The 172,523-nt window shown below is 44.1% G+C and carries 152 protein-coding genes, 2 tRNA genes and 1 pseudogene (1 of these 155 running past the window's edge); 76 read left to right on the top strand and 79 right to left on the bottom strand.

Annotated features, from left to right (window positions below):
- The first annotated feature begins 268 nt into the window (after positions 1–268).
- Positions 269–1,315 (top strand): hypothetical protein, encoded by a 1,047-nt coding sequence (locus DPF93_RS02060; RefSeq protein ID WP_114764542.1) that lies wholly within the window; start codon positions 269–271, stop codon positions 1,313–1,315.
- Positions 1,316–1,655: 340 nt separating this feature from the next.
- Here DPF93_RS02060 and DPF93_RS02050 read toward each other — a convergent pair whose 3' ends face one another.
- The gene (locus tag DPF93_RS02050; RefSeq protein ID WP_114764540.1) at positions 1,656–2,666 is read right to left on the bottom strand and encodes an IS110 family RNA-guided transposase; all 1,011 of its coding nucleotides are present in this window, start codon (positions 2,664–2,666) and stop codon (positions 1,656–1,658) included.
- Between the two features lie 129 nt (positions 2,667–2,795).
- Between DPF93_RS02050 and DPF93_RS02045 the strand changes: the two genes are divergently transcribed.
- The 3 genes from DPF93_RS02045 to DPF93_RS02035 all read left to right on the top strand — a co-directional run bounded on the left by DPF93_RS02045 (position 2,796) and on the right by DPF93_RS02035 (position 4,096).
- Entirely contained in the window at positions 2,796–3,284 is a 489-nt protein-coding gene (locus DPF93_RS02045; protein WP_244204657.1) for an SDR family NAD(P)-dependent oxidoreductase, read from the top strand.
- A 30-nt stretch (positions 3,285–3,314) separates the two neighbouring features.
- A complete protein-coding gene (locus DPF93_RS21440; protein WP_244204656.1) occupies positions 3,315–3,479 on the top strand; it encodes a Rossmann-fold NAD(P)-binding domain-containing protein in 165 nt (54 codons plus the stop codon).
- Positions 3,480–3,634: 155 nt separating this feature from the next.
- Positions 3,635–4,096: a RidA family protein gene (locus tag DPF93_RS02035; protein ID WP_114764538.1), complete on the top strand. Its 462-nt coding sequence runs from the start codon at positions 3,635–3,637 to the stop codon at positions 4,094–4,096.
- Between the two features lie 249 nt (positions 4,097–4,345).
- Here DPF93_RS02035 and DPF93_RS02030 read toward each other — a convergent pair.
- A pseudogene (locus DPF93_RS02030) lies at positions 4,346–4,549 on the bottom strand (IS110 family transposase); the annotation flags it as partial.
- A 765-nt stretch (positions 4,550–5,314) separates the two neighbouring features.
- Between DPF93_RS02030 and DPF93_RS02025 the strand changes: the two are divergent.
- The 3 genes from DPF93_RS02025 to DPF93_RS02015 all read left to right on the top strand — a co-directional run bounded on the left by DPF93_RS02025 (position 5,315) and on the right by DPF93_RS02015 (position 7,259).
- Positions 5,315–6,100: a nuclease-related domain-containing protein gene (locus DPF93_RS02025; RefSeq protein WP_114764537.1), complete on the top strand. Its 786-nt coding sequence runs from the start codon at positions 5,315–5,317 to the stop codon at positions 6,098–6,100.
- 120 nt (positions 6,101–6,220) lie between these two features.
- Complete coding sequence (locus DPF93_RS02020) at positions 6,221–6,667, top strand: GNAT family N-acetyltransferase (RefSeq protein WP_114764536.1); 447 nt, start codon at positions 6,221–6,223, stop codon at positions 6,665–6,667.
- Between the two features lie 139 nt (positions 6,668–6,806).
- Complete coding sequence (locus DPF93_RS02015) at positions 6,807–7,259, top strand: GNAT family N-acetyltransferase (protein ID WP_114764535.1); 453 nt, start codon at positions 6,807–6,809, stop codon at positions 7,257–7,259.
- Positions 7,260–7,475: 216 nt separating this feature from the next.
- Here DPF93_RS02015 and DPF93_RS02010 read toward each other — a convergent pair whose 3' ends face one another.
- Positions 7,476–7,922 (bottom strand): DUF417 family protein, encoded by a 447-nt coding sequence (locus DPF93_RS02010; RefSeq protein WP_114764534.1) that lies wholly within the window; start codon positions 7,920–7,922, stop codon positions 7,476–7,478.
- Positions 7,923–8,032: 110 nt separating this feature from the next.
- Between DPF93_RS02010 and DPF93_RS02005 the strand changes: the two genes are divergently transcribed.
- The 3 genes from DPF93_RS02005 to DPF93_RS01995 all read left to right on the top strand — a co-directional run bounded on the left by DPF93_RS02005 (position 8,033) and on the right by DPF93_RS01995 (position 9,663).
- On the top strand, positions 8,033–8,668 hold the full coding sequence (locus DPF93_RS02005) for an HAD family hydrolase (RefSeq protein WP_114764533.1): 636 nt from the start codon (positions 8,033–8,035) through the stop codon (positions 8,666–8,668).
- Between the two features lie 90 nt (positions 8,669–8,758).
- Positions 8,759–9,163 carry a GNAT family N-acetyltransferase gene (locus DPF93_RS02000; protein WP_114764532.1) on the top strand — a complete coding sequence of 135 codons (405 nt, stop codon included), beginning with the start codon at positions 8,759–8,761 and terminating at the stop codon, positions 9,161–9,163.
- Positions 9,164–9,291: 128 nt separating this feature from the next.
- Entirely contained in the window at positions 9,292–9,663 is a 372-nt protein-coding gene (locus DPF93_RS01995; RefSeq protein ID WP_114764531.1) for a RidA family protein, read from the top strand.
- A 121-nt stretch (positions 9,664–9,784) separates the two neighbouring features.
- On the opposite strand, the gene DPF93_RS01990 is transcribed toward DPF93_RS01995, so the two are convergent.
- The 3 genes from DPF93_RS01990 to DPF93_RS01980 form a co-directional block, all read right to left on the bottom strand.
- Positions 9,785–11,899 carry a TonB-dependent siderophore receptor gene (locus DPF93_RS01990; protein ID WP_114764530.1) on the bottom strand — a complete coding sequence of 705 codons (2,115 nt, stop codon included), beginning with the start codon at positions 11,897–11,899 and terminating at the stop codon, positions 9,785–9,787.
- A 331-nt stretch (positions 11,900–12,230) separates the two neighbouring features.
- Entirely contained in the window at positions 12,231–13,271 is a 1,041-nt protein-coding gene (locus DPF93_RS01985; protein WP_341866780.1) for a GGDEF domain-containing protein, read from the bottom strand.
- Between the two features lie 268 nt (positions 13,272–13,539).
- The gene (locus tag DPF93_RS01980; protein ID WP_164675283.1) at positions 13,540–15,933 is read right to left on the bottom strand and encodes a bifunctional diguanylate cyclase/phosphodiesterase; all 2,394 of its coding nucleotides are present in this window, start codon (positions 15,931–15,933) and stop codon (positions 13,540–13,542) included.
- Positions 15,934–16,407: 474 nt separating this feature from the next.
- Between DPF93_RS01980 and DPF93_RS01975 the strand changes: the two genes are divergently transcribed.
- On the top strand, positions 16,408–17,319 hold the full coding sequence (locus DPF93_RS01975) for an ROK family protein (protein ID WP_114764528.1): 912 nt from the start codon (positions 16,408–16,410) through the stop codon (positions 17,317–17,319).
- A 207-nt stretch (positions 17,320–17,526) separates the two neighbouring features.
- Entirely contained in the window at positions 17,527–18,393 is an 867-nt protein-coding gene (locus DPF93_RS01970; protein ID WP_114764527.1) for a pirin family protein, read from the top strand.
- 94 nt (positions 18,394–18,487) lie between these two features.
- Here the strand turns inward: DPF93_RS01970 and DPF93_RS01965 are convergent, their stop codons facing one another.
- Positions 18,488–18,742 carry a DUF3297 family protein gene (locus tag DPF93_RS01965; RefSeq protein ID WP_114764526.1) on the bottom strand — a complete coding sequence of 85 codons (255 nt, stop codon included), beginning with the start codon at positions 18,740–18,742 and terminating at the stop codon, positions 18,488–18,490.
- Between the two features lie 241 nt (positions 18,743–18,983).
- Between DPF93_RS01965 and DPF93_RS21500 the strand changes: the two genes are divergently transcribed.
- Complete coding sequence (locus DPF93_RS21500) at positions 18,984–19,115, top strand: hypothetical protein (RefSeq protein ID WP_279628038.1); 132 nt, start codon at positions 18,984–18,986, stop codon at positions 19,113–19,115.
- Positions 19,116–19,195: 80 nt separating this feature from the next.
- On the opposite strand, the gene DPF93_RS01960 is transcribed toward DPF93_RS21500, so the two are convergent.
- The 18 genes from DPF93_RS01960 to xylB form a co-directional block, all read right to left on the bottom strand.
- A complete protein-coding gene (locus DPF93_RS01960) occupies positions 19,196–19,834 on the bottom strand; it encodes a sugar transferase (RefSeq protein WP_114764525.1) in 639 nt (212 codons plus the stop codon).
- A gap of 11 nt (positions 19,835–19,845) precedes the next feature.
- Complete coding sequence (locus tag DPF93_RS01955) at positions 19,846–21,027, bottom strand: glycosyltransferase family 2 protein (RefSeq protein ID WP_114764524.1); 1,182 nt, start codon at positions 21,025–21,027, stop codon at positions 19,846–19,848.
- A gap of 2 nt (positions 21,028–21,029) precedes the next feature.
- Positions 21,030–22,190 (bottom strand): glycosyltransferase, encoded by a 1,161-nt coding sequence (locus DPF93_RS01950; protein ID WP_114764523.1) that lies wholly within the window; start codon positions 22,188–22,190, stop codon positions 21,030–21,032.
- Between the two features lie 102 nt (positions 22,191–22,292).
- Positions 22,293–23,732 (bottom strand): GumC family protein, encoded by a 1,440-nt coding sequence (locus DPF93_RS01945; protein ID WP_114764522.1) that lies wholly within the window; start codon positions 23,730–23,732, stop codon positions 22,293–22,295.
- Positions 23,729–24,856 (bottom strand): glycosyltransferase family protein, encoded by a 1,128-nt coding sequence (locus DPF93_RS01940; RefSeq protein ID WP_114764521.1) that lies wholly within the window; start codon positions 24,854–24,856, stop codon positions 23,729–23,731. The genes DPF93_RS01945 and DPF93_RS01940 overlap by 4 nt, the downstream gene beginning before the upstream one ends.
- 1 nt (position 24,857) lies before the next feature.
- Positions 24,858–25,565 (bottom strand): acyltransferase, encoded by a 708-nt coding sequence (locus tag DPF93_RS01935; protein ID WP_114764520.1) that lies wholly within the window; start codon positions 25,563–25,565, stop codon positions 24,858–24,860.
- An 85-nt stretch (positions 25,566–25,650) separates the two neighbouring features.
- Positions 25,651–27,051 (bottom strand): O-antigen ligase family protein, encoded by a 1,401-nt coding sequence (locus tag DPF93_RS01930; RefSeq protein ID WP_114764519.1) that lies wholly within the window; start codon positions 27,049–27,051, stop codon positions 25,651–25,653.
- Positions 27,048–28,499, bottom strand: a complete 1,452-nt coding sequence (locus tag DPF93_RS01925) for a lipopolysaccharide biosynthesis protein (RefSeq protein ID WP_208638744.1) — start codon at positions 28,497–28,499, stop codon at positions 27,048–27,050. The genes DPF93_RS01930 and DPF93_RS01925 overlap by 4 nt, the downstream gene beginning before the upstream one ends.
- Entirely contained in the window at positions 28,496–29,695 is a 1,200-nt protein-coding gene (locus DPF93_RS01920) for a glycosyltransferase family 4 protein (protein WP_114764518.1), read from the bottom strand. The genes DPF93_RS01925 and DPF93_RS01920 overlap by 4 nt, the downstream gene beginning before the upstream one ends.
- On the bottom strand, positions 29,667–30,899 hold the full coding sequence (locus DPF93_RS01915) for a glycosyltransferase (RefSeq protein ID WP_114764517.1): 1,233 nt from the start codon (positions 30,897–30,899) through the stop codon (positions 29,667–29,669). Before DPF93_RS01915 ends, DPF93_RS01920 begins: the two co-directional genes overlap by 29 nt.
- 140 nt (positions 30,900–31,039) lie before the next feature.
- Complete coding sequence (locus DPF93_RS01910) at positions 31,040–32,062, bottom strand: glycosyltransferase family 4 protein (protein ID WP_114764516.1); 1,023 nt, start codon at positions 32,060–32,062, stop codon at positions 31,040–31,042.
- Entirely contained in the window at positions 32,040–33,590 is a 1,551-nt protein-coding gene (locus tag DPF93_RS01905) for a sigma-54-dependent transcriptional regulator (protein ID WP_114764515.1), read from the bottom strand. Before DPF93_RS01905 ends, DPF93_RS01910 begins: the two co-directional genes overlap by 23 nt.
- A 41-nt stretch (positions 33,591–33,631) precedes the next feature.
- On the bottom strand, positions 33,632–33,988 hold the full coding sequence (locus DPF93_RS01900; protein ID WP_244204655.1) for an Hpt domain-containing protein: 357 nt from the start codon (positions 33,986–33,988) through the stop codon (positions 33,632–33,634).
- 130 nt (positions 33,989–34,118) lie between these two features.
- Positions 34,119–34,823 (bottom strand): P-loop NTPase family protein, encoded by a 705-nt coding sequence (locus DPF93_RS01895; protein WP_114764514.1) that lies wholly within the window; start codon positions 34,821–34,823, stop codon positions 34,119–34,121.
- Positions 34,823–36,901: an SLBB domain-containing protein gene (locus DPF93_RS01890; protein ID WP_425275271.1), complete on the bottom strand. Its 2,079-nt coding sequence runs from the start codon at positions 36,899–36,901 to the stop codon at positions 34,823–34,825. The genes DPF93_RS01895 and DPF93_RS01890 overlap by 1 nt, the downstream gene beginning before the upstream one ends.
- Before the next feature lie 16 nt (positions 36,902–36,917).
- Positions 36,918–37,745: an OmpA family protein gene (locus tag DPF93_RS01885; RefSeq protein ID WP_114764563.1), complete on the bottom strand. Its 828-nt coding sequence runs from the start codon at positions 37,743–37,745 to the stop codon at positions 36,918–36,920.
- Between the two features lie 102 nt (positions 37,746–37,847).
- Positions 37,848–38,168, bottom strand: coding sequence for an STAS domain-containing protein (locus tag DPF93_RS01880; protein WP_114764512.1), 321 nt, complete (start codon positions 38,166–38,168; stop codon positions 37,848–37,850).
- 250 nt (positions 38,169–38,418) lie between these two features.
- Positions 38,419–39,870, bottom strand: coding sequence for a xylulokinase (gene xylB / locus DPF93_RS01875; protein WP_114764511.1), 1,452 nt, complete (start codon positions 39,868–39,870; stop codon positions 38,419–38,421).
- 181 nt (positions 39,871–40,051) lie between these two features.
- On the opposite strand from xylB, the gene DPF93_RS01870 reads away from it, so the two are divergent.
- A complete protein-coding gene (locus tag DPF93_RS01870) occupies positions 40,052–41,245 on the top strand; it encodes a XylR family transcriptional regulator (protein WP_114764510.1) in 1,194 nt (397 codons plus the stop codon).
- Positions 41,246–41,330: 85 nt separating this feature from the next.
- Here DPF93_RS01870 and DPF93_RS01865 read toward each other — a convergent pair whose 3' ends face one another.
- Complete coding sequence (locus DPF93_RS01865; RefSeq protein WP_114764509.1) at positions 41,331–42,506, bottom strand: MalY/PatB family protein; 1,176 nt, start codon at positions 42,504–42,506, stop codon at positions 41,331–41,333.
- 176 nt (positions 42,507–42,682) lie between these two features.
- On the opposite strand from DPF93_RS01865, the gene xylA reads away from it, so the two are divergent.
- The 6 genes from xylA to DPF93_RS01835 all read left to right on the top strand — a co-directional run bounded on the left by xylA (position 42,683) and on the right by DPF93_RS01835 (position 50,317).
- Positions 42,683–44,002, top strand: a complete 1,320-nt coding sequence (gene xylA, locus DPF93_RS01860) for a xylose isomerase (RefSeq protein WP_114764508.1) — start codon at positions 42,683–42,685, stop codon at positions 44,000–44,002.
- Between the two features lie 194 nt (positions 44,003–44,196).
- Positions 44,197–46,200: a glycoside hydrolase family 31 protein gene (locus DPF93_RS01855; RefSeq protein WP_114764507.1), complete on the top strand. Its 2,004-nt coding sequence runs from the start codon at positions 44,197–44,199 to the stop codon at positions 46,198–46,200.
- 20 nt (positions 46,201–46,220) lie between these two features.
- Positions 46,221–47,438, top strand: coding sequence for an ABC transporter substrate-binding protein (locus tag DPF93_RS01850; protein ID WP_114764506.1), 1,218 nt, complete (start codon positions 46,221–46,223; stop codon positions 47,436–47,438).
- Positions 47,439–47,491: 53 nt separating this feature from the next.
- Entirely contained in the window at positions 47,492–48,391 is a 900-nt protein-coding gene (locus DPF93_RS01845; RefSeq protein WP_114764505.1) for a carbohydrate ABC transporter permease, read from the top strand.
- A gap of 7 nt (positions 48,392–48,398) precedes the next feature.
- Positions 48,399–49,217 (top strand): carbohydrate ABC transporter permease, encoded by an 819-nt coding sequence (locus DPF93_RS01840; protein WP_114764504.1) that lies wholly within the window; start codon positions 48,399–48,401, stop codon positions 49,215–49,217.
- 8 nt (positions 49,218–49,225) lie between these two features.
- The gene (locus DPF93_RS01835) at positions 49,226–50,317 is read left to right on the top strand and encodes an ABC transporter ATP-binding protein (RefSeq protein WP_114764503.1); all 1,092 of its coding nucleotides are present in this window, start codon (positions 49,226–49,228) and stop codon (positions 50,315–50,317) included.
- Between the two features lie 106 nt (positions 50,318–50,423).
- Here DPF93_RS01835 and DPF93_RS01830 read toward each other — a convergent pair.
- From DPF93_RS01830 to DPF93_RS01815, 4 genes are all read right to left on the bottom strand, one after another.
- A tRNA-Val gene (locus DPF93_RS01830) sits at positions 50,424–50,500 on the bottom strand.
- A gap of 41 nt (positions 50,501–50,541) precedes the next feature.
- A tRNA-Val gene (locus tag DPF93_RS01825) sits at positions 50,542–50,618 on the bottom strand.
- Positions 50,619–50,762: 144 nt separating this feature from the next.
- On the bottom strand, positions 50,763–51,878 hold the full coding sequence (locus tag DPF93_RS01820; protein ID WP_114764502.1) for a glycosyltransferase family protein: 1,116 nt from the start codon (positions 51,876–51,878) through the stop codon (positions 50,763–50,765).
- Complete coding sequence (locus DPF93_RS01815; protein WP_114764501.1) at positions 51,871–52,095, bottom strand: hypothetical protein; 225 nt, start codon at positions 52,093–52,095, stop codon at positions 51,871–51,873. Before DPF93_RS01815 ends, DPF93_RS01820 begins: the two co-directional genes overlap by 8 nt.
- A 270-nt stretch (positions 52,096–52,365) precedes the next feature.
- On the opposite strand from DPF93_RS01815, the gene DPF93_RS01810 reads away from it, so the two are divergent.
- Entirely contained in the window at positions 52,366–53,217 is an 852-nt protein-coding gene (locus DPF93_RS01810; protein ID WP_114764500.1) for a DNA ligase, read from the top strand.
- Between the two features lie 2 nt (positions 53,218–53,219).
- On the opposite strand, the gene DPF93_RS01805 is transcribed toward DPF93_RS01810, so the two are convergent.
- Positions 53,220–54,197: a DUF3080 domain-containing protein gene (locus DPF93_RS01805; protein ID WP_114764499.1), complete on the bottom strand. Its 978-nt coding sequence runs from the start codon at positions 54,195–54,197 to the stop codon at positions 53,220–53,222.
- A gap of 88 nt (positions 54,198–54,285) precedes the next feature.
- The gene (locus tag DPF93_RS01800; protein ID WP_114764498.1) at positions 54,286–55,656 is read right to left on the bottom strand and encodes an MATE family efflux transporter; all 1,371 of its coding nucleotides are present in this window, start codon (positions 55,654–55,656) and stop codon (positions 54,286–54,288) included.
- Between the two features lie 156 nt (positions 55,657–55,812).
- On the opposite strand from DPF93_RS01800, the gene DPF93_RS01795 reads away from it, so the two are divergent.
- A complete protein-coding gene (locus DPF93_RS01795) occupies positions 55,813–56,424 on the top strand; it encodes a riboflavin synthase subunit alpha (protein WP_114764497.1) in 612 nt (203 codons plus the stop codon).
- A gap of 71 nt (positions 56,425–56,495) precedes the next feature.
- On the opposite strand, the gene DPF93_RS01790 is transcribed toward DPF93_RS01795, so the two are convergent.
- From DPF93_RS01790 to DPF93_RS01780, 3 genes are all read right to left on the bottom strand, one after another.
- Complete coding sequence (locus tag DPF93_RS01790; RefSeq protein WP_114764496.1) at positions 56,496–58,028, bottom strand: tripartite tricarboxylate transporter permease; 1,533 nt, start codon at positions 58,026–58,028, stop codon at positions 56,496–56,498.
- A gap of 17 nt (positions 58,029–58,045) precedes the next feature.
- Positions 58,046–58,558, bottom strand: a complete 513-nt coding sequence (locus DPF93_RS01785) for a tripartite tricarboxylate transporter TctB family protein (RefSeq protein WP_114764495.1) — start codon at positions 58,556–58,558, stop codon at positions 58,046–58,048.
- A 144-nt stretch (positions 58,559–58,702) separates the two neighbouring features.
- A complete protein-coding gene (locus DPF93_RS01780; protein ID WP_114764494.1) occupies positions 58,703–59,674 on the bottom strand; it encodes a tripartite tricarboxylate transporter substrate binding protein in 972 nt (323 codons plus the stop codon).
- Positions 59,675–60,110: 436 nt separating this feature from the next.
- On the opposite strand from DPF93_RS01780, the gene DPF93_RS01775 reads away from it, so the two are divergent.
- Both DPF93_RS01775 and DPF93_RS01770 read left to right on the top strand, forming a co-directional pair.
- Complete coding sequence (locus DPF93_RS01775; protein WP_279628037.1) at positions 60,111–60,596, top strand: GNAT family N-acetyltransferase; 486 nt, start codon at positions 60,111–60,113, stop codon at positions 60,594–60,596.
- A gap of 4 nt (positions 60,597–60,600) precedes the next feature.
- The gene (locus DPF93_RS01770) at positions 60,601–62,016 is read left to right on the top strand and encodes a bifunctional NUDIX hydrolase/phosphatase PAP2 family protein (RefSeq protein WP_244204654.1); all 1,416 of its coding nucleotides are present in this window, start codon (positions 60,601–60,603) and stop codon (positions 62,014–62,016) included.
- A 112-nt stretch (positions 62,017–62,128) separates the two neighbouring features.
- Here the strand turns inward: DPF93_RS01770 and DPF93_RS01765 are convergent, their stop codons facing one another.
- Positions 62,129–63,769, bottom strand: a complete 1,641-nt coding sequence (locus tag DPF93_RS01765; protein ID WP_114764493.1) for a methyl-accepting chemotaxis protein — start codon at positions 63,767–63,769, stop codon at positions 62,129–62,131.
- Positions 63,770–64,063: 294 nt separating this feature from the next.
- Here DPF93_RS01765 and queE point away from each other — a divergent pair, with 294 nt between their 5' ends.
- Together queE and queC are read left to right on the top strand one after the other, a co-directional pair.
- The gene (gene queE, locus DPF93_RS01760; protein WP_114764560.1) at positions 64,064–64,729 is read left to right on the top strand and encodes a 7-carboxy-7-deazaguanine synthase QueE; all 666 of its coding nucleotides are present in this window, start codon (positions 64,064–64,066) and stop codon (positions 64,727–64,729) included.
- A gap of 10 nt (positions 64,730–64,739) precedes the next feature.
- A complete protein-coding gene (gene queC, locus DPF93_RS01755) occupies positions 64,740–65,435 on the top strand; it encodes a 7-cyano-7-deazaguanine synthase QueC (protein ID WP_114764492.1) in 696 nt (231 codons plus the stop codon).
- Here queC and DPF93_RS01750 read toward each other — a convergent pair.
- The 6 genes from DPF93_RS01750 to DPF93_RS01725 form a co-directional block, all read right to left on the bottom strand.
- Positions 65,395–67,362 carry a GGDEF domain-containing protein gene (locus DPF93_RS01750; RefSeq protein ID WP_114764491.1) on the bottom strand — a complete coding sequence of 656 codons (1,968 nt, stop codon included), beginning with the start codon at positions 67,360–67,362 and terminating at the stop codon, positions 65,395–65,397. The two genes, queC and DPF93_RS01750, sit on opposite strands and share 41 nt — an antisense overlap.
- Positions 67,363–67,551: 189 nt before the next feature.
- Positions 67,552–67,902 carry a DUF2750 domain-containing protein gene (locus DPF93_RS01745; RefSeq protein WP_114764490.1) on the bottom strand — a complete coding sequence of 117 codons (351 nt, stop codon included), beginning with the start codon at positions 67,900–67,902 and terminating at the stop codon, positions 67,552–67,554.
- Between the two features lie 102 nt (positions 67,903–68,004).
- Positions 68,005–68,616, bottom strand: coding sequence for an OmpA family protein (locus DPF93_RS01740; protein ID WP_114764489.1), 612 nt, complete (start codon positions 68,614–68,616; stop codon positions 68,005–68,007).
- Positions 68,617–69,933 (bottom strand): TolC family outer membrane protein, encoded by a 1,317-nt coding sequence (locus DPF93_RS01735; protein ID WP_208638742.1) that lies wholly within the window; start codon positions 69,931–69,933, stop codon positions 68,617–68,619.
- Positions 69,934–70,371: 438 nt separating this feature from the next.
- Entirely contained in the window at positions 70,372–71,565 is a 1,194-nt protein-coding gene (locus DPF93_RS01730) for a class I SAM-dependent methyltransferase (RefSeq protein ID WP_164675282.1), read from the bottom strand.
- A gap of 123 nt (positions 71,566–71,688) precedes the next feature.
- The gene (locus tag DPF93_RS01725; protein ID WP_114764486.1) at positions 71,689–73,092 is read right to left on the bottom strand and encodes a methyl-accepting chemotaxis protein; all 1,404 of its coding nucleotides are present in this window, start codon (positions 73,090–73,092) and stop codon (positions 71,689–71,691) included.
- 89 nt (positions 73,093–73,181) lie between these two features.
- Between DPF93_RS01725 and yccX the strand changes: the two genes are divergently transcribed.
- A complete protein-coding gene (gene yccX / locus DPF93_RS01720; protein ID WP_114764485.1) occupies positions 73,182–73,454 on the top strand; it encodes an acylphosphatase in 273 nt (90 codons plus the stop codon).
- Positions 73,455–73,483: 29 nt separating this feature from the next.
- Here yccX and DPF93_RS01715 read toward each other — a convergent pair whose 3' ends face one another.
- The 6 genes from DPF93_RS01715 to DPF93_RS01690 form a co-directional block, all read right to left on the bottom strand.
- Positions 73,484–73,813 carry a TusE/DsrC/DsvC family sulfur relay protein gene (locus tag DPF93_RS01715; protein ID WP_114764484.1) on the bottom strand — a complete coding sequence of 110 codons (330 nt, stop codon included), beginning with the start codon at positions 73,811–73,813 and terminating at the stop codon, positions 73,484–73,486.
- 113 nt (positions 73,814–73,926) lie between these two features.
- Positions 73,927–74,595, bottom strand: coding sequence for a Bax inhibitor-1 family protein (locus DPF93_RS01710; RefSeq protein WP_114764483.1), 669 nt, complete (start codon positions 74,593–74,595; stop codon positions 73,927–73,929).
- 279 nt (positions 74,596–74,874) lie between these two features.
- Complete coding sequence (locus DPF93_RS01705; protein ID WP_114764482.1) at positions 74,875–75,624, bottom strand: amino acid ABC transporter ATP-binding protein; 750 nt, start codon at positions 75,622–75,624, stop codon at positions 74,875–74,877.
- Positions 75,625–75,646: 22 nt separating this feature from the next.
- Complete coding sequence (locus tag DPF93_RS01700) at positions 75,647–76,744, bottom strand: amino acid ABC transporter permease (RefSeq protein ID WP_114764481.1); 1,098 nt, start codon at positions 76,742–76,744, stop codon at positions 75,647–75,649.
- Position 76,745: 1 nt separating this feature from the next.
- Entirely contained in the window at positions 76,746–77,942 is a 1,197-nt protein-coding gene (locus tag DPF93_RS01695; RefSeq protein WP_114764480.1) for an amino acid ABC transporter permease, read from the bottom strand.
- A gap of 79 nt (positions 77,943–78,021) precedes the next feature.
- Complete coding sequence (locus DPF93_RS01690) at positions 78,022–79,164, bottom strand: amino acid ABC transporter substrate-binding protein (RefSeq protein ID WP_164675281.1); 1,143 nt, start codon at positions 79,162–79,164, stop codon at positions 78,022–78,024.
- Positions 79,165–79,569: 405 nt separating this feature from the next.
- On the opposite strand from DPF93_RS01690, the gene DPF93_RS01685 reads away from it, so the two are divergent.
- Positions 79,570–80,502 (top strand): precorrin-2 dehydrogenase/sirohydrochlorin ferrochelatase family protein, encoded by a 933-nt coding sequence (locus DPF93_RS01685; protein ID WP_114764479.1) that lies wholly within the window; start codon positions 79,570–79,572, stop codon positions 80,500–80,502.
- A 45-nt stretch (positions 80,503–80,547) separates the two neighbouring features.
- Here DPF93_RS01685 and DPF93_RS01680 read toward each other — a convergent pair whose 3' ends face one another.
- On the bottom strand, positions 80,548–81,033 hold the full coding sequence (locus DPF93_RS01680) for a YajQ family cyclic di-GMP-binding protein (protein WP_114764478.1): 486 nt from the start codon (positions 81,031–81,033) through the stop codon (positions 80,548–80,550).
- Positions 81,034–81,049: 16 nt separating this feature from the next.
- Positions 81,050–82,102 (bottom strand): 3-deoxy-7-phosphoheptulonate synthase, encoded by a 1,053-nt coding sequence (locus DPF93_RS01675; RefSeq protein ID WP_114764477.1) that lies wholly within the window; start codon positions 82,100–82,102, stop codon positions 81,050–81,052.
- A gap of 246 nt (positions 82,103–82,348) precedes the next feature.
- Here DPF93_RS01675 and DPF93_RS01670 point away from each other — a divergent pair, with 246 nt between their 5' ends.
- Positions 82,349–82,828, top strand: coding sequence for a PaaI family thioesterase (locus DPF93_RS01670; RefSeq protein ID WP_114764476.1), 480 nt, complete (start codon positions 82,349–82,351; stop codon positions 82,826–82,828).
- A gap of 21 nt (positions 82,829–82,849) precedes the next feature.
- Here the strand turns inward: DPF93_RS01670 and DPF93_RS01665 are convergent, their stop codons facing one another.
- A complete protein-coding gene (locus DPF93_RS01665) occupies positions 82,850–84,220 on the bottom strand; it encodes a hypothetical protein (RefSeq protein ID WP_114764475.1) in 1,371 nt (456 codons plus the stop codon).
- A gap of 100 nt (positions 84,221–84,320) precedes the next feature.
- On the opposite strand from DPF93_RS01665, the gene DPF93_RS01660 reads away from it, so the two are divergent.
- Positions 84,321–85,154 (top strand): CvfB family protein, encoded by an 834-nt coding sequence (locus tag DPF93_RS01660; RefSeq protein ID WP_114764474.1) that lies wholly within the window; start codon positions 84,321–84,323, stop codon positions 85,152–85,154.
- Positions 85,155–85,375: 221 nt separating this feature from the next.
- Here the strand turns inward: DPF93_RS01660 and rsmF are convergent, their stop codons facing one another.
- The 4 genes from rsmF to DPF93_RS01640 form a co-directional block, all read right to left on the bottom strand.
- The gene (rsmF, locus tag DPF93_RS01655) at positions 85,376–86,809 is read right to left on the bottom strand and encodes a 16S rRNA (cytosine(1407)-C(5))-methyltransferase RsmF (RefSeq protein ID WP_114764473.1); all 1,434 of its coding nucleotides are present in this window, start codon (positions 86,807–86,809) and stop codon (positions 85,376–85,378) included.
- Positions 86,810–86,951: 142 nt separating this feature from the next.
- Positions 86,952–89,588, bottom strand: coding sequence for a PqiB family protein (locus DPF93_RS01650; RefSeq protein WP_114764472.1), 2,637 nt, complete (start codon positions 89,586–89,588; stop codon positions 86,952–86,954).
- On the bottom strand, positions 89,581–90,849 hold the full coding sequence (locus DPF93_RS01645) for a PqiA/YebS family transporter subunit (protein ID WP_425275270.1): 1,269 nt from the start codon (positions 90,847–90,849) through the stop codon (positions 89,581–89,583). The genes DPF93_RS01650 and DPF93_RS01645 overlap by 8 nt, the downstream gene beginning before the upstream one ends.
- A 27-nt stretch (positions 90,850–90,876) precedes the next feature.
- Complete coding sequence (locus DPF93_RS01640) at positions 90,877–92,673, bottom strand: ABC transporter ATP-binding protein (protein ID WP_114764470.1); 1,797 nt, start codon at positions 92,671–92,673, stop codon at positions 90,877–90,879.
- A gap of 109 nt (positions 92,674–92,782) precedes the next feature.
- Here DPF93_RS01640 and DPF93_RS01635 point away from each other — a divergent pair, with 109 nt between their 5' ends.
- From DPF93_RS01635 to rmf, 16 genes are all read left to right on the top strand, one after another.
- Positions 92,783–93,256 (top strand): GAF domain-containing protein, encoded by a 474-nt coding sequence (locus DPF93_RS01635; protein ID WP_114764469.1) that lies wholly within the window; start codon positions 92,783–92,785, stop codon positions 93,254–93,256.
- Between the two features lie 98 nt (positions 93,257–93,354).
- Entirely contained in the window at positions 93,355–93,990 is a 636-nt protein-coding gene (gene proQ / locus DPF93_RS01630; protein ID WP_114764468.1) for an RNA chaperone ProQ, read from the top strand.
- A gap of 17 nt (positions 93,991–94,007) precedes the next feature.
- Positions 94,008–96,002, top strand: a complete 1,995-nt coding sequence (gene prc / locus DPF93_RS01625) for a carboxy terminal-processing peptidase (protein WP_114764467.1) — start codon at positions 94,008–94,010, stop codon at positions 96,000–96,002.
- A gap of 134 nt (positions 96,003–96,136) precedes the next feature.
- Positions 96,137–96,808 carry a M14 family metallopeptidase gene (locus DPF93_RS01620; RefSeq protein WP_114764466.1) on the top strand — a complete coding sequence of 224 codons (672 nt, stop codon included), beginning with the start codon at positions 96,137–96,139 and terminating at the stop codon, positions 96,806–96,808.
- A 195-nt stretch (positions 96,809–97,003) separates the two neighbouring features.
- A complete protein-coding gene (gene pepN / locus DPF93_RS01615; RefSeq protein WP_114764465.1) occupies positions 97,004–99,610 on the top strand; it encodes an aminopeptidase N in 2,607 nt (868 codons plus the stop codon).
- 348 nt (positions 99,611–99,958) lie between these two features.
- Positions 99,959–100,270: an antibiotic biosynthesis monooxygenase family protein gene (locus DPF93_RS01610; protein ID WP_114764464.1), complete on the top strand. Its 312-nt coding sequence runs from the start codon at positions 99,959–99,961 to the stop codon at positions 100,268–100,270.
- 236 nt (positions 100,271–100,506) lie between these two features.
- Positions 100,507–101,787: a D-amino acid dehydrogenase gene (locus DPF93_RS01605; protein WP_114764463.1), complete on the top strand. Its 1,281-nt coding sequence runs from the start codon at positions 100,507–100,509 to the stop codon at positions 101,785–101,787.
- A gap of 441 nt (positions 101,788–102,228) precedes the next feature.
- Positions 102,229–102,447 (top strand): DUF2835 domain-containing protein, encoded by a 219-nt coding sequence (locus DPF93_RS01600; RefSeq protein ID WP_114764462.1) that lies wholly within the window; start codon positions 102,229–102,231, stop codon positions 102,445–102,447.
- A gap of 204 nt (positions 102,448–102,651) precedes the next feature.
- The gene (locus DPF93_RS01595) at positions 102,652–107,493 is read left to right on the top strand and encodes an NAD-glutamate dehydrogenase (RefSeq protein WP_114764461.1); all 4,842 of its coding nucleotides are present in this window, start codon (positions 102,652–102,654) and stop codon (positions 107,491–107,493) included.
- Between the two features lie 46 nt (positions 107,494–107,539).
- Positions 107,540–108,550 (top strand): quinone-dependent dihydroorotate dehydrogenase, encoded by a 1,011-nt coding sequence (gene pyrD / locus DPF93_RS01590; RefSeq protein ID WP_114764460.1) that lies wholly within the window; start codon positions 107,540–107,542, stop codon positions 108,548–108,550.
- A gap of 181 nt (positions 108,551–108,731) precedes the next feature.
- Positions 108,732–109,277, top strand: a complete 546-nt coding sequence (locus tag DPF93_RS01585; protein ID WP_114764459.1) for a cell division protein ZapC domain-containing protein — start codon at positions 108,732–108,734, stop codon at positions 109,275–109,277.
- Positions 109,278–109,736: 459 nt separating this feature from the next.
- On the top strand, positions 109,737–111,860 hold the full coding sequence (gene rlmKL, locus DPF93_RS01580) for a bifunctional 23S rRNA (guanine(2069)-N(7))-methyltransferase RlmK/23S rRNA (guanine(2445)-N(2))-methyltransferase RlmL (RefSeq protein WP_114764458.1): 2,124 nt from the start codon (positions 109,737–109,739) through the stop codon (positions 111,858–111,860).
- A gap of 11 nt (positions 111,861–111,871) precedes the next feature.
- Positions 111,872–112,114, top strand: coding sequence for a glutaredoxin family protein (locus DPF93_RS01575; RefSeq protein ID WP_114764457.1), 243 nt, complete (start codon positions 111,872–111,874; stop codon positions 112,112–112,114).
- Positions 112,092–114,008: an ABC transporter ATP-binding protein gene (locus tag DPF93_RS01570; protein WP_114764456.1), complete on the top strand. Its 1,917-nt coding sequence runs from the start codon at positions 112,092–112,094 to the stop codon at positions 114,006–114,008. Before DPF93_RS01575 ends, DPF93_RS01570 begins: the two co-directional genes overlap by 23 nt.
- A gap of 7 nt (positions 114,009–114,015) precedes the next feature.
- A complete protein-coding gene (locus DPF93_RS01565; protein WP_114764455.1) occupies positions 114,016–115,632 on the top strand; it encodes a DUF3466 family protein in 1,617 nt (538 codons plus the stop codon).
- 166 nt (positions 115,633–115,798) lie between these two features.
- On the top strand, positions 115,799–115,972 hold the full coding sequence (gene rmf, locus DPF93_RS01560) for a ribosome modulation factor (RefSeq protein WP_075651945.1): 174 nt from the start codon (positions 115,799–115,801) through the stop codon (positions 115,970–115,972).
- Positions 115,973–116,106: 134 nt separating this feature from the next.
- Here the strand turns inward: rmf and fabA are convergent, their stop codons facing one another.
- Positions 116,107–116,625 (bottom strand): bifunctional 3-hydroxydecanoyl-ACP dehydratase/trans-2-decenoyl-ACP isomerase, encoded by a 519-nt coding sequence (gene fabA / locus DPF93_RS01555; RefSeq protein WP_075651943.1) that lies wholly within the window; start codon positions 116,623–116,625, stop codon positions 116,107–116,109.
- Positions 116,626–116,695: 70 nt separating this feature from the next.
- Positions 116,696–118,339, bottom strand: coding sequence for a S16 family serine protease (locus DPF93_RS01550; RefSeq protein ID WP_164675287.1), 1,644 nt, complete (start codon positions 118,337–118,339; stop codon positions 116,696–116,698).
- Between the two features lie 192 nt (positions 118,340–118,531).
- On the opposite strand from DPF93_RS01550, the gene matP reads away from it, so the two are divergent.
- A complete protein-coding gene (matP, locus tag DPF93_RS01545) occupies positions 118,532–118,981 on the top strand; it encodes a macrodomain Ter protein MatP (RefSeq protein WP_114764453.1) in 450 nt (149 codons plus the stop codon).
- An 11-nt stretch (positions 118,982–118,992) separates the two neighbouring features.
- Entirely contained in the window at positions 118,993–119,304 is a 312-nt protein-coding gene (locus DPF93_RS01540; protein WP_114764452.1) for a DUF3634 family protein, read from the top strand.
- A 1,428-nt stretch (positions 119,305–120,732) separates the two neighbouring features.
- On the opposite strand, the gene DPF93_RS01535 is transcribed toward DPF93_RS01540, so the two are convergent.
- Entirely contained in the window at positions 120,733–121,083 is a 351-nt protein-coding gene (locus DPF93_RS01535; protein WP_114764451.1) for a hypothetical protein, read from the bottom strand.
- A 259-nt stretch (positions 121,084–121,342) separates the two neighbouring features.
- On the opposite strand from DPF93_RS01535, the gene ccoN reads away from it, so the two are divergent.
- The 11 genes from ccoN to ttcA all read left to right on the top strand — a co-directional run bounded on the left by ccoN (position 121,343) and on the right by ttcA (position 131,415).
- The gene (ccoN, locus tag DPF93_RS01530; protein WP_114764450.1) at positions 121,343–122,770 is read left to right on the top strand and encodes a cytochrome-c oxidase, cbb3-type subunit I; all 1,428 of its coding nucleotides are present in this window, start codon (positions 121,343–121,345) and stop codon (positions 122,768–122,770) included.
- Between the two features lie 12 nt (positions 122,771–122,782).
- Complete coding sequence (ccoO, locus tag DPF93_RS01525) at positions 122,783–123,403, top strand: cytochrome-c oxidase, cbb3-type subunit II (protein WP_114764449.1); 621 nt, start codon at positions 122,783–122,785, stop codon at positions 123,401–123,403.
- A gap of 10 nt (positions 123,404–123,413) precedes the next feature.
- Entirely contained in the window at positions 123,414–123,587 is a 174-nt protein-coding gene (locus DPF93_RS01520; RefSeq protein WP_114764448.1) for a cbb3-type cytochrome oxidase subunit 3, read from the top strand.
- Positions 123,587–124,564 carry a cytochrome-c oxidase, cbb3-type subunit III gene (ccoP, locus tag DPF93_RS01515; RefSeq protein WP_114764447.1) on the top strand — a complete coding sequence of 326 codons (978 nt, stop codon included), beginning with the start codon at positions 123,587–123,589 and terminating at the stop codon, positions 124,562–124,564. Before DPF93_RS01520 ends, ccoP begins: the two co-directional genes overlap by 1 nt.
- Positions 124,565–124,648: 84 nt before the next feature.
- Positions 124,649–125,128: a FixH family protein gene (locus tag DPF93_RS01510; RefSeq protein WP_114764446.1), complete on the top strand. Its 480-nt coding sequence runs from the start codon at positions 124,649–124,651 to the stop codon at positions 125,126–125,128.
- Positions 125,129–125,135: 7 nt separating this feature from the next.
- A complete protein-coding gene (locus DPF93_RS01505) occupies positions 125,136–127,508 on the top strand; it encodes a heavy metal translocating P-type ATPase (protein ID WP_114764445.1) in 2,373 nt (790 codons plus the stop codon).
- A gap of 3 nt (positions 127,509–127,511) precedes the next feature.
- Entirely contained in the window at positions 127,512–127,673 is a 162-nt protein-coding gene (ccoS, locus tag DPF93_RS01500) for a cbb3-type cytochrome oxidase assembly protein CcoS (protein ID WP_114764444.1), read from the top strand.
- Positions 127,670–128,341, top strand: coding sequence for a sulfite exporter TauE/SafE family protein (locus DPF93_RS01495; RefSeq protein ID WP_114764443.1), 672 nt, complete (start codon positions 127,670–127,672; stop codon positions 128,339–128,341). The genes ccoS and DPF93_RS01495 overlap by 4 nt, the downstream gene beginning before the upstream one ends.
- 91 nt (positions 128,342–128,432) lie before the next feature.
- Positions 128,433–129,179, top strand: coding sequence for an FNR family transcription factor (locus DPF93_RS01490; RefSeq protein ID WP_114764442.1), 747 nt, complete (start codon positions 128,433–128,435; stop codon positions 129,177–129,179).
- A gap of 181 nt (positions 129,180–129,360) precedes the next feature.
- Positions 129,361–130,308, top strand: coding sequence for a universal stress protein UspE (uspE, locus tag DPF93_RS01485; RefSeq protein ID WP_114764441.1), 948 nt, complete (start codon positions 129,361–129,363; stop codon positions 130,306–130,308).
- Between the two features lie 174 nt (positions 130,309–130,482).
- On the top strand, positions 130,483–131,415 hold the full coding sequence (ttcA, locus tag DPF93_RS01480; RefSeq protein WP_114764440.1) for a tRNA 2-thiocytidine(32) synthetase TtcA: 933 nt from the start codon (positions 130,483–130,485) through the stop codon (positions 131,413–131,415).
- Between the two features lie 76 nt (positions 131,416–131,491).
- Here the strand turns inward: ttcA and DPF93_RS01475 are convergent, their stop codons facing one another.
- Genes DPF93_RS01475 through DPF93_RS01465 form a run of 3 tightly spaced genes read right to left on the bottom strand, consistent with a single transcriptional unit; the run spans position 131,492 to position 133,768 of the window.
- Positions 131,492–132,151 carry a DUF2987 domain-containing protein gene (locus DPF93_RS01475; RefSeq protein ID WP_114764439.1) on the bottom strand — a complete coding sequence of 220 codons (660 nt, stop codon included), beginning with the start codon at positions 132,149–132,151 and terminating at the stop codon, positions 131,492–131,494.
- Positions 132,151–132,978 (bottom strand): glucosaminidase domain-containing protein, encoded by an 828-nt coding sequence (locus DPF93_RS01470; protein ID WP_114764438.1) that lies wholly within the window; start codon positions 132,976–132,978, stop codon positions 132,151–132,153. Before DPF93_RS01470 ends, DPF93_RS01475 begins: the two co-directional genes overlap by 1 nt.
- Positions 132,971–133,768 (bottom strand): DUF2189 domain-containing protein, encoded by a 798-nt coding sequence (locus DPF93_RS01465; protein WP_114764437.1) that lies wholly within the window; start codon positions 133,766–133,768, stop codon positions 132,971–132,973. The genes DPF93_RS01470 and DPF93_RS01465 overlap by 8 nt, the downstream gene beginning before the upstream one ends.
- Positions 133,769–134,198: 430 nt before the next feature.
- On the opposite strand from DPF93_RS01465, the gene potA reads away from it, so the two are divergent.
- The 5 genes from potA to DPF93_RS01440 all read left to right on the top strand — a co-directional run bounded on the left by potA (position 134,199) and on the right by DPF93_RS01440 (position 139,299).
- Positions 134,199–135,329 (top strand): spermidine/putrescine ABC transporter ATP-binding protein PotA, encoded by a 1,131-nt coding sequence (gene potA, locus DPF93_RS01460; protein WP_114764558.1) that lies wholly within the window; start codon positions 134,199–134,201, stop codon positions 135,327–135,329.
- Positions 135,313–136,170, top strand: a complete 858-nt coding sequence (potB, locus tag DPF93_RS01455; protein ID WP_208638748.1) for a spermidine/putrescine ABC transporter permease PotB — start codon at positions 135,313–135,315, stop codon at positions 136,168–136,170. The genes potA and potB overlap by 17 nt, the downstream gene beginning before the upstream one ends.
- Entirely contained in the window at positions 136,170–136,940 is a 771-nt protein-coding gene (potC, locus tag DPF93_RS01450) for a spermidine/putrescine ABC transporter permease PotC (protein ID WP_075647941.1), read from the top strand. The genes potB and potC overlap by 1 nt, the downstream gene beginning before the upstream one ends.
- Before the next feature lie 105 nt (positions 136,941–137,045).
- Positions 137,046–138,080: an extracellular solute-binding protein gene (locus tag DPF93_RS01445; protein WP_114764435.1), complete on the top strand. Its 1,035-nt coding sequence runs from the start codon at positions 137,046–137,048 to the stop codon at positions 138,078–138,080.
- A gap of 184 nt (positions 138,081–138,264) precedes the next feature.
- Positions 138,265–139,299: an extracellular solute-binding protein gene (locus DPF93_RS01440; protein ID WP_114764434.1), complete on the top strand. Its 1,035-nt coding sequence runs from the start codon at positions 138,265–138,267 to the stop codon at positions 139,297–139,299.
- A gap of 54 nt (positions 139,300–139,353) precedes the next feature.
- Here DPF93_RS01440 and cobB read toward each other — a convergent pair whose 3' ends face one another.
- Positions 139,354–140,085, bottom strand: a complete 732-nt coding sequence (cobB, locus tag DPF93_RS01435) for a Sir2 family NAD+-dependent deacetylase (protein WP_114764433.1) — start codon at positions 140,083–140,085, stop codon at positions 139,354–139,356.
- A 120-nt stretch (positions 140,086–140,205) separates the two neighbouring features.
- Between cobB and DPF93_RS01430 the strand changes: the two genes are divergently transcribed.
- Positions 140,206–140,385 carry a hypothetical protein gene (locus tag DPF93_RS01430; RefSeq protein WP_114764432.1) on the top strand — a complete coding sequence of 60 codons (180 nt, stop codon included), beginning with the start codon at positions 140,206–140,208 and terminating at the stop codon, positions 140,383–140,385.
- 69 nt (positions 140,386–140,454) lie between these two features.
- Here DPF93_RS01430 and DPF93_RS01425 read toward each other — a convergent pair whose 3' ends face one another.
- The 10 genes from DPF93_RS01425 to DPF93_RS01380 all read right to left on the bottom strand — a co-directional run bounded on the left by DPF93_RS01425 (position 140,455) and on the right by DPF93_RS01380 (position 150,762).
- Entirely contained in the window at positions 140,455–141,675 is a 1,221-nt protein-coding gene (locus DPF93_RS01425; RefSeq protein WP_114764431.1) for an ammonium transporter, read from the bottom strand.
- A 320-nt stretch (positions 141,676–141,995) separates the two neighbouring features.
- Entirely contained in the window at positions 141,996–142,412 is a 417-nt protein-coding gene (locus tag DPF93_RS01420) for a hypothetical protein (protein WP_114764430.1), read from the bottom strand.
- Positions 142,396–143,445 carry a formate dehydrogenase subunit gamma gene (locus tag DPF93_RS01415; RefSeq protein WP_075647935.1) on the bottom strand — a complete coding sequence of 350 codons (1,050 nt, stop codon included), beginning with the start codon at positions 143,443–143,445 and terminating at the stop codon, positions 142,396–142,398. Before DPF93_RS01415 ends, DPF93_RS01420 begins: the two co-directional genes overlap by 17 nt.
- 15 nt (positions 143,446–143,460) lie before the next feature.
- Positions 143,461–144,069 carry a formate dehydrogenase FDH3 subunit beta gene (gene fdh3B, locus DPF93_RS01410; protein WP_075647934.1) on the bottom strand — a complete coding sequence of 203 codons (609 nt, stop codon included), beginning with the start codon at positions 144,067–144,069 and terminating at the stop codon, positions 143,461–143,463.
- Positions 144,070–144,080: 11 nt separating this feature from the next.
- Entirely contained in the window at positions 144,081–146,936 is a 2,856-nt protein-coding gene (locus DPF93_RS01405) for a formate dehydrogenase subunit alpha (protein WP_075647933.1), read from the bottom strand.
- 15 nt (positions 146,937–146,951) lie between these two features.
- Entirely contained in the window at positions 146,952–147,149 is a 198-nt protein-coding gene (locus tag DPF93_RS01400; protein WP_075647932.1) for a twin-arginine translocation signal domain-containing protein, read from the bottom strand.
- Positions 147,150–147,212: 63 nt separating this feature from the next.
- Positions 147,213–147,839, bottom strand: a complete 627-nt coding sequence (locus DPF93_RS01395; protein ID WP_114764429.1) for a TorD/DmsD family molecular chaperone — start codon at positions 147,837–147,839, stop codon at positions 147,213–147,215.
- 9 nt (positions 147,840–147,848) lie between these two features.
- Positions 147,849–149,510, bottom strand: coding sequence for a 4Fe-4S dicluster domain-containing protein (locus DPF93_RS01390; protein ID WP_114764428.1), 1,662 nt, complete (start codon positions 149,508–149,510; stop codon positions 147,849–147,851).
- Positions 149,511–149,693: 183 nt separating this feature from the next.
- Positions 149,694–150,323, bottom strand: coding sequence for a DUF3306 domain-containing protein (locus DPF93_RS01385; RefSeq protein ID WP_114764427.1), 630 nt, complete (start codon positions 150,321–150,323; stop codon positions 149,694–149,696).
- Positions 150,313–150,762 carry a DUF3305 domain-containing protein gene (locus DPF93_RS01380; protein WP_114764426.1) on the bottom strand — a complete coding sequence of 150 codons (450 nt, stop codon included), beginning with the start codon at positions 150,760–150,762 and terminating at the stop codon, positions 150,313–150,315. Before DPF93_RS01380 ends, DPF93_RS01385 begins: the two co-directional genes overlap by 11 nt.
- Before the next feature lie 209 nt (positions 150,763–150,971).
- Here DPF93_RS01380 and DPF93_RS01375 point away from each other — a divergent pair, with 209 nt between their 5' ends.
- Complete coding sequence (locus tag DPF93_RS01375; protein WP_114764425.1) at positions 150,972–151,802, top strand: formate dehydrogenase accessory sulfurtransferase FdhD; 831 nt, start codon at positions 150,972–150,974, stop codon at positions 151,800–151,802.
- A gap of 140 nt (positions 151,803–151,942) precedes the next feature.
- A complete protein-coding gene (locus DPF93_RS01370; protein WP_114764424.1) occupies positions 151,943–153,853 on the top strand; it encodes a methyl-accepting chemotaxis protein in 1,911 nt (636 codons plus the stop codon).
- Positions 153,854–153,961: 108 nt separating this feature from the next.
- Here DPF93_RS01370 and DPF93_RS01365 read toward each other — a convergent pair whose 3' ends face one another.
- Positions 153,962–155,554 (bottom strand): ABC-F family ATPase, encoded by a 1,593-nt coding sequence (locus DPF93_RS01365; RefSeq protein ID WP_114764423.1) that lies wholly within the window; start codon positions 155,552–155,554, stop codon positions 153,962–153,964.
- 320 nt (positions 155,555–155,874) lie between these two features.
- On the opposite strand from DPF93_RS01365, the gene DPF93_RS01360 reads away from it, so the two are divergent.
- On the top strand, positions 155,875–158,232 hold the full coding sequence (locus DPF93_RS01360) for an ATP-binding protein (RefSeq protein ID WP_114764422.1): 2,358 nt from the start codon (positions 155,875–155,877) through the stop codon (positions 158,230–158,232).
- A gap of 1 nt (position 158,233) precedes the next feature.
- Positions 158,234–159,112, top strand: coding sequence for a mechanosensitive ion channel family protein (locus DPF93_RS01355; RefSeq protein ID WP_114764421.1), 879 nt, complete (start codon positions 158,234–158,236; stop codon positions 159,110–159,112).
- Between the two features lie 79 nt (positions 159,113–159,191).
- Here the strand turns inward: DPF93_RS01355 and DPF93_RS01350 are convergent, their stop codons facing one another.
- Complete coding sequence (locus tag DPF93_RS01350) at positions 159,192–161,171, bottom strand: sensor histidine kinase (protein ID WP_425275269.1); 1,980 nt, start codon at positions 161,169–161,171, stop codon at positions 159,192–159,194.
- A gap of 55 nt (positions 161,172–161,226) precedes the next feature.
- Positions 161,227–162,678 carry a sigma-54-dependent transcriptional regulator gene (locus DPF93_RS01345; protein ID WP_114764419.1) on the bottom strand — a complete coding sequence of 484 codons (1,452 nt, stop codon included), beginning with the start codon at positions 162,676–162,678 and terminating at the stop codon, positions 161,227–161,229.
- A 270-nt stretch (positions 162,679–162,948) separates the two neighbouring features.
- On the opposite strand from DPF93_RS01345, the gene DPF93_RS01340 reads away from it, so the two are divergent.
- The 6 genes from DPF93_RS01340 to DPF93_RS01315 are packed head-to-tail and all read left to right on the top strand — an operon-like array spanning position 162,949 to position 167,867.
- Entirely contained in the window at positions 162,949–163,770 is an 822-nt protein-coding gene (locus DPF93_RS01340; RefSeq protein WP_114764557.1) for an ABC transporter substrate-binding protein, read from the top strand.
- Positions 163,771–163,776: 6 nt separating this feature from the next.
- Entirely contained in the window at positions 163,777–164,475 is a 699-nt protein-coding gene (locus DPF93_RS01335; protein WP_114764418.1) for an ABC transporter permease, read from the top strand.
- Between the two features lie 9 nt (positions 164,476–164,484).
- Entirely contained in the window at positions 164,485–165,201 is a 717-nt protein-coding gene (locus tag DPF93_RS01330; RefSeq protein WP_114764417.1) for an energy-coupling factor ABC transporter ATP-binding protein, read from the top strand.
- Positions 165,179–165,766 carry a molybdenum cofactor guanylyltransferase MobA gene (mobA, locus tag DPF93_RS01325; protein ID WP_114764416.1) on the top strand — a complete coding sequence of 196 codons (588 nt, stop codon included), beginning with the start codon at positions 165,179–165,181 and terminating at the stop codon, positions 165,764–165,766. The genes DPF93_RS01330 and mobA overlap by 23 nt, the downstream gene beginning before the upstream one ends.
- Positions 165,763–167,541 carry a bifunctional molybdopterin-guanine dinucleotide biosynthesis adaptor protein MobB/molybdopterin molybdotransferase MoeA gene (locus DPF93_RS01320; protein ID WP_114764415.1) on the top strand — a complete coding sequence of 593 codons (1,779 nt, stop codon included), beginning with the start codon at positions 165,763–165,765 and terminating at the stop codon, positions 167,539–167,541. Before mobA ends, DPF93_RS01320 begins: the two co-directional genes overlap by 4 nt.
- 59 nt (positions 167,542–167,600) lie before the next feature.
- Positions 167,601–167,867 (top strand): DUF2960 domain-containing protein, encoded by a 267-nt coding sequence (locus tag DPF93_RS01315; RefSeq protein ID WP_075647917.1) that lies wholly within the window; start codon positions 167,601–167,603, stop codon positions 167,865–167,867.
- Between the two features lie 90 nt (positions 167,868–167,957).
- On the opposite strand, the gene nagK is transcribed toward DPF93_RS01315, so the two are convergent.
- Both nagK and DPF93_RS01305 read right to left on the bottom strand, forming a co-directional pair.
- Entirely contained in the window at positions 167,958–168,866 is a 909-nt protein-coding gene (nagK, locus tag DPF93_RS01310; RefSeq protein ID WP_114764414.1) for an N-acetylglucosamine kinase, read from the bottom strand.
- Positions 168,867–169,116: 250 nt separating this feature from the next.
- Entirely contained in the window at positions 169,117–169,863 is a 747-nt protein-coding gene (locus DPF93_RS01305) for a tRNA-uridine aminocarboxypropyltransferase (RefSeq protein ID WP_114764413.1), read from the bottom strand.
- Positions 169,864–169,947: 84 nt separating this feature from the next.
- Here DPF93_RS01305 and DPF93_RS01300 point away from each other — a divergent pair, with 84 nt between their 5' ends.
- Positions 169,948–170,736 (top strand): sterol desaturase family protein, encoded by a 789-nt coding sequence (locus DPF93_RS01300; protein ID WP_114764412.1) that lies wholly within the window; start codon positions 169,948–169,950, stop codon positions 170,734–170,736.
- 50 nt (positions 170,737–170,786) lie between these two features.
- On the opposite strand, the gene DPF93_RS01295 is transcribed toward DPF93_RS01300, so the two are convergent.
- The gene (locus DPF93_RS01295) at positions 170,787–171,998 is read right to left on the bottom strand and encodes an acetyl-CoA C-acetyltransferase (RefSeq protein ID WP_114764411.1); all 1,212 of its coding nucleotides are present in this window, start codon (positions 171,996–171,998) and stop codon (positions 170,787–170,789) included.
- A gap of 1 nt (position 171,999) precedes the next feature.
- Positions 172,000–172,523: the 3' portion of a beta-ketoacyl-ACP reductase gene (locus DPF93_RS01290; RefSeq protein WP_114764410.1), read on the bottom strand. Its footprint extends 211 nt past the window's final position; 524 of the gene's 735 nt are visible here — the last part of the coding sequence; its start codon lies beyond the right edge, outside the window — the gene reads right to left on this strand; it ends in the stop codon at positions 172,000–172,002.

The raw sequence follows: 172,523 nt of genomic DNA, 5'->3' as shown, positions 1-172,523 counted from the left end.
ACCATCGAGTACCGTTTTAGTTGCAAGCATCAGAGATCTAAGTCGTTTTTTGTGAATGTTTGGGCACTGGTTTTCGATAGTTTGCTGTAGAATTTGAACATCGCGCATCGTTAGGAATTCCTATTAAATCCATTTAATCAGGTGTGTTTTTGGCGAAATTCATTAGATCAGAATGAGCGATGTGCGTCTACTCATTGTTTTATATGGAAATTATGAGGGGATTCTTAAGAACAGGGCGTTAGCCCTCTTTATTTAATAGGAAGCATAATTGGTAACAAAAATAACCAGAAATCCGGAAAAATTTGATTCATTTGAGTTGTACACTAAGTTGTGTGCTCAAAATGCCTTGGATATAAATGATACTAGTTCGGTTGAGCAAGTATTGGAAAGGATGAAAGCTGCTTTAACTGAAAATCATAAGAATCTAAACTTAGTTTTTGGTAAACGCGTTGAATCTATGTTTGCCGTTGTCGCTGTTTCGTTAGGCAAATGCTGCCTAATTAAGCAAGAAGATGGTGGTGAGGCATATTGTAATGAAAATATAACGATTCCTGATTATCGTATTGTTCTAGATAATGATAAGTCGTCTTTTCTAGTAGAGGTAAAAAATTATCATAGAGAACCCTTCCATCATAAGTTCTCGTTTACTAGAAAGTACTTTGAGTCGGTATTAAAGTACGCCTCGTTGGTAAACTGTCCTGTAAAGTTCGCAATCTATTATTCGAAAATGAATATGTGGGTTCTTCTATCACCTGATAGTTTTGAGCTGAATAAAGGGCGCTATATTATCGACTTACCAGAAGCTCTGAAGAAAAATGAAATGCTCGTACTAGGTGACGAGTGGCTATCTACTACACCACCGATTGATATTTACGTAGTAGCTGACCCATCTAAACCAGCTCATTACAATGAAAAAAATGGTGAGACCAACTTCACCATAAAAAATGTCTTGTGCTATTGCGCTGGTAATTTAGTGACGAGCAAAGAGGAGAAGAAGTTAGCAAATTTCTTTGCTATGCATAGTTTTTGGTCTGAGACAGAGGTGCTTCCAGTAGTCGTTGAGGAAGACAGACTCATTGGGATTAAGTATAGGTTTGAACCTGAAGGAGAATATTCCACAAATGGTTTTGATCCTTTGGGTTATGTCAGTTCTATGATTTCATCGATGTACAAAGCCGCTACGGAAGACAACGGAAAAGTCATTGGTGTAGAAACAAGTCGAGAAGCAAAAAGTTTCTCTATTTTTATCCCAGAAGATTATAAAAGTAGTGTGTTACCGCTTTGGCGCTTTAGAGTCGAAGCTAACAAGGGCTAACAATCTGTTTAAGAGTGATTCGCAACGCGTGGCATTTTTACTATGCGTTGTGTTTAATGTTTAAGGTGGTATGCGGGAGCTTAGGTATTGCGTTGCTCACATATATGGTCTCCCCCTGTTTTGCAAGTCAGCAGTGTGATTAAAAGTGCAGGTTAACTACCATATATACGGCCTGTTTTTGTGGCTATTGCCTTGACCAAGATGAGGCAGTCGAACACGAAGTCCTAATCACCTTATCGACTTTAAAAGCCAGCGTGAGCACAAGGTTTTCAACGTGTAGGATTTATCCTGTTATTCATCTCACTACGTACTTTGCAAAGGGTTGGTGGTGCATGGTGTTTTATACTGGTTGATACTCTTCGTTTTTGGCGATGACAGCCCAAGCGATCCGCATGAGTTTGTTTGCGAGTGCGACCGCAGCGCGGTTGGCACCTCGTCGCTCTTGCAACTCAAGCATCCATTTACTGAGTTTGTCGGACTTGAACTTGGCTCGTCTTAAAGCAGCTCTAGCACCATGAACCAGTAATGAGCGAATGTAAGTATAGCCTCGCTTGGAAATACCGAGAAGAATGACATTGCCCCCTGTGGTATCTTGCTTTGGAATGAGTCCCATCGCAGCAGAAGCATCTCGCCCAGTTTTAAATTGCTGTCCAGTGCCGAGCCATACGGCGACAGCTTGGCTAGTGAGTGGTCCAAAGCCAGGAATAGACATCAGTCTTTTGGCATTATCAAATTGTTTAACGGTTTGGCTGAGTTTCTCTTCAAACCATTGGATCTGTTCATCGATATATAAAGAGCGTTCATATTGACGTGATAGAAGTTCACGCAATATTGGCGAGAGTTGGTTTTCCACCTCTTCCAATATTTCGGGAATAGCTTGCCTAAAAGAGGCTTTTCCCTTGGGAACAATGATGCCGTACTCAGCAATCAATCCTCGAACTTGATTAATCAAACGGGTTCTTTCGGTAACACATAGTCTGCGCATTCGAATTAATGATTGAATGTCTTGTTGTTCGATGGACTTGTGTGGGACGGGGTGGGCGCGTTGATAGAGTGCAAGTTCAGCAATCGCTTCTGCATCGTTATAGTCATTTTTCTGCTTTCGGCGCTGATTTTTGACATGTTGAGGAGGGTATAGCAGAACATCATGCCCAAATTTTTCATACTCACGAGCCCAATAGTGCGCACCAGAACACGCTTCCATTGCGATGATACATGGAGTTTGATTTTCGACGTAGTTAAGCAGTTTACTTCGTTGAAGTTTTTTACGGCTGAGGTTCTTTCCTTTATGATTAATTTCAAAAAGAAAGAAGATATTTTTTGCTAAGTCGATGCCGATGATTTTATGCATGAGTCATGCTCTTCTCCTTTTGCTTTTGGACCTGAACACTCCAAGCATGGCTGATGGTCATGTGAAGTGGTAGGGGGAGACCATCTCATCACCTTAACAGGGCGTTATACGAATAAGGAAATTCAGCAAATGGAAACAGTCTTAATCACTGGAGCTTCAAGAGGTATTGGACTTGAACTAACTCGCCAGTTTTTAGCTTTAGGTTATAATGTCATCTCGACTTATCGTGGTCAGCCTTCAGTGCAGTTAAAAAGCATGCTTGTTAATAATTCGCTGACATTGCATGAACTAGAGGTCACTGATGAAGCGTCAGTAGCTAATTTAGCCTCTAAGCTATCTAATGTTCAGTTAGACATACTTATCAATAATGCGGGTGTTATTGGTTCAGACGAGCAATCCATGGAGGCTATCGACTCAAAAGAATGGCTCAACACCTTTGCCGTGAACTCAATCGCACCTCTTATGGTGAGCCGAGCTCTTTTAGGGCTTCTCGAAACTAGTACTAACCCTCGTATTATTACCATCTCAAGCCAAATGGGGGCATTAAACCGAGAAAGCTACGGTATGTATGCGTATCGTAGCTCAAAAGCAGCGGTTAATAAGGTAATGCAAGTGTAGGCATTGGAGCTGAAGCCAAAAGGAATTGTTGTGTGCCCGATTCATCCAGGCTGGGTTAAAACGGACATGGGTGGCAAAGATGCAGACATTACTGTTGAGGAAAGTGCGTCAGGTATTATTAAACTTGCTCGTAACCTTACTACAGAACAAAGCGGTAAGTTCTTAACATGGCAGGGTACGGAACACGTCTGGTAAAATTCGTATAACAAACTGCTCAAAAGGGATTCGCAACGCGTGGCATTTTTACTATACGCTGAATTTAGTGATTAAGGTGGTGTGCGAGAGCATCGGTATTGCGTTTCTCCCCCCTTTAGTAGAGCGTTGTATTTTTGTTCAATCATGGAGGATAAATGAACATCGAACAGAGACTATCAGAACTTGGATTAGAGTTACCTCAAGCAAGCGACCCTCAAGGTAGTTACTGTAATTGTGTGAGAACCGGCAACTTACTTTATGTTTCAGGTAAAGGACCAGTGGCTGGCTTAAGCAAAGTACCGAAAGGTAAGCTAGGTCAAGAATACACAACAGCAGAAGGTTACGTTTTTGCTAAAGCTACAGGCTTAGATATTTTGGCAGCGGTTAAACTCGAATTAGGTTCATTAGACAAAGTCGCCCGCGTTGTAAAGCTTCAAGGCTTCGTTAATGCTACGAGTGATTTTGAACAACATCCTAAAGTATTGGATGGGTGCTCTGATTTAATGGCGGACGTGTTTGGCGAAAAGGGCGTTCACGCACGCTCAGTTTTTGGAGCAATGTCCGTAAGGGGTAATTTACCTATCATCATTGACTCCATATTTGAAATCGCAGACTGAATATAACACATATGAGCCTTCTGCCTGTCAATAGGCAATAACATCCTGTTGGCTGCGAGAGCAGCCAATGCTTTTCGAACAACAAAGTTATCTACTTCGCTTTGTTATTTCGGTCATTGAGCATTGCTTACGACAAACACATACTGAGGATCCCTTATTGCGGTCTCGCCACTGCCTATGACTTCTCATAGGTTCACTAGACACTTATTGGTTAACCCCAGAAGGCGCTATTCAAAAAATGGTGAAACATTTGCGTAATGTTCTTGCCCAATAATGTGCAGCACCACACGCTTCAACACCTATTCGCATAGGTGGAATATTTGCTATTGTAGTCAGTAGTTTAGAGCGAGTGACTGATTTATGAAGTAAAACTTTGTCATACTGGTCAACAGCATGAATGCTGAAGTGGTTTTTAGCTAAATCAATCCCGCAGAAATAAGAGTAATCAGACATGGTGCCTCCGGTGCAAATGTGTACCACTTAAGTGTGGCAGTTCCTCGGGAGGGGGAATCCATGTCATTCGTTAACTGGCTTTGGGGTCTATGCGAAAAATAACAATTGATGGAATCGAAGTTACGATCGAGAACCATACATATAAGACGAGGTACTGTAGGCTCGTCATATTTGTAGTTTTTTTGCTTGTGTATGGGCGACTAATATATAGCGATGAGCCCACCTTAGGCTACGTTGTGGTTGTTCCTGTATTGTTGCTATTGTTCCAAGAGCTATATCGAATGATGTTTAATCCCATCTTGCTATCTATTCTTTATGAGGGTATTTATCATCATAAAGGAGGTTTTATACCATGGAGTGACGTTTGTACTATTGACTGTTATTCCAATCGAAACAAGGGGTTATGTATAACTACAACTAAGGCGAGATTAAGTTATAGACGTTTCTTACACTTAAAGTTCTTCGAGTCGACAAATAATTTAACTAGGTTCGACATGTCGTTTTCTGAATGCAATGTTAGAGAAGCATGCAACAGAGCAAGAATTATGCACGCATGGTATGAAGCGAATCATACAGCTAGCTAACAAGAGACTATGGCGTCAATTTAGTTGTAGCTAAAAGAGTTTCAATTTACCCGATTTGAATGCTGATTAGCCATATGAGCCATTTAAACGGACAAGCAACGATCAGCTTTTTCATTTCGTTCAACATGTTAGCGAACAATTTTTTGCCGATCAATGTAATGTATTTGAATAGGGAAAATCCGTGAATATTTTTGAAGTATTTTTTAATGCTCTTGAGCAAGTTTGGTATCTAGTGCCTCTATTGCTCATTGTGAGCGTTTTCAAAAGTAGGTGGTTCAAAGGGGTATTCGGTGAGTTTCTCGTTAATCGTCTTTTGTCCAAATTACCAGAGTCTGATTACACGCTAATAAAAGACGTAACGTTGCCGACTAGCGATGGCACAACTCAAGTCGACCATATTGTGGTCTCTAGATTTGGCATCTTTGTCGTTGAAACTAAAAATATGAAAGGTTGGATATTTGGATCGGCTCACCAGAAGCAGTGGACACAAAAGATATATCGTCATTCCTCTAAATTTCAAAACCCGCTGCATCAGAATTACAAGCATATAAAAACGTTGGAAACCTTGCTAGGCTGCAGTGAAGAACACTTACATTCAGTAATTGTTTTCATCGGTGATAGTACCTTTAAAACTGAAATGCCCCCAAACGTTACCTATGCGCGAGGATGTATTCAATATATCCAGCAATTTAACGAGGTCGTGTTCTCCGATAATGATTATGCTGGGCTAATTGAGTTAATAAACCAGATAAAGTTAAAGCGTGGAGTCATTACGGACTTAAAGCACCGTAAACATGTTAAAGAGATTGTCGAATCTAAAGCTAGCTCAAATCAGTGCCCCCGTTGCGGCTCAGAAATGGTGTTACGTGAAACCAAGCGTGGTGAAAATATCGGTAAACAGTTTTGGGGTTGCTCAAGCTTTCCAAAGTGTAGAGCGGTGAAACACTTCAACAAACAGACTGTTTAAGAGACTTATAACGTTCGGCATTTTTTATTTGAATTGGTTGAAGTGTTTACGGCACAATGCTTTAGGTAGGTGGTAGCGTTGCTAACCACTGAATAAGGTGTTATGGGCTAAGGAAGGAACATGGAAATCGAACAAGTAAATAATCAAGATATCAGTGCATTAGTGGAGCTTATCTCTAATGTGGCAAGCTCAAATATTCTTCCGAGTTTAAGTGAAGAGGGGCGTAAATCTTTCATTTCTAGCATACATCCTGATGTTGAAACGGCGCTTGATTTGACTCGTTTTCAAAGCTTTAAAGTAACGACTGATAACGAGATTATTGGCTTTGGTGCAATTCGAGACAGTGATTATATTACGCACTTATTCATTGATACTCGCTCTCAGAAAAGTGGTGTTGGGAAAAGATTGTTGCATCACCTTCTGTCCCGATCTTCAGCTAAAGAGGTTGGTTTGAAATCTTCGGTAAATGCAGTTGGCTTTTACGAATCACAAGGTTTTACCGTTACAGACACAGAGCAAAGTGTAAAAGGCATTAGGTATGTTCCGATGTCTTGGTTACGCACATAACAAACAATTGAAGCAGATTCGCAACGCTTGGCATTTTCGTTTGAATCTACATTAGTGTTAAAGCACAGTGGCTTAGGTAAGGTGGCAGCGTTGAACACTACTTAATTGTCTGTGATGTTTTCGGAGGGAAATTGTCAGAATGAGCATCGAGTTAAGAAGAATTGGTCATGATAATTTCTATGAAATCTGCCAATTACAAGTTGCTAAAAATCAATTAAATCATGTTGATAGCAATGCGATTTCATTGGCTGAAGCGAACTTTATGGATTTTCCTTGGTTTCGTGGCATCTATGTTGAAGATAAGCCAGTCGGTTTCATCTTAGTAAACGCAGATATTTCCGCAGATAAATTTTTCCTTTGGCGATTCATGCTAGGTGAGAGACTCCAATCAAAAGGTTATGGCCGTAAAGCCATTGAGTTGCTGAGTTCAGAGTTGATTGAGGAATTTGGGGCATCGACCCTTTATACAAGTGTTGTGGATAGCAATAAAGGTCCAAAAGGTTTCTACTTAAGTTGTGGTTTTATGCCTACAGGAAATTTAGTTGCAGGTAGGGAAGTAGAGTTAAGCAAAACTCTTGGACCGCAAACATAATAAGAGCCATTAGTATAAACAGTTAATGTTTTGCGCTATCTTTATCCCATATAACAGCGACTCTAGGCATTGAATTTAGTATAACAACCATATTTTTGTGCAGGCAATGATAGGCGCTATTTTAGGTATATCTACCGCAAGTAATCAATTATATATGGCTTGGTGATAGACCACAGGAGCCTACTTCAGAGAAGTTCTGTTTCGGCTCGATATTTGTTACGAAATAGGTTTATTTCGTTCGATAACGCTCACTGATATCGCGAGAAACAAAATGTCTTTGACTAAGAAGAAGTTAGTAACGGGCACTCCGTCAGAAATTTTCCATGTATTTGGCGTAGTAAGAAGAAAACTCAATGTAGTAACAAAAATAATTGCAGCGGCAATACCAGAAAGGTAGGCTATTTTTGTATTTTTAATGCCAACGAGAAGCCCAATAGCAACAACAATTTCTGTTGCACCAATAATGTTTGATACGGCTTGAACAGATATGAAATTATATAACCAACCCATGGCGAAATGATTTTCAACTAGTGGTTTAATGAGTAGGGCTTCAGTAGGTGTGAATTTGTAGATTCCAATCCAAGCTAGTACCAATGAAACGCCCACAACACCAATAAGATACCCAATGTTGTCATTTCTAGAGTGATTTTTTACAGCATGCATAAATTATATTCCTCATAGTTAGCATGCAGGAGAAGACCGAGAGACGAATACAAAAATTTCATCGAGAACAGTTACCTAACAAAGGATTGTTAAAGCTTAAAGGGAATTATATGAAACATGTCATGCTAGATGTTGATGGAACGCTGATTCAGTCGTACGAATTTGACGAACAGTGCTTTATTGATGCGGTATATGAAACAACGGGTCTAAAAATTTTAAATGATTGGCACAACTATCCAAATGTCACTGATAGAGGAATACTAAAAACTTTCATTGAGCGACAAGCTCCTCAATATTCAATTGAGGAGCTAGAAAACATAGTTAAACCCGTCTTTGTCAAAAATATTCAAAACTCGATAAATCGCGAACCGGCACAAGAGGTTCCTGGTGCCAAGGGCTTCGTATCGCACCTTTTAAGTAGCAATCTGCATCTTGTATCTATTGCTACGGGTGGCTGGGGGGAAACCGCAAAAATAAAACTGGCATCAGCGGGCTTTGAAATAGATCAGTTACCGATTGCTTCTTCAAATGATCATTACTCACGTATTGAAATCATGAATTTGGCGAAGTCTAAAGCCGATTTAACCCTGAAAATGCCAATTACATATTTTGGTGATGCAGAATGGGATGTTCGTGCATGTGAAGAACTTGGTGTGAATCTAGTGATAGTTGGTGAGCGTGTGGAACATCGTCAAAGTATTCCAAATTTTAACTCATTGGAGCAAGCGTTGTATTTTGTTAAATGAGTTCCATTTGTCGGTCGTATAACAAATGGTGTATAGCGATATTGGTTGCATTGCTTAGTGGGTAAATACGCACAATATTTTAAGGAAGACATGATACATATTAAGGACAGTTATAGGATCAGTGACAATCGTGATGAAGTTCAACTAGATCAAGTTGAATCTCTATTGCGCTCTTCTTACTGGGCTCGCGAAAGAAGTATTGAAACAATCAAAGTTTCAATATCCCATAGCGTTTGCTTTTCATTGTTTGTAGATGAGCATCAGATTGGTTTTGCTCGAGTGGTTACGGACTTTGCTTCTGTAGCCTATCTTGCAGATCTTATTATTCACCAAGATTATCGCGGTCAAGGGCTTGGTAAGTGGTTAGTGCAGACAATCGTTGATGATCCTCGTTGGGTATCAAAGTTCCAGTTTTTGGTCACCGACGATGCTCACAGCCTTTATGGAAAATTTGGTTTTTCTGGTAGTAGCAAGCTAATGGCTACCCAAGTTTAACGAATCGTTTAATAGAGAAGCGCAGCGCTTGGTGTCTATTCTGTTTTGCGTTTGTTTTGACAAGATATCTGCAGGATAAAGGCAGTGAATATGGTCTTATTAGCAGATGTCGTTTAGGGAGATATAAAATGGTTGAACGAATTACGTATGAAAGCCTACCTCAAATTGCTGGTCCTTACGTTCATGCGACAAAGCATAGCAACACGCTGTATCTTTCAGGGCTAACCGCATATGGGACAGCGTCGCAGGCGCTTGATTTGACAGAGCAGAGCAAAGAAATTCTTGAACAGATCTCAGAGGTGCTGAGGTTGGAGAGTCGTTCAAAAAGTGATTTGGTCAAACTCACCATTTTTGTGCGCGATATTTCAATGTTAGCTAGTATTCGAGAGCTGCTATTTGATTTCTATGACGGTCATCTACCAGCTTGTTCTTTAGTTGAAGTGTCTAAGCTCATCCATCCAGATTTACTCGTTGAAATCGAGGCAGTAGTAGCGTTGTAATCAAGGCATAACACGCGAGCGTATTCGCAAACAGCAACACGGAGTTACGCAACTACGCAGCAGATATAAAAAAACACCGCCCGAAGTAGGGCGGTGTTGGTATTTAGTGTTTCAACTGGTTTTAGAATGTTGCATTCACAGAGAACTTGAAGCGACGCTCATTACCGTAGTGAACATCAGTAAGAACACCTGTATTTCCAACTACGCTACCACCTGTACCTGCTACATATTCAGTATCGAATAGGTTTTCGATATTGAAACGGAAATCCCAATCAACATAGTCACTCTTGATTGAGTGCGATGCCCCAGTATCAACACGGATGTAGTCATCCAATTTAACTGTGTTAGCGTTGTCTGCCCAGCGCTCACCTTGGTAGAACAAGCCAATATTGAAAGCAGTCGATTCTGTCATAGAGTAGCGAGTCCATGCTGAACCAGACCACTCAGGAACGTTAGCTGGTGCTTTATCTTGGTAGTCATGATGCTTATCAAAGTTTGCATCCAAGTACATACCAGACATCATCACGAACCATTTATCAGAGATTTGACCTTGAGCACCAAACTCAGTACCGATATGACGTTGAATACCGCCCTGAGTAGTAATTTTTCCTTCAGTTATACTGATGTTGCGTTTTTCAATATCAAACACAGCGGCAGTTAGAAGTAGGCGGCTATCCATTAGCTCCCACTTAGTACCCAATTCGTATTGTGTACTTTCTTCTGGTTGGCGCTCGGTAATTGAACCATCACCATTTACGACATTGTTTACAGGGGTGAAGCTTTCAGAGTAGTTTGCATAGATACTACCGTTGTGGGCTGGATGATAAATGATGCCCGCTTTTGGTGAGAATGACTCACTATCATGCGCACCTTTATGAACAACACCAGTCTTAGTCACGTTATCTTTAAAGTACATATCATAGCGACCGCCGATTAGCGTTTGCCATTGTTCATTTAAAGTGATCAAATCTTGAACATAGAAACCATAGTAGTGGCTTTCACTCGTCGACGGTTTTGTCGCATTATTGTAGTCTAGCCCTGGGTTGTCTGGGTTTTCTCCTGGATTGACAGGAGTGAGTGTACCTGAAACACGAAGTTGTTTGTAATCGTAAAACTGACCATTTACGCCGAATAGTACTTGATGGTCAACATCAAGCGCCGTAAATTCACCATGCAAATCAGCGTGGAATGCTTGTGTCTTCCATGTATCGTGACGATCAAATGGTTCTATTGTATAACTACCATCAACCGTAGTTTGCGTGGTTGGCGCTGGTAGAGAGTCATAGCGATGACGTTCCATATGTTGTGAGTTGTAGCTTAGGTTTGCACGCCATTGGCTGTTTAGGTAGATATCTAAATCCGCACCCCAGTTTTCCACATCATTATCGATAAATGACCAATTTGCATCACGGATCATGTCGCGATTGCCAATTACATTGCCATTTTTATCTAGCCAAGCACCGGTATCAAGTGGTGCACGATCACTGGTCTTTTCGTAGTTTAAGGAAAGTAGACCCCAGTCCGAAAGATCTGCTTCGATTACACCGTAACCTAAGAAGCGGTCGCGCTCGCGCTCTTCACCTGTAGCGTATGTGCGGCTCTCAACAGAATCTTGTTTAACCAGCACGGTTCGACCACGCAACGTACCAGATTCATTTAACTTACCTGATACATCGATGTGGTGATGGGTGCTGCCCAAATCATCGAAGTTGGTACCGATGTTAACTTGAGGTGCTTCTGTTGGTTTTTTTGAAACCATGTTGATCAAGCCACCAGGAGCTGATTGACCGTAAAGTAGGCTAGACGGTCCTTTGATAACTTCAATACTCTCTAGGGTTTCGATCGGTAGCATGTAGTGAGTAAACAGAGAGTGACCGTTTCTCAAGTAACCGTTGGAAGAAGTTAGTTCAAAGCCACGTAGGTAAAACACTTCGCGGTTCCACTTTTGCGAACCCGCATTCACACTGGCATCATTTTGCAATGCTTCGCCTAAAGTGGTTGCTAGTTGCTCTTCAAGAACAATTTCAGGGATTACGTTAATGGATTGAGCAGTATCTAGCATACTAGTGTCAGTACGCATCGCACCTGTTGCGCTATCAACTTTATAATCATTGAAGCTTTGTGCATGGACAACGATGGTTTCATCTACCTGTGTATTTGCTTCCTGCGCATACACAGCGGAAGTGCTAAGGGCTAGTGCCACTGCACTACAAATGGTTGTGACTTTGAAATTCATTTTAATTTTCTTCCTACTCGGTCGATTCGAGTTACCACTGCTTTTTTCTATTCTAAGAAATGAGAATGTTTTTACGAGCGCAAATATAAATGATAATTGTTGTTATTTACAAGCTATATTTGTAACTATTTTTGTCGTAATTTTTTATCTTGTGGCTTGAGTGCTTGTTATTTAACCAGATGTAAATATTATTGGTAAATCAGACAGATAGTGTTTGGCATTGTTGGTTTATTGTAATTGCTTTATGTAGTGTTTTAGGGTGTTTATGCTGGAGGTGGCGAAGGAGAATTAGGAGAGTAAATGGGGGAGTGGAACGTATATAAGCCGATAATTAGCTAACAATCACTTCATTGTGCGGTGATACCATAACTTGATTTCGACCACTTTGTTTCGCTCTATAAAGCTCGACATCGGCTTTTTGCAACACACTTTCAAGAGAGCTGAAATGGTGGCATTGATAGACACCGATACTTGCCGTCAGACTGATTGCGTGCTCATCTACCACAAATTGATAGCTTTCAATACAACCGCGAATTAACTCAGCTTTGGTCATCGCTGCATGGATTGTGGTGTCATGTAGCGCTATGCAGAACTCTTCACCACCAATGCGGTAAACAAGATGTTCGCTGGTCAAAGAATCGAGCAGGGCAGCGGTTTGTGCTAGTACCTTATCGCCGACATCGTGCCCATATTTGTCGTTAACTTGCTTGAAATAGTCGAGATCAAGAATAAGTAAAGATAAGGGTAACTTCTTGCTTTCTTGTCGATAGCGCTCAAAGTTGTGGATCAGTGCATGACGGTTGTAGACACCAGTTAAGGCATCTCTTGAAGCAAGGTTAGACAGTGAACTCTCTGAGGCACTGCGTTTAACTTCCAGTATATGTAATGTGCTCCAGATCCCTAAATAAGAAAGAATCAAATTGAGCGCAAGTAGTGTTGACGCATCTGTTTGTATTACTGCCGTGGTAGTTAAAACGAGTAAACCAAATACTGAAACCCACTGTCCATGCTTTTTCCCCAAAGCCAAGTAACCAATGATGGGAAATAGGCTCATCCATACATAGACACCTTGAGCAACGGATTCGATGTGTCCCGCCCACGAAACCAATAACACAAAACACCATACATAGATTCTATCGAGCTTTGGGGGATTGCTATTGTGATAAACCTGAAAAGCAACAAACGCTGATAAGACGGTGAACGATATTAGTAGGTAGGAAAAAGGGGATGTGCCGACATCGCCAATAGAAAAGGCTGAAAAGATTAATCCGGCGATAAACAGCAAGGAGCTCAACCCTAAAAGGGTTGCGCGTCTTAGCTGTCTGGAGGGATTAAATATGTCGAACCTCAAATTGGAACCTCGGTATACCACTGATTTAAAAAGAATAGATTCCAATAGTATGTTTTTATGAAATAGGGTCAATAGCAATTGTTAGCGCGGTTCACATATTTGTTAATCAAATTGTACTGCAAATGTAATAAATATAATTAACACCAGTTTTATACGCGACTCTTTGATAGTTTTCCTGATATGGGTATGTGGCTAACGTGATTTCAATCGGATATTTTTGATAGATAAAAAGAAGCCAGTCGTCGATGGCGACTGGCTCGATAGGAAACGCTGTTGGGGGTATAAGTAACTATACAGTTTCCACCACTGCCTCTGACATCAGTTGTTCCATTGGAACGGGTTTAGAATAGAGATAACCCTGAATCGTAAAACAGCCCAATTTTTGCAAAAGCTCTTCTTGGCTACGCTCTTCAACGCCTTCAGCAACAACATGAAGATCGTTGGAGCGAGCGATAGCCACAATGGTTTTGACGATATTGAGGCTCGATTGACTGGTCAGCATATTCGTGATGAATGAACGATCGATTTTGATTTCACTGATTGGCATTGAGTTTAAATAACTCAGCGATGAAAAACCGGTACCAAAATCATCAAGTGAGATACCAAAACCAAGGCGATGAAGCTTCTCTAATGTAGGCTGAATCGCTTTTAAGTCTTCAATAAACACATTCTCTGTCAGTTCAAGAATCACGAGATGTGCGGGCATTTTATGTTTGTCCGCAGTATCGATAACTAACTGAGCAAAATCTGGATGCACCAGTTGTTTGGGAGAAATATTGATAGACACCGTTATAGGTTTTTCAAGCTGCTGGTTTAATTGCTTGGACTCTTTACAGGCGCGATCTAATACGTAGCCACCAAGCTCGATGATGGAATTGTTCTTTTCTGCAATATCGATAAACACGATAGGGGAAACAAAACCAAGCGTTGGGCTTATCCAGCGGCTGAGTGCCTCAATACCTTTTAACTCACCAGTTAGTGAATCAATTTGTGGTTGATAATGAACATCCAACTCTCCGCGCTCTAACGCGGATTTAAATTCATCTTCCAGCAAGAAGTTGTTTTGTAGCTCTTCGCTGATCTTCTGATCAAAGAAGGTTATTTTTCCTTTGCCTTGCTTTTTAGAGCGAGAGAGTACGATATCTGCCTTGGAGACCAAGCTGCGCGGGCTATCGCCATCGGTGGGGTAAAGCGCCACGCCGATAGAAGAGGTCAGCTCGACACTTACGCCTCTTGCATGAAATGGTTCAGATAGACACGCTTGAACACTATTAACTATTTGTTTAGCTTGGGATTCGTCGTCTAGCATTGGTAGACAGAAAACAAATTCATCACCGCCGAAGCGGGCGACGGTGCCTTTATCACCGACAAGACGCAAAAAGCGCTTCGCGACTTGAACCAATAGGTCGTCGCCAACCTCATGACCGTATTTGTCATTAATACGTTTAAATTTGTCGAGGTCAACAAACAGCACCGCAAGTAGTTTATCGTACTTTTTACTGCGATAAATGCCTTTCTTGGCTTCTTCTTCAAGTAACAAGCGGTTTGGCAGCTCAGTAAGTGGATCATGCTGAGCTAAGTAGCGCAGTTGCTCTTTACGTTTTTCTAGCTGAGAAAAGTCCTCTTCAATCCGATCTTGGAAGCGGTTAAAACGTCGCTCTAGATAATTACTCAGCAAAATAGACATGCAGGTCAAAATAAACGCCAATGCGCCGCACAAAATAAGCACTTTGTAGAGTTCAGATTGGTGTTGATCACGAAGCTTAGCGATTTGAGGGGCGATACTGCGCTGAATATCTTCAATATAAACTCCAGAGCCAATCATCCATCCCCATTCTTCATCGAATTTGATGTAGCTAACTTTTTCTGGTTTTTCTAATCCGTTAGGGTGATAAGGGGACTGGTAGGTGACATAGCCAGCGTTTTGATTTTCTTTTTCTAAATGGGTCGATGCCGCTTCTGCAATGCTTTTAAAGTTTGATCCAATAAATACAGAGTCTTTATGTGCCAAGACTTCGCCATTGGTATCGAGTACGAATAGGTAGCCGTTTTCACCATAACGATAATTTGAAATCCAGGCGAGGATATTACGCTGAATAGCTCGTTCGATATTTTCGACATACTCGCCAGAGCCAATCATCCAATCGTAAGGTTCGAAGTAGCGTCCGTAGCCAATTTTCTCAAATTCAGCTTTGCTATCGGGCTTTTGAAACCACCAACGATGGTAGGCGGAGCCATCTTCCGAGCGCTCGAGCATCTCGATGTATTCTTTTAAGAACTGCACACCGCGTGAGTCTGTCATCAGTAGAGCGTGTGCACCCTCATGCTGCGGGCGCGTCGCATGCATGATGCTTGTGCCATCCATAGAATAGATAAAGAAATAGCCGCGACCGTCGTTATAGCGAATGTTACGCAGCGCTTCGGCAATCAGCTTTTTAACTTCTTCTTCCGGCTTATCTTGGTTGGCATTATAGATAGCGGTCGCGACTTGATGAACGCTGTCCACTTGGTATTTAACGAGTGATTTGAGCTGGTCAATGGTTTGGCGACGCTCGTAGCTTATCTGGTTATAGGCACTCTTAACCCGTTGAGCCATGATCTCTTTTTGTCGCTCTAAATTGGTTGCAACCAGGTTTTGCTCGAGTTGCGCAGCGCGTTTATGGCTATCGCTAATAACCACCATTAAAAGCAAACCAACAAAAATAGCGATTAAAAAGAATGGTAAGGTTCTTATTATATTGAGCAGCTTCCGATCCGTCAGCGCGTTCATGACAAATGTTCACTCCTTTTGAACACTCGAATTCTCCCCAATGGAGATGTGTGTATTAAGCAAGTCGCAAAAATGATAAGTGAGATATAACAATTTCACATTGGTGAACGGTGTGCTACATCCTATTAGCAATAACGTTACATTCATCACGGGTATTTTTGATTTATTGCTTCTATATGTGAAATGCTAATAAAAGCAGTCGCTTATTACATATTGATTAATATGCTCATCCGACCAATTGATATTCCGCCCGCAGTTCAAAATGCATGAGCGATAACTCGATTCTCAAATGTAAGAAAGTGCATAAGCGTCATAACGGCTTGAAACTGTCTCGCTCATCACGCAGAGTTAAAAGCAGAATTTGCCCGAACGCCACAGGTTGTAAGCATGTATTTGGTTTTGGATTTTGGTGGAAGTGCCGTCAAAGGGGCGATTATTGATGCCTCTTGTTATCCATCAAAACTTAACATAATCGAGAAATTTTCTTTAAACAGTCAAGCGAGCAACTTATGCCAGTGGTTCTCACTTTTTGATCCCGTTTTCAGCGCTCTTAGCCGTCGACACATGATTGAAGGCATTGCCATTAGTGTATGTGCTGCGGTTGATGTAGAGAGCGGTGAGGTCTTTGGTAGTAGTTTGCTGCGCTACATCTTAGATCAAAATGTTAAACAGGTTTTTGAGCGTCGCTATCAGTTGCCCGTCGAAATTGAAAATGATGCCTGTTGCGCGGCGTTATGTGAGCAGCATTTAGGTGACAATCAACAAACACAGGATCTCTGCCTTGTCGTTATAGGTTCGGGAATTGGTGGTGCGGTGATTAGTGATGGTCAGCTAATCAAAGGACACAATCTATATGCTGGGGAATTTGGTTACGCGATTTTAGGCTTTGAGAATGGAAAGCCTTTGATTGTGTCAGAGCTTGCCTCTACTAGAGGTTTGGTCAAGCAAGTCACAAGTGCGCTAAACATGCCTAAGCATCAATTAGATGGGCTTAAGGTGTTTGATTTATATCATGCAGGTCAAGTGACTGTGGTCGAGACCGTCGAGCGCTGGGCGGGCTATTTAGCAACGGCGCTATTTAACTTGCAGTACACCCTTGATCCAGAGGTGATTGTGTTGGGAGGCGGAATAAGTCAGCAACCAGCGCTCCTGCCGCTAATCAACACTCATCTAGAGCAGTACCAATCATCATTGCCGTTTTGTCATATTATGCGCAATGTAACGGTGTCAAAGTTTGGCAATGACGCCAATCTATTTGGTGCTGTTATTCATTACATACAACGCAAGGACCGCGGGTGAACTCTGGAAAGTATTTGGATATCAAAACCTATACTGGCAAATGACTATGAAAGGCAGAACGTAAAAGATCTTGCTTCAAGCCTCTCATATCGAATGTGCTCAAAACTCTTGTTCGAAAATATTGAATGAGTAGGTCAGTTTGCGCTCGGTTTGTTTGTCGATATTCCTTTTAGACTATACCCATAGTAAAGAAAAAGGAGTGTTGATATGAACCAACAAAAGACATTATTGCAACAGCGCACAGTCGCTCAAGTCATGGAATCAAGAGCAACATCCGATGGTGATGGCGTTAAGATTCGCCGCGTGGCTGGTTTTAACCATAAGGCATTTTCACCTTTTCTTATGATTGACGAGCTGAAGTCTGATGAAAAAGCGGACTATGTTGGTGGCTTTCCTCCTCATCCACATCGCGGTATTGAAACGCTCACTTATATGATGCAAGGGCATTTTCAACACAAAGATCATATGGGTAATGTTGGTGAACTTCGTAGTGGCGGCGCGCAGTGGATGGCAGCCGGTCGAGGCGTAATTCATAGTGAAATGCCAATGATGGATGATGGGCAATTGCATGGCTTTCAGATTTGGATTAACCAACCTGCGCGCGACAAGATGAAGCCAGCGAAATATCAAGATTACCAACCCGAGACCATAACTGAGCTGGAAAGTGAAAATAGTGGTTTGCTTCGCGTCATTTCTGGAAAGCTGCTGGCGAACGAGCAAGCACTTGAAGGACCACTAATGGCGACGGGCGTTGCAACCAGTGTTGCCGATTGGCGAGCGCAAATAGGTGACAGTGTGACGATTAGTCTGCCACGCGAGTTTAACCAGCTGATCTATGTCTATCGTGGCGAGGTAGAAGTTCAAGGTAAGCGGGTAAGCCAAGGGCAAGTTGCACTTATGTCACAAGGCGAAGAAACAAAACTTACCGCACAGAAAGAGACTGGACTGCTGATTTTGTCAGGGCAACCCATTAATGAGCCGGTGGTACATTATGGTCCGTTTGTTATGAACAGCATTGAAGAGATAGAGCAAGCGATTCAGGATTATAACGCCGGACTTTTCTCGACTTACTAGTGGTAAATTTATTAGTCATCAAGTTATGGATGTAAAAAGGTATGGACGTAAAAAAGCTCGGCGTAAAAGCCGAGCTTTTCAATTTGGTCTATCGCTAAGCTTCAACGTAGTACGCTTCAACCGTGCCTTTTAGAGTGATCAGCATTGGTTGACCACGGCGGTCTAGTGCTTTAGGCGATGCAATTTTGATCCAGCCTTCGCTAACGCAGTACTCTTCAACATCAGTACGCTCTTTACCGTTGAAACGAATACCGATTTGGTGTTCAAAACATTCAGCCACGAAGAATGGGCTACGTGGGTTGCCTGATAGGTGATCTGGTAGCTCTGGTCTAGCTGTTGTATCGTTCATGTTTTTGACCTAGTGTCTTTAAAAAGTGCGTCATTGTAGTCAAAGGGCGCACTGTGCTCAAGAATGAATTTCATCAGAAAAACAATCAAGTGCTTGGTTAGTCGCTAGTTGTGCCTGCTTAAGTAGTGTTGAAGATTGCTTGTTTTTAAGTGTTTGGTAACCAAAACCAAATATTTTAGTTGTTAGAACTCAAGTTCAGTGGTATTTAATTCTATTAGATAAACAGTGAACTGGAAAATGAATGGACATAGTCTTTAGCTCTGATTGGGCAATCAATGTAGCTCAAATTGTATTGGTTAGCTGGGTAGTGCCATCTATCTTTGTGACGTTACTCTTCGCCATGATTATGGTGTATGTAAAACTGAAACGCTAAGCCAGTCAATATCCTGCTTCGCTGTCATTCAGCCAATTTGAAAGCCCGCATCTAGCGGGCTTTTGCTTTGGGAATCGCTGCTATTGACCTCGACCATTAAACATCACGACCACAGTTTGCGCGATGATGTTGAAATCCATCATGAGCCAAGATTTAGTCGAGCGAAGAGAGAGTGCGTAACAGTGGTCAAAACCGACTTTCTTGCGCACGTCGTCGATGCAAGTGTCATAGCCTTGGTTTACTTGCGCCAGCCCTGTAATACCTGGCATCACGCCATAGGTTCTGTCGGCAAAATATGGGATTTCATACTCTAGCTTGTTATAAAAAGAAGGGCGCTCAGGTCGAGGACCAATCAGCGACATCTCACCCTTTAAAACGTTAAACAGCTGCGGCAGTTCATCTAAACGCGTTTTTCGTAAAAAGCGACCGACAGGCGTAATTCTCGGGTCATTTTTACTCGCCCAGACAGCACCAGAGCGACTTTCTGCGTCTTGATACATAGTGCGAAACTTAATGATATCGAAGAATTCCATATGTTGAGGTGTCGATTTGCCCACTCGCTGCTGTTTATAGAAGACTGGACCTTTCGAGGTTAATTTGATGGCTAGTGCAATCAAAGGGAACACCGGCAAGAAAAGCAGCAAGGCAAAGCAAGCACCGAACAGGTCAAACAAGCGTTTTGCGAACCAAATAGGGTAGTTAGCAATAATGTGTGGCATGGTGATTCTCCTTAAACGCGTTCCCAGCGCCCATTTTCTAATCCAAATAAATATCTCAGACCGCCATATAAGTTGGCAAAGTGTCCTAAAACAAAGTAACTAATGACGCGAACCAAGCGCTGATTGAGCGTAGAAGGTGCAATCATTCCGGCTAATGCAATGGCGTAAAACATAATTTGACCGAGCGCTAAAGCCTGAAAAATTGGGTTAGACATTAGCGCAAGTGACGTGAACAAACAGATAAGCATTAAATAAGGGGTTAAAAGTCTGAGTGTTTTGCCTGACATAAAAGCGAAAGCGACAGCGCGATAACGTGGCAACAATAGTTTTGCGAGTATCACGATTTGCTGCATATTGCCGGCGGAAATTCGAATACGACGTTTAAAGTCAGCTCGTTGATTCGATGACTCAAGCTCAAGGGCAATAACCTTAGGCTCGTAGACCGCTGTGTGTCCGCGCTTGATAATTTGCATTGGCAAAACAAAATCATCATTAATGACATTACTTGCTAGCGGCTTAAATAGGTGGGTGCGAAAGAAATAGAGCGCGCCATGAGCACCGATGTTAGCGCCGATGTTGGCTTCGCCTTGTTGTAGCATGGTTTGGTAACGCCAGTAATCACGCTCACCTTGGTTGTTGGTATTGAGAATATGATATTGGCTATTTACTACGCCTACTTTTGGGTCGCTAAAGCGTTGCTCTGCCAGCAATAGCGCGTCAATCGAAATAAGTGCGGAAACGTCGCTAAGTGCGGTGATGTCACTATCAAGGGTTGTCATGATGTGGTTGATAAGCGCAACTTTGCCTCTGTTACTGTCAAATTTGATGATCTCAAAGTGGGTTTCACAACAGATTGCTTCTTGTATTGTTGCTTCTGCAATTTCGGCTGTGTCGTCGGCGCAACCGTCGCAAGCAATGATGACTTTAAACTTGTTTTTCGGGTAGTCGATGCAGGCAAGGTTACGAATTTTCTGCGCTATCCAATTCTGTTCATTGTACGCAGGTACCACAATGGTGACCGATGGTCGAAGCTTATCATCAGAGTTGGCTTGATAGGCGCGGTTTGCCTGTCTGTCTACCATCTTACTTGTTTTATTCGATGCGAACTTAAGCAGTAAGGGATAGCCCAAATGATGATAGATGATCAGCGCAGCCGAGACACAAAACATCGAGACCAATATTGGTTCTAGCATACTCATTCTCCTTTCTCTGCCAATTGACGGTAACGAGTGATCATGCAATCTAGCTCGTTATGAGTAAGAACAAATTGTCGAGGCTGAGGATAGTTAGGTAAGGATGTCAGTGTATGAATCGCATTTGCCAGAGCTTGCGGATTTTCCGCAGGAACAAGAAGGCTGCTGTGCGGGCACAGTGTTTCAGAGGTTGCGCCAACGTCCGTAGCGATGGTGGTGACGTTACAAGCCTGCGCTTCCAAAGTAGACAGCGGAAAGCCCTCGTTTCGTGATGGTAGACAAAACAGGTCGAGCGATTGATAAAAGCGTGGCATATCCTCAACTAAGCCAAGCCAGTGAACGCGTTTTTCAACACCAAGATTGTGCGCCAGTTCTTGCAGCTCTGTTAGTTGGCTACCGACGCCAGCAAAGGCGAGGTGAATATTGTCGTTTAATGCAGCCAAAGCATTAATAAGGACATCCTGTCCTTTGACGAACTCGAGACGACCCGCGCAGCCAATGAGGGTGGCGTCCGCAGGTAGCTTAAGTATTTGTCTAGCAAGAGTCTTGGATGCGGGTTTGAAGCGTTGGCAATCAATACCATTTTTGATAACAGTGAGATCTGCATAATCGAATCGACTAACGAGCTGCTTAGCGACAAAGTCTGCATCTGCCACAAGCCTTGGTTTAACAAGGTTAAGCGCAATGTTTTGAATGTTTGCGCGCTTGTTGTTATCGAGATGCCAACCATCATGTTCGGTGTGGATAATGGTATCGACCTTTGCAAGGCGTGCAGCGCTTCCTGCATAAAGTAAGGGACCAATATGATGAGTATGGACAACGGCTGGTTTTAAAATCGAAAACAGTCGCTTTAGTTGGCTAACCAAGCCCGGCGTGACGCCTTGTGCTTTGTTGAGAAACAACAGTTGATGGCTGTACTTGCTTAATCTGTCCCAGTGCTGTAGTGCTGGTAGTCTTTGCCCTTCAAGGCTAATAACCATACTTGGCTGGTCATCGGTCGCTTTTTCGAGCATTTCCAAAACCAAAGATTCAATGCCACCTGGTGCAAGATGCTGCACCACATGAATGGTCAGCTTTTTGTGCTTTGCTTGCTGATTCGCGCCAAACTCGTCGAAATGCGATGATGAAGAAGCATCATGTAGAATTTGATTATTTTGCTGCATAGAATTCTCCTGTTTAAAGCAGAATTGCATTTATGGTGCCAAAAAAATTATTATTTAAAATCAATGTTTTGTTGGTTGTTTATTGGTTTCTGGAGTCTTTTTTTATTTTGAGAATCGGTTTGAAATGCATGGGATTGCAGTGATCACTTGATACCCTGTTGAACGAGCTATTTGATCTGCGGTGCGTACCGCTGAGTTACTGAGTTCAAAGATAATGGCAAGACCAACGCCAAGCCCTAAGCCGCCAACTAATCCTGCAAGCACATAGATCATGGTAGGGAGGTTTGATGGCGTATTTGGTGTATAGGGTAAGTCAATGATTTTGACTCGCTTATTCTGTTCAAAGACACCGAGAGAGCCTGTTAGCTGCGCCATTTCGTAACGTTGTAACAACTCATCATAAAGTTGGCGCTTGAGTTTTGCATCGCGTTCTAAACGGCGCATGGTTTTAGCGGTATTACCAAAACTCTGTGCGTCCTGCTCTATCTGTTCAATCATACCGCGTAAGCTTTTGGTCTCTTCGCTTAACGATTCGTAGCGGCTTCTCACCAGCTGTAAGCTATGTAATTGTGTAACTAGCAGCGGCTGCACTTGGTTAAGGTCAGAAAAACTGCTGGTGCTGGCAATATCCCATAGTTGGTCGCTGCCGATATTAGGTTGCTCAACATCAAGAAGTAGATTACGTTCATTTTCAAGTCGATTTAATTCGCGCTTTTTCGCCTGAACGGCACTGTGGTTGTCGGTGTACTTGGCTTGCAACAGGGTTAACTGACTGCGAATTTCAATAATTTGATCTTCGATTTTGCCAATCACAGGGTTGGTTTTTGATAGCTGTTGATCAAGGGAACCAAGACTTTTCTCGACCCCAGCGAGTTCCGCTTCTTTCTCTGCGAGAGTTTGTTTGAGCATCGCTAGCTGCGTCAAACTTTGGCGCTGCATTTCCGGAGTGACCGCAAGATGCTTGTTACGAAAATCTGCTAACGCGTTTTCTGCTTGCTCCAGTTCTAGTCTGCGTTTGTTGATGTGGATATTGAGAAACTCACTTGAGTCTTTTATTGACGAGCGCTCTGGTGCCAAAAGCTGCTCGATAAAGTGTTCGCTAATTGAGGTGAGCAGTGCTTCGAGCCCTTCAGCTCGGGGAGCACGCAGTTCGATTTTTAGAAAGTCTTTGCCTTGTTGACTGACTGATAAGTTTTGAGAAAGTTGGTTTATTACCCACTCTTGCTCTTTACCTGACATTTGTTCGCTAATTAACCCTTGCTCTTTGGCGACTGAATGTAAGATATGCCGACTCTTCAACAAGGTAGTCAGATCGTTGAGGCGCTCTTTGAGCATGGTTGAAACTGCAATATCTTCCAAAAATGGATTCATTTTTGCGGTTTCTTGCACCAACATACTGGTGTGTGAAACGTAGACGGTCGGTGCCATTTTTGCGACTAAGATTCCCACAAAAGGAAAGATCAATGCAGGTAGCACAATGGCATAACGTTGTCGCCATGCTGCATTGAGAAGCTGAATTAGACGCATCGGCAGGCTATTCATAATAACTCCATGATCTGGCGAACCCATTCACTACGTGATCGCCAGCTTTCGTTATCAACAATGCCGCTCGGTAAACGCTGCTGTGTTTGCGGTAAATCGAGTGCCGAGCACATTTGCTCGCCGTCTTGCACCACCTTGATATAGCGACTGTAGGGCGTAAGTGCCGGAAAAGGAGTGGCGATGACCGATGCTCCCGCAGCTAAATATTCTCGCAATTTTAATGGGTTACACGCTTCAATTTGACGATTGAACTTAAATGGCAACAGGCTTGCCTGCCAGTGTTGGCTATAACTGGCCAGTTGGTGATGAGGTCTAGGTCCGAGATAGAAGACATTGTCACGCTTGGGTAGCGGATTATAGTTAAGCTCGTTTGGTCCGATAAAAACAAAGTCCCAATGTGGCATCTTGGCACAAACATAGTTAATTAAGTCGTAATCCAACCAATTAGACAAGCTGCCATAAAATCCTGCGATAGGTTTTGAGCGGCTAGGTAAGTCTTTGGCGCGTATCGTTGGGGTGGCGAAGAGATCAACGTCAACGCCATGAGGCAATAACATGGTTTTGCATCTTGGGAACATTTCTGCAATTTTTTCGCTGGCAGCAAACACGACATTCGCCTTGTCGACCAACTTTGCTTCGTGATCTCGAACCGTGTCGTGGTCGACGCCTGCAAGAGCAGAAAAATCATCGCCACAGTAATAGACAACTGCGCTTTCGTCTAAGTGCCCACACAGATCTGCCGCAGTCGGCAGTGAACTCCAAAGGATAGGCGATTCTACGCGATGTTTATGCAGAATTGGTTTGAGTTGCTTGAGCATCAAGTTACGCGCTAGTTTGCGGCTTAACTTGCTGCTAGGTGCTGGGATTGTGCGTAAATTGACGACCTCAATTGAACAGGTTTTCTCGCCACGTTTGCGAATGTTAGACAAATGAGGCTGCGCGATGTTGCTTGAAAACAACTTGCTAAATGCCCTAGCAACATCGTGTTTGCTCAAACGAGGTTGGCGCAGCCCAATAGAATTGACCCAGATGATTTTACCCATATTAGGCAAATTTTTAATTAAGTGCTGAGTACTTGAAGGAAGACCACCGAAGTCTTCGCCAAAAACGATCATATCACGCATGTTAAGACTCCTTTAGATGGCGCACGACTCGCGCAGGGTTGCCAACTGCAACGACAAAGTCGGGCAGATCATGAATCACGACACTACCCGTGCCAACGATGGTTCCGCGTCCTATGGTTACATTTGGGCACACAGTAACGTTGGTTCCGAGCCAAGCGTCTTGCTTGATATGTATATCGCCGACATCTTGATCAAGATCCGGCGCGCCTTGAGCGCGGGCAGTAGCGTCTAACGAGTGTCCTGAGTAGCCAAAAAGAAACACACCTCCGGCGAGACGTACGTTATCTTCGATGATGATTTGATTGCCAATCGCGAGCGTGTTTTGCCAACCAATATCTACATTGCGACCAATGGTTAAACGCGGTGAAGAGGATTGGCTTCGCCCTGTAAAGGTCGTTTGACCTGAGATGCGGCAATCATCCCCAATTGAGATGGTCAAAGGACCCGCCACAAAAGGCACACCACCATATAGATACAGTCGTTTACCACACTGGCTCAGGCGTCCTTTGAACGCTGGCGTGTGGATCAACAGACGCAGTAACGTCGTCAGCGTCGTTTGAACAAGCTGGTAGCTGTGGTGCATTAATAGATTAAACAATCGCGGAGTTGGAATTTCCTGTGCTCTTAATCGTTTGAGCCAATGGAATAAACGACGATATTTGGGATTAGGATGGTTTTGTAACCAAACTTTGAAAGTAGCAACTGACATAAGACCTCTCTTCAACATTCGATGTTGAAAGTTTTAATCAGTCTTACTGTTTCATATTGCGTGCCATATTATTTATCTTTAAAAATCAGATGCTTGAGTTTTCTTGAAATGGTTTCCTAGCGTGATTCTTGTTTTGAGAATCACTTTGAATCACTCGATGACAAGCAACAGTCAGCGCTGCAAGGATGTAGATTGGCCAATTGAATCCTTGAGTTAGGAAAGTTCCGGATACTATGGTGCCGACGATTCCAGAAAATACGGCGTAGGTGGTGGCATGAATATAAGGCGAGAAAGCTTCTGGTGTAGCGTCAATCAGTGCAATGCTCTTACGGCAGGTTTTCAATAAGCAAACGATAAAGCCAATAAAAATTATCAAACCGAGAAAGCCAGTTTCCGCAAGGACTCCAAACCAGGTGCTGTGAACGGCGTGATTGAGTCCGTCCCAATGAGGGCTATAGTAGAAGTAGTTAACGTAAAAGTTATCTAAGCCCACGCCGCTGATTGGACGCTCAAGAGCCATCTTAAACGCCGCTTCCCAGGCGTAGAGTCTACCCATAGCAGAGGCGTCCAAGCCTTCTTCGGCTGCACCGCCTGATTGTCGGTCAGAGATTCCCGCGACGGCAAACAGAGCCAAAGCGGCGACCACACCGATGCTGATCAACAAGGCTTTTGAGCGGATGTGTTTTAGCCCTAACATACCGAGTACGGCGACACAGCCTAATAACCCGCCGCGACTTTGTGTTGCGATAACGGCGATAAGTGCGGCTATTGAACAGATTATGCCAAGTACGCGCACAAAACCCAGAGACCTAGTCATACTCAGGCTGAGGGAGAATGCGAGTGGAAACATCAGCACTAGTGAGAGATCGTTTGGGTCGCCAAGCATAGAGCCAAAGTCTCGACCAATAGTTACGCGCGTTCCTTCAACCAAACCGATGCCGTTGACGGAATTACTAATCGCGACACCAGCAATCAAAAGCCCAGCAAACATGATAAGGATGGAAATTTTCTTCAGGCTGGAAACTGTGTTCACTAGCCAGCAGATCGCAAGTGACATCACCATGATTTTCCAATAGATATTTTTAAAGTATTCAATGGCAATGCCTCGATTGGCAGCAAAAACAATTCCTACAATCACAAGTAACCAAAAGGCACTCATCCAAGTGAGCACGGGATGCCAAAATGGTTTGAGTTGCTGACTAATGAGCATATGCCATCCCAGCGCAGCGAGCGAGCCTAATGACAGCAGTAACGGAATGCGCAGATTATAGAGTGAAGGAATCGCTTCGTGGATTCTGAAAAAAGAGAAAACGACAAATAGGCTTACCAGCCAAAACGTTTGGTTTACGACAAACAACGCACCCAACGGAAGCAAACAAAGTACCACCAAAAAGCGAGGGTCAGGCACAGTTAACCAACCAATCGCTAACAGCGCACAGGTGACTAAAATAACGGTAAGGTGTGAGTTCGGCGTGGCGTATCTCATAAGCTCAACCTTACTATCGCACGACGCAGATTTTGATATGGCAGTTTGAGTAAACCTAGGTGGTGAGCGGCGGCAACAAGCAATATAGTTTCCATTATGGCAATTAGAATTGAGGTTACGATCGTATCGCTCATCCAACTTGAAGCAATCAAAGTAAAGGTTAGCAAAAGATAGCAAGTAAGTTTGCCAAGTTGATAAGGTAGCGGACAGGATTTTTGGCTAAACGTTAATATGACCAAACAACGTGTTAGCTGCGCTAATGCCACTCCGCTACATACCGTCCAAAGCGCAAGGTTTGGAAATTGGAGTACCACTAGCCACACACAGCCAATCGCAATCGTAGTAGTGACCAGGTTTATTGAGAATAACTGAGAGGTTTTTTGCGCTTTGAGAATACCGATATTGACGATCTCTGCGAGCTCTTTGCACAGCATAGCAACCACAGCGAGCGCCAAAATGTCGCTAGCAAGTTGGTATTGGCTAGGAAGAAACAGCAGAATGAACAGCTTGCCTAGCCACGTTACCAGCAATGCCAACACACAGGCATAGACGATGCCGTATTGGCTGATGTAGCTGGTGGTCGTTTCTCCTTGATTTTGCCAATATTCAAAGCGCTTTGGCATCCACCACATATGAAAAGGCTGCAATAAAATTCCCATCGCGAGGGCAAACTTTATTGCGATTGCATATTGCGCTAACAGGGCTAAATCACCAGATTGTGCTAAAAGCCAACGTTCACCACCATTTAAACCAAATGCAACCAGCGCTGATAGCATAATCGGAAGGCAATAACGCAGGTAATGCTTCAACTGCTCCAAAGAAAGGGTTTGCCAGCTAAAGCGGTTATAGAAGTGGAGCAACCCCATCTGGACGAATGCGCAGAATACACCAACCGCGAGTACCGCAGTGACGCTGGGTATTATGCTGACCACAGCTAAAATCAAACCGACTTGCAGGCAAGTACAGATCAAGCTGATTTTAAAAAAGATGAGTGCTCTATTTTGTAGCCTCAACCACGCAAGACTTATTTCTAGTGAGCCTTGAATAGCGATTGCACTTGCCATCAGTACCAATTGGCTATCACTAAAGTTTTGCAGCTTAACTTCGCCGTTTGAAAATAGATTCATCGTCCAAAACAAGCCACTGACCATGATGATTAAACCACAAGAAAGCAGTAGGCTGGTGGTGTACAGCCGGCTTGTCATCGCTTTTTGCTCGTTTGCATCTTGAGTTGTCGCGATAAAGCGATAGAGATTTTCATGCATCGCCAGTGCGATAAGCAGCGAAAAGAAAATTTGCGTGACAGAGATAAGCTCCAATTGCCCAATTTGCTCGATGCTAAGAAAGTAGGTCATTACCGGCAAAGTGATTAAAGACGCGCCTCTTAGCAGCAGCAACGCGCTGCCGTAAAGTAGCATGTCGTGATATGGGCGACTGGTATGCTTCATAAGCTTTTCTTTACGTTATGCAGTGATGAACTATCGTTAGATAAAGTCGTCGCGGCGCAAGATACACTCTCTACAATGTGTTGGTAACAGTGTTCGGCGCAGTAGCGCTTGGCAACGTGGCTGGCGTGTCTTTGCATTGCTCTGCGCTCATTAGGGTTGAGCTGCAAAAATAGCAGTGTTTTGTAAAGCGCAGATTCATCTTTGGCGGTGTACTTCATGCAGTTTTTGCCGTGGACTAAGGTTTGATCCCAGTAGCTGCCATCTTGAGGAATCACCACGCACATGCCAGCGGCGAGCGCTTCTAGGATTGATAACCCAAACGGTTCATTTTCACTGGTTGAAACAAAAACACTGCAATCACTTCTTAATTGATCGAAATTGTAAGGGTCGTGAAACCAGTTGGTTAGTGGCAATGAAACTGGAGCTTTAGAAATACCAAGCTGAATATTTTTAGGTTCAATGTAGCAAATGTTACTTTTGATTGGATGATGGCGCTGAGCAAGTCGCACTGCGGTGATGTAACGCTCCAAACCTTTCCATTTAAGTAACGACGCTGCCCACAAAAACTTACCTTCACTCGTTTGGCTTTGTGTTGGCCAGTTCGCAGCGGAGATCCCGTTGACAAATGACGCAAAGCGGTCGGAATTTAGACATGTCTCTGAGACATATTCGTTATCTGTAATGTGGTAGCGTTTATCTAGGTAGCGGGCGAGAGCAAGCTTTAAACTCTGTTTGGTCGAGGGTAAGTAAAATACTTTGTGCGCGCGTGTTAAACACCAACCGATGGCAGCTGAAGCGGCGACATTGCCATGTATCAGTTGAATGATTGGTTTGTTGAATAAAAGATTGACCAAGTAAACTGGCATATCGATACCAGGACCTGAGGCGGCGATAAAACCGTGGGTTTGACGTCTAAACATCAAGCAAAGTAAGAGCATGATCGCGAAGTAAGCTTGGTTGAGCCAAAAGGCTAACCCATGTACTTGTCTGCTTAGCCATGGCAGCGAGTAAAGTCGAACAATATTCACACTTTGTTGTTTTGCCAGCTCACTCTCTTGCCAAAAATTAGCATCGACGGTCATTACCGTAAACCGAGTTGATTGTTTATCGCAAAGCGCAAGGATTTCACTGGTTGCGATTTTCGAGCCACCTTTAAACGGAATAGGATCAAAGATGATCTTGTGCTGTCGAACCATAGCGACCTCCCTTATTGCTTCTATCTGCTAGCGCAGTGCAAATAGGCTTTAAGCTGTCTCTAAGCGGCGGAAAATTCGTTTGCTCTTGTTCTTCTATGCGTTGGTAAAGTTGCTCGATTTCTTCCACGTAGCGCTCGACCGTAAAGCTGCGTTTCACATGGTCATGCGCCCGTTGGGCGATGGTTTGGCATTCCGAACGATGGCTTTGAATGCAGCGCATCATTTCAAGCATGGTGGCATAGCCGTTGTTAGCAAATAGAAGGGCGGTTTCACCATGTTGAACGATTTCTGGAATTCCCCCTTCAAAAGGAGCAATGATCGGGACATTGGCAACAGCCGCTTCTGTCACCACTAACCCAAAGGCTTCTTCTCGCGCGGCGCTGACAAAGGCGTCACATCCTTTTAACCAGCCGACGACGTTTGGCTGCTCACCGACAAAATGAACGTGCCCTTGGAGGTGAAGCTTGTCACAAGCGCGCAGTAAATTAGCTCTCTCTTCACCCTCGCCAATCACTACCAAGTGACTGTCTGGGTATTCCAATAATAAATGGCGTAAAGCCATCAAAATACGGTCGACGCCTTTACGGTGAATCAAAGAGCCGACGGTTGAATAGACAATCGCATTGTCATCAAGCTTAAGTCGTTGACGCACGTTAACCTGTGGTTGAGCTTCTAGCCTTGCGACATCAATGCCGTTATGCACGACCTTAATACGTGATTGTGGAAAGCCATCTCTTAGAATGTTTTGTGAGATTGCATTGCTCGCGGTAATGACATAAGGCGAGAGATGAATGCCTAGCGTTGCGCGGTCACGGCTAAGATAATCACTGTGCAAATGAGTGATCATTGGGCACTGGCACATGCGAGCAGCAAGCGACATCCATTGGCATGGGGCGGCACTGTTGACATGAACAAGGTCGATTTGGTTTAGCTGGATCAGGTTTTTGCCTTTGTTGACTAGATTAACCCAACTGTTGATATCGGCTTTGGGTGAGTGCCATCCAAGCAGAATTGGGAAGTTGTCGATGTGGTAGTCGACTTGCGCCTCCTCTAAGTGAGGGATGAGCATCGAGTTGTTTGTCCAGACGATGGGCTCGAACCGCTCACTATCAAGGTGGGTAATGAGGTCCAGCAAGCAACGTTCACTGCCACGAATCCAATCCTCGCCGTAATGCACGAATAGAATTTTTTTAACCTTGTTCATAAGCTAGCCTTTTGAGCGTTGGAGTATATGCATCAAGGTTTGCAAGCGTAGTGCCAGTTGTTGCTTGGTTTTAATTGTATGATTTTTATGAAGTAAATCTTGTTGTGAGTAATTTTCTCAAAATGAGAAGCACAATGAAGCTAAGAGACACCATATATCTTTAGCATTTTGGGAATAATCGCTTGTTGAGAATAGTGCTGGTGGATGGTTTGAGCGGCTTGTTGGCGGATTAAGCTCTGTTGCTCGATTGGAAGGTTTAACCAGTCGTCAAGGCAGGTCGCTAATTCAGATTCATTTTGCGCAATAAAGCCATTTTCTTGATGGCGAATAAGTTGTGGTAGTTCACCAACATTGGTGGCTATGACAACAATGCCTCTTGCCATAGCCTCCAAAGCGACCATGGGTAACCCTTCAAAATGAGAGCAAATAACCAAGACCGAAATTTTTGACCAACACCTATTCATCTCTTTTTGATGACCGTGAAACTGAACATTAGACGAACCCTCTTTGGCTAGGCTCTCTGCCAGAGGACCGGTGCCATAAAGATGAAAGCTTTGATGTGGAAATTTACTCGCGAGAGCTATAAATCGTTCGGGTGCTTTTTCCGGGCTTAAACGACCAACAAAAGCGAGTTGCTCGCCGCCTGATGAGGCGATATTGCGAGTGTCGATAAAGTTTTCCAGATAGATAGATGCGCTTGGCAATTTTTTACCAATCGCGTGACTGACCACAATGGCATGGTTTGCAACGGCGGCGGTTATTCTATCTAACCAGTCGTAAAGCTTTACCTTGCCCGTTGGTGTTTCGCCGGCATGAAAAGTGGAAATAAGCGGCACTCCCGTTGCTAACTTGGCACACTTACTTAACAGGTTCGCTTTATAACCGTGAGCATGAAGAGCGAGTGGCTTTTCACTTCTAATCAGCGAGATAAGCTTGCTAAGTGCTTGTGAGCTGTTTTCTGCGAGATATTGAAAGGGAATCGCGAGTTGATCGAGCTTTTCGCGTAGTGGTGTTTCTGGTTGGTAAGGAGTTATCAATAACACGCGGGTTGGTTGCTGGTGAACAAGCAAGCCAGTGGCGAGTTGGGCGACATACGTTTCTATGCCGCCAAACTGCCTGCTATCAATGATAAGCCAAATCTCATTGCACGAAGTTTTGCTCATCTTCGGCTTCCCAAGCCTGCTTTTTGCGGTACACGGTCGAAGGGCTAAGTTCTAGTAGTACTGCCGCGTTGATCACGTTGCCGTCACAGTATTCGATGGCTTGTTGAATGGCTTCTCTTTCGATTTGCCACATTGGGCGAATGACGACATCTTTACTGGTTGCAGCAGGGTTGGTAGCTAATGGAGTTGCTGCTAATTGACCAGTCTCAGTATGGTTTTCCTGATTGGTTGAAGCATTATTCACTTCATTGCTTGCTGCCAATTCACTACTTGCGGCTATCGAGGATTTCGATACGTGACCAACTGTTCCCATTGATGGCTGGGTTTGCTGTGCAGCTGTTGCTCTTTTAGCTGTTCGCTGCTGCGTTACTTGAGCAGGTAAATGTTCTGCTTTTAGTTTACTGTCTTCATTAAGGACCACGATGTTGCGAATGATATTTTGCAACTGACGAACATTACCGGGCCAGTTATAGCGTTTGAGTAAGCTCTCTGCATCTTTGGCGATGGTGCGGAATGACTTACCATCCTCCTTGGCATATTGCTGCAAGAAGTGTTTGGCCAAAACAGTGATGTCGTTGCCTCGTTCACGCAGTGGCGGCATTTCGATTGGAACAACATGAACGCGGTAGTAGAGATCTTCTCTAAAACGTCCTTCTTCGACTTCTTGTAGTGGGTCTCGGTTGGTGGCGCAAATGATACGAATATCAACCTTTTGTTCTTTGGATGCGCCAAGTGGTGTGAAGGTGCCTGTTTGCAAAAAACGCAGAAGCTTTTTCTGCATCTCTAAGTCCATCTCACACAGCTCATCAAGGAATAGGGTGCCGCCATCGGCTTGGCTTGCTGCACCTTTACGATCGGTGGTTGCGCCAGTAAATGCGCCTTTGACATGCCCAAAAATCTCACTTTCCATTAAATCTTTCGGGATTGCGCCACAGTTAATCGCGACAAAAGGTTTATCACCTCTGCGGCTCTCTTTATGAATGGCATTGGCACACACTTCTTTACCTGTACCACTCTCACCAATAATAAACACACTGGCTGAGGTAGGTGCCACCGAGTCGATAATTTTGTATAAACCTTGCATCGCAATGCTGCCGCCGATAAATCCACGGAAACGTTGGCGGTCAAACTTGTTCTGCATATCATCAACAAGGTTCTCAAGCTTGGTTCGCTGGAGGTGCAAATTGATCGAGGTTTTTAATCGGTCAGACTTGATGGGCTTTTCGAGAAAGTCTTTGGCACCTTTTTGCAGGAGTTGAACCGCAACATTGACTGAGCCATGCGCAGTCGCAACAATCACTGAAGTGCTCAATTGGTTTTCCACAATCCAATCGAGGATTTCTTCGCCATCCATATCGGGCAATTTTAGATCTAATATCACCAGTTCCGGCATGTTACGTTCGATAAACGCTTTTGCTTCCTGCCCGGTCTCAACATGAAAAAGATCATAAGGCTCATCTTTGACATACTGTTTGTACAGTATTGCCAGTGACGTTGAATCTTCTATCAGAAGCACTTTAGGTTTCATTAGATACATCCTTGTATGACGTTGTCGCGTTGTTTTTGTTTTTAGCTAAATCCCATTTCTTTGCGATGTTGTAATGCCTCAATTGAGTGTTTTACAACCTGCAAAAGTTCTTGGTGATAGGTCAATACTGTTTCTAGTTGTTCGGTGACGCATAAATGTTCGATCTTGCGCGCTAAACTTGATAACACACGGTTACCTAGGGCAAGCGAGGTACTGCCTAGAGTATGACTTTCAAATTTAATCACCTCGAAGTCTTTATCAGTAAATGCTTGATCAAGTAGATCGGTTCGGTGACGAGTTTCTTCAATGTAATGGTCAATTAACATTGGCATCACTTCGCTATCGGTGTCTTCAATCATTTGTTGGATAATCGCTTCATCAACAAGTTCAATGTCCACAGTGTCCTCCTTGATCTTTATCCCAACTCACTTTCGTCTTCGCTATGAATTAAGAATAGATTAGTTTATTCAGGTAGTTGTAGTCAAAAGCTCTAATTGTGTTGTTGATCGTTAGTTTAGTCTTACCAAGCTATGCGATATGAGATAGCCACTCATTGTTGAGTAAGCGTTTAGTGAGCTTGTGGCGCAGCTTACTGGGAATAAATTGGCAACGATTGAGCTCGCGCACTATTTCTTCACCCAGAGAACGCTGAGTCATATTATTGAGAACGACACCCAATACTTTGGCTTCTGCACGTTGTAAAAGCTCGTGAGAAGCGAGCAGGCTGCCTTGGCTGGTTTCTCCGCCGAGTACCACGAGCACCGTGTATTGGCAGGCACTAGCGACACTTTGAGCAGGGATGTTGCCTCGGTTATTTTGTAGCAATGGAGAGGTATCAATCACTACTCGGTCAAATTGCTCAAGCCAATTCTCAATCTGTTGTTTCAAGTAGTTTGGGTTACGAAAGTTAACCATCACTGTTGGGTGATTGGGTAAGGTGATGCCTGTAAAAAGTTGCTCGCCCAGCTTTGGCTGCAGCCATTGGATGCTTTTTGGCTCACTCTGTTTGTCTGTGTTATCAAACTGACTGATGACGTCGTATCCGGGCTTAAACAAATTAAGGTCAACGAGCAGAGTCGAGAATCCTGCCAATAAGAAACGCTCTGCTAGTGCGGTCGCTGTAGAGGTGACACCGTCACCTGAATGACTGCTGGTGACGCATAGTGAGCGCGCTTGTTTAGCTTCTGCGGCAAGGAATATTTGTTCGATTTCATTGAGAGTTGCAGGGATCATCACAAGGCTCCAATCAGAACAATCGTGGTTGTTAAGCGCAGGATATCTTCCAATCCGACGCGCGCTTTTTCTAAGAAGCTATCTCGGCGATCTGGGATGTAGATAGTATCTCCAGCTCTTAATACGGGCAGTTGATAGATGTTGGCCGACTTACTAAATTCAACCAAATCGAAGGTGCGAGCTTGCCCTTGGCAACAGGACATATTGACCACCGTGATTTTTTCTACATAAGCGTTGTCACTAGGACCGCCAGCTTCGGCCATGATATCTAAAATTGTCATGTTGTCGTTGAACACATAGCGGCCCGGCTTGTTAATCGCCCCCAAAATTCGCACCGTGGATTCTTTCGAGCGGTCTAACCAGATTTTATCTTTTTCTGGGATATAAATTGTGTCGCCCATCGTCACTTTTGGTAGCAAAGATTCATCGCCGGTTTCAAAGTAGAGTGAGAGATTAAGCTTGCTGACTTGCGCATAGCTCTTGTCGCGATGAGTCACTCGTATGTTATGAATATCGGCTTCTTTGGTTGGACCGTCAGCAGCAGAGAGAATGTCGAGAAAGTGCATGTCTTCAGTAAATCGATAGCGACCGGGTGCATTGACCTGACCAAACACGTAGATTGAGGCATCCGAGCTTTGACGAACCCATTGAGACTTGTTGTCTGACGGATCTTGCGGCAGATCATGGACGCGAATAATCGTGCCAGCGGCGACAGGGGGTAATTCGCTTGGCGGAGCACCGTTTCGGATAAACTCATCAAGATTGAAAGTGATGAGCTTGCCGCTGCCATTAACTACTTCAATTTTAGTTGTATCGGCGCGCAGACTTGGACCACCAACATGGGCAAGTAAATCCATAAAATCCATTTCATCTGACCATTCGACTCGTCCAGGGCGGATCACTTCGCCAATCACTTTTACCGCACGATCTGGAGCAATTTTCAGCCATGATTTTTCGTTAAAATCGGTTTTTTCTGGGACAAAGATGGCATCTCCCGAGGCGATGCGTGGTGGTTTTGTGCCGGTTAATCCTTCGGTGTACGCGGTTAAGTCAAACTTAACCACGGAGCCGTTGGCTTTGATTAAACGTATTTGGCGCGATTCTGCATAACGCGTCGGACCACCAGCATTAGCCAGAATATCCATGAATGAGGCGCCTTGGCTGCCTTCATAAGCGCCTGGGCTGGCTACTTCACCCATGATGTACACCACATTGCCACCGGCACGGATCTCTTCTTCTTGTTTGGGAACAAAAATCGTGGTGCCTTCGGAAAGAGGTGGCAGCAGGCTAACATCGCCAGAGTCTAAGTAGCGTTTTAGGTTAAACAGTTTAGGCATGTTATTACTGATCACGCGGATTTGCTCAACAGAAGCGTAACGAGTAACGCCGCCAGCGCGCATGATGATATCCACTAAGTTTGCATCAGGTTTGTAGGTAAATGAGCCGGGCGCGTTGACCTCACCAAACACTTTGATTGCGGTGCGACTGTCAGCACTATCACCAGCATTGGCTTGTTTTGCTGCGTCAAATTGCTGCTCGATATTGCCAACTAAAGGAGAGGCAGGAACAAAGATACTGTCGAGAGAGCGCAGCTCCGGTAACAAGGCTTCGTCACCACTGTCTAAAAATGCTTTGTAGTTAAATGGGATTTTTTCGTTGCCGCGCTTGACCATCATATTATTAAGCTGGGCACCAGAGCGTAAGCCTCCGGCGGCATGCAGCGCGGTTTGGATATTTGCACTTTTCGGCAGAGTATATTCACCGGGTGAGTCTACATAACCCTGTACTGAGATGAAAAGCTGCTGCTCGGCGATGTAAACCGAGGCTGATGAGAGATCGCGAAAAACGGCTTTAAGCGCTGCGAGTACAGCTTCGCTGAGCTGCTCTTCGGAGTAACCCGCAACGTAAATGGTGCCGACTTCGGGCAGTTCGATTCGTCCGCGTTTATCAACTTGAAAACCGCGGTTGAGGCTCTCTTCGCCGGGTAGGTTAATCTGAATCAGGTCGCCGATTTGCACACGTTCTGCCTCGATCGCTTCTTGAGTCGCAAAGGCGGACGATGAAAACGCGAGAAACATGATTAACAGCAAGCGTTTAATTATTGTCATGATAGCCTCCTTGCAGTCTTTGCTCGGCAAACTCTTCGGTTGCAATAACTTCAATGCTGACGCGGCGATTGGTTAGCCTAACGCCATCACTAACCCCCTCGTAAAGTGGCAGCGAATCACCCAAAGACTGGGTAGTCATGCGATTGGGCTCTAGACCGAAAATGATCAAATAGCGCTGCACTTGTTTGGCTCGTCCCATGGCGAGCTTTTGGTTGTATTGAGGGTCGCCTTGCGCATCAGCATGACCAGTTATCGACAGGTTTAGCGAAGGATTATCACGCAAGATATTAGCCGCTCGCGCTAAATGCCCCATATACTTTGGATTTACCTCAGTTGAGTTAAAGGCAAACTGATTATCAACATTGAGTAAGTCGAACAGTTGATCGACTACAGCGAGTTGCGCGCGGAAGGAGTTTTCGTTTAACGGCGGAACGCAATTGGCTTGCGAGGTAACATAATCAAGTTGACGTTCAAGCTCACCAAGTCGCTTACGCTGAATGACTAAATCGTTGGCGGCATCGAGCAGAAGACCACCATCTAGTTCGCGCGCAATGCGATTTTGTTTTTCCAAAGCTTGCACAACTGCAGCAGGGAAGCACCAGCGTGCACCCTCACGGATCAATGAATCTAAGTGAAGTTTGGTTAATTGCCAGTCAAAGCGCAATCCGTGTTCAGGACCGAGCGGCTCATCTGGCATCACGGGCGCGAAACTATTGTCAATATGCTGCTCGGCAAGACCACCACGACCTTCAGGCGGATAACTTGTACAACCTTGCAGTACAAAAACGAGAATCAATATGCTCAAAAACGACATTGAGCCAAATAATGGTGCTTGGGTAATGTTTAGTTTTTGAGCTTGTGTATGTCCATATTCCTGTAATTTGGGGTCACCAACCATGCTGACTGCCTTTTATAGTTATGAATCATGAGAGTTCACGGGAATCGCTTGATCAATACGTAGTAGGCTAATGATTTCTAAAGGTTGCCCAGTGACGTGTTCGATTCTCATGCTGCGTTGCTTTTCAACTAGTCTCTTATATAAATAAACTAGTGCACCAACACCGGATGGATCAAGAAATTGGACGTTTCTAAAGTCGACTTTCACTTCGTTATGGCTTTGATTTGCAATTACATCGTCGATTTGAGGTTGCGCGCTGCGGCTCCCTGCTGCATCCAGATCGCCATTGATGATGAGTGTTAGTGTCTCGCCATTGGTTTCGATTTTGTGTAGTTCCATGATCGTACTCCTCGGTTTTTCAAGGACAATTCATGTAACGTGCCAATATTTATTTTTCTTATAAAACAGTGGTTTAAGCTTGTATTTTTGCTAGTTCTTATAATGAAACAACCTCATTCTCAAAATGAGAATCAAATCTAGAGCTCTGAAATATAGGGATTTTTCATGCTTGATATTAGGCGGGAAGTGTTCACAGCCCGTCAAAATGGTTGCTGTGAACACTTTGGAGCAATGATTTAGAATCTAGCTATCACATTATGTCGTGAAGGCGCTGATAAAGTTGTTGATATAGTTGATATTTAGCTTGATACCTTGGGTAAGTTTTTTCATCAGGCTTATGAATTTGCAGCAGTTCCGGTTTTGGGCATATCTCATCTAAGCTGGCTTCGGGGTGAACGCCAACTTGTGCGAGCCTTGCTGCGCCTAAAGCCGGACCGACATCACCGCCTTCACGGTAGGTTAGGGTGGCTGCGGTGATATTGGCGAGCATTTGTCGCCAAAACACGCTTTTCGCGCCGCCGCCAATTAGAGTGATTTCGTCTGTATCTAGCTCGGCTTGATCCATCGCGGCAAAGCCATCTTTAAAGGCAAAGCTCACCCCCTCTAGTACCGCGAGCACCAAATCGGCACGTGACGTTTCATGGCTCATACCAAAGAACACCCCTTTAGCATTGGGGTTGTTGTGCGGCGTTCGCTCACCAGATAGGTAGGGCAAAAACACCAGCTTTTCGTTGAACTGACCGTGAGCTTCAACATCCTCCAGCATGACTGCGACGTTGTCGTAGTGAGTCAGTTTTGCCACCCAATCTAGGCACGATGCCGCACTCAAAATTACCGACATCAAATGCCAGCTATTTGGCAATGCATGGCAGAAACTGTGCAGCGCAGATTCGGGGTTGGCTGAGTATTGGTTGTTGACAGCAAAATAGACACCAGAAGTACCCAATGAGAGCATTGCCTGACCTGATTTGATGATCCCCATGCCGATTGCGCCTGCAGCGTTATCACCAGCACCGGCAACAACAGGAACTTGCGCCATTCCCAAATGTTTGGCGAGCTCTAGTGTTAAATAACCGGTAACTTGGTTGCCTTCATACAGTTTGGGCATGTTGACGCGAGATAACCCACATGCCGCAAGTATTTCGTCGCTCCAATCGCGTTTAGCAACGTCTAACCACATGGTGCCTGCAGAATCGGAAAGATCTGACGCATAGTCACCGGTTAAGCGAAAACGAAGGTAGTCTTTTGGCAGTAGTACCATGGCGATTTTGGCAAAGTTTTCTGGTTCGTGATGCTGCAGCCACTTTACTTTCGGTGCGGTAAAACCCGGCATCATAATATTGCCAGTGATACCGCGACTGGTAGGGACCATCTCCTCGAGCTCATGGCACTCTGCTTGGCAGCGACCGTCATTCCATAATATGGCTGGACGAATAATGTCGCCATTGCTTGTCAGAGTTACTGCGCCATGCATTTGCCCAGAGAGCCCAATCGCTTTTACTTCGCTCATCGTGTGCTGACTGGCAAGTTGTTCAATCACTTGTAAGGTGGCTTGCCACCACTCTTGCGGATCTTGTTCTGACCAAAGTTCTTTAGGGCGAGAAATGGTGAGAGAGGCAGTTTTACTCGCGATAATATGCCCTTGCTCCGTCATTAGGACGGCTTTAATACCGGAAGTGCCTAAGTCAATGCCGAGATACATAATTGTCCCCTAGATGTGCATACAGTACGTAACTCTGCTTATAGTCATACTCAAATATCGTAAGCACAATTATGTTTTTTCACACTCGGATTTGTGTATTTCATCATTGTGTGAAAGGTCACATAGCCTGAGAGAGTCAAATGATAGTATGCCAATTCATTGAATCTTATGTGGTTATTTGATGTTCCAGAATGTACCTAAGCGATACCGAATTACACTGTTGTTTAATGCGAACAAAGTCTATGACCGAGAGGTGATCAAAGGCATTGGCGAGTACCTTCAAGCCACGCAATGCGATTGGGACGTCTTTCTAGAGGAAGACTTTTTAACCCGTCTGGAAAACATTAAGCATTGGATGGGCGATGGCGTCATCGCTGACATGGATAATCCAGAAATTGAGGCTTTCCTCCGTGAGTTGAATATTCCTGTAGTTGGGGTGGGCGGATCTTATCGTAACACTGAGGATTATCCGCCGTTTCCTTATGTTGCAACAGATAACTACCAACTCGTCAACCAGGCATTTGAGCACTTGAGAGGCAAGGGGATTGAGAGTTTTGCCTTTTATGGTTTGCCACAATCGTCGGCAAAACGCTGGGCGCATGAGCGAGAAATGGCATTTTTAGATATTGTACAAAAAGCGGGCTACAAAGCGGTTGTTTATCGCGGTAATGAAACCTCGCCGATGTCTTGGCAGTACGACATGAACCGCTTGGCTGACTGGTTGCAAAAGTTACCCTCCGCAACCGGCGTAATTGCAGTGACCGATGCGCGTGCGAGGCACATATTGCAGGTGTGCGAGCACGTTAATTTGTTGGTGCCAGATAAGATTGCGGTAATTGGCATCGATAATGAAGAACTGACACAGTATTTTTCCCGCGTTTCGCTTAGCTCGGTTGGACAAGGATGCAAAAAAATGGGCTTTGAAGCGGCGAAGTTGCTACACAAGTGCCTTAAACAGCAAACGCCATCGGTCAGTCACATTGTTGTCGAGCCATCCGGTGTTTTTGCCAGGCAGAGTAGTGATTTCCACGCACTGCGCGATCCTTATGTTATTCAAGCAATGCATTACATTCGACAAAATGCTTGTCGCGGGATAAAGGTTGACCAAGTTTTGATGGCTGTTGGTATTTCACGTTCTAATATGGAACAGCGCTTTAAAGACGAGCGTGGACACTCTATCCATCAAGAGATCCACAACTCCAAGCTTAATCGGGCTTGTCAGTTGCTTGATTCGACCTCTCTACCGATTGCTGAAATTGCGGAATTGTGCGGCTACCCATCTCTACAATATATGTACACTGTGTTTAAGAAAAACTTCGATACGACGCCAAAGGAGTATCGTAACGGTAAGCTCGCCGAAAGCGTTATAGATTAGCTCTTCTACGAGAGTGTTTGAATTCGTGTAGAAAGCTTAGCCTAGAGCACTTCATCAAAGCTGAGAAGTGCCCTGCATGATGGTTTTACTTGATGCTTAAAGCATGAGTTAGGCGTTGACAGGCAACGTCGAGCGTGGCTTTTGGGCAGCCGAGATTGAGCCTGACAAAACCCGAGCCGCCTTCAATAAAGGTATTGCCCATGGATGGGACGATACCGCAGTCGATAAAGCGTTGCTGTAACTGCTCATCACTTAAGTTAAGCGCTCGGCAGTCGAGCCAAACAAGATAGCCAGCTTGCGGCGGGTGAAAATGGATGTGTGGTAGATACGTTGCTAAGTGCTGCTGCAAGTAGTCGATGTTTGCTTGTAAATATTCCATCAATTCAGCGAGCCAAGGTTCGCCAGTTTGATAAGCGGTGGTTGCGGCATGCATAGCCAGCGCATTGTAAACATCTAAACCAAGCGCGCTCATCTGACGGGTGAATTGCTCGCGGATTTGTGAGTTGGCGATAACGAAATTCGAAATACGCAGTGACGAGAGACCGAACGTTTTACTTGATGAGGTGGCGACGATAAGGCGCTGATGAAAACGTTCATCTAAGCTAAGCGCTGAGATATATTGCTGTCCCGGGAGGCAAAGGTCTCCCCAAATTTCATCGCTGATTAACCAGGCGTTAAAACGCTCACATAGGAGTGCAACACGCTCTAGTTCCTCTAGCTGCCAAATACGACCCAGCGGGTTGTGTGGGTTACACAAGATCACCGCTTTCGCGCCAGCGTGCAAGCAACTCTCCAGATGGTCAAAATCCATTTGATAACCCTTTTTAGTTTGCACTAAACGGTTACCGATCACTTGTCTTTGGTTGAGATTGACGATATTAGCAAACGCGCCATAGCCGGGAGTTTGTAGTACGACACCATCATCGACGTCAGTGATTGTTTGCAATATCAGCGCGATGCCCGGCAGTACGCCTTGTATCGTCGCGATGCTTTGCCTCTCAATCGCAATCTTGTGCTTGTTTTGGTACCAATTAATAAACGCATCATAATACTCTTGATTACGCTCAGAATAGCCAAAAATGCCATGTTCGACGCGTTCTTGTAGGGCGTGAAGAACCGTTGGTGGGGCACGAAAGTCATAATCGGAAACCCACATAGGGATCAAGTCATGCCCAGATACTGTTAAAAATTGCTCCATGCAATCCCATTTAATACTGCTTGTTCCCCGTCTTTGAATGACTTCATCGAAGTTAAAGTTCATCGGATATCCTCTGTTTGTTTTTATATAGAGAATAAATCAAAGATAAATTAAATATGAGATATAAATAACATAAAACAAATTAGTGAAAGTCACTTTTAAATATCGTAATTGCGAGGTTGTGGTAATAAGTTGAATAGTGTTGCTAAGGAAAATGACAACCTTAGGACAGTATAAAAATGAGTGAATATTTTAAAGGTATTAATAAGATCCAATATGAAGGTGTAGAGTCTGAAAATCCGCTTTCTTTTAAATTCTATAACCCAGAAAAAATGATTTTGGGCAAATCTATGAAAGACCATTTAAGGTTTGCTGCATGCTATTGGCATAACTTTAGATGGCCAGGTTCAGATGTGTTTGGCGAAGGCACTTTTGCTTATCCTTGGCTCCAAGAAGGCGACCAAATGGCAATGGCAAAACTCAAAGCCGACGCTGCATTTGAGTTCTTTAGCAAACTGAATGTCCCATTTTATTGTTTCCACGACACCGACATTGCTCCTGAAGGCAATTCGATTAAGGAATACAGCAATAACTTCGCCCAAATGGTTGATGTGTTTGAGCAAAAGCAAGCCGAAACTGGCATGAAGCTGCTCTGGGGTACGGCGAACGTATTTTCTAACCGACGTTACATGAGTGGTGCTGCGAGTAACCCAAATCCTGAAGTGTTTGCATATGCTGCAACCCAAGTTTTTCATGCAATGAATGCGACTAAACGATTAGGCGGTGAGAACTACGTACTTTGGGGCGGACGTGAAGGTTACGAAACTCTGCTTAACACCGACTTGCGTCAAGAGCGCGCGCAACTTGGTCGCTTTATGCAAATGGTGGTTGAATACAAGCATAAGATTGGTTTTAGAGGCGCAATCTTAATCGAGCCAAAACCACAAGAGCCAACCAAACACCAATACGATTATGACACGGCAACGGTTTATGGTTTCTTAAAACAATATGGTCTGGAAAATGAAATCAAGGTCAATATTGAAGCTAACCACGCCACCTTAGCCGGGCACAGTTTCCACCATGAAATCGCAACGGCCACCTCGCTCGGTATCTTTGGCTCTGTAGATGCGAACCGTGGTGATGCTCAGCTAGGCTGGGATACCGACCAATTCCCAAATAGCATCGAAGAAAACACCTTGGTGATGTACGAAATTCTTAAAGCTGGTGGCTTTACCACCGGTGGTTTGAACTTTGATGCGCGCTTGCGTCGTCCGTCGATTGCCGCAGAAGACTTCTTCCATGGTCATATTGGTGGAATGGATACCATGGCGTTAGCACTGGAGAAAGCAGCAGCAATGGTTGAGCAAGATGTGCTCGCTAAACACGTGGCGAAACGATATGAAGGCTGGAGCGGGCAACTTGGCAACCGCATTATGCAAGGTGAGTTTAATCTAGCGACGCTTGCTGACCATACATTAAGTGCCAACCTTGACCCTCAACCAGTGTCAGGTCAGCAGGAATATCTCGAGAACTTAGTTAACAAATATATTTTCAAATAAAAATATTTATTCGTTACTACAAGTAATTGTGATGTGGTTGACCATTTATTTTGATGAAGTTTATTAATTAATAATGTGATCGTCTTCTTGTCTGCTTGATTTCATGTCTAGGATAAGAAAAAACGTAAATGGTAAACCACTTATCTTTTGTTAATTTAAATATCAGTTAGTTCGTTTTAATACCGGAGATTGAAATGGGGATTATTTTTGATGACAAGGTTTCTTTGCTTTGGCGCGGTAACAAACAAGAATTAAAAATAGAGGCGTGGGGCGAGGATAGCTTTCGTGTTAGAACAGGATTTAATCAGGTTAAAGATGGCTTTCCTGGTGCGCTAGAAGCGGTATCTAATAATGGCGATTTAACGATTCATCATTATGACGATTATTCGGAAATTATTAATGGTGATATTAAAGCCACGGTAAATAAGGGTGGTCTTATTCACTTTTACCGCGTTTCTGATGGCAAATTGCTGGTAAAAGAGGTGGCTTACCTCGGGGTTGATTTGCCGGGTCTACATCGCGTTCTTCGCCCTGCACCGGGTGGATTGGTGACCCTCAATCAGTATTTTTCGACCGATGATGAAGAGAAAATTTTTGGTTTAGGACAGCATATGAATGGCTGTTTCGATCAAAAAGGTCTGGTGTTGGATCTTTCGCAAGAAAACAGTGCTGTTTCGATTCCATTTTACTACTCAACCAAAGGCTATGCGTTCTTATGGAATAACCCGGGGGTTGGGCGCGTGGAGCTTGCACGTGACCGAATTCGTTGGGTAGCAGATGCTTGTCATCAAGGCGATTACTGGATCTCTGCCTGTAAAGAGCCAGCGGTAGCGATGAAGCGTTATTTCGAAGTAACGGGTATACCACCTGCATTCCCTGATTGGGCAAGTGGTTTCTGGCAGTGTCGCCTGCGCTACACCTCACAAGAACAAGTGCTGAATGTTGCGCGTCGTTACCATGAAATGGGCGTGCCTCTGTCGGTTATCGTTATCGACTACTTTGCGTGGAATACGCAAGGTGATTGGCGTTTTGATAACAAATGCTTCCCAGATCCGACCGCAATGGTCAAAGAGCTCAATGGCATGGGAGTGAAAGTGATGGTATCTATTTGGCCATCGACACACCCAGGTAGTGAAAACTACAAAGAGATGCGTGATCGTGGCATGTTGCTGGAAAAAGTGAGTGGCTTACCAATCGGTATGACGTTTGAAGAAAACAACATGCGTGATGGAAAACCGATGCCGGTATTTGTGACTTACTACGATGCAACCAATCCGGAAGCGCGTCAGTTTGTTTGGGACAAAGCGAAGCAACATTACTACGATCACGGCATTGAGATTTTCTGGCTCGATGCTAATGAGCCTGAGTGCTATCCAAATGATAAGTCTGACATCGTGTTCCATCAGGGTATGGGCTCGGCAGTCGCCAACCTATATCCGCGTGAACATGAAAAAGCATTCTATGATGGCATGCGAGCGGCAGGTCAGGAGCAAGTGCTTAACTTATGTCGCTCTGCTTGGGCAGGGTCACAAAAGTATGGTGCAGCGGTTTGGTCTGGTGATGTACCTTCCACTTTCCAAGCCCTTAAGAACCATATTCCTGCTGGTCTTAACATGATCATGAGTGGTATTCCATGGTGGAGCCATGATATTGGCGGTTTCCACAGCGGTAATATCGACGATCCGAAATTCAGAGAGCTGATGGTGCGCTGGTTCCAATTTGGCGCGTTCTCACCAATCTTCCGTTTACATGGTTTCCGTCTATCCAACTCTATGGTGTCGCACGGCGTGACGGGCGGGGCAGAAAATGAAATTTGGTCTTTCGGTGAACAAGCGCAAACGATTTTGACGGATTACATCCAGCTGCGTGAGAAATTCCGTCCTTATATTCATCAGCATATGGAATTGACCGCAACAACCGGTAAGCCGCTAATGCGCCCTCTATTTATGGACTTCCCGCAAGATGAAACGACCTACGAGAGTGCTCTGAGCTACATGTTTGGTCCGGACTACTTAGTCTCGCCAGTTAGTGACTATCAAGCACGAGAGTGGAGCGTTTACCTGCCTCAAGGCACCACATGGCGCAATGCTTGGACTGAAGAAGTATTCGAAGGTGGTCAAACGGTACAAGTGGCAGCACCACTTGAGCAGGTACCACTGTTTGTTAAAGGTGATGCACCTAACTTACTTAACTCATAAGCAGAATAAGAGACATTACAATGAAAAAATCCAATAACGTGAAACAAAAATGTGTTCTTGCTACTTTGATTGCAGCCAGTACTTTTTCAGTCAATACCTACGCTGAAACTGAACTCAATGTTTGGTGGATTGAGCGAGAGCAACGCCCGTTACTAGAAAAGCTTGATGAAGCCAACCCAGATATTAAGTTAAACATTCGTCTGTTCTCGATTGATGAATTGAACAATGAACTACTCAAAGCGGCTTCAACTGGACGCAACATTCCAGATATCGTGCAAATTGACAACCCATACCATCAATATTTCGCCAGCTTAGGTGTACTTGCCAATCTAGACCCTTATATCGCGAAGTCTGAAAACATTAAGATGGATGAGTATTTCCCAGGTCCTAAAGCAACCGTCATGCTAGATGGTAAAGTGTACGGACTGCCAAGTACCACCAACTCTTTGTATCTGTACTACAACAAAGATGCATATAAAGAAGTGGGGCTAGATCCTGAGCAGCCACCAAAAACTTGGACTGAACTGCGCGAGCATGCAGAAAAGCTCACTGATCACAGTAAGATGCGCTATGGCTTACGCTTCTCGTTCCCGCAATCTGAAGAGGGCGTATTCCAGTCACTGCCTTGGCTACAAATGGTGGGTGCGGATTGGAACAACCTTGAGCCACAGAAAGTTGATGAGTCGCTGGGCTTCTTGAAGAGCATGATCGATGACCGCTTAGTTTCTAAAGACAGCCTATCTACCGGTCAAACCGCTGCGCCATTTATGTCGCAAACAACCGCAATTTTGGTTGGTGGTCCGTGGATGATTGGCGAAATTTCGCAAGTAGATTTTGAGTGGGGCGCAGCAGTTCTGCCTTACAACGAAAAGTACAACATTCGCTCTTCAGCTTTAGGTGGCATCAATACAGCGATTCCTGCCAAAGCGGAGAATATCGAAGCAGCCTTTGCTCTGCTGGAAGATATACGTGATCACCAAGACGAGCTATGGAACGAGTATGGCAACATGTCTCCTGTGGCTACCATCTCTTCTGAAAACAAAACACATCAAGTCCTATTTGAAGTGCTGAGCAATCAGCTTGAATCTGCCAAACCTCGTGGTCCTCACCCTGAGTGGAGCAAGATTTCACCAGTGCTATCTGATATGACGCAGCGCATCTTAACAGGGCGTACTGATGCTGAAAAAGCTGCGGAAAATGCAGAAAAACGCATCAACAAAATCATTGAGAAAAGCTAACTAGGTCAGCACTGGCACCTACAGGTGCCAGTGCATGACTCAAGGATAGAGTTATGAATGTTATCCGCAAAAAACTTTTAGATTCCAAGTATTTTGATGTCGCTCTGATATCAATCCCGGTGGTGTTCTTGTTGTGTTTTTCCGGTTTACCACTGCTTTACAACATCATTATCAGCTTCCAAGAAGTGAGCCCACTTTCACTGGCGGATGTCTCGCGTCCATTCGTGGGGTTAGACAACTTTTGGGTGGTGTTTGATGATCCTGATTTCTGGCTAATTCTACAAAACACCCTCGTATTTGTGCTGGTATCGGTGTTTTTCCAATTTGTGATTGCCTTTGCTATCGCGATGATCTTCTTCAAAGGTTTTCCTGGCAGCGATGCGATACGCGGTTTGTTCCTTGTGCCTTGGATTATGCCGCAATTAGTTATTGGCGCCGTATGGGGATGGATGTTCGCAGGTGATTCGGGAATCATCAACTATCTATTGATGAGCCTTAACATCATCGACCAACCGATATTCTGGTTGTCTGACTTTGATAAGTCACTGACCAGTGTGATTATCGCCAACATTTGGCTGGGTATCCCTTTTAATATGATCATGTTGAGTGTGGCATTAAATGACATATCAAAAGAGACATTGGAAGCCGCTCACGTTGATGGTGCCAATCCATTTCAGCAGTTCTTCTACATCATTGTTCCGCTGATTAAGGTGCCAATCATTTCGGTTATTTCACTCGGCATTATTTTCACTTTGCAACAGTTCGACTTGTTTATGGCGCTTACTCAAGGTGGTCCGTCAAACAGCAGTAATGTACTGCAGCTTTGGTCGTGGACTGCGTCATTTAATGAATTTGAGTTTGGCAAGGGTGCAGCAATCTCAGTGATCATCCTGCTGATCATGTTGGTCTCTTGTGTGACCTATGTTCTGTGTTCACGAAACGATATCGAGTAGGTGACTGATGAAAGCAAGTAAATACAACCTGACCATTATTGCGGTGCTGACACTGCTTGTGTATCTGTTCCCACTTTACTGGTTATACATTTCTTCTTTTAAAGGTATGGCGGAGCTATTTGCCTTTCCACCGACCTTTTTTCCAGAAGATCCGCAATTCAACTTTAAGAGTGTTTTCCTCGATAACGAGTTACATCGTCACTTTATCAACAGTGTCATCATCGCGTCTGGTATGACGGCAATCGTATTGGTTTTCAGTGTGGGACCGGCTTATGTGTTGTCGCGCTATAACAACATTGCGGTGGATATTGCATTGTTTGTGATACTGCTGATGCAGGTTCTGCCGCCGGCGATTATGTCGACTCCGATGTACATGATGTTTTTGCCACTTGGGCTTAACGATACCTATCTTGGCGTGATTATCGCCGGTGCGAGTAAAGGTATCCCTTACAGCATTATTTTGTTCCGCTTTGGTTTTATGAACATTCCTAAGGTATTGGAAGACGCCGGTAAAGTCGATGGCTGTACCCGAGCCGGGGTGTTTTTCCGCATTGTATTACCGCTATGTCGTAACCACATCTTGGTGATTTCAATGCTCAACTTCTTGCAAGGGATGGGGGAGTACGTCTACTCAAAATCTTTGTTGTCATCAACAGATACTCTGCCAGTAACGGTGATCATCAGTAACTTTGTTGGACCGAACAGTGTCGATTGGACATCAGCTCTTTCGATGTCTGTTATGTATGTCACCCCAATTATTATCGTATTTGTCTTTATGCAGAAGAAGATCGTGGCAGGTCTCACCTCTGGTAGTGTGAAAGGATAAGCAGAATCATGGCTAAATTAGAATTAAAACAGATCAACAAAAAGTTTGGGCAAGTGCATGTTCTGCATGATATCGATCTTGAGATTGATGATGGTGAGTTTGTCGTATTCGTAGGTCCCTCAGGTTGTGGTAAATCGACCTTGCTGCGCTCAATAGCGGGCTTAGAAGAGATCACTAGTGGCGATCTCTCGATTAACGGGTCAGTGGTAAACAAACTCTCACCTGCAGAACGTGGTATTGGCATGGTATTCCAAAGCTATGCGTTATACCCGCATATGAGTGTGCGTGACAATATGACTTTTAGCCTACGTTTAGCTGGCAAATCGAAAGCTGAACGTAATGAAGTTGCTGAGCGAATTGGTAAAATTCTTGAGCTTGACCATCTACTTGATCGTAAACCGAAAGCACTATCGGGCGGTCAACGACAACGCGTTGCGATAGGGCGAGCAATAGCAAAAGAGCCGCAAGTATTTTTGTTTGATGAACCACTATCAAACTTAGATGCCAAATTGCGTGTACAGATGCGCATGGAGATCTCCAAGCTGCATGAAAGACTGGGCTCAACCATGATTTATGTTACCCACGATCAAGTAGAGGCGATGACCTTGGCGGATAAAATTGTGGTGCTTAATCGTGGTCACATCGAGCAGATCGGTGCGCCGATGGAGCTGTACCATAATCCTGCTAACTTGTTTGTCGCTGGTTTTATCGGCTCACCTAAGATGAACTTTATTCCTTGTGAAGTGATAGAAACTCTCGACGATGGCTACACAGTAAAAACTGAGAGTGGATATCAGTTTAACGTTGGCATCACGCAAAGAGCTTTCAAATCAGGAGAGAAAATCACGGTCGGCATTCGTCCTGAACATGTGCAGCTTCGTGAAGAGCAAGGGCTAAAGGTCAAAGTGCAATTTGTTGAAGAGTTGGGTAATGAAAGCTTGCTTTATACCGAACTCGATAAATTGGACGAATGCTTGATTGTTCGTATGGACAACAGCCTAGGGCACAAGACCAAAGAAGTGAGTTTGTGGTTTGAAGGCAAAGATTGCTACGTGTTTGATGAGCAGGGTTTAAATTGCAGTCCACGCCGAGAGCTATAACAAGAAGCGCTTAGTGGTAACGGTAACCGATGTTACCGTTTTCCAAATGATAGAAACAACAAAGCCCGCGAAAGCGGGCTTTGTTGTTTGTTCCGAAGAACTAATTTGGTGGGTCTAGGCGAACTCGAATCGCCGACCCCTACCATGTCAAGGTAGTACTCTAACCAACTGAGCTATAGACCCAAATTTTTTGTTCTCGATAAATCTAGCCAAGCTAGAAGATATGGTGGGTCCGACCAGATTCGAACTGGTGACCCCTACCATGTCAAGGTAGTACTCTAACCAACTGAGCTACGGACCCATACCTTGAGAACGAGATGGATATTACCCAGAGTTTTGGGAGGGCGCAAGGGTAAATTCTTGGTTTTTTAATCGTTTGGCGGTCTTATGCTCGGTTTGTTTGAATTTTATTCTATGCGGACTGAAAAGTGTGCGGCTTGTCACGTCAAGCAATTCCCGAGCAATAGGTTTTCAAGATAGTTTCGACATACCTTCCTTTTGCTTGCCAGCTGTCGCTAAATACGATGTCAGCAGAACTTTTCTTTTCATAGGCAGCGTAGTTTAACGCTTCGCTCATTTCATGCGCAGATTCGACAAAGTTAATGTATTTTTGAAAGCGTACAGATGAGTGTTTATCTGAAGATATGATAGGTGCGCCAACAGCGAGATACTCCAATATTTTGCTTTCTACACTCGCTGAAGTTTTATAGCTTGCTTTTATAGGTAAAAGGCTCGCTTGCCAATGCTGACTATAGTGGGGTAATTGGTGGTGCTGTTTCGGCCCGAGATAGAACACGTTGTTAAGTCTTGGTAGTGGGTAATAGGCAAGGAGGTTTCTTCCAATGATAACGAAATCCCATTTAGGCGAGCTTAGAGCAGTGTAGAGTAATAGTTTGTAATCGAGCTCTGTGGTTAAATCTCCATAGAAACCTGCGATTGGGCGTGCGCGATCTGGTAAGTCGGTTGCTCTTGTGCTTGGAGTGCAAAACAGTTTTAAATCGACCCCTTGAGTTAGGAGAAATGTTTTGGACTTGGGTAAGGTCGGTGATAGCTGCTCATGTGAAGCAAAGACGACATCGGCTTGCTCTATCAGTTTTCGGTGCTGATCAAAAGCAATGCTTTGGCCGGTAGTGGTCGCAATGGGAAATTCTTGAGCACAGTAATAGATGAGATTGCGTTGCGTGAGTGCCGCGCATACATCCGCCATGCGATGATCAGAAGCCCAAATGATCGGATTTTCTATTGTCCAAAATGAGAGTGCTGGCGCAAGCTCTCGCATCAACGATTGTTGTACATGGCATCTCGCTCTTTCTGATTCAATCGTATTTGGTATGTGTAAATCTAAAGTGATATCGACACTTAATTTGCCAAACTTTTCACGACTTGAATGTGCGTTGGCTGCTGACATTAGGTTTCTTGTGCCATCAGATGCTGATGAAAAATGTGTTGTGTGCAGCTTTACCCAAATGATCCGCTCTACGTCGCGCAAGCTTTTCATCATGGCGATCAAACCATTAGTCGATGGGTTATTTGGGGCAGCAAACAGCAGCACATCACTCATCGTCAGCTCCTCCAAGCAATATCGAAAGCCCAGAGAAACTGTAAGCAACCGCGCTGTCTTCAATATTCTCGACTAGATGTCGTGGACGTTTAACTCTGACAATTCCCCTTTTTTGTATCGTAATACCTAACTGGCAATTGCCAACGACGCTGAGACGAGGGACTGATTGCTTGTTCGGTATAGCTTCGATATGGGCGTATTTTATCTGACTCGACATAGCAGACCTCCTTGGTCACTGCTGTCTAAAATAAATCTTTTCCATAAATCGTGCCAAATTTAGAATTAATTAAGATCAATGACTTAGCCTTGGTTTTTGGTTGTTTGCATTTTCCTAATCGTGAGTTCTTATTTTGAGAGTCAACTTGGGAGGCGGATATAACACGGAGATTGAACGCTAAACTGGGATCTGAGTAGTTCAGTTTCATACTTTTTAATTGGTTATTTTCGTTATGTTAGCTCTGTGTATAAAGAGGACTTGGAGTTAACCATGCATTGCAAATTGACGCTGCTCGCGACGAGTTTACTCATGTTTGAAGGTGCAAACGCCACTGATATCGATGAAATCACACTGCCGCCACAAGTCGTTTTAGCGGAAAGCTTTGAGCTAGGTATCGATATTACACAGTACTGGCAAAGTGAAAAACTGGATGGTATTCGAGCGTTTTGGGATGGAACGCAGCTGAAAACGCGTAGCGGTAAGTTGATCCATGCACCAACTTGGTTTACTCGCGCGTTGCCTAACATGAAAATGGAAGGCGAGTTATGGGCGGGCAGAGGTAACTTTCATGTTGTGCAACAAACGGTACTTGATCGCAAACCTATCGATGCTGCTTGGCGAGAAATAAAATTTATGTTGTTTGATTTGCCAGAGACTGCGGGGGATTTTAGACAGCGCTACTCTGTACTAAGCGATTGGGTCAATCGCGTCAGTGAGCCGCATATCGGTTATATAAAACATGTTGCGACAACGTCACAAGCACAGCTTTTTACCGATCTCGATGAGGTACATCAAAATGGCGGTGAAGGTCTGATGCTGAGAAAGTTTGACAGCGAATACACCGCTGGACGTAGCCATGATCTGTTAAAACTTAAACATCATCAAGATGATGAAGCGGTCGTAATTGGGTATAAAACAGGCAATGGCAAATATGCCGGCATGTTGGGTTCACTTTTAGTCCAGTGGCGAGACGGTAAACAATTCTATCTTGGTAGTGGACTGAGCGATAGCCAACGCATCCAACCACCGCCAATCGGAAGTGTGGTGACTTTTCGCTACAACGGTTTAACCAGTAGCGGCTTACCAAGGTTTGCGCGCTTTGAGCGCTTTCGAGTTGATTAACCTCAACGTGAGACTTTTTTACCGCAACGCTCAAAAAGCTGTTGCCAATATTGAACGTGCTCTAGGCTCGCACTGCGAAATGCATTATGAGCATCTCTTATCGGATAGCGATAGTTTGGATGAGCGTTTTCAAGCATCGCGATATAAGGCTCAAGCTTAAAGTAATGGGCATCGACACGCGCAATATAAGGTTGAATTTGTTCAATATAGATAAGGTTAAAGACATTATTCAGATAGCGAAATTTGGTGCTGTCTCGTCCCGCTTGGCAGACAATCTTGCTATCAAATTTATACAGCTGTTGCGTGATCAATTGCAGTTTTAAGTTCGCATTGTGCATCGAAAACCATAACTGACCCATGGCATTGTTTTTATCTAACACCTCTTGATGCGGCGTGATGGTGACAGCATCCGCTGTTTGTTCGAATTGTTGCGCCAAGAGTAAAGCGTGATAGCCGCGCAGAAGTTGATTACTGGTGATTTGATTTTCGATTGCGATCCATTCTTGGCTGCTCAGTTGATTGCGCATGGTGGCACTGGTGAAGAGCAGGTTGGCTCGGTAGTGTGCAAACTGGCTTTGTTTTTGTGAATAGATGCTTGCAAGGGTTTGTCTTAACTCAGGTGAGACTACTTCAACCGTGAGGCAGTGCTTTAGCCCTTTTAAAAGGGCAATTTGAAAGTCAAACTCGCGGAACTCATCTTGCACTTTTCCAAGTACTGAGTTTTTCTCTGCAATCAGGTTGAACAAACCGCATTTGCGTAGCTCATAGCTGTCTAGCAAACCCAAGGTTACCGGCTCGATATCTATTATGAGTTCTCTTTTGTCAGGTAGTGTGACGGTTTGATTTTCTGGCAAAACAAGAGGGCTTTCATCTTGCACATTGGCAATACGAGACAGGTAATCAGCAAATAAATTGTCAACGGGATGCTGGTACTGTCCACATCCGGTCAAAAGTAGCAATAAAAACGTTAGGTATCGCATAGGCGCAAGTTTTTGGGATTGATACCAATAGTTTACGCAACTGCTAGCAAAAAGGTCAGCATTGCTGACCTTTTGTTGGAAAATCTGACTAGCGCTCTAGTGAGCTAAGTTGAAACTCTTCCGGTTGTTTGTGCATCCAGCGAAGACGAGCACATAACATCACAGCCGCTGCTGATAAGCCAGTTAAGAAGCCATACCAAAAGCCGTGTACGCCTAAAGGCTCAACAATCCAATCTGTCATGCCAAGAATGTAACCGCTTGGTAGACCAATAACCCAATAGGCGATAAAGGTACGTTTAAATATCGCTGCCATATCTTTATAACCACGCAGAGCCGCGGCACCCACTACTTGCAGCGCATCAGTACATTGATAGATCGCAGCAAGCAGGAGTAATTGCAGAGCAATATTGATTACTTCAAGGTTATCGGTGTAAAGCTCGGCGATGTGCTGACGCATCACGATAGTAAATATCGCGGTGATAAGTGCCAGACCAAGTGCCACAAAGAGTCCGACGCGAGAAGCAACGCGCGCTTTGTCGACATCGTGCTCGCCCAAGCGATAGCCAACGCGAATACTAGTCGCAACGCCGATACTCATCGGTAGCATAAACACAAGCGATGAGAAGTTAATCGCGATCTGGTGCGCGGCAACAATCATTGGACCAAGCGGTGCAATAAGTAGTGCTACTACAGCAAAGAGCGTTACTTCAAAAAATAGTGCTGCCGCGACAGGGAAGCCCAACTTGAACAGGCGAATTTGCGCTTTTAGCTCAGGCTTGTGGAAAGTGGCAAACAGTTTTACGTAGGCAACACGTTTAGCAGTGAGCACATACAAAAGCATCATTGAGAACATTAACCAGTAAACAATAGCCGTTGCTACGCCACAGCCAACACCACCGAGCGCTGGAGCGCCAAACTTGCCGTAAACAAAAATCCAGTTAAGTGGAATGTTGCACAGCAAACCAATAAAGCCGATAAACATTGCCGGTTTAGTTAGTGATAAACCATCGGTAAAGCAACGTAGCGCTTGGAATAGCAGATAAGCAGGCACCGCGAACATAACAGCATTCATGTAGCCAATGGTTTTGTTACCCATGGTCGGCTCAACATCCATCATTTGCAGGATGTACTGAGTTTGGAAGAATACGCCAATAATGGGGATCGAAATTAGCAAAGCCATACAGATGCCTTGCTGCACTTCATAAGGGATATTTTGGTACTTTCCCGAGCCGTTTAATTGCGCAACGACAGGGACAAGAGCCATTAGCAAGCCAACACCAAACAGAATTGATGGTAACCAGATACTTGAAGCGATTGAAACGGCCGCCATGTCGGTAGCGCTTACGCCGCCAGCCATTACAGTATCGACAAAACTCATGCCCGTCTGAGCGACAGAGGCAATAAGTACCGGGGTTGCCAGCTTAATTAAAGTATGGGCTTCTTGTTTATAACGATGCACGAAAAGGAACTCCAAAAAGGGAAAAGTACAACTGTTTCTTTCATCAGTAGGAGCGAAAGACAGCGCATTATACAGAAACTATTCGAATCGTCTTTTGTTTTGAGCTAGTTTAGGCACAGTTGGGTATAAAACAAAAAATGTCGAATAGGAGAGACCATGTTTACGGGTATTGTCGCAGGGATGGCAAAAGTCGTTTCGATTGATAAGAAAGAGAATTTTCAAACTCACACGCTTGAGCTAAACGGTGCTCTTGGTGCGAATCTTGCGATTGGTGCGTCGGTTGCTCACAACGGTTGTTGTTTAACTGTCACCAGAATTGAAGGCAACCAGGTAAGCTTCGATTTAATGCAAGAAACATTGCGACTGACTAACCTAGGCGCGTTGCAAGTGAGCGATTTTGTCAATATTGAGCGAGCAGCAAAGTTTGGTGACGAGATTGGTGGACACAGCATGTCGGGTCACATTGCTATGTTGGCAAAAGTGCATGAGGTTGTGCGCAGCGAAAATAACCGCACGCTGTGGTTTGAATTACCAGATCAAGCAATGAAATACGTACTTGCCAAAGGCTATATTGGCTTAGATGGCTGTTCGCTAACAATTGGTGAAGTTAAGGGCAACTTGTTTAACGTCCATCTGATCCCAGAAACACTGGAACGCACCTTATTTGGTGAGCGAGTTGTGGGAGATTTGATCAACGTTGAGATAGACCCGCAAACACAAGCGATTGTTGATACGGTAGAGCGAGTACTGGCAACAAAACAGCTGTAATGAAAAAGTCCGATAGCCAAAAAAGGTTATCGGACTTGTCATTTCCGTCACGTAAAATTCAGGGTTAAGAATTAATCAGTAATCGATTTTGCACTTTGCTTTGGTAAGCAACGTTTTACTGCTTTAACTAGCACAGGGCTAAATAGAATCAATACCGCTAGAGAAGTAAATGCCAGAGTAATAGGGCGCTCCCATAAGAAGCTAAGTTCTCCATCACTTATCATAAGCGCTCGTCGCAAATTCTCTTCCATCAATCCACCTAAGATAAAGCCCAGCAGTAATGGGGCTAGCGGGAAATTCGCCAGTCTCAGAGCAATTGCCGCCATGGCAATCAACAACATGATGAAGACATCCATGGTATTGAATGACACCAAGTAAACGCCTGTGATAGAGAAGAACAGGATCATCGGCAATAGAACGGTTCTTGGCACAGCAAGCAGTTTCGAGATGTATGGGATTAGTGGTAGGTTAAGAATCACCAGCACAATATTGCCAATGTACATTGAGATGATCACTGACCAAAATACATCAGGGTGCTCAACAAATAGACGTGGTCCCGGTTGAATGCCATAGGCAATAAGTGCTCCAAGCATGATTGCTGTAGTACCAGAGCCAGGAATACCGAGAGTTAGCAGAGGAACAAATGAGCCACTCGATGCCGCATTGTTAGCTGATTCTGGAGCGACCAAACCTCGAATACTGCCTTTACCAAATTCTTCTTTCTTCTCTTTTGGCGCAAGGTTTCTTTCCATGCCATAGCTTAGGAAAGCGGCAATGGTCGCACCAGCACCTGGCAGCACGCCAGTGAAGAAGCCTAAAATAGAAGATCGGATCGAGACAGGCGCGACTTCTTTAATTTCTTCCTTGGTGACTTTCATACTGCCGATGTTTGAGAGTTTGTCTTGTTCTTCACCACGCGTATCATTACTTGGCTTAAGAATGCCCATTAGGGTCTCACCCAAGGCAAAAGTCGCCATGGCTAGCAGAAGGAAACTAAAGCCGTCCATAAGATCAGTCAAACCAAAGGTAAAGCGCTCAACACCCACACCTTTATCGATACCAACAGTAGAGAGCATTAAACCCAGAATCGTCATCATCCAAGCTTTTAGCACCTGTCCTTTACCTGCAAACGCTGCTACGGCAGAAAGACCCAACACCATCAATGCAAAGTAATCAGATGATTGAAAGCTCAGAGACACTTTTGCGAGCGCTGGGGCGGCGACAAGCAACATAATTGCCGATAGTGTACCGCCAGTGAATGATGAGTAAGCCGCCAGTGCTAAGGCTTTACCTGCCATCCCTTTTTGTGCCATCGGGTAACCATCAAACGCCGTGACTACGGTAGAAGAGCACCCCGGAGCGTTGATCAGAATAGAAGAGGTTGAACCTCCGAACACGGCGCCGTAATAAACGCCAGCCATCAGGATAAGACCAGAAGAAGGCTCAAGACCATAGGTGATAGGGATCATCAATGCGATCGCAGAAATCGGTCCGAGACCTGGTAACATGCCAATAAAGGTACCGACAAAACAACCGACGACAACCATCATAATGTTCATCGGCATTACCGCAGTCGATAATCCTTGTAAGATTCCATCCAACATAATTTAAATCCTATCGTCTATGACCACATTATAAACAGCAAACCCGGCTCAAGATAAATATCGAGCCCTTTAGTCAGCAGCAAATAGAACGCAATAACAAATGGGAATGATGCGCCAAACAGAATGCTTTTGCGGCGCTCTCCTAGTAGGTAAAAGCCTGCAAGCAAAAAAGCACTGGTTGCTAGCACAAACCCGAGGTATGTTAGCCCGATACCGTATAACGCCATCAAAATTAGAAAGCCACCTAGCAGTTTCCAATTGAAAGTGCCAACGTCGAGTTGCTCGTTGTCACTTTTGGCTGTGAGCAACAACAGCAGAGACAACGCAATCCCGATAAAAGTTAGAATGGTTGGTAAGGTACGAGCAGTGAAAGGTTCGTACTCATCACCAGGAAAAAGAGGGATCTGGGATGTTTGATAACCGTAACATAAGCAAACGACTAAAAAGATTAGAGCGCCAACTCGATCACGGCAAAGTAGATTCTTTTTGCTAAAAAAAGAGGCAGAGTTACGCGACGGTAGATCCGACATATCAAGCTCCATTTTTGTTCGGGATTTTCACTACACTTGAATCTAACGCGTTGAGACGCGATATGATTAGACCAGCACAGTGGTGGAAATTGGGCTAGAAGACTGCTAGCCCATACAACTTTCCAAATAGATAGCTAAGAGGGGTTATTTAAGAAAACCAAGTTCACGCATGAGGTTACCCATTTGGGTTTCTTGATCTTCTAGGAAGGCAAAGAACTCTTTGTCCGCTTTGTAGTTATCGATCCAACCATTGCGGTCACGAACTACTTGCCATTGTTCAGTGTTGTACATCTTGCTAAATGCTGCATTCCACTCATCGATTTTCTCTTGGCTTACCCCAGGAGCTGCAAAGAACCCGCGCCAGTTAGCAAATACCGTTTCATTGCCATATTCAGTCAGTGTTGGAATATCTGGCGCTGCATCAAGACGTTTTGGTGCCGTTACCGCAAGAACTTTTACCTGACCGGACTTTGACATCTCTAGCACTTCACCAAGCCCTGTCGAAAGTAGTGGCGTTTCACCTGAGAGTAGTGCTGCCATTGCTTTACCACCAGCGTCATAGGCAATGTAGCGTACTTTGCGCGCATCAAAACCTTCGCCTTTAAATGCCGCAGCGACAACAAGGTGGTCCATGCTGCCGCGAGCGGAACCGCCTGCAACTTTTACATCACGAGGGTTTTCACCAAAAGCTTTTACGACGTCTTCCCACGAGTTATATGGCGAATCTGGTGTCGTTACGATTGCACCATAATCGGCAATAGTTGCGGCAACAGGGGTTAAATCACGGAAAGATTGTGGGAAAACACCAGTAAGAGAGCGAACAACAATCGGTGTTGAGTTAACCATTAGCGTGTCTTCTTGACGCTTCGCTGTTTCAATCAGATGAGCAATGGCTTTACCACCGCCACCGCCAGAGAGGTTTTGAAATGAGACGTTGTTTACCAACTCTTCTTTAACCAGTACATCACCCGTACCGCGAGCAGTCATGTCCCAACCGCCGCCAGCGCCACCTGGAATAAGAAAGTGTATTTTCTCAATGTCTGCCGCTAAAGCACTAAACGAAAATGATGCAGCAATTACCGAAGCTGCTAGGGTGGTTTTCATTCCCTTAAACATGGTTCACGTTCCTTCTATTGACGCGCAAAGCGCGAGAGGTAATCTAAATGCAACATATTGAATAACATGTCCCAAGTTATCTTATGGTGAATTATTCATATGTCCAGATTGGCATGTAAGAATAAAATAATCGGTTTATGTTAATTGCCAATATTTACAAGGTTACGAAAGTGTTAATTTAATGTCTTTAAAGCATAGATAAAGGAATTATTACTCATTGTGGCTGTTATGTTCATATTGTTCACAGGTCGAAATGGCTTAGATAAGAATTAATAAAATGCGGTGATGTTCATTGAATCAGACGCTTTCCTTTCAGGCTTACATGAAATAATGAGAGTTAATCTTGACGTGGATGTTAGGTAAGAAGAGGGCTTTGAGACAATAATCGGTTGAAACCCTCTGCGCTTCCAAGCAAACTTGAGCAAATTTGTAAAACGTGAGTAAAACTGTGCTGGCTATTCGTTCCGCTAAAGCATCGGATTTAGAACAATTAAATGATCTAATGTATCAATTGCATGATGAACACCATCAGCAAGCACCTGATAGTTTCAAAACGGCTGAAGAGATTGAGCAAGAAAAAAGTATTGCTCGCTACTTAGATAATCCAGAATGCTTGGTTTTCGTGGCCATAAAAGACGAGACAGTTGTCGGTTTTATTACCGGGCATTTCTGCGAGCTTATTTCGACAGTGAGTAAACCTGTGCAGATGGGCAGTGTAGATGAGTTGTATGTTCTACCTGATTGCCGCAAACAAAAAGTAGCGCAGCGTCTATATCAAGCGCTAGAAACTCGTTTTGAAGAATATGGCGTGAAGCAGGTATTTGTTGAGGTTTGGAACTTTAACCAAAGCGCGTGTGAATTCTATTTTGATAGTGGCTTTAACCACCATATACATTGGCTAAGAAAAAACATAGAGCAGTAAATAAATGACAGGGATATGGCGTAATTACGTTTTATTAAGCAGTGTTGTGCTGCTGAGTGTTTTATTTTCGATAAAAACAGTACATGCCGCACCTAAAGGGGCAGTGTGTCTAGTTCGCGCCGATAACAGCTTGGTGATGGTTAAAGAAATACTTACTGAAAAGTGGTCGTTACCTGCAGGGACTATTGCCGTTGATGAACCGCCTCAACAAGCTGCTCAGCGTGAAGTATGGGAAGAAACGGGGTTGGTGGTGACCGTTGGTAAAGAACTTGGGCACAGCGAATCTGCGGTGTTTTTTGATTGTGTGGCTGATTCTGATCTGATTGCCTTTGGTCAGCAAGATAAAGATGGTGGGCATGTATTGCCAATTTGGTTTGCCCCTCATTATGGCATCGAGATTGCTCATGCACATTTAATCGACCCGTTTAGTATCGAAGCGGAAGTGTACCGTTATCCTGCCGAGTGGCATTTTATTCAGGATCTCTACCTTAAGGCGACGGAGCAGCCGGTGAGTTATGTCGAATCACTCGCCGAAGCGGCGCCGTCGTTTCATCAACTGGAATTGCCATGGATCGCTAAATTTCAGTCTTGGTTAAGGTTTAGTGACTCACCACCATTAACCCTTATTAGCTCATTGCTGTTAGGGGGCTTAATGCTTTCTTCTCCTTGGTGGTTATTGTTACTGCCTATTTGCTACTCGCAACTTGGGCGCGATTTTGCGTTTAAGCTGATTTTTACTTTGATCTTTGGAGCATTAGTGGTGCAGCTTGGTAAAGTGGGTTTTCAGCTTCCAAGACCATTTGTCTACCAGCCAAGTTTGAATTTGGCACAGCAAGTTGGCTATGGGTTACCAAGTTTGTCTGTGACCTTGTGGACTATCGGCTTTGCTATGGTCGGCAATCAACTTGGTCTAAAGGGTTGGAACCGATTCTCGTTTATCAATACCATCGTTCTACTTTGGCTAGTGGTCGCGCTATTTTACAGCGCCAGTACCTTTTTGATTGATAGCTTAACCGGGCTTTTATTTGGTTGGCTCTGTGCTTGGCACATGTCTCGTTTAGACACTAAAATCGGTGAGAAAAGCCAACAGCTTTTTGTGGGTAAAGGTGTGTGGTTAATGCTAAGTGTGCTTTCTGGCATCTTTGCCTTTTTATGGCAAACGCCACAGTTACTTGGCTTAGCCTTGGTATCGTGCGCATTTCTACTGAGTGTTTTTGCGTTTGAACTGCCAAAAATTATCAGCGCCAAGGCTGGAGTGATACTAAGTGCGGTTCTGGCGGCAGTCTGCTTTGCTTTTGTATTGCTTCATAGCATGGTGGATACCAGCAACTTTTACTCTTTGCTGGTTAAGGTTTTGCTTTTGCCATCACTAGTTATCGTCAGCACTGTCTACCTAAGAATGGTTAATATGTCCAAGTAACCGAGCTTGGTTTAGTGGTTCTGCTTTGAGCATCGCATATTGGGCTTATTCACAATAAATAGAAAGAAAAAGACCTAGCATTTGCTAGGTCTTCTTACTTACTGCTTATGTATTAGCATTTGAACTGAGATACTAATCGGTCTAGTTGTTCACATTGATGGTTCAAACCACTTACTCGTACTTCGGCTTGGCTGACACTTTCAACCACTTCAGCACTGTTGCTCGCGATACGAACAATATTACCAGATACTTCTTCACTTACTGCGCTTTGCTGTACTGCGGCAGAAGCAATATGAGTGTTCATGTCGTTCATGCTAGACATTGCATTAAGGATCACTTGCAGTGATTGGCTTGCTTGACCAGCTGATTCGATGGTGCCTTCGCTACTGTTGCGGCTTGATTTCATTACTTCAACCGCTTGATGTGCGCCTTGTTGTAACTTTTCAATCATCAACTGAATTTCACCTGTACTTTGCTGAGTGCGGCTTGCCAAAGAGCGCACCTCGTCAGCAACAACGGCGAAACCACGACCTTGCTCACCAGCGCGGGCTGCTTCAATGGCTGCATTAAGGGCAAGCAGGTTAGTTTGCTCTGCAATGCCTTTAATCACGTCAAGCACAGAGGCGATGTTACCCACGTCAGAAGATAGGTGGTTGATCACGCGGCTTGCTTCATCAATCTCTGACGCTAGCGTACGGATTGACTCTACGGTTTCAACCAGAACGGTATTGGCTGATTGAACCTCTAAGTCAGCACTCTGGCTTGCACTTGCCGCTTCACGAGCGTTGTCGCTCACAACTTGGCTAGTTGCTTGCATTTCATTAACCGCTGTTGAAACCAATTCACTCTCTTGACGTTGTTGAATGGTCTGCTCGCCGATACTTTGCGAGATCTCGACTAAGCCAACTAGCTCACTTTTCACGGCTTGGTTGGTGGCAACAACTTGCTGAATCGTTGCACGAATCTTGGCAACAAATTGGTTGAAGCTGTTCGCCAGTTTACCGATTTCATCGTTTGAGTTAGTCGTAATTGTTTGGTTTAAGTCACCATCGCCAAGAGCTATTTCTGCCATAGCATTTTGAATATCTTCCAAAGGCTTAACAATGGCACGAATTAATAACCAGCAGGTTAAGCAAGCCAATAGAATGACGACCAAAGTGCCGATTTCCAATGCCAGCTCAGCTTGAGCCGCCGCATCGCGGATTTCTTGCTGTAGCGTTTTGCTTTTTGCTTCTAATTGGTCTTTAACTACGTTGAGCTGTTTACGCACCGCAACGAACTGCTGATCGTAAAGATCTTTACTCGCTTGGTAATTTGAAACCCACTGATTTTGCGGAGTCGCCAACAATGACTCATAGCTTGCTAGCCACTGATTCGCGAGTGTTTCCAGCGCGCGAATGTCGTTTGCTAGAGAAAGAGGCATCACGCCACTGTCTACTGCTTGGTGAATCTTGTTCATACGTGGAATGGCTTTGTATGCATTGTCCTCGTATTCAAACTTGTTGTAATCAATGGAGTCTTGATCATTCTCTGCTAACGCAAGACCTTGAATAGCGGAAGTGGTCTGATAGAGATCGCGATAAGCATCTTCAATATTAAACAAGGTCGGAACTACCACTTGATTCAGTTGGTAGGTAAGTTCACTTTGCTTTTTCGATGCGATGACGTTCACAAACGAGCTGATCGCAAAAAAAGTGATGATGGTGATTAAAGGCAAAATGATTTTTTGTTTAACGGTTAGATTTCGAAACATCCTATGTTTCCTATTTAGCTGTTTTGAAGTAACGGTATGGTAACTGCTTTAGCGGCTACTGTGTTGTAGGAAAAGGGCGTATATAGCCATAAATTATTTATCGTTACGATAGATGTAATTAATTTAATTTATTAAGTTTTATATATGCCGCATAACAAAGAATATAACTTGATATTTGAATACATTCTTGGGTTTGAAACGGTAAAAAAGTAGTCGTTTACGCGTAGCATCATTTGACCTGTTACCCTTCCTCTTATATGGTTTGCAGCAAATTTCAAAAGATGGACTGTCATGTTGTACAAATTGAATGAGATGTTTGAAACCATTCAAGGTGAGGGAGTGTTTACCGGTGTGCCATCGGTATTTATTCGTCTTCAATATTGCCCTGTTGGCTGTGCTTGGTGTGATACGAAGCACACTTGGGAAGTGGATATAAAAGATGAGTGCGAAACTCAAGAAATCCTGACCAAAAGCCGAGAGTCTTCCAAGTGGGCAAATGTGACAGCACAAGAGCTGGTGGCGATTTATCAGCAAAGATTTAATGCTAAGCACATTGTTATCACTGGTGGTGAACCATGTGAGTATGATTTACGACCTTTGACGGCGGCATTTGAAGAAGTTGGTTGTCAGTGCCAAATTGAAACCAGTGGAACGTGCGATGTGCTAACCTCAGAAAATACGTGGGTGACGGTGTCACCTAAGATTGCAATGAAAGGTCAACGTGATGTCATTGCAAGTGCAATGGCACGTGCTAACGAAATCAAGCATCCAGTGGGGACTGGCAAAGATATCGAGCAACTGGATCAATTGCTTGAACAATGTCCAGTAGCGAAACAGACTATTATTGCCCTGCAGCCGATAAGTCAAAAAGCCCGCGCCACACAGCTGTGTATTGATACGTGTATTGAACGCAATTGGCGTCTTTCCATTCAGACACATAAATATTTAGATATCGCATAAAGGACAGAACGTGAATAAAGCAGTAGTAGTATTCAGCGGTGGTCAAGATTCGACGACATGCTTAGTGAAAGCGTTAACTGAGTATGACGAAGTGCATGCCATTACGTTTGACTACGGTCAAAGGCATAAACTCGAAATTGAAGTGGCGCAGCAATTGGCAATTGAGCTGGGCGTTAAAGCGCATAAGGTGATGGATGTTAGCCTACTAAATGAATTAGCAATCAGCTCCTTAACACGAGACGACATAGCAGTTTCACATGAACTCCAAGAAAACGGGCTACCAAACTCGTTTGTTCCGGGACGAAATATTTTGTTCCTAACTTTAGCGGGGATTTATGCCTATCAGATCGGTGCAACAGCGATTATCACCGGAGTATGTGAAACCGATTTTTCAGGCTACCCAGACTGTCGCGATCAGTTTGTAAAAGCGATGAATGGTGCACTAAATCAAGGGATGGATAAGCAATTTAGCATCGAAACTCCATTAATGTGGCTTAATAAAGCTCAAACGTGGGCTTTGGCTGATCACTATAATGCACTGTCGCTTGTAAGAGAGAAGACTCTAACTTGCTATAACGGCATTCTTGGCGATGGTTGTGGCGATTGCCCTTCGTGCGACTTACGCAAAAAGGGCTTAGACGAATACCTTAATAACCAGTCGGAAGTTAAAGCTGAATTGCTGACGAAGATGAGTGTAGATAAATAGGGTCATTGTAAGCATCGATAATGGTGTTTTTACCATTTTGCTTTGCTTGGTATAAAGCTTGATCCAAGATCGAATATAGCTCGTCAAAATCATTGAGCGCTTTTTTGGTTGCTAAAAACGCGATACTGGCGCTCAGTGATATTGGTTGCTGACATTGAGAGTAATATACCGTGTCAGATATGGTTTGCTGAAGTTGATTAATGCGGTCTTCAACATCCAATTCATCGACATCTTTCAATAACACAATAAATTCTTCACCACCAAAGCGGCCAAACACATCTCCCGGATTGGCGTGTGTGCTCATCAAACTAACGATCTCGGTTAGAATTACATCACCTGAACTATGACCAAATTTGTCATTAATCTGTTTAAAATTATCCAAATCAATCAAGGCCAACACGTTAACATTGTCACTATTTTTTAACGCTGGCTGCAGTTTGATATGTCGAATAGACGCCGAGCGATTATAAATACCGCATAAGCCATCAAGTTCTAATGAAGATGCACGTTTGCGCTGATGACGCATTTGTACAAGGATTAACAGCAAGAGTGCGACCATAACAAAACTAAACAGATTTTTATGGCGTTCTAGCGTTTGCAGTGTTTCTTTTAAGTTCTGATTTTCTTTAGTTAAATTTTCAGTTTTTATCTGGTTTATGTAGTCACGACGGGCTGCATCAAGGGCGATAAACGCGCTTTTATTTTCTTTATCTCGTTTGTTAAGCTCAGAGCGCGCGTATTGACGATAATGCTCAAGTGCGGTTTGGTAATCGCCTTTCTGCTCAGAGATATCTGCCAGTAGTTTTAAGGCTTGTCCGCTTAATCGCTCACTACGAATTGAAGTTGCGAGGTTTAGCGTTTGTTCTGCAAAGTTAGTGGCAGCAATATATTTATCCTGAAGTAGGTGAGCTTTCGCCAAGGCAAGATAAATTTCGCCTCGGATCTGGGCATTTTGCTGCTTTGTCGCACTATCTAATGCCTGCAGTAAGTAGTCGGTGCCGAGTTTAAAGTCTTTCGCTCCAATGTATGCTTGTCCCAAACCTAATTGAGCGAAGGTTAAACCATAGAGATAATTGAATTGCTCAGAGATAACTTTTGATTGCATAAAGTGCGAGATCGCTGATTCATAGGCATGCTCTTTAAGGTTCACTTTGCCCATGCTGTGGTGAGTTTGAGCCAATTCTAGCTGTTGATTGGCACTTTTGCGCATGGTTAAAGCTGTATCTAGATAGTTTTTAGATTGCTCAAAATTGCCTAACGTTGCCAATAGCAGCCCAGCGTCGTTGTAAACACCAGACGAATCAACATAGCTTGGAATGATACTCAGTAGTTCTTGATAGGTATCGAGCGCTTTTTGATAATAGCCAAGGAATTCTTGGTTGTTGGCTATCACTCGCAGTGCTTGGTGTTTGGGTAAAACCGACGCTTCACTATCTTGAATGTGAGTATGCAAAGATGAACAATACATGTCAGCTTGGTGGTAGAGAGCCTGGCGATTAAGCGCGCGGCACAGGTGGTATTCAAATAGGATTTTGCCATCAAGTGTTCCGCTGCGGTCCGCTTCTTTTAATAGGCTGACATAGGCGTTGCGTGCTGAAATAAAATCGAGCTGTTCTTCACTATTTAACCCGCCAACAAAGAGTTTTTCTTGGTCAGCAAATTGACTGTTAAGTACTTTTTGGTTGCCGTAGTATGGCTGTCCATGAAGAAGCATAAACCCATGTAGTTTGCTACTAATGTAAAGTTTTTCAATGCCAGGAGGCAGGGCGTTGTAGCGGTCTTGCAACAGCGACAAGGCGCGCTCTTTATTACTGTTTAGCGCTTGCGAATATGCTTGCTCCCAATCGGATTTGTCTGCCAAGGCGTTGACATTCAGTGATACCGACAAAGAAGCGAGGGCAAGTAATGGAGCCAAGAGATGTTTCATTTCCAACGTTCTTGAATTTATATTCTTATAATTAAGGACTTATCATAGGCGAGGGCGACTTATGTCACAATCGCTAGTGGGCAGAAACGTCGCAAATGTGAATAGCATCTCGCTTTAGCTGTGAAATTGAGGTAATAAAAAAACGCCCTAAGGCGTTTTTTTAATAATTAGGTAAGCGCGTTTAACGGCTTATAGGTACATCTTAGCTAGCGTTGAAGGCTCAACTTCTTTGCCGTCTAAGGTCGCGTTCCAGTTAGTTCCAACTAGTACACCATCTTCGTCAAGCGTTAGTAGCCAATCTTCTACAAAAATATCTAGTGGAATTTCAAGAACTTCAAAGTCAGCCCACTCTTCAACATTGTGTGCTTGTGCGTCTTCTTTTGAAGACCAGAATGGCATTACTTCGCTTTCTTCAAACTCAGTAGAATCGCAAGATAGCCAACCTTCTTCGTTGCGAAGACCCCAAACCAATTGGTTTTCTTTGGTTTCTTCAATAAATAGAGCTAGGTTAGCATCGATATCAGCGGTTAATTTGCTCATTATATATCTCTCATATTTACGATTGCCGTAAGGTTAGCACTGCGTTCACGAGATACCAAACAAAAAAGGAGCTTTCGCTCCTTTTGACGGCAATTTAATGGCTTATTTCGCTAGGCGGGTGAAAATTGTCCACTCTTTGACGATGTCTCCTTTGTGACCAACCACGCTGGCGGTCACTTTACGGTTGCGAGCATGACTTATCTCATCGTCACCGCCATCTTCCAACTGTGTCTCGCCATAACCAACGACGTTAACGCGGTCGGTATTTATGCCGTAAGACTCCAGTCGTCGTTCAACGGCTAACGCTCGTTGTTTTGAAAGCGCCAAGTTGTAATCGGCTTGGCCCACTTTACTGGCATAGCCTTGAATTTCGATTGAGGTATCAGGGTAGAGCTCAAGAAACTCCGCCATCTGTCGAATCTGCTCGTTATAAAGTGGTAATACGTCGCTTGAGTCATTTTCAAAAAGAATGTGCATTGCCAACGTATCGGATGATTGCACCATTCGCTCACAGCCTTCGTTACTGATTTCAGAGCCTTTTGGTGTGCTGCCACAAAGATCACGAGCGTTGATTACTCCGTCGCTATCATCATCCGTTAAATCCGCTACTTGATTGGGTACCGGCGTAGGGATGTAGTCGTATTGGTTATTGCCTACGGTGCATCCAGAGAGAACAAACAACGCAGTAGCTGTTAGGATCAGACGATTTTTCATTTAGTTATACTCCACTGCTTGATGCCATTCTTGTGGGCTATCGACTCGTAGCGCATCGAGAAGGGTACCTGTTGCGTTAAAGACACGATACTTAGCAAACTGCTCATCATATTTTGCGTCGATATAACCTTTGCGCGCCTCAAACAGTTCATTCTCGGTGTTTAACACATCAAGTAGGGTACGTTTACCTAGCTTGTACTGCTTCTGATAGGCAATGACAGTATCTGATGCAGAATCAACGTGGTCGGCAAGAAACTCTTTTTGCTGCAGTGTTAAATCTAGTGCGCTCCAAGACAGACGTAGTCCTTCTTCAACCGAACGATAGGTACGATCGCGGAAATCTTTCGCTTTATTGAGTTGATACGCTGCGCTTTCCGCTAAGTCTTGATCGCTGCCACCATTAAACAGGTTGTAACGCAGGCGAAGCATCGCACGGAACTCATCAGAGCTGCCTTCATCGCCATTGGCGTCATCACGCCAAGACTGAGAGGCTTCTAGTGAGATGGTAGGGTAGTAATTGCCTTTTCTCTGCTGGTATTGGTAGCGAGCCGAATCGATATCCACTTGGGATATTTTGATCACTGGGTGATGTTCGTTCGCAAGTTCAAGACCTTCTTCAAGGGTTAAAGGTAGTGCCTTTTCATCTGCCCTTGGGAAAATCAAACCTTGCGGAGATTGGCCGACTAAACGCTTAAATTGCGTATGGACATCGAACAAATTGTTTTGCGCAGCAATGAGGTTACCATGCGCTTTCGCAATTCGCGCTTCCACTTGCGACAGGTCAGCCGTTGAACCAATACCTGACTCTACACGGCGTTTAATATCTCGGTGGATTTCTTTGTGTATGGCTAAATTGGATTCAGAAAGCTTGAGAACTTCATACGCTTTTGTCGCATCAAGATAAATACGTGTGACTTCTAGCGCCATGTCGGATGCGTCAGCAAGTAGCTGGTAACGCACCGATTCTGCATCGGCAGCGGTACGCGACATATCGTTAATGGTGCTGTTGCCATCCCACAATAACTGCGTCAGGCTCAAGGTTGCTTCTTTTCTATATAAATCTGAGTCCAGCGCCCCTGACGATTCAGCAGGACTGATATCTTCGTAGCCAATTCCTGCGTCTAAATCTAATTTTGGCAAATAAGCGCCTTCCGACGCTTGTGCGTCGTAATACTTACTTTTGAACTCGTTATATGAGGCTTTAATTTCTGGGTTATTGGTTATGGCAAGTGAAACTGCTTGTTCCAGTGTTTGGCTGGCAGCGTTAAAACTGAAACCCACCAATAAAGCAACCGCACTTAGCTTTATTCCTTTCACTTTATTTCTCCTAGATATGCTCTGAGGCATGAGCGACTTATTTAACGAAAATAGTAGCGAACGCTTCTAACAAAAGCGTCTAATAGAAATTTCGTTGATAAGTTGTTACTCGAATAAACCAATCATACCGACTAAATGTCCGCTCAAACATATGAATAATATGAAAATTGTGACTTAGCTGTATTTGATTTGTTAACTGTATCAAAAGTGAGAATCAAATGTTAGGTGAAACTGAGAAGAACGAGAAATATAATTGATTGGAAAGGTAAGCAAACGTTTATTTGACTATTTATTGCGCGCGGTTGTTTAAGTGGTGGAAATTAGAATGGAGAAATCCTACCGGGGTTTCTATCTCTCTATGAGTCTATTGGAATAGAATTCGATATTGAGGTTATAAAAAAGGACCTTGCGGTCCTTCTTATAGAGTATATTGCTTACTTATAGAACTTTGCAGGCAAAGCCTTTGAGGTAGAAGCCTTCTGGGTAAGCAGTGTCGGTTGGGTGGTCTGCTGCTTGTTCGAAGCGTTCGACGAATTTCACCTGACGACCAGCATCAACCGCTGCATCAGCGATGATTTTTTGGAATAGTACTTGGTCCATCAAACCTGAGCATGAGTAAGTCAGCAAAGTGCCACCTGGTTTGAGGATCTGCATGGCAAGCATATTGATGTCTTTATAGCCACGACAAGCGCCATTAAGTTGTGCTTTGCTCTCAGCAAACTTAGGTGGGTCCATCACAACTACATCGAATTGCGTGCCTTGGTCACGGTATTCGCGCAGCAGTTTAAATACATCGGCGTTTAGGAATACGGCACGTTTCTTAGAAATATCGAATTGGTTCAGTTCTGCGTTAAACTTTGCGGTATCCAGTGCAGGTTGCGATACATCAGCGTTAATAACGCGCTTCGCGCCACCTTTAAGTGCGTACAGACCAAAACCACCTGTGTATGAGAAACAGTTAAGAACTTCTTTGTCTTTCACATATTTCATCGATTGCAGACGGCTATCTCGCTGGTCAAGATAGAAACCTGTTTTGTGTCCACCGACGATATCAACACTGATTTTTACGCCATTCTCTTCAATCACTACTGACTTCGGTGGCATTTCGCCATGCAGAACACCGGTGGTCTCCTCAAGACCTTCTTTTTTACGCACCGCGACATCCGAGCGCTCGTAAACATTGCAGCTTGGGAAAACTTCAATTAAGGCATCAACCAAGTTTTGTTTGTTGTACTCAGCGCCAGCGCTCAGTAGTTGGCAAACTAGATAATCTTGATATTTATCAATGGTAATACCTGGCAGACCGTCAGATTCTGCGGCAATTAGGCGATAGCCTGTTAGACCGTCACGCTCAATAATATCTTCGCGCAGCAGTTGTGCATCTTGAATGCGTTTAACGAAGAACGCTTTATCGATAGTTTGTTTCTCGAAGCTCCAAACACGCGCACGAATTTGTGAGTTTGGTGAGTAAGCCGCTTTGGCTAACCACTGACCGTCATTGCTGTAGACATCAACAGTTTCACCTAGTTGAGGTTCACCTTCAACGCGATGGATACCGCGTGAAAAGATCCATGGGTGCTTACGGCGAAGTGATTTGTCTCGACCTTTGGCTAGGTAAATTGATGGTGTCATTGTGATACTCAAATGCTTGTCTTGAAAGGGGGAGTATTGTCAGTGAAGCGCTGGGGAAAAGCAAATATAAAAGAGCTGCTAATTTAGCAGCTCTTGGTAGGTGGTTAAAAGTGTATCAGGAGCTTACGCTTTTAATCCGGTTAGCATATCTTCCATGGTGGTGCTTTGTGCACGGAGCTGATCTACATGAGAGCGCGTTTCCTCAAGCATTGAGCATACCATATTCGATTGGTTACGAATTTCATCAACACTTGCCGCAATATTGTCAGCTACCACGCCTTGTTGTTCTGCAGCAGTAGCGATTTGTGTTGAGCTGTCAGAAATACCTAGGTTTTTCGCAGCGAGTTCACCAATCTCACTGTCCACTTCTGCCATCAGGGTTTGACCTTCGCTGGCGCTTATCACAGTGGTTTCCATCAGTTGCGTCAATGATTGGCTATTGCGTTGCAATGATTCAATCATCGATTGGATCTCTACGGTCGCTTGCTGGGTTCTTGCGGCTAGTGCACGTACTTCATCTGCAACTACAGCAAAGCCACGACCTTGCTCGCCGGCGCGAGCCGCTTCAATTGCTGCGTTTAGCGCCAACAGGTTAGTTTGCTCAGAAATACCATTGATCGCTGTCACGACTTGGTCGATCTGAGCGGCGTTTGCATCGAGTTCTGCAACGGCTTGCGACGCAGATTGAACTTCGTTGGAAAGGTGAGAGATTGAACTTAGCGTATGTCCAACTTTGCTTTGACCTTGCTCGGCAATGCTGCGCGCTTCGATGGTTTGTGTGCTAGAGTCATGGGCAAGGGTCGCCACTTCGCGGATGGTACACGCCATTTGTTCAGTCGCACTGGCTAACGAGCTTAGGTGCTCTTGCTGCGTGGTTGAAACTTGGGCACTTTCTTGCGTGGCAAGATTGAGCTCAGAGCTGATTTGCTGCATTAGTGCGATCGACTCTTGAATAGATTTGACTAAGTTTTGCTCACGGTCGGCTACCTTGTCGATGGTAATCGCTATTTCACTAAACTCATCACGCACTTTAAAGAAATTCATACGCGAGGTGAGATCGCCATTTGCCAGAGTATTTAGCGCTTTATTCATGGTGAACATGGCACCACCAATAAAGGTCATAATGTAATAGACACACAGTGCAATAATAGAAAGTGTGGCAAAAATAACGATAACTTGCTGCGTTGAAAGCGCAGTCCACAGATTTTGATCATGAGTGGCAACAAGGCTGAATTGACCATTATTGACGGCAACGGCATCTGCTCCATAGCCGATACGGATGGTATCTGATGAACTAAGGATTGCAGCAACGTCTGATTGAGAGAGATTGCCAGCTTCGATGAGGTGTTTCATCAACAGCAATTCTTCTTGGTAAAGCGTGTGCGTCATCGCACTGGATGCGTTGTTGAAGATGAGGGTAAGGATAACCAAAGCGGTAAGGGGAAGTAAGAAGAGGAGGTAAAACTTCTCTTGAATCTTCAAATGAATGAGATACTTGTCAATCCAACGAAATGGGATTTCTTTCATAATTATATTTCCTTAAAAACAGCCCACTGAGTCCACAAGTGGGTAAAGCGGTGGCACTATATCACCGCGCTACAGCAAGGGGTACAGATATGAATCAACAATGTGTGAAATTTGTCGTAGAGGGCAGAGTTCAAGGAGTTGGCTTTCGCTATCACACCGCTTACTTTGGTCTAAAGGTTGGTGCTACTGGCTATGCTAAGAATTTGTATGACGGCAATGTTGAGGTTGTGGTTTGCGGTAATGAAGAGCAAATCGACAAAATGCATCAGTATTTGCGAAAAGGTCCGCCAAGTGCACGAGTTGATCAATTAAGTAAGGAAGAGGTGAGTTTCAAGCATTATCGTGGGTTTGATATCCTGTAGCGACTAGCTACAGGATAGGGGCGATCTAACTAGAGGCACTTCGCTGGCTTTGGAAGACCAGCAAGTTTGGTTGCCTGTTTCGCAGGACCTTCTTTAAATAGTTTAAAGAGGTATTTGCTATTACCTTTTTCAGGTCCGTGTGCTTTTTCCATTGCTTTGACTAGCATGCGAACCGCAGGTGAAGTATTAAACTCGTCGTAGAATTCACGAACGAACAGCACAACTTCTAGGTGCGCATCTGATAGCTCGATACCTTCTTGCTGTGCCAAAACTTCAATCATTCCTTCATCCCACTGAGTGTGGTCGAGAAGGTAACCCTGAGCGTCAGTTTCGATTTGTTTGCCTTTGTATTCAAACATCATGATTGTCCAACCGATTAGAATACCGTTAGGTTAGCTTAGCTCAATGTGACTCACAATAAAAAAGCCCGAAGGAAAGATTCCATCGGGCTTTTTTTAAACAATTTTGGCAATTAATCGTCGTTCATGATACCTAGAATGCTTAACAGGCTAGTAAATAGGTTAAGAATGTTTAGGTACATTGAGATAGTTGCGCTCACATAGTTAGTCTCTTCACCGCGAACAATACGGCTAGTATCGTAAAGAATGAAGCCAGAGAACACGAGTGCTGACATGCTGCTAATCGCAAGCTGACCTATTGTCGAGCCAACGAAGATATTAATGATTGCTGCTACGATAACAATGATCAGACCTGCCATTAGGAAATTACGCATGAAAGAGAAGTCTTTCTTGCTGGTAATTGTGTAAGCAGATAGACCCAAGAAAACCATGCCAGTTAAGCCTAAAGCTTGTGCAATGATTGATGGACCGTTAGCAATTGACGCGTAGTAAGTCAACATTGGACCAAGAGCACCGCCCATTAGAGTAGTGAAGACAAATGTCCATACGATACCCATAGATGAATTGATGCTTCTTGGCAGCGCGAAGAAAAGAATACCGATAGCTGCGATTTGCATCACTAGCGCCATGATAGGAGAGATACCGATAGCCATAGTAAACATTGCTGCGATAGCACTAGTTACTAGCGTCATCGATAGCAAGAAGTAAGTATTCTTTAGAGTTTTGTTGATCTCAAGTGTGTTAGAAACACTTGAAGAACGGGTAAACATCGGACTGTTCATAGTCTTCCTCATTGGAGTGTTATGCTCTATCTACATTTATGAGGTTGTTTGGTCAAAAGATCAAGCCTCTTGGAGTAGTTAGCAAAATAATAATAGAAATAGCGGTTTAAGTAACTGTGAAGATGTAACACAATTTAACCAACTTACTTTTTATAGTGACATCTTATGACAGATGGCGCTGACGTGCCACAGCTAATATTCTATAAAATACAGTATGTTATTATTTGGCATAACAAAGGGCACTAATTAGTGCCCTTGATTACTCAGCTTTAGTTAACTTTAGTGATGTAAGATCTGTGCTAAGAAGTTTTGTGTACGGTCAGATTGAGGATTCTCGAAGAAATCAACTGGGTTGTTTTCCTCAATAATCTCACCCGCATCCATAAATATCACGCGGTCTGCCACTTCTTTCGCAAAGCCCATCTCATGGGTCACACACAGCATCGTCATACCTTCATCCGCTAGCTCAACCATTACATCAAGTACTTCACGTACCATTTCTGGATCGAGCGCTGAGGTTGGTTCGTCAAACAACATAACTTGTGGGTTCATGCACAGAGAGCGAGCGATTGCCACACGCTGCTGCTGACCACCAGAAAGCTGACCTGGGTATTTATCGGCTTGATCTGGGATCTTAACGCGTTCTAAATACTGCATCGCAATCTTTTCGGCTTCCTCTTTTGGCATCTTCTTTACCCAAATAGGCGCCAAGGTACAGTTTTCGAGAACCGTAAGGTGAGGGAACAAATTAAAGTGCTGGAAACACATGCCGACTTCGCGGCGCACGGCTTCGATATTTTTCAGATCTTCTGTAAGTTCATTACCTGATACGAAGATATGACCTTTTTGGTGCTCCTCCAAGCGGTTAATACAGCGAATCATGGTTGATTTCCCTGAACCAGAAGGGCCACAAATAACGATTTTCTCGCCTTTTTTCACTTGTAGATTGATGTTCTTCAGTACGTGAAACTCGCCGTACCATTTATTCATGTCGTTAATTTCGATCATGTAATCTTGTTGTTGCGTCATAATACGTCCTTGAATACAAAAATTATCGTTTGTGGCCGGTATGGAGTTTGTTTTCTAGCCATATCGAATAACGCGACATGCCAAAACAAAATACCCAGAACACTAACGCGACAAAAACATAACTTTCGGTAGCAAAACCTAACCATTCAGGATCGGTGTTTGCTGATTGACCAATGCCTAATACATCGAACATACCGATGATCAATACCAAGCTGGTATCTTTAAATAAGCCGATAAAGGTGTTTACGATCGATGGGATGGTGATTTTCAGCGCTTGCGGCAAAATGATCAGTCCCATTTTTTTCCAATAGGTTAAGCCAAGTGCATCTGCGGCTTCATATTGCCCCTTAGGGATCGCTTGTAAACCGCCACGAATCACTTCCGCCATGTATGCAGAGGCGAACATCACCACACCAATAAGGGCGCGGATTAGCTTGTCGGTTTCAGAACCTTCAGCCATAAACAACGGCAACATAACAGAAGCCATAAACAGCACGGTGATAAGTGGAACGCCACGCCAAACCTCGATATAGACAGTACAAATACTGCGAATGATCGGCATTTCTGAACGTCGACCAAGTGCAAGTGCCACACCAATTGGTAGTGAGACGACGATACCGACTAATGCGATAATCAAGGTTACTAACAAACCACCCCATTTGTGGGTTTCGACGACTTCTAGACCAAATACACCACCGTAAAGCAAACCTGCTGCAATAAACGGGTAGATGTTAACAAAGAACAGCCAAATCCATGTGCGTTTCGGTGTTTTCTCATAGGCAAGAAGTACAGTGAAGATGGCGAGTGTCGCGTAAAATAGGCGTGGTCGCCACAACTCTGCTTGCGGGTAGAAACCATACATGAATTGTTCCCAACGCACGCTAATAAACACCCAACACGCACCATCACTGGTGCAGTCATTACGGGTTGAGCCAACCCAGTCGGCATTAATCAACGCCCATTGAGCTATCGACCACAAACCCGTGAAGGCAAAGTACCCCAATATTAAGGTAACGATTGAGTTGATTGGACCATTAAATAAGTTACGACGTAACCATCCGACCACTCCAACCGTGTTTGACGGTGGCGGAAGATCAGGTTGAAATTGATGGGTACTCATACTATCTCTCCACTAATGCTACTTTACGGTTGTACAAGTTCATCAGAGCAGAGGTCACTAGACTTAAGGTCAGATAAACACCCATGGTCATCGCGATGATTTCAATCGCTTGTCCGGTTTGGTTGAGGGTTGTACCAGCAAATACCGACACTAAGTCCGGATAGCCGATTGCCATGGCAAGAGAGGAGTTTTTGGTCAGGTTCAAATACTGACTGGTTAGCGGGGGAATGATAATTCGCAGCGCTTGAGGGATAACCACCAACTTCAATGTTTTGGAACGAGGCAAGCCCAAAGACATGGCAGCTTCGGTTTGTCCGTGGCTAACCGCGTTAATGCCTGAGCGTACGATTTCTGCAATAAATGATGCCGTGTAGATACTAAGCGCTAACAGCAGAGCGGCTAATTCAGGAATAATGCTTATCCCGCCGCGGAAGTTAAATCCTTTGAGTTCAGGGTACTGGGCAGAAATTGGCTGACCCATGATAAAGTAAACCACGACCGGTAAGACAACAATCAATCCAAGCCCAATACGGAACATTGGTGTTTGCTGACCGGTGAGTTTTTGACGATTTTTAGCCCAAATACTAATAATAACCGTCGCGACAATGCCTAAAATAAGCGCTGCAATCACAACCATCGCGCCTTGTTCTAGAACCGGAGCGGGGAAGAACAGACCGCGTACGTTAACGAAGATCGCTTCACCTAAGCTGATGCTTTGTCTTGGTGAAGGCAGGGCTTGAAGAACCGCAAAGTACCAAAAGAAAATTTGCAGTAGCAAAGGAATATTTCGGAATACTTCGATATAAACGGCAGCTAAACGGCTAACTAGCCAGTTTGACGAGAGTCTGGCAATACCGATCGCAAAGCCGAGCACGGTTGCAACGATAATACCCAAAACAGAGACTAACGCGGTGTTCAGTAGACCGACCCAGAAGGTTCGCCCATAAGAGAAGGTTTCATCATATTCAATAAGCGTTAGGCCAATCCCAAAGCCTGCTTCTTGATCAAGGAAACCAAAACCTGTGGCGATGCCACGGGAATCTAGATTGGTAAGTGCATTGTTAACAATAGTGTAGATAAAAAAGCCTAGTGCGCCTACAGCGATGATCTGAAACGCAACTGAGCGGAAAGTGGGATTATAAAGAAGGCTGGTTTTTGACGATGGCGCCTTTTCAGCCTCACTAATAGTAGGTTTCATACAGCAGTAACCTCTAATCCGTCGTTATTAGTAAAAGGGCGGATTACTCCGCCCATTTATTAGATTGTGAAAGTTGGAATTAGCGAATAGGTGGCGCGTATAGGAAGCCGCCTTGATTCCAAAGTGCGTTAACGCCGCGAGAGATCTCAAGAGGAGAGCCTTCACCGACCGTACGCTCGAAGCTTTCACCGTAGTTACCGACTTGTTTAATTACTTGGTAGCCCCAGTCATCTTGGATGCCTAGGCTCTTGCCTTTAGGACCATCAACACCAAGAATACGTTTGATGTTTGGATCGGTAGACTTAACCATCTCGTCAACGTTCTTCGAATCAACACCGTATTCTTCCGCATTGATCATTGTGTTTAGCGTCCACTTAGCAACGTTAAACCATTTGTCGTCACCTTGACGTACTACAGGACCTAGAGGCTCTTTAGAGATGATTTCTGGTAGAACAACCGCAGAGGTAGGATCGGCAAGGTTTAGGCGAAGTGCATAAAGACCAGATTGGTCAGTGGTTAGCACGTCACAACGACCTGCGTCGAAACCGCTAGATGTTTGCGCCGCAGTGTCGAATACAACAGGCTTGTAGCTCATGCCACTGTTACGGAAGTAGTCAGCAAGGTTAAGCTCAGTCGTTGTACCAGACTGAACACATACCGATGCGCCATCAAGCTCTTTCGCGCTCGAGATGCCAAGGTCTTTCTTGACCATAAAGCCCTGACCATCGTAGTAGTTTACGCCAACAAAGTTCAGACCTAGCGCAGTGTCACGGTGAAGAGTCCAAGTTGTGTTACGTGAAAGAACGTCAATCTCACCTGACTGAAGTGCGGTGAAACGCTCTTTTGCAGTAAGTGGTACGTATTTAACTTTAGTTTTGTCACCAAGAACTGCAGCGGCAAGAGCTTGGCAGTACTCAACGTCAATACCTTCCCATTCACCTTTTGAGTTCGGGTTAGAAAAGCCTGGCAGACCGGTACTAACACCACATGTTAGCTGTCCATCTGCAATCACTTTATCAAGCGTGCTACCTGAAGAAGCAGACGCTGGCGCAGCAGCAGGCGTGCTTCCTTTTTGAGACAGTTGAGTTTCTAGCTCAGCAATTTTGCTTTCTAAACTAGCAATCTTTGTTTGATCGCCAGAAGAGCTACCTTGTTCGCCACAGCCGGCAAGAAAAAGTGCTGCAATAACACTTGTGCTAAGAAGTGAGAGCTTATTTACCATGTGTATCCTTCCTGTAGAAATCCATGTTAAACCAGGTGACACCTGATACAACGAATCGAGTAATGTTGTGTTTACTGTTATTGTTGATTTTATAGATATGTAAAATTTGACACGCTATAAATCAACTAGTTATAAGACTAGGAAAGGATCTGCATATTCTCAAATATATAATTTAAAATGATTTTTGATTAGAATCACAATCCTAGACACAAATAGAATGACGAAGTGTTAATAAGTTGTAAATACCACCAAGTTCTCAATTCTATCAATGCAGGCTGGGATCTAAGAGAAGTGCAACGTTGCTAGCGTGATAGACTTTAATTATAGTTTTAACTCTAAATATTATGTCGATCTAGAGATTAAATTCAGAGCTATCTTTTGTGTGATTGACAGTCAAGGAGTGAAATGCAGTACTTTCCAATGTTTTTAGACCTCAAAGATAAAGAGGTTTTAGTCGTCGGTGGCGGTGAGGTTGCTTGTCGAAAAGTTGAGACTCTGATCAGGGCGGGGGCAATTGTGACGATTGTCTCACCGGCTATCGAGAATTTTCTGCATGCTCTGGTTGAAAAGGGTGAGTGCCGATGGGTACAAAATTTCTATTCAAAGGAAATGATGGATGCTCGCTTTATCCAAATTTGGGCAACCACTGATAATCCTGAACTCAATCATCAAGTATACAGAGACGCAAAAGCGCTCAATATTTTGGTCAATGTGGTTGATGACCAACCCTACTGTGACTTCATTACCCCTTCGATAGTTAATCGAGGGCGTTTTCAGATCGCAATATCCAGTGGCGGTGCTTCTCCGGTATTGGTACGTAATATTAGACAAAAGTTGGAGTATATCTTACCGCAGAACCTTGCTCTGCAAGGTGAGTTTGCTGCATCTAAACGTCGAGATATCAAAGAAAAATTACCAAGCGTTGATCTACGACGTAAATTTTGGGAAAGATTTTTCGAACAATCTGAGGTGGAGCATGCCACGCTGCGTAGTGAACTTGAGCAATGTTATCAACGACTACTGAGTGACAATGTCACCGAAAATGGTCAGGTAACGTGGCTAGAGTTTGGCGATGATATTGAACTGCTGTCACTTAAAGCCCTAAGGCTCATGCAGCAAGCTGAATTGGTGTTGCATCCTCATAACTGCCCATTTGTCTTTATCGATAGCGTGAGACGCGACGCAGAGCGTGTGGCTTATCAAGATGAAGGTCAACTGAGTGAGTTACTCGCTAAAGCAAAAGAGCAACACTTAAGAGTGGTAGTCTTTATCGAAAAAGGTTCTGCGCGATACGATCTGCTGATTGGCGCTGATTTAAGGCTCGCTCCCGCTGAATAACAAAAAGCCCGCCATAAAGGCGGGCTTGTCAATTGGGCGCGTTGATTAATCGCGGAAGTTCTCGTATTGGAATGGCTGACCCAGTTCAGCTTCACGAATAAGTGCGATTGCTGCTTGTAGATCATCACGCTTTTTACCCGTTACGCGTACCTTCTCGCCTTGAATAGACGCTTGAACTTTCATTTTTGCGTCTTTCAAAGTTTTCACAACTTTCTTAGCCATTGTAGTATCAATGCCTTGTTTGAAAACAAGTACTTGATGCCAATTTTTACCAGTTGCTTCAGGGTCTTTGGCTTCCATTGAGTTAGCGTCAACACCACGCTTAGCTAGGTGGCTGCGTAGAATGTCACGCATTTGTTTTAGCTGGAAGTCACCTTCCGCGCTGAGTTTTACAGATTCATCTTTTTGTAGCTCAATCTCTGCTGCTACATTTCTAAAGTCGAATCGAGTAGAAAGCTCACGCTGAGCGTTCTCAATTGCGTTACGAAGTTCAACGCTGTCGATTTCAGAAACAATATCAAAAGATGGCATGTAAATTTCCTCTAAATTATGGGCGAGCTTTAACAGCGTCCGCCAAAAGTTCCAACATGTACGCAGTGTCTTCCCAGCTTAGACAAGGGTCAGTGATAGATTGACCGTAGGTTAGGGAAGTAATGTCGTCCATTGGTTGATTGCCTTCAATTATGAAGCTCTCAGCCATTACGCCTGCTACATATGTGCTGCCAGATTTAATTTGTTCGCAAATGTCTTTCGCAACATCGATTTGTTTTCTATGTTGTTTCTGGCAATTAGCGTGACTGAAATCTACCACAAGTCGCTGTGGTAGGTCGAACTCTGCAAGCTGTTTACATGCTACTTCGATTGATTGTGCATCAAAGTTTGGACCTTGATCGCCGCCACGCAGAATCACGTGTCCGTATGGGTTACCAAATGTGCGGTAAACTGTCATACGACCGTTCTTGTCAGGCGAGTAGAAGTAGTGCTGTGCTTTCGCTGCGCGGATGGCATCAATCGCGATTTTGATATTGCCGTTAGTGCCGTTTTTAAAGCCTACCGGGCAAGATAGAGCAGAGGCCATTTCACGGTGGATTTGCGATTCTGTTGTTCGAGCGCCAATCGCACCCCAAGTGATCAGATCGGCAATGTATTGGCCAGTGATCATATCAAGAAACTCGGTAGCCGTTGCCAAACCAAGTTTATTGATATCAAGCAATAGCTCGCGTGCTTTATTCAAACCAGTTTCAAGCGCGTAAGAACCATCCAAGTTAGGGTCGGTAATCAAACCTTTCCAACCTACAACTGTACGTGGTTTCTCAAAGTAGGTACGCATGACTATGAAGAGTTCATCTTTATACTGTTCTTGAATCGCGGCTAGGCGCGTTGCATAGTCAAGAGCTGCGTCTGTGTCGTGCACAGAACATGGACCAACGATAACAAGAAGGCGTTGGTCGTCACCTACCAAAATACTCTCGATCTGACGGCGTGATTTCGCGATACGAGCGGCAACATCGTCAGTGATAGGGTAAGTGTGGCTCAACTCAGCAGGAGTTGGCATTGGACCCATCGGTTGGGTTCTTAGTTCGTCGGTTTTAAGTGGCATACTGCAGCCTATTCTTTAATTACGAAGCGCTAAAGATAACGGAAAGCCAATAAGGAATAAACTAAATATACAAAATCTTAAGCTTTAACTTATAACCAAGTAAATAAAGTAACCTTGTTGGAGTGACATTGTAACTGATTGGGCGCGCTCAACTCTCATTAATGTTAATGGATTGTTGACTTGTTATAAAAATCATATACAACTAGATTAATCAAACAGATAAGACCAGTTGAAATGGAAGTCACTATGCTCTCACCACTACGCCAAGCGAATTTTTATCTGAATTCTTTCGGTTTTTTTAAAGTGCCGCTGATTTGGCTGTGCCGTCCGAAGATTCTTACTTTAGATGAAGAAAAAGTGGAAGTGCTCATCCCGCTTAAGCGCCGCACCAAAAACCACCTCAATAGCATGTATTTTGGCGTTTTAGCCGTTGGGGCTGATGTTGCTGGTGGCTTTATGGCAATGAGTAAAGCTCAGCAGCGCGGAGAGAAAATTTCACTTGCATTTAAATCAGTGAAAGGTGACTTTCTTAAGCGACCTGAAGCCGATGTGATTTTTACCTGCCAAGATGGGCGGGTTATCGACCAAATGTTGGATGAGGCGATAGCCACTGGTGAAAGGATTAACCAGCCAGTCGTTATTACCGCCACTTGCCCATCTCTGCATGGCGATGATCCAATGGCGGTATTTGAACTGACATTGTCAGTTAAGTTATCCAAACGCTAAAGGCTTGGATAACTGCTAGGGTTATGGCAGAGGCGTATTAGGGTCGACTTCCACTTGTTCAATCGCGACGATTTTGGTTCGGTTGAGAATGATTTTCCAACGGAAGTAACGCGGCTTACCATCAAAGCGATTTTCTTTCGCTATCAGGTTAATAAGGTGGCGCTTTTCTACCGACTCTTTACTCACCTGACCATTGTTGAGCAGATAAACTCGGTTCGAACCTTTGTCCATCAAGCGGGTTAATGCTCTCATACTGACAAACATGGTCTCACGCGTTTCCTCGTAACCACTCATAAATCGTGAGGTCGCCATCTCGACTTCTGAGCGGTAGTGTAAGATTTGCTCTTCACGTTGCGCGGTGCGTTTTTTACGAATAAACATGATGCGGTCAGGCAATTTGCTGAGGCTTTCATAATCGAGCCATTCGGTTTTTTGTCCAACCACTTTATTGGTGGTTGGATCGCTATAGCGCTTGCGCCAACGCGGTTTGCCTTTCCTAAACCAGCGCCAGAGTACATCGCGTAAGTCGTCTTTGAAGATCTCTCGTAGAGCATAAACAAAGGACATTGCGATGATAAATGACGCGGTGATTTCACCCCAGTAATCGCGCGCAAGAATGGCAGTAATGGTTACAAAAACCATGACAAAACCGGTCGCCAAGCCTTTGACGATTCGCTTCATATTCTTACCCAGCGAAATCGTCTTTTCTTTAAGCACAATAGGGTGCTCAATCAAGCGGCGTAGCAAGCGCATTTTGTTACTCATTCGCGTTACATCGTCACGTGTGGCAGGTGAGTTGTAATTATTGAGCTTACGGTGCGCTTTCTCTTTTTCGACGATAATAATCAAACGCTCTTTAAGCGTTTTGTAGTCACCGTCTCGCGGCATGTGTGAAATCAGAGACAAAAACTTCTGTTCGGTATACCAAGACAGGTAGTTATCAATGTTTGCATAGTAACGCTTAAGGCTTTCCTCATATGGAATACCACGACGAAGCTTTTTCAAGATGTCGATAGAGAGTTCAATAACAGCATCGATTTCTTCATCTGTGACGACTTCGGTTTCGTAGCGATTGAGTTGATTTACTGCTTTATCAAGTGCAATAACGTATTGATAAGCAAACAAACTCAAACTGACACGGTACTGAGTGGAAGACAATCGCCCGCGTTTTGCTAAACGGCTATGGATCAGTGGCAAAAGGATTTTGTCACTGTAATAGGCTCGTTTTTGAACGATCGATTCGTAATAGAATTCAGTTTCTTTTAAAACATCGGGGCTAAGTCCGAGTTCGCCGGGAATGAAAAAATAGAGGTCAAGATTGGCCTTTTTGCTGGATGCCATTGAATGGGAAATCTTGAGCGTGATGCCGTCCTGCTTGTCAACGGTAATCAAGAGGAACTCCAGAAGGAAAAAAGTTCGAATTATCTGGCGCAAGCATAACAGAGTTTCGCTATAATCGCCCCAAATTAAGTGTTACAGAGATAAAAATACAATGATTAATGTTGGTCAAGTAAACCACCTAGAAGTAGTAAAACAAGCTGATTTCGGCGTTTTCCTTGATGCGGGCGAGTTTGGCACCACTCTTTTACCGAAACGTCACGTACCAGAAGGAGTGGAAGTAGGTCAGTTTATTGATGCATTCCTGTATTTTGATTCTGACAACCAATTGGTTGCGACGACAGAAACTCCAATTGCTCAAGTTGGCGAATGGGGCTTAATGAAAATCGAAGGCATCAGCAGCACCGGCGCGTTTGCGAACTGGGGTATTAAAGAGAAAGATCTGCTGGTTCCATTTAGTGAGCAGCGCGGGCGTTTAGCTGCGGGTCAAACAATCTTAGTTTATGTCTACACCGACCGCGCTTCTGGTCGTATTGTGGGTACAACTAAGTTTAACAAACTACTGGATAAGACTCCGGCAAACTACACGCGTAACCAACAAGTAGATCTACTTATCGCAGAGCGTAGTGATCTTGGTTATAAAGCGATTGTAAACGGTGAGCACTGGGGCGTGATCTTTAACTCTGACGTATTTGGTAAACTGTTCATCGGTAAAAAAATGAAGGGTTACATCAAAGCAGTTCGTGAAGATGGCAAGATTGACCTATCGCTACAAAAAGTGGGCGTAGCTAAAATGGATGACTTGAGCAGTAAAGTGATTGAACTGCTCGAGAAAAAAGGTGGCTTCTTACCACTTAATGACAAATCATCACCAGACGAGATTTTTGCTGCGTTCCGTACCAGTAAAGGTACGTTTAAAAAGACCATTGGTGGTTTGTACAAGCTAGGTAAAATCACCATTGAAAAAGACGGCATTCGTCTGAAGTAATCGTCACCATTCCTAAGGACATTATCTTGCCAGATAGCTTGCTTTGGTCAGTTAGAGGATGAGATAAAAGTCGGCCCAGATCGTCCTGATCCGGGCCTAGGGGAATGGCTCAATTATGAGCCTGCGCTAACCGTATAAATACGATTAATTACTTTTTATTGTAGTATATCGTTCGGCTTTTGCAGCGCTCATATAGGGTTTAGCACTAATCTCATCCCGGATTAAAATAGATTTTTATCTCGTACTAGTTCGCGCGGTAAGCCATTTTTTACGCGATTGCCGACCCATTTACCTAATCCAATCACATCGTTACCGAATTCACTGGCAAATTTAACGATCACTTCGCCTTTACCAGTTTGAGCTTCTGGTCGTACATCTCTTCCCATAAACCATTCGCGAGCTTCCTCAATAGAAAGTACTACGCTGTTTTTCTCATTACCATTCGATAGTGCTGTCGCGACTTGGTGTTGCCAGCGATAACCTTTTTTATGCGCTTCAGCAATCTTGATGCCCATACGAGAAAACTTAAATTCACTTAGCATTGGTTCCAGTGCGTGTGGGAATAACCAAACATCGTTGTCGCGTAGCCAGATGTCCATATCTGCGGGCAGATCGACATCAAGCGCTTGTTTGAGTTGTTTTGCGATATCAAGCGCTACTTTGTTGGATGCTTTAGCAAATGGGAATTTACCTAAACGCTTTTTCACTTCTGGCGCTGGCGCAGAACCGAGCTTGCGGATGCGAGCGACAAAGAAGCCTTCACAATCGTAAACTTGTGGGAAGATATGCAGGAAGCCTTCCTCAGTAATTGCTTTTTCCGCTTGAGGGAACAGATGGGTTAAATTATCGAACTCTACCAATTCACCAAATGTCTCTTTAAGATGCAGACAAACCTCTTGGTTTTCTTCGCGACTCAAGGTACAAGTTGAGTAGACCATGACGCCGCCGGGCTTTAGCGCATGAAAAGCACTTTCGATAAGGTCTTTTTGGGTCTCAGCAATGGAGATAACCGATTCTTTGCTCCAGTTTTTCATTGCATCGGCATCTTTACGCAGAGTACCTTCGCCTGAACAAGGCGCATCAATTAAAACTGCTTCAAACTGTTCTGGTAACCAACCGCCAAACACTCTACCATCGTAGTTACTTAGCGCGGCATTGCGCACACCACAGCGTTCGATGTTTGCGTGCAGGACTTTAACTCGGCTTGATGAGAACTCGTTTGCCACCAGCACGCCTTCGTTATGCATACGTGCAGCGATTTGCGTTGTTTTAGAACCAGGCGCAGCGGCCATGTCCAAAACGCTTTGGTATTGATCGTCAGCTTGGAACAGCGCTGAAACAGGCATCATTGAGCTTGCTTCTTGGATGTAGAAAAGACCACTCATGTGTTCAGCGGTATTACCAAGTGGGACGATAGATTCATCGGCTTCAATCCAGAAACCTTCCTCACACCATGGTACTGGCTCGAGTTGCCAGCCTTTTTTTTCTGCACGTTGTAAAAATTCAGCAATCGATATTTTCAGCGTGTTTACGCGAATACTCTTACGAAGTGGGCGTTGGCAAGCAGCGACAAAGTCTTCCATTGAAAGTGTACTTGGCATGATCTTAGCCATTTCGGATAGGAATGCTTCAGGGATAAATACGTTAGCGTGCAAAATAGAAACTCAGCGATAAAAATTTGCTGAGGATTATATACCCAAAGCATAGGGTGAAGCGAGAAGCGCACGAGTGTGATTTTAAAGATGAAAAAAACGCAGCGGAGTCAGCTGCGTTTTTAGGATAGGGGATATATTGTCTTTATTCCGGTTTAGGAATTGGTGTGCGCCATTTCTTCCAACTCTCTTCAGGCGCTTTGTGCAGAAGGAAAGATTGTCCGTTTTTGGCGATTGGCAGCAACTGCGAATCCTCAGGCGTCGCGAAAGTTATCCCACCACGCAATAGGCTATCGACGGTTCCCGCTTTAATGTCAGCACCGGTCAGACCAATCGAAACATCAACGCCTGAGCTATTCCAAAATACGCTGTTTTGACGCACAAGGTAGGCATAGTCGGAATCGATCGCGATTTCAGTCACTACTCTGTCAGCAAACTCACCAAGCTGCACGCTGATCACTTTGCCCACTTCCATTTCACGATAAAGAACCGGAGTGCCATTAGAGATTGAGCCGCGCACTTCACTTTGTAAGGTAAAATGTGTTGCTTTTGGCTGATATGGTTGGCTATGCAGTTTGAAGTCATCTTTCACATCACCAAAACCCACCTCCACGCTGATCGATTGACTGAGTAGGTTCTCTAAGTTCTTAACCCCAGAGAGACCAACTTCAGCTTGTGGTAGCCAGAAATAAGAGCCCTCTCGCGCGATATGCTGGGCATAATCAGGTAAAATACGCGCTTTTAGCTCAACGTCATCGCGGGCAAAGTCTGGCAGGACCGCGCTAATTTCACCCACTTTTATGCCGTTGTATTTGATTGCTGTGCCAACAGAGATTTTACTGCTGCCACTGGCAAGTAACGTGACTTCATAGCCGGCTTTTTTCGCCTGTTTGAAACTGTTGTAGAGCTTCCAATGATCACCTTGTTTGTTTTCCACTCCAACCATGGAGTCAAACGCGATTCCGCCTTTGATCAGCGTTTGCAGTGGAGCAGCTTTAACATTAATTCCAGCTAATGTCGCATCAACTTCAACACCAGAGCGATTCCAAAATACCGTTTGTTCGTTCAACAAGTGCTTATATTGATTTTCAATACTGATAGTCACCAACACTTGACCGCTTGAGAGCTGATAATCGGCAACGCTACCAACTTTGAGGTTACGGTAAAGTAGTGGGCTACCTTTAGAGATTGGCGGCAATTCATCTGCGGCTAGCACAATTCTTTGTGAACCAGACAGGTTGTATTTCGCTAACTCAGCCAAAGACTTACTTTGATAGAGTTGGTATTGCGCGCTAGCTTTGCTGTCTCCCTCGCTAACAAAACTGATTGAACCAGTAAGAAGTTGTTTCGCCGGCGGTACGGTGATGTTTAATCCCGATTCTGTTAGTTCAGCACTGGCACTACCAGTAACAAAGAAGCGGTTGTTGGAGCGAATCAAATCACGGTATTTTTGATCAACCAACAAGTCGAATTTTACCTTGTCTTGGCTTAGGGTTGTTTTGGTTACTTCACCAACACTGACACCACGATAGAGCACTTTAGCTCCGGCATCTAAACCAAAAGAGTTGTCAGCGACAAGCTCAACCGCAAAAGATTGTGCTTGTTGTTTTTTGAACTCATTCTTGCGAATAGCGGTAAATTGGCGAGCTTTATCGCCCTCGCCAGGCACCAAAGTGAGAAAATTGCCTTTAACTAAATTCGCCAGGTTCTCAACACCAGAGAGTGACACTTCCGCTTCTTCCAAAATAAAACGACTGCCATTAGTGAGCATATCGCTAAAAGCTGGCTGGATGGCGGCAGATGCGATGATCTGATTACGCTCTTGGTTGAGCTGTAAGTCTGTGACTTGCCCAACTTCAAGACCTCGGTAAATGATTGGCGCACCAGAGGGACTGATTTTGTTGTTATCAGGAAGAATGATCTTAATCGGAATACCGCGTCCGGCAGTTTTTAGATCTGGGTAGAGTTTAAACTGAGTGTTTTCTACTACTGGCTGTCCGCGATCTGGGGAATCCACGGCAATAGACCCACCAATTAGGGCGGTCAAACTTTCCAGACGAATATCGACACCTGAGAAACCCACATTAGCGCCAATACCGCTTACGTTCCAAAAACGGCTTTCATCGGTAATGATGTGGCGATATTCGTCTTGAATCGAGGCTTGGATGATGACGTTTTTACTCTCTTTATCCAATTGGTAGTTATACACTTCGCCGATTGGAATTTTGCGATAAAGAATTTGGGAGCCAATTGAAATTCCGCCTAAATCACGAGATTTAAGCGTAATGTTGAGTCCTTCATTGGCAAGCAGGTCCGCCGGCGCACGCTCCAATGCGACAAATTTTGTTTTTAGATCGCCTGGCTCACTACTCGGTTGTATCGCGATATAGTTGCCCGAAACAAGCGCATCTAAACCAGAGATGCCTGACAATGAAGCGGTCGGTTTAACCATCCAAAAGCGGGTTTTGTCTGTGAGCAGTTTCGTCGCTTCAGGGTAGATGTCGGCACTGACATAAATACTTTCTAGATCTTTAGAAAGATTAATCGCGCGAACCATCCCGACTTCTAAGCCTTGGTAGCGAATGGTGGTGCGTCCAGCTATCAAGCCTTGCGCATCTGAGAATTGAATTTCTACTCGCTGACCGGAATCATGGATTGCTTTAAAGACTAACCAACCTGCGAGTAGCATCGTGAGGATAGGAAGAATCCATAAAGGCGAGATGCCACGATTGCGTCTCACATCAGGAGAGTAGGAGTTTTGCGACGACGTTGAATTACTCATTGAAAGACTCTTGTTGTTTTATTTTTTTCTTAGGACCCTTATCTTCACGATAGTTGTCCCAGATAAAGCGCGGGTCAAAGCTTTCTGCAGCCAACATGGTTAATACCACAACAACACCAAAAGCAACAGCACCGTAGCCCGGCGTAAAATCAAGGATTTGACCTCTGTCAACCAAGGCCATCATGATAGAAATAACAAACAAATCCATCATTGACCATTTTCCAATCCACTTAACGACGAAATAGATCATCATTCGTTGTTTATGAAACACGCTGCGTTTAAATTTGATCGCCAGCAGGATATAAGCCAGCCCCAGTATTTTGGCTACTGGCACGACAATACTGGCAACAAAAATAATTACGGCGATGCCTGACATGCCATTTTTAATCAGCGCTGCTACACCAGAAAAAATGGTGTCCTCTAAGCGTTTGCCATTGGTGAGCAAGATTGAGATTGGAATAAGGTTTGCCGGGAATATCGCAATAGAAGCCGCGAGCAAATATGCCCATGTTTTTTGTATAGAGTTGGCTTTGCGATGTTCAAGCGGATTTTGGCAGCGAACGCAGCGATGACCATTGGGTTGTGACAGGTGGCAATGAGTGCAGTGAACATCTTTATGTTCAAAAGTGTAATCAGTCTCGTGTTGATAGGCTTCCCAATAGCGACGGGTACTGACTCGGCTAAGCAGCAAAACGGTAAATAGCTGCAGCAGGATCAAACCGTATAGCCCCACACCGACGAAAATATCAGAGTAGTCTTGTAGCTTGAAGCAAGAGATTGCCACGCTGATCAAAAAGACATCGATCATTACCCAGTGCTTTAGGTGTTGAATAACCCAAAGCGAGCTTTTGAGTAACTTGAACGCATTGAGTTTGAGTGCAATATGCGCAGAGACGACCGAAGCGCAGACCATAAGCGGCGCAATTGATGCACAAAAGGCGACAAGAAAAGCAAGGAAGATAAAGCCTTCATTAAATAGCGTGATGATGCCTGAGGGTAATGTAGCAGGGATCATTTGCCCAAATAGGCGAATGCTTAGAAAATTGAAAAAGTGCGAAGGAATGAAAAGCAAAAGGCAAGTTAGCGCAATGGCTAAGTTGCCTGAGAGTGAAGGCGTACCACCTTGATAAAGTTGGGTTCCGCAACGCGGGCAATAGGCGCTACGTCCTTGCTTAACATCAATGACATCGACAGGTAATTCGCAGCCTTGGCACAAACGCACTTTGGTTAGTTGCGATGGATGAGATTGCAAACTCACGATGCCTCCACAGTAACGAAGGCAGAGTGATTAACCGTGTGATTGAACAGCCCCATATAGGGTTTGATATAAGCCTTGTTGTTCAACTAATTCTCCATGTGTCCCTGTTTGGGTCACTTGACCATCTTCTAAAACGTAGATGAGGTCTGCTTGTCTTACTGCTGATAATCGATGCGCGACGATCAAAGTCGTACGCCCATTTAAAAATTGGGTGAGGGCACGGTGCAGTGCCGCTTCTGTGGCAGTATCGAGCGCGGAAGTCGCCTCGTCTAAAATGACAAACTTAGGGTCACTAAGCACCATTCGAGCGATTGCTAATCTTTGCCTCTGCCCACCGGACAGACGAATACCATTACGACCAATTTGAGTTTCAAGCCCTTGTCCCAATTGCGCGATAACGTCCTGCATTTGAGCAATTTCAAGTGCCTGCCACAATTGTTCGTCACTGTAATGGCTGCCAAGCGTGAGATTATGCCTTAAGCTGTCATTAAATAGTATAGGTTGTTGTAAAACCACGGCTATTTGATCACGAATTACATCAAAACTAATGTCGTCCGTCGTATGATGGTTAAACTTTATCACGCCAGAGTCTTGGCGATAGACGCCGATGAGCAATTGAATCAAAGTTGACTTGCCACCACCACTAGCCCCCACTAAGGCGACTTTTTTACCTGCCGGAATATGTAGGTTGAGGTGGTTGAGAACGCGCGTTTCTTCATTATAAGAAAAAGTCACATCTTCAATCAGCACATCGACTTCTTGATCTTGGCTAAAAGGATTGACTTTGCTAACGGGGCGATACTCTTCTTCAAGATCCAGTAAGGTGTTGATACGGGTCAGTGCGGCTTTGGCGCTATACCAAGAAAACTGAATCCCTAGCAGCTCTTGTACCGGAGATAACATAAACCATAGATAGCCAAACACCGCAAATATTTGACCAATGGTTAAATCACTAAAGAGAACCATTAACATCGCGACCGCGCGAAACAGCTCAAAGCCAAGTAAAAATAATAAAAACGACACGCGTCCAGCCGCTTCAGATTGCCAAGCGTACTTATCTGCATCAAGACGAACTTGGTTAGCGTTAATTTTCAGCTCATTGAGAAATTCGCGTTCGCGGTTAGCCGCGCGTAGCTGATAAATGCCATCGAGCGTTTCCACCAGACGGTTTTGAAAGCGTTCAAAGGATTGGTTTTCACGCTTTTTAAGGTGTTTTACTTTACTGCCTAACAAACGCGAGAAATAAATCACGATTGGGTTAACAAGTAGGATAAAAAGACCAAGTCGCCAATCGATCCACAGTAGCACGCCAGCAGTACCAATCACTGTCAGTAAACTGATGATGAATTTACTTAATGTAGAGCCAATGAACTGGTCAATGGTTTCAATGTCAGTAATTAAGTGCGCGTTGATGCCGCCGCTGCCGCGAGTCTCATATTGACGAATGCTGATTCGACCGAGCTTGTCGATCATCTTGCTGCGCATTTGATAGGTAATGGTCTTGGAGACCAGAGTAAACTGACGGCTTTGTAAAATGTTAAGTATTTGCCCAACCGTGCGCATTAAGATAACTAACAGAAGTGCGAAGAAGATGTAACCTGTTGGCGTATGGAGTGAGACAGGCAAAACATCATTCATTAGCTCAAGCCCAGTGCCGGGTTGATTGAGCAATACTTCATCGACCATTAAAGGCAGTAGGAGCGGGATAGGGACACTAACCAGCGTTGCGACAATAGCGATAGCATTTGCAGCAATCAGTTTGGATTTATGTGTTTTTACTTGTGAAATCAACCAAGAACGGCTAATAGTGTTATGGTTTTCGGTCATGCTGCTGATAATGCTTACTATTTATAGTTTTTCTAATTGTACGTAGATTAAGCATATAAGTCTCATCTTTTAACCGAAATAACGATTTGTCATTTAAATGGAAGTGATTATGAACCCAGAATTTTATCAAAGACTTACTAAGCAAGCTGTCGCTTTGATTGAGTCAGAACCAAATATGATCGCCAACTTATCCAACGTCAGTGCTTTGCTGAATATGGAACTAGAAGAGATCAATTGGGTTGGTTTCTATTTAATCGACCAAGAGCAATTGGTATTAGGTCCATTTCAAGGTAAACCAGCCTGCGTGCGCATTCCGTTAGGTAAAGGGGTGTGTGGCACGGCAGCGGCGACCAATCAAGTTCAACGCGTTTATGATGTTCACGAGTTTGAAGGGCATATTGCTTGTGATGCGGCAAGCAACTCAGAAATTGTGATTCCGTTTACTATCAATGGTAAGATCGCCGGAGTATTAGATATTGATAGCCCAAATATTGGTCGATTTAGCCAAGAAGACGAAAATGGGCTGACTAAATTAATGGCAGAAGTGGAAAAGCTGCTTAATTCACACGCTATCAAGGCATAAATTCGCGTTAGAGTGTGGTTTTTCCTATACAGGTCACTATAATGGCTGAAATATTTATCTTAACGCTCGCGGATAGTCCGCTTTAACCAGGAACCCCCATGGAAAACACTGAAAAGTTAAAAAACAGCAAAGAAGTTATCGCATATATTGCTGAATGTTTCCCTAAGTGCTTTACTTTAGAAGGTGAAGCAAAGCCACTTAAAATTGGTATTTTTCAAGATCTTGCGGATCGTCTAGCAGACGACCAAAAAGTAAGTAAAACTCAGCTTCGTGCAGCGTTAAGACAGTACACTTCATCATGGCGTTACCTTCACGGTGTTAAGCCTGGTGCAGAACGTGTAGATTTAGATGGCAACCCAGCGGGTGTGCTAGAAGAAGAACATGTTGAACACGCTAAAACAGCACTAGCTGAAAGCAAAGCGAAAGTGCAAGCTCGTCGCAAAGAACAAAGCAAGAAGACTCGTGAAGAAGGCAAAGCAAAAACTGCTAAGCCAGCTGGTAAAAAGCCACAACAAGCACGTCGTCCTCAAGCTAAATCTGCGCCGAAAGCAGCTAAGCCAGTCGAAACACGTCCACTAACTGCTGACGAAGTAAAAGTTGGTAACGCCGTAAACGTGAACATGGGCAAAGGAAACATGGCTGCAACTATCGTTGAAATCAATAAGGAAGATGTGCGAGTTCAACTGTCTAACGGCCTGCAAATGGTTGTGAAAGCGGAGCACTTACGCGCATAAAGGAGAATCTCCTACGCATGAAATGCCGTTTAAACTTTTCGCTGATTGCTGCTAGCGTTATGCTAGCGGCAACTCCAGTTCAAGCACTTGAAGCAAAAATCGAACTCACTGATTTACCGGCGCTTGAGCAAGAAGCTCAGCATAAAACCGCCAGTAAACGAGTAACGTCCCGCTTTACCCGTTCTCATTACAAACATTTCTCTTTAGACGACCAATTCTCGCAAGCGATTTTTGACCGTTATCTTGAAATGCTTGATTTCAATAAAAATATCTTTACTCAAGCTGACATCGATAATTTTTCGAAGTGGGCAAACTCGATTGATGATCAGTTAAAGTCAGGCGATAACCAAATCGCATTCGACATTTACAATCAGTCGATGAAGCGTCGTTACGAAAGATTTGATTACGCCTTATCTTTGCTCGATAAAGAGATGACGTTTGATGTCGATGAAAGTATTGAACTTGATAGAAGCGAAGCTGATTGGCCGAAAACTCAAGCCGAGTTGGATGAGCTTTGGCGTAAGCGAGTTAAGTACGATGCTTTAAACCTAAAACTCACCGGTAAAAACTGGGATGAGATTAAAGATATTCTCGGCAAACGTTATAACAATGCGTTGAAGCGTTTAAGCCAGACCAACAACGAAGATGCTTTCCAGCTTTATATGAATGCATTCTCGCGTGAAGTTGATCCTCACACTAGCTACCTATCGCCAAGAAATGCCGACCAGTTCCAGCAGGAGATGAACCTTTCTTTGGAAGGTATTGGTGCCGTTTTACAAATGACGGACGATTACACCGTTATTCGTTCTTTAGTGGCTGGTGGTCCAGCGGCGAAGAGCAAAAAACTTGGCGAAGGTGATCGCATCATCAGCGTTGGTCAAGAAGGCGAAGAGATGGTGGATGTCATCGGTTGGCGCCTTGATGATGTTGTGCAACTGATCAAAGGTCCAAAAGGGACGACCGTTAAGCTTGAAGTATTACCTGAAGGTAATGATGCTAAGAGTGAAGTCATCTCAATTGTTCGTGACAAAGTTCGTCTTGAAGATCGTGCAGTAAAATCGGAAATCATTGAGCAAGACGGTAAGAAAATTGGTGTATTAGAAGTACCAAGTTTCTACGTCGGTCTATCAAAAGATACAGACAAACTGATCACCGAACTTAAGCAGAAAAACGTTGATGGAATCATTGTTGACTTACGCAACAATGGTGGCGGTGCATTAACTGAAGCGACTGCGCTGTCGGGCTTGTTTATTACCAGTGGTCCAGTTGTTCAAGTACGTGACAGTTATGGACGTATCAATGTCAACGCCGACACGGATGATCAAATCAGCTACGACGGTCCATTGATGGTTTTGGTTAACCGTTACAGTGCTTCGGCGTCTGAAATTTTTGCTGCGGCGATGCAAGACTACGGTCGTGCGGTGATTGTCGGCGAGAACTCATTTGGTAAAGGCACGGTTCAGCAGCACCGTTCGCTAAATCATATCTACGATTTGTTTGATAAAGAACTGGGTTATGTACAGTACACGATTCAGAAATTCTATCGAATTGATGGTGGTAGTACGCAGAATAAAGGTGTTGTGCCAGACATCGCTTACCCAACGCCAATTGATCCGGCTGAAACAGGGGAAAGTGTAGAAGACAATGCCTTGCCTTGGGATAGCATCGAGAAAGCAGATTACAAACAGTTACAGCGTAACGATGAGCTAATCGCGCGACTTGATCAGCAGCACCAAGCGCGTATCAAGAGTGATTTAGAGTTCAACTTTATTGCGGAAGATATCGCGCGCTACAACTTAGAGAAAGAAGATAACTCTCTTTCTTTAAATGAGAAAGAGCGCAAACGTATTAGTGATGAAGCAGATCAGCGTCGCCTTGACCGTATCAATCAGCGTCAAAAAATTGCGGGTCAAAAGAGCTATAAATCGCTTGATGATTTACCTAAAGATTATGAAGCACCTGATGCCTATTTAGATGAATCAGTTGCTATCATGGTTGATATGATACGTTAAGCAATGAACTATTATGAAAGCGGGCTCGAGTAGCTCGCTTTTTTTTTGCTAAAAACTAATGTGATCTAAGTCAAAAAATTTCGCATTCTCGTACGTATGTGCCTACGCTTAAAGAAAAAGTGAGGGGAACAGATATGAGATGGATCGGGATTTTATTAGCCTGTTTTAGTTTTTCAGCTTGGAGTTCTAGCGCTACTGGCGCGAAGCAGTCAGACATTCTTAGTTACTTTGATCACCCTTTTTTGCTTGGCGATTGGTATTTAGTTAACCCTGATCCAGAAAATTCAAAAGAGAATTACATTGCCATAAAGTTGACGCTCGACTCGAAATTTAATTTCGCAATCGATATTCAAAAGAAAGATTATACGATCGATCGTTGGGAGGGTATGTACACCGCTAACGAAGATACGATAATTCTTGGTTTGAATACCGACCATCCTCAAGTGTATGGCTATGCCAGCAATCACAATATGCTTAACCTTAATGGTGTGATGTTTCGAAAAGCTCTGTCTAATTCTCTTGCGGGCATGTGGTCAAGCCAACATTTAGCGGGTGATGATCTGATGGCTAGCGAAGTAGATAGAATGGATTTAATTTTGCAGCCAGATTTCGTGTTTCTGTTTAAAGTGAGTAACCCTGACGGTGATGAGGCGGTAAGACGTGGAGTCTATTTTACGGAAGGCGAACACTTGGTACTTCTTTATGAAAATGGCGAACACAACACACGCTACAAACTTAACCGCGATACCCTAACTATTGAGTCCAACGAAGGCGGCATGTTTGCTGTTCTAAATCGAATAAGATAAAGGTCGGCGGCTTGTGTATAAAGTAGGCATATTGTTCTAACAGACAAAATTTATTGGTAAAAAAACGAGGTAATGTCTGACAATACCTCGTTTTTTTATTGTTAGAGATGTAAGCTAGTTAATATAAATGCCAGCCAATTTAGTTAAATGATCAGCCGGCAACTTTCGACACTATTCGTTTAGAAGGATTTAGAAATGGCTCAAGCTCCTCAAGCCAAATATCGCAAAGATTATCAGTCACCATCTCATACTATTACTGATATCGATCTGACATTTGAACTGCACGATAGCGCAACAATCGTTACTGCTGTCTCTCAAGTTAAGCAATTAAAATCAAGCTCGACGCTCGAGTTAGATGGTGATGGGTTGGGGCTAAAGAGTCTATTAGTCAACCAAGAATCATGGACAGATTATGAGTTGGTTGAAGATGGCATCAAGATCAACCAACTACCAGAAGAGTTTACTTTAACCATCGTGACTGAAATTAACCCAGAAGCGAATACCGCATTAGAGGGTTTATACAAATCTGATGGTGCTTACTGCACTCAATGTGAAGCGGAAGGTTTCCGTCGTATCACTTACTACCTTGATCGCCCAGATGTATTAGCGAAATACACCACAACCGTTATTGCCGACAGAGCACAATACCCATTCTTATTAAGTAATGGTAACCGAGTGGATCAAGGCGAAACTGAAAATGGTCGTCATTGGGTGAAGTGGTTTGACCCACATCCAAAACCATCGTACCTGTTTGCATTAGTTGCGGGTGACTTTGATGTTCTGCGTGATAACTACACCACTAAGTCTGGTCGTGCAGTAGAACTAGAAATCTTTGTCGATAAAGGCAACTTAGATCGCGCTAATCATGCGATGGTTTCACTGATCAATTCGATGAAGTGGGACGAAGAGCGTTTCGACTTAGAGTACGACTTGGACATCTACATGATTGTCGCGGTTGATTTCTTCAATATGGGCGCAATGGAAAACAAAGGCTTAAATGTCTTTAACTCTAAGTTTGTTCTCGCGAACGATCAAACGGCAACCGATACAGATTACTTAGGTATTGAAGCGGTAATCGGTCACGAGTACTTCCATAACTGGACCGGTAACCGCGTGACTTGTCGTGACTGGTTCCAACTTAGCTTAAAAGAAGGTTTGACTGTTTTCCGCGATCAAGAGTTTTCATCTGATCTTGGCTCACGTGCAGTAAATCGAATTAACAATGTTCGTATTATTCGTGGTCCGCAGTTTGCCGAAGATGCTAGCCCAATGTCTCATCCAATTCGTCCAGATAAAGTGATTGAGATGAATAACTTCTACACTTTGACCGTGTATGAAAAGGGTAGTGAAGTCATTCGTATGTACCACACCTTGTTGGGTGAAGAAGGATTCCAAAAAGGCATCAAGCTTTACATGGAGCGACACGATGGCACCGCAGCAACTTGTGAAGATTTCGTCAAAGCGATGGAAGATGCTAACGGTGTTGACTTAACTCAGTTCCGTTTATGGTACAGCCAATCGGGCACACCGACCGTAAAAGCAAGCAGCGAATACAATGCTGATGCTAAAACGTACACATTGACGCTAGAACAATCAACAGAGCCAACTCTCGATCAAAAAGAGAAGCAGCCTTTGCATATTCCGTTCGATATCGAGCTATATGATGAGAAGGGTGATGTTATTGAGTTACGCTGTAACGGTGAAAAAGTTTCAAATATTCTGAATCTAACTCAAGCTAAACAAAGCTTTGTGTTTGAAGGTGTGACAGAAAAACCCGTACCATCACTTTTAAGAGAATTCTCTGCACCGGTAAAACTTGAATATGATTACAGTGATGAAGAGCTAACGTTCTTAATGGTTCATGCTCGCAATGAATTTGCTCGTTGGGATGCGGGACAAATGCTGTTGGCGAAATATATTCGTCGCAACGTTGCTAACTTGCAAGCGGGTGGTGAGGTATTACTTCCAAATGAAGTTGTCGATGCATTCCGTGGTGTATTGTTAAGTGAAGAACTAGAACCAGCGTTTATTGCTGAAGTGCTTTCGTTGCCAAGTCACAATGAAGTATCAGGTTGGTATAAGACTGTTGATGTCGATGCTGTCGCTGCCGTACTAAAAGCAATCAAAGTTCAATTAGCATTTGAACTACAAGATGAGCTTTCTGCTATTTACCACAGCTTGAATCAAGCAGAGTACAGCATTGATCATGCTGCAATTGGTAAGCGTGCTCTACGTAATACCGCTTTGGCTTACCTTGCTCATACCGAACAAGGTAATGTTTTGGCTGAGCAACAATACCAGCAAGCCAACAACATGACCGATACGATTGCCGCAATGTCTGCTGCAAACCAAGCGCAACTTACCTGTCGCGAATCTTTGATGGCTGACTACAGCAACAAGTGGAAACACGATGGCTTGGTTATGGACAAATGGTTCGCCCTGCAAGGCAGCAACCCTGCAGATAATGTACTTGAAGTGATCAAACAAACCATGCAGCACGAAGCGTTTAGTTTGAAAAACCCAAACCGTACTCGTAGCTTAATTGGTTCATTCCTTAATATGAACCCGGTTCACTTCCACGCAGTCGATGGCTCCGGCTATAAGTTTGCTGGAGAGATCTTACGTGAGCTTAATAGCTCAAACCCGCAAGTTGCATCGCGTTTGATTGACCCACTGCTAAAATTGGGTAAGTACGATGAAACGCGCCAAGCGCTGATTAAAGCTGAACTTGAACAGCTTAAAGCGATGGATAATCTAGCGAAAGATCTATTCGAAAAAGTGACTAAGGCGTTAGAGTCTTAATCACTGTTTTGCTTAGGTTAGTATTAAATAGCGGCTTTTGAAGCCGCTTTTTTTGTGTGCGGATAGTGGGCTTTTTTCAAAAAATAGTAATAACTGTATAAATATACAGTTTAATTTGGTGTGCAGTAAAAGTGAGACTGTAGAAAATGAGGGTTATATTTAAGTGATTGATTATTAATGATTAATTTGATTTTTCTGCTTTTGGTTGTATGTCCCGCTTATTAGTGAGAAGATCCATTTGATCTCTAAAATAGTTCCAGCACTATTAAGCGGAACAAAAATCAATTTCGGTTTGGGTTACGGAGTGCCTAGCCACAGACATAAAATATAAAATGAAAAGGAAAATTCATGATAGCCAGAGAATGGAAAGCCACTTGCCCAAAACAGCATGCAGAAGGCTTTATTGCTTATCTTTATGAAACAGGAATCAAGGATACTTCATCAACGGCAGGTTTCGTTGGCGCGCAAATTCTCAATCGAGATTTAGATGAAGAAGTAGAAATTACCTTAATCACTTATTGGCAAGATCTTGAATGCATCAAAGCGTTTGCGGGGGAAGATATTGGCGTTGCTAAGTTGTACCCGGAAGATGACAAATACCATCTAAACCCAGATCGACATGTAAATCACTATGAAGTGCGTGAGAATATGTGGTTATAGCCGTTATAGAGTATTGTCTGTATCGAGCATTGCCACGGCGCTCACAATTCTATTAGCAGAACTATCAGCGACAGTTTCCTGTGTCCCAGTTTTTCCCGCATTGTTTGATCTTCGTAACGGTATGCTACACAGTTTATTTAGGTGATGGTGATAGACGCATTTATCGATTTCGTTAAACGCGTTACTGGCTAGGAGCTTTATATCAAGCATTGCTACAGGATAGACAAGGATGGGTTATGGCGGAAAAGACAGTTGCGATTGTAGGCGCCGGTATTATTGGGATGACGTCGGCGTATTTACTGAGAAGAGCAGGTTATCGGGTTATATTAATTGATGCTGAAGATGGTCCCGCATTAAAGAGTAGTTACGCCAATGGCTGCCAGCTGAGTTATTCCTATATTGATGCGATGTCCTCACCAAGTTTGATTAAAAAAGTACCAAAGATACTCTTGGGAAAAGATCCGGCGTTTCGCATCAAACTCTCACCTGACTTAAACCTCATCACCTGGGGTAGTAAATTCTTGTTAAACGGACAGGCAAAACAAGAGCAGTTGAATACGCGCTCTCTGTTGCGATTGGCACTTCATTCTAAACAGGTGCTTGATACACTTTTGTCTCAGTCCGATTTTGTATTTGATCATCGCGTTTCCGGCAAGCTGCTTATCTACACCAATCAAGTTGACTTAGACAAAGCCGCCACAAGAGTTGGGCAAAAACAGCAATGGGGTTGCAAACAAGAGATCCTTAGCCAGCCACAATGTATCGAGTTAGAACCGTCGCTACGGCATCTATCTAAACCTATTATTGGTGGAATTTATTCAGCCATTGATGCCGTTGGTGATCCATTTCAGTTTTCTCATCAGTTGCTCAAGTGTATGCAAAGCGAACAAGGCTTTACTGCACAGTTCAATTGTCAGGTGACTCGAATCATCAAGCATCAACATTCAATTACTTCGCTTGAAACCACTCGGGGAAAAATTGAGGCTGATGCTTATGTTTGGGCGACCGGATCGGAGAGCCTAAATCTTCTCAAGCAGGTTGGGGTTAAACTGCCCATTTATCCAATCAAAGGTTATAGCATTACTGTGACAGCCACTGAGTATGCGCCTCGAGTTTGTGTAACTGATGTGGATAATAAAGTGGTGGTCAGTCGCGTTGGTGACAAACTTCGGATTGCAGGTTGTGCGGATATTGTTGGTCACAGTCGAGATAAAGACCAAGCTCGGACTGAACACCTATTAAGTGTTGCACAGCAAAATTTTCCTAAAGCGGGACGTTATAGCGAGATCCTGCATACTTGGGCAGGCATGCGTCCGGTCACGCCAAGCAGTGTGCCGATAATTGGCAAAGCGGGCGCCGAAAACTTGTTTGTTAATATCGGGCATGGCATGTTGGGTTGGACATTGGCATTGGGTTCAGCATCTCTATTAACCTCACAGATCGAACAGCAACAACCTCCGATCGATAATCACGGCATGAGACCAACTGACCACGGAATTGGTAAATCTTACGAATAACTGTATAAGTATACAGTTATTTTGCAGTAGCAGGAAAATCGATACTTTGAGCCAGTGAAGCGGTTGTTTTGTCGCCAATTTTTACTCTGTATCACTCGTTTTCTCGGTTTTCTCGGTTTTCTTGGTGATTGATAGAGGTTTGCAGTTCTCTCTAATACCAATCAGGATAAGTAAGTGGTCAGAAAATTGCGCAAGGAAAATCGCTTAGAACTAGGCGCAGATTGCCGCTAACTAGTTATTCTAATTACAAAATCTGCAACAACGTTATCAGCGATTTTAATCAGCAAGAATGATCAAAGACTTATGCTGATTGGTATAATAGGACGTTAGTGCAACTGCTGATTGGTATAATAGGACGTTAGTGCAACTTGGTTGGTTTGCGGTATAGAATAGCTTCGCGACCAATATATTTGTGATTATTAGGACTAAACTCAATCGCTCATGAATCAATACTACTTTTCCCTCAACATTCCTTATCAAACCTTTCTTGCTCACTACAATGGCGCCGCGAGTAGTGTCATGGTGACGACCGATAATGGCTTGCGTATTCAATTGCCCGCGACACGCTTTCGTCCGTTCTTAAGCCAAATTGGTTTAAAAGGACGATTCAGGTTAACAACTGACCAGAATAACAAGTTTCTAAAGTTAGAAGTTCTGTGAGCGCTGTAATTTGCAGGACTTTAAATAGAACCTTAATCACATTATCAAACATTTCGTCTCAAGATTTATAAAAAGAGTTAACCGAGAGGTAACATAATCGATACAATGGTACGGCATTACTAAGATTAAGCACTATGCTTACAACAACCTATAGTGCTTAGACGACATCCCAACAATTTAGAATTCTAATAGTGGAGTGTGATTATGACCGTGCGTGAACCTCTAATGCCGGTTCTTCTTGAAAAGGTATACCAGCTGATTCAGGACAAACTCGAACTTGCTCAACAACCTTTAGTTAACCAGCTTGCTCAACATCTGTTTAGCAATATTGCTCAAGATGATTTATTGGAGCGTAACGAATCCGACTTATATGGTGCCGTGGTCAGTTTATGGCATCATCTCAACGACAAAAAACCGCAAGACATTTCTGTCCGAGTCTTTAATCCAACGGTCAGTAAACAGGGTTGGCAATCGACCCATACTATCGTCGAGATTGTTGTGCCAGACAGTCCTTTCCTTGTCGACTCGATTAAGATGGCATTAACACGCCTAGATCTTGCTTCCCATTTGATGCTACATGGTCCTACACAAATAAAACGCGATAAAAAAGACCAGATTGTTAGTATCGAACAAGGTGAAGGTGACTTACTTTCTATTTTCCATATTGAGGTAGATCGTTTAAGTGACAAGCAAGCGATGGCGTCACTGAAAGAAGAGCTGCTTGATATTCTATCGGATACCCAACTTGTGGTGACCGACTGGAGACAGATGGTTGATAGACTGCAGTTTGTGACAGATCAGGTCGAGAAGTTACAAGGTAAAGTGGAGATCGAACGTGATCATTATGATGAAACAATCCAGTTTTTACGTTGGTTGGGCGATCATAACTTTACCTTTATGGGGTATAAAGAATATGACCTGATCAACGATAACGGCGAGATGGAGCTAAAGCCGACTGAAGAGAAAGGCTTAGGTCTGTTCTCTTGTGAAAAGCGCGTGCGCAGCGTTAAGCTTTCTGAATTCCCCGATTCGGCGCGTTTAGAAGCGGAAAAACCGTTTTTACTGATTGTGACGAAAGGTAATACGCCTTCACGAATTCATAGACCCGCCTATACCGATTACATCGGGATTAAGAAGTTTGATAAAAATGGTAAAGTTGTCGGCGAGCATCGCTTTACCGGGCTTTATACCTCTGCGGTATATAACCAAAGCGTCGCAGGTATTCCTCTGATCCGTGAAAAAGTTCAGCGTATCCTAAAGGCGAGCAGTTACAGAGAAGGCTCATACTCCTACAAAGCACTCCATAATATATTAGAGAACTATCCGCGCGATGAGCTACTACAAGCAAGAGAAGAAGAATTGCTGGAAGTGGGTATGGGCGTGGTGCAGATGCAAGACCGTGATATGTTGCGTTTGTTTGTGCGCAAAGACCCATTTGGTCGCTTCTTTAGTTGTATGGTGTATGTCACTAAAGATCGTTATAACACCGAGCTACGTCGCCAAACACAACGGATCTTTAAACAGTATTTTGGTTGCGATCAAGAAGTGGAATTTACCACTTACTTCTCTGAGAGCCCACTCGCCAGAACTCACTATATCGTACGTGTAGATAACAATAATATGGATGTTGATGTGAAGACCATTGAGCGCAACCTTGTCGAAGCCTCGTCAAGTTGGGATGATCGTCTATCGGACGCGATCGTTGCCAACTTCGGTGAAAGCAAAGGTCTGCCACTATCGAAAGAGTACATGCGCTCTTTCCCTCGTTCATATAAAGAGGATGTATTGCCTGCCTCTGCTGTGGCAGATATTGAGCGTTTAGAATCTCTCAATGATGATAATAAGCTGGGTATGCTGTTTTACCGCCCGCAAGAGCTTGCTAGCGATTCAAAAGCGGTGCGCTTTAAACTCTATCATCGTGATGAACCAATCCATCTTTCTGATGTGATGCCAATGCTAGAAAACTTGGGTTTGCGAGTCATTGGTGAATCGCCATATGAGATCCACAAAGCCAATGGTCAGGTGTATTGGATCTTAGATTTCTCAATGCTGCATAAGAGTGACAATAGCGTTGATTTAAGAGAAGCACGTGATCGTTTCCAACAAGCATTTGCGGCGATTTGGCAAGGCGAGTTAGAGAGCGATGGCTTTAACCGTTTGGTGCTTGGTGCATCTTTAACCGGACGAGAGATTTCAATTCTTCGTGCTTATGCTCGCTATATGCGCCAAGTTGGCTTCCCATTTAGTCAACAATATATTGAAGATACGCTCAATCATCATCCAGAGTTAGCCGGGGATCTTGTTCAATTATTTAAGAAGCGTTTTGATCCAAAATCGAAAGGTAGCGAGAAAGGACAGACAACGCTAATCAATAAGATCACCGCGCAATTAGAGCAAGTAGAAAGTCTTGATGACGACCGTATTATTCGTCGTTATATGGAGATGATCACCGCGACACTGCGCACGAACTACTATCAACTGGATCAAGATAAGCAGCCTAAACCTTGGCTTGCGCTCAAACTGAAACCAAGTGATATTCCAGAAATTCCCCAGCCGGTGCCGGCTTTTGAAATTTTCGTTTACGCGCCAGATATTGAAGGTGTGCATTTACGCGGTGGTAAGGTTGCACGTGGCGGCTTACGTTGGTCAGATCGCCAAGAAGATTTCCGTACGGAAATACTCGGTCTGGTAAAAGCGCAACAAGTGAAAAATACTGTGATTGTTCCCGTTGGGGCAAAAGGCGGATTTGTTTGCAAACGTCAGGCTACGCTCAGTTCGCGAGATGAAATTTTTGCTGAAGGGCAACGCTGTTATAAGCGTTTTATCCGCGCATTATTGGATGTTTCAGATAACATTATTGATGGCGAAGTGGTGCCACCGAAAAATGTGATTCGTCATGATGAAGATGACCCATATTTGGTTGTTGCTGCGGATAAAGGCACGGCGACATTCTCTGATTTGGCAAACTCAGTTTCGGAGGAGTATAACTTCTGGCTAGGGGATGCGTTTGCTTCCGGTGGCTCGAATGGTTATGACCACAAAGCGATGGGTATTACCGCTAAAGGCGGCTGGGAATCAGTTAAACGTCATTTCCGTGAAATGGGCATTGATTGTCAAACTACAGATTTTACCGCAGTTGGTATTGGTGATATGGCGGGCGACGTGTTTGGTAATGGTATGTTACTGTCTAAGCATACTTGTCTTGTTGCGGCGTTTAACCACCTACATATCTTTATTGATCCAAATCCAGACTCCGCCAGCAGTTGGCAAGAACGAGAGCGTCTGTTTAATCTGCCGCGTTCAAGTTGGGAAGATTATAATGCTGACCTGATTTCTAAAGGTGGTGGCGTGTTCTCTCGCCGGGCGAAGTCAATCACGCTAACGCCGGAAATACAGAAATTACTCGGAACGAAGAAGAGCTCTCTTGCGCCAAACGATCTGATTAAAATGATCTTATCGATGCAAGTTGATCTGCTTTGGAACGGCGGGATCGGTACTTATGTTAAAGCATCAAGCGAAACCCATATGGACGTAGGCGATCGAGCTAACGACGTATTGCGAATTAATGGTAAAGATCTCAACGCTAAAGTTGTCGGTGAAGGCGGTAACCTTGGTATGACTCAGTTGGGACGTATCGAATATGCTTTAGCTGGGGGTCGAGTCAATACCGACTTTGTGGATAATGTTGGCGGGGTAGATTGTTCGGATAACGAAGTTAATATCAAGATCTTCCTTAATAGCCTGGTCGCCAATGGCGATCTAACGGTTAAGCAACGCAACGTTATTCTTGAATCGATGGAAGATGAAGTTGGTGAGATTGTACTGGATGACGCGTATTGCCAATCTGAATCAATTTCTGTGACCGACTATCAAGGTGTTTCTTTAGTTAAAGAACAAATCCGCTTTATTCATGCGATGGAAAAAGCAGGGCATCTTGATCGTGCACTGGAATATATTCCAGATGATGAAACTTTGCTTGAGCGTGAAAAACAAGGACTTGGTTTAACTCGTCCTGAGCTCGCTGTGCTGGTAGCGTATGGCAAAATGGTGTTGAAAGAAGAGTTGGTTCATGAGGATATTGCCAATGATGAGTTTCATGCCAAATTACTGCCTCAATACTTCCCATCTGAGTTACGCCGTAACTATTTGTCGCAAATGGAAAACCATCCACTACGTCGAGAAATCATAGCCACAGCCCTTGCTAATCAAATGGTTAATGAAATGGGTTGTAACTTCGTGACTCGTTTGCAAGAAGAGACTGGCGCGTCAGTGGTTGATATTGCAAATGCTTATGTGGCGTCACGCGAGATCTTTGGCTTAGGCAAGGTACTTGAACAAATTCGTGCGCTAGATAACACGGCAACGACGAGCGTTCAATATGACATGATGTTTGCGGTAAGAAGAACATTACGTCGAGTGAGTCGCTGGATTCTGCGCAATCGTAAGGGACGCCAATCAGTAACGGCATTGATTGATCTATATCGCGCAGATGTGGATAAAGTGAGACAGGATCTTGATACATTATTGGTTCCTCTGGAAGTAGAAGATCACAATCAAGAAGCGCAAGCTTGGGTTGAGCAGGGTATGACAGCTGATTTGGCGAATTATGTCGCACGTTTGTCTAGCCTCTATTCAGTACTGGATGTATCCACAGTGTCCACTGAAAAAGGCATTGCAGTTGATAAAGTAGCTCAACTTTACTTCAATCTGGGGGACAGACTGTCTATCCATTGGTTCTTAAACCAAATTAACAATCAAGCGGTGGATAACCATTGGCAAGCGCTTGCGAGAGCCGCGTTTAGAGAAGATCTCGATTGGCAACAACGATTGCTTACCGCACAAGTGTTAAGCTGTGGATGCCAGTCAGCGGATTTGGATGTGATTCAATCACTTGATGATTGGATTGCCAATAATCAGCTATCGCTAAATCGTTGGGAAAGCATCTTAAATGAGTTCAAAGTGGGATCTGTGCATGAATTTGCAAAATTCTCCGTCGCTTTACGCGAATTGATGCTTTTAAATTTGAATTGTTCTGCAAATGAGTAAATAATAACGCCCCGTTTATACGGGGCTTTTTTCTATCGGAGGCAGAATGCTTTACCGTCTAGCCAGGACTGGCTTTTTTCAACTTGATGCCGAAAAGGCACATGATTTAGCAATTCAAAACTTCAAGCGCTTTACCGGCACTCCTATTGATCTTTTCTACCGTCAACAACTTCCTCATCGTCCAGTTGAATGTATGGGTATTACATTCCGTAACCCAGTTGGTCTTGCAGCTGGCTTGGATAAAAACGGTGAGTGTATTGAAGCGTTTGACGCAATGGGATTCGGTTTCGTCGAAGTAGGTACAGTAACGCCACGCCCACAATCTGGAAATGATAAGCCACGTCTTTTCCGTTTGATCGAAGCTGAGGGCATTATCAACCGTATGGGTTTCAATAACCTAGGCGTTGATAATCTGATTGATAATATTAAGAAAGCAAAATACGACTGCGTTCTCGGTATCAATATTGGTAAGAACAAAGATACACCAATCGAAAAGGGTACCGAAGATTACTTGATCTGTATGGAGAAAGTATATGAGTACGCCGGTTACATCGCGGTAAACATTTCTTCGCCAAATACGCCGGGACTTCGCACGCTGCAATATGGTGAAGCGTTGGATGAACTGCTTGGCGCATTGAAAGAAAAACAAGCAGAGCTGCATGAAAAGCATGGTAAGTACGTACCGGTTGCACTGAAAATTGCCCCGGATCTTACTGATGATGAGATCAGCCAGATTTGCCAATCATTGATTAAGTTTAATATCGATGGCGTCATTGCAACCAACACAACTCTAGACCGTACGGTAGTGGAGGGCATGAAGCACTCGACAGAAGCTGGTGGTCTAAGTGGTCGCCCAGTTCAGTCACGTAGTACTGAAGTGGTTCGTCTTCTGCATAAAGAGCTCGGCGAGCAACTGCCAATTATTGGTGTTGGTGGTATTGACTCATTTGTTGCAGCAAAAGAGAAATTGATGGCAGGTGCGAAACTTGTTCAAGTTTACACTGGCTTCATCTACCACGGTCCTGGTCTTGTAAAAGACATCGTGAAGAATATCTAGTTACTACGCAACTTGGAGTGACGCCGTCACAAAGAAAGTAACAGAAAAATAGAGTGATTTAGAAGAGGAAATGAGATTTCATTTCCTCTTTTTTTTTGCATCTCAGTGCATAAACTTTCGCATAAAGAGGGGAAGGTAATTAGGCGGTATACCTCTATTCACTTAACTTGAGATTGGATTGATGCTTAAACCTAGCGACAAATGGACTTGGTACTATGACGATGCTAACCAGCATTTGATGCTGGATCTGGGCAACGAAATGGTTTTCAAGACAAATCTATGCCGAAAGTTGATTGTAGAATGTGCCATCGGGGTTAATGAATTTACCGTGGATGACGCATCCGCCTTTCAAACCTATAAAGAACAGATTTCCCACCTTGGATTCAGCGAGCCACGCCAAGCTGAACTTGCACTATATTGCGTGGCTGCAAAACGTTTTCACAAGCCCGTTCAGCCCAAGAGTTGGTTCTTTGATTGCCTATCTGATGGCTCGATATTACCGGAAGAAGGTGACTTCGTTCGTTTAGAAAACACTCACGGAGCAGGGGTGTTTATTGTCCTGGAAGTAGGTGACAGTGCCAGCTTGTGTGCGTCAATTAATTTGGACGAGTTTAGCCTCAACGGGATTAAAGCGCTCGCTTTTGGACAAGCGATTAAAGTTATGCATGACCGCATGCAGATCACCAATCACAGTTTCCTTACTCAGCCTATGCGATTAGTAGGCTAACTTATATTGTTTCGTTCCTTCAATTTTCATTTCCGGCCAGCTTTATAGCTGGCTTTTTTTTGCCTGTTAGCGAGCCCAAAAGCAGAAAATTTCATCGGGCTAGTGTGATTTCTCCTACAAAAATCTACTAGACTAGCTAGTTTTTGCACAGGAAATTCCCCAATAAAATCCACCGTTGGCAAGATTATTCCTCTATTAATGTCATTCAGTAACTAAATTACATCTATATTTAGTTACTGGTATAGACCAAAATGACGATGCATAAGCATTCACTATCGCTTTGGGCTCTATAAACCGGTGGATATTTGAAATGATGAGTTTTGTAATAAAACCAAAGCATCGCTTGATGAATTGCTAGGCGAACAGCAGTAACTTAATGAGAAAAGTGAGATTCAATTAACGAAAATGCTCTGTGGTCGGGTATAATGCGGGGTCATTTATTACGAACATTAGAAGACTATGCATCAATATCTTGCGGTAACTTCAAACGGGTTAGAGAACCTGTTAGTAGAAGAACTAACAAAACTAGGCATTGCCGACGCTAAGCCAGTGCAGGCTGGGGTAAGGTTTAAAGCGACCAACGAACAAATCTATCGCTGCTGTTTATGGAGCCGTTTGGCTTCACGTTTTGTCCGTATCTTGTCTGAATTTACTTGCCAAGATGACATGGATCTTTATCTAGCAGCGTCTTCGGTTAACTGGGTAAACCATTTCCATAGCTCGAAAAAGCTAGTGGTGGACTTTAACGGTACTAACCGTGAAATCCGCAATAGCCAATACGGCGCGATGAAAGTGAAAGATGCGATTGTTGATTGCTTCACCAAGAAGAATCTACCTCGTCCATCGATCAGTAAAGATCAAGCCGATCTTCGCATTCACGTTCGCCTGCACAAAGACAAAGCGATTCTTGGTATCGATATGGTTGGCGGCGGTTTACACCAACGTGGTTACCGTGAACAAGCGGGTAAGGCACCGCTGCGTGAAACACTCGCTGCAGCAATCATTCTGCGCAGTGGTTGGGATGCAACTAAGAACTTCCTAGATCCAATGTGTGGTTCAGGTACTTTGGTTATTGAAGCGGCAATGATGGCTGCCAACATGGCGCCAGGTGTTAAGCGTAAAGCATGGGGTTTTGAAGTACTGCAAGACTTTGATGCAGAGCTTTGGGCTGAGATTAAAGCGGAAGCTACCGTACAAGCGCGTCGTGGTGTCAATAAAATTGACATCAAATTCTACGGCTTTGATAACGATGAGCGAGTAATCAAAACCGCTCGCGATAATGCGCGTCGTGCAGGTGTAGAAGAGTTCGTATCGTTTGAAATTGGTGATGCGGCATTGGTTAAGCGCCCAGAGGGCTTTGGTAATGGTGCAGTTGTGTGTAACCCGCCATACGGTGAGCGTTTAGGCACCCATCCTGGTTTGATCGCGTTATACACGGCATTTGGTGCTCAGTTAAAATCACAGTTCGGTGGTTGCCAAGCTTCTATCTTCTCTAGTTCAGACGAGCTACTAAGCTGTTTGCGCATGCGGGCAGACAAGCAATTTAAGTTGAACAATGGTGCGTTACCGTGTCACCAAAAGAACTACCAAATATCTGAACGTTCAGGTGAGGTAGTGAGTGACAATGTCACTGAAACAGTGATTGCGCCTGATTTTGCCAACCGTTTGAAAAAGAACATTGGTAAGATTGGTAAGTGGGCACGTAAAGAAGAGCTAGATTGCTACCGTATTTATGATGCTGATCTGCCAGACTACAATGTTGCAATCGATGTTTACCTTGATCACCTTGTTATTCAAGAATACGCAGCGCCTAAGAGCATTCCAGAAGAGACCGCAAAACGCCGTCTAACCGATATTATTCGCGCGGCTATTCAAGTAACGGGCATTGAAGCAAACAAAGTGGTGCTAAAAACTCGTGAAAAGCAGAAAGGTCGTTCTCAATATCAAAAGCTATCTCAACAGTCTGAGACTATGCAGGTAAACGAATACGGTGTAGACCTTATCGTGAACTTACATGACTACCTTGATACCGGTTTGTTCTTGGACCACAAACTAACGCGTCGTCGTTTAGGTCAAATGGCACAGGGTAAAGATTTCTTGAACCTATTTGCTTATACGGGTTCAGCAACGGTACATGCTGCTTGTGGTGGTGCGCGTTCAACAACAACGGTTGATATGTCGAATACTTACCTTGAGTGGGCAAAAGAGAACATGCAGCTAAACGGTCAAGTGGGTCGCCAGCATCAATATGTTCAAGCTGACTGTCTGCAATGGCTTGAGAAAGCGACGGGTAGCTACGATCTTATCTTTATTGATCCACCAACGTTTTCTAACTCAAAACGCATGGAGCAGACGTTCGACGTGCAACGTGATCACATCCAATTGATGCGTAATCTTAAGCGTCTGTTGAAATCAGAAGGTACGATTGTATTCTCAAACAACAAACGCCACTTTAAGATGGATTTAGCAGCGCTAGCAGAACTTGGTTTAGAAGCGAAGAACATCTCTGCTCAAACCTTGCCTTTGGATTTCTCTAGAAATAAACATATCCATAACTGCTGGTTAGTGACTCACAAAGGTTAATAGGACGACCATTGATTACCTTATATAGCACGGAAGGGTGCCATCTCTGCGAGATGGCACTGGCTTTGACACAACAATTAGACATTTCACTCCCTATTGAAGTGGTCGATATCGCATTCGATGATGAATTATTTTCACGTTACGGGGTAACTATTCCCATCTTGTCTTATGGTGAAAATGAGCTCAATTGGCCATTTGAATTAGAACAATTACAGGTTTGGTTAGAAAACAATGGCATTACTTACCATAAATAACGGCCTTTTAGGTTTTGGCGATCGTCCACTATTAGACAACGTTGATTTTGCGCTACAAGAAAATGAACGTGTCTGTTTGGTAGGGCGTAATGGCGCGGGTAAGTCGACATTGATGAAAGTGTTGGCTGGTGAGGTAATCATGGATGACGGTAAGTTAACCGTAACCCAAGATGTTGTTATCTCGCGTTTAGAGCAAGATCCACCACGTAACCAAGAAGGTACAGTATTTGATTACGTATCGGCTGGCCTTGCAGAGATTGGGGAGCAGCTTAAGATCTATCAAGATCAACTCGATCTGATTGAAAAAGACCCAAGCGAAAAGAACATCAATAAGTTGGCCCGTGTTCAAGAGCAACTAGAACACTCTGGCGCATGGCGTTTTGAAGACCGTATTCAGAATGTAATGACCGCGCTTAAACTAGACGGTCACACTAAACTAACGGACCTTTCTGGTGGTTGGCAACGTAAAGCAGCTCTTGCTCGAGCGCTCGTGCGCGATCCTGATGTATTGCTACTAGACGAACCAACCAACCACTTGGATGTCACTACAATTGAGTGGTTAGAGAACTTCCTTAAAGACTTCCGCGGTTCAATCATTTTTATTTCCCACGACCGTGCGTTCATCAAATCAATGGCAACCCGTATTGTCGACCTAGATCGCGGCAAATTAGCCTCTTTCCCTGGCAATTACGATCAATACTTAGTTGATAAGGAAGAGTCATTGCGTGTTGAAGAGATGCAAAATGCAGAATTTGACAAGAAGCTTGCTCAAGAAGAAGTGTGGATTCGCCAAGGTATTAAAGCGCGTCGTACTCGTAACGAAGGTCGTGTTCGTGCGCTGAAAAAATTGCGTGAAGAGCGTTCTGAACGCCGTGAAGTGCAGGGCAAAGCCAATATTCAAATCGATGATGCTAACCGTTCAGGCAAGATCATTTTTGAAGCGCAAAATCTTAGCTATTTGATTGACGGGCAAAAAATCGTTTCAGATTTCACTTTCAATGTGATGCGTGGTGACCGTATTGCACTTATTGGTCCGAATGGCTGCGGTAAGAGTACGCTGCTTAAGTTACTGCTGGGCGATCTAGAAGCGAGCGAAGGTCGCTTGCACTGTGGTACCAAACTCGAAGTTGCATACTTTGACCAATACCGTGAAGTGCTAGACCCTGAGAAATCAGTGATTGATAACCTTGCTGATGGTAAGCAAGAGGTTACGGTTAATGGCCGCCAGCGCCACGCATTAAGCTATCTACAAGATTTCTTGTTTCCACCGCACCGCTCACGCACACCGGTGAAAGCGCTATCAGGTGGCGAGAAAAACCGTTTACTCCTCGCGCGAATCTTCCTGCGTCCAAACAACTTATTGGTGCTAGATGAACCAACCAACGATTTAGATATCGAAACTTTGGAACTTTTAGAAGATTTGCTTGCCAACTATCAAGGTACGTTATTACTTGTAAGCCACGATCGCCAATTTGTAGACAATACGGTTGCGACTAGCTGGATCTTCGAAGGTAATGGTGTCATTGAAGAGTTTGTCGGCGGTTATCATGATGCACAGCAGCAACGAGAGCAAGTGAAGCAGTCTCGAGCGGTGGAAAAACCAGCAAAAGAGAAAGAGGTAGTTGAGGTAAGTCTCAAATCCGCGCCAGTGAAAGGAAAGCCGAAGAAGTTATCCTATAAACTACAGCGCGAGCTAGAAGAGCTCCCAGCGAAACTCGAATCGCTTGAAGCAGAAATTGAATCGCTGCAAGAGTTGGTAAACAGTGCCGACTTCTTCACTCAGGCCGTTGATAAAACTCAACCCGTATTAGATAAGCTAGCTGCTGTCGAGCAGGAGCTAGAAGTTGCTTTCGAACGCTGGGAAGAGCTCGAAGCAATGCAACAGGAAAGTTAAGATTTTGATGAGAAGTAACGTATTTAAATTATCGGCTATCACAGCAACTATCGCTGCATCATTTGGCGCGCATGCAGCGGTTTATAATGTCTATCCGTATGAGCCGCAAGCCGCTGACGCAAAGACATTTGGTGTGGCGATTCAGCCTTCCGCTGACGGTATAAGTTGTTGGTCAACCAATAATTGTAATTTGAGCACTGATCCTGAGTTTCATGAGGATAAACAGAAAATTGCCTTCGAAGAACAAGTCTATAATCAAGGCTTTAGTTACCGTGATGAATCACCGTTTCGTCTGGCCAATGGCTACGAATACTTAAACCAAGGTGAACCAGGATTTGACGATTATTGCCGAGACCTCCTTAGATATGAAGATAGCGCTTGTGACGAATGGGCTGCTGAGCAATACTCGAGAGGTTATGGAAATGAAGGTGCAGGCAATAATTCGATCGCGTATATAGAAAGTTATTTAGATAAAGTCACTAATAAAGATAACGTTGTTGTTAATTCGTTTACCGACGGGGCGGATACTGCTCTTGGTAATTTCTATGGTGGAAGCCTAACAGATCGTTCTTACGGTTATATCAATGGTAGTGATACTCCAATCGATCGTGAACTCAGTGGTACAACTTACGTTCAAAGTAAAGTTTTTGCCAAGGATGATACGTATTTTGTTGGTAGTGTAACTAAACCACAAGGCTCAAATGGTGACTACATTTCTTATGCAGCGCTATGGAATAACTCGGGTGATTTAGTTGATATTTATGCCCACAGCAAAGAAACAAATAACCGCTGGATGGCACAGGGCAGCTTGCGTGACGTTGTGACGTTTTCCAGTGCGAAATATATTGTTGGCTATACAAGTGATAATGAACCAAGACCAGTAGCGTCGGTTTTTAAGATTGATACGCCAACAAATAGCCTGAGTTTAGTTGGGCAAGTATCTCGTTTTTCTGATAACTCGTATGCTAGCTCTATTTTAACCAGTGCAAATAAAAATGGTCTTGCGATTGGCGAAGTAAAATATGCGACGGGTTTAGAGCGCGCATATCCTAATGCGTTGTTCTATATCAGCGACCTTACCGACCCAAATGATAGCTATAACACTTTCAGTGGCTCAATATTTTTTAGTGGAGCCAATGGTAAAGCCGGTGCTATCAACAACAATAATGAGGTTGTAGGGCAAATCGATTATAGTCGTTTGGCGGAAATAGAAGGTACTGAGCGAGACAGACGAGCATTTGCTACGGTAATTGTTGATAAAACTAAATCTAACGCTCCATTTAAAAACGGCGCTTACTACCTAGACGACTTAACGAACGGTGATAATGCGTTGGCTAGTAATAATGATTTCAGAATTATCGATGCCACCGATATCAATGATGCTGGCGTTATATCAGGAACAGCCCAATATTGTGCTGGAGGTTATAGCTCTGAAGCGATTAATGCATCATGTAGCCAAGCGCTATCTTTAGTCGCAGTCAAGCTGGTTCCGATTCAAAATGCCGATAGCTCGAAAATTCAGCCACGTACTGTTGAATCAACATCAATCTCGCGCAGCGGCGGCTCTCTAGGCTGGTTAGCCCTTGGTCTGTTAACTATGTTAGGTTTCAGACGTAAGCAATAAACAAAATTGTAAACTAGAGCACGATCTCACATTTTTACGATCGTGCTTTTTTTATAGCTTGTGAAAGGCGAGGTTTTGTTCGATTCTTTAATAGTGGAGTAATAAAAGCGCCACACTATTTTAATAGTAGTACTTAGACACACCCGTATTGTATGAGGACGACACTATGAAGAGACAAAAGCGTGACCGCCTAGAACGTGCACAATCTCAAGGTTACAAAGCAGGCTTAAATGGTCGGTCGACTGAGGCTTGCCCATATCAACAGATGGACGCTCGTTCGTATTGGCTCGGTGGTTGGCGTGATGCCAGAGAAGATAAAACAGCTGGCTTATTTAAGTAGTTAACTCTCTTCACATACAACATAAGGACATGAGCCCCGAAAGGGGCTTTATACTAATCATCTAATGCACTATAACTAAACATATTAGATAAAAATAAACGACTCGATTGAGTCGCTTACCGTTAAAACTTGAATTAAAACGCAGATGTGTCTTGGAAGAGACCAACTTTGAGGTCTTTCGCAACATAGATTTCTTTTCCATCTACCAGTACGCGACCATCCGCTAAACCCATTACCAGTTTACGATTAACAACACGCTTCATATGAATTTCGTAAGTCACTTTTTTCGCAGTTGGTAGGATTTGACCAGTGAACTTAACTTCGCCAACACCAAGAGCACGACCTTTACCTTTGCCGCCAACCCAACCAAGGTAAAAACCAACTAGTTGCCACATTGCATCTAAGCCTAGACAACCAGGCATTACTGGATCACCAGGGAAGTGGCAATCAAAAAACCATAGGTCCGGAGTAATATCTAATTCAGCAAGGATTAACCCTTTGCCAAAATCACCCTCAGTTTCAGACATCTTAGTGATGCGATCCATCATCAGCATGTTAGGTGCTGGTAGTTGAGGGTAGCCTTCACCAAATAGTTCACCTTGGCTAGACGCTAATAGATCTTCGCGATTATATGATTCACGTTTATTTTGCATTATCAATTACTCCAATTTTTGATAGCTGCATATTAGAGAACACGTGTACGCTAAACAACTCCGATCAGTGCTAGTTAAACCAGTTCCTGATACGTTCAATCCATGATTCCGACTGCTCATGTCTCTCAAAGTTTTCAATACGTTGAGCGATTTTGCTGATCACGCTTTCATCATCATCACCGCGGAATGGTTTACCCATGATGATCGGGATTGCTTGGTCGACCGTTTCAACAGACCATATATGAAATTCATTGTTTTTAATGCTTTCGACCACATCTTTGTGAAGTGCTAGGTGTTTTAGGTTGGTTTTAGGTAGGATAACCCCTTGTTCGCCAGTAAAACCTTGGTATTTACAAACGTGGTAGAAGCCTTCGATTTTTTCATTTAAACCGCCAACTGCTTGCACACGACCAAACTGGTCAACTGCACCGGTGACCGCAATTTGCTGATTGATTGGGTATTCCGACAAAGCACTCACGAAAGAGCACAGCTCAGCTAATGTTGCGCTATCGCCATCAACTTCACAGTAAGATTGTTCAAAAACAACCGAAGCTGAGTAGGGTAATGGTTCATCCAATTTCAGCGCACTTGCCACAAATGCTTGCATGATCATCATACCTTTGGCGTGTAGGTTACCGCCGAGCTCGGCTTTACGTTCAACGTCAGAGATATCGCCATCACCAAAATGGATCACACACGAAATACGTGCTGGCTCACCATAAGATTGCGGATGACCAGAGACATCAATCACAGTCAGACCATTCACCTGACCGACGCATTCGCCTTGTGTTTCGATAATCACCTGACCATCGAGAATATCTGAACGAGCACGTTCTGGCAGGTATGCTTCACGGTAATATTTGGCATCGATTGCTGAATCAATATTGTGCTCGGTTAACTGAACGCCATCAGAAGTTGAAAGTGATTCAAAGAAAATAGCGAGGTACCACATGATATCGAGTGGCATGTAACGTTGATCTTCGGTTAGGCGTGCGCCAGCTACCATTAAGCGATGAATAGCGCTTGGAGTAAGGCTTGGTAGGTCATTGGTTTGCAGTATCCAATTTAGGTGACCTAAGAAAAGCTCAATTGTATTCTGAGACAAAGCAAGCTCAAGTTCTACCTCGCTGTATAAGGCAAAGCCATTGTATAGATCAGGCTCTAAATATTCGAGTTCAGCAATCTGGTCACGGTCACCAACCAAGATAATCTTACTTGAAACTGCATAAGAGAGTTCATCGGTAGCAAAGCGCGTGGGATTGACATTGATAGGAGAGCTTATGCCGCTAAGCAGTGCTGCTTTTAGAAGCAACCAGCTCGCAGGGTTTGCCAATAGGGTGTTGATTGGTAGAACAATAAAACCTTGTTGCGTTTTTTCCAGTAAACCATAGCTGCGTTGCAAAATTGTGCCATCTTTATCACAGCTATACGAACCAAACAGAGCCTTCATATCAATCGATTCAGTAGTTAATACTGGCTGCGCTGTTTTGTCTTTGACTACAGTTGCAATTTGCTTACGGTAAAATGCATTGTCAGGGGCGTTCAGAACTAAGAGTTGGTTAAACCCCTGTAGTAAAGTGAATGTATCGATCGTTTTACTTAGACGTGGCTGAGCTGAAGCAAAGTCAACGCAGGGCAAAGTATTGATAGTATTTATAAAGCTATCGTATTCATTATATTGCGGCGTGACGGCTTGCCATTGTTCTTGGATCATTTGAGACATTCATTTATGCAAAAAGGAGACAAATTATATAGGAAAACACTCTCACCATATAGCATCTATCTGAATTGAAACGTTGACTTGCACGTTTTATAGTCGATCTGTGTCGATATTTAGATAGTGGTGGATTGTGAAAAATTCCACTTTGGGTTACGCTGTCACCAGAATGCTAACGGGTCATATAAAATGAAATATCAACAACTTGAAAACTTAGAATGTGGTTGGAAGTGGAAGTACCTTATCAAGAAGTGGAAAGAGGGAGAAAAGATCACTCGCCATATTGATAGTAGTGAAGACAAAGTCGCGGTAGAAGGTCTTCTGAAGCTAGAGCATGAACCAACACGTGTACTCGAGTGGATCGAAGAAAACATGGCGCTTGAGTTAGACAACAAGCTAAAGCAAGCTATTCGTGCAAAGCGTAAGCGCCACTTTAACGCGGAACAGATTCATACCAAGAAGAAGTCTATCGACCTTGATTACCGGGTTTGGGAAAAGCTTTCATACCGTGCCGGTGAGTTGGGTTGCACTCTATCGGATGCGATCGAATATCTGCTTTCTGAAGCGTCCCGTAGTGAGAAAGCGTCAAAAACCGTGTCTAGTTTAAAGGAAGATTTAAGCAAGTTATTGGCTGATTAGGGAAGAGTAAAATGCTTTATGTCATTCTTATCGCAGCATTGGTGATCTTTTGGTTGGTTGCCGTTGATAGACCCGTCCTAAAAGTGACCTTTAAGCAAGGACATATAGAGAAAGTAAAAGGGCATTTTCCTAGTAAGTTCCAGCATAATGTCCAAGAGATTGGAGAAAGGAATCCTTTTGATGGTGAGCTTAAAGTCTATCAACAACGTACCGGTCCTAAGTTAGTATTCTCAAAACAAGTACCGAAAAAAGTGCAGCAACGCATCAGAAATGTGTTCCCACACCAAGGCTTTACCTCCAAATCGGGTAAGAAAGCAGGCTAAACAACCATCCTATACCCAAACAACTTGGAGATGCAGGTAGGCGACAAAGGAACAAAGCCTCTGAGCATAGATGTTCTATGTGATGAGGTTTGTGAGTTCCAGTCCCTTTTTAAACCAATAAAGCGCTGTAACTTCACGTAGGACGGGTATAATCAAGCATCATCGCGCAGCTTATACATAACATAGTTATGTTAAATAAGGGCGCGATTTTTTGTATCTGCTACTATGCTTTTAATCTCACACGATACAACAATAGGCGAGTTCCAGCATTGGCTGCATAAGAATAGCTAGAGTTACAGGGTAACAATAGCTAATGTCATTGCAATCAATACAATGCGCAGAATCGTTTGTCAGTTGATACTGTTAATTGACTGTTCGGTTAACAACCCAGTAGTCTTAGCGAAATAGCGAAAGGATTTTGTGTAGGTCTTAGAGTCATAGAATGCACCGCATTGATACCGCTAGGCGTTATAGATAATTCCGGTGAGATAGTCGGGTATGTATTTTATCTCCTCGAATACCATTAAGTGACGACGTAACACTTTCTCTAAATTAAGAAATGTCACGTGTCATCCGATTTAAAATAAACTCTTTCGTATTCATCGTTAGCAAATCAAGCAAGTCATACTTTCGTTGTGATTCAGTGGAGCCAGAAGCAAGTTGCTTTAGATAGTGCAAATAGCCAAAGGTTTTTTGGTCGTGAGGACGCGCAAATCTATCTTGATTGTGTAAGAAGCGTTTAGCATCGAGTAATTACACAGATAAACGACTAAGTTTTAAATCCAATGGCTATCACAGACGGTGCTCAGATAAAGGCGAACATCAAAAAGCAATCCTGATAGATACCACAGCACCCAGTTGAGAGCATAGAAACCAATTTGAAAGTCGACGTAGCAGTTATAGGTACAAACGATGGAGAATTTTTAGTAACTAGCTAATATCAGTGTTGGGTAAGTTTAAGATGAAGAACGTTAGATTAATTAACACTGAAGCTGATAACAATCTCAACGTACCGTTTTGGATTGGTATCGAGGAAACATCTATCAAGAGGAAGTGATACTGATTAGCGGGAACAATCACAGTTGACGCAGTCGCTAATAACTATGTTCAAAAAACACAGAATGCGAAGAACGGCGCATGACAGTAACACTTAACCGTATTTATAACGCAGAAACCGACAATTTAGCGCTAAAGCCATGGTCGTATTTCAATACACATTAGTGCGCATTATGTATATTATGTTAAATGTAGTATTTATGAGTTCAAGGTTACAGTGTAATGAACTCTCTTCTACTCTCTATGCTGGGATTTGTACTTAACATAATTGATTTACCATAAAATACTTAATAATCATATTTACTATCTATCGATATTAACTCTGATTATTAATAAGCCCTAAGCTTCTATATTTAGCTCAGGGCTTACTGATTATTTGTTTGTTATTTCCAATCGATATGTTTCTTCTTGAGCATTATTAGTCAAAGAAATCTGTTGTTTGTGTTTGAATGCTATTTGCCAAGTCATCGGCTTTTCTTGGGTTAAATTCGCTTCGTGAATCGTCCAACCTGAATTTTGAGTACTAATCGATAACATTTCTGCCTCAAATTTGGCTGTGAACTCGGTCTCATTAACCTTAAAGCTACATGTGTTTTTTCCTTCGCAATCGACCTTTATTACATCTTGATACGTTATTGTTCGCCAGAAAAACGCCACAATTAGTAGTGTTAACATGATGATTATTTGAACAAAACGTCCTTTCGTGAGCTTCTGAGCTGCCATTTCGGTGTGTTCTCCGTGTAACAAACTTCAAAGTTTTAAAATAAATAACAAAATCCAGACCAAGTGTAAGGTTACTTCCCTGTCATTGAATTGTTAATTGAAGTATTATTTGGCACTGAAAATGCCACTTTTATTAAAGATCGCTAAGATTATTTAACCTTACTTAGAGGTCAAGTATTTCAAAGCAATTTTGGGTGGCATTACGACATGTGTCGTGTTGGAAGTAAAGTGTAGTAATTAGAATTGGAAGCATGCAAATATGAGCCAAGAAAAGCAGCTTGAACAAAACTACAACTATACCGTCGTCCGTCAATTTACTTTGGTGACAATCCTTTGGGGTATTGTCGGGATGGCAGTTGGTGTTTTGATCGCCGCTCAATTAGTATGGCCACAGTTAAACTTTGATACGCCGTGGCTGACGTATAGTAGATTACGTCCACTGCATACTAATGCGGTTATTTTTGCGTTTGGTACCAGTGCTCTGTTCGCAACATCTTATTATGTTGTGCAGCGTACTTGTCAGACGCGTTTATTTGGTGGCCCTCTTGTTCCATTTACATTCTGGGGTTGGCAGGCAATTATCTTAGCCGCAGCCATCACTTTACCTTTGGGTTACACCTCAGGGAAAGAGTACGCAGAATTGGAATGGCCGATTGATATCGCAATCGCTGTAGTATGGGTGTCTTACGCTATTGTGTTCTTTGGAACGCTGATTAAACGTAATACCTCACATATCTATGTAGCAAACTGGTTCTTCGGTGCGTTTATTATCACCGTAGCAGTTCTTCATATCGTAAACAGCATGGCGATTCCTGTTGCCCTAGGTAAGTCTTACTCGATTTACTCTGGTGCCGTCGATGCCATGGTTCAATGGTGGTACGGTCACAATGCGGTAGGTTTCCTTTTGACAGCTGGTTTCCTAGGTATGATGTACTACTTTGTACCTAAGCAAGCTGAGCGCCCTGTTTATTCTTACCGTCTATCTATCGTTCACTTCTGGGCGTTAGTTTCTCTATATATCTGGGCTGGTCCTCACCACCTACATTACACAGCTCTACCTGACTGGACTCAGTCACTTGGTATGGTAATGTCGTTGGTACTATTCGCACCATCTTGGGGTGGCATGATCAACGGTATCATGACGCTATCTGGTGCATGGCATAAGCTACGTTACGACCCGATCCTACGTTTTCTAATCGTATCTCTATCTTTCTACGGCATGTCGACTTTTGAAGGTCCAATGATGTCGATTAAGACAGTTAACGCACTATCGCACTACACAGATTGGACGATCGGTCACGTTCACTCTGGTGCACTTGGTTGGGTTGCAATGGTTTCTATTGGTTCGGTTTACCACTTGATCCCTCGCCTATTTGGTCAAGAGCGCATGTACTCAGTGGGTATGATTAACGCGCACTTCTGGCTAGCAACTATCGGTACCGTTCTGTACATCGTTGCAATGTGGATCTCAGGTGTAATGCAAGGTCTGATGTGGCGCGCAGTTAACTCTGACGGCACGCTAACTTACAGCTTTGTTGAATCAGTTCAAGCGTCTTACCCGTTCTATACAGTACGTTTCATTGGTGGCTTTATTTTCCTAGCCGGTATGTTCCTAATGGCGTACAACGCGTACAAGACAATCACTGCACCAAAGCATAGCTTGAAAGCTATTGCTCAACCTGCATAAGGAGATTGAAGAATGAGTTCAAATTCTAATAATCGCCATGAAATTGTCGAACGTAATGTCGGGTTACTCGCGATTCTAATCGTGTTTGCGATCAGCTTGGGTGCATTAGTAGAGATCACTCCACTAATTTTCCAAAAGCAAACCACTGAGCCTGTAGAGAACTTACGTCCTTATACTGCGCTTGAAATGGAAGGTCGTGATATTTATATCCGTGAAGGTTGTAACACTTGTCACAGCCAAATGATTCGTCCTTTCCGTTCAGAAACAGAGCGTTACGGTCACTACTCTGTAGCTGGCGAAAGTGTTTGGGAACATCCATTCCTGTGGGGCTCTAAACGTACTGGTCCAGATCTAGCTCGCGTAGGTGGTCGTTATTCTGATGAATGGCACCGTATCCACCTGATTGATCCGCGTGAACTGGTTCCAGAATCAAACATGCCTGGTTTCCCATGGCTTGAAGAAAACGTTCTTGATGGCAAAGACACTCAGAAGAAACTCCAAGTGTTCCGCGATCAATTTGGCGTTCCTTATACCGATGAGCAAATCGCAAATGCGGCTAAAGACGTAGAAGGTAAAACAGAGATGGATGCAATCATCGCTTACCTACAGTCTCTTGGTCATTCAATGAAGTAAGGAGCTAATTATGGATATCGGTACTATTCACAGTATTTGGACCATAGTGCTATTTGTTAGCTTTATTGGTGTGGTTTGGTGGGCTTACGGTAAAGGCCGTAAAGCACGTTTTGACGAAGCCGCTAACCTTGTATTTGCCGACGAAGAGCAAACGCCCATGAAAGATCAAGGAGTGACCAAGTAATGACGACGTTTTGGAGTCTTTGGATAATCATCATCACGGTCGGCACTTTGCTTGGCTGTGCAGCCCTTCTCTATTGGTGCCTAAAAGATAAAATGGGTGTTGAAGAAGGCGCTGACATGGGGCATGAATACGATGGTATTCGTGAATTAAACAACCCATTACCTAAATGGTGGACTTACCTATTTGTTGGTACGTTCATTTTTGCTGCGATTTACCTTGCCCTGTACCCAGGTCTTGGTAACTTCAAAGGCTTTTTAGGCTGGCAAAGCTCGAACCAGACGGTTCGTTCGCTTGAAGAGTCTAAATTGGCGATTGAAAGCGCTCAGCAAAACAAACAGTTAAACCAGTATGCAAAAGAGTTAGACGATGCTGATGCTTATTTCGGCGAAGCATTCCGTCAACTGGCGTATGTTGAAGGGACAGAAGAGCTAAAATCTATTCCTGATATCGCGCAAGACCCTGAAGCAATTAAAGTAGGTCAACGTTTGTTCCTACAAAACTGTTCTCAGTGTCACGGTTCTGATGCTCGTGGTATGACTGGCTTCCCTAACCTAACGGATAACGCTTGGCTATACGGTGGCGAGCCAGAAGCTATCGTCAACACAGTCATGAATGGTCGTGTTGGTATGATGGCAGCTTGGAAAGATGCCCTAGGTGAAGAAGGCGTTCGTGAAGTAGTAAGCTACACATTAAGCTTATCAGGACGTTCAGTGAACGCTCGTGAAGCAGAAGCGGGTAAAGCTCGTTTCGTAGTGTGTGCTGCTTGTCACGGTACTGACGGTAAGGGTAACCCTGCTCTGGGTGCTCCAGATTTGACTGACCAATACTGGCTATTCGGTGGCAGCCGCGCTGCAGTAACCGAAACAGTAATGAACGGTCGTTCTGGTGTGATGCCGGCGTGGAAAGACATTCTGGGCGAAGATAAAGTTCAGCTTGTTTCTGCGTACGTGTGGAGCCTAAGTAACTCAGATAAATAGTAACATTTCTAAAACAGCCCCTTTCGTAGGGGCTGTCATTTCGCTAAATTATTCCTACTTTCATTTTCATTCGAGAACTTTTTTATGGTAAAGCCTTGGTATAAGCAGTTTTGGCCGTGGTTTCTAATCGCTCTTCCAGCAACGGTTGTAGTGGCGGCGTTCATAACCTTGTCTATTTCTATTAAAAACTCCCCATCTTTAGTGACCGAGGATTACTATAAAAAAGGTAAAGGGATCAACATTGATATTTCCAAAGTCAATGCCGCAAAAGCACTGGTGCTAAAAGCCAATGTGGTTTCTGATGGCTCAGATATCATTATTCAGTTTGATAAAGGCAGCATGGAGCATTTCCCTGCTCTTTCTGCAATGTTCGCTCACCGTACACTCGCGGATCAAGATTTCAGCCAACTAGTCACGTCGGATGCTTCAGGTAACTATCGCATTACACTTGAACAACCATTGGAAGGTCCTTGGTTTATTGAGCTTAGTCCGCACGATAAATCTTGGCTTATCCAAGGTCGTGTTAATTTCCCATCTGAGTCAGCTACTGTATTAATGGACTAGAAGTATTATGTGCAAAGCGTGTTATCACTGTGGTGAAGATGTACCAGTCAACACGGACTTTAACGTTGAAATCCTAGGCGAGATTCGTGAGATGTGCTGTCCTGGTTGCGAGACCGTAGCACAGACCATCGTCGATAGTGGTTTAGTCTCCTACTATCAATATCGCACCGCGCCAGCTGAAAAAGCTGAACTGGTACCTGAACAGCTGCAAGCCTTGATCCACTACGATAACCAAGAAGTACAAAACGAGTTCGTACGTAACAGCGATGACATTTCTGAAGTGACATTGTCACTGGATGGTATCTCTTGTGCTGCTTGTGCTTGGTTGATTGAGAAACAACTCTCCCACACTGATGGTGTTGTGCGTATTCGCGTCAATACTGCCACCAATCGCGCTTTGCTTTCTTGGAACAACACTAAAACCAAACTCAGTGAGTTGCTCTCGACTATTCATCGACTCGGCTACAAAGCAGCGCCATTTGAAGCTGATCAACAAGAAGCCGCCTACCATCAAGCGATGAAGCAATACCTTTATCGTTTAGGTATCGCCGGTCTTGCCACAATGCAAGTGATGATGCTGGCAGTTGCACTTTACCTTGAAGTGTTTGGTGACCTTGATGCCGAGTTCAAAAACTACTTCCGTTGGGTGAGCTTAATCTTTGCTACGCCAGTCATGCTCTACTCTGCACTTCCTTTCTATATTAATGCCTGGCGCAGTATAAAAAGCCGTACACTAGGTATGGATGTGCCTGTCTCCATCGCGATGATCTTTGCTTACGTTGCCAGTATGGTGGCAACGATTACCGAACAAGGGGAAGTATTCTTTGAATCGATTTCGATGTTCGCTTTCTTCCTCTTGGTTGGGCGCTTTCTTGAAATGCGAGCTAGACGTAAAGCTGCCGCGGCAAGTGGTAACTTGCTCAAATTGATCCCAGCAATGGCGACGACCATTGAGGGCGAACAGGTGCCAGTAAAGTCCTTAACCGTGGGTGACCAAGTCCGTGTACTCCCGGGTGAACATATCCCCGCAGATGGCGTGATTGTCGAGGGACGAATTCACATTGATGAATCGATGTTAACAGGCGAGTCTGTGCCGGTGGTAAAGCAATTAGGCGATACAGTCTATGCGGGTACATTAAATGGTGAAGAGTCGTTCGTGCTGGTAGTTCGCTCATCAAAAGCAGACTCCATGATCTCTAATATCGTTCGATTACAAGACGAGGCGCAGCTATCTAAACCAAAAATCGCAGAAATTGCAGATATTGTTGCTCGTTACTTTGTTGCGGCGATTCTTATTATTGCTGCCGCAACTTGGTTCTACTGGCAACAACATCAACCGGAAGACGCTTTTTGGATTATGCTGGCGGTGCTCGTGGCAACCTGTCCATGCGCCCTATCCTTGGCTACGCCAACTGCCTTGACGTGCGCTACATCTCGTATGGGTAACTTTGGTATTTTGCTGCGTAAGAGCCACGTGTTTGAAACACTGTGTAAAGTAAACCATCTTATCGTGGATAAAACCGGAACTTTAACCCACGGCGATATTGTAATTAGCGATGTTTCTCTGCACGGTGATCTAGATAAACAAGACGTGCTGAAACTCGCCGCAGCTTTAGAAGCGCATGCCAATCACCCATTAGCCCGCGCTTTTCGCCCTTACCACAATACTCAAGTGGTTGTTGATGAGATCGAAAACATCATCGGCTCTGGAATTGTTGGTCAATATAACGGTCAACCACTCAAAATCGGCAGTGCTGGTTTTGTTTTGGGTAATGCTAGTGCCGCTCAAGCCAACGCGATTTATTTATCACTCGCAGATAAACATATCGCAACGTTTATTTATCAAGACCCGATCCGTAAAGAGGCACAAACCTTCATTAAGCAATTTCAGCAAGCTGGCGTGAAAGTGACTCTACTAACGGGTGATTCGAAAACCAATGCAGAACTAGTAGCTAATGCGATAGGTATAGATGACGTTGTCGCCGAAGCGAAACCACAAGATAAGCTTGATTACCTTCAATCCGGTGATAAGCACGACATCACAATGATGATTGGGGATGGCATAAACGACGCACCAACCCTAGCAGGTGCTCATCTGTCGGTTGCGATGGGTGGTGGCACTGATGTGGCAAAAGCATCAGCCGACATGGTATTGCTTGGTGATAATTTAGACCGAATTCTAAAAGCTCGTGAGCTAGCTCTTAAAACGCGCAGAATAATTGCAGAAAACTTAGCTTGGTCGTTAGGCTATAACCTACTCATTTTGCCACTCGCCGTTGCTGGTTTAGTGGCACCTTATTTTGCGGTAGTTGGTATGTCAGCCAGCTCGATTATTGTGGTATCTAACTCGCTTAGATTGCTTAAGGAACAAGGTAAGTAATCCATGGAAAGCCTCTATATATTGATCCCTATTGCGATTGTGCTAGTTTGCGTTGCTGTAGGTATTTTCCTTTGGGCTGTTAAAAGTGAGCAGTTCGAGGACCTTGAGCGCCAAGGACACAACATTTTGTTCGATGAAGACGAGCAGGATAACAAGCGTAAATGAGTGCCGATTTTATTGCCGCCTTCTTTATCGGTCTGGTCGGTGCCGGTCATTGCGTTGGCATGTGTGGCGGAATCGCCTCTTTGCTTTCCATGGGGAAAACAAACCCATCAGCTTTGATCCCTATCTATTATAACCTTGGGCGTGTTTTAAGTTACGCCTTAATCGGGGCAATCGTTGGCGGTGCAGTTTCGACTGTCGCCGATGTCGCCAATTTAAATCATAGCTTTGCTTGGCTTAGATTGATTGCTGCTCTCTTTATGGTGTTACTCGCCTGCTATATCGCGCGTTGGTGGCAAGGCCTTCTCGCTGTCGAAAAACTTGGGCAGTCTCTATGGAAGTTTATCTCGCCACTTGGCAAAAAGTTGCTGCCGCTTAGAAATCCTCTCCACGCTATTCCATTTGGTTTTATCTGGGGTTGGCTTCCATGCGGTCTTGTTTATTCCACGCTAACTTGGGCGGTGGTTTCTGGCAGTAGCCTCAATGGTGCATTAATTATGGCAAGCTTTGGTCTAGGCACTTTGCCAGCGATGGTTGCCGTTGGTTATGGCTCGCAGTATTTACATAAGTTGCAACAATCTTCAGTTTTTCGAAACATCGCTGCGCTGCTAATCTTAGCTTATGGCATTTATACAGCCTATGGATCGCTCAATATACTCTTGGCTGGTTGATAGATTACTGTTTTAAAGCGCCTTTTTTCGCTACCTTTTATCTTTGAGGGGTGGTAAAATATTGATGTATATCAAATAGTGAAAGGTTGTTATGATTTCTGAAAAGCCTGCAAAACGCATTCAGTCGGGTGGTTGTGCTATACATTGTCAAGATTGCAGCATTAGCCAGCTTTGCATTCCATTTACTCTAAATGAATCTGAGCTGGATCAACTGGATCAAATCATTGAACGCAAGAAGCCAATCCAAAAAGGCCAAGAGCTATTTAAAGCTGGTGACGAATTGAAGTCACTCTATGCGATTCGTTCTGGAACCATTAAGAGCTACACAATTACCGAGCAAGGTGATGAGCAGATCACTGCATTCCACCTCGCTGGTGACCTAGTGGGCTTTGATGCGATCACTGACGACAGTCACCCTAGTTTTGCGCAAGCGCTAGAAACTTCGATGGTATGTGAAATCCCATATGAAATTCTTGATGACCTATCAGGTAAAATGCCAAAACTTCGTCAACAGATCATGCGCCTGATGAGTAATGAAATCAAAGGCGACCAAGAAATGATTCTGTTATTGTCGAAAAAGAACGCTGAAGAGCGTCTAGCTGCATTTCTATACAACCTTTCTACGCGTTTTTCTCAGCGAGGCTTTAGTCCGCGTGAGTTCCGTCTAACCATGACTCGTGGTGATATCGGTAACTACCTCGGTCTAACCGTTGAAACGATTAGCCGCTTACTGGGTCGTTTCCAAAAATCGGAAATCTTGAGCGTTAAAGGTAAATACATCACTATTATTGACCATGACGCACTAATGCAGCTAGCTGGTGTTTCAACAGAATCGTAATAACTTCAATGATGTAGCTCTTTAATGAGCTACATCATACTTTCCTCTTCTTTCCCGCATATTTTGCTAATAAATCTCATCGAACTACGCTAAAGTGAAATTATACCCAAGCATTTTAATTACATTTGGGTAAAGGCCGGTTGACTTAGCGATAAGTCTCCTCTTCACTAAGGAGTTAACAATGAGTATTTATAATAACATCCTAGTCGTTGCCAATATTAATAGCGATGAGCAGCCTGCACTTGCTCGCGCTATGCAATTAGCTGCCAAAAGCCGCTCTCGTAGCCACGTCACGTTTTTTCTTTCTATCTATGATTTCTCATACGATATGACATCTATGCTCTCGATCGACGAGAGAAACGCAATGCGCAAGGGTGTCATTCATCAACGTGAACAGTGGATGCGTTCTGTTGCGGAGCCCTATCTTAATGATTCAATTGACTTTGATGTGGTCGTTGTTTGGCATAATCGCCCATACGAAGCGGTGATTGCTCAAGTCTTCGCTGGTGAACATGATATTGTTATCAAAGGCACTCGTAAGCACGATGTTTTAGAGTCAGTTATCTTTACCCCAACAGATTGGCACTTGCTGCGTAAATGCCCTGCACCTGTTTTGTTGGTTAAAAATTCAGATTGGCCAGAGAACGCCAGTATTCTTGCCTCTGTCCATGTGGGCTCAGAAAACGAAACGCATCAAACTCTCAATGACTCAATGGTTGATCAGTTGAATAGCCTATCTGAGCGACTTGGTGCGCGTCCTTATTTGGTTAATGCCTACCCTGTTACGCCTGCGAATATTACTATTGAACTGCCAGAGTTTGACCCAACAACCTACACAGATGCTGTCCGTGGCCATCACCTTACAGCGATGAAAGCGCTGCGTCAGAAACATGGTTACGACGAAGAGCAAACAATTGTTGAGCAAGGTTTACCTGAAGATATTATTCCGGAAGCTGCGCAAAAACTTAACGCAGCCATGGTCATCATCGGTACAACGGGACGAACGGGTTTATCAGCAGTCTTTATTGGTAATACTGCGGAACACGTTATTGATAAGATTAACTGTGACGTAATGGCACTGAAACCTGATGGTTACATCAGTCCATTAGACCCAGCAACTGCAATTTAGTAAGTTTGAAGCTTTGTCCCCTCGATATCGAGGGGATTTTTCTATCCAGCCACCGAAAGCACTAGCATCTCAGAGATTTATCCGTATTATACGCCCTTCATACCTTTCTTAGGGCCGTTTTGCCCTTGTTAGAGTATCGATGTGTTTTAAGATTACAGATAAGACTGCGAACTAATGACCGAGCAAACTCAAGAGCTAACTAAAGCTCAACAATATAATTTCAACAAACTTCAAAAGCGCATCCGCCGTAACACTGGCCAAGCGATCCAAGACTTCAACATGATTGAAGATGGCGACCGCATCATGGTTTGTCTATCGGGCGGTAAAGACAGCTTTACCATGTTGGATATACTGATGAGCCTGCAAAAGAGCGCGCCTATCTCATTTTCGCTTGTGGCTGTAAACCTCGATCAGAAACAACCGGGCTTCCCTGGTCACATTCTGCCTGAATACCTTGAGTCTATCGGCGTTGAGTACAAGATTGTTGAAGAAGACACTTACTCTATCGTGCAAGATAAGATCCCTGAAGGTAAAACGACTTGCTCACTATGCTCTCGCTTGCGTCGTGGTATTTTGTACCGCACAGCAAAAGAGCTGGGTGCAACTAAGATTGCTTTAGGTCACCACCGTGACGATATCCTAGAAACATTGTTCCTGAACATGTTCCATGGCGGCAAGATGAAAGGCATGCCACCTAAGTTGGTGTCAGATAACGGTGAACACGTAGTTATTCGCCCACTCGCTTACTGCCGTGAGAAAGACATCATCAAGTATGCAGATATGCGTGAGTACCCGATCATCCCTTGTAACCTATGTGGTTCTCAGCCAAACCTACAGCGTCAAAACATTAAGCAAATGCTAAATGATTGGGACAAGCGTTTCCCTGGTCGTATTGAAAGCATGTTCCGTGCGATGCAAAACGTGGTACCTAGCCACCTAGCTGACTTCGAACTGTTTGATTTTAAATCGATCAACCGTGATTCAGGCGTGATCAATGGCGGCGATATCGGTTTTGATAAAGAAGAAATGCCAGTGCAAAACTTCGTAGATGAAGATGTGGTACAAGAGTTTGACCCTAGCCTTAAGCTAGACGTGACAAACTTATAAGCTGCAGTGCGCAACGCATTAACAAAGAAAAGGTCGCTTGAGCGACCTTTTTTACATTTGCTTATTATAACTGGCGTTATTTCGCTTTAGGCAAATACGGCAGTACTCGCGCTGTAGGCTCTGGCAGCATCATTGAACCGCCCTCACCAATTTCATTTAACGCGATTTGTACTTTGCCATTAACGATTGGCTTAGATGTACCGTTGGAGAAAGTTACTTTAGAATTTAGCTCGTTGGCAAACTCTAGCGTGACACCTTCAACATCTGGCGTAAACCAGCTCGCAAACATACCGCCGAGTTCGACTAGAATCGCCTGCATTTGAGGCAGTAACGTCTTCACTTGGTCGTAGTTCACTTGACCTGAAAATGGCTCTTTGGTCATCACAACCATTGAGAAATCGCAGCGCATATCCTGCGGCGTATCGACAAACACTAAAGGATTAGCAGACTTTAAGTTGTCATCAAGTGGTACCATAACCTCTTGATAATCCGATATCTTAAGCTCTTCGTAATGTTCTTCTTTTTCCATCCAAGCTTTCTCGATATTGCAGAGCTTCTTGGTATCGGCGTTAACAAAGAAGAAGCCAACTTTCACATCATCATGCCCTTCATTGGCATTCTTTTTCATATGCGAATAGAGCTTGGAATAAGTGAACATGTATTCTTGAGCTTGGCTAGGTAAAGCAACAGCGCCTAAAAGCGCTGTTGTTAAAAGTGTGAGCGTAACTTTTTTCATCAATTCGTTTGATCGTTATAATTTGTCCAGAACTTGTCATTATGTCTGATCATCGCCTGTAAGTCCTTGACGTACGCCTCACCTCGCTCAGAATACTTGAGTAATCCATTGGTTAGCGCGATTGCTGCTTGCGTATCAATCAGGCTTTGCTCACTGTTTTGACGATCAAATCGAATCGCTCTCAAATCAAAGTAAGCCTTGTTTCGGTTTACATTCATAAAGTAGCGATGAATGGATTCTTGTACCGAATCAAACTTAGCGACTTCATGAAAAGAACCTTGGTTACGCTGTAACGGAACAAGACCGCAACCTTCCGTGTAACACCATTGCCCAAAGTAGTTATTGCCTTTAGTTGCAAATCTCGAAGTGCCCCACGCTGATTCATTCGCAGCTTGAGTCATAACTAACGCTTCAGGTAACACGTTAACACGGTGCAGCATTTTATCTAACCATGCTTCTGTTACACCCTCCGTCGTAAGTTCAACGTCATAAAGTTTACCCAAACGCTTCGCATAGCTTGTGTCTTCACTCGTTAGCTTATTAGCGTGAAAGTTATTCTCAATGCGAACAAGACGAGCACGCTCTTTTTGTACTCGTTGATTCTCTAACTCAACCCCGGGTCTTAAATAGTCAAAAAATGCCTTCTTCTTGAGGTTCACATCCTCAAAGCTGGCAAAATCAGGCGCAGCGCCGACCGCCTGTCCAATAAAGACAATATTGTTAGTTGAAGACTGTTCTTCGTCTTTTGGTTGAAATTCAAAGCGGTACCAACCAAAAACAGCCACTACGAGAGTGGCTGCTAGGGCGAAAAAGTTACTCTTACGCATTAAACACCTGCGGGTTATGGTCATCGTCATCTTTTGATTTTTCCGACGCGACAATTTTTAGCTTAATACCGAACATATTTCGGTAAATAATGCCTTTTACATGGAAAAAGAATGGTAGAACAAAAATCAGTCCTAGCCCGTAGAACATCGCCCCGGCGATAAACATCAACATAACCATGATGTAGATACCCGACAGAACGAAAATTTTCTTGTTAACTGCACGAAGTGACAACAGCAGAGACTGCATCGGCGGCACTTGCTTTTCACAAATCAACAAAATTGAATTACTAAACGCCAGAGAAAGATACATCGACAGGAACGGCAACAGCATACCTGCAACGCCCTGCAACATCAGGCTAAACAAGGTCGCTAAAATAACCGGGATTGTGTATTGCAACCCTTTACCAATATGACGCGGCTTTGTAGTTAACCCAGCCGAGTGACTCATAGCCATTAAACAGATACCGGCATAAATCGGCGCACTGATCACTTCATAGCTGAAATTCGCTATATATATAGCTTGTACGATAGACGGATTAAAGGCTTCTGGGTCAGTAATCGCGTCGAAAATCATCGACGGGTCGCCAAGCTGAAGCTTAAGCGCAATATAGAACACCCCTACTTGGACAAACATCAAGATGATGATTGCCGGTGAGAAAGAGAGGAAGTTTTTGACCGTTTGCGACCAAGCTTCTCTAAACACATCCCCTGCTTTTAACTCATAGTTACCGGAAATCGCACGTTCGATGCTTCCGCCTAGGTTAAAGTCTTTTTCAATATCATTACTCATTATACAGTCCGGCTTGGTTTACTTTGATCGCTATTTCTTCGTTACATTAAAAGTACCGTGAATGACACTCACTAAGCAATCTTAACGCTGTAAGTAAAAATTGCGACATTGCGCATTATACTGAAAGCCCCGCAACACTCACACGGAAACTACATCACACTCTTGCTTTCTTGTTTATTTGGCTGATAATTAACCAACATAGTTAACAATCATCAAATGGTTACGGTAAAACAAGCGATTTCTTCTACACGCTTAGAAACTTGCAAGTCCCTTAAAAACAGTATGGTAAAGAATGTTTAGTTTTACCTGCGAAAAATTTTCTATGATGAAGAAAGAAAATGCTTTGAATTCACACTATTGGTGATTATCATGCGCGCCTCTATTTGTGTAACTGCGGGTCATTTCCAATTTTGAGCTAAGAATGACCAATGTGGGAGAAAAACAGACGTTGAATAAACAAACAGCAGAGCAACCAGTTATCCGTTTAACTGGGATTAGTAAGAGTTTCGATGGCAAGGAAATCATCGGTAATCTTAACCTTGATGTTAACCACGGTGAATTTTTAACAATTCTAGGTCCATCAGGTTGTGGTAAAACCACCGTTCTTAGGATGATTGCAGGTTTTGAAACCGCAGATAATGGTAGCATTATCCTTGACGGTCAAAACGTCACTCAGGTTCCTGCTGAGCAGCGCCATGTAAATACTGTATTCCAAAGTTACGCCCTATTCCCTCATATGACCGTGTTTGAAAACGTGGCATTTGGTCTGCGTATGCAGAAAGTAGCTGAAGCTGAGATTGAACCTCGCGTAATGGAAGCACTACGTATGGTTCGCCTTGAGAAAATGGCACAGCGTAAGCCGCACCAACTGTCAGGCGGTCAACAACAGCGTATCGCGATTGCGCGTGCCGTTGTTAACAAACCTAAAGTTCTACTATTAGACGAATCTCTGTCTGCTCTTGATTACAAGCTGCGTAAGCAGATGCAAATCGAGCTGAAACAGCTACAGCGTCAACTGGGTATTACCTTTATCTTCGTTACTCACGACCAAGAAGAAGCCCTTTCAATGTCTGACCGTATCATCGTTATGCGTGAAGGTGTGATTGAGCAAGATGGTTCACCACGTGAGATCTACGAAGAGCCGAAAAACCTGTTTGTTGCTCGCTTTATCGGCGAAATCAACGTATTCAACACGACAATGCTAGAGCGTCTAGACGAGAAGCGCATCCGTGCGTCAATCGAAGGTGTTGAATCAGTGGTTTACTACGATCAAGAAGCCAACCCAGGCGATAAACTTCAAGTACTACTTCGCCCTGAAGACTTACGCATCGAAGAGATCAAAGAGTCTGAACAACGCGGAATTGTAGGTCACGTTGTAGAACGTACTTACAAGGGTATGACTCTTGATTCAGTTATCGAACTTGAATCAGGCATGCGCGTAATGGTAAGTGAGTTCTTCAACGAAGACGATCCAGATGTGGATCACTCTCTTGGCCAAAAGGTTGCTATTACTTGGGTTGAAAGCTGGGAGGTTGTACTAAATGATGAGCAAGAAGTTTAATCTTCAGAACGCTATCATCGCTCTGATTGTCGGTTGGCTAACGCTATTTGTGTTAGTACCAAACCTGATGATCATCGGTACCAGCTTTCTGACACGCGACGAAGCAAACCTTATCGAAATGACCTTCACTTTCGATAACTACCTGCGCTTGATGGATCCGCTATACGCAAAAGTGCTGATGCACTCTTTCTACATGGCGATCGTGGCGACGGTTCTGTGTTTGATTATCGGTTACCCATTTGCTTACATCGTAGCGAAAATGCCCGAAAAATGGCGTCCGTTCATGCTGTTTCTAGTGATTGTTCCTTTCTGGACCAACTCACTAATCCGTACTTACGGTCTAAAGATTGTTTTAGGTACACAAGGCATTTTGAACAAATCGCTTATGGCGATGGAAATCATCGATAAGCCTTTGCGCCTTATGTACACCGAAACAGCGGTTATGATTGGCTTAGTATACATTCTGCTGCCATTTATGATTCTTCCGCTTTACAGCGCGATTGAGAAGCTTGACGGTACGTACATTGAAGCGGCGAAAGATCTTGGTGCGAACAAATTCCAAACGTTCACTAAAGTTATCCTGCCGCTAACTATGCCTGGCATCATTGGTGGCTGTTTATTAGTACTACTTCCAGCGCTTGGTATGTTCTACATTTCTGACCTTCTGGGCGGAGCGAAGAACCTACTGATTGGTAACGTGATTAAGAGCCAAGTATTGAACGCACGTGACTGGCCATTTGGTGCGGCAACCAGTATTGCCCTCACCTTTGCGATGGCTGTGATGCTTTATGCCTACTACAGAGCAGGTAAACTATTGAACAAGAAAGTGGAGCTAGACTAATGGGACGCACAGTTAGATTTAGCTTTATGACGCTAGTGTACGCGTTTCTATATCTTCCTATCATCGTTTTGATCGTTAACTCATTTAACGACAACCGCTTTGGTATGAAATGGGGTGGCTTCACCACCAAATGGTACGAAACGCTGATCAACAACGACAGCTTAATGCAAGCTGCGTGGCACTCATTGAACGTTGCAGTGTTTTCAGCAACAGCTGCTACACTTATTGGTAGCTTGACCGCTGTTGCCCTATTCCGTTACTCGTTTAAGGGTAAAGGTCTAGTAAACGGTATGCTTTTCGTAGTTATGATGTCACCAGATATCGTAATGGCGATTTCGCTACTGGCACTGTTCCTTGTAATGGGTGCACAGCTTGGATTTCTCACTCTTTTGGTAGCACATATTACATTCTGTCTACCTTTTGTAGTGGTATCTGTTTACAGCCGTTTGAATGGTTTCGATGTGAAAATGTTGGAAGCGGCAAAAGACCTAGGTGCAAGCGAATGGGTGATCCTAAAGCAGATCATTCTTCCTCTGGCTAAGCCAGCAGTTGCAGCAGGTTGGTTGCTAAGCTTTACGTTGTCACTGGATGACGTAATCATCAGTTCATTTGTAACTGGTCCAACTTACGAAATTTTGCCATTGAAGATTTACTCAATGGTTAAAGTGGGCATCTCACCTGAAGTAAATGCCCTAGCGACAGTCATGTTGATTATTTCTTTAGCTCTTGTTGTAACTTCACAGTTGCTTGCAAGAGAGAAAGTGAAGTAGAATCGCGGACTTTTCACGAAACAGAATGGTTATACCATTCTGTTTTTCTATAAATCGCTCAGTTATTTATGTTCTGAGCAACGTTTGGTTTGGAGACTAACGTCGATGAAAAAATGGGCTACTCTATTAGCTGGTAGTGCATGTGCGCTTTCTCTGTTCTCTGGTGCAGTGGCAGCGGACGAAAACAAAGAATTGGTATTTATGAACTGGGGTCCTTACATTAACAGTAACATCCTAGAGCAATTTACCGAAGAAACAGGCATTAAAGTAATTTACTCAACTTATGAGTCGAATGAAACTTTGTATGCAAAGCTAAAGACTCATAACCAAGGTTACGATCTAGTAGTTCCTTCAACGTACTTCGTTGCGAAGATGCGTGATGAAGGCATGCTACAAAAAATTGATAAGTCAAAACTGACTAACTTCAAAAATCTAGATCCTAACTACCTAGACAAGCCTTTTGATCCGAAGAACGACTACTCTATTCCACACGTAGTTGCGATCACAGGTCTAGCGGTTAACACTGACATGTACGATCCAAACGACTTCCAAAGCTGGGCTGACCTATGGAAACCTGAGCTTGAAGGTCAAGTAATGCTAATGGACGATACTCGTGAAGTATTCCATATTGCACTACGCAAACTAGGTTACTCTGGTAACTCTACGGATCCAAAACAAATCGACGAAGCGTACGCTGAGCTACAAAAGCTAATGCCAAACGTTCTACTATTTAACTCTGACAACCCAGGTGCTCCATACATGTCTGGCGAAGTTGGTGTTGGTATGCTTTGGAACGGTTCTGCAGCAGCTGCGCAAAAAGAAGGTCTACCTCTTAAACTTGTATTCCCTAAAGAAGGCGGTATCGGTTGGGTAGATAACTTTGCAATCTCTTCTGGTGCGAAAAACGTAGAAGCGGCTCACAAGATGATCGACTTCCTACTACGCCCTGAAATCGCAGAGCAAATTTCTGGGGACACTGGTTACCTAACTGCTGTTAAAGCGTCTAACGACAAATTCCAAGATGTGGCTCCACTATTCCCATCTCAAGAAGACCTAGACCGCGTTGAATGGCAAGACTCTGTTGGTGATCTAACCGTTAAATACGAAGATTACTTCCTAAAGCTTAAAGCAGGTCAATAATCCGCTTAATAGCATTGAAAAAAGGCAGCATTCGCTGCCTTTTTTATTTTCGGGCTGATATAATTGCGCGCTGCTAGATTGTTCACAATCTAGTAATAATCACTTTTATACTTTTATATGCTGACTCAGAGAATATTATCAGGATTGGTAATGTGCTGAATTGGTGAGATAAAACGGAAATATAATGAAAAGTAAATTCTATGCAGGCGCATTATGCGCAGCTGGCTTATTCGCGTCTTCAGCGATGGCTGCTGATCAAGAACTGTATTTCTACAACTGGTCGGAATACATCCCTAACGAAGTTCTTGAAGACTTTACAAAAGAAACTGGTATCAAAGTAATCTACTCAACGTACGAATCTAATGAGAGCATGTACGCGAAGTTGAAAACTCAAGGTACTGGTTACGACTTGGTAGTACCGTCTACTTACTTTGTATCTAAGATGCGCAAAGAAGGCATGCTCCAACAAATTGATAAGTCGAAATTGTCACACTTTGCCGATCTAGATCCAAACTACCTAAACAAGCCTTTTGATCCAAACAACAACTACTCTATCCCATACATTTGGGGTGCGACAGGTATTGGTATCAACTCGGAAATGCTGCCTAAAGACACTGTGAAAAACTGGTCTGATTTTTGGGATAGCAAGTGGGCTGGTCAGCTAATGCTAATGGATGATTCTCGCGAAGTATTCCACATTGCGCTGTCTAAACTAGGTTACTCACCTAACACGACAAACCCAGAAGAAATCGAAGCTGCTTATGAAGAGCTGAAAAAACTAATGCCAAACGTATTAGTCTTCAACTCAGATTTCCCAGCGAACCCATACCTAGCAGGTGAAGTATCACTTGGTATGCTATGGAACGGTTCTGCGTACATGGCTCGCCAAGAAGGTGCTCAAATCGACATCATCTGGCCAGAGAAAGGCGCAATTTTCTGGATGGATAGCTTATCAATCCCGGCGGGCGCGAAAAACGTAGAAGCGGCTCACGAGATGATCGACTTCCTACTACGCCCTGAGAACGCAGCTAAGATTGCACTAGAGATTGGTTACCCTACACCAGTGAAAACGGCTCTAGAGCTGCTACCGAAAGAATTTGCTAACGATCCAAATATCTTCCCACCACAAGAGATTATGGACAGCGGCGAATGGCAAGATGAAGTTGGTGAAGCAAGCGTGCTTTACGACGAATACTTCCAAAAGCTAAAAGTACGATAATTTATCTTACTTACTAGAATTGAAAAGCGGCTACCCAAGGGTAGCCGCTTTAGGTTAAGCAGATTTAGCCTTTTTTACCGCTAAGATCTCATCGACCAGTTTTGGCACTTCCACACTCGCCTTGCCGTAGCGTTTTTCTTTAAACTCACTTTCTACCGCGCTTGGCTCTAAATTGATTTCAATCGTGTGCGCTCCATGCATACGCGCATCATGGACAAATCCCGCTGCTGGATAGACAACGCCAGAAGTACCGATAGAGACAAACAAATCTGCTTTTTCAATCGCTGCATAAATATCACCCATACGCAGTGGCATTTCACCAAACCAAACAATATGCGGGCGCATTTGTGCGGGCATTTGGCAGCAATGGCAAAGTTCACCGGTTTGAATATCTTCGGTATGCTCTATCACTTGATTGGATTCACTACAACGCGCTTTAAGAAGTTCACCGTGCATGTGAATAACGTTTTCACTTCCGCCTCGCTCATGCAAATTATCAATGTTTTGAGTGATAATCGTGACCGTACCATCAAGCTCTTGCTCCAAGCGTCCTAACGCATTGTGAGCAGCATTCGGTTGGATAGAGTCTCCTTGCAGTTTACGACGACGTTGGTTGTAAAAATCTTGCACAAGATCAGGATCACGAGCAAAGCCTTCCGGTGTGGCAACATCTTCTATACGGTGATTTTCCCACAAACCATCTTGGGTTCGAAATGTCTGGATCCCCGACTCTGCCGAGATACCTGCACCTGTAAGTACTACAATATTTCTATAAGGGAATTCCATAACCTGTCCTTGTCATTCTTTTACTCAAGCTTAACACCGAAAGAATAACAACAGTAGTAATATGGATTAGACCATGGTCGTAATGATGGTCACGAGAATGAAAAATTGAGAGGAAAAGCAATGCTGAGATTGCCTCTAGTTGTTGTATTACTAACTACACTGGCAGGCTACCAACTAACGCGTGTTGAAGGTGAAATCGATGACGTGGAAGTGAAAGTGAGCACCAAAGATGGCGGCAGTAAAAACAACGAAGACTATAAATTTTGCCCTCCGGGACAAGCGAAAAAAGGCAATTGCTAGTCATCAGTCTTAATAAAAGCGGCTAGTGCCGCTTTTAATCGAACGCTTGATTAGCCAATCTACCTTAACTTAGTCGTCATTGGTCGAAGAAATACGGTGAATGGTTAAATCTGCGCCGTTGTATTCTTCTTCTTCAGAGAGCCTTAATCCCATCATAGCGTTAATTGCCCCGTACACAATCAAGGCGCCAATCAGCGCAACAGAAATACCAAGCAGAGTTCCCATAACCTGCACAGTAAGACTTACTCCACCGAGTCCACCTAACGCAGACTGACCAAAAATACCTGCCGCAATTCCGCCCCAAGCTCCGCAAACGCCATGCAATGGCCAAACGCCCAGTACATCATCAATTTTGGTTTTGTTTTGTAGATAGGTAAATAGATAAACAAACAGCACGCCAGCAATTGCACCGGTAATCAAAGCGCCAATTGGGTGCATTAAATCAGAGCCTGCGCAGATAGCGACAAGCCCAGCTAATGGTCCGTTATGGATAAAGCCCGGGTCATTTTTACCTGCAATAAGTGAGGCGACAATGCCTCCGACCATTGCCATCAATGAGTTCATCGCGACTAAGCCACTGATACCGTTTAGGCTTTGCGCTGACATCACGTTAAATCCAAACCAGCCGATACATAAAATCCATGCACCGAGCGCAAGAAATGGGATGTTTGACGGCACAAAGTTAGTGTGTTTTCCCGCGCGGATACGCCCTTTACGCATGCCTAAGAAAATCACCGCAACCAGTGCTATCCAGCCACCTACGCCATGTACTACAACTGAACCTGCAAAATCATGAAATCCCGCGCCAAACTGCGCTTCAAACCATGCTTGAACGCCAAAATTACCATTCCAGATCATGCCTTCAAATAACGGGTAAACAAGACCTACGGTAAAGAATGTCGCGATTAAGATTGGGTAGAAACGTGCGCGCTCAGCAATACCACCCGAAACAATAGCAGGTATCGCAGCGGCAAAAGTGAGTAGGAAGAAAAACTTCACTAATTCATAGCCATTACCTTGCGATAGCGTCTCGGCATCAGCAAAGAAGTTGGCGCCATAAGCAACCCAATAACCAATAAAGAAATATGCGAGGGCTGAAATACCGAAATCAGCAAGAATCTTAACCAAAGCGTTTACTTGGTTCTTTTGGCGCACCGTTCCTACTTCAAGAAACGCAAAACCCGCATGCATCAAAAAAACCATAATGGCGCCTAGTAATAAGAAAAGCGTATCAGAGCTTTGAGTTAGCGTTTGTACAGCTCCATGTACCTGACTAGCAGTTACACTCATGATTCATTGTCTCCGTGTGTTGTAGCGCACTTATCCTGTGCATCTAGTCGTTTATTTCACCATTATGGTGAATTCAATAATTAAGCGACTAACACAGCAAAGAGTGTTCCAAAATTAAGTCTTTTATCAGATTTATTGTAAGTAACTGAATTTATGAAATATATCTGTAAACTTTCCAGTTAGGTGAAATACCTGAACTACTATTGATTGCACTAGCATGGGGAATTTGCACTGCGCTGATGCACGTCGAGCATGCAGTACAGTTTGTGCATGATGATAAATGACGGGATCAAAAAAGGTCTCCGAAGAGACCTTTTAAATTATAGGTTTGGACCTGTTGAAGGTCGGTGCGGTTTATTTGCTTTAAGCTGTTGCATGCCTTGGAACATACGAACAAACCACACAAGGATTGCTAAAATCGCAAACACGCCACCAATTACTGGGATTGAGTAAGCGATTTTATCCAGCAGTGTATTGTGGAACCAGTAACGTTCGATACCCTCTAATACACCATTGGTCGTTGCTACCGTTACGATAAGCACGACAAAGAAAGTTAAGTACAAGAAAAATGTACGAATCAACCCGTAGTAATGCGAGTTAATTACTTCACCATCTTCACCTTTATCTAAGCGATAACCTGCGTAGATAATCGCAAGCACGCCAGAAATAAGGAACGTGAAAGGCGTAAAGCAGCTTAGGATGTACGCAACCCAAATACCATTATGAGGTTTGTTCATCAGCTTTTACTCCTTTTTGCACTGTTTCGCTCGGCTCAGCCTCGCCCATCGCTTCTTTTGCTTTAACTTCTTCATACCACAAGTCGTGGTGTTCTTTTGCCCAAGTCTCGTCAACTTCACCAGTTACCATACCTTCAAGTGCACCTTCCATACCGAATAGACCGATATAGATGTGGAAAATGAAACCACAGATCAGGATCAGTGCAGAGAACATGTGCACTAAGTTAGAGATTTCCATGTCGCGACGTGTTTGACCAAAGATTGGGAAGTCAAGGATCAAGCCACTTACCGCAGCGATAGCACCAAAACCGATTAGCAACCAATAAATCGCTTTTTCACCACCGTTAGAGAAACCTGCAGAAGGATGCGTACCCTTGTGCTTACCAACCATACCACCCATTTTCATAAACCAACGAACGTCAGTCATGTTAGGGATAGACTTGCGCCACCACTTCAGCAGAACAAAAGTAAGTAAAACAAAGAACAATGGACCTACGTAGTTGTGGTATTGCTTGGCTAGCATGATCACAAAACCCCAGAACTCACTTGGAACATAAGGCTTTAAGAAGTGCTTACCATAAACCAGCATCAGACCACTGAACGCAAGCGTCAGGAATGTAAACGCCATGCTCCAGTGCAACGCGCGGTCCCAGCGAGACCAACGCTTCATCTTCTTACCGGTACGTGGTTTGCTCAGCATTAGCGGGCCAACAAATACGTACGCCATGATAACCATCGCGATACTACCGAAGATCGCTACTGCACCAGCCGGAGACATCCATTTCTCTTTTAGTACAAACCAAGTCTCGCCTGGTGTACTAATAAGAACACCGTGCTCTGGGAACTTAGACGTTGTATAGCCAGACTCACCTTCACGTACTTCTTTCCAGAATTGTGTACCAGCAAGCTGCGCCATCTCTTTCTGTGCAGTTGGCACTGACTCTTGCGCTGCCGCTGGCAGTGAAAGAGCCATTGCCAGTGCTGCCAAAAATGGCAGCACTGCAAGAGAGAGACGTTTAAACAGATGTGTCATATCTCTCTCCAAACCTTAGCTTTTTGTTGCGTCGAAAGACAGATCTTCACCATTTGTCCAACCCGCGTTTTCAGCACCACGCTGAACCACACGTTGACGGAAGATGTCTGATACTTTCTCTGCATCACCAGCTAGTAGTGCTTTAGTTGAACATAGAGAAGCACACATAGGTAGTTTACCTTCTGCAATACGGTTAGCACCGTACTTCTCACGCTCTTCTACTGAGCCTGGTTCAGTGTTCGGACCACCTGCACAGAATGTACATTTGTCCATCTTACCGCGCTCACCAAACGAAGCTTGTTTAGGGAACTGAGGCGCACCGAACGGACACGCAAATAGACAGTAACCACAACCGATACATAGATCTTTGTTGTGTAGAACGATGCCATCTTCAGTGTGCTCGAAACAGTCTGCAGGACAAACCGCCATACAAGGCGCGTCTGTACAGTGCATACAAGCAACTGAGATTGAGTTTTCACCTGGTTCGCCATCGTTAAGTGTTACTACGCGGCGGCGTTGAATACCCCACTCTAGCGCGTCGTCGTTTTCGTTTTTACATGCAGTCACACAGCCGTTACATTCGATACAGCGTTTGGTGTCACATAGGAATTTCATTCGTGCCATTTCTTGACTCCTTACGCTTTACGAATGTTACATAGGGTTACTTTAGTTTCCTGCATCAAAGTAACAGGGTCGTAACCGTAAGTGGTTGCAGTGTTCGCTGCTTCACCAATCACGTATGGGTCAGTACCTTCTGGGTACTTGTGACGAAGATCTTCACCTTCGAACTTACCGCCAAAGTGGAATGGAATGAACGCAAGACCTGGTTTAACACGACGAGTAACCATCGCTTTAACCTTGATGCGACCTTTCTCTGCACCTTCAACCCAAACGTCATCACCATCTTTAAAGCCAAGATCATTAGCGTCTTTAGGGTTCACTTCTACAAACATCTCTTGTTGCAGTTCAGCAAGCCATGGGTTTGAACGTGTCTCTTCACCACCACCTTCGTATTCAACCAGACGACCAGAAGTTAGGATAATTGGGTATTCACCTGACTTATCTTCTTTCTGAATTGACTTGTACAAAGTTGGTACACGGAAGATCGCTTCTTTGTCATCCCAAGTTGGGTAATCAGCAACAAGATCGCGACGTGGTGTGTACAGTGGCTCACGGTGTAGTGGTACGCGGTCTGGGAAAGTCCAAACGATCGCGCGTGCTTTACCGTTACCAAATGGGATACAACCGTGTTTAATCGCAACACGTTGGATACCACCTGAAAGGTCAGTCTTCCAGTTTTTGCCTTCAGCTGCTGCTTTTTCTTCAGCCGTTAAGTCATCCCACCAACCAAGTTGTTTTAGCAGCTTGTCAGTGAACTCTGGGTAACCATCTTGGATCTCACAGCCTTTTGAGTAGCTGTCTTCAGCCAGTAGGCTTTGACCTTCAAATTCAACACCGAAACGAGTACGGAAGTTACCGCCACCCTCAGCAACCGTCTTAGACGTATCGTAAAGGATGTGAGTACCTGGGTGTTTCATCTCAGGCGTACCCCAACATGGCCAAGGCAGACCGTAAGTTTCACCGTTTGCAGGGCCACCTTCCGCTTCAAGCGTTGTCTTGTGGAATGTGTGCCAGTTTTGTTGGTGCTCTTTTAGACGCTCAGGGCTTTGACCTGTGTAACCGATTGTCCACATACCTTTGTTGAATTCGCGTGTAATGTCTTCGATTACAGGCTGGTTGTTTTCAACTTTGATGTTTTTGAACAGTTGATCAGCAATACCTAGTTTTTGTGAAAGTAGGTAGATGATTTCATGGTCAGGTTTTGAATCAAATAGCGGTTGGATAACCTGATCACGCCACTGAATTGAGCGGTTAGATGCGGTTACACTACCGTGAGTTTCAAACTGAGTGGTTGCTGGAAGCAGGTATACGCCGTCTGTACGGTCGTTCATTACCGCTGCAACTGTTGGGTATGGGTCAACGATAACCATCATATCCAGCTTTTGCATCGCTTTCTTCATCTCAGGACCACGAGTCTGAGAGTTTACTGCGTGACCCCAGTAGAACATTGCGCGAATGTTTTCACGCTGACGGATCTTGTCTTTGTCTTCAAGAACACCATCAACCCAGCGAGATACAGGAATACCTGCACTGTGCATTGGTTTTTGACCGCCGTATTCATTGTTGTCGAAACGGTTTTGAACCCAATCAAAATCTACGTCCCAAACTTTCGACCAGTGACGCCATGCACCTTCAGAAAGACCGTAGTAACCAGGTAGCGTATCAGATAGTACGCCAAGGTCAGTTGCACCTTGTACGTTATCGTGACCACGGAAAATGTTTGCACCGCCGCCAGATTTACCCATGTTACCTAGCGCAAGCTCAAGTACACAGTAAGCACGTGTGTTGTTGTTACCAGTAGTATGTTGAGTACCACCCATACACCATACAACACAGCCTGGGCGATGTTCAGAAAGAAGTTTAGCCGTGTGGTACACGTCTGCTTCGCTTACGCCAGTTACGCGTTCAACTTCTGCTGGGTTCCATTTCGCTACTTCTGCACGGATTTCATCCATACCGAATACGCGTTGTTGGATAAACTCTTTGTCTTCCCAGTTATTCGCGAATACGTGCCATAGTACACCCCAGATAAACGCAACGTCTGAACCTGGACGTAGTGATACGTAATGATCCGCTTTAGCCGCTGTACGAGTACGACGAGGGTCTGCTACTACGATCTTACAGTTGCTCTTCTCTTTCGCGATAAGGATATGCTGCATTGCTACAGGGTGAGCTTCTGCTGGGTTCGAGCCGATAAATAGCATCGATTTACAGTTGTGCATATCGTTGAAAGAGTTTGTCATCGCACCGTAACCCCAAGTGTTTGCTACACCGGCTACTGTGGTTGAGTGACAGATACGTGCTTGGTGGTCAACGTTGTTGGTACCCCATAGCGACGCCATTTTACGATACAGGTATGCCTGCTCGTTGTTGTGCTTAGCACTACCTAGGAAGTAAACCGCATCAGGACCCGATTGTTCACGGATCTCTAGTGTTTTCTTACTGATCTCTTCTAGCGCTTGATCCCAAGAAAGCTTCTTCCACTTACCGTTTTCAAGCTTCATTGGGTACTTAAGACGACGCTCACCGTGACCGTGTTCACGCAGTGCTGCACCTTTTGCACAGTGACCACCAGCATTGAACGGGTGATCGAATGCTGGCTCTTGACCAGTCCAAACACCTTGTTGCACTTCAGCGTAGATACCACAACCTACAGAACAGTGTGAACAGATAGTACGTTTTACTTCTGTCTTTGCATCTGGATCAACAGGTTTAGCTTGTGCTTTCTTCATCATGCCAGGAGCGAATAGGCTTGCACCTACAACCGCGCCACCAGCAGCTAGTGAAGAGTTTTTCATAAATGTACGACGAGAAACACCAAGTTGGTTTTGCTCTTTGCTCACTGAATCAGAGCGTTTCACTAATTTCATGCGTAATGCTCCTAGTTACAGTGTGTCGTAGTAATCGCGAATGTGCTGAGTTTCACGATAGCCAGTCTTCTTTACGTCAGGTTTAATTTCTGCAGTTTCTGCAGCGGTTGCCACTTTGCTTGTCCCAGCGACAACTGCACCAGCAACGGCAGCAGTTGTTAAGCCTTTCAGGAGATCCCTGCGGCTTGTGTTTATTTCATTATTATCTTTCATGGTTGCTTCCTTACCCTCTTAAGGTAGTGTTGTGGAGGCTTAACGCCCCTCTTATCGATGCTATTACTCGTACTCAGTTACGTTTTTCACATCAATTTTTAAATGGGTTTTACTCTTAATGTTTTGACTAAATTGCACCTGCTCTACCGTGCCAAAAGCACGTAACAACTGAGCAACTGCCAAATAAAACTTTGCGTGTTGTGCTTGTTCGATCTGCTTCGCTAGTGACTCGTACCAAGGTGCAATGTGTTTATTGAAAAACACTTGTTGGGTGCACTCTTGCTCGCTAGTTAGCATCGCCATCACTTCGCATAGCGCTGAAATATGATCTTCTGGCTCTTTAACGTTCTCTTCACGCTCGAAACCGAGGATCTCTAGATCGTTGCGGATCTCTGCCAGAGGTTTTTCCATCAGTGCACCAGCCATATGCCAAGAGCCAAATGGAACCACTTCACCACGACCAATACCAATAAATAAGTCTTGGAATTCATCTTCTAGCGCTTCTGGCTCACTTTCTTGAGCCGCGACTTTTAATGCTTGCCAAGCTTGTTGCATTGCGCTTTCTGCAGACTCAATTTCCAAGTCGGCAAGAAAAGCAACGAGGTCTTGTGAAGGCAATTGGCGAAACAGAGAAGCCAGAAGTAAATAGATATCTTGGCGCAGTGTCGCTTGTTCGTTATTGTTTTCCACACCTGACTCCTAGTATTTCAGTTGTTTCATTGGGTCATCAGCCATTGCTTCGAACATGTCGATAACACGGCAATCTTCACACATTGCAATACGGTTAATCGCGGCTTCATCAGAGAAGTGAGAGTGACCGCGTAACTTAGATTGCAACATATCAATCATAGACTGTGGTGCGAAAGGTTTGTGACAACGGATACATTCCGCTGCTTTTTCTTCATGAATTACGCGAGCGTTTTGACGAGAATCTTTATCCCAGTTCATGCGTGGTGTTAGCGTTAGAACCTTTTCCGGACACGCTTTCACACATAAACCACATTGAACACAATCTTGTTCAACAAACTTCAATGAAGGTGATTCACCATCGGTATGCAGTGCACGTGTTGGACAAACCGCCACACAACTCATACAAAGCGTACAATCATTCGATTGGCATTCCACATTACCGTATGGCGCGTTAGTCGCGAGTTCTACCGCGTTCTCAACCGGAATACGTGAAATAGCTAGTGCATCTAGAGCAGTAAACAAACGTTGACGTTTGTTACCTTCAAGATCACCAAGCGCAAGATCAAATGAATCTGTACATAGTGTTGGAGGACCTTCACGTAATGATTCTAGGTAAAGGATATCGATGCACTCTTTTTGGATACCAAGTTGACTTAATAGCTCTTGAGCAATCGCCACTTCGTTATTCAAAATGCGGATAATCGTTGCTGGCATAAAACGGCTAGCAGCAAAAAGCACTTGAGTCGCGCCATTAACCAGCGCTGCAAACCAAGTATCAATGCCTACTGATGGCAGCTCTTCCACCACCACAGGAATAACATTGTCTGGTAATGCTTTTAGTGCCATCACGTTGTAGCTTTCATGACGAGAGCTACAAATTAGAACGATAGGATCTAGACCGCCCGCTTTCTCATAGTTAGCTAGCGTACGCTCAATGAATTTTTGAGTATCTTGCGGATTTGGCAGTGCGTAATGAATCGCTTCTGTTGGACAAGCCGTTGCACAAGTACCGACACCTTGACATAGGTATGGGTTGATCTCGATACGGTGACCAGTTTTATCACTACCTTGACTTGATAGTGCGCCAGCAGGACATGCATCGACACAACGCTCACAGCCTTTAACGCCACGAGAGCTATGCGCACACAAATCTGTATTTAAACGGAAGAATTTTGGCTTATCAAATGTGCCCATCAGAGTCGGAATTTCTTCTAGAGCATCAGCCAATTTTGGATAACCGCGACCAACTGGGTAATAACCTGGTACAGGCACTTCTTCAGTCATGCAGCTGTTCAGACATAGATCGAGTACGACATCAAAACAATCATGACCAATTGCCACTTCTGCTAGGTTACTGCGAATTAAGTTATTGACTGTTTGAACTTCGAAAGCACCGAGAAAACCTGATACTTCAACTGCATTCGCAAAGTAAAGATTTGCGTGTGTCCCCTTCTCACCATCAGTTGATAGAAGAGTTAGGCTGTTCATCTGCTCTAGTTGTTGCGCCGCACTTTCAATAATCGCTGTAGGACCAACAATTAAGGTGTTACCGCCACTTTCATAGCTCACTGTTGGTGGAATTAGGTTAGTCAGCTCAACCGTGTTTTCAAACGCGTAAAGTCTTGCTTTACCATTGTTTGATGTTGCTTCTTGTAGTAGTTGTTTAAGCATTGCTCTATTCCGTTTGCAACCGGATAATTTATCTAGATGCCGTATTGCAAAAGGCGTACCAACTTTTATATTTTTACTTTTCAACAACTTAACTAAAAACAAAGCAAGCTAACGAGACAAAAAAGCCGACTGAGACAAATTGTCGCAATCGGCATCTTAATCATTTAGTCAAAATGTACCTAATTATTGTGTGGTATATTTTGTCTCACCTTCCCCATTTAGGTCGTCAGTATCAGCGTTGGCAGTCTCGACATTAAGCTCTTGGCTGTCGCTAATGGATTCTTCCATCGACTCGTCTGCCACAGAAGTATTTTCATCTGTGGCACTGTCCGTAACTTCAGCGTCTTCTGCTTCAGGCGCAGCGGCAATAGCTTGTTCTTTCTCTGACGCTTCTTCTGGCTGTTCTTTTACCCAATCACGCAAGGTTTCTGCCACGCTCTGAGATAGGGTCTTAAGATTGCTGTAGTCTTCGTCATAGTCATCTAAACCATCACGCACGTTAAACTCTTCTGATAGAAACAGTTTACGCAGTGCCGCTTTCTTAACACTTTGCTCTGCTTCTGAAACCAATAGATTCGCAATCGACATCTCTTCCGGCTTGTCAGCATCATTCGCTGCCATCGCTCCGGTCTCAGTTTCCGATGCAGCAATCGCTGGTTGCGATTCATCAATAGGCGTTGAAAGCTCAGCGTTTATCTCATCGCTATTTTCATTTGCTTTAACCGCAACTTGAGTCTCTTCTGTACTCAATAACTCTTTAGCTTTTTCGTCTAACTTTCGCTTAGACCAGCGGCTAATAAAACTAGTTACCATTTGATCGACCCGCTCCTGCGCGTTTTTTACGTCTTACTTCTAATAGCTCACCATGACGCCCTATAAAGGCTTCCATCCAAGCATGAATTGCTAACGGCATATCATTTGATAGTACGAGATAATCGCCATCCATATAACGCGATGCAACGCTCTGAGAAGCCGTTAATGTCACGATCTTTGGATTATCTTCACCGTCAAAGGTGTCCAGTACTAAGAAAAGCTTAGGCTGTTGTGAGCTTAAATTAAAGCGGTACTCGGTACGCTCGTCTTTATGCAGTTGCAGTAACACTAGACGATCACTTTGCTGCTCAGGTTTAAGATTGAAACCGGTTAGTTGCTGTTGAATCGTCGTCCATTTTCCCATAGACACTTCTTTTGCCGTCAGTTCACACTCTATCGGCCAATGCTGTTCTGTTTTTTCAAGCGTTATAGTAGACATAATTCACCATGCTCAGAATTTGATTCTCGTTTGAGTCGTTTCTTTTACGCTCTGTTAAGCAATTTTCATTCCCTAATTATAGGCATTTTATCTCTAAGCAGGATTTCTGTAACGATTAGGAACGGTTATTGCTAGTTTAATGTATTATGATGACAGTAACTTCATTCCCTCATCGCTTGTCTGATGAACGAACAACAATAGGAATAAACGTGGTTAAACCAAATATAATTAAAACCAGTGAGAATCCATTACAAACTATCGAAGTTGAGGTATACGACGAATACGGCGAAAAGCTTACCAAACAGATCGCGTGTGAGCGCCCTCTTACGGTAATGTTGAACTGGAAAGAAGTGGTTACGTTAATGACTTTGGGGTCACGCCCAGAGTCTTTGGTTTTAGGTTACTTGAAGAACCAAAGTTTCCTATCGGATCCAAACGCGATTGAGTCGGTGATTATCGATTGGGAAACCAGCAGCGCTGCAGTCATTACGAAAGAGAACACCGAGCATGTTGAAGGCGCGCTCAAAAAGAAAACCGTTACGTCCGGGTGTGGTCAAGGCACTATGTACGGTAATGTAATGAAGCAACTTGAAAATTATCAAGTCCCGCAAACACCACTTAAGCAATCAGAAATCTATACCGCGCTTGAAGCATTGACTCATTACAATGATACCTACAAAAAAGCCGGCGCTGTACATGGCTGTGCGGTGTGTAAAGGCGATCAAGTGCTGTCATTTGTCGAAGATGTCGGTCGTCACAACGCAGTTGATACTCTCGCCGGTGAAATGTGGATTAACGAAGAAAGCGGTGAAGATAAGATTTTCTACACCACTGGTCGCTTAACCTCTGAGATGGTGATCAAAGTCGCACAGATGGGGATTCCTGTATTGCTTTCTCGCTCTGGCGTAACACAAATGGGGCTAGATTTAGCGCGTAAGTTTGGTATTACCACCATTGCGCGCGCTAAAGGTTTACGCTTCCAAGTGTTTACTGGCGCAGAGAAAATCACTTTTGATGTCAAAGGTGAACAAGCAGAATAACCCCAAAGCCCCTAGTTATCTAGGGGCTTTTCATTTCACACTATCATTGCAAAAACGCGCCCTAATGCTATTAGTTTAATATCCGCGATCACAAAAATTTCCAAAGCGGTCATTAAACGTCAGACTCTAGGGGGATATCCATGTCTCAAGAACATCTTGCGCTACATAATCAATCCAGCAACACCAGTCTACTTAATCGACTCACGATAAAAGCAAAACTGCTTGCCATTAATATCATCCTTCTCATTGGTGTTGTCTGTTATGGTTTATTTGAACAGCAAAGTCTCGACAACATGCACGAGCTTGAACTTGCTTCGGTTGAAAATGCTGAAGCTGAAGTTGACTTGCTGACGCTAAGACGCCATGAAAAAGATTTCCTCGCTCGCCATGATACCAAGTACCAAGCACGATTCGAGCAAACCTATAGCAAGCTAACCAATCGCCTGACCGATTTAGACACGCGAATCAAACAGCATGGCTTAGAGCTTGATGGCAGGCTGAACGTAATTACCTCAACGCTACAACAATATGGGAATAAATTTGAACAACTCGTCGCACAAATTGAGCTTATCGACTCAAAAACCAGTGGTAGTTCACTGATTGATAATTTGAATACTTCACGCAGTGCACTACGTGAAGAAGTGGTCGCGCTCAATAGTCTTGAAGCCAAGATAGCGTTATCAGAACTGCTAGAAAAAGATTTCCACTATCTCGCCTATCCATCTAATCAAACTGAACTAGAATTGGCGCAGTCATTACAGACCTTTTACCAGCAATTTGGTTATGTCCATGTACTTCAGACTGGATTTAATCGCTACCAAGATTCACTGGTGGCGCTTTTTGAAGCCAACATCAAGCTCGGGCTGACACCTAATGAAGGTCTACGAGGTGAACTTCGTTCTGCTGTACACAAAACTGAGGAAGAGATCCTTGCTATGCAAGGTGATATAGAAGCTGCGATTCTGGTTGCGGCAGACAAAGTAAAGATGCAATTGCATATCTTTGGCGCGCTATTAGCTTTGGTGTTGTCTGGTCTACTGATGGTCATCGGTCGAAGCATCATCAAGCGCATTGCACATATCAACAATATGATGCGTGATATCGCCAGTGGCAATGGTGATCTTACCGTGCGTATGAATGCCTCTGGTAATGATGAATTGGCACAATTAGCAAACTCATTTGATACCTTTACATCCAAGCTGCATATATTGATTAAAGATGTTGCTTCAGCCAAAGAAGTGTTGAGTGAAAGCTCGCAACTCAGTACAGAAGCGGCATCGAAAAGTATGGATAACGCCGAGCAGCAAAAGCTAGAGTCCGAATCTGTTGCTACCGCAATCAATGAACTGGTGCAAACCAGCAATGAGATCACCTCTAACATTGAACACGCAGCTGTGAGTGCCTCACATATGAAAGACGCGTCAAGCTTAGCGAGAGATATCACTCAGCAAGCAAGCTCAAGTATGGAGACGCTGGCAAGCGATATAGCTAGTTCACAAACGTTAATAGAGCAATTGGAGGAGCAAAGCCGCGAGATAAATACCGTTATGGCGACGATCCAAGGTATTGCCGAGCAAACTAACCTATTAGCGCTTAACGCAGCGATTGAAGCGGCGCGCGCAGGTGAGCATGGCAGAGGATTTGCTGTCGTTGCTGATGAGGTGCGTGATCTCTCAATGAAGACCGATAATTCCACCAGACAAATTGAATCGACAATCAACAACCTGTCAAATCAAATTCAATCGACGGTGTCGCGTATGGCGGATAGCCAACAGCAGGCAGAGTCAACCATGCAAGATACGCAGCAAGTAGTCTCGGCGATTGATACGGTTAACCAGCAAATTGAAGAACTATTTAATATGAATACTCAAATTGCAACGGCTTCAGAAGAACAGTCCATGGTTTCGGGAGAAATCGATCGCAATATTACTCATATCGCCTCTCTGGCAAGCGATACCTACAATGAAGTGCAAGATTCGGTCAAGTACAGCAATCAAGTGCAAGATGTTAACCAGAAACTAGGACAACTTGTCGCGCAGTTCCGTTACTAGTCTTTACCAATCAACGCATACAAACAACGTGTACAAAAAAGGGCTAGTCGTAAAACTAGCCCTTTCGATTTGTGCGTTACTTAATTTGTTAAAAGCTAACTAAGATAATTAACCTTGAATACCGCGCGCTTGTAGGAACTCTGCGTATGTACCGCGGAAATCGTGGATCTTACCGTCACGGATTTCTAGGATGCGGGTTGCGAGTGAGTCTACGAATACACGGTCATGCGATACGAAGAATAGCGTACCTTTGTACTGCTCTAACGCCGTGTTCAATGATTCGATAGATTCCATATCCATGTGGTTAGTTGGTTCGTCCATTAGCAGCATATTTGGTTTTTGCATCATTAGCTTACCAAGCAGCATACGACCTTGCTCACCACCAGACAGTACTTTTACTGACTTCTTAATGTCGTCTTGACCAAATAGCATACGACCTAGGAAGCTACGTAATACTTGCTCGTCGTCGCCTTCTTGGCGCCATTGACCCATCCAATCCATCAGTTTCAAGTCTTCTTCAAAATCATGTGCGTGATCTTGAGCGTAGTAACCGATATTAGAGTTTTCAGACCACTTGTATGCGCCTGTACGTGGCTCTAGCACACCTGCCAGTGTGTTAAGCAGTGTCGTCTTACCAACACCGTTCTCACCGATGATAGCAACACGCTCGCCCACTTCGAAAATTGCATTGAAGTTAGCAAACAAGTCTTCTTCAAAACCTTGGCTTAGGTTTTCAACTTCTAGAGCGTTACGGAATAGCTCTTTAGATTGTTCAAAACGAATAAATGGGTTTTGACGGCTAGATGCTTTTACTTCGTCTAGTTGGATCTTATCGATCTGTTTCGCACGTGACGTTGCTTGTTTTGCTTTTGATGCGTTTGCAGAGAAACGCGCTACGAATGTTTGTAGCTCAGCAATTTGTGCTTTCTTCTTAGCATTGTCAGAAAGTAGACGTTCACGTGCTTGGCTCGCCGCAGTCATGTACTCGTCGTAGTTACCAGGGTAAAGACGCAGTTCACCGTAGTCTAAGTCAGCCATGTGGGTACATACTGAGTTTAGGAAGTGACGGTCGTGCGAGATGATGATCATCGTGCAGTTACGTTGGTTTAGCGTCTCTTCCAACCAACGGATAGTGTCCATATCCAAGTTGTTGGTTGGTTCGTCTAGTAGCATGATGTGTGGGTCAGCGAATAGAACCTGTGCCAGTAGCACACGCAGTTTCCAGCCTGGTGCCACTTCGCTCATAAGACCGTAGTGCTGTTCTAGTGGAATACCTACCGCTAGTAGCAGTTCACCCGCTTTAGATTCAGCCATGTAACCGTCCATCTCAGCGAACTGAACTTCTAGGTCGGCAACCTTCATACCGTCTTCTTCGCTCATTTCAGCTAGAGAGTAGATACGGTCACGCTCTTGCTTTACTTCCCACAGTTCTTTGTAACCCATGATTACAGTATCGATAACTGTGTACTGCTCGTAAGCGAACTGATCCTGGTTTAGCTTTGCAACACGTTCATTTGGGTCGTAGCTTACGTTACCGCTGGTCGGCTCAAGCTCGCCACTAAGAATTTTCATAAACGTTGACTTACCACAGCCATTCGCGCCGATAAGACCGTAACGGTTACCTTCGCCGAATTTAACTGAGATATTTTCAAATAGTGGCTTCGCGCCAAATTGTTGCGTGATATTAGCAGTAGAGATCAAAACCTGTACCTTAGCTTAAAATGAATAAAGGGGTAAAAACCGCGCAACGTTACTGATAAAGCGCCTCTACTGCAAGTGTTGTTTTCATTTGCTTTGCTTTAAAGGTCAAGATGTTCGTTCAACTAGAGCTTAATCTCCATTCCGGTTAACCGTCTAATCCGTCAGAAAAATCGCTCAATCGAATAGTGTTTTTTTAACACTCCCCTGACATTGCGCAACATCTAGTCTCTAGAATTCGACGCCCATCCTTGGGCGCGGAACAACCACTTCCGCCAAAACAACTACAATAAATCCAAATAACTAAAATTTAAGAGTGTTCTATGCGTTATTACTTACGCGACGTTTATTTGCGCGTATTAGTCTTAGCTAGCTTGCTTATTGCAACGCCGAGCTTGGCTAACGAGTACGGCTTTCAATCGCAACCTCAGAGCTCACCTGAAGCGGTTAAAATCGCCCAACAGATTTCCGAATTACCGGAACCCCTATTTATGACGCCAAAAGATAAGCGACAAGTGAATCTTTTGTTGGCGCGTGTGCTGCGTATTCAACGCGAGCAAATCACTAGCTTTTCGGAGCATCTTGATGCTTACCGCGCAAAGAATGCGGATCAAGAGTGGAATAAAGTTCAGAGTGCTTATTTCACCCTAACCAGCCTAAACCAAAGCAAACAGGTGTTGTTGGATTTAACCAATCCTGCCAATCGCGACCGTTTGACGGGTTTTGGTCCTTATGGCGTTACTCAGTTTAAGCAAGAGTGGCAGTTAACTAAGTTAAACGTTGAGTATTTGGTTTACTTCCAAATCCGCAGCTTTAAATCTCTGTTTGCTGAAATCTTTATTTCGCCGATTCCAGTTATTTGGGCGGCAACCAAAGTCTTGTTTATTTACTTTGGTTTAGTGTGGTGGCTAGCAAACAGCAAACGTCTGATTGATCTCTTCCGTGTAAGCCAATTAGAAAGCAAATCTAACCCGCCATTATGGGTGAGATTAATTTGGTACATCAGCCGTGCTCACCGCGCTATCGCGTGGCTAATCGCGATTACCCTATCGCTCCGCGTGCTTTCGCAGATCCCAAGCTTGCAGCATTTGATCCTACTGGAAATCTTTACTTGGTGGGTATTAGGTGGCTCTATCGCGATTAGCTTTATCCTTGAGTTTGCTTACCGCAATAGCCGCAGTTCATCTCGTGCGGTCATTGCCCTGCGCTTATCGACCATTCGTCGTTACGTATGGAGCATCATTATTGCCGGTGTAATCTTACAGATCTCAATCCGTACACTGGGTAAAGGCACGATTTACAGTTGGATCTACAGCGCGCTGTTTTTCTGGTTCGTATTAGTTACTGTATCCGTATTGCGCCTATGGCGAGAAAAGGTATTTGAATCTCTCGCGAGTCATACCGAACGCCCTGTCTGGGTAAACTGGGCGGTAAATCGTCAAAACACCTTGCTATTAAACATTCCAGCAACCGCACTGGGTATTGTTTGGCTTAGCTTAGACAGCGCTAAACACCAATTGATGGGACTGCTATCGCGTTCGACTTTGTTTAGTCAAGCGTTGGCTTATCTATTCCGTATTGAAGTGGCGAAGCAATCTGATATTGATAAATGCCAGCACAACCTAGTGCGCATTAAAGGCGAACAAGTCTTTGACTACGTGCTGCCGGGCAATATCGACAGCACGCTGATTGGTTATGCTAGCGATGAGATTAAACAACTTTCACGCTACTTAATGTCTGATAGCCCAGCTATCTGTGTGGTGTCCGGTGAGCGAGGAATCGGCGCAACGACGCTTTTGAATACCATGCTCAATAAAGTATCAAATGCCGAGCCAATCTATCTAAACTGTCCATACGCAGGCTACTCCGAGCTATTGTCGCTATTGGCTTTAAGTATTGGTCTAGATGAAGAAGCGAGTGAGATACAAATTCTGGCTCATCTACGTAAGAGCGAAACGCCGTACCTGATCGCAATTGACAATGCGCACCGCTTAGTAAAACCGATGGTTGGTGGCTTGAGCGATCTGATGCGCATTACTAATTTATTGCGTCGTTCGAAGAAAAATCACCGCATCGTGTTCTCGATTGTGAAATCGAGTTGGCGCTTTGTCGATCGTGCTCGTGGTGAACGCCTGCTGTTTGATTTGGTGTGCTTCCTGCCACGTTGGAACGAAAAACAGATCGCTGAACTACTTAATAGCCGAATTAACAAAGAGCTAGAAAAGCCTCTCTCATTTGAAGGCTTGGTGGTTCCAAAACAGTGGGATCAAGACGATTTAAGTGAAGAAGAGCGCGCTAAGCTTGGCTTCTATCGTATTCTTTGGCACTACTCAGATGGTAACCCAACGGTGGCACTACGTTTCTTCCGCTTGTCGATTAATCGCAACAAAGAGACCGATCAAGCGGTGGTTCGTTTGTTCCATGTGCCGGAATCGCAAGAGCTGGAAAACATGCCTAAACCAATGTTGGCAGTATTACGCTCTATTATTCAATTGGAGATTGCGTCGCCAGAAATTCTTTCTGATTGTACTCAGCTCAGTATTGCGGAAATTACCGGTATCCTGCGCTACTTCCAAAGCCGAGGTTACATTGAATGGAGTGAAGATCAGGCTCGAGTGTCCGATCACTGGTTCCGTCACATTACTAACGTTCTTGACCGTCAACATCTATTGGTGAAGTAAGATGAAAACAATAATAACTTTACTATTTTTGGCATTGTTCTCGTTGCCAGCGATGGCAACAGAAGAGATCGCCAATGTAGAGAACATCTCTAAGATTGCCAGCCTGATCCGCTGGAGTGGCGTGTTCTTCTCACTGTTTGTGGTCGCCGGCACTTGGATTCTACTTAAGTTCATCAACTCAATGGTAGAGAGCTTTGGTAGCCAATTTGTTCAGTACCGAATGCTGCTACAAAAGCTGCAATCATTTATGCAATTTTTCATCTACATGACCACAGGTGTGGTGGTGTTTATGATGAGCTTTCGTATCAATGACCAAATCCTTGCGCTTATTGGTGGTACGCTTGCAGTTTCGGTCGGTTTTGCACTGAAAGACCTTGCGGCATCATTTATCGCGGGTATTACGGTAATGGTTGACCGTCCGTTCCAAGTTGGTGACCGTGTCACGTTTGAAGGAAACTATGGCGATATCATTACTATCGGTTTGCGTTCTGTGCGTATGCGTACGTTGAACGATGACATCATTACTATCCCAAACAACAAATTCTTGAATGAAGTGGTGGTGAGTGGCAACTATGGCGCGCTAGACATGCAGGTAGTGATTCCGTTTTATGTCAGCATGGATGAGGATATCACCCTCGCCCGCGACCTAATCCAGGAAGCTGCGTCATCAAGCCGTTACATCCACCTGCCTAAGCCTGTTACGGTTCTTGTTAAACAGACTATGGCGGACAACTACTTAGCCATTCAGCTCACCTGTAAGGCTTATGTGGTGGATACCGCTTATGAGAAACTGTTTGAAACCGATATTACGCTGCGCGTAATGAAAGAGTTCCGTAAACACGGTATTAAGCCGCCTAAGATTGCGGTTAACGCTGGCTAAGCATGGCAACTGTTCACAGTAACAACAGATAGCAAAACGCCTTCATAACGAAGGCGTTTTTTATATTGAAGTGCAAAGCTTACGCTTTGGTGGAAATCAGCAAATCAATTTCCGCTTTCTTAGGTAAGCGAATGGTAAAGCAACTGCCTTGTCCATATTCCGACTCCACGGTTAATTCACCGCCCGTCTGGCTGAGAATACTTTGCGAAACAGACAGTCCCAAGCCTGTACCATCACGTTTAGTGGTATAAAACGGCGAGAAAATACGTTTTAGGTTTTCCGGCTTAATCCCCGTCCCTTCATCTTGAATGTGAATTAACGCGCCGCGTTCCTGCCCATCTTCAAGCCAGTCTTCACTAGACACTGTTAACTTACCTTTGCCTTGCATCGCGTGAATACCATTCATCTGTAAGTTAACTAGAATTTGCAACAGTTGGTGGCGGTTAATTTCCACTGAGCTATGCGCTTTAAGATCGGTTACAAATTCAACATCGCGCTTTTTACTGCCGGTTTTTACCAACGTAATGCTCTCTTCAATGATTGGGTTAACATGCTGCCAAGTAATTTCATCCTGTACGCCGCCCTGACGGCTGTATTGCAGTAAACTGCGGGTGATATTACGGATACGGTCAATCTGGGCGTGAATCGCATCAAGCTCTTCCTGCACGCGCTGCGCGTCTTCGCCAAGCTCAAATTGAATCAGCTCCACGTTACCCAAGATCACCGCACTTGGGTTATTGATCTCATGAGCAATCCCTGCGGTTAGCTCACCAAGCGCCGCTAATTTTTCATGCACCACCAGCTTATTGCGCGTTTGATTGAGCAATTGAATATGCAGCTCTAATTCGGCAGTCTTTTCTTCCAAACTCGCCGTACGCTGCTGAACCTTGCCTTCTAACTCAATCGCTGCAAATTTAAGTTCGTTTTTACGCTGTCGCAGCAGATCCAACATATTGTCGAACTGTTTGGCTAACTGAGCCAATTCATGTTCATCATCCAAACCCAATGGACCAATGCGGGTCTCTTTGCCTAGTTGGATCATTTTGACCACGCGGTGAATGTGCTCAATTGGATTAAACAAATCCCTTGAGCCACGATAAACCATCACACCAGAAATAAGCAGCAAGATAATCGTGATAAAACTGATTTCAACAATGTTAGTGACATAAGCCTTTAAAAACGGCCACATCAAATAACCGGTATACAGCATGCCAATCACTTGGTCGTTTTTGTCAAAAATTGGCTGGTACGCACTGATGTACCATGCATCATAGACAAACGCGCGATCTACCCACTGCTTACCATCGTTAAGCACCGTTTGACGTACTTCTTCTGATACGCGCGTACCAATCGCGCGACCAATATGCTCTTTGCTATCAAGAGGCACGTTGGTACTGATGCGCAAATCGTCGAGAAATAGCGTTAGCGTACCCAGTGGGCGTAAATAATCTTTCTCACTTGGGTAGATAAGATCGCGAATTTGATCGACCAAGATCGTGCTGTTGTTAAGCAGCAATCCGCCGTCCATATATCCAACCAATTGGTCTTGATTGTTATGTACTGGGATAACCGTTCGACTCACTAAGCCGCGATCTTCTACGCTGCCAGAATCGAGCACGGCAACTTGTGCACGTGAAGCCAAGTTTTTATCTAACGCTTTTAGTTCTTGATGACTAAGCAGTTCGAAAAACGATTCGCTTTTACTCAACTTTGAGTAATTAAACTTATCGTCATGCTCTCCAACGCGATGAAAGCATAGGAAATCTAAGTTGTAGCGCTGCTTCTGTTCCGTCACCCATTTTTTCAACGCCAGCTCATTGATGCCACTTTCTAAGCGGATACGAAAATCATACGACTCGGCAAAGGCTTCCACATGGTTCGCTTGCTTTTGCTGGATCAGCTCAATACTGTTATTGGCAACTTCCAAACGTTCCGAAACGTCAATCAAAGTGCTCTGCCAAGTGTAATGAATAGACCAATAGATGGTGATGCCAATCAGAGCCATCAAAGTCAGAATAATCGGCGCTGAAGTCAGAAACATCAGCCTATAGCGCACCATGGTCTTGAATCGGTAGCGCCACTTAGCAATAAAACCGTGATAAGAATTAGTGCCACTATTCGGCATAATCAGAATCCTCAGCATCCCACTCTTTGTATTTACGCTCTAGCGTCTTACGGGCAACCCCGAGATCACGCGCGGCCGCAGATTTATTGCCATCATGAAAATCAACCAGTTGCTGAATATGGGATTTTTCAACATCTTTCAGCGTCCAAGAATTTGGATAGCCATTACCTTGCTCGCGTACTGGCTCAGCAATATCGATAAGCTGTGAACCGGTTGTCACGGTCATCGAAATCTTTTGCTGCGGTTGATTAATGTTTAACTCACGCCAATAGTGCGCTGGTGGTTTTGCCAGCAAAATGCAGCGTTCAATTAAGTTTTTCAACTCACGGATATTACCCGGCCAATCATAGTTGTTGAGCGCTTCAATATCTTCATGCGCCCAGTGAGGATCAGGCATACCCAGCTCAGCTGACAACATCTTGGTAAAAAATGGTACTAGCTCATTAAGATCTTTTTTACGATCTCGTAGCGGCGCTACATCAATCTTAAGTACATTAAGGCGATAGAATAAATCTTCACGGAAATTGCCTTTGCTAACCTCTTGTTGCAAGTTACGGTTGGTTGCCGCTACGACACGAACATCAACGCCAATCTCTTTCTCACTACCGACAGGTCTAATCGCTCTTTGTTCTAACACGCGCAGCAAAGCCGATTGCATTGAAAGTGGCATCTCACCAATTTCATCAAGGAAAAGGGTGCCGCCATTCGCGACACGAAATAGACCTTCTCGACCTTTCTTCGCGCCAGTAAATGCCCCTGATGTGTGACCAAACAGTTCGCTTTCCAGCAGCTCTGGCGCAATCGCGCCACAGTTAACGGGAATAAAAGGACCATTACGACCACTGGCTTCATGCACGCCACGAGCGACCAGCTCTTTGCCCGTGCCGGATTCACCTTCAATCAACACCGAAGCGCGTGATGGTGCAAATTGGGTAATCAACTGACGCAGCTGCCTAGTTTTCTCTGAGCTACCGGCGATCTCGGTTACAATGTGACGCTTTACATCGCGGCGCAGGGCAAACTGCAAACGCTCATTAAGGCGTTTATCCATACAGCGCTGCACCGATTGCAACATTTGGCTCAAGTTGAATGGTTTTAAAATAAAGTCTGTCGCGCCAAGTTTTAGCGCCGAAATTGCCGTTTCCAAATCGGCGTAACCGGTCATAAAGATAATGTCAGCTTTGCGCTCTTCATCATTAAACGCTTCTTCCCATTCGATACCCGAGCGCCCCGGCAAGTTAATGTCTAAAATTATAAGATCATAGTGATTGGCGAGACGGAGCGTTTCTGCTTGTTCAATGCTCCCTGCGGTATCGACTTTAGAGAACCATTTGCTGAGTGCTTTTTGCAAAATAGCCTGCATGCCTGCCTCATCGTCAACAACTAAGACGGAGAAAGCTTGGTATTGAAGGGATTTATTTGCGTCTAAAGATGTAGACATATTTTATCTCAATTGATTTCAACTGTTGGGTCAGAGTGTACCAAGGTTTTGTTACTGGGATCGAGCAATAGTGCGACATTTTGTCGCAAAGCCCCTTTTTGTCCACAAATCAGAGCGGAATAGCTTGAATTTTATGCAAAAAAGTTGGCATTTAGTTTGCTAATGGCTACTGACCATTTTTTGGTAGTAGCCATACCCTACTTGGTTATTAACCAAAAAAGCCTTTTGGCCCACAATATGGAAAATATAACAATGAAAGCATCATTTAGTATGAAAGCAACCGTTAGTTACACTCTAGCAGCCACTGCGTCTCTAGCGCTATTTAGTTACTCTGCACACGCAGAAGATCAACAACACGTTCGTCTAGCGACTACAACCAGTACTTACCACTCTGGTTTACTTGACTACCTACTGCCTGAATTTGAAAAAGACACTGGTTACAAGGTAGACGTTATTGCTGCAGGTACCGGTAAGTCACTAAAAATGGGTGAAAATGGCGACGTAGATTTGGTAATGACTCACGCGCCTAAAGCAGAAGCCAATTTTGTTGAGAAAGGTTACGGCGTTCTTCCTCGCAAATTAATGTACAATGACTTCGTACTTGTAGGTCCACAAGCTGACCCAGCAACAGTGGCTGATGACAAAACCGTTGCAGAAGCGTTTAAAGACATCGCAGGTGTTAACGCAACATTTATCTCACGCGGCGATGATTCTGGTACTCATAAAAAAGAGCTAGGTATTTGGGCACAAACGAAAATGGAACCAAACTTCACTGGCTACCGCTCTGTAGGTCAAGGTATGGGTCCAACGCTAAACATGGCGTCTGAAATGCAAGGCTACACTCTGACTGACCGCGGTACTTGGTTGGCGTACAACAACAAACTTGATCTAAAAATCTTGCTACAAGGCGACAAAAACCTATTTAACCCTTACCAAGTTATTCTAGTAAACCCTGAGCGTTACCCAACAATCAATTACCAAGGCGCGAAAGTGTTTAGTGATTGGTTAGTTAACCCTCGCGGTCAAGAACTGATCAACAGCTTTAAACTAAATGGTCAACAACTGTTTGTTGCGAACGCGAACGAGAAATAATCGCCCATGAGCCTTTGGCAGACAACATTAGACGCATTAGCCCTATTAGTAGCCCTTGACCCCGACCTATTAGCTATAGTCGGTGTGTCATTTAGCGTATCTTTATCAGCGATTTCTCTGGTGTTGCTGCCAGCGATTCTATTTTCGTTCATCCTCGCCTACACAGACTTTCGCGGCAAGTGGATGTTCCTTTCAATTGTGAACACATTGCAAGCCATCCCAACGGTGGTGATTGGCTTGCTGCTCTATATGCTGCTGTCTCGTGCAGGTCCTTTGGGTGACTGGCAAATGCTATTCACCCAAAAAGCAATGGTACTGGGACAAATGTTAATTTGTTTCCCAGTGCTCGTAGCCATGATGCATGGTGCGCTTCAATCAAGTGACCGACGCGCTGTCGAAACGGCGATTACACTTGGCGCTTCTATGCCTCGTTTAGCAGCAACCATGATTTGGGAAACTCGCTTTCCCCTGCTTGCCGCTACCATTACCGCGTTCTCACGTATCGTGACTGAAGTGGGCTGTTCAATGATGGTCGGTGGTAACATTATGGGCGTTACCCGCAATATTCCTACTGCAATTTCAATGGAAAGCCACAAAGGCGCGTTTGCGCAAGGTGTTGCACTTGGAATTGTTTTATTATCTCTCGCATTGCTCCTAAATTTCTTGCTTAGCAGCATGCGCGGACGTGGTTACTTGAGAACTTAAGGGCAACTTATGACAATAAAATTAACTGCTCAACAAGTCTCGATGAGGTTTAAAGACCGGGTACTGTTTCACATACCTGAGTTAACGATCGGTCCAAATGACGCGATCTATTTACGAGGCGACAATGGCGTGGGTAAAACTACCCTGCTTAAGATCCTTTCTGGCTTGTTAAAACCAACAACCGGACGAGTCGTCGCACCTAATGACAACTTTATTCAACGCCTTTTCCCTCGCAGTGGTCGTCGCAATGTGGTTTACCTCCACCAATCTCCTTATCTTTTTGACGGTACTGTGTATGAAAACGTGGCTTATGGCATTCGTTTTCAGAAAATTTCAGGGCAAGATAAACGCGCTAAAGTGATCAATGCACTGCGACGTGTTGGGCTAGAAACCTTAGCTGACGAGCACATTTCGGTGCTTTCTGGGGGGGAGAAGCAGCGTGTGGCTATGGCGCGTGCATGGATTTTAACGCCTTCAATCTTATTGATGGATGAGCCAAGTGCCTCTCTTGACCAAGAATCAATTGATCGCCTCGTGATACTCGCCAAGGATCTGCTTAAAAAAGGCTCAAGTATTGTGATTACCAGCCACCAGAAGAATGCCCTCACTGATTTGTGTCGCAAACAATGGTGGATAAAAGAGTCAACTCTGATAGAGTCTCCACTGTTACAAATCATAACTGATAAAGAACAAGAGAATACCTATGCTAAGTCCAACGCAAACTAGTTGGGTCATTTTGGCTGGCGGACAAGCCAGCCGCATGGGCGGCAAAGACAAAGGTCTTATCGAACTAAATAATAAGCCGCTAATTCAGCACGTTATTGAACGCTTGTCGCCACAAACCCCAACAATTCTTATCAACGCTAATCGTAACCAGCAAGCTTATGCGCAATTCGGTCAAGTATTCAGCGATCATTTCTCTGACTACCCAGGACCTATGGGTGGCATTCATGCCGGTTTGGTTCACGCTGAAACCGATTGGGTTGGTTTTGTGCCATGTGACAGCCCGCAGATCAGCACGGATTTGGTTGAGCGCTTTTGCAACCAAGTAAAAGCCGATAGCGATATCCTTGTCGCACATGACGGTGACCACCAACAGCCAGTATTTACCCTTTATCACAAGCGCATATTACCAAAGCTGACCGCCTTTTTAGAGCGCGGCGATCGTAAAATCATCCTACTATACAAAGAGTGCAATACCTCTTATGTCGACTTTAGCGATGAGCCTAACTGCTTTGTAAACCTAAATACTCCCGAAGAGTTGGCACAATTTGGAACATTAGAATCATGAAATCACGCCACTTAGTCCCTATTCTCGGTTTTGCTGCCTACTCTGGTACGGGCAAAACAACCTTGATTGAAGCGTTATTGCCAAAGCTGACTGAAGCAGGCCTGCGCATTGGTATGCTAAAGCATGCTCATCATAATTTTGATGTCGATAAACCGGGCAAAGATAGCTTCCGTTTGCGTAAAGCAGGCGCAAGCCAAATGTTGATCTCTTCGCGCAATCGCTACGCTTTGATGACTGAGACGCCAGAAGAAGAGTCAGAGTTTCATTATCTTTTGACCCGTTTTGACCAACAAAAACTTGATGTGATCTTAGTTGAAGGCTGTAAAAACATCGCCTTCCCGAAAATTGAGTTGCACCGCGAAGAAGTTGGCAAGCCTTGGTTATACCCAAATGATGACAACATCATTGCCATCGCCGCGGACAGCAAAGTTGACGATACCGAACTACCTCAGCTTGATATCAACGATTTAGAATCCATCAAGCAGTTCGTGTTGGACTTTGTTGCACGTAAAGGCGAAATCGGTAACGAGATCACTGGCGCGGCATGTTGTGACACCCTATCACCTGCATTTTTATCGGTTGCACAAGGTCAAGAAAAGATCTTGTCGCTAGTCAATACCGTGGCAGAAACCGAAGCTTGCCCAATGCAAGAAAGTTACTACCGCGTATTGGCAAATAACGTCGTTTCTCCGGTCAATGTCCCACAATACACTAACTCGGCAATGGATGGCTTTGCGATCCGTGGTGATGATTTAGAGCGCGACAGCTACCAAGTCGTAGCAGAAGTGATGGCAGGTCATGCTTATGAGCAAGAGCTGCAATTAGGACAAGCTGTGAAAATCATGACTGGCGCGCCAATCCCACAAGGCGCCGATACTGTGATTATGCGCGAGCAAGCAACTCATACCGATGATGCAGTTTCTTTCGCTGGTGCGAGCATTAAAGCTGGTCAAAACGTACGCCAAGCTGGTGAAGACTTGTCGCTAGGTGCTGATGTGTTTACTCAAGGTACACGCATTGAATCGGCAGAAATGGGAATGTTGGCATCACTTGGTTTTGGTGAAGCTAATGTCTATCGCAAACTTAAAGTCGCCCTATTCTCAACCGGCGATGAAGTGCAAGCACCGGGTAGCGAGCAGAAAGCCAATACTATCTACGATTCAAACCGCTTCACTATCATGGGACTACTAGACAAATTAGGCTGTGAGATCATCGATTTCGGCATCTTAGAAGATAACGAACAGGTGATGATTGATGCGATTGAAAAAGCGAGCCAACAAGCCGATGTGGTGATCACTTCTGGTGGCGTTTCTGTTGGTGACGCAGATTACATCAAACTTGCGCTAGATAAATTGGGTCAGATTGATTTTTGGCGTATCAATATGCGCCCTGGTCGTCCTTTAGCATTTGGTCAAATCAACAACAAGCCATTCTTTGGTTTACCTGGTAACCCAGTTGCGGTCATGGTTTCATTTGTGAACTTTGTTGAGCCTGCACTGCGTAAGATGCAAGGTGAAGTGAACTGGCAACCATTGAAAGTGACTGCGATTGCTACTGAAGATCTGCGCTCTAAGCAAGGCCGTACTGAATTTAGTCGCGGGGTTTACCAACTCGATAGTGCTGGTCGTCTGACGGTGCGTACAACGGGTAAACAAGGCTCGGGTATTTTGCGCTCAATGAGCGAAGCAAACTGCCTAATCGAGATTTCTCCTGCTGTCGATACAGTAAAAGTGGGAGAAAGCGTGACAATCATCCCGCTTCAAGGCAGAATCTAACCCATTCTAGGCCAGCGGATACGCTGGCCTTTCATTTTATCGTAAATAAGTAACCTAATATGGCTCGTACAATTCTTTATACCTACAAAGACGTTGAAAAAGAACTGCTGTTCTCATACCAACAACATCGCAATATTCATGAAGCGGTAGCGGAAGCAGAAGGTATCGACCTGACTGAGTTTCTGAAAATGGAACTGCAATTAGAGATGGTGTCTGACACGAAAGCGGTGCGTAACTACCGTGATAACCACTTTAAAAAACTTGGATTCGGTAAAATCACGCTTAAGCCTAAAGAAAACTTAGGTGTAGGTAAAAAAAACAAGTAGTTCACTTGTTGCGATAGACAATCGCGAAATCGGTTTATATGCAAAGGGCTTCCGACTGGAAGCCCTTTGTTTTTAATTCAAACTTAGCTGTTATTTGATATTCAGGAACGCCGCGCCGCGAACACCGCCTGAATCGCCATGTTTGGCTTTCACGATCTTCGGACATTTCGCTACAGAAAGCAGATGCTTTGGAATACGTTTTGGCATCTCTTCATAGATAAGGTCGTAGTTAGAGAGACCGCCGCCAAGTACCACTACATGCGGGTCATTCGCAGTAAACAGATTAGCAAAGCAAATCGCTAGCAGCTCCATAAAGCGCTCAACATGTTCAACTGCTTTCGGCTCACCTTCTGCTTGTGCTTTGATAATATCAATCGCTTTCTTCTCTTCGCCATAGTAATGCGCGTACAGCAGCTCAAAACCGCGACCAGACAAGTAATTGTCGATACAACCTTTTTTGTCACAACCACAACTTAATAGCGGCGCATTTTCACCTAAATGGAACCAAGCATCAATCGGTAGACGCATATGCCCCATTTCACCAGCAACGTTGTTGCGACCAGAGAATGGCTTACCTTCATAAATTAGACCGCCACCAAAGCCAGTACCGAGGATCAAGCCCATCACCGATGGTGAATCTTTCAGTTCATCATCCCAAGCTTCAGAGAGAGCAAAACAGTTTGCATCGTTGTCGATACGCACTGAACGACCAATTTTAGCTTCAAGATCTTTACGCAGTGGTAACCCTTTCGCCGCTGGGATATTGACCGTTAGGATTGCCCCTGTATCCGCATCTTCCATACCCGGTAAACCTAAGCCAATCTTGCCTTCGCAATTGAACTCTTGATCGTATTTATTCACCAAGCCTGCAATCACAGCTAACAGCTCTTGGTAATCACTGGTTGGTGTTGGAACGCGTTCAGTTGCGACACGCTCTAACTTTTCGTTAAACGCGCCAAATTCAATCTTGGTGCCACCAACATCAAAACCGTAGTACATCTTATTCTCTCCCAGAATGTAATTCATAAATCCTAAACACCAACTCAAAGCCACAGCCTTGAGCGGATAAAACTGCCAATATTATCTATGACGACTGAGCAATATTCCGTGACCTAGCTAGCCAAATATCGCCAACGTCCTGAAAAGCAGTAATTTTTATAATCAGCGTTCAAACTTTGCTGAGCGCTCTACAAATACAATTACTTCGACTCTAGACAATCTGTAATTGAATCGATTTTATTTCACAATATCAATCAGTAGGTTGTGAATTTTCGAGCTGCGTTGTCAAGTAACGCTTGAGCTCTGGTCGAGTTTGGTCGGGTTTGATGCGAGTTTTACTGAGCATGTAGGCTTCTCTGAACACACAAAACCAACGCTCTAACGTGGTCGATGCCAGCGTTTCACCAAGTTGCTCTAACACCATAATCGCTACTTCCGCAGTCGCTAAGTGCTGATCATTGTCCGACTTTCTCATCATATATTGTGAGATCGCCTGAGGCTGAATCGAGACTACTGGCAAATTGTCCAAGTATGGCGATTTTCTAAAGATTCGACGTGCCTCGCGCCAACTGCCATCAAGTAAAATAAGTAGTGGCTTTTTACCATCACAAAACGGCTTCAATTCACTGCTAACCACTCGTGCTTTATTGTCGACATAATCTGCTGGAAAAACCACAAGCGGTTGATAGTTAGGATCACTCAGAAGTGCCAACATTTGCTCATCTGGCTCTGTGCGACTCCATTGAAACGCATAGCCTTCTTTCACCGTATCAAGGATCAAACGACCTGTGTTGCTCGGTTTAAACACTTCGTTGTCCGAGACAATCAGCATTACTGCCACGTCGCTGTCGATATCTGGCTGATAGTCACAAATGCAGTGTTTGCTTGCAACTTGGCAGTGGTTACAACGGTCTACTTTACTACCACGAGCGTTAAATACTTTGGTCGACAAGGCTTGGCGCTGCTGGTACAAATGGTGAAAAGCGTGGATTCTCATGCTGATTCGATGATAATAGTGTCAAAGGCGACAGATTCTACTCACCTCGTTGTAGGTTGCAAGGTCAATCAGTAAGGAGACTGAATGCAAAATCCAGATATGATCCGCTTAAGCTTTTTTATATCGGTTTTAGTTCTCTGTGCGATTTGGGAATGGGTTACGCCGCGAAAAACGCTCACTCAAAGCAAACTCACCCGCTGGATCAACAATCTCGGTCTTGTTGGGTTCAATTCCTTTTGCCTAACCCTACTGATGCCTTATCTGGCAATCGAGTCGGCGATTTGGGCGAACAATCACCACATAGGTCTGTTTAACTGGATGCAGTTACCAAGCGCAATCGAAGTATTACTCGCGGTACTGCTGCTTGATCTCGCTATATACGCTCAGCATCTTGTTTTTCACCGTGTACCATGGCTATGGCGACTGCACCGCATGCACCATGCTGACCAAGATATCGATGTCACCACTGGCGCGCGCTTTCATCCCATCGAGATCTTGCTTTCAATGTGGATTAAGATTGCCGTCGTGGTCAGCTTAGGCATCTCTCCTTTGGCGGTATTAGTGTTTGAAATTATTCTGAACGCCAGTGCGATGTTTAATCACAGCAATGCGAAACTACCACTAAAACTGGATGATAAGCTGCGCAAATTTGTTGTGACCCCTGACATGCATCGCGTGCACCACTCGGTCATCCCGCAAGAAACCCATTCCAACTTTGGTTTTTTCCTATCGATTTGGGATCGAATGTTTGCCACCTATCGTGCTCAGCCACAACTTGGACACGACAAAGTGCAGATTGGGCTGCCGCTATTTCGCCAGCATCGAGAACAGTGGTTAGATAAAATGCTCAGCCAACCATTTAGGCAAAAATAGCGTGACGCAAAAATAAAGGAGCCAATTGGCTCCTTTATTTATGGTGGCATTTAGCATGCACGTTTAATAACGATGGCACTGCCCATTCCTCCGCCAATACAGAGCGAAGCCAAGCCTAGTGTTGTGTTTGAGCGAATCAGTTCATATACCAAGGTGGTAAGCACTCTTGCTCCTGACGCGCCAATGGGGTGACCAAGTGCAATTGCACCGCCATTAAGGTTAGTTTTGTCCTCAAACCAGTCATATCCAACATCATGCTGTTGTGACAAGCCTTTCATTACACCAATCGCCTGAGCGGCAAACGCCTCATTGAGTTCAAGTCTCTCAATATCTTGCAACGATAATCTCGCTCGCTCTAGTGCCTGCTTAACGGCGGGAATAGGACCAAGCCCCATAACTTCTGGCTCAACTCCGCCCTGACCAACCGAGACTATTTCCGCCAAAGGAGTGAGGTTGTTTCGCTGCAAATACTCTTGGCTTACTAGTACCAACGCTGCTGCACCATCGTTTAAACCCGATGAATTGCCCGCCGTTACGCTTCCGCCTTCTTGAAATGCAGGTCGCAGCCCGGCAAGTGACTCGATTGAAGCATCTTTTCTTGGGTGTTCATCAATAGAGAACTCAAGTGCAGCTGTGCGGGTTTTGATACTCAGTGGAACGATCTCTGTAGCAAAGTGACCATTTTCAATTGCGTACTTGGCTCGGTGCTGACTGCGCAAGGCAAACTCATCTTGCTCTTGTCTGGATATGCTGTAGCGTTTGGCGATATTTTCTGCAGTCACGCCCATATGGCTGTTATCAAATGCATCGATTAAACCATCTTTTAGCATCGTATCAGTGAGCGAGATGTCGCCCATTTTGTTCCCTTGGCGACACTTACCCTCCATAACAAAAGCGGCATTACTCATACTTTCACTGCCCGCTGCCACTACGACTTCTGCGCTTTTTGAGTAAATCGCATTGTAGGCATTGATGACACTTTTCATCCCACTGCCACAAATCATGTTCAGCGAATATGCTGGCGTGGTATGCAAAATCCCAGCGTGCATGGCCGCTTGCCTTGCGACGCCCTGACCTAAACCAGCACTCAGTACATTACCCACAATCACTTCATCAACATCTTCTGGTGAGATACTTGCCTGTTGCAAAGCGCTACGAATCACATTGGATGCAAGCTCAACGGCAGACAATGACTTCAGTCCGCCGAGAAATGCCCCCACAGCGGTGCGCTTGGCCGCTACTATATAGACTTTACCTGACATCTTAGAGTACCAAGCCACCGTCTATTTTCAGCACTTGTCCGGTAATAAAACTGGACTTATCACTGGCAAGAAACTCAACACCATTGGCGATATCATCAGGCGTACCCATACGACCCAACGGAGTCTTCCCTTTCATCATATCGAGTACTTTTTCCGGAAGATCGGCAGTCATAGGCGTTTCAATAAACCCAGGAGCGACGCAATTTGCGCGTACCTGTGCTCCTTTACGAGCAAACTCTTTTGCCCAGCTTTTCGTCATCGCAATCACGCCGCCTTTAGTTGCTGCGTAGTTGGTTTGTCCAATGTTGCCATCTGTCCCCACTACCGATGACATAGTGACAATCGAGCCTGCATTATTTTCTATCATCAGGGGCGCAACAGCCTGAGTCAGGTTAAACACCCCTTTGAGGTTAACATCAATCACCAAATCCCAATCTTGCTCAGTCATTTTGTCAATCAGCGCATCGCGGGTAATGCCCGCATTATTGACCAGTACATCAACTCGACCATAGTCACTCTTAATTT

The organism is Vibrio rhodolitus, from assembly GCF_003350325.1.
In the GTDB taxonomy this organism is placed as follows: Bacteria; Pseudomonadota; Gammaproteobacteria; order Enterobacterales; family Vibrionaceae; genus Vibrio; species Vibrio rhodolitus.
The sequence above is the reverse complement of the archived record's forward strand: the minus strand, read 5'-3'. Positions and strand labels throughout refer to the sequence as shown.

Bases quoted from the DNA above. Each gene is read 5' to 3' on its own strand.
- DPF93_RS01505 (WP_114764445.1), top strand. From the start codon at position 125,136: ATGTGCAAAGCGTGTTATCACTGTGGTGAAGATGTACCAGTCAACACG.
- DPF93_RS01970 (WP_114764527.1), top strand. From the start codon at position 17,527: ATGAACCAACAAAAGACATTATTGCAACAGCGCACAGTCGCTCAAGTC.
- DPF93_RS01300 (WP_114764412.1), top strand. From the start codon at position 169,948: ATGCAAAATCCAGATATGATCCGCTTAAGCTTTTTTATATCGGTTTTA.
- ccoO (WP_114764449.1), top strand. From the start codon at position 122,783: ATGAGTTCAAATTCTAATAATCGCCATGAAATTGTCGAACGTAATGTC.
- proQ (WP_114764468.1), top strand. From the start codon at position 93,355: ATGGAAAACACTGAAAAGTTAAAAAACAGCAAAGAAGTTATCGCATAT.
- DPF93_RS01490 (WP_114764442.1), top strand. From the start codon at position 128,433: ATGATTTCTGAAAAGCCTGCAAAACGCATTCAGTCGGGTGGTTGTGCT.
- DPF93_RS01355 (WP_114764421.1), top strand. From the start codon at position 158,234: ATGAAAACAATAATAACTTTACTATTTTTGGCATTGTTCTCGTTGCCA.
- DPF93_RS01700 (WP_114764481.1), bottom strand. From the start codon at position 76,744: ATGAGTACCCATCAATTTCAACCTGATCTTCCGCCACCGTCAAACACG.
- DPF93_RS01550 (WP_164675287.1), bottom strand. From the start codon at position 118,339: ATGATCCAAGAACAATGGCAAGCCGTCACGCCGCAATATAATGAATAC.
- DPF93_RS01850 (WP_114764506.1), top strand. From the start codon at position 46,221: ATGAAAAAATCCAATAACGTGAAACAAAAATGTGTTCTTGCTACTTTG.
- DPF93_RS01370 (WP_114764424.1), top strand. From the start codon at position 151,943: ATGTCTCAAGAACATCTTGCGCTACATAATCAATCCAGCAACACCAGT.
- ttcA (WP_114764440.1), top strand. From the start codon at position 130,483: ATGACCGAGCAAACTCAAGAGCTAACTAAAGCTCAACAATATAATTTC.
- DPF93_RS02005 (WP_114764533.1), top strand. From the start codon at position 8,033: ATGAAACATGTCATGCTAGATGTTGATGGAACGCTGATTCAGTCGTAC.
- DPF93_RS01795 (WP_114764497.1), top strand. From the start codon at position 55,813: ATGTTTACGGGTATTGTCGCAGGGATGGCAAAAGTCGTTTCGATTGAT.
- pepN (WP_114764465.1), top strand. From the start codon at position 97,004: ATGGCTCAAGCTCCTCAAGCCAAATATCGCAAAGATTATCAGTCACCA.
- yccX (WP_114764485.1), top strand. From the start codon at position 73,182: ATGAATCAACAATGTGTGAAATTTGTCGTAGAGGGCAGAGTTCAAGGA.
- DPF93_RS01975 (WP_114764528.1), top strand. From the start codon at position 16,408: ATGTATTTGGTTTTGGATTTTGGTGGAAGTGCCGTCAAAGGGGCGATT.
- DPF93_RS01565 (WP_114764455.1), top strand. From the start codon at position 114,016: ATGAGAAGTAACGTATTTAAATTATCGGCTATCACAGCAACTATCGCT.
- DPF93_RS01510 (WP_114764446.1), top strand. From the start codon at position 124,649: ATGGTAAAGCCTTGGTATAAGCAGTTTTGGCCGTGGTTTCTAATCGCT.
- DPF93_RS01705 (WP_114764482.1), bottom strand. From the start codon at position 75,624: ATGACGCAACAACAAGATTACATGATCGAAATTAACGACATGAATAAA.
- DPF93_RS01650 (WP_114764472.1), bottom strand. From the start codon at position 89,588: ATGAGTAATTCAACGTCGTCGCAAAACTCCTACTCTCCTGATGTGAGA.
- DPF93_RS01660 (WP_114764474.1), top strand. From the start codon at position 84,321: ATGATTAATGTTGGTCAAGTAAACCACCTAGAAGTAGTAAAACAAGCT.
- DPF93_RS01990 (WP_114764530.1), bottom strand. From the start codon at position 11,899: ATGAATTTCAAAGTCACAACCATTTGTAGTGCAGTGGCACTAGCCCTT.
- DPF93_RS01750 (WP_114764491.1), bottom strand. From the start codon at position 67,362: ATGAAACATCTCTTGGCTCCATTACTTGCCCTCGCTTCTTTGTCGGTA.
- DPF93_RS01745 (WP_114764490.1), bottom strand. From the start codon at position 67,902: ATGAGCAAATTAACCGCTGATATCGATGCTAACCTAGCTCTATTTATT.
- potC (WP_075647941.1), top strand. From the start codon at position 136,170: ATGGGACGCACAGTTAGATTTAGCTTTATGACGCTAGTGTACGCGTTT.
- DPF93_RS01430 (WP_114764432.1), top strand. From the start codon at position 140,206: ATGCTGAGATTGCCTCTAGTTGTTGTATTACTAACTACACTGGCAGGC.
- DPF93_RS01920 (WP_114764518.1), bottom strand. From the start codon at position 29,695: ATGGTTCGACAGCACAAGATCATCTTTGATCCTATTCCGTTTAAAGGT.
- DPF93_RS01810 (WP_114764500.1), top strand. From the start codon at position 52,366: ATGCATTGCAAATTGACGCTGCTCGCGACGAGTTTACTCATGTTTGAA.
- DPF93_RS01770 (WP_244204654.1), top strand. From the start codon at position 60,601: ATGACAGGGATATGGCGTAATTACGTTTTATTAAGCAGTGTTGTGCTG.
- DPF93_RS01890 (WP_425275271.1), bottom strand. From the start codon at position 36,901: ATGTTTCTCGCGTTTTCATCGTCCGCCTTTGCGACTCAAGAAGCGATC.
- DPF93_RS01915 (WP_114764517.1), bottom strand. From the start codon at position 30,899: ATGAACAAGGTTAAAAAAATTCTATTCGTGCATTACGGCGAGGATTGG.
- DPF93_RS01910 (WP_114764516.1), bottom strand. From the start codon at position 32,062: ATGAGCAAAACTTCGTGCAATGAGATTTGGCTTATCATTGATAGCAGG.
- DPF93_RS01820 (WP_114764502.1), bottom strand. From the start codon at position 51,878: ATGAGTGATGTGCTGCTGTTTGCTGCCCCAAATAACCCATCGACTAAT.
- DPF93_RS01670 (WP_114764476.1), top strand. From the start codon at position 82,349: ATGCTCTCACCACTACGCCAAGCGAATTTTTATCTGAATTCTTTCGGT.
- DPF93_RS01685 (WP_114764479.1), top strand. From the start codon at position 79,570: ATGCAGTACTTTCCAATGTTTTTAGACCTCAAAGATAAAGAGGTTTTA.
- DPF93_RS01635 (WP_114764469.1), top strand. From the start codon at position 92,783: ATGAACCCAGAATTTTATCAAAGACTTACTAAGCAAGCTGTCGCTTTG.
- DPF93_RS01320 (WP_114764415.1), top strand. From the start codon at position 165,763: ATGAAATCACGCCACTTAGTCCCTATTCTCGGTTTTGCTGCCTACTCT.
- DPF93_RS01385 (WP_114764427.1), bottom strand. From the start codon at position 150,323: ATGGTAACTAGTTTTATTAGCCGCTGGTCTAAGCGAAAGTTAGACGAA.
- matP (WP_114764453.1), top strand. From the start codon at position 118,532: ATGAAATATCAACAACTTGAAAACTTAGAATGTGGTTGGAAGTGGAAG.
- DPF93_RS01600 (WP_114764462.1), top strand. From the start codon at position 102,229: ATGAATCAATACTACTTTTCCCTCAACATTCCTTATCAAACCTTTCTT.
- DPF93_RS01785 (WP_114764495.1), bottom strand. From the start codon at position 58,558: ATGTCGGATCTACCGTCGCGTAACTCTGCCTCTTTTTTTAGCAAAAAG.
- DPF93_RS01710 (WP_114764483.1), bottom strand. From the start codon at position 74,595: ATGAACAGTCCGATGTTTACCCGTTCTTCAAGTGTTTCTAACACACTT.
- DPF93_RS01305 (WP_114764413.1), bottom strand. From the start codon at position 169,863: ATGAGAATCCACGCTTTTCACCATTTGTACCAGCAGCGCCAAGCCTTG.
- fabA (WP_075651943.1), bottom strand. From the start codon at position 116,625: ATGCAAAATAAACGTGAATCATATAATCGCGAAGATCTATTAGCGTCT.
- mobA (WP_114764416.1), top strand. From the start codon at position 165,179: ATGCTAAGTCCAACGCAAACTAGTTGGGTCATTTTGGCTGGCGGACAA.
- DPF93_RS01880 (WP_114764512.1), bottom strand. From the start codon at position 38,168: ATGGAACTACACAAAATCGAAACCAATGGCGAGACACTAACACTCATC.
- DPF93_RS01980 (WP_164675283.1), bottom strand. From the start codon at position 15,933: ATGGTGGTTATTAGCGATAGCCATAAACGCGCTGCGCAACTCGAGCAA.
- DPF93_RS01425 (WP_114764431.1), bottom strand. From the start codon at position 141,675: ATGAGTGTAACTGCTAGTCAGGTACATGGAGCTGTACAAACGCTAACT.
- DPF93_RS21500 (WP_279628038.1), top strand. From the start codon at position 18,984: ATGGACATAGTCTTTAGCTCTGATTGGGCAATCAATGTAGCTCAAATT.
- DPF93_RS01940 (WP_114764521.1), bottom strand. From the start codon at position 24,856: ATGCGTGATATGATCGTTTTTGGCGAAGACTTCGGTGGTCTTCCTTCA.
- cobB (WP_114764433.1), bottom strand. From the start codon at position 140,085: ATGGAATTCCCTTATAGAAATATTGTAGTACTTACAGGTGCAGGTATC.
- DPF93_RS02015 (WP_114764535.1), top strand. From the start codon at position 6,807: ATGAGCATCGAGTTAAGAAGAATTGGTCATGATAATTTCTATGAAATC.
- xylB (WP_114764511.1), bottom strand. From the start codon at position 39,870: ATGTATCTCGGCATTGACTTAGGCACTTCCGGTATTAAAGCCGTCCTA.
- DPF93_RS01935 (WP_114764520.1), bottom strand. From the start codon at position 25,565: ATGTCAGTTGCTACTTTCAAAGTTTGGTTACAAAACCATCCTAATCCC.
- DPF93_RS01945 (WP_114764522.1), bottom strand. From the start codon at position 23,732: ATGAATAGCCTGCCGATGCGTCTAATTCAGCTTCTCAATGCAGCATGG.
- DPF93_RS01870 (WP_114764510.1), top strand. From the start codon at position 40,052: ATGTTCCAGAATGTACCTAAGCGATACCGAATTACACTGTTGTTTAAT.
- DPF93_RS01335 (WP_114764418.1), top strand. From the start codon at position 163,777: ATGAGCCTTTGGCAGACAACATTAGACGCATTAGCCCTATTAGTAGCC.
- DPF93_RS01595 (WP_114764461.1), top strand. From the start codon at position 102,652: ATGACCGTGCGTGAACCTCTAATGCCGGTTCTTCTTGAAAAGGTATAC.
- DPF93_RS01445 (WP_114764435.1), top strand. From the start codon at position 137,046: ATGAAAAAATGGGCTACTCTATTAGCTGGTAGTGCATGTGCGCTTTCT.
- DPF93_RS01765 (WP_114764493.1), bottom strand. From the start codon at position 63,769: ATGTTTCGAAATCTAACCGTTAAACAAAAAATCATTTTGCCTTTAATC.
- DPF93_RS02045 (WP_244204657.1), top strand. From the start codon at position 2,796: ATGGAAACAGTCTTAATCACTGGAGCTTCAAGAGGTATTGGACTTGAA.
- DPF93_RS01885 (WP_114764563.1), bottom strand. From the start codon at position 37,745: ATGTCGTTTTTGAGCATATTGATTCTCGTTTTTGTACTGCAAGGTTGT.
- DPF93_RS01695 (WP_114764480.1), bottom strand. From the start codon at position 77,942: ATGAAACCTACTATTAGTGAGGCTGAAAAGGCGCCATCGTCAAAAACC.
- nagK (WP_114764414.1), bottom strand. From the start codon at position 168,866: ATGTACTACGGTTTTGATGTTGGTGGCACCAAGATTGAATTTGGCGCG.
- DPF93_RS02050 (WP_114764540.1), bottom strand. From the start codon at position 2,666: ATGCATAAAATCATCGGCATCGACTTAGCAAAAAATATCTTCTTTCTT.
- rmf (WP_075651945.1), top strand. From the start codon at position 115,799: ATGAAGAGACAAAAGCGTGACCGCCTAGAACGTGCACAATCTCAAGGT.
- DPF93_RS02000 (WP_114764532.1), top strand. From the start codon at position 8,759: ATGATACATATTAAGGACAGTTATAGGATCAGTGACAATCGTGATGAA.
- rlmKL (WP_114764458.1), top strand. From the start codon at position 109,737: ATGCATCAATATCTTGCGGTAACTTCAAACGGGTTAGAGAACCTGTTA.
- DPF93_RS01380 (WP_114764426.1), bottom strand. From the start codon at position 150,762: ATGTCTACTATAACGCTTGAAAAAACAGAACAGCATTGGCCGATAGAG.
- DPF93_RS01840 (WP_114764504.1), top strand. From the start codon at position 48,399: ATGAAAGCAAGTAAATACAACCTGACCATTATTGCGGTGCTGACACTG.
- DPF93_RS01420 (WP_114764430.1), bottom strand. From the start codon at position 142,412: ATGAACAAACCTCATAATGGTATTTGGGTTGCGTACATCCTAAGCTGC.
- potB (WP_208638748.1), top strand. From the start codon at position 135,313: ATGAGCAAGAAGTTTAATCTTCAGAACGCTATCATCGCTCTGATTGTC.
- DPF93_RS01315 (WP_075647917.1), top strand. From the start codon at position 167,601: ATGGCTCGTACAATTCTTTATACCTACAAAGACGTTGAAAAAGAACTG.
- DPF93_RS01405 (WP_075647933.1), bottom strand. From the start codon at position 146,936: ATGAAATTAGTGAAACGCTCTGATTCAGTGAGCAAAGAGCAAAACCAA.
- DPF93_RS01730 (WP_164675282.1), bottom strand. From the start codon at position 71,565: ATGACACCATCAATTTACCTAGCCAAAGGTCGAGACAAATCACTTCGC.
- ccoN (WP_114764450.1), top strand. From the start codon at position 121,343: ATGAGCCAAGAAAAGCAGCTTGAACAAAACTACAACTATACCGTCGTC.
- DPF93_RS01360 (WP_114764422.1), top strand. From the start codon at position 155,875: ATGCGTTATTACTTACGCGACGTTTATTTGCGCGTATTAGTCTTAGCT.
- DPF93_RS01815 (WP_114764501.1), bottom strand. From the start codon at position 52,095: ATGTCGAGTCAGATAAAATACGCCCATATCGAAGCTATACCGAACAAG.
- DPF93_RS01855 (WP_114764507.1), top strand. From the start codon at position 44,197: ATGGGGATTATTTTTGATGACAAGGTTTCTTTGCTTTGGCGCGGTAAC.
- DPF93_RS01465 (WP_114764437.1), bottom strand. From the start codon at position 133,768: ATGAGTAATGATATTGAAAAAGACTTTAACCTAGGCGGAAGCATCGAA.
- DPF93_RS01845 (WP_114764505.1), top strand. From the start codon at position 47,492: ATGAATGTTATCCGCAAAAAACTTTTAGATTCCAAGTATTTTGATGTC.
- DPF93_RS01805 (WP_114764499.1), bottom strand. From the start codon at position 54,197: ATGCGATACCTAACGTTTTTATTGCTACTTTTGACCGGATGTGGACAG.
- DPF93_RS01475 (WP_114764439.1), bottom strand. From the start codon at position 132,151: ATGAAAAAAGTTACGCTCACACTTTTAACAACAGCGCTTTTAGGCGCT.
- DPF93_RS01495 (WP_114764443.1), top strand. From the start codon at position 127,670: ATGAGTGCCGATTTTATTGCCGCCTTCTTTATCGGTCTGGTCGGTGCC.
- pyrD (WP_114764460.1), top strand. From the start codon at position 107,540: ATGCTTTACCGTCTAGCCAGGACTGGCTTTTTTCAACTTGATGCCGAA.
- ccoP (WP_114764447.1), top strand. From the start codon at position 123,587: ATGACGACGTTTTGGAGTCTTTGGATAATCATCATCACGGTCGGCACT.
- DPF93_RS01330 (WP_114764417.1), top strand. From the start codon at position 164,485: ATGACAATAAAATTAACTGCTCAACAAGTCTCGATGAGGTTTAAAGAC.
- DPF93_RS01470 (WP_114764438.1), bottom strand. From the start codon at position 132,978: ATGCGTAAGAGTAACTTTTTCGCCCTAGCAGCCACTCTCGTAGTGGCT.
- DPF93_RS01540 (WP_114764452.1), top strand. From the start codon at position 118,993: ATGCTTTATGTCATTCTTATCGCAGCATTGGTGATCTTTTGGTTGGTT.
- DPF93_RS02035 (WP_114764538.1), top strand. From the start codon at position 3,635: ATGAACATCGAACAGAGACTATCAGAACTTGGATTAGAGTTACCTCAA.
- DPF93_RS01835 (WP_114764503.1), top strand. From the start codon at position 49,226: ATGGCTAAATTAGAATTAAAACAGATCAACAAAAAGTTTGGGCAAGTG.
- DPF93_RS01620 (WP_114764466.1), top strand. From the start codon at position 96,137: ATGAGATGGATCGGGATTTTATTAGCCTGTTTTAGTTTTTCAGCTTGG.
- DPF93_RS01340 (WP_114764557.1), top strand. From the start codon at position 162,949: ATGAAAGCAACCGTTAGTTACACTCTAGCAGCCACTGCGTCTCTAGCG.
- DPF93_RS01605 (WP_114764463.1), top strand. From the start codon at position 100,507: ATGGCGGAAAAGACAGTTGCGATTGTAGGCGCCGGTATTATTGGGATG.
- DPF93_RS01780 (WP_114764494.1), bottom strand. From the start codon at position 59,674: ATGTTTAAGGGAATGAAAACCACCCTAGCAGCTTCGGTAATTGCTGCA.
- DPF93_RS01715 (WP_114764484.1), bottom strand. From the start codon at position 73,813: ATGTTTGAATACAAAGGCAAACAAATCGAAACTGACGCTCAGGGTTAC.
- DPF93_RS01895 (WP_114764514.1), bottom strand. From the start codon at position 34,823: ATGATCCCTGCAACTCTCAATGAAATCGAACAAATATTCCTTGCCGCA.
- prc (WP_114764467.1), top strand. From the start codon at position 94,008: ATGAAATGCCGTTTAAACTTTTCGCTGATTGCTGCTAGCGTTATGCTA.
- DPF93_RS01400 (WP_075647932.1), bottom strand. From the start codon at position 147,149: ATGAAAGATAATAATGAAATAAACACAAGCCGCAGGGATCTCCTGAAA.
- DPF93_RS01790 (WP_114764496.1), bottom strand. From the start codon at position 58,028: ATGTTGGATGGAATCTTACAAGGATTATCGACTGCGGTAATGCCGATG.
- DPF93_RS01535 (WP_114764451.1), bottom strand. From the start codon at position 121,083: ATGGCAGCTCAGAAGCTCACGAAAGGACGTTTTGTTCAAATAATCATC.
- DPF93_RS01690 (WP_164675281.1), bottom strand. From the start codon at position 79,164: ATGGTAAATAAGCTCTCACTTCTTAGCACAAGTGTTATTGCAGCACTT.
- DPF93_RS01955 (WP_114764524.1), bottom strand. From the start codon at position 21,027: ATGCTAGAACCAATATTGGTCTCGATGTTTTGTGTCTCGGCTGCGCTG.
- fdh3B (WP_075647934.1), bottom strand. From the start codon at position 144,069: ATGGCACGAATGAAATTCCTATGTGACACCAAACGCTGTATCGAATGT.
- DPF93_RS01350 (WP_425275269.1), bottom strand. From the start codon at position 161,171: ATGGTGCGCTATAGGCTGATGTTTCTGACTTCAGCGCCGATTATTCTG.
- DPF93_RS01640 (WP_114764470.1), bottom strand. From the start codon at position 92,673: ATGACCGAAAACCATAACACTATTAGCCGTTCTTGGTTGATTTCACAA.
- DPF93_RS02010 (WP_114764534.1), bottom strand. From the start codon at position 7,922: ATGCATGCTGTAAAAAATCACTCTAGAAATGACAACATTGGGTATCTT.
- DPF93_RS01740 (WP_114764489.1), bottom strand. From the start codon at position 68,616: ATGAAAAATCGTCTGATCCTAACAGCTACTGCGTTGTTTGTTCTCTCT.
- DPF93_RS01440 (WP_114764434.1), top strand. From the start codon at position 138,265: ATGAAAAGTAAATTCTATGCAGGCGCATTATGCGCAGCTGGCTTATTC.
- DPF93_RS01950 (WP_114764523.1), bottom strand. From the start codon at position 22,190: ATGCAGCAAAATAATCAAATTCTACATGATGCTTCTTCATCATCGCAT.
- DPF93_RS01345 (WP_114764419.1), bottom strand. From the start codon at position 162,678: ATGTCTACATCTTTAGACGCAAATAAATCCCTTCAATACCAAGCTTTC.
- DPF93_RS01390 (WP_114764428.1), bottom strand. From the start codon at position 149,510: ATGCTTAAACAACTACTACAAGAAGCAACATCAAACAATGGTAAAGCA.
- DPF93_RS01725 (WP_114764486.1), bottom strand. From the start codon at position 73,092: ATGAAAGAAATCCCATTTCGTTGGATTGACAAGTATCTCATTCATTTG.
- DPF93_RS01925 (WP_208638744.1), bottom strand. From the start codon at position 28,499: ATGAAGCATACCAGTCGCCCATATCACGACATGCTACTTTACGGCAGC.
- ccoS (WP_114764444.1), top strand. From the start codon at position 127,512: ATGGAAAGCCTCTATATATTGATCCCTATTGCGATTGTGCTAGTTTGC.
- xylA (WP_114764508.1), top strand. From the start codon at position 42,683: ATGAGTGAATATTTTAAAGGTATTAATAAGATCCAATATGAAGGTGTA.
- DPF93_RS01520 (WP_114764448.1), top strand. From the start codon at position 123,414: ATGGATATCGGTACTATTCACAGTATTTGGACCATAGTGCTATTTGTT.
- DPF93_RS01570 (WP_114764456.1), top strand. From the start codon at position 112,092: ATGGCATTACTTACCATAAATAACGGCCTTTTAGGTTTTGGCGATCGT.
- DPF93_RS02020 (WP_114764536.1), top strand. From the start codon at position 6,221: ATGGAAATCGAACAAGTAAATAATCAAGATATCAGTGCATTAGTGGAG.
- DPF93_RS01995 (WP_114764531.1), top strand. From the start codon at position 9,292: ATGGTTGAACGAATTACGTATGAAAGCCTACCTCAAATTGCTGGTCCT.
- DPF93_RS01965 (WP_114764526.1), bottom strand. From the start codon at position 18,742: ATGAACGATACAACAGCTAGACCAGAGCTACCAGATCACCTATCAGGC.
- DPF93_RS01960 (WP_114764525.1), bottom strand. From the start codon at position 19,834: ATGCCACACATTATTGCTAACTACCCTATTTGGTTCGCAAAACGCTTG.
- DPF93_RS01295 (WP_114764411.1), bottom strand. From the start codon at position 171,998: ATGTCAGGTAAAGTCTATATAGTAGCGGCCAAGCGCACCGCTGTGGGG.
- DPF93_RS01610 (WP_114764464.1), top strand. From the start codon at position 99,959: ATGATAGCCAGAGAATGGAAAGCCACTTGCCCAAAACAGCATGCAGAA.
- DPF93_RS01415 (WP_075647935.1), bottom strand. From the start codon at position 143,445: ATGACACATCTGTTTAAACGTCTCTCTCTTGCAGTGCTGCCATTTTTG.
- uspE (WP_114764441.1), top strand. From the start codon at position 129,361: ATGAGTATTTATAATAACATCCTAGTCGTTGCCAATATTAATAGCGAT.
- DPF93_RS01585 (WP_114764459.1), top strand. From the start codon at position 108,732: ATGCTTAAACCTAGCGACAAATGGACTTGGTACTATGACGATGCTAAC.
- DPF93_RS01865 (WP_114764509.1), bottom strand. From the start codon at position 42,506: ATGAACTTTAACTTCGATGAAGTCATTCAAAGACGGGGAACAAGCAGT.
- DPF93_RS01905 (WP_114764515.1), bottom strand. From the start codon at position 33,590: ATGAAACCTAAAGTGCTTCTGATAGAAGATTCAACGTCACTGGCAATA.
- DPF93_RS01930 (WP_114764519.1), bottom strand. From the start codon at position 27,051: ATGAGATACGCCACGCCGAACTCACACCTTACCGTTATTTTAGTCACC.
- DPF93_RS01675 (WP_114764477.1), bottom strand. From the start codon at position 82,102: ATGCCACTTAAAACCGACGAACTAAGAACCCAACCGATGGGTCCAATG.
- DPF93_RS01680 (WP_114764478.1), bottom strand. From the start codon at position 81,033: ATGCCATCTTTTGATATTGTTTCTGAAATCGACAGCGTTGAACTTCGT.